Raw genomic sequence first — 222632 nt, 5'->3', positions numbered from 1 at the left:
TGGGACGCCTCCGCGACGGCCTGTTCACGGGTGTGCTCGTACAGATCCTGCTGGCGCTCCTCCAGTGCGAAGAGGGTGCGGATGTAGGCATCGGACAGGGGCTTGAGCTGGCTGTCCACCAGGGGCCCGACGTCCTCGCCCGCGGCCTTGCGCTTGAACAGGTCGGCGCGTGGCGAGCGGTAGGCCTCGCGGGCCTTGTCGATGTCGGCGAGCAGCTCGCGCCCCTTGTCGGACTGCAGCAGCCGCTCCACCGCCTTGCGCGAGACATCGACGTCCTTGGATGTCTGGTCCATTTCCGCCTGCCAGCTGGCCAGGTGGCTGGTGCCCGAGTCGAGCAGCGCGGCGCGCGTGCGGATCCAGTTCTGGTAGATGCCCTGGCGCCACTGCTGGGCGGCCTTGAGTCGTTCGTTGTCGGTACTGGTGAGCTGCTGGGTGGTGGCCGCCAGGGCCTGTAATCGCCATATGCCGATGCCGGCGATGAGCGCAGTGATGAACAGGACGAGTCCGAAGGACAAGGCCAGGCGCGTGCCTACCTTGATGTTGCTGAGTTGCATGCGTAGCTCCATGATGCCGCAAATTGCAAATAAATGTTTCTTTGATGATGACATGTTTTTACGATTGCAATGCGGTCATAAAACACGGGTCTGCGGGCTTTTTCAGCGTTCCGGGGGCTTTGCTACACTTTCGCCCATGTTCGTTCATCGCACGTTCATTGCAGGTCGCAGCGACCGGGGAGCCTGGCCCTGGCGCAAGCCTGCGAAACTGAACCCCTGATCGCACCTGGGCCGCTCCCAGCGTGCGCCCGTGACTCCGCCCGCAGCTGCGGGCCGTCTCCCGAATGAACCCGCGGCCCGCGCCCGAACGGCGGCGCGCCGCACGAGCTGGGAACTCTCCTCGTGATCACTGAACTCGAATTCAAAAGCCTGGCCCTGGAGGGCTACAACCGCATCCCCTTGATCGCGGAAGCCTTCGCGGACCTGGAAACCCCCCTGTCCCTCTACCTCAAGCTGGCCCACGGCAAGGGCGACGGCACGAACAGCTTCCTGCTGGAGTCGGTCGTCGGCGGCGAGCGCTTCGGGCGCTACAGCTTCATCGGCCTGCCCGCGCGCACGCTGCTGCGCGCGAGCGGCTTCGGCGACGCGGCCAGGACCGAGGTGGTGACCGACGGCCAGGTGGTCGAGACCGCCGCCGGCAACCCGCTGGACTTCATCGCCGAATACCAGAAGCGCTTCAAGGTGGCGCTGCGCCCGGGCCTGCCGCGCTTCTGCGGGGGCCTCGCGGGCTACTTCGGCTACGACGCGGTGCGCTACATCGAGAAGAAGCTCGAATCCACCTGCCCGCCCGACACGCTGGGCTGCCCCGACATCCTGCTGCTGCAGTGCGAGGAACTGGCCGTCATCGACAACCTCTCGGGCAAGCTCTACCTCATCGTCTATGCCAACCCGGCCGAGCCCGAGGCCTATGCCAAGGGCAAGAAGCGCCTGCGCGACCTGAAGGACCAGCTCAAGTACTCGGTGAGCGCGCCCGTGGTGAGGCCCAGCGAGAGCCACCCCGCGCAGCGCAGCTTCGCCAAGGCCGACTACCTCGCCGCCGTGGCGCGCGCCAAGGAGCTCATCGCCGCGGGCGACTTCATGCAGGTGCAGGTGGGCCAGCGCATCCACAAGCGCTACACCGAATCACCGCTGTCGCTCTACCGCGCGCTGCGCTCGCTGAACCCGTCGCCCTACATGTACTACTACCACTTCGGCGACTTCCAGGTGGTGGGCGCAAGCCCCGAGATCCTCGTGCGCCAGGAGGCCACGCCCGAGGGCCAGAAGATCACCATCCGCCCCCTGGCCGGCACCCGCCCGCGCGGCGCGACGCTCGAGGCCGACAAGGCCATCGAGCAGGAACTGGTTCAGGATCCCAAGGAGCGCGCCGAGCACGTGATGCTCATCGACCTGGCGCGCAACGACATCGGCCGCATCGCCAAGACCGGCACGGTGAAGGTGACCGAGGCCTTCGCCATCGAGCGCTACAGCCACGTGATGCACATCGTGAGCAACGTGGAGGGCATCCTCAACGACGGCATGACCAGCATGGACGTGCTGCGCGCCACCTTCCCCGCCGGCACGCTCACGGGCGCGCCCAAGGTGCACGCGATGGAGTTGATCGACCAGCTGGAGCCCACCAAGCGCGGCCTCTACGGCGGCGCCTGCGGGTATCTCAGCTACGCGGGCAACATGGACGTGGCCATCGCCATCCGCACGGCAATAGTCAAGGACGGCACGCTCTACGTGCAGGCCGCGGCCGGCGTGGTGGCCGACTCGGTGCCCGAGCTGGAGTGGAGGGAGACCGAGCACAAGGCCCGCGCGCTGCTGCGCGCGGCGGAACTCGTCGAGGAGGGCCTGGAATGAGCCGCGCCATCGACAAGGTCCGCCACTGCACCACGCTGGCCGAGGTGCGCGACGGCGTGAACGCGCTGGACGACCTGCTGGTGCCGCTGCTGGTCGAGCGCGGCGGCTACATGACCCAGGCCGCCCGCGTGAAGAACGACGAAGGGCTGGTGCGCGACGAGGCGCGCATCCAGGCCATCATCGACCGCGTGCGCCCCATGGCCGAGGCCCAGGGCGGCGACCCTGACCTGATGGAGCGCCTCTACCGTGCGATGATGGAGTGCTATATCGCCTACGAACACGACGAGCTGGCCCGGCTGCGCGCCAAGGGGCTCCAACCCAAGGGAGAGCACGCATGAAGCTCCTCATGATCGATAACTGCAAACAGCGTCCACCGAGGGCTTTTCACGTCCACTGAGGATATGTAAGTTGTTGATTCAAAAGGAATTGATTTCTGCGGAGTTCTACTGACTTCCAGAGCAAGCCAGCGCCGATGTGTGTAATGAAGTGAGTAATGGCAAGCCTTGAGGGCGTTATACACATGGGCTTGACTGTCAGAGCCTTCTGAACTTGTTGGAGGCAGGCAGACATCGGATTATGGTGGCTCCGCCGGTTGCACAAAGGCTAGGGTGAGTGCAAAATAAGTGCATATCTATTGCGTGGAGCCAGAGCCATGAGCGCCGTGCTGCAACAGCCTTTTGTCGAGCAATTCCGCGAGCCGGGTACGCCGTATCTGTCTCCGGCCCTGCTCGGGGATTTCCTCGGTTTCCAGATTCAGGAGTTGGCGGAGCGCGCCCACGTGCACCGCAATACCCCGACCGCCAGGCCCCAGGCGCCACAACTGCAAAAGTACCTTCAGGACATGGTGCGGGTACTTGCTGTGGCTACCGAGATGACCGGCGACGAAAAGCGTGCGGCCTTTCTTGTGCGCAATGAACCGCTGCGCGCCTTCGGCTACAAGACCGCCGATGCCTTGGTTCAGGAGGGGCGGGTCGATGCGGTCATTGCCTATCTGGAGTCGCTTGCAGGCGGTGCTGCTGGATGATTCCAGTCGCGATCCTCGGCGAGGGCAAGGCCGAGGCTTTCTACCGCATCATCTCACCCGCTTATGCTGGCATGCCGCTGTCCGGTATGGGGGCTGCGCGCCAGGGCGGTCGCTTCAATCGGCCCGGCCAGGAAGCCCTCTATCTGGCGATGGATGAAGCCACTGCATTGGCGGAATACAAGCAGGACAACCCGTGGCTGCGTCCGGGCACGATCTGTACGTTCTTTGTCAAAGGGCTGCGGGTGGCGGACTTCAGTGCGGGCTTCGATCCACAGAAGTGGCCGCCATTGTGGGCTGATTTCGCGGTGGACTGGCGAGCGGAGTGGTTCGGTAAATCGGTTGAACCGCCGACTTGGTATATGTCCGAGGATGTGATTGCTGAGGGACTTGATGGAATCCTGTTCCCCTCGCAGGCACGGCCTGACGGCATCAATCTGGTGGTCTACCGGAGTTCTGCAAGGCCCGCGGACCAGTTGCGCGTGTACGACCCCGATGGCGTTCTGCCGAAGATCGCTCCCTTCGCTGGTCACCCATGGACACCCTGACCCTTGGTCCTGGCGCGGCCCTCGTTGCCCGCGATTTCTCCCCCCGCGACGCTGACGATGTCCCTGTCGCGCGCAACGTCGCCGAGCACGCGGTGGCTTACCTTTTTGAGCCAGTGGCGCTGCTTCCCGGGCTGAAGCTGGGCGACATCTTCCGGTTGTTCGAGGCTTGCCCCGAGCTCCATGCCGTCTTTCGCAGAAACTGGTCGTTCGCGGTCTGTGAAGAAGCACGCAAAGGCCCCGTGCCCCGACCACGCCATGACCATGAACAGCCCCGGATTTCGAGGAGGCACCAACTCTTGAGAAGATGGAGCCATGAACAAGTCACCGAAGTTCTCCCCGGAAGTCCGCGAGCGCGCCGTTCGCATGGTGCAGGAGCACCGAGCCGACTACCCGTCGCTGTGGGCAGCCATTGAATCGATTGCGCCCAAGATTGGCTGCGTGCCGCAGACCTTGAATGACTGGGTCAAGAAGGCCGAGGTCGACAGCGGCCAGCGCCCCGGCACCACCACGGCAGACGCCCAGCGCATCAAGGAACTGGAGCGTGAGGTCAAAGAGCTGCGCCGGGCCAACGACATCCTGAAGACGGCCAGCGCGTTTTTCGCGCAGGCGGAGCTCGACCGCCGATTGAAGTCTTGAAGAACTACATCGACCGCCACCGTGATGACTACGGGGTCGAGCCCATCTGCCGGGTGCTGCAGATGGCCCCGTCGTGTTACTGGCGCCACGCAGCCCGGCAACGCAACCCGCAACTGCGCAGTCAACGCGTCCAGCGTGACGAGGGTTTGAAAGCCGACATCCAGCGCGTGTGGCACGCCAACTGGCAGGTCTACGGGGCCGATAAGGTCTGGCTGCAGATGAACCGCGAGGGCATCGCAGTGGCGCGCTGCACGGTCGAGCGCCTGATGCGTGCCATGGGCTTGCAAGGAGCACGCCGTGGCAAGACAGTGCGCACCACCACGCCGGACACATCGGCACCGTGCCCGCTGGACCACGTCAACCGGCAATTCAAGGCCAGCCGGCCCAACGAGCTGTGGGTGTCGGACTTCACCTACGTCTCCACCTGGCAGGGCTGGTTGTACGTGGCCTTCGTGGTGGACGTGTACGCCCGGCGCATCGTGGGCTGGCGGGTCAGCCGCAGCATGCAAACGGACTTCGTGCTGGATGCGCTGGAGCAGGCGCTGTATGACCGCCAGCCAGCAGCCCATGCCTTGACGCACCATTCCGACAGGGGCAGTCAATACGTTTCCATACGCTACACCGAACGCTTGGACCAGGCGGGTATCCAGCCATCAGTGGGCAGCCGGGGTGACAGCTACGACAACGCACTGGCCGAGACCATCAACGGGCTGTACAAGGCCGAGCTGATTCACCGCCGGGGACCCTGGAAGACCAGGGAATCCGTGGAGCTGGCCACCCTGCAGTGGGTGCACTGGTTCAATCACGTCCGACTGCTCACGCCGATTGGGGGCATCCCTCCGGCAGAAGCTGAGGCAAACTACTGGAGGCAACTCGCCGTCAGCGACACCTCGACAGAGGTGTCAACTTAAACCAATCGGCCTCCTTGAAAGCCGGGGCGGTTCACTCGCTATCATCGGGCCAGCGGCAGCAAACGCTGCATAGCAGCCAGTCTCGCCGGAACATGGTGGCTGGACCCTCTTTCAGAGGGATGTCCAAGTGGTGCAAGATCTCCTGCTTCGGTTTGGTGCTCGAACCAGTCTGTTGCCCAGGTGCGAACCATTGTCAAAGTGGCATAGGCTGAGTGAAATGGAACAGGGGCGCGGATGCTACACTCTCCATCGCTTGGAGCAGATGCCTACTCCGGAACCAGTATGGCCTTGCATATCTGCCAATCAAGCTCTCACATCTGACATGATCTGTACTGTCTCGATCAACGTTACCCATTGGTGGCGCTTCCTAGTTGGAAGCGGCACGTTGTTGCGGCCATGAGCCGCTCCTTGCCGCCGGTACCGGTAGGCAAGGTTTAGTCAGATGTCATCCGGCGCGGCGGCTCCAGCATCTAGAGGAGATCGCCAATGTCTTCATCGTTGTCCCAAGTTCGCTACATGTCTTTGCATGGCCATGCGCGGCCTACTCTTGGCTTCGTCCCTTGGCGATGCTTGTCGATGGTGCGCGGCGGGATGGTCGCTGTATGGGGGTAAGCATGTTCGATGCAGATTGCTAGCCGGACGCGCTGTCGTGGTTACGACCTGTTAGAGCCATTTCTGCATGACCCTCAAGGCGTTCGGGTATCTTTTGGCCCATCTTCCCCGTTCGGCGTGTACATAACTGTGTATATCGGAATGCGTGGAATCAGGCAAAAAACAATGTAAATCAAGGACTTACGATGATCAAGCTTTTGATGATCGACAACTACGACAGCTTCACCTACAACATCGTCCAGTATCTGGGCGAGCTGGGCGCCGAGGTGGAGGTGTTCCGCAACGACGAGATTACGCTGGAGGGCATCGCCGCGCGCGCGCCCGATCGGCTCGTGATCTCACCCGGGCCATGCTCGCCGGCGGAGGCGGGCGTGTCCGTCGCCGCCATCCAGCACTTCGCGGGCAGGCTGCCGATCCTGGGCGTGTGCCTGGGGCACCAGAGCATCGGCGCGGCGTTCGGCGGCAGGATCGTGCGGGCGCAGGAGCTCATGCATGGCAAGACCAGCGTCATCACCACCACGCAGAAGGGCGTGTTCGCGGGGCTGCCCCGGCAGTTCACCGTGAACCGCTACCACTCGCTTTCCATCGAGCGCGCGAGCTGCCCCGAGGTGCTGGAGATCACGGCCTGGACGGACGACGGCGAGATCATGGGCGTGCGCCACAAGACGCTGCCCATCGAGGGCGTGCAGTTCCACCCCGAGAGCATCCTGACCGAGCACGGCCACGCCATGCTGAAGAACTTCCTGGAGCAAGCATGATGATCACCCCGCAAGAAGCGCTGCAGCGCACCATCGAGCACCGCGAGATCTTTCACGACGAGATGCTGCACCTGATGCGCCTCATCATGAGCGGCGAGCTCTCGCCCGTGATGACGGCGGCCATCGTCACCGGCCTGCGCGTTAAGAAGGAGACCATCGGCGAGATCACCGCCGCCGCGCAGGTGATGCGCGAGTTCTCGCGCAAGGTGCACGTGGCGGACACGCGGCAGCTCGTGGACATCGTGGGCACGGGCGGCGACGGGGCGAACACCTTCAACATCTCCACCTGCGCCACCTTCGTGATCGCCGCCGCGGGCGGCAAGGTAAGCAAGCACGGCGGGCGCGGCGTGTCCAGCAAGTCGGGCAGCGCGGACGCGATGGAGGCGCTGGGCGTGCACATCAACCTCACGCCCGAGCAGATCGCCGAGTGCATCGCCGAGGTCGGCATCGGCTTCATGTTCGCGCCCAACCACCACCCGGCCATGAAGAACGTGGCGCCCGTGCGTAAGGAGCTGGGCGTGCGCACCATCTTCAACATCCTGGGGCCGCTGACCAATCCCGCGGGCGCGCCCAACATCCTCATGGGCGTGTTCCACGAGGACCTCGTGGGCATCCAGGTGCGCGCGCTGCAGCGCCTGGGCGCGGAGCACGCCGTGGTGGTCTACGGCCGCGACGGGCTCGACGAGATCAGCCTGGGCGCGGGCACGCTGGTGGGCGAGCTCAAGGACGGCGTGGTGCGCGAGTACGAGATCCACCCCGAGGACTTCGGCCTGCGCATGGCCGGCACGCGCGCGCTGCGCGTGGAAAGCCCCGAGGAGTCGAAGGCCCTGCTGCTCGAAGTGCTCAAGGGCGCCGAGGGCCCGGCGCGCGACATCGTCTGCCTGAACGCGGGCGCGGCGCTCTACGCGGCGGGCGTGGCGCCCTCGATCGCCGAGGGCCTGGCGCGCGCGCAGGCCGCCATCGACAGCGGCGCGGCGCTCGCCAAGCTCGACGCGCTGGCCGCGTTCACGCGCCGGCTGGCCGCGGCATGAGCCTGCTCGATGCGCCCATCTGGCGCGACGCGGGCACCTGGATCGTGCTCGGCGTATCGTTGCTGTTCGTCGTCGTGGGCATCGCGATGCACTGCGCCGTCCGCAAGGTGCTGCGCGCGCCGCAGCCCGACCAACCTTCCAGGGACTGAAAAGCCATGTCCGACATCCTGAGCAAAATCTGCGGCGTGAAGGCCGAGGAAGTGGCCGCCGCCAAGAAGCGCATGCCGCTGGCCGACATGCGTCGCGACGCCGAGAGCCGCGTGCTCACGCGCGACTTCGTGGGCGCGCTGCGCGCCAAGATCGGCGCGGGCCAGGCCGGCGTGATCGCCGAGATCAAGAAGGCCAGCCCCAGCAAGGGCGTGATCCGCGCCGACTTCATCCCCGCCGACATCGCGCAGAGCTATGCCGAGGGCGACGGTAAGGTGAGCGCCGCGTGCCTGTCGGTGCTCACCGACCGCCAGTTCTTCCAGGGCCAGCCCGACTACCTCAAGCAGGCGCGCGCGAGCTGCACTTTGCCCGTGCTGCGCAAGGACTTCATGGTCGATCCGTACCAGATCTACGAGTCGCGCGCGATGGGCGCGGACTGCGTGCTGCTGATCGCTGCGTGCCTGGACGACGCGCAGATGGCCGACATGGAGGCCATCGCCCATGGCCTGGACATGGCCGTGCTCGTGGAGGTGCACGACGGCGCGGAGCTGGAGCGCGCCTTGAGGCTCAAGACCCCGCTGGTCGGCATCAACAACCGCAACCTGCGCACCTTCGAGGTATCGCTGCAGACCACGCTGGACTTGAAAAAGCACGTGCCGGCCGACCGCCTGCTGGTGGCCGAGTCGGGCATCCTCGCGCCCGACGACGTCAGGACGCTGCGCGATGCGGGTGTGAACGCCTTCCTCGTCGGCGAGGCTTTCATGCGCGCGCCCGATCCCGGGCTGGCGCTGGCCCGGCTGTTTGCATGAATGCTCCTTGTTTGATAGCTTGTTGCGCTTGATGGATAAGCCTTGGAGGCCATTTCGACCATGAACGACGCGCCGCGCTCCCCCACGCAACTCATGAGCGCCGACCCGGCCGATTGGCCCGTGGCGCCCGGCTGGCAGCCGCTGGTCGATGGCTTCTTCGCGGGCGAGCGCGGCCAGGCGCTGCTGGCTTTCCTGCACGCGCGGCTGGAGGCGGGCGCCGCCATCTTTCCCCCGAAGCCCCTGCGCGCGCTGGAGCTCACGCCGCCCGAGCAGGTGCGCGCGGTCATCCTGGGGCAGGACCCGTACCACGGCCGCGGGCAGGCCGAGGGGCTGGCCTTCTCCGTCGCGCCCGGCGTGCGGCTGCCGCCCTCGCTGCAGAACATCTTCAAGGAAATGCAGCGCGACCTGGGCGTGCCCTTCCCGCCGTTCCCCGACCCCGGCGGCAGCCTGGTCAAGTGGGCGAGGAACGGCGTGCTGCTGCTCAACACCTGCCTCACCGTGGAGGAGGGCCAGGCCGCGAGCCATTCCGGCCGGGGCTGGGAGCAACTGACCGACGCGGTGATCCATCACGTGGCCGACGGCGACCGGCCCGTGGTCTTCATGCTCTGGGGCAGCCACGCGCAGTCCAAGCGCGCCTTCATCCCGCGTGATCGCGGGCACCTCGTGCTCACGGCCAACCACCCCTCGCCGCTGTCGGCGCTGCGCCCGCCCGTGCCCTTCATCGGCTGCGGGCATTTCGGCAAGGCGCGCGCCTTCCGCGAGCAGCACGGCTACTGACTGCCCGGCTACCCCGCCAGACTCTCGCACAGCAGTGCGAGGAAGGCCTGCGCCGCCACGGGCAGGCTGCGGCCCGCGAGGGTCTGCACCTGCAGGTCGCGCAGGTCCATGCTCTGGTCGCCGATGGGCCGGGCCACGAGGGCGCCGGCGGCGACCATGTGGCGCGCGGCGACCTCGCTGCCCACCGACAGCCCGCCGCCGCTCGCCACGAAGTGCAGCATGGTCTTGGCATGGTTGCTCACGAGCACGGGCTCCAGGCGCAGGCCCTGGCGGCTGCAGACGATGTCGATCATCTGGCGCACCGTGGTCTCGGGCGGGGGCAGGGCTAGCGGGTAGCGCGCCATGCGCGCGAGCGTGACGCTGCGCGCGCGGGCCAGCGCGTGGCCCGGCGGCAGCAGGGCCAGCACGGGCGCGCTCTGGCGGTAGGCCACGGCGATATCCTTCTCGGGCGCGCGGCTGAAGCACAGGCCGATGTCGGCCGCGCCGCCGCGCACCGCGCCGGGCACCTGGGCCGTGGGCAGCACCTGCACGCTGAACTGGATGCCCTGGTGCGTGCGCTGGAAATCCGCGCACAGGCGCGGCACGAGCTCGTTGGCGAAGGCGTCGGACGTGGCCAGCCGCACCTGCCCCGCGCGCAGGCCGCGCAGCGCGCCGATTTCGCCCAGCGCGTGCTCGGCGTCCAGCTGCGCGCGCCGCGCGTGGCGCGCGAGGATCTCGCCCGCCTCGGTGAGCACCATGCCGCGCGGGTGCCGCTCGAACAGCGGCGCGCCGAGCTGCGCCTCCAGTCCCGCGATCTGCCGGCTCAGCGCCGACGCGGCCACGTGCAGGTGTGCCGAGGCCTCGGTGATCGAGCCGCTCTGCGCCACCGCGAGGAAGTAGCGCAGCGCGGTGTCTTGCAACTGGTGGGCGCGCATGGGCTGCAAGTATGCAGTGCTTTGCCGTTTCGGCAACGCAGGCTTCCAGAATCGGTGTTGGTCAGAACGCGGACGCTTTTCTAAGATGCCCGGTCTCGAAGCATTCAATAACTGAGGAGCACTGCGATGCGTATCTGGGCCCTGGGCGTGGCGTTGTGGATGGCATGGGCGGGGGCGCAGGCGCAGGCCTGGCCCGACAAGCCCGTGCGCGTGGTGGTTCCGTTCCCGGCCAGCGGGGCGACCGACCTCGTGGCCCGTGTGGTCACGCAGCGCGTGGCGCAGGACCTGGGCCAGCAGTTCGTGGTGGACAACAAGCCCGGCGCGGGCGGCACCATTGGCGCGGCCGAGGCCGCCAAGGCCGCGCCCGACGGCTACACGCTGCTGCTCACCACGAGCAGCACGCACGCCATCTCGCCGCACCTCATGCCGCGCCTGGCCTACGACGCACGCAAGGACTTCACGCCCGTGGCGCACCTGGCCGACGCGCCCAGCGTGCTGCTGGTCACGCCCTCGCTGCCCGCCAAGTCGGTGCAGGAGCTCATCGCCTATGCCAAGGCCCATCCGCGCGCGCTCAACTATGCGTCCAGCGGCAACGGCACCATCGTGCACCTGAACGCCGCCGCGTTCAGCGCCCAGGCCGGCATCGAGATGACGCACGTGCCCTACAAGGGCACGGCGCTGGCCATCCCCGACCTGGCCGCGGGCCAGGTGCACCTGCTGTTCGACTCCCTGCCCACGGGCATGCCGCACGTCAAGAGCGGCCGCCTGCGCGCGCTGGCCGTCACCAGCGAGAAGCGCAGCGCGCTCGCGCCCGAGCTGCCCACGCTGGCCGAGTCGGGCCTGCCCGGCTATGCGTCGGTCACCTGGTTCGGCGTGTACCTGCCGGCCGGCGCTTCGCCCGCGCTGGTCGATCGCATCACCAAGGCCTTCACCAAGGCCATGCAGGCTCCCGAGGTGGCGGCCAGCCTCGCCAAGCTGGGCGTGGAGCCCGCCGCGCCCGGCACGCCCGCGCAGTTCGCCGCCATGGTGCAGGCCGACAGCGCGCGCTGGGCGAGCGTGATCCGCCAGCACAAGATCTCCCTGGAATGACCGCCATGCACCACGACGCAAAGACCCTCGACTGGAGCCTGCCCTACGCCTCGCACCGCAGCGCGGTGATGGGGCGCAACATTGTCTCCACCTCGCAGCCGCTGGCCGCCCAGGCGGGCCTGTCCATGCTGCTGGCCGGCGGCAACGCCGTGGACGCGGCCATCGCCGCCGCCATGGCGCTCACCGTGGTCGAGCCCACGGGCTGCGGCATCGGCAGCGACGGCTTCGCCATCGTGTGGGATGGCAAGGAGCTGCATGGCCTGAACGCCTCGGGCCGCTCGCCCGCCGCGTGGACGCCCGAGTATTTCGCCAAGCTCGGCGGCATTCCCGAAAAGGGCTGGAACGCCGTCACCGTGCCGGGCGCCGTCTCGGCCTGGGTGGCGCTGTCGCAGCGCTTCGGCAGGCTGCCGTTCGCCCGGCTGGCACAGCCCGCCATCGGCTACGCACGCCAGGGCTTCCCCGTATCGCCCACCATCGCGCGGCTGTGGGAGCTGGGTAGGGCCAAGCTGGGCGAGCAGCCGGGCTTCGCCGAATGCTTTTTGCCCAATGGCCGCGCGCCGCGCGCGGGCGAGGTCTTTCGCAGCGAGGCGCACGCGCGCACGCTGGAGCTGATCGCCGCCACCCAGGGTGAGGCTTTCTACCGCGGCGAGCTGGCCGAGAAGATGGCCGCGCATTCGCAGGCCAACGGCGGCGCGATGACCGAGGAAGACCTCGCGGCCCACCAGGCCGACTGGGTGGGCACGGTGAGCCAGCGCTTCGGCGACTCGGTGATCCACGAGATTCCGCCCAACGGCCAGGGCATCGCGGCGCTGATGGCGCTGGGCATGCTGGATGCGCTGGGCGTGGGCGATCAGCCGCTGGACGGCGTGGATAGCGTGCACCTGCAGGTCGAGGCCATGAAGCTTGCCTTCGCAGACCTGCACCAGTACAACGCCGACATAGCCCACATGCGCGTCGTGCCCGCCGACCTGCTGCGCCCCGAATACCTGCGCGAGCGCGCCGCGCTGATCGACCCCGCGCGCGCGGGCGCGCCCACCTATGGCGCGCCGCGCGCGGGCGGCACGGTGTACCTGGCGGCGGCGGACGCGCAGGGCATGATGGTCTCGTTCATCCAGTCCAACTACATGGGCTTCGGCTCGGGCGTGGTCGTGCCGGGCACGGGCATCAGCCTGCAGAACCGCGGCCACGGCTTCAGCCTGACGCCTGGCCATGCCAACGAGGTGGGGCCGCGCAAGCGCCCCTCGCACACCATCATCCCGGCCTTCGCGATGAACGCCGACGGCACGCCGCAAATGGCCTTCGGCGTCATGGGCGGCCCCATGCAGAGCCAGGGCCACACGCAGATGGCGCTGCGCGTGCTGCGCTACGGCCAGAACCCGCAGGCGGCGGCCGACGCGCCGCGCTGGCGCGTGACGGGCGGCAAAGGCGTGGCCGTGGAGCCGCACTTCGACGCGGCGGTGGTGGAGCAACTGCGCGCGCGCGGCCACGAGGTCACGGTGGAGGCGGGCAACGGCGTGTTCGCCTTCGGCGGCGCGCAGCTCGTGCTGCGGCAGGGCGACGTGTACGTCGCGGGCTCCGACCCGCGCAAGGATGGGTGCGCGGTGGCGTTCTAAGCCAAATCGGCCTCCAGCGCTTGCCAGGAAAGGGCTGGCAGCTCTCTTTTCGTGAGTATCAGCGCGTCTCGCGCACCGTGAGCCACGCGCTCGCCGCGCCGCTGGCCGCGATCAGCCCCATGCCCACGAGCGACCAGCCGTCAGGCATGTGGCCGTACACGGCCCAGCCCGCGAGCATGGCGAAGCCGATCTGCGTGTAGAGGAAAGGCGCGATGGTGGCGGGCGTGGTGCGCGCGTAGGCGCGCAACAGCATCAGGTGCCCCAGCGCGCTCGACAGGCCCATGACGAAGGTGCCCAGCCACACCCAGGGGCTGGCGATGTGCGTCCACACGAACGGCGCGCCCAGCGACGTGAGCGCCGTGGCGATCCAGCCCGTGTAGAACTGCGTGGTGGCCGGGTCTTCCTGGCCCGCCATCAGGCTGCTGAGGATCTGGTAGCCCGTGGCCAGGGCCAGCATGGCCAGCGGCAGCAGCATGGCCCAGGTGAAGGCGCCGCCGCCGGGGCGCAGGATGAGCATCACGCTGGCCAGGCCCGTGGCCACCAGCACCCAGCGCAGCGGGCTCACGGGCTGGCGCAGCCACAGCGCCGCCACCAGCGTCACGCACAACGGCGTGGCCGCGACGATGGCCGTGAACTCGGGCAGGGGCATGAACCGGATGCTGAGGAATCCGAACAGGCTGGTGCCCGCGAACAGCGCCGCGCGCAGCATCTGGAAGCGCGGGTGCCGCGTGCGCGGCCAGCGCCAGCCCGTGCGCGGCAGCACCCAGGCCGAGGTGAGCAGCGACTGGAACAGGTAGCGCAGCCACAGCGCCATGAAGAGCGGCACCGTGGCGCCCACGAGCTTGGTGGACATGTCCAGCAGCGCGAAGCAGGCGCACGCGCCCACGGTGAGCGCGATGCCGGAGAGGGCCGAGCGCCGGCGGTTTGCGGAAGCCGTCATGTCAGTTGTTCATGGCGCAGTGCGTGAAACCGGCGCGTGGCGGGCGAGGGCCGCCGCGCAAGGGCCGCCCCGCCGCGCTGAGCAAGCGATCCCCCTGCCCGCATTGCGTAGCAATGCGAGAGCGGGGGGGGGGAGGGCCCGAAGGGCCTCAGGGGTGTGTGGGGTCATTCTTGCGCTCCAGCAGCATCGAGTCTCCGTAGCTGAAGAAGCGGTAGCGCTCCTCGATGGCGTGGCGATACAGCTGCATCACGTGCTCGTAGCCCGCGAAGGCGCTCACCAGCATCATCAGCGTGCTCTTGGGCAGGTGGAAGTTGGTGACGAGGAGTTGGACCACCTGGAACTGGAAGCCCGGCGTGATGAAGATGTCCGTCTCGCCTGTGGTCTGGCCGCTTCGGGCCCACGATTCGAGCGTGCGTACCGTGGTCGTGCCCACGGCCACCACGCGCCCCGCCCGCATGCGGCAGCGCTCCAGCGCGGCGAGCGTGGCCAGCGGCACCTCGTACCACTCGCTGTGCATGCGGTGCTCGGCCAGGCTCTCGGTCTTCACGGGCTGGAAGGTGCCCGCGCCCACGTGCAGGGTGACGCTGGCCCGCTGCACGCCGCGCTCGGCCAGCGCGGCCAGCACCGCGTCGTCGAAGTGCAGCGCCGCCGTGGGCGCGGCCACGGCGCCTGGGGCGCGCGCGAAGACGGTCTGGTAGCGCTCGGCGTCCTCGGCCTCATCAGGGTCGTGGCCCGCGTTCTGCTGGCGTTCGATGTAGGGCGGCAGCGGCAGGTGGCCGTGGCGCTCCATGAGCTCCCAGGGCGTCTCGCCCGCAGGGCCGTGCAGCGCGAAGCGAAACAGCGGGCCGTCGGCGTCGGGCCAGCGCGAGAGGAGCGTGGCGTCGAAGCCGCCCGCCGCCTTGCCGCCGGCCATGTGCACCGTGGCGCCGGGCATGGGCTTCTTGCTGACCTTCATGTGGGCCACGACCTCGTTGCCGGCGAGCACGCGCTCGATGAGCAGCTCCAGCCGGCCGCCGCTCGCCTTCTCGCCGAACACGCGCGCCTTGACCACGCGCGTGTCGTTGAACACGAGCAGGTCGCCTTCGCGCAGCAGCGCGGGCAGCTCGTGGAAGATGCGGTCGGAGGGTGGGGCGGCGCGCCCGTCGAGCAGGCGCGAGCTGCTGCGCACGGGGGCGGGGTGCTGGGCGATCAGCGCCTCGGGCAGGGCGAAGTCGAAGTCGGAGAGCGTGAAGGCGCGGGGGCTGGTGGACATGGGGCTTGAGGGCCGGACGGGCCCGTGCCAAGAGGATGCGGGTGGACGAAAAAAGGCCGCGATTTTCCCACGCCCTTTGAATAGACGCTTACCAGGGGCGCTCGGGCAGTCCCGACCAGATCTCGTTGAGGTCGGGGAAGTTCCACTGGGCCGGGTTTTCGCGCCCCACGATCTTCTCCGCGCAGCCCGGCGCGGACAGATCGACGATTTCGGGCGGGATGCGCAGGTCGGACTTCGTCGAGAAGAAGACCTTCACGCGCGGCGCGAGGAGCGAGCCGCCGTTTTGCTCCGTCACCACGCCCAAGCGTCCCGAGGCCAGCCGCACCAGCGAGCCCACGGGGTAGATGCCGATGGTCTTCACGAAGGCCTGCAGCAGCCGGCCGTCGAAGTGGTCATGTGTCCACTCGGCCATGCGGCGCAGCGATTCGGAGGGGTCCCAGCCGTTCTTGTAGGGCCGGTCGGAGGTGATGGCGTCGTACACGTCGCAGATGGCCGCCATGCGCGCGAGCACGCTGATCTCGCTGCCCTTGAGCCGGTGGGGGTAGCCCGTGCCGTCGATCTTCTCGTGGTGGTGCAGGCAGGCGTCGAGCACGGCCGGATGCACGCTGCTGGGCTGCAGCATGGAGTGCCCCGCCTCGGGGTGGCTGCGGATGATGGCGAACTCTTCGTCGGTCAGCTTGCCGGGCTTGTTGAGGATGTGCAGCGGGATGGCCGCCTTGCCCAGGTCGTGCAGCAGGCCGGCCAGGCCCGCCAGGCGCGTGGCCTGCTCGTCCATGCCGATCTGCCGCGCCAGCGCCACCATGAGCGCGCACACGGCCACCGAGTGCATGTAGGTGTAGTCGTCGGCCGTCTTCAGCCGCGCCAGGCTGATGAGCGCGCCGGGGTTGCGCATGACCGAGTCGGAGATCTCGTCGACCATGCCCTGCGCGGTCTGCGTGTCCAGGGCGCGGCCCATGCGCGCCTCGGCGAACATGGAGACCACGGCCTTCTTGGCGCTGGCGCAGATCGACGCGGCGCGGCGCAGCTCGTCGGACATCGCGCTGGGCTTGAGCGCGTCGTCCTTGCCCAGGTCGATCGGCAGCTCGGCCTGGTTGTTGCCCGCATGGTGCAGCTCGGATTCGACCTGCGCGTCGACTTCCTCGCGGGACACGGCGGCGGTGCCGGGCGTCACGTCCAGGCCCTTGGAGACGTCGATCCAGACCTCGCGGATGTTGGTCTTGCGGATCAGCGCGAGGTCTTTCGGATCGGTGAGCAGAAAACGCGAGCGCCAGAAGGGATGCTCCATCCAGGAACCGCAGAATTCGTGCAGATACATGCCCAGGACGAGGTGCCGGACATCGATGCGCTTGAGCATGGGGACAGTGAAAAAGCGGGAACGAAAGTGCCGGTGCCGTGGCAGGGCGGTCCCGCCCGCCCCGGCCCGGCTGTGTATCGGAATGTACAACACTCCCCCCTCCCCCCCGCGGGCCCTGCCCGTGCGGGGTGCAGGTCCTCGGCAAAGGGTGGCGCACGGCGTGGTAGCCTTTTCGCGTGCCCCGCCCCGCCGCATCTCCCTCCGCCCGCACCCCTGCGCCCAGCCCGGCCCGCAAGGCCCTGGAGAAGCTGGGCCTCACGCGCGACATCGACCTGGCCCTGCACCTGCCGCTGCGCTACGAGGACGAGACGCGCATCACGCCGATCCGCAGCGCGCGCGAGGGCGAGACGGTGCAGGTCGAGGGCACGGTGACGGCCAGCGAGATCCAGATGCGCCCGCGCCGCCAGCTCGTGGTGACGCTGGAGGACGGCACGGGCAGCTGCGAGCTGCGCTTCTTCAGCTTCTACCCCTCGCACCAGAAGGCCATGGCCGTGGGCGAGCGCCTGCGCGCGCGCGGCGAGGTCCGGGGCGGCTTCTGGGGCCGGCAGATGCTGCACCCGGCGTTCCGCAAGGCCGAGGGCGCGCTGCCCGCGGCGCTCACGCCCGTCTACCCCACGGTGGCGCAGCTGCCCCAGGCCTACCTGCGCCGGGCCGTGGCCAGCGCGCTCGCGCGCGTGGACCTGCCCGAGACCCTGCCGCCGGGGCTGGAGCCGCCGCTGGCGCGGTTCGACAGTGAAAATGGCCTCCATCGCCCATGGGGACTGCGCGAGTCGCTCCTTTTTTTGCACAACCCCGCCCCCGACGTGGCGCTGGCCACGCTGCAGGACCACAGCCACCCGGCCTGGCAGCGCCTGAAGGCCGAGGAGCTGCTGGCGCAGCAGCTGTCGCAGCTCGTTTCCAAGCGCGAGCGCGCGCGCCTGCGCGCGCCGCGGCTGAGCCCCGCGCCCGGCGCGCAGGCGCTGCACGAGCAGCTGCTGGCCGCGCTGCCCTTCAGCCTCACGGCGGCGCAGCGCCGCGTGGGCGAGGAGATCGCGCGCGACCTCGCGCGCGCCGTGCCCATGCACCGGCTGTTGCAGGGCGACGTGGGCTCGGGCAAGACCGTGGTGGCGGCCCTGGCCGCCGCCCGCTGCATGGACGCGGGCTGGCAGTGCGCGCTGATGGCGCCCACGGAGATATTGGCCGAGCAGCATTTCGCCAAGCTCATCGGCTGGCTGGCGCCGCTGCTGGCCGCGCGCGGGCGGCAGGTGGCGTGGCTTGCGGGCGGGCAGAAGAAGAAGGAGCGCGCCGCTATGCTCGAACGCATCGCCAGCGGCGGGGCCGCGCTCGTCGTGGGCACGCATGCCGTGATCCAGGAGCAGGTGCGCTTCCGGAACCTGGCGCTGGCCGTGATCGACGAGCAGCACCGCTTCGGCGTGGCCCAGCGCCTGGCGCTGCGGCAAAAGCTCCAGCACGATGGCATGGAGCCGCACCTGCTGATGATGAGCGCCACGCCCATCCCGCGCACCCTGGCCATGAGCTACTACGCGGACCTGGACGTCTCCACCATCGACGAACTGCCCCCGGGCCGCACGCCCATCGTCACCAAGCTCATCGCCGACAGCCGCAAGGACCAGGTGGTCGAGCGCATCGGCGCGCAGGTGGCCGCGGGGCGGCAGGTGTACTGGGTGTGCCCGCTGATCGAGGAGAGCGAGGCGCTGGACCTGTCCAACGCCACGGCCACGCACGCGGATCTGAGCGAGGCCCTGCCCGGCGTGACCGTGGGCCTGCTGCACTCGCGCATGCCGTCCGCCGAGAAGAAGGCGGTGATGGAGGAGTTCAAGAGCGGGCGCATGGGCGTGCTGGTGTCCACCACCGTCATCGAGGTGGGCGTGGACGTGCCCAACGCCTCGCTGATGGTCATCGAGCATGCCGAGCGCTTCGGCCTGTCGCAGCTGCACCAGCTGCGCGGGCGCGTGGGGCGCGGCGCGGCGGCCTCGGCCTGCGTGCTGCTGTACTCCACGGGTGACAGCGGCCGCCTGGGCGAGACGGCGCGCGACCGCCTCAAGGCCATGGCCGAGACTACGGACGGCTTCGAGATCGCGCGGCGCGACCTGGAGATCCGCGGCCCCGGCGAGTTCCTGGGCGCGCGCCAGTCGGGCGACGCGCTGCTGCGCTTCGCCGACCTGGCCACGGACACGGCGCTGCTCGAATGGGCGCGCGCCGCGGCGCCGCAGATGCTGGACCGGCACGCGGCGCTGGCGGCCCAGCATGTCCAGCGCTGGCTGGGCGGAAAGGCGGACTACCTGAAGGCGTGAAATCCACCATGCAATGCGGGGCACGGCATTGCACAATTGGCCGCCATGACCCTCACAGAACTCAAATACATCGTCGCCGTCGCGCGTGAAAAGCACTTTGGCCGCGCCGCCGAGGCCTGCTACGTTTCGCAGCCCACGCTGTCGGTGGCGGTGAAGAAGCTCGAGGACGAGCTTGAGGTCAAGCTGTTCGAGCGCAGCGCGGGCGACGTCACGGTCACGCCGCTGGGCGAGGAGATCGTGCGCCAGGCGCAAAGCGTGCTGGAGCAGGCGGCCGAGATCAAGGAGATCGCCAAGCGCGGCAAGGACCCGCTGGCCGGCCCGCTCACCCTGGGCGTGATCTACACCATAGGCCCCTACCTGCTGCCCGAGCTGGTGCGCCACTCCATCGCGAGCACGCCGCAGATGCCGCTGATGCTGCAGGAGAACTTCACCGTCAAGCTGCTGGAGATGCTGCGCACCGGCGAGATCGACTGCGCCATCCTGGCCGAGCCCTTCCCCGACACCGGCCTGGCGATCGCGCCGCTGTACGACGAGCCCTTTCTGGCGGCCGTGCCATCCAGCCACCCGCTGGCCGAGCGCAAGAACGTGTCGGCCCTGGAGCTGAAGAACGAGACCATGTTGCTGCTGGGCGCGGGCCACTGCTTTCGCGACCATGTGCTGGAGGTCTGCCCCGAGTTCGCGCGCTTTGCCAGCAATGCCGAGGGCATACGCCGCACCTTCGAGGGCAGCTCGCTGGAGACCATCAAGCACATGGTCTCGGCCGGCATGGGCGTGACCCTGGTGCCGCGCCTGTCGGTGCCGCGCGACGCGCTGCACACCGGCGTGCGCCGGCGCAAGAGCGACGACGCGCATATCCGCTACCTGCCCATCAAGGAGAGCGACGGCAGCGCCCCGCCCATGCGCCGCGTGGTGCTGGCCTGGCGCCGCAGCTTCACGCGCTACGAGGCCATCGCCGCGCTGCGCAACGCCATCTACGCCTGCGAGCTGCCGGGGGTCAAGCGCCTGAGCTGAAGCGGGCCGCGTTGGCTATGCCCGCAATTGCCACAAGTCATGGCGAGGCAGCCCTGCTGCGCTACAGTCTTTATCAAGTCAACCGAAGGAGAAAGCACCATGGCCAAAGCCGCAAAAACCAGCAAGACCGTGAAGACGCCCGCTTCCGCCCAGGGCATTGCCGCCCCGGGCATCCGCATCGGCATCAGCGACAAGGACAGAGCCGCCATTGCCCAGGGCCTGTCGCGCCTGCTGGCCGACACCTACACGCTGTACCTGACCACGCACAACTTCCACTGGAACGTGACCGGCACCATGTTCAACACGCTGCACACCATGTTCATGGAGCAGTACACCGAGCTGTGGAATGCCGTTGACCCGATCGCCGAGCGCATACGCGCGCTGGGCCATGTGGCGCCGGGCTCGTACGCGGCGTTTGGCAAGCTGTCGTCGCTGGACGACGTACCCGCCGATCCGCCCAAGGCGCTGGAGATGGTGCGCATCCTGGTGCTGGGCCACGAGGCCGTGGCACGCACCGCGCGCGAGCTCTTTCCCCTGGCCGACAAGGCCTGCGACGAGCCCACCGCCGACCTGCTCACCCAGCGCATGACGGTGCATGAGCAGACGGCCTGGATGCTGCGCTCATTGCTCGAAGATTGATAGCGCGTAGCGCTTGATATATAAGGGCTTCGGCCCTTTTTAGTTGATCGCCGATCCGGACCTGTCGCCATGCCGCCGAAGCGTACTACTGGTGCGGACACCAGCACTGACGCGAACCATGGCAACGCATGGACACCTACGGCACCCCTGGCACGACACGCATTTTGGAGGAGTGGATGCGGCCCATGCCTTTACCCGGATTGATGGTGTTCAGAAAGAAAGTGCATTCCTGATCGCGGGCACATCAATCAGTTTTGCGCCTAGCTCCCTTGCTCCATCGACTGTCAAATGTCCACCATCGTAGGACAGCAAGCGGCCATCAGCGGTAAACACGCGGCACTCACCGCTCGTCCCCACGGGCGTTCCACATATTAAATCCGACACATTTACGAAGTGGGTGGCGTCAACTGTTTGTGCCAGTTGACGGTTGATCATGCGGCTGGTTTCGGAAATTTGGTTCTGCAGCTGATGCCGCTTTGGTGCTGGTGTTGCAAGCATTTTCTTGATGTTTATAGCGCCAAAATTCTTAGTGCCGAAAATAACGAATTTATCGCCAAATGTTCTTTCCAAGTTAGCCAGACTTTCCGGTAGTAATGCAGCATCCCATGCTTGCCAATCGGATGCAACCCAAACCTGGTCGCTTTGCCGTATGAGTTCCTGTACTGTTGCTTGATTATACCGGCCGTCTTGGCGGCACAAAACAGGGTAGGAGTTTGTCACTTGGTCTTCGATGCTGCGTGTCAAGAATAAGTTGCCGCAACCTGCCGCGATTTGATGCGTGGAAACCTGTACTCTATTTGCAAGTGGCCCTTCATAGATGGCATTAACTAAATCTTTTGCAAAACTGTCGCCTATGACCATGAGCTTGATGCCATTGCCGCCTGGTGCGAACGGGGCGTGGTGACGAGCGTCAAATCGCGTGCGTACATACGTACCTTGGTTGCTGGGCGAGATGGACGCCAGGTAGCGATCATCGGGGTTTAGCCGGTCAATAAAGCCATTGAGCACATGCCCTGAAACGCCTGCCAGCAACATTGCTAACGATCCGAAGCCGGCGAACAAGAAAATTCGATTTCGAGGGATGGAGCGATTACGTCGGAAAGGTGTTTCGACATATCTCCAACTCAGGTAGCCTAGAACCAGAGACGACACTGCCAACGCCCCCAAAGTCAACGTGGCCGAAGCCGTCAAACCAAGGTGACGAGCAAACGAAAATATCGGTTGATGCCATAGGTAGGCGCTGTAACTGATCAAGCCCACAGAGACCATTGTAGGCTGGCACAAAAATTTGCCCACCCATGTCTCCGGCTTGGCTCCGATGATCATCAGTGCTGTTCCAAGCGTTGGAATAACCGCGTGTAATCCCGGGAAAGTGGTTCTTGCATCAAAGCGAAAAATGGCATATGCCACTGCGATGAGTCCGACTGCCGACAAAACATTGCTCTGTGTTATGGATAGTTGCTTGCGCGAATCATCAGCGAGATGGAATGCCACCAACGAACCCAACAGCAACTCCCAGGCCCTGGTTGGCAAAAGGAAAAATGCCGCAATAGGTTTGTTAAATGCGCCCCACTCTGCCAAAAACAAGCTGACAACGGCTATCGCCAACAATACGGGGACGATCAGCTTTCGTTTCCAACGCCACATCAAAAGCAGCAAGATCGGGAAAAACACATAGAACTGCTCTTCTACCGACAAGCTCCATGTATGAAGCATTGGCTTTAATTCGGCTGCCCCGTGAAAATAGCCACTTTGCGACCAGAAAAACATGTTAGACGAGAATGTCGCAACGGCAATCAAACTCTGGCCGAATTCCTTAAGATCTGATGGAAGTAAGATGAAAAATGCCGCAGGGGCGCAGATCAGCACAACCAAAAAGAGTGCAGGTAGATGCGTCTGATGCGCCGCTCGTAAAAATCAGCAATGGAAAATGTGCCGCGTTTGATATCGCTCATCACAATACCGGTTATCAAATAACCGCTGATGACGAAAAATACATCAACACCTACATATCCGCCAGAAAACAAACCGAACCCCGCATGGAAAAGGATCACGGGGATGACCGCCAGTGCTCGGATTCCGTCAATTTCTCGCCTGTAGTTCATTGTTTGCCTATGCTGAAATAATCAAGAGACTGGACTGCACCAATTTCGGTTCGGTTGCCCATGTAGATGCAACGCTGACAGGCTCCTCGTCGTTTCGTGTGGAAGTTGCAAAGCTGGGGCAGATGGCGTGGGGTGTCTCGCCGCCATGAATTGACCGGGTCAAGGCTGGACGTAGTCCACCCGCAGGGCCCGACCTTGATGCGGTCAAATCATGGCAAACCATGGGCAAAGGCTTGTCGAATCAACATGTTGAGGCGACAAGCCTTGTGAAGCCTTGACTGCTGCTTTGGGCACGATCATGTTTCCAATATTGTCGTCCAATGTCAGCTCTTGTACTCGAAGGCACCCCGCCGCACTTGGCAATTATTGCCAAGTCCCACACGAAACGGCATAGAGCCCGCTGACAGAGGGCAATAGTAAGGCCACCATGGCGTGGCAGCGGCGGCGGCGATACCAAGATGCTGCACCAAGGCCTGGCTGCACCTGATCCCACGCGGGATGCCGCGTAGCGGATGGCGTATAAACACGGCCTCTTGTTTGTTCGTTCCTTGCTGTCAAGTGCCTGCATGTCTGCCGTTATCGCGCGTTCGCGCATTTCCTTGTATTTGGACCTGATCCGCTTCAACCGCCCCGCCGGCTGGCTGGTGCTGGTCTGGCCCACGCTGGTGGCGCTGTGGGTGGCGGCGGGGGGCTTTCCGGGCTGGCATCTGCTGACCGTGTTCGTCGCCGGCACGGTGCTCATGCGCAGCGCCGGCTGCTGCATCAACGACATTGCCGACCGCGGCTTTGACCGCCATGTGAAGCGCACGCAGGCGCGCCCCATCACCAGCGGCCTGGTCAGCGTGACCGAGGCGGCCCTGCTGGGCGCGGCGCTGGCGCTGGTGGCCCTGGCCCTGGTGCTGACCACGCGCTGGCAGGCCGTGGCCTGGTCGGTGCCGGCGGTGGTCTTCACCATCCTGTATCCGTTCACCAAGCGCTTCTTTGCCATGCCGCAGGCGTTTCTGGGCATTGCCTTCAACTTTGGCATCGTGATCGCCTTTGCCGCGGTGACGGGCGGCGTGCCGGGCCAGGTCTGGGTGCTGTGGCTGGCCAACATGTTCCTAGTGCTGGCCTACGACACCGAGTACGCCATGGTGGACCGCGACGACGACCTGTTGATCGGCATGAAGACCTCGGCCATCACGCTGGGGCGCTTTGATGTGGCCGCCATCATGCTGTTCTTCGTGGCCTGCCTGGCGCTGACGGCGGCGGTGCTGGCGCCCTATGGGCTGGGCTGGCCGCTGTGGCTGGGCCTGGGCCTGGCGGCGGCCCAGGTGCTGTGGCATTACCGGCTGATCCGCACGCGCACGCGCGCGGGCTGCTTTGTCGCCTTCAGCAAGAGCCACTGGATTGGCGCGGCCATCTTTGCCGGCGTGGCCCTGGGTTTCGCGCTGCGCTGAAGGCGTTCAGCAGGGCGTGGCGCCGGGCATGTTCAGGCAGATGGCACCGTCCACGGTCTGGCCGTCGAAGCTGGTGCTGTCAAAGGCGTTGCTGCGGTTGCCGTCGGCGTCGCTGGCGGTCACACGCACCAGGTATTGCCCGGCGGGCAGCGCCCCCAGGTTCAGCAGCGTGCGGCCCGAGACCGGCGCGGGTTGCAGCACCAGGGTGCCGTCGGCAAAGGCCGGCTGGCCGGCCACGGGGCGCGCCACCTGCACCTGGTAGCTGATGGGCTTGCCCTGGGGGTGGAAGGGCGCGGGCCAGCCCCAGTCCAGCTCCAGGCCAGCCTTGTCGCTGGCCGCCAGCCAGTAGGGCATGGGGCGCTGCAGGCTTTGCAAAAAGAAGCCGTGGTTCTGGCCGATCACGGTTTGCAGGCGCTGGTACTCGGCCGCCCATTGCTGCATGGGTGTGCCCTGGCCCTTGGCGTCCAGGTTGCCGACATCGGGGGCGCGCGCCAGGATGGGCTCGACGATGGGACGGTAGCCGTCCAGCAGCTGCTTGACGGCGGCATCGGTGAGGTATTTGCCGCGGATCTCCTCGACCGCCGCCTGGAGCAGGGCCAGGTTGCCGGGCGCCGAGAGGAAGCGCCTATGCAGGGCGCTGTCCCACCAGGAGCTCAGCCCCCGGTTCCACGACGGATAGGCCGCGGCGCCGGGCTGCTGGGCATAGCCCAGCGCGCCGTCGTAGTCCCAGGGCAGGAAGTAGAACTTTTCGCCGCCCAGCGGCTGGTACAGGCCGAAGTTCTGGTTGGCCGTGTCCCAGTTGCCCAGCAGGATGGCGGTGGCCAGCCAGGCCAGGTAGTTGTTGCGGTCGAAGTACCGCGCGAACGTGGCCTGGAACGGTGTCTCGTCGCTGTCCAGGGCCTTTACGGCATCGACGATGGCCTGGTGGTTGCCCGCGTCGGACTCGATCTCCAGCAGCTGTTCGAAATCGGGCCCGGCCTTGCCGCCGGCAAGGGTCTGCAGCCGCGCGTCGGCGTTGAAGTTGAACGAGGCCACCTTGTAGACGTTGGAGCCGGCCGCCCAGCCGCGGAACGCCAGGTAGCTTTTGCCGCCGAGCTTCTCGACGTGGGTGTACAGGCCCATGGGCCGAGGCCCGGCGCCGTCGGCCGCGTCGTAGCGGATGCCGACGAACTGGGTGCGCAGGCTTTCGTGGTAGGGCACGGTGCGCATCAGGTCGAAGGCCAACTTGTTGCGCACGCGTGTCAGGTCGTAGGGGTGCTTGTTGAGGTTCAGGGTGTCCTCGCCCCACCAGGCGGCGCCCTTGTCGAACTTCACGCGGTAGGACTTGAGCGTGGCCTCGCGCGTGCTGCTGCCGCGCATGCGCATCTTGGCCGCGGCATTCACTACCTGCCCGTCGCCGCTGGTGGCCAGCACCTTGATCTCGGGCTCGCAGTTGTCGGTCTTGTTCTCGTCCAGGTCCACCGTGTCCAGCGTCACCATGCCGCCAGGGTAGCTCGGCGGCGGGCTGGCCAGCTGCTGGCAGCTGTCCTTGCCCGCCAGGTACCAGCCGGGGCCTGAGACCGGCGTGGGCTGGTAGCCCAGGTCCAGCGTGAGCAGGGCGGGCGTCGCGTAAGGGTAGAGGCCCTGCGCGCGCGGCAGGTCGTCGGGCCCGGGGGCGAACGGGGCCTTGCTTTGCGGCGGCGGCTCGGGCAGGCTCTCGTAGTCCCCGCCGCCACAGGATGCCAGGGCCAGGCAGGCGCCGAGCACGGCGGGATGGATCCGGAGGGAGGGTCGGCAATGCACGGGTAGCGCCTGGGTCGGGTTGGAGGGGTGGCCGCGGCAGTCATGGCGGCCTTGCCGGACGGGGAGCGGTCCCCCCGGGGCGGATGTTCGCTGCGGCCTTCAGCCGGCGCTGCCGAACTCGTCGCCGAGTTCGCGCGCGCGGTTTTCCGCGGCGTCGAGCGCGCGCATGAAGCGCTGCGCCACCTCGTCGGTCTCCATGGACTGGATGGCCGCATGCGTGGTGCCGCCCTTGGAGGTGACGCGCTCGCGCAGCACGGACAGGGGCTCCTCGGAGCGGCGCGCGAGCTCGGCCGCGCCGGCGAAGGTGCCCACGGCCAGCTGGTGCGCCTGCGCCTGCGTCAGGCCCATGTCCACGCCGGCGTTGGTCATGGCTTCGAGGAAATAGAACACATAGGCTGGGCCCGAGCCCGACAGGGCCGTGACGGCGTCCAGCAGCGACTCCTGCTCCACCCACAGGTAGGCGCCCGTGGTGGCCACGACCTGCTCCACCAGCGCGCGCTCGGGCGCGCCGACGCGGCCGGCGCGCGCGTACAGGCCCGTTATGCCCTGGCCGATGAGCGCGGGCGTGTTGGGCATGGCGCGCACGATGCGCTCGCTGCCGAGCCAGCGGGCGATGCTGTCCGTGCGTATGCCCGCCGCCACGCTCAGGTGTAGCGCGCGCGTCGTGTGCGGCGCCACCTGCAGCGCCGCCTCCTTGAAGGTCTGGGGCTTGACGGCCCACACCACCAGGCCGGCGCGCGCCAGCGCCGCCGTGGCCGCCGGCTGCGCCGTGATGCCGAACTGCTGCTGCAGGGCGGTGCGCGTCGCCTCGAAGGGCTCGACCACCTCGATCTGGCTGGCCGGCAGGCCTTGCCGGATCAGGCCGCCGATGATGGCGCTTGCCATGTTGCCGCCGCCGATGAAGGCGATGGGGGGGAGGAAGAGGGTGCTGGCTGTCATGGTGGGCGATGGGAAGAAAAAGCGTCAGGCGAGATTGTGCGCCTGTGCATGCTGTCAAAAAGCATAGCTGCTAGCGCTTGCCATCTGGTGGTTTTACATGATTTTTATCGAAAATCGAATACTGGCAAGCGCTAGTAGCTATGCTTCTTGAGTGCCTCAGGCCCCTGGCGCGGGCAGCACCGCCTGCGCCACGGCATGCTCCCAGCGCGCCATGAGCGCCTCGGCCTGGTCGCGCGGCAGGGTGGGCACGAAGCGGCGTTCGGCGCGCCACAGCCGCGCCAGCTCCTCCTGGCTGGCGTAGACGCCGCTGGACAGGCCCGCCAGGTAGGCGGCGCCGAGCGCCGTGGTCTCCACGCAGGCCGGGCGCACCACGGGAATGCCCAGCAGGTCGGCCTGGAACTGCATGAGCAGGTCGTTCACGCAGGCGCCGCCGTCCACGCGCAGCTCGGAGACGGGCGCGCTGCCGGCGGCCACGGCGTCGCGGCTCATGGCGCCGAGCAGCGCCGCGCTCTGGTAGGCGATGGATTCGAGCGCCGCGCGCGCGATGTGCGCGAGCGTGGTGCCGCGCGTCAGGCCCGTGATGGTGCCGCGCGCGTCGGGCTTCCAGTACGGCGCGCCCAGGCCGGTGAAGGCGGGCACCATCATCACGCCGCCCGAGTCGGGCACGCTCTCGGCGAGCGCCTGCACCTCGCTGCTGGCCGGGATGGCGCGCAGCCCGTCGCGCAGCCACTGCACCACGGCGCCGCCCACGAAGACGCTGCCTTCGAGCGCGAACTGGGCTTGCCGGTCCGGCTGCGCCGCGCTGGTGGTCAGCAGGCCGTTCTCGCTCTTCTGGAAGCTGCCGCCCGTGTGCATGAGTATGAAGCAGCCCGTGCCGTAGGTGTTCTTGGCCATGCCTGCGGAAAAGCACGCCTGGCCGAACAGCGCGGCCTGCTGGTCGCCGGCCACGCCGCCGATGGCGATCGCGCCGCCCAGCAGGCCGGGGTCGGTCGCGCCGAAGTCGCTGGCGGAGGGCAGCACCTCGGGCATGAGCGCGCGCGGGATGCGCAGCAGCGCCAGCAGTTCTTCGTCCCACTGGTTGGTGTGCACGTTCAGCAGCATGGTGCGGCTGGCGTTGCTCACGTCGGTGACGTGGCGGCGCCCGCCGGTCAGCTGCCAGATCAGCCAGCTGTCCACCGTGCCGAAGGCCAGCTCGCCGCGCTCGGCCTGCGCGCGGGCGCCGGGCACGTTGTCCAGCAGCCATTGCAGCTTGGTGGCCGAGAAGTACGCGTCGATCAGCAGGCCGGTGCGTGACTGGATCAGGCCGGCATGGCCCTGCGCGCGCAGCCGCGCGCACGCGGGCTCGGCGCGCCGGTCCTGCCAGACGATGGCGTGGTGTACGGGCTGGCCCGTCGCGCGGTTCCACAGCACCGTGGTCTCGCGCTGGTTGGTGATGCCCAGCGCGTGGATGCCGCCCGCCGACAGGCCCGCCCGCGCCAGGGCCTCGCGCGCGGTGGCGAGCTGGGTGCGCCAGATCTCGCGCGGGTCGTGCTCCACCCAGCCGGGCCGCGGGTAGATCTGCGGCAGCTCCTGCTGCGCCTGCGCCACCACGCGGCCCTGGGCGTCGAAGACGATGCTGCGCGAACTGGAGGTGCCTTGGTCGAGGGCGAGCAGGTAGGTCATGGCGCGGGTCGGAAGAAAGAATCAGGCGATGGTGCACCGCACCTGCGCCTCTTGGAGCAGGGCGGGGAAGGGCTCGGGCGGCGGCGCGTCGGTGAACAGCCGGTCGATCTGGTCGAGCGTGGCCAGCTGCACCATGGCCGGGCGGTTGAACTTGCTCTGGTCGGCGGCCAGCCAGACCTCGCGCGCCTGCGCGACGATGGTCTGCGCCACCTTTACCTCGCGCAGGTCGAAGTCGCGCAGCGTGCCGTCGCTCTCGATGCCCGAGATGCCGATGAGCGCGATGTCCACGCGGAACTGGCGGATGAAATCCACCGCCGCCTCGCCCACGATGCCGCGGTCGCGCGCGCGCACCACGCCGCCGGCCACGATCACCTCGCAATCGGGGTTCTCGCACAGGATGGCGGCGACGTTGAGGTTGTTGGTGATGACGCGCAGGCCCCGGTGCTGCAGAAGTGCGCGCGCGACGGCCTCGGTGGTGGTGCCGATGTTGAGGATCAGCGAGCAGCCCTGCGGCACCTGGGCCGCCACCGCGCGCGCGATGCGGGCCTTGCCCTCGGCGTTGAGGCTCTCGCGCTGGGTGTGGGCCAGGTTCTCTACGGTGGAGCCGGGCAGGCGCACGCCGCCGTGAAAGCGCGCCACCAGGCCCTGCTCGGCCAGGCGCTGCACGTCGCGGCGCACGGTCTGCAGCGTCACGCCCAGGGCCTCGGCGAGATGCTCCACGCTGGCGCTGCGGTGCTCGTGGACATGGGCCAGCAGCTGGAGTTGGCGGGGATTGTGGTTCACGGTCGGCGGCGGCGGGGTGAGGGGTTCACAGTGTCACATAAGAAGAAATATAATCAAAAAGGAAAATAAACGAAAATATTCGAACATCTGCGGCCCGCGAATGGCGCCGCGCGAAGGCCGGTATGAACACTCCAAGCCAAGACCCGCCCCTGACCACCGACCGTGCCGAGCTGCTGGCGCGCCTGGCCCAGCCCCGCACCTACGACCTGGCGGTGGTCGGCGGCGGCGCCACCGGCCTGGGCGTGGCGCTGGACGCTGCAGCCCGGGGCTTTTCCGTGGTGCTGGTGGAGTCGCACGACTTCGCCAAGGGCACCTCCTCGCGCGCCACCAAGCTCGTGCACGGCGGCGTGCGCTACCTGGCCCAGGGCAACATCGCCCTGGTGCGCGAGGCGCTGCACGAGCGCACCACGCTGCTGCACAATGCGCCGCACCTGGCGCAGCCGCTGGCCTTCGTCATGCCCTCGTACAAGCTGTGGGAGACGCCGTTCTACGGCGTGGGCCTGAAGATGTACGACGCCCTGGCCGGCCAGGCCGGCCTGGGCGCGACCGAATTCCTCGGGCGCATGGATACGCTGCGCTGCCTGCCCACGGTGCGCGCCGAGGGGCTCAAGGGCGGCGTCAAGTACTGGGACGGCCAGTTCGACGATGCCCGCCTGGCCCTGGCCCTGGCGCGCACGGCCGCGCAGCGGGGCGCGCTGCTGGTCAACTACTGCCCCGCGCGCGGCCTGCTGCACGAGGGCGGCAAGCTCGTCGGCCTGGTCTGCGAGGACGCGGAGACCGGCCGGCGCTTCGATCTGCGCGCGCGCGCCGTGGTCAACGCCACCGGCGTGTGGGTGGACGAACTGCGCCAGCAGGACGGCCAGGCCCTGGGCCGGCCCGTGCGGCCCATGGTCGCGCCCAGCCAGGGCGTGCACATCGTCGTGGACCGCGAATTCCTGCCCTCCGACCACGCCCTGCTCGTGCCCAAGACGGCGGACGGACGCGTGCTCTTTGCCGTGCCCTGGCTGGGCAAGCTCATCCTGGGCACCACCGACAGCCCGCGCCAGGACCTGGCGCGCGAGCCGCTCGCGTTCAAGGAAGAGGTCGATTTCATCCTGAACGAGTCGGCCAAGTACCTGCGCCGCGCGCCGCTCCCCGAGGACGTTCGCAGCATCTGGGTGGGTCTTCGCCCGCTGGTCAAGCCGCAGGACGACGAGGGCGGCAACACCAAGGCCATCAGCCGCGAGCACACGGTGCTGGCCAGCGCAAGCGGCCTGGTCACCGTCACCGGTGGCAAATGGACCACCTACCGCGCCATGGCCGAGGACGTGCTGAAAAAATGCTTCGACGAGGGCCTGCTGCCCGCGCGGGCGGCCGGCGTCACCCAGCGGCTGCCCCTGGCAGGGGCGCCCCTGGAGCCGCCGCGCCGGCGCATGTGCGATGCGCAGGGGCTGCACTCCTATGGCCTCGACGCGGCTGCCGTGCTGCAGCTGCCTGGCGCGGACCAGTGGCTGGCCGAAGGCCTGAGCGAGGCCATGGTGCGCTTCGCGGCGCGCCATGAATACGCGCGCACGGTGGAAGACATGCTGGCGCGGCGCAGCCGCCTGCTGTTCCTCGACGCGCGCCTGGCCGCCCGGCTGGCCCCGCGCGTGGCGGCCATCCTGCAGGAAGAACTGGGGCGAGATCCGCAGCTGGCGGCCTTCCAAGCCCTGGCGCAGCAGTACCAGCACCTGCCCGCCTGACCGTTTTCCTGGTGGGTGCTTGACTTCGCTTTCCGCTACGGACATAATGCACGGCTTCGCGTGAAATGCGCGAGGTTTCTGCCCAGTGGAAGCGCTGCGAAATGGTTCGCGGCGTGGACGACGGGCCCAAGACTGACTGGCTGCTCGCAGCCCTCGAGAAGACTCTGGGGCTGTCGGGATGTGCTGGTGCAAGTTGGGAATATTGAAATGATCCAAACAGAATCTCGGTTAGACGTTGCCGACAATACCGGCGCGAAGTCCGTCCTGTGCATCAAGGTGCTGGGCGGTTCCAAGCGTCGCTATGCAAGCGTTGGCGACATCATCAAGGTGAGCGTGAAGGAGGCTGCACCGCGTGGTCGCGTCAAGAAGGGCGAGATCTACAGCGCTGTGGTCGTTCGTACGGCGAAGGGTATTCGCCGCGGCGACGGCTCGCTCGTCAAGTTCGATGGCAACGCCGCCGTGTTGCTCAATTCCAAGCTGGAGCCCATCGGCACCCGCATCTTCGGCCCCGTGACGCGTGAACTGCGTACCGAGCGCTTCATGAAGATCGTGTCCCTGGCTCCCGAAGTTCTCTGAAGGACGGGCCATGAACAAGATCCGCAAGGGCGACGAAGTCATCGTGATCGCTGGGCGCGACAAGGGCAAGCGCGGCACGGTTACGCTGCGCAAGGATGACTCCCATCTGGTCATCGAAGGCATCAACCTGGTCAAGAAGCACGTCAAGCCGAACCCCATGAAGGGCACCACCGGCGGCATCGTGGAAAAGGCCATGCCCATCCACCAATCCAACGTGGCCATCTTCAATGCCGCTACCGGCAAGGCCGACCGCGTGGGCATCAAGGTGCAGGCCGACGGAACGCGCGTGCGCGTGTTCAAGTCCAACGGCGCCGAAATCAAGGCGGCCTAAGGAGTCCATATGGCACGACTGCAACAACTCTATCGCGAAAAGATCGCTCCCGAACTGATCAAGCAGTTCGGCTACACCTCGCCCATGCAGGTCCCGCGTCTGACCAAGATCACGCTCAACATGGGCGTGAGCGAGGCCGTGGCCGACAAGAAGATCATGGACAACGCCGTGGCCGACCTGACCAAGATCGCAGGCCAGAAGCCCGTGGTGACCAAGGCCAAGAAGGCCATTGCCGGTTTCAAGATCCGCGAAGGCCAGGCCATCGGCTGCATGGTGACGCTGCGCGGCGCGCAGATGTATGAATTCCTGGACCGCTTCGTGACGGTCGCGCTGCCCCGCGTGCGCGACTTCCGTGGTATCTCCGGCCGCGCTTTCGACGGCCGTGGCAACTACAACATCGGCGTCAAGGAACAGATCATCTTCCCCGAGATCGAGTACGACAAGGTGGACGCCTTGCGCGGCCTCAACATTAGCATCACCACGACGGCCAAGACCGATGAAGAGGCCAAGGCACTTCTCTCGGCTTTCCGTTTCCCGTTCAAGAACTAAAGGCAGCGTATGGCTAAAGTAGCTTTGATCCAGCGCGAACTCAAGCGCGAAAAACTGGCCGCCAAGTACGCCGCCAAGTACGCGGAACTGAAGGCCATCGCCGGCGACGCCAAGCGCAGCGACGAAGAGCGCGAAGCCGCTCGCCTGGGCCTGCAGAAGTTGCCTCGCAACGCCAACCCCACGCGCCAGCGCAACCGCTGCGAAATCACCGGTCGTCCCCGCGGCACCTTCCGTCAATTCGGTCTGGGCCGCGCCAAGATCCGTGAACTGGCATTCGCCGGCGACATCCCCGGTGTCACCAAGGCCAGCTGGTAAGCGCAGCAGGAGAGATACAACATGAGCATGAGTGATCCCATCGCTGACTTGCTGACCCGCATTCGCAATGCGCAAATGGTGTCCAAGGCCACCGTGTCGGTGCCTTCCTCCAAGGTGAAGGTCGCCATCGCGCAGGTGCTGAAGGACGAGGGTTACATCGACGGCTTCGAAGTGAAGGCCGACGGTGGCAAGTCTGAACTCCAAATCACCCTGAAGTACTACGCCGGTCGCCCCGTGATCGAGCGCATCGAGCGCGTGAGCCGTCCCGGCCTGCGCGTGTACAAGGGCCGCGACTCCATTCCGCAAGTCATGAACGGCCTGGGTGTGGCAATCGTCACGACGCCCAAGGGTGTGATGACCGATCGCAAGGCGCGCGCTACCGGTGTCGGTGGCGAGGTGCTTTGCTATGTCGCTTGACGTGGCATTGAGGAGAAGACTGAAATGTCCCGTGTAGGTAAATCCCCGGTAAGCATCCCCGCAGGCGTGGATGTGTCCATCAAGGACGACCAGATCAGCGTCAAGGGTTCGGGCGGCACGCTGTCGCTCGCGCAGAATGCGCTGGTGAAGGTGTCCAGCAACGACGGCAAGCTGAGCTTCGAGCCGGTCAATGATTCGCGTGAAGCCAACGCCATGAGCGGCACCGTGCGCCAGCTGGTGAACAACATGGTGCAGGGCGTCAGCAAGGGCTTCGAGAAGAAGCTCACGCTGATCGGCGTGGGTTTCAAGGCCGCTGCTTCCGGCAGCAAGCTGAACCTGAACGTCGGTTTCTCGCACCCCGTGAACTTCGAGATGCCCGCCGGCATCACCGTGGCCACCCCCACTCCGACCGAAGTCGTGATCAAGGGTGCCGACCGCCAGGTGGTGGGCCAGCTGGCTGCCGAGATCCGCGCCGTTCGTCCTCCCGAGCCCTACAAGGGCAAGGGCATCCGCTATGCGGATGAGAAGGTCGTGATCAAAGAGACCAAGAAGAAGTAAGGAGCTGCAGCATGTTGACCAAGAAAGAGCAGCGTCTTCGTCGTGCCCGCCAGACCCGCATCCGCATTGCCCAGCAAGGCATCGCGCGTCTGACGGTCAACCGTACGAACCTCCATATCTACGCCAGCGTGATCTCTGGCTGCGGCACCAAGGTGCTGGCCAGCGCCTCCACGGCCGAGGCCGATGTGCGCAAGTCGCTCGGCGGCTCCGGCAAGGGTGGCAACACCGCCGCGGCCCAGATCATCGGCAAGCGCATCGCCGAAAAGGCGAAGGCCGCCGGTATCGAGAAGGTCGCGTTTGATCGCGCAGGTTTTGCGTATCACGGCCGCGTGAAGGCCCTGGCTGAGGCGGCCCGTGAAGCCGGCCTGCAGTTCTAAGCGGAGCGGATAAAAATGGCGAAATTTCAACCCAAGGTGCAAGACGAAGGTCGTGACGACGGTCTGCGCGAGAAAATGATCGCGGTCAACCGCGTGACCAAGGTCGTGAAGGGCGGTCGTATCCTCGGCTTCGCTGCACTGACCGTGGTCGGCGATGGCGACGGCCGCGTCGGCATGGGCAAGGGCAAGTCCAAGGAAGTGCCCGCTGCCGTGCAGAAGGCCATGGAAGAAGCGCGTCGCAAGATGATGAAGGTGTCCCTCAAGAGCGGCACGATCCATCACAACGTGACCGGCCACCATGGCGCCGCCGTCGTGATGATGGCTCCGGCCCCCAAGGGTACCGGCATCATCGCCGGCGGCCCGATGCGCGCCGTGTTCGAGGTGATGGGCATCACCGACATCGTGGCCAAGAGCCACGGGTCGTCCAACCCCTACAACATGGTTCGTGCAACGCTGGACGCCCTGGCCAATTCCACTACGCCGGCCGAAGTGGCCGCCAAGCGTGGCAAGACGGTCGAAGACCTGTTTGCCGCTTGATTGGGAGGCTCAATGACAACGCAACAAACCATCAAGATTCAATTGGTGCGCAGCCCCATCGGCACCAAGGAATCGCATCGCGCCACGGTTCGTGGCCTGGGGCTTCGCAAGCTCAACAGCGTGAGCGAACTCAAGGACACGCCTGAGGTGCGCGGCATGATTAACAAGATCAGCTATCTGGTCAAAGTCCTCTGAGAGGTTGATGATGGAACTCAATAGCATCAAGCCCGCAGCAGGAGCCAAGCACGCCAAGCGCCGTGTCGGTCGTGGTATCGGCTCCGGCCTGGGCAAGACGGCCGGCCGCGGCCACAAGGGCCAGAAGTCGCGTTCGGGCGGCTACCACAAGGTCGGCTTCGAAGGCGGTCAAATGCCCATGCAGCGTCGCCTGCCCAAGCGCGGCTTCAAGTCGCAGTCGCTCAAGTTCAATGCCGAGATCACCCTTTCGGCGCTGAATGCGCTCGACCAGGCTGAGATCGACGTTCTTTCCCTGAAGCAGGCCGGGCTCGTGCCCGCCCTGGCCCAGGTGGTGAAGGTCATCAAGAGTGGCGAACTCACCAAGGCCGTGAAGCTCACGGGCATCGGTGCCACGGCGGGTGCCAAGGCCGCGATCGAAGCGGCTGGCGGCAGCCTGGCCTGATTTGGTTCTGAAGAAAGGCATCTGTGGCTACTAACGCAGCTCAACTGGCAAAAACCGGTAAGTTTGGTGATCTGCGCCGGCGACTGGTGTTCTTGTTGCTCGCGTTGGTGGTGTACCGCGTGGGGGCGCACATTCCCGTTCCGGGAATCGACCCCGCACAGCTGCAGCAGCTGTTCAGTGGCCAGCAGGGCGGCATCCTCAACCTGTTCAACATGTTCTCGGGTGGAGCGCTTTCGCGCTTCACGGTCTTCGCGCTGGGGATCATGCCGTACATCTCGGCATCGATCATCATGCAACTGATGACCTACGTGCTTCCCACGTTCGAGCAGATGAAGAAGGAAGGGGAGGCGGGTCGCCGCAAGATCACGCAATACACGCGCTACGGGACCGTGGGCCTCGCGGTGTTCCAGTCGCTGGGCATCGCGGTCGCTCTCGAAAGCTCGGCCGGCCTGGTGCTGAGCCCCGGCTTCGGCTTCCGGATGACGGCAATGGTCAGCCTGACGGCTGGCACCATGTTCCTGATGTGGCTGGGCGAGCAGATTACCGAGCGAGGTTTGGGCAACGGCATCTCCATCCTGATCTTCGCGGGTATCGCGGCCGGTCTGCCCAGTTCCATCGGTGGCTTGCTGGAGCTGGTGCGCACGGGTGCGATGAGCATCCTGGCGGCCATCTTCATCGTGATCGTCGTGGCGCTGGTGACCTACTTCGTCGTGTTCGTCGAGCGTGGTCAGCGCAAGATCCTGGTGAACTATGCGCGCCGCCAGGTCGGCAACAAGGTGTATGGCGGGCAATCGTCCCATCTGCCCCTGAAGCTGAACATGTCCGGCGTGATTCCGCCGATCTTCGCCTCGTCAATCATCCTGTTGCCGGCGACGATCGTGAACTGGTTCAGCGCTGGCGAGTCCATGCGCTGGCTGCGTGACATCTCTGGCGCCCTGACGCCCGGGCAGCCGGTGTACGTGATGTTCTATGCGGCTGCCATCGTGTTCTTCTGCTTTTTCTACACGGCGCTGGTTTTCAACAGCCGTGAAACTGCAGACAACCTGAAGAAGAGCGGGGCCTTCATCCCCGGCATTCGGCCAGGCGAGCACACGGCGCGCTACATCGACAAGATCCTGGTACGCCTGACGCTGGCCGGTGCCGTGTACATCACCTTCGTGTGCCTGCTGCCCGAGTTCCTGATCCTGAAGTACAACGTGCCGTTCTATTTCGGCGGCACCTCGTTGCTCATCATCGTCGTGGTGACGATGGACTTCATGGCCCAGGTGCAGAACTACATGATGTCGCAGCAGTACGAATCGCTGCTGAAGAAGGCCAACTTCAAGACGACACCAGGTACCTGATTCCGACGTGCCTTTGGTAAATGCGCTATAGTGGTGGGTTCGCCAGAGAAACAACGGTTTATTGATGCCCTTCGATCCATCGCGGGCACGTGTTTTGTGTTCCGCGCAGTGGGCCGGGACGATTGGACAAGAGTTTAGGAGAATGCAATGAGAGTTTCGGCTTCGGTCAAGAAAATCTGCCGCAACTGCAAAATCATCCGCCGCAAGGGCGTGGTGCGCGTGATCTGCACGGATCAGCGCCACAAGCAGCGCCAAGGTTGATTGGGAAATATTAGAGGACGCACATGGCTCGTATCGCTGGTATCAACATCCCGCCCCATCAGCACACCGAGATTGGCCTGACGGCCATCTACGGGATTGGGCGCACCCGTGCTCGCAAAATCTGCGAAGCATGTGGAATCGCTTATTCCAAGAAGGTCAAGGAATTGACCGACGCCGATCTGGAGAAGATTCGTGACCAGATCGCCCAGTTCACCATCGAAGGTGACCTGCGCCGTGAAACCACGATGAACATCAAGCGCCTGATGGACATCGGCTGCTATCGCGGCTTCCGCCATCGCCGTGGCCTGCCCATGCGCGGCCAGCGCACACGCACCAACGCCCGCACCCGCAAGGGCCCGCGCAAGGGTGCAGCGGCACTGAAGAAGTAAGATTGAAAGATCCATATGGCCAAGTCTCCCGCCAATAACGCTGCGCAGCGCGTGCGCAAGAAGGTTCGCAAGAACGTGTCGGACGGCATCGCCCACGTGCACGCCTCCTTCAACAACACCATCATCACGATCACCGATCGCCAGGGCAACGCACTGTCCTGGGCTTCCTCGGGTGGTCAGGGTTTCAAGGGCTCGCGCAAGTCCACTCCCTTCGCAGCGCAGGTGGCCTCCGAAGTGGCGGGTCGCGCCGCCATCGAACAGGGCATCAAGAACCTGGACGTCGAAATCAAGGGTCCTGGCCCCGGCCGTGAATCTTCTGTGCGCGCGCTGGGTGCCCTGGGCATCCGCATCACGTCCATCTCCGACGTGACGCCCGTTCCGCACAACGGCTGCCGCCCGCAAAAGCGCCGCCGCATCTGATTTTTTTCACTAAGCCCACCGCCACCGATCGCCTGGTGCGATGGTGGCTCCCGCAGTCCGCTGCGGAAGCAGACAATTCAAGGATATAGAAGTGGCACGTTATCTCGGCCCCAAGGCCAAACTCTCCCGCCGCGAAGGCACCGACCTGTTCCTCAAGAGCGCCCGTCGCTCCATCGCCGACAAGGCCAAGTTCGACTCCAAGCCTGGTCAGCACGGCCGCACCTCCGGTGCCCGTACCTCCGATTACGGCCTGCAGCTGCGCGAAAAGCAGAAGGTCAAGCGTATGTACGGCGTGCTGGAGAAGCAGTTCCGCCGTTACTTCGAGGCCGCAGAGCGCCGCAAGGGCAACACCGGCGCCAACCTGCTGGCCTTGCTCGAGTCCCGCCTGGACAACGTCGTGTACCGCATGGGCTTTGGCTCCACGCGCGCCGAGGCGCGCCAGCTGGTGTCCCACAAGGCGATCACGGTCAACGGCCAGAGCGTCAATATCGCCTCCTACCTGGTGAAGACCGGTGACGTCGTGGCCGTGCGCGAAAAGTCCAAGAAGCAGGCGCGCATCGTCGAGGCACTGCAGCTGGCCCAGCAAGTGGGTATGCCGGCCTGGGTCGAAGTGAATGCCGACAAGGTGGAAGGTACCTTCAAACAAGTGCCCGATCGCGACCAGTTTGGTGCAGACATCAACGAATCCCTGATCGTTGAGTTGTATTCGCGTTGATCCATAGCCGTTACGTTGGCGTAACCCGTTCCTGAACCGCGAGGCATCGCGGTTTAGGTGCTTCATCAGCCTTACCGGTGTAACGAGCTGGGGGCATTGAGAGGAAGTCTGCATGCAAACCAATTTGCTGAAACCCAAGGCAATCAATGTCGAACAACTTGGCCACAACCGCGCCAAGGTCGAACTGGAGCCTTTCGAGCGTGGCTACGGCCACACGCTGGGCAACGCCATCCGGCGTGTCCTGCTCTCGTCCATGGTGGGTTACGCAGCAACCGAGGTGACGATTGCCGGTGTCTTGCACGAGTACTCGTCCATCGACGGTGTCCAGGAGGATGTGGTCAACATCCTGTTGAACCTCAAGGGAGTGGTGTTCAAGCTCCATAACCGCGACGAGGTCACGCTGAGCCTGCGCAAGGATGGCGAGGGCGTTGTGACCGCACGCGACATCCAGACGCCCCACGACGTCGAGATCGTCAACCCCGACCACGTGATTGCCACCCTGTCTGCCGGTGGCAAGCTGGACATGCAGATCAAGGTCGAAAAGGGCCGCGGCTACGTGCCGGGCAATCTGCGCCGTTTCGCGGACGAATCGACCAAGTCGATCGGCCGCATCGTGCTGGACGCGTCCTTCTCGCCCGTCAAGCGTGTGAGCTACACGGTGGAGAGTGCCCGCGTCGAGCAGCGCACCGATCTGGACAAGCTGGTCTTGGAGATCGAGACCAACGGTGCCATCTCGGCCGAAGAAGCCGTGCGTGCGTCCGCCAAGATCCTGGTCGAGCAGCTGGCCGTGTTCGCCCAGCTCGACGGCGGCGAGATCTTCGAAAGCCAGGCCACGGGCGCGCGGGCGGCCAGCGGCGCCACCTTCGACCCGATCCTGCTGCGTCCCGTGGATGAGCTCGAACTCACGGTGCGTTCGGCCAACTGTCTCAAGGCCGAGAACATCTACTACATCGGCGACCTCATCCAGCGCACCGAGAACGAGCTGCTCAAGACCCCGAACCTGGGGCGCAAGTCGCTCAACGAAATCAAGGAAGTTCTGGCTTCGCGCGGTCTCACGCTGGGCATGAAGCTGGAGAACTGGCCGCCGGCTGGTCTCGACAAGCGTTAAGTTATAATTTTCGGTTCCCTGACGGGACCAGTGCCTCGGGCAGTACCTGATACGGCTGCCCGATTTAATTACTCATAAGGAAAGCACCATGCGCCACGGACACGGCCTCCGTAAACTGAACCGCACCAGCTCGCACCGCCTTGCGATGCTGCAGAACATGATGAACTCGCTCATTGAGCACGAGGCCATCAAGACCACGCTGCCGAAGGCCAAGGAACTGCGCCGCGTGATCGAGCCCATGATCACCCTGGCCAAGGAAGACTCCGTCGCCAATCGCCGCCTGGCCTTCAACCGCCTGCGTGACCGTGACAGCGTGACCAAGCTGTTCAACGACCTCGGTCACCGCTTCAAGGCCCGTCCGGGTGGCTACACCCGCATCCTGAAGATGGGTTTCCGCGTGGGCGACAATGCGCCCATGGCTTTCGTCGAGCTTGTCGATCGCGCCGAGGAATCGGGTGATACGAGCGCAGAAGGCTGAAAATTCGGATATAATTTAAGTCTGCCGCGCGATGGAGCAGTCTGGTAGCTCGTTGGGCTCATAACCCAAAGGTCGGAGGTTCAAATCCTTCTCGCGCAACCAATATTCAAGCGGTTTCCGATGAAAGTAAACGCCCACTAACAAGTGGGCGTTTTTGTTTGTAGCCCAACCATAGCCTTGCTGTAGCCATTCGTAGCCTATCAGTTTGGTCGATTGGTTCCATGCGACCATTAGGCATGGTTCTGTTTATGGTTGTGAGATACCTGCCCGGAGACTAGCGCGCAGCGATGTTCGGCGACGACCTGAGGGCAGGTGTCGCACAAGCCTCGGTGGAGGAAACCGCGGAGCACACCCCAGTGGGTGTTCAGGGCGCCCGCGCTATGGGGATAGTGGTGGGCTTGAGGCGGTCATTGTCGGTGTTCGGCTGCGGCATACAGACCCTGAATGGTTCAAGCCGATCCGTCGCAGTGCGGCGCTGCGCATGCCGCCGTGCATGGCAGTGGCTGCACGCGGCCGATGGCTGCAGCGGGCACGCAGCGACCCGGCCGGTGCGCACGGATCGACCATCGGCATCGAGTTCAAGGGGGCGCTAGAGCCGGTCATGGGAGTGGCGGTGCGCGGATTTCTGCACCTCGGGCAAAACTCTGAACGATGACCATGGCATGGCCGCAGTGCCGGCAGATGAAGGTGGGACGTGCGGTAGGAAGGTCGGCACTGACGTCTGCGTTGCCAGCCGTGGCGAGTGGCACTGGCACCCCAGGCAAGAGTTCGCGCGCTGCGGCCAGGCTGGCCTTGCGGCAGCCGTTGGCCAGCAAGCCGTAATGCCGAATGCGGTGGAAGCCCCCGGGCAGCACATGCAGCAGGAAGCGGCGCATGAATTCCTGAGGCGACAGCATCATGATCTTGTGGCGCGTTCTGCCCTTGGAGCGGTAGTCCTTCCAACGGAACGTCACGCCACGCTCGTCCCGTGCAAGCAATCGGCTGTTGGAGATCGCTACCCGGTGGGTGTAGCGCGACAGATAGGCCAATACCGCCCCGGGGCCGGCGAAGGGCCGTTTGGCATAAACCACCCACTCGAGCTTGCGCAAGGGTGCCAGCCAGGTCTTGAACGCCCGCGCGTCGGCCAAGGCGGCATGCTCGCCGAAGAACCGCAGCGTGCCAGCGTCGTGCAACCGCACAAGCTCCTCCAGAAAGCGCCGCCGGAGCAGACGCGAGAGCACCCGCACCGGCAGGAAGAAGCCCGGCCGGCACGCCACCCAGGTCTTGCCATCGGCCGCGATCCCGCCACCGGGCACGATGCCATGCACATGGGGATGGTGGGTCAGCGCCGAGCCCCAGGTGTGCAGTACCAGCGTGGCGCCGATCCTGGCACCCAGGTGCTTCGGATCGGCGGCGATGGTCAGCAAGACCTCCGCGGCCAGATCGAACAGCAGCCCGTACAGCAGGGCCTTGTTCTGGTACGCGAGGTCGGCAATGGGCGCCGGCAGCGTGAACACCACGTGGTAGTAGTCCACCGGCAACAGATCGGCCTGGCGTGCGTCCAGCCAACGCTGTGCAGCGGCGCTCTGACACTTGGGGCAGTGCCGGTTGCGGCAGGAGTTGTAGGAGACCTGGTCTGTGCCGCAGCCCTCGCAGCGCAACACGTGTCCTCCCAGCGCCGCGCTGCGGCACTGTTCGATGGCCGACATGACCTTGAGCTGGCCCAGGCTCAGGTGACCGCGCTGGGCGGCACGCCACGCCGGGCCGTGTTGGCGGAAGATGTCGGCGAGCTCCAGGATGGGCCGCTGCACGAGAGTGACCTCAAGCGGGCGGCATGGGCTCCAGCGGGCCGATCACCTCACGCAGCAAGTCGGTGGCGACGTGGGCGTAGATCGATGTGGTCTCCAGCTTCTTGTGTCCCAGCAGCACCTGGATGACGCGGATGTCGACCTTGCGCTCCAGCAAATGCGTGGCGAAGCTGTGGCGCCTATGCCGAATACCAGGCAATGCCGCATGTAAGCGGCGTGGCACGAGCGGGCCCAGTCGAGCTTGATCGCATGCACGCTGGGCTCCGCGGCATAGTTCTCGGCGTCACAGCGACTGCAGGAAGGCCAACAGTTTGTCGTCAGGCCGAAACCGCCCAGTCCTGGTGCCCAGCGGTTGGACCTTGTCGAGCGCGGCCTGTTTGATCTGCAGGTTGGCGTCCAGATAGATCTGCGTCGTCTCGATGGATTCGTGGCCGAGCCACATGGCGATCACAGTGCGGTCCACGCCCGCTTGCAGCAATTCCATCGCCGCCGAGTGGCGTAGCACATGTGGGGTCACGTGCTTGCAGGCCAGCGACGGGCAGCTCTGTGCAGCCCGGGCGACGTGCTTGGACACCAGGTGTTGCACGGCATCGGCGCTCAGGCGCGTTCCACGCGCGCTGCAGAAGACCAAGTCTTGTTCGGCGTCGATCTCACGCAGCAGCGCCCGCAGGGCTTGGGCAGTCGCCTTGGTCAGCGGCGTGACACGTTCCTTGCGGCCTTTGCCGATCACGCGCACATGCGCGCCGACGCCAAGCTCCGTGTCGTCGCGCCGCAATGCGGTGAGTTCGGACAGGCGCAACCCCGTCTGCACCGCCAGCAGCATCAGCGCGTGATCACGCCTGCCCGCGCGTGTCTGGAGATCAGGTGCGTGCAGCAAAGCGTCGATCTCCTCGCGCGCAAGAAAGCCGATCTGCGCGCGTGTGCACCGCTTGCTGGGGATGGCCAGTACACGCTGGATCTGTGCCGCGTGCGTGGGCAGCTCGAACGCTGCATAGCGGAAGAACGAACGAATCGCCGTCAGGCGCAGGTTGCGGCTCGCAGCGCTGATGCCGCGGGCAGACTGCAAGTCTTCCAGAAACGCGGCGACCAGCGAGGCATCGATCTGCTCGAAGGTCAAGCGCTGCGGCTGCACCCCGATCCGACGCTGCGCGAAACGCAGCAGCAAGCGAAAGCTGTCACGGTACGAACTGATCGTATGCGGGCTGGCCTGGCGCTGGCGCATCATCCGATCCGTGAAGAAGCCCTGCAGCAGAGCCTGGAACCCTGGCGTCGTTGTCATGGCCGATCCTCCCAGCGTCGTTGCACACGGTCCATCGCCAGCGTCAACAACTGCGGGTGGGCGCTCAGGTACCAGTAGGTGTCGGCCACATGGACGTGCCCGAGGTAGGTCGACAACACGGGAAGGCGCCGCTCGATGTCTTGCTCTGATCGGTACCAGTTCATCAGCGTCTCCACTGCGAATCGATGCCGAAAATCGTGTAACCGGGGCCCATGGCTGTCGGTCGGACCCCGCAGACCGACCGCACGCGACAGGTGGTAGAAGGTGCGGTGCACGTCGCCACAATCAAGCGGGTGACCAGTGCGTGTGACAAAGAAGTGCGGTGACTGACAGTCGCCCAGATGTTCGGCACGGCACCGGCGGTAACCGGCCAGCACCTCACACGTCGAGGCGTGGATGGGCACCAGTCGAGACTGGCCGAACTTGGTGCCGCGCACCGTCAGCACGCCGGCGTCCAGGTCGACATCGTCCAGCCGCAAGCGCAGCGCCTCGCCGATCCTCAGGCCGGTCACGCTCAGCAGACCCAACAGCGTGTGGTGGGTTCTGTGCCGCAAGCCCGAGACGGGTGGCAGTTGGAGCGCCTGAGCGAGCAGGCCAGCGATCTCCTCGGATGCATACAGGTAGGGTCGCGCACGCCCGGGGCGAAACGGCAAAAGGCCTGGCGCAGGAACCTCGGTGGCCGGATCGCTGGCGCGGTGATGGCGCGCGAAGCCGCGCACGTAACCCAGTCGCTGCGCCCAGTTCGCCGGCTGGGACTGCTGAGGTTGCTGTGCCCACTCCAGGGCAAGGGTCGTGGTGATGTGTTCGGCTTGCCTCAGGGCCATGAACGAGGCGAACTCGGTCAACCGCGCGCCGGCGTCGCGCAACTTGAACCCCAGGCTGCGGCGCAGCGCCAGATAGTCCTGGATCGAATCGGCCAGCGGCTTCATGACGTGCCTTCCGGCCTGGGCAGGGCCAACCCGCGCAGCGCGCCCAGATCGACCTTGGCGTAGATCGTGGTGGTCTGCACATTGCGGTGGCGCAGGATCTGGCCGATCTCGCCAAGGGACGCGCCGTCACCAAGCATCTGGGTGGCCAGGGAGTGGCGCAGCAGATGCGCCCCATAGAACGGCGCGTCGATGCCGGCGCGCTGCAGGGCGCGGCGCACGATGCAACTGACAGCGCTGGGCCCGCGCAGCGGCTGGCGTGGTGCGCGCGCACAGATGAAGACGTTGCGTGCTGAGCATGGCGGACGCCCCTCGCGCAGGTACTCCGCCAATGCTGCGCCGACGTCCGCCGGAAGCGGCAATGGGTCGCATCGCAATGCCGGTCCACGCACACGAATTGCGCCTTCATCCCAATCGAGGTCCTCCAGCGTCAGCGCAACGACTTCGCCGGCACGCAAGCCGAGACGGGACAACAGCATCAGCACCGCGTAGTCCCGGCGACCGATGGGACTTCGTCGATCGCAAGCAGCGAGCAGGCTTTGCACTTGCACGGCCGAGATGGTTCGCGGTAGCCCTGTTCGCGACCAGTTCGCGACCAGTTCGCCACGGTCGGCACGCTGGCATGCAAGTCCGCACCGATCTGCCCTCGGTAGCGCCCATACTGCAGGAACGAACGCAACGCCGACGTCATCGCTTGCGCCTGCTTGGCGTGGTTCAAGCGAGCAGCCTCTGCTTGCACGAACCGCACGACATCGGCCGGCGTGAGAGCGCCCAGCTGCACCTCCGCTGCGCCAAACACGTGCCTGAGGAACCGTCCGACTGCATCACCGTACAGGCGGATCGAAGCCTGGGTGAGGCCTCGCTCGTCCCGCAGATAGCTCACGAACTCCTGGAGCGCTTGTTCGACTGGGGAGGCCAGAGTCACTACGTCGGTATGGCCTGTCAGTCCGTCGCCCTCGATCAAGCCGATGAACTCGCGCAGCGTATGGACATCGCCGCGCCTTCGGCGCCGCTGTGTCCAACGTTCGTTGAGGTATTCGGCCACACGGTCAGCACAGGTGCCAGGACTGCGTACCGGGCGTTGATCGAGCCACACGGCGAAGTCCTTGACCAGACCAAGGGATGCCTTCATCGAGGCCGGGCGATAACCACAGGCACGGCGTCGTTCGGCGAAAACGGCCACGAACGCCATGGAAGAACTGCTGTGCGCCGATTGGCGAGGGTGCTCGAAGGTCTGCGTCACGATCATCTCCAGTCGCGCCACCAAGCGTGGCTGGAGACAAAGCTATGCCGAACGCCGTCCACCATCATCAGCAGGCCATGCTGCTTGCCGCGGCTGACGCGGCATTGCCTAGTATTCGGCATAGTGCCTCAGCGTGTGCGTGGACACGCGCTTGTCGATGCCGGCCGCCTCGGCCGCGGCGTGCACGGCCCGGTTGAGTTGGCGTGCGGTGAGCGGATCCGTCGGGTTCATGCCCGGGAACAGCCAGCCACCGGGCAGCATGCGGCCCTGGGCGTGGGCGATGCGCCACCATACGCGCAGGCGCTGCAGCAGCACCGGGCTGAGCATGGCGTAGCGGTCTTTGCGGCCCTTGCCCTGTTCGACGCGTAGCGTCATGCGCTCGCCGTCCACGTCGGTTACCCTCAGGCCGATGACCTCGCTGGCACGCAAGCCGGCGCCATAGGCCACTGACAGTGCCGCCTGGTGCTTGACGTTGCGCGCCGCGGCGATCAGGCGCGAGACCTCCTGCGGGCTGAGCACCACCGGCAGCGTGTGCGGCAACTTGACCGGCTGCATCCGGGCCATCAGCTTCACGCGCAGCAGTGTGATGTCGAAGAAAAACCGCAGACCGGTCAGCGTGGCGTTGAGCGTCATGGACGAGGTGCCCGAGTCGACCAGGTGCAGCTGGAAGTTGCGCAGATCCTCCACGGTGGCCGTATCGGGCGGGCGGTGCAGATATGCGGCCAGCTTGCGCACGGCGCAGATGTAGGCGTCCTGGGTGCGAGGTTCCAGTTTGCGCAGGCGCATGTCTTCGAGCATGCGTTGACGCAGCGGGGTTGCCGCTGAAGTGATCGTGTCCATGGTTGCAGCTCCGTCGATGGACGAGGCGGGATTGCCTCGCTCCCAAACGGTGCCGCAACTCGGGGATGGAGCGCCCAGGCGTCACGCGGAGCGCCTACCGCGAATACGAAGGGACTTCCCACCTCCCAGCAGCGGTGTCGAAGCGCCATGATTGCGTCGCGATTCTCAACTGAAACCGCAAAGGGGAATCCCATGAACGAGATCACAGGAGTACGGATTGCGCGCGTCGGCGTTGACCTTGCCAAGCAAGTGATTCAAGTCCACGCGGTGGATGTATCGGGCCAGCGCGTGGCAGCGCGGGCGATTAAGCGTGAGCAGTTCTTCGCCTGGTGCGCACAGTTGCCCGCCGGTTGCGTGGTTGCGATGGAGGCCTGCTCGAGCGCGCACCACTGGGCACGCAGGCTGCGCGCTCAGGGGTTGGAGCCGCGGCTGATCGCGGCCCACTTCGTCACCCCGTATCGCATGGAAGGAAAGGGCGGCAAGAACGACGCCACCGACGCTGCGGCGATCTGCGAGGCGGCGTCGCGACCGAGCATGCGCTTCGTGCCGGTCAAGACATGCGAGCAGCAGGGGGTGATGAGCCTGCACCGGGTACGCGAAGGCTTGAAGGAAGAGCGCACGGCCTGCATCAACCAGATCCGCGGTGTCCTGACCGAGTTCGGCTTGGTGTTTGGCAAGAGTCCCAAGGTCTTGCGCGCCGTCTTGAGCGACATCATCGAAGACGCGGGCAACGAGCTCAGTACGACGGCGCGCCTGGTCCTGCAGCGCGCATTCGAGCACTGGCGCGAGCTCGTCGAGCACATGCGGTGGTGCGACCGCCAGGTCGGACAACACGCGCGGTCTAATCCGGCGGCCAAGCGCGCGGCCAAGGTCATCGGAATTGGCGAACTCGGGGCATCAGCGCTGACAGCCGGCGTGGGTGACTTCACGCAGTTCAAGAGTGGCCACCAATTCGGCGCCTAGCTGGGTTTGGTGCCACGCCAGGCTTCCAGCGGCGGCACGATTCACCTTGGGCGCATCACCAAACGCGGCGATGACTACCTGCGCACGCTCCTGATCCAGGGTGCCAAGGCCGCAGTCATGAGCGCCGACAAACGCGACGATCCGATCTCGCGGTGGTTGGCGCAGCTGACGGCGCGCGTGGGCTGGCAAAAGGCCTGCGTGGCCATGGCCAACAAGAACGCGCGCATCCTTTGGGCGGTGATGACCCGCGAAGAGGGCTTCAACTCCGAGTACGTCAGCATCAAGCCACAGGCCAAGCGGCAGGCCGGTAAAGCGGCCGTAGACCCCGCACCGATCTGCAACGCCGGCGTGGCCTGAACGCTGTAAGTCACACCATCCGATCAACTTCGCAACAAGTTCAACGCGTTTCCTCTTCCAGCCAAGACGTGCAATCGAAGATGCATTTGACAGGTCAGACCGGCAGCTGGTGAGCTCGGTAAACCGTGCGGGGCGGCAATCGCGCCCAACACCGTACCGCGAATGGAGTCCGGCTGAGCGGTTCGTATCTGGGCCCGCGCCGCGATGCGCAACAAGGCCGTTTGTAGATGCAAGCTCCACTGTCGGCAAGGCCCCCCGCGCGGCCTGGTGCGTTTCGGTGTGCCGATGGACGCGTTGCGGTTTTTGTTGCGCAACCTGTGATCGGAGGCCGAGGCAGTTTCAATCGATTGAGACATTGGTCGCCGCAATGCTCCCTTTCCGAGTAGGTGAAAGCAAAGGGTTAACCCGAATGGCACTTACTTTGTCGCCCAATCATGGCCGTAGCGCTTGACCTGGCTGCGAGCGTGGGCCCTGGGTGTCTTCAGCCAAGGATAGGGTTTTGGCCGTCGCTTTCGCATGCGAGGTTCGATGCGCCCTGGCCGACTGCCCACTTTGGTTTGCGCGATCAACGCGAACAGCCGCCCGCCATCGTGCGCGGCCGACAGCCCTCGCGCCACCCACTCGGTCCACAATTGCACCGTGTGCTTGAAGCTCAGCGCGCGCGGGTCTTTGCCGGCCTTGCTGGCCGCCTGCGCCATGAGCAGGCGGATCACGTTGTAGGCCAGCAGGTGTGCCCATAGCTGCTTGGCATTCATCTCGGGCGTCTGGCAGCGCAGCACGTCCATGCCGGTGGTGGTCTTCAGGTTGCGAAGGTCCAGCTCGACGTTCCAGCGCCGCGCGTACAGCTGCGACAGATCGTCCTTGCCGATGCGCCGGTGCTCGCGCAGCGTGGTGACCAGCACCTGATGGTGGACCTTGCATTCGCGCAACTCAAGCTCCTCGGGCGCGTCGGCGTACTGCTCGGGCGTCATCCATTGCGGACGGCCCTTCGGCTTGGGCCAGCGCACGATGTGGTCGCGCGTGCCCAGCGCGTGCCCCCGACGAAAGTCCGTGATGCGCGCGCCGTTTTGCTCGAACAACACGTCCACGCCGGCCGCCATCAGCGTGGCAATCAGGAAGTAGTTGCAGTACAGCGCATCGGCCAGCATCACGTCGCCCGGGCGCAGGTTGCCAAGTACCTGGCGCACCAGACTGAGCTCGCCGCTGCCTTTTCCCTGGTGCGGCCCGATGGCCGCATCCAGCGCCGCGCCCGTGGCCAGGCAGATCACCACCACCAGCCGCGCCAGCGGGAACCCCACGCCCTTGGCCTGCGTGCTGGGCTGGGGGTACACGGCCTGGTTCTCGGGGGTGTCGGGCATGGACAGTCCGGTGCCGTCCACCAGCTTGACCGCTCGGCCACGCCACAACCAATGCGCATGGGCCTTCTCGCTGACCAGGCGCCCGGTGTGGCGTGCCAGAGTGCTGACCATCTGCAGCGGCAAGCGCTGGCGCGCTCTGCAATAGCCACCGGTGCGAACACTGCACGCGCGCAGGCCATCGGCCGCACGCTGCGCAGCCCAGCCGTTGACCGCCTTCTGGCACGATCCATCGGCCTCCAGCGTCTGGCGCATGAACATGGACAGCGCAACCGTCGGCGGATACAACCGCTCGCGGTGTTCGGGCAGCAGCGCCTCGGTGGTGTGCAGCAGTTCCTCACTGGTCAGCACATTGAAGAACTCCACCGCATCGGTCGACTTCGAGCGCCGCGCAATGCGGCCGCGGCGTTGATGCAAATCGCTTCGCGCTTTACGATCCATGCTGGCTGGCCTTCGCAGAGATGGGTTGGGTGTTTCGTAACCAACCATCCTATCGATCCAGGGTCAGCCACCCCCCCTTTGCTTTCAAGCACTTACACGATCGGCCGCAATGGCCGCAGCGCTAAAGTAAGTGCCATTCGGGTTAACCCTTGACTCCTAACCCGATTACACCGAAATTGAGATCACCCCCAGTAAAGTTGGCAGGCGCGATGGCGTGATGCCATCGGACAAGGCGATGCGCAACTGATCGTGAAAGCCGACAGAGGCCGATCTCACACTGTCACAGGCCTGCTCCAAAGCGGTGAAGACACGCGGAACACTTTCCAGAAAACGCTGACCGGCCCTCGTCAATCGTGTGCTACGCGTTGTGCGGATGAAAAGAGGGATCCCAAGCTCTTCTTCTAACTCCTTGATAGTACGAGACAGTGGAGACTGATCGATATGCAGCCGGTCGGCAGCGCGAGCAAAGTGAAGCTCGTCCGCTACAACCAAGAAACAACGCAGGTGCCGGAATTCCATAGTAGTTGGTGCCATCCCTATATTAGTTTCGAGGAATGCTTCCGAAAGAAAATATGAGATATCCCGTGCAATGTGTGACACTTAACATCGTTGCATCACTCCTCGAACGAGAAGCTACTCATGCCACAGTGGTTTGCGCAACTCCTCTCAATTTTCATGGCGCCCGTCCGTTAATGCTTGGCGCCTCACGATCGAGGTTATTTGACTGCCGCCAGCTTCAGTGCGTCGGCCCATTCGGGGCAACGGCGGCTCTCCAGGGGCCCATCAAAGCTCGCGTAGTTCGATTTGTCCACAATCGTCGCCTTGAAGACAACTTCGGCCGGCACGCCCTGCTTGCGTACGGCACGAATGGCGGCCATCGTTCCAACGCAACCCTGCAGGAATCCGTTGTAGTCGCCAGACGCAAGCAGCTTGCCACTCTTGATGGCGTCGATTGCCTCCTGGGTCCCGTTGATACCCACAACAAGTGCCTTTCGATTGGAACCCTCCAAGGCTTCGATGACACCACTGGCCATCGCATCGTTGGCAGCCATGATGCCGTCAACCTTCTGATGTGTCTGCAACAGGTTTTCGGTCACTTGCAGCGCTGTCAGCCGAACAAAATTCCCGGGCTGGCTTGCCAGGAGCTTGACCTTCGGGAACTCCTTGAGCGCATCCTGGAAGCCGCGCACGCGATCAGAACTCGTGAGCGAGCCCTTGACGCCTTCAAGAATGATCACGTTGCCTTCACCGCGCAGAGTTTTTAGGAGGTGCCTGCCGGTCACGACGCCAAGGTCGTAGTCGCTTGAACCCACGAATACGGCCACCTTGCCGGACTCTGTACGATCTGTCACCGTGACCACGGGGATTCCCGCGTGGTTGAGCTTTTCCACGCCTGCGGAGATGGCCTTGTAATTAACCGGAATGAGCACCGCGGCGCTTGGCTTCTTCACGACCATATCGTCGATCTGACTCATTTGCTCGGGAATGCTATCCGGTTTGGTTGGCACGTACTGAACCACCTTCGCGTTCATCTGTTTTGCGGCCGTCTCGGCCGCCGTACGGACAACCTGAAAATACGGATTGGTCTGGTTCTTGGTGAAGACGGCGATGGTTTCGCCACTCTGGGCGGCTGCCTGTATCGGCAGTGCGACACTGATGGTCAGCATTGCTGCGGCGGTAAGGGATGCTCTGAGCATAGTTGTCTCCTTGAAATTGGGAACATCGGCCTGGAGGATTCATCGATGGCGCCGGCCAAGCGCATCGAAGAGAACTGACGCAATCACGATCACACCGGTAACGATGGGCTGCCAGCTGGCGCTGATGGACAACAGGTTCATACCGTTCAGGACAACGGCAAGGACAATGCAACCCAGCAAGGTGCCCGTGAGGGTGCCCAAACCGCCAAAAAGTGAGGTTCCCCCAATGAGGACGGCCGCAACCGCTTGCAGCATGAGTGAATCACCGATATCTGCTTCCGCCGAGTTCAAGCGCGCCAGAAAGACCAATGCCGCCAAGCCAGCCATGGCACCGCTGATGACATAGACAAGCGCCACGCGACGATTGACGGGTATGCCGGACAAGCCTGCGGTGGTTGAGTTGGCGCCGATCGCATAGATTTGCTGGCCCAAGGTAGTACGCCTAGTGAACACCGTGCCCAACAAAAGGAATGCGAGCATGATGTAGACGGGAATCGGGATACCCGCGGCAAAACCGCTGCCGATGTACCGCACTTCGCTTGAGAAACCATGAATGGTGGCGCCGCTCATGTACCAATACGCAATGCCCTGGACGATCCACAGCATCCCGTAGGTCGCAATGAAGGCTGGCACACGCAGTACGCAGATAACAAAGGCATTCACTGCACCAATTGCCAGTCCACTGCAAAGCGCTACTGCTGCCCCCGCCAACAAGGAGCCGGTGGACTGAATCACCGTAGCAGCAAGGCATGCGGACAACGAAACGTTCGCACCAATCGACAGGTCAAGCCCACCAGCGATGATGACGATGGTCAGCCCCGACGCGACGAGGAAAAGCAGGCTCGCCTGGCGAAGAATGTTCAGTAGATTGCCGGAGCTGACAAAGGCGTCGGCGAAGTTGCCGATAACCAGGCCGATAACACCCAGAGCCAATAGGCGCAATGCAATGATCCGGGACTCTGGCGACCCGCTGGAGAGGATGTTGTTCATCGGCGAGACTCCATGGCAAGGGCGGCGATGACGAGGACACCAATGGCAGCCACCTGGATCGATGTTGGCAATGCAACCAGGTTCAGGCCATTGCGCAACACCGTAATGAGGATGACGCCCAGCAATGTTCCGAAGAGCGTTCCGCGGCCTTTCACGAAATGCGTCCCGCCCACCACCACCGCTGCAATCGCGTCGAATTCCATGCCCTGCGCAGCGGTCGGATTTCCGCCATTGATGCGTCCTGCAAGCAAGATGCCCGCGATGGCGGCATAAACAGCAGCAAGCACATACACGAGCACAAGACGAGGAAGCACCCGTTTTCCAGCCAGCCTCAGGGCCTCGGCGTTACCGCCCAGCGCGATGACCGACACGCCGAAGCGTGTATGTTTCAATAAGAAGTGGAATAAGCCGTAGGTGCCGACAGCGATCCACACGGGTATGGGAATCCCCATCCAGGTGCCGCTCCATGCGGCTTGGGCGGTGGTGCCGAGCCCAATCAGATCCCGCTCCTCCGCCATAAGCAGCGCAAGACCCGTGGCAATACCCATTGTTCCCAGTGTCGCGACAAACGGCGGAATTCCCAACAGACCAATCAACGACCCGTTAAGCGCGCCGACCAGCGCGCCGACGGCAACGCATGCAAGGATCCCTGCGCCCACCGAACCCGTGCTCTTGACCACGATGGCGAAGATCACAGTGCACAAGGACAGCAGAGCGCCCAGCGAAAGATCCAGGCCTTCGGTCATGATGACGAAGGTCATGGGCAGCGCCAGCAGCAGGAGCAGCGTTGCCTGACTCGCGACATTGAGCAGGTTGCCCGTGGTGAGGAAATTTGGAGCGGATCCCGAGAGCACCGTCAGAAGAATCACGAGCGCCCAAGCGCAGCCTGGAACGTCGCGAAGCAGAGGGGAAAAGCTGGGTTTGGCTTGTGTAATTTGCACGTCACTTTCCTCCCATTGCCAGACTTACGAGGCTGCTTTCCGATAGCTGCTCGTGGGGTACCTCCCCCACGATACGCATGTCTTTCATGACGTAGGCGCGGTCACAGACGCGAACGATCTCGCCCATTTCGGAGCTGATCATCAGTACCGCGCGCCCCTGCCGTACCAGGCCACCCATAAGGGCGAAGATTTGCTCCTTGGCACCCACGTCAATGCCGCGCGTAGGCTCATCGAAGATGAAGAGCTCGGCATCGTCCAGAAGCCATTTGCCGATGACGATCTTCTGCTGATTGCCGCCCGAGAGCTTGCCGGCCGGCTTGCGTGGGCCGGCCGTGGCAATCGAGAGTTGCTCGATCTTCGAGCGTGCAAGGCGATCTGCCCGCGATGGGACGAACCAGCCAGCGCGGAAGTGGCGCGGCAGCGAAGTGGCGATCAGGTTGTCCCCGACGGTGCGTTCGAGTGCCAGCCCCTGGCGCTTGCGATCCTCCGGAATCAGTGCCAGACCTCTGCGGCGCGCATCGGCGGGCCCTCCCGCGAATGGCATGCCACGAATGGTGACCGTACCGGCCGCCACGGGATCCGCACCGAAGATCGTGCGCACGAGTTCCGTGCGTCCGGAGCCGACCAGGCCGGCGATCCCCACGATTTCGCGGGCCCGCACCTGGAGCGAGGCCTGCGCCAGACCGTTTGTGCCCGCCAGGTTCTCCACCTGAAGCACGACATCCCCTGGCGAGGGTCGTTCCCCTCGCGAGTAACTCATGTTCACCTTGCGGCCGACCATCAGCGACACCAGTTCATCGGGCGTCGCCTGGTTGGCCGTAAGGGTCGCGACCATCTTGCCATCACGCATCACGGAAACACGGTCGCCGAGCGCGAACACCTCGTCCATGCGATGGGAGATATACGCCATGGCCACACCCTGCTCGCGCAGGTCTCCCACCAGCTTGAAGAGCTGCTCCGCTTCGCGAACCGAGAGCGCCGCGGTCGGCTCATCGAGCACCAGCACCTTGGCATCCTGGGACAAGGCCTTGGCAATCTCGACGACCTGATGCTGAGCAACGCTGAGGTTCTCCACCATCGCCCGGGTATCGATGTCGCTGCCCAGGCGCTGCAGCAGTGCGGCCGCTTCGCGGTGCATGCGCGCATGGTCGATGAGACCGGGAATGTGGCGCATCGGCTCGCGCCCCAGGAAGATGTTTTGCGCGACGTTCAAGTAGGGAACGAGTGAATACTCTTGAAAAATCACGGCTACACCGAGCTTTCGAGCATCCGCCGCCCCGCGCACCGCAACTTGCCGCCCCTGGTACTCGAAATGGCCTTCGTCCGCCTTGTAGGCACCGCACATGATCTTCATCAGGGTCGATTTGCCAGCCCCGTTCTCCCCCATGATCATGTGCACCTCGCCTGGCCACAGCGACAGCGAAACATCCTGCAGCGCACGCACCCCGGGAAAGGATTTGCCAATGCCGCACAGCTTGATGAGGGGTGCTTGTGCATTGGCCGAGATAGACCGATCCGCGCGGGTGGCCAAGCTCATGTCATGTCGCCTTCGCTCGTCCACAGCCGCAGACGTTTTTTGTCCAGCTTGCCCACGCTGGTCTTGGGCAGCTCATCCACGAATTCAATGCGCTCGGGGATCGCAAACCGCGGAAGCAGACCCTGCGCCACATGGGACTGGAGCAGTTCGCGCAGCGCTGCCTCCGCTTCTGCAGCGGACAACGGTGCTGCAGCGGCAAGCTTCACGAATGCCCAGGGTCGCTCGCCCCACTTCGCATCAGGAATGCCGATCACTGCAGCCTCATCCACGGCAGGGTGCTCGCGCAGTTTTGCCTCCAGATCCAGACTGGAGACCCATTCACCACCGGATTTAATGACGTCCTTGAGTCGGTCGACGATGCGCACTGCGCCGTCCATGTCGATAGTGGCCACGTCGCCGGTATGCAGATGGCCGCCTTCCCACAGACGCCCGCTGCCCGTCGGGTCATCGAAATAAGCCTGGGTCAACCACGAAGCGCGTGCGACCAGTTCCCCCTCCGTGGCATCGGGCTGACGATCCTCACCCTCGATCTGAAGTTGCACCAGTGGCACCGGATGGCCGACACGGCACAAGCGCTCTGGATAGGCAGACGCCTCCTGAGCGTTCGTCCGCGCAAAACACAGCACCGGACAGGTCTCCGACATGCCGTAGCCTGCGAACGGCTGCAGGCCGCTCTTCATCGCGCGTCGAGCCAGTGCCGGCGCCATCGCCGAGCCGCCAACCATGACCTTCCACCCATGCAGACTCTGGCCCTGACGCTCTGCTTCATCCAGCACCATCTGCAACACTGTCGGAACGCAGTGCGAGAAGGTGACCCTCTCCGTTGCGATCAGGCCAGGAAGCGTCAATGCATCGTATCGGCCGGGGTAGACCTGCTTCAATCCGAGCAGGGTAGCTATATACGGCATGCCCCAGGCGTGAACGTGGAACATGGGGGTCAACGGCATGTACACATCGCCTTGTCGCAGGCTCTGGTAGTCGTCTGCGGCGGCCAGGGCAAATCCAACGGCAAGCGTGTGCTCCACAAGCTGCCGATGGGTGTAGGTCACGCCCTTGGGAAGGCCTGTGGTGCCCGTCGTGTAGAAATGCGTGGCGACGCTCTCCTCATCGACGTCCGGGAATTCGAAGGAGGCATCGGCACTTTCCATCAATGCGTCGTACTGGCCGTCCTCGCCCATCACCAGCAGTTCTGGGATGACCGCCGCGCCCGCGAAGGCTTCTTTCAGCAGGGGAACTAACTCGGCAGCCGCCAGCACCAACCGAGTCCCGCTGTGTTCCAGCGTGTAGCGCAGCTGCTGCGCCGACAAGCGGATGTTCGCGGTCATGAGCACCGCCCCCAGCATGGGCACCGCGAAATAGGCCTCCAGATAGCGGTGCGTGTCACGGTCGAGCATCGCCACGCGCGTCCCCGCCGAGACTCCGAGTGCGCAGAGGACAGCCCCCAGGCGTCGCACCCGCTGGTCTAGTTCGGGATAGCCAAAGCGCATCCCGCCATGCGTGATGATCTGCCGATTGCCACCAGCCGCCACGCCGCTGGCCAGCACGGTGCCGAGGGTCAAGCCGCACCTGCGGCCGTTTGGGGGGGGACGGCTTACATCCATGTCAGCACCTGCCCACCGTCAACGGGCAGCGCCACGCCCGTGATGTAGCTTCCCGCCTCTGAAGCGAGCAGAAGCGCCGCCCCATCGAGCTGTTCGGGTTTGCCAAAACTGCGCATGGGAATCTTCTTGCGGATAGCCTCGGCAAAGCCCTTTTCTTCGAACTGGGCATGCATTTCCGTCTCGAAGTTGCCGGGACACAAGGCATTGACGCGGACGTTGCCGCTGGCCAGCTCCAGCGCCATGATCTTCGTCAGGTGGATCAGTCCGGCCTTGGCCGCCCCGTAGCTGGCCAGCGATCCCCCCGCACGCAGGCCGGATGTCGAGGCGACATTGATGATGCAGCCGCCCCCACCAGCCACCATGCTGCGCGCGGCCTGCTGAGCCATCAGGAACGCCCCTCGAAGATCCGTGTCGAACACGGTGTCGATACGCTCGATTTGCTGTTCTATGAAACGCTCGGTGTACAGCACTCCGGCGTTGTTGAACAAAATATCCACGGCTTGACCGACTTGCCGCTCGGCCGCTGTCCAGGCATCGGCAATCGTTTCCGGTCGGGTCACATCCAAGACGACCGCTTGGGCTGCCAGTCCTTCGGCGCGCAACGCAGCGGCCGCCTCCTCAATGCGGTCGAGCCGGCGCGCGCACAGTACGACCTTGGCGCCGGCTTGTGCGAAGGTTCTTGCGATGTGCAAGCCAATGCCGCTGGAAGCTCCGGAGATCAGGGCCGCACGCCCCTCAAGGCTGAAGAGTTGCTGCGCGTTCATAGAATCACCTCGAAAAGTCCCGCTGCGCCCATGCCGCCGCCCACGCACATAGTGACAACGACATGTTTGGCTCCGCGCCGGCGCCCCTCCAGCAGGGCATGGCCCACTAGGCGCGAACCGCTCATGCCGTAGGGGTGGCCGATCGCAATCGCACCGCCGTTGACATTGAACTTATCCGGGTCGATGCCCAAGCGATCCCGGCAATAAAGCGCCTGGCACGCAAACGCCTCATTGAGCTCCCACAAATCGATGTCGTCCACGGAAAGCCCGTGCTGGCGCAACAGCTTCGGCACCGCGAGCACAGGGCCAATGCCCATTTCCTCAGGCGCCAGTCCTGCCACGGCGATTCCCTTGTAGATGCCCAGTGGCTTCAGGCCACGGCGTGCTGCTGCCGCGCCTTCCATTAGGACGCAAGCGGATGCCCCGTCGGACAACTGGCTGGCATTGCCAGCGGTGATGCTGCCGCCTTCAATCACCGGTTTGAGTTTGGCCAGGCTTTCGAGCGTGGTGTCAGGGCGTGCCCCCTCATCCTTGTCGAGCGTCACATCCTTGAAGCTCGTAGCGCCGGTCTCCTTGTCCTGCAGCCGCATGCGCGCAGTGACGGGAATGATCTCATTGTCGAAGAGGCCGTCGCGCTGTGCCTTCCCTACGCGTTGTTGGGAAAGGAGCGCGAATGCGTCCTGCTCGGCCCGGGTGATTGCGTACTTGGCGGCGACAAACTCTGCCGTTTTCAGCATAGGCATATAGGCATGGTGAACCTGCGCCACCACGGCAGGATCGGCTGCAGCCGACGCCGCGTCGAAGTACGACTTTTGCTCGGCGCTGATGTTCTCCTGGCCGCCGGCGACCACGACCTCCATACCATCGACGATGATCTGCTTGGCCGCTGTCGCAATCGCCATCAGGCCAGAGGCGCACTGCCGATCCATGGTTTGGCCAGGCGCAGCGACGCCAAACCCTGCGGCAAGCGCGCCGTTGCGTGCCAGGTTCATCCCAGCAGTGCCACTGCTGAGCACGGTGCCGATCACGACGTCTTCGATCTCGTCCGCATGGATGCCCGAGCGCTCAAGCGCCGCTCTCAGTGCGTGCGCCATCAGCGTGGGCGATTTGATGTCGTTGAATGCCCCTTTGTAGGCTCGCGCGATGGGCGTGCGGGCCGTGGACACGATCACTGCTTCTCTCATGGGTTGCCTCCCGCGTGTGCTGCCAGCATGGCTGCCGGCGTCCAGTAGTTCCAGATATTTCCCTGCGTGCTGCCGTAATGCGACAGGCGCTTCAGCAGATGTGCTGCCCCGAGGCGTTCTCCGTGGTACATCGGCCCGCCAAGAGCCTGTGGAAAGCCGTAGCCCGTCAGCCAAACCACGTCGATGTCGGATGACCGGGAGGCGATCCCTTCCGCCAGGAGGCGGTAGCCTTCGTTGATCAGCGGCAGCATGCAGCGCTCAACGATCTCTTCGGAGGAAATGTCCTGCCTTTGCTTCACGTCATGCCGGGCAGCCATGGCTTGCACCAGCGAATGTGTATCCACATCATCTGCGGCGACGCGGCCCTCATACCGATAGAAGCCTTCCCCCGTTTTCTGCCCATGCCGTCCTACGGATGCAAGGTGACGCGACACGATGCGGTACAGGGGATCCTCTGGAAGACGGCCTTCCTTTGCTTGCTCTTCCACGACCTTGGCCACGACATCCACACCAGCCAGATCCATCATTCGGCAAGGTCCCATGGCCATGCCGAATCCCTCGATGGCATGGTCGATCTGCGAAGGCGACGCCCCTTCCAGAAGCAGCGACTCGACCTCTCGCAAATAAGGTTCAAGCATCCGATTGCCGACAAAACCCCAGCACACACCGGTGATCACGGGAACCTTGGCAATGCGCTTAACCACCTCCACGACGGTGGCCAGCGTGTTTGCAGAGGTGCCCTTGCCGCGCACCACCTCCACCAGCCTCATGATGTTGGCTGGACTGAAGAAGTGCAGCCCCACAAAGTCGGCAGGCCGGCCACTGGCCTGCGCCAGACGATCAATGTCCAGGGTCGAGGTATTGCTGGCGATGATTGCACCGTCCCGGCAGGCCCGCCCCAGGCGCTGTGCCATTTCAAGCTTGATTTGCATATCCTCGAAGACGGCCTCCACCACGAGATCGCACAAGCCGATCTCGCCTTCGTTGCGGGCTGCCTGGATCAGCGCACTGCGGCCAGCCGCCTCAGCAGCTTTGAGCTTGCCTCGATCCATCTGCCGCTGGTATTCAAGGCGAATGGCTTCCACCGCCGTGTTCGCCTTTTGTTCCGTCAGTTCGAGCAAGCGCACAGGAATGCCTGCGTTAGCGAAGCTCATTGCAATGCCACGCCCCATGGTTCCGCCGCCAACGACGCCAACCGTCGAGATCTTCCCAACTCCTGATGCGCCGGGAGTGTCCAACTTTCCTGCCGCGCGCTCAGCAAAGAAAACATGCCGCAACGCCGCTGACTCAGGAGACTCCAGACATTGGGAAAATGCCTCTCGCTCCAACGCCATTCCTTCGTCAAATGACTGCCCAACCGAGGCCGCAACGCATTCGATGACTTTCAAGGCAGCCTTGCTTTTCGCACCCATTGACGTCGCTCGACTTCTTGCCTTCTCGATCTCCGCCTGGTTGTCCTTGCCGGCGCCTGGAACCTGCATGAAACGAGTGGCGTGCCCTACGCCATCGCCTGCTTGACGGTTCTTTATCAAGCGGATTGCCGAGGACACCGGATCGTCATCGACTACCAGCTCAACCAAACCGATCAATGCGGCCTCCTTGCCATTGATCGGTCGCCCGGAAAGCATCATCTCGAGTGCTTTGCTGACGCCGACCAGGCGGGGCAAGCGCTGCGTGCCACCAGCGCCTGGAATGACGCCAAGAGAGATCTCCGGCAAACCGAGCCGCGCTTGCGCAGAAGCCACCCGCGCGTGGCAACCCATCGCTAGCTCAAGCCCGCCGCCCAGGGCGAAGCCATGGATGGCGGCCACAACCGGCTTGTCGATCTCCTCGATCAGGGCAGTGACTCGCGCCGGATCCTCCCCAGCTCGGAAAGAGCCCGCCGGCCCACCGAATTCCCCGATATCCGCGCCGCCGCTGAACCCTCGGCCAGACCCCGCCAGAACGATGCCGACAATGGCCTCCTCTTTCGACAGCGACTGAAGGGCGTTGTAGAGATCACCGCGGACCTGCGCCGACAAGGCATTGACCGGGGAATTCTGGATCCGAACGATTGCGATGCCGTCGCACCGCTCAACATGAACTAACTTTGTCATAGGAAGAACTCGTCTTTCATTTCAAGCGTGGTGCCTGGCAGTGATGTCAGCAACTCGAACTGCACGTGAACCAGAGGCAATTCGGTTTCGAAGTAGTGGCGTGCTGCCTGCAACTTGCCGCGGTAGTAGTGCAAGGCATCGGAGCCCTTGTCCGCCGTGTGAAGCGCTTGATGCGCCACGCGCGCCTGTTTCAGCCAGATCCATCCCTGCGTCACTCTGCCGAACGCATCGAGATATTCGGTGGCATGAGCAAGGGCGAGGTCTGGCTGCGACGACTGTGCCGCGACGAGCTTTGCCGTGACCGCCTCCAGACCATCTGCGCCTTGCCGCAGCGCCTGCGCCAAAACCTGGAGAGGCGCTTCAGCAGCGTCGGACTCCTGGCGCATGAGGTTCAAAAATGCGCGAAGCCCCACCCCATCTGCTTGGCGCACCTTGCGGCTGAGCAAGTCGAGGCCATGGATTGCCTCGGTGCCTTCATGGATGGGATTGAGGCGCTGGTCACGGTAGAGTTGCTCTACCGGGTACTCCCGCGTGTAACCAGAGCCGCCCAGCACTTGGATCGCCATGTCGTTCGAGCGGCATCCGTAGCGGGACGGCCACGACTTCACGACCGGTGTCAACAGGTCGAGCAGATGCCCCGCAAGCTCGCGGCGCGTCTGATCTGGATGGCTGTGCTGATCCTCGAACCAGGCGCTGGCTTGCAGGCACAGCGCCAGCGCCCCCTCGGCATACGCCTTTTGCGTCAGGAGCAGACGCTTCACATCTGCATGCTCGATGATCCGGACTTGGGGAGACAGCGGGTTCTTGCATGACGGCAGGCGCCCCTGAGGCCGCTCCCGTGCGTACGCGAGCGATTCGGTGAATCCGCGGTAGGCAAGGCACGCCGCGATCAACCCTACCCCGATACGGGCTTCGTTCATCAACTGGAACATATGAGCGAGGCCCCGGTTCGGTTCGCCCAGCAACCATCCTGTGGCTCCACCTTTCTCACCGAACGAAAGAACCGTGGAGGTGGTGTTGCGCCACCCCATCTTGTGCAGCAAGCCGGCCAGGGCTACATCGTTGCGCTCGCCCCTGCTTGCGTCAGCGCGCGGGATGAACTTTGGCACAAGAAACAGCGAGATCCCCTTCACGCCAGCCGGCGCACCCTTGATGCGTGCCAGCACCATGTGCACGATGTTGTCGGAGAAGTCCTGATCGCCGCCCGAGATGAACATCTTGTGCCCGGAGATGCGATAGCTGCCGTCATCCGCCGGCTCGGCCACGGTCTTGATGTCTCCAAGCGCAGAGCCCTGTCCGGGCTCCGTCAAGGCCATCGTTCCTGCGCAAATGCCGCTGGCCATGAGCGGAAGGTAAAGACGCTTGAGTTCCTCGCTGCCGAAGGTACGCAGCAGATTGGCGGCTCCGATGCTCAGGAAGGGGTAGCCCATGGTGGCCACATTGGCCGTGAAGAAGTGGGCCATCGCCGCGCGAAAAACAGGCTCCGGCAATTGGATTCCGCCTTCCTCGGCATCCCAGTGAGCACTGAGGAACCCGGCTTCGGCGAATGCACGCCAAGCCTCGCCCGTTTCGGCGATCGTGTGGGCAGCACCCTCCACGAACTGCGGTTCATTGGCATCGCCTTTTGCATAGTGGGGTGCAAAGTAGTCTCCGGCAAGCCGTTCGGCCGCAGACAGTACGGATGCATAGTCCTCTTTAGACTGGCCGTGATATCGGTCACGGCTCGTCAACGAATCGGCTTTCAGACACTCATAAAGCTGGAAATCCAGCTCGCGCGACAGGACACTCATTGGGCTACCAGATTGAAATCAGCACTTCTCCGGAGCGATCGCTCCGGAGGCCATGGGAAGGCTCGCTCAGCGAGCACCTGCGCAGAGGTGCTCGGCGGCGAACTCGGCAGCAAGGCCGCCCGCGACGGCGAGGTCGTTCTGCTTGGAGTACAGGCTCATGTGCGAGACCTTGGGCAGGACGGCAAGCTTCTTGTGCGGTGAAGGGATACTGTTGAACACACCGATTTCCAGATCCCACAGCGTGATTTCGTCGCCCTCGGCCACGACCATCAAGGTGGGCGTGTTGTACAGCCGCTTGGCAAATGGCCCCACGTCGTAGGACAGCAGCAGCTCCGTCGATTCGATCGTGCTCCAGTGCTCGTGGCGCGGCGCCTCGCGCTCCTTGATGTCGTGGAAGATGGTGTGGATCGAGGGGAACGGCCAGGTGCTCAGCTCGGCGAAGGGCGTGAGCGATGACATCGGCATGCGCCCGCCGGCCGTTCCGCTCTTGGTGCGCTCGCGCCGATCGGTCAGCATCAGCTCAGTGAGCTCGTGGAAGCGCTGCGAGCCATGCACGCGTCGCATGTTCTCGTAGCCATCAACTACCGGGATGTTGGAGATCACGCACTTCACGCGCGGATCGGTCGCGCCGACCACCAGCACGTGACCGCCAGCATAGGAGATGCCCCACACGCCGATACGGTTGCCATCAATCTCCGGCAGCGTCTCGGCAAAGGTGATCGCGCTCTTGTAGTCCTCAATCTGGGCTGCGGGATCGATATGCTGGCGCGGCATGCCTTCGCTCGCGCCCATGCAGCGGTAGTCGAACATCAAAACCGCAACGCCCTTTTGCACTATCGCCTTGGCGTAGTGCGGCATCACGATCTCCTTGACGTAGCACCAGCCGCCGCCCATCACCAGCAGCGGGAACGGACCATCGCCATCGGGCAGAACCAGATCGCCACGCACCTTCACGCCTTCGCTCAAAAACTCAACCTGTCGCTGGGTAGTCATCGTATCTCCATGTTTGACTAGCGGCCCGTCACCCCACGTCACGAGCCATGCGCGCAAGTGTAGCTGTACGTCTGACCAAACATATAGATAGGGAAAACCCTTGCAAATCTTTCACTCAGAACAGTTCCGCCTTGCGTGCACATGCATGCTTGATCATTTGCACCCAGTGATGAAGGAAAGGGCCATATACAGCAGGCCTTCTCTACGACGGTGTAAGCCTTATTGGCGACAACAGAGAACAACGTTATTGACAGATACCTACCACAGGAGAAGTGGCCAAGCATCTTTCACTCAGTCATCCAGGGACAAGCAAACCTAGTGGAAATCCTATTTATTTGCTCATTTGTACAGTTAGAATTTTTTCATCCATCATTGGCATGGAGAAATTGAATGCAACGAAGAACAGTAATCGCAGCCGGCCTAATCAGCACGGTTGGGCTTGCGCACGCACAGTTGACGAGCACGCGCGTGGCGAGGATCGTGGTGCCTCTGGGCACAGGAAATCAATTCGACACGAGCGCACGCGTGCTCGCCGACGCCCTGAGCAAGGTATCGGGGCACACCTTCATCGGCGACAACAAGCCCGGAGGTGGATGCAGCATTACCATGATGGAGGTCGCCCTTAGCACCGGCTTTGTGTTGTGCGTCAGATCCGACGCTCCCTACAGGTCGGCCCAAGACCTCCTGAGCGCGGCTCGCGCCAACCCTGGCAAGCTGAGCTTCGGATCGTTCGGCATCGGCAACACGACACACGTGGTCGGCGCCCATTTCCCAAAAGGAGCTGGCATGGAACTGCTGCACGTCCCATACAAGTCGCCCATCAGTGACTTCCTTGGAGGCCACGTCGATTCCGTCTTTATCGGTGAATCGATCGTCCGCGGTTTGATTAAGGACGGAAGAATTCACCCCCTGGCAATATCCGCTGCAAAACGCTCGCCAACCTTGCCTGATGTCCCGACCTTCGAAGAGCTAGGCATCAAGGATGTGGACGTCCCCGCGTGGTCTGCTATCTTCGGCCCGAGGGGTATGACAGTGGATCAAACCCAGCAGTTGTTCCGGCACGTCCAGCAGGCAACCAAGATGCCCGAATACCAAGCGAACGCGAAACTCACGGGCTCAGAGGTCGTCTTGATGCCTCCGGAAAAGTTCGTCAGCTACCTTGAGTCCGAGTACAGGCGGATGCAGCAGGTGCTGCCGCCGCTGGGCATCAAGAGGAAATACTCGCCCGGGAGCGAACTTTCGTTCGTTCAATCGTCAAAGAACGCAGCGGCAGCAGCCAGACTGAGGTACATCAATACATGAAAGATGCCAACATCCTAGCGGATGACGAGGAGCAAACCTCCACCCGAGCCAGCCGGCCCGGAGTGGAACGGGCCCGTGGCCGGAAAGCCGGCGAAGCGACCCGCGAGAGGATGCTTGATGCGGCGGAGGCCTTGTTCGCCAAGGACGGCTATCACGGCACGTCAATGCGCGAGGTGGCCGATCGCTCCAACGCCCGCATCGCGCTGGTCACCTATCACTTCGGGACCAAAGACACGCTGTTTGACAAAGTCGTCGAAAGGCGCGCCTCCTACATGGCACTTCAACGGATCAGGGCCCTCGACAAGGCACGCAATCGTGCCGGCAGCGACCCGATTCCAGTGAAGGATTTGGTCGAGGGGTACGTCTTGCCATTTGTCGAGCGCAGCACCAACGGCGGCCAAGGCTGGAAAAACTATTCGCTGCTCGTCGCAAGGCTTGCAAATTCGCCGGACGGGGCCAAAGTAATCAGCGATCACTATGACGCTGTTGCTCGGCAGTATCTGGCGGAGTTTCGTCGATCGCTCCCACAGGCGGAAGAAGAAACTGTCTATCAGGCCTTCAGTTTCATGGTAGGTGCGATGGTCGGCCTGGTTGCAGAGCCAGGTCGTGTCGAAAACCTTTCCAGTCGGCGCTTTGTGACGTCGGATCTGCTGCGCGCTTATGCGAACCTGTTGCCGTTTCTTGTTGGTGGCTTTGACTCGTTGCCGCGTCACAGCTAACAAAGCATGTTGGACACATTCCGTTAGTCGTTCCTATCTGGAACGCCGCCCGGCCAACGACTACCAGAACTATGAGACCGGCCACAGCGTGCTGCAGCGCAGCCACTTCGTCGGCGAGGTGCGTTGCTGGGCCGGTGGCCTGGCCGAGGGCTGCCGTGACGCGCTGGTGCTGTGGGGCAATGTGCTGGTAGACGGCCACAACCGCTTCGGCATCTGCCAAACGCACGGCCTGCCCTTTCAGACCGTGCAAAACACCCGCTTTCAGAGCGTCGAAGACGTGCACCTGTGACCGAGCTGGAGGCCGAGAACGAACGCCTGCGCCAGCAGGTCAAGGCGCTGCAGGATCTGCTGGCCGAGGCGGCGTAGGCTGGGTCAACCACACACCAAAACGCTCGCCCAACCGCTGCAAGTCCTCTAACGTATCCACATCGGTGGTGCAGCGCGCATGGCTGAGCTCCAACCGCTGCACCTGCTGCGGATGGGCGCGACGCCAGGCCGAGAGGCCCTCGGCCCCCGTGCCGGCCAGCACCTCGCGGCGCAGCTGCGCATCCAAGGCAATCGGGTGCCCGGGCTCCCCCGCATGCTGCGGCACCAGCAGCTGCACACCGTTTGCACGCCTGTCCCAGGCGGTGAGCAGGGCGGCTATGTCCTCGGCCTCAAGCAGTGGCTGATCGACCAGCAGCACCATCAATGCCGGCGCTGCATCCGGCAGCACCGCCAGCCCCAGGCGCAGCGAGCCACCGGGGCCGGCGTCGGGCACCGGATTGGTCACCCAATCCAGCCGCACGCACTCTGGCGCGGCGATGCGCCGCAGTTCCTCGGTAATGTGCGCCGCATGGTGGCCGAGCACTACGACGATGTGGCGCACGCCAGCCTGCACCAGCAAGCGGATCTGGCGCGCCAGCAGCGTCTCACCGCCGCGGCGCAGCAAAGCCTTGGGCTGATAGCCCATGCGCCGTCCGGCGCCGGCGGCCATGAGCACGGCACCGAAACCCTGCTGCATCACGGCAGCTGGCAGGCGGATCCGGGGCTAGCGAGCTGCTGCTGGTTCTTCACATGGGCCACATCCAGGTCGCGCGGCAGGGACACGCCATTCTTTACGGCCAGCACCTCGGCCATGACGCTCACCGCGATCTCGGGCGGGGTCTTGCTGCCGATGTAGATGCCGATGGGCCCGCGCAGGCGCGCCAGGCCCTGCTCGGTCTGGCCCAGATGCTCGATCATGCGTTCCCGCCTGGCCTGGTTGTTGCGCCGGCTGCCGATGGCACCGATGTAGAAGGCGGGGGTCTCCAGCGCCTGCAGCAGCGCCAGGTCATCGAGCTTGGGGTCATGCGTGAGCGCCACCACGCAGGAGCGGGCATCGGGCGCAAAGCTGGCCACCGTATCGTCAGGCATGGTGGTCAGCAGACGCACGCCGGGCACGCTCCAGCTGCCGCCGTATTCCTCGCGCGGGTCGCAAACGGTGACGGCAAAGCCGCAGAACTGCGCCATGGTGGCCAGGTATTCGCTCATCTGGCCGGCGCCGATGATGAGCATGCGGTATTCGGGGCCAAAGGTGTTGGTGAGCAGCTGTCCATCCAGCGCCAGATCGGCCGGGCTGTCGGAGGGCTCCAGCGTCACCTGGCCATCGGAAAGCCGCAGCTTGCGGTGCATCAGCCGGCCGGCGTCCAGCGCCTGCACCAGCGCGGCCAGGCTGGCGGCGTCGGGGTCGAACTCCAGCAGCAGCTCCAGCGTGCCGCCGCAGGGCAGGCCGAAGCGGAAAGCCTCTTCGGCCGTCACACCGTACTTGGCAAACTGGGGTGGGCCGCTGCGCGGCAGGGCGTCCTTGGCCGCAGGATGGGCGTAGCGGGCGATCAGGTCATCCTCGATGCAGCCGCCCGAGACCGATCCCATCACCGCCCCGTCTGCGCACAGGGCCATGATGGAGCCCACCGGCCGCGGCGACGAGCCCCAGGTGCGCACCACCGTGACCAGCAGCGCCTGCTTGCCCGCAAGTCGCCAGTCGCGCAGCGCGCGCAGCACGGTGACGTCCAGGTTTTCCATGGCTATGCCTCCTCGGCGGATTCGGCAGCCTCGTCGCCACCGCCCTTGAGCTTGGACCACATCTTCTTCAAAGCACCGGGCTTCTTCTCGGGCTCCTCCTCGGCCGGGCCGTGACGGCGGCGCATTTCTTCTTCAAAGCGCTTGAAAAAACTCTCGGCCATGGCCTTGGCCACGCCGTCGATCAGGCGCTGGCCCACCTGGGCGATCTTGCCGCCGACGGTGGCGTGCACCTGGTAGCCCAGCTCGCAACCTTCTTCCTGGGGCGTGAGCGACACCTGCGCACTACCCTTGCCAAAGCCGGCCACGCCGCCGTTGCCCTCGAAATTGAGCCTGTAGCTGTTGGGCGCATCGACATCGGCCAACGCAATGCCCCCCTTGAACTTGGCGGCCACGGGGCAGACCTTGATGGCGTTGACCAGGGCATAGGCGTTGTCGCCCGTGGCCTCGATGCTGTCGCAACCGGGGATGCAGAGCTTGAGCACCTCGGGGTCGTTCAGCGCCTGCCAGGCCTGCTGCTGGGTAATCGCCAAGCGGCGTGAGCCTTGCATTTCCATGGTCTTGTCTCCTGTGTTTATTGCTTCATGAGCCTGGCGATGGCGTCGGCCAGCTGCTGCAGTTGGGTGATGTTGTGCACCGCCAGCATGGCGTCGGCCGCCTGGTGCAGCACGGCGGCGCCGCGGGCGCTGGGTTGGTAGCCGTCAAAGCGCAGCAAGGGGTTGAGCGTACCAGGCGTTCCACCAGCTGGTATTCGCTGGCGCTGAGCGCGGAAAAACGCGTCGAACAATTCGCGGAACACCAGGCGATCCTGGGCGCGGCTCACCAGCACGGCCTCCAGCGCCGTGGCCATGTCATCCTTGCGCGCCACGCCCACCAGCTGCACAGCCTGCTGGGCCAGGGCCATGCGTGCCGCATCCACGGGCACGCCGGCGCGGCGCAGCGCGCGGCCAAAGGCCGCCAGGTTGCCGGCCAGCTTGCCGCTGCGCGCATCGCCCAGTTGCGGGACGCGTTGCTGCCCTGCGTTTGCGGGTGGCACTGGCGGCGCGGCAAGGGTATCGGGCATGGTCGGGCCGGGAATATTCAGATACCGGCAGCTTGCAGGGCCTGCTCGGCCAGCGCACTATCCAGCGCCGCCACGTCGTCGCGCTGCTTGAACAGGATGCCGGCCGTGTCCACGACGATTTCGGGGTCGAGCGTGACGGTGTCGAGCGCCACTAGTGCGCGCGCCCATTCGACCGTCTCGGCAATGCCGGGGGCGCGCTGGAAATGCCTGGCATGGGCGCCGGTGCGCAGCTGCTGCACGAAGGCCGCCACCTGGTCGGCCAGCTGCTGCGGTGCCTGGGGCACGAGGGTGCGCACGATGGCCAGCTCGCGCTCGCGCTCGGGGTAGTCCAGCCAGTGGTAGAGGCAGCGGCGCTTGATGGCGTCGCTCAGGTCGCGCGTGCGGTTGCTGGTGAGTATGGTCACCGGCGGCACGGCCGCGCGTATCGTGCCCAGCTCTGGGATGCTGACCTGGTACTCGCCCAGGTATTCGAGCAGGAAGGCCTCGAAGGGCTCGTCGGCGCGATCCACCTCGTCGATCAGCAGCAGCGCGCCGGGCGCGGGCGCCTCCAGCGCCTGCAGCAGCGGGCGGCGCACGAGGTAGCGCGGCTGGTAGACCTGTTGCTCCAGCGCGTCGGTGCTAGCGGTACCTTCGGCCGCGCGCAGGTGCAATAGCTGCGCAGCGTAATTCCACTCGTACAAGGCCTCGCGCTGCTCCAGGCCGTCAAAACACTGCAGGCGCAGCAGTTCGCGCGCCAGCACCCGGGCCAGGGCCTTGGCCAGTTCGGTCTTGCCCACGCCAGGTTCTCCCTCCAGCAGCAGCGGGCGCTGCAGCTTCAGGGCCAGAAACACCGCCGTCGCCAGGCGCCGGTCGGCAAAGTAGCCCTTGGCCTGTAACGCTGCGGCGAGTTCGTCGATGGAGTTGCAGGCGCAAGGGGGGCTGGTGGGCATCAGATTGACTTCAAAAACAGGAGCTGCTTGCGCTTGCTTGATAAGGGTTAGAAGCCGAAAATTCCTGATTAGACAGAATGGTGCTTACTTTGTCGCCCAATCATGGCCTTAGCGCTTGACCTGGCAGCGCACTTAAGATCGAGCGCAAGGGCCGCAGCGCTAAAGTAAGTGCCAGTCGGCCGCTCCGACGTGAGGGTGTCGGATGCGAAGATGCGGCTCGATCAGCGAGCTGCACCGAGCTGTTCGGCGGCGAATTCGGCGGCTAGGCGACCGGCGATAGCGAGGTCATCCTGCTTCGAGTACAGGCTCATGTGCGACACCTTGGGCAGGACGACGAGTCTCTTGTGAGGCGAAGGAATGCTGTTGAACACGCCGATCTCCAGATCCCACAGCGTGATCTCGTCGCCCTCGGCCACGATCATTAACGTGGGCGTGTTGTACAGGCGCTTGGCAAACGGCCCCACGTCGTAGGACATCATCAGCTCGGTCGACTCGATCGTGCTCCAGTGCTCGTGACGCGGAGCCTCACGCCCCTTGATGTCGTGGAAGATGGTGTGGATCGAGGGGAACGGCCAGGTGCTCAGTTCCTCGAAGGGCTTGAGTGAGGACATCGGCATCCTGCCGCCGGCCGTTGCGCCCTTGGTGCGCTCACGCCTGTCGGCAAGAATCAGTTCGTTGAGTTGATGGAAGCGTTGCGAACCATGCACGCGACGCATGTTCTCGTAGCCATCAACCACCGGGATGTTGGAGATCACGCACTTCACGCGCGGATCGGTGGCCCCTACGATCAGCACATGTCCGCCGGCGTACGAGATGCCCCACACGCCGATGCGTCCCGGATCAATCTCCTTGAGAGTTTCACCGAAGGTGATGGCGCTCTTGTAGTCCTCGACCTGTGCGGCGGGATCGATGTGCTGACGGGGGGTGCCTTCGCTGGCGCCCATGCATCGGTAGTCGAACATCAGCACCGCCACGCCCTTCTCGACGATGGCCTTGGCGTAGTGAGGCATCACGATCTCCTTCACGTAACACCAGCCACCGCCCATCACCAGCAGCGGGAACGGCCCCGCCCCATCGGGAACGACCAGGTCGCCCCGGACTTTCACTCCTTTGCTCAAGAACTCGACTTGTCGTTTCGTGGCCATCTTGGTCAATCTCCAGAAGTTTGCGGTGCCGGCCCTGACTTGGGACGGGTTCTGTATATTGTCTGTACGACTGCCCAACTGTCAAATTGGTAGAAACCCGACCAGGCGCGACTTGAGGCCGCAAAAACCGTCATGGCCAGTGCCGGTTTCCATGGCGTGGTCGCCGATCGCCGCAGCCAGCCGCATGCGTCACCAACGTCGTCGGCGCCGATTCGACCCCGCTCTTCTCCGCTCAGCCCCCGCCCACCGGAGCGCGTTTCACTATGAGTGAGAACGGGGGAAAAGACCGTGGACATCTACCCTCGCATAGGAGCCACTTCAGGTCTGAACGGCTGAGTCGAAAGGCCACAAGCGCTGATCTGTGGAGGTCACGCCAGATAGCTCGGATGCTCGAACGCTGGTACGCCGCGCATCTAGTGAAAACCCCAGTTCTTCATGGTCATTCGTACAGTTACGATTAATTCAAGTCGCCGATGTAAACCTCATTGCACAACGGCGCTCGGCAGTCATGCATTCACACACCAAAGACCACTAGGAAACCATGAAACCTGCACATTTCGACTATGCGCGTCCGCGCACGCTCGACGAAGTCTTGCATCTGCTGGCTTCACGCCCCGGCGATGCCAAACTCATCGCTGGCGGTCAAAGCTTGGTGCCGATGATGAACTTCCGGTTTGCGCGACCGGAGTTGCTGATCGATGTCAACGCGCTGACCGACCTCGATTACCACCGCCGTGAGGGCGATGCCCTTTGCATCGGTGCCTTGACGCGCCACGTGACGCTGCGCGACAGCGCCTTGGTTCGCGAGCTGTGCCCGTTGATGGCCGAGGCCTATCGGCATGTGGCCCACGTGGCGGTGCGCAACCGGGGCACGCTGTGCGGGAACCTCTGTCATGCGGACCCGGCCTCGGAGATGCCCGCAGTGATGCTGGCCACCGAGGCGACCCTTGTGGTGCAAGGGCTGTCGGGTCGGCGGCAGGTGCCGGCCGCCGATTTTTTCCAGGGTGTCTATGCTACAGCACTAGAACCCGACGAGATGCTGGTCGAGGTTCGCATCCCGGTGGGGCAAGCACGCCTCGGCCATGGATTCGAGGAGGTGTCGGTGCGCAAGGGCGACTACGCCCTCACTCTGGTGGCGTCGCTCCTGGGGATTCGCAATGGCCGCATTGAAATGGCAGCCGTCGCACTGGCGGGTGTCGCCGACCGTGCGATGCGTGTGCCCACGCTGGAAGCCGGCCTGCTGGGCAAGATGCCCTCCGACGCGCTCTTTGCCGAGGTGGGTGCGGCCGCGTCGCTGGCACTCATTCCGGCGGACGTAGACCACGCCGATGCGGAGTATCGGCGCGACCTGATCCGTACCTTGGTGCCGCGCGCCCTGACACGTGCCGCCGAGCGAGCAGCCTTTCAACCGACCGCTTAACGACGCGGCGCAACGCAAATAGGAGAAACCTCGATGAGCGAGCAGAAGTACCCCATCAAAGTAACGGTCAACGGCCGGAAGATCGAGCGCGAAGTGTCGGCGCGCATGCTGTTGTCCGATTTCATCCGCCAGGAACTCCAACTCACCGGCACCCATGTCGGCTGCGAGCACGGCGTCTGCGGCGCCTGCACGGTGATCCTCGACGGCCGCACCACGCGCTCCTGCCTCACTTTTGCGATTCAGGTCGACGGCGCCGAGATCTCGACCGTCGAGAGCCTCGGCACGGTGAACAACCTTCACCCGCTTCAGTCGGCCTTCTGGGAGAAGCACGGGCTTCAATGCGGGTTCTGCACGCCCGGCATGCTGCTGACGGCCAAGGAATTACTCGCGCGCAACCCAGACCCGACGCGCGAGGAAGTGGCCGAGGCGATCTCGGGCAACCTGTGCCGTTGCACGGGCTACCAGACCATCATCGACTCGATCATGGCTGCAGCCGAGACGCTGCGTAACGCCGCGGAGGTGCAAGCATGAATGCCAAGTACACCCCCGACGTGACAATCCCGCCTTCGACACAGCGCGAGGGCGTGCGCAGCGAGCCGCGCTGGATCGGCAAGAGCATGAAGCGCGTCGAAGACCCGCGCCTGCTGACCGGCAAGGGCAAGTACATCGATGACATCGTGTTGCCGAACATGGCCCACGCGGCCCTGCTGCGCAGCCCGTACGCGCATGCCCGCATCAAGTCCATCGACACCTCGCGGGCGAAGGCGCTGCCTGGCGTGATCGCCGTCGTCACCGGTCGCGAGATGGCAGAGAAGACCGGTCCCACCGTGACATTCTCGAGTCCGCCGGTGGTGCAGCACGCGATGGCCGTCGACAAGGTACGCCATGTCGGCGAGACCGTAGCGGCGGTGGTGGCCGAAGACCGCTACATCGCCGAGGATGCCCTCGAACTGATCGACGTAGAGTTCGAGGAGCTTCCCATCGTCACCGACCCGCTGCTTCAGGCGCAAGCACGAGGCGATGCAGTGCTCCATCCAGAGCGCGGCGAAAGCAACGTCGCGATGGATCGCACCTTTACCTTCGGCCCGGTGGATGACGACTTCGCCCGCGCCGATGTCGTAGTCAGGCGCAAGCTTCGCTGGAATCGCTCCGAGGCGCAACCGATAGAGACCAGTGGTGCGATTGCAGATTACGACGAGGGAACCGGCAAGCTGACGGTGCATTGCAACACCTCAATGTACAACTACGTCGGCTGGCTATGTGCGGCGTCGCTCGGGATTCCGGCGACGCACCTCAATCTCGTGCCGGTGATCGCCGGCGGCAGTTTCGGCTCGAAGCTTTTCCTTCACAAGATCATCGTTCTGACGGCATCGCTTTCGCGGATAGCAGGGCGGCCAGTCAAGTTCATTGAGGACCGCCTCGACCACATGACCGCTGCGGACGTGCATGGCTGCGATCGCGTCTACGACGCCGAGCTCGCGCTCAAACGCGACGGCACGATGCTGGCGCTGCGTTATACCGTTGTCGACGATTACGGCGCGTACCTGCAATACGGCTATGGCACGCATGGCAATACATTCGCCCAGATAGTCGGGCCCTATCGCATCAACAGTGTTCAGGGACGCGTCATTGCGGTGCTCAGCAACAAGGCTCAGCAGGGTGCCTATCGCGGCTTCGGTTCGGAGGTCTCCAACTTCGTGATTGAGCGGCTGACCGATGCCGCTGCGCGGGAACTCGGCCTCGACGTCGTTGAGATCCGACGCCGCAACTTCATTCGGCCCGAAGAGTTTCCATATCTGATCCCGACCGGAAACCTCTATGACAGCGGCAACTACGAGAAGGTGCTCGCAGAAGCGCTGCGTATGTTCGACATGGAAGGCTGGCGCGCCAAGCAGGCTGCGGCGCGTCGACAAGGGCGCCACATCGGCATCGGGCTCGTCACCTGCCAGGAACGCAGCACGTTCAGCGCGACCGAATTCTGGTCGCTGAATCCACCCGACCAGGCCGGCTTCACCCTGACCAGTTCACCGGAAGCGGTGTCGATGCGAATCGACCCAACGGGCAAAGTCTTCGTCAAGTTGAACTCACCCTTCTGGGGCAACAGCCCCGAGACCATGGCGACGCAGATCGTGGCCGAGGCGCTGACTGTGGAGCCGTCCGACATTTCGATCGGGTATGCCGATACCGATAGCGGCTTCAACGGAACCGGACCCGGTGGAAGCCGCTATACCGTGATGCTCGCGGGCGCGGTGGTGACCGCGGTGAAAACGCTGCGAGGCAAGCTGTTCAAGCTGGCTGGTCACATGATGGAATGCGCCGAAGGCGACCTCGAACTGCGCAACGGCAAGATCGGCGTCAAGGGCGTTCCGGCCATGGAAAAGAGCGTCGCCGAAGTGGCGATCGCTTCCCACTACTTCCGACTGAGCTTCCCCAATACACCGGAATTTGCGAGCGGCCTGGAGACCACCGCGGTATACGACCATCCGCTGACGACCATGCCCGCCGCGGATCGCAGCCACCTCGGCATCTACTACCCGATCATGGGCCACATGGCCCACGCGACGGCGGTCGAGGTGGACTCGGCCACCGGCAAGGTGTCGATCCTCGACTACGTGGCCGTGCACGACTGCGGGACGGTGGTCAACCCGATGACGCTTGACGGCCACGTCCGCGGCGGCACGGCACAGGGAATCGGTACGGCGCTGTACGAGCACTATCGCTACGACGAGAGCGGGCAACTGCTGACTGCTTCGCTGGCTGACTACCACATGCCGACGGCGCACGAAATGCCAGCCGACATTCGAATCGGCCACGTCGAAACGCCGTCGCCGTTTACCGAGTTCGGCATCAAGGGCGGTGGCGAGGGCGGTCGCATGGCAACGCCCGCCGTCCTGGCACAGGCCGTGGAAGACGCGCTGTCGCCGTTCGATGTGCGCATCGACGAAGTCCCTTTAACTCCGATTCGCCTGCGCGAACTCGTTCGCTCGGCGGGCAAAACCTGATCTGAGGATTGGAAATGAACTTGACATCAATTTATAGAGGGTACGCAAATGGATTTGCGCGGGCAGCATAGTATTTCCGCCAGTCAAAACCAAGTGTGGCTGGCACTCAATGACCCGAAGATTCTGAAGGAGTGCATCACGGGGTGCGAGTCCGTAGATCGGACGGGCGATGAGGAGTTCGCTGTGCGACTGGTTGCGGCAGTCGGTCCCGTGCGGGCCAAATTCCAAGGCCGTATCGTCTTGTCCGATCTTGTTCCCCCCGATTCCTACAAACTCACGTTCGAAGGGCAAGGTGGGATGGCAGGGTTTGCCAAGGGCAGCGCGGCCGTCGATCTTCAGCCCGACGGCCAAGGCACCTTGCTGCGCTATGTGGCGACCTCACAAGTCGGCGGGAAGTTGGCGCAAGTCGGATCCCGCCTGATCGAAGGGGCAGCCCGAAAAGTGGCGGACGATTTCTTTTCAACCTTCGAGGGCATCCTCAAGGGTTCCGATTCCGGCACTGGCGAAGGGCGCGAGTCTGCGCTGAGTACGTCTGCTTCCGTGATCAAGTCCTCCTCTGGCACTGCTTGGACACCGTCCAGGGTATCGATCGGCGTTGCCGTTTTGATCGCCCTTGGTGCTGCCCTTTATTGGTACCTGAGATAGGAATGCTCAAGCTTTCTAGATAACCGTCAAACCCGTACCAGCCCCGGCACGATGGCCGCTGCACGGGCAATCCCTTTACCCACACGTTCAACTGAAGGATATAGATGATGACGACTAAACCTAATGCCGAGACCGTTGCCTCGAGGCGTGGATTTCTAAGAGCAACGACGGTCGCCGCAGCGGCCTCTTCGTCGCTTGGCGTACTCACGATGACCGACGCACAGGCCGCCTCAGCATCATTCAGTGCCGAATACGACATCGTGGTTGTCGGTAGTGGCTGCGCCGGGCTGACCTCTGCGTTGTTCTCGCGCTGGCATGGCAACAGCGTGGTCGTGCTCGAGAAAGCCGCGGCATTGGGCGGCACAACGTTCAAATCAGCATTCTGGTACTGGGTGCCGAACAATGTCCCGATGAGAGCAGCCGGCATCGCGGATCCCAAGCCGGATTTCCTGAAGTACGTCGCTCGTGTCACTCGTCCCCAGTTCTATGATCCGGAGCATCCCACATTGGGGCTCACCCAGTGGGAATACGACATGTGCGAAGCCATCTACGACAGCGCGTCGCCTGCCGCGGAGCTTCTTGCGCAGAAAGGCGCTCTTCCCTATCGGCACGTTCCCTTCGCCACAGACTATTTCTCTGAACTGCCCGAAGACAAGGCGAAATCCGGCCGAGTGCTGACTCCGAAGGACGGCTCACCAAGCATGGCCAATGGCGGTCAAGTAGCCATCCGCACCCTTTCCACGGCGGCGAGGCGCGATGGAATCGCCTTCAAGACGGGACATCGCGTTCAGCGTGTCATCTTGAACTCCAAGGGAGAGGCGATCGGAATCGAAGCCCTGAAGGACGACAACAGCGTCGTTCGCATTCGGGCAAGGAAAGCCGTGATCTTCGGGTCAGGTGGCTTTACGCACGACCCTGAACTTCGATCCAACTTCCTCAATGTTCCGGTCTATGGCGGTTGCGCCGCGTTCACCAACGAAGGTGACCTCGTTCGCATCACCAGCTCGCTTGGAGTCCAGCTCAGGAACATGAATCATGCGTGGCTGTGTCCGGTCACTTTCGAAAAGGCGATTGGCCGCGATGGTTCGATGTCGGGCATGTTTTCGGTCGCTGGCGATTCCATGATCTTCGTAGACAAGCGGGGCAAGCGCGTCGTCAATGAAAAACTCAACTACAACGAGCTTTGCCAGAAACTATTCGAGTGGGATGGGGCCAAGGTCGAGTATCCCAATCTCGTGTTGATCTCCATCTGGGATCAGCGTTCCCAGGATCACTCAGCCTCCAATGACTATGGGAGCGCCATCGTTCCCCCAGGAGCGGACGATCGCCACGTCATCAAGTCGGACACGCTTGATGGACTGTCGCAGCAGATATCTCTTCGACTGAAGAAATATGCCGGTCAGATCGGACATATGGAGCTGTCGTCGGATTTCAACGCGAATTTGCGGGAAAGCATCCTGCGATTCAATGGTTTTGCCTCAACCGGCAAGGACGAGGATTTCCATCGCGGGGAGCGCGCGTCGGACGTGCTGTTCAATGGCTCCACCAAAAAGGAACCCGATCAGAAGAATCCAACGATGTGGCCAATCAGCTCGGTGGGCCCGTACTACGCAGCTCTGGTGGGCGGCGGAACCCTCGATACGAAGGGCGGACCCAAGACCAATACCCATGGTCAGATACTGGACATTCACGACAAGCCGATCCGCGGTCTTTATGGCGTCGGCAATTGCGTGGCTTCCGCGTCGTCTGGAGCCTATTGGGCGGGCGGCGCCACGCTCGGCCCAATGATCGCCTTTGCGTACCGCGCAGCAAACGCGGCCCACGGCGAACCCAAGCGTACCTAGTGCAGTGTTTGATGCTTGATGGAACAAATAAAACCGATGGATTTATGGTCTGAGCAAGGCGCAAACCACAGCGATAGCCGTAGCTATCGCGAGGATTTGCAACGCCTCTCAGGCCGAAAAGACGCGGTTTTATGTTCCAGATAGCGTCGAACACTGCACTAGATGATTCCACGCGCACCAACACGTTTGAATTGACTGAGGGCTTCTTCTATGTCCATGTATTTTGGAGGATGGAATGTTCATTATTAGAACATCGTTATTACTATGTTGCCTCCTAGGTGGGGCTTTGATCAATCGTTACGCACTCGCGGCAGACCCCTCCAGCGAGGCCCTCAGATCACTTGCCGTGCAGCAGTGTGCGCAATGCCACACCTTCGATCGAGGCGTGGGTCCGGGTTACGGGCCGAACTTGTTCGGAATTGTTGGCCGCAAAGCGGGAAGCGCTCAGAGTTTCACGTACTCGCCAGGATTCCTGGCCGCGATGTCCGAAAAGACATGGGACGAAAAGCTCCTCGATAGGTTTCTCGGAGACACACAAGTGGTGGCACCTGGCACGGGGATGACCTATTTCCAGGATGATCCGAAGATTCGTAAGAAGTTGATTCAATTTCTGCGCTCGCTGCAGTGATGTCTTGTTCCGATCCGATTTTGGGTACCTTTGATTTCAGTGCAAGAAGTACTTGTTGATTTCCACGCAAAGCTGACCCACCATTTCCATCGAATCTTGACCCACCCTGGTTCGTGAGCTTCACGCTCACGTTGTGGATAAGTTCTTGGTCGCCTTCTCCTTCTTGGTGGTCTGTGGTGGTTGCTGTGCGGAGCTATTCTTGAACCGGTAGCTGTCATTGCCGGTCTCAAGAATATGGCAGTGATGCGTGAGCCGGTCCAGCAGCGCCGTGGTCATCTTGGCATCTCCGAACACATTGGCCCACTCGCTAAAGCTCAGGTTGGTGGTGATCACGACGCTCGTGCGCTCGTACAGCTTGGACAGCAGGTGGAACAGCAAGGCTCCTCCTGACGTGCTGAATGGCAGGTAGCCCAGTTCATCCAGGATCACCAGATCGGCATAGGCTAGGCGGTGCGCGATCTGCCCCGGCTTGCCCTGGGCCTTCTCCTCTTCCAGTGCATTGACCAGCTCCACCGTGGAGAAGAACCGCACCCTGCGGTGATGGTGCTCAATGGCTTGCACCCCGAGGGCTGTGGCGATGTGGGTCTTGCCCGTACCCGGTCCACCCACCAGCACCACGTTGTTGGCGTTCTCCAAGAATTCGCAGCGGTGCAACTGGCGTACCAATGCCTCGTTCACCTCGCTGTGGCTGAAGTCAAACCCAGCCAGGTCCCGGTACGCAGGGAACCTGGCCACCTTGAGTTGGTAGGCCACAGAGCGCACCTCCCGCTCGGCGGTCTCGGCCTTGAGCAGTTGGGACAGGATGGGCTGCGCTGCGTCGAAGGCCGGCGCACCTTGCTCAGCCAGTTCCGCAACCGCCTGGGCCATGCCGTGCATCTTGAGCTCGCGCAGCATGATCACGATGGAAGCGATGGCAGGGTCATGACGCATAGCGCACCTCCCTCAATTGGTCATAGCGCAGCACGTTGGCCTGGGGTTCCACAGACAGCTTGAGGGCCTGGGGCGAGGTGACCGGTGCTGGGGCGGGCTTACCGTCCAGCAGGCGGTGCAGCACGTTCAGGATGTGGGTCTTGCTGGCAGCCCCTGACTCCAGTGCCAACTCCACTGCAGCGAGCACAGCTTGTTCATCGTGGTGCAGCACCAGAGCCAGAACCTCCACCATCTCTCGGTCGCCGCCTGGCTGCTTCAAGAGGGCGGCCTGCAGGCGCTTGAAGGCTGCTGGCAGTTCCAGGAATGGAGCACCATTGCGCAAGGCCCCGGGCTTGCGCTGCAGCACTGCCAGGTAGTGGCGCCAGTCGTACACGGTCTGTCCCGCACCATGGTGGTTACGCTCGATCAGGCGCTGATGCTCGCACACGATCTGGCCTTCGGCGGCGACCACCAGGCGATCGGCGTAGACCCGCAGGCTCACCGGCCGATTGGCATAAGGCGCCGGCACGCTGTAGCGGTTGCGCTCGAAGTGGACGAGGCAGGTGGGTGAGACGCGTTTGGTGTGCTCCACAAAGCCATCGAAGGGCCGGGGCATTGGCATCAAGTCGTTCTTCTCCTCGGTCCAGATGTCCGCGACGGTGCCCGGCAGCTTGCCGTGCTCGATCTCGTGCCACAGCGCCACGCAGCGCTCTTCAAGCCATGCATTGAGATCGGGCAGGCTTGGGAATGGCGGCACTACCTGCCACAGGCGATGGCGGGCATCGCGCACGTTCTTCTCCACCTGGCCCTTCTCCCAGCCCGAAGCAGGATTGCAGAACTCGGCCTCGAACAGGAAGTGGCTGACCATGGCCGCAAAGCGCGCATTGACGTCGCGCTCCTTGCCACGGCGCACCCGGTCTACGGCGGTGCGCATGTTGTCGTAGATGCCACGGCGGGGCACACCGCCCAGGACTGCGAATGCATGGTTGTGGGCATCGAACAGCATCTCGTGCGTTTGCAGCGGATAGGCGCGCAGGTAGAACGCTCGGCTGTGGCTGAGCTTGAAGTGGGCTACCTGCAGCTTGGTGCGCACGCCGGCGAGAACAGCCCAGTCCTCGCTCCAGTCGAACTGGAAGGCCTCACCCGGACCGAAGGCCAGGGGAACGAAGGTGCCGCGGCCAGTGGTCTGCTGGGCCACAAGGCGCTGCTCGTGCCAGAGGCGGGCAAAGGCCGCTACGCGGTTGTAGGAGCCGCCATAACCGAGCGCCTGCAGATCCACGTACATCTGCTTGACGGTGCGGCGCTGCTTGCGGGATCGGCCAGCTTCCGTCTTGAGCCAGCCAGCGAGCTTCAAGGCGAAGGGATCGAGCTTGGATGGACTGACCCGCTTGGCATAGTGCGGCTCGGCCTCGCCTACGCGCAGGTACTTGCGGATGGTGTTGCGCGAGAGGCCCGTGCGGCGGGCTATCTCCCGGATGGACAGCTGCTCTCGCAGGGCCCAGCGCCTGATGACACTCAGTGTTGCCACGTCTATCACTCCTGGTCTCCTGCTGCTCAGCAAAGCAGCAGGTTAGGGTTAGTACGTGGGTCAGGTTTGGATGGAAATCCCGGGGGTTAGTGGGTCACTTCTGCGTGGAAATCAACAATGAACAGCCCCGGATTTCGAGGAGGCACCAACTCTTGAGAAGATGGAGCCATGAACAAGTCACCGAAGTTCTCCCCGGAAGTCCGCGAGCGCGCCGTTCGCATGGTGCAGGAGCACCGAGCCGACTACCCGTCGCTGTGGGCAGCCATTGAATCGATTGCGCCCAAGATTGGCTGCGTGCCGCAGACCTTGAATGACTGGGTCAAGAAGGCCGAGGTCGACAGCGGCCAGCGCCCCGGCACCACCACGGCAGACGCCCAGCGCATCAAGGAACTGGAGCGTGAGGTCAAAGAGCTGCGCCGGGCCAACGACATCCTGAAGACGGCCAGCGCGTTTTTCGCGCAGGCGGAGCTCGACCGCCGATTGAAGTCTTGAAGAACTACATCGACCGCCACCGTGATGACTACGGGGTCGAGCCCATCTGCCGGGTGCTGCAGATGGCCCCGTCGTGTTACTGGCGCCACGCAGCCCGGCAACGCAACCCGCAACTGCGCAGTCAACGCGTCCAGCGTGACGAGGGTTTGAAAGCCGACATCCAGCGCGTGTGGCACGCCAACTGGCAGGTCTACGGGGCCGATAAGGTCTGGCTGCAGATGAACCGCGAGGGCATCGCAGTGGCGCGCTGCACGGTCGAGCGCCTGATGCGTGCCATGGGCTTGCAAGGAGCACGCCGTGGCAAGACAGTGCGCACCACCACGCCGGACACATCGGCACCGTGCCCGCTGGACCACGTCAACCGGCAATTCAAGGCCAGCCGGCCCAACGAGCTGTGGGTGTCGGACTTCACCTACGTCTCCACCTGGCAGGGCTGGTTGTACGTGGCCTTCGTGGTGGACGTGTACGCCCGGCGCATCGTGGGCTGGCGGGTCAGCCGCAGCATGCAAACGGACTTCGTGCTGGATGCGCTGGAGCAGGCGCTGTATGACCGCCAGCCAGCAGCCCATGCCTTGACGCACCATTCCGACAGGGGCAGTCAATACGTTTCCATACGCTACACCGAACGCTTGGACCAGGCGGGTATCCAGCCATCAGTGGGCAGCCGGGGTGACAGCTACGACAACGCACTGGCCGAGACCATCAACGGGCTGTACAAGGCCGAGCTGATTCACCGCCGGGGACCCTGGAAGACCAGGGAATCCGTGGAGCTGGCCACCCTGCAGTGGGTGCACTGGTTCAATCACGTCCGACTGCTCACGCCGATTGGGGGCATCCCTCCGGCAGAAGCTGAGGCAAACTACTGGAGGCAACTCGCCGTCAGCGACACCTCGACAGAGGTGTCAACTTAAACCAATCGGCCTCCTTGAAAGCCGGGGCGGTTCAACAAAGTACTTTTTAAACAACTCAACCAAGGAGATAGCATGAAACGCGTAGAAAACAAGGTGATTCTGGTAACCGGTGGTGCCATGGGCATGGGGCGTTCGCACTGCGAGCTGCTGGCAGCGCAAGGTGCCTGGGTGTTCGTGGCCGACATGAATGCGGCTGAAGGGGAAAACACCGTGGACAGCATCCGCAAAAGCGGCGGCAAGGCCGACTTTTTGCAGCTCGATATCACGCAGGAATCCCAGTGGAACGCCGCGCTGGCACAGATCAGCGAGCGCGCGGGCCGCCTGGATGTACTGGTGAACAACGCAGGCATCCTGATCCTCAAGTCCATGCAAGACACCACCAACGAAGATTGGGATCGCACCTTTAATGTGAACGTGCGCGGCCTGTTCCTCGGAACCCGTGCAGCGGTGCCGCTGATGAAAAAGGCCAGCGGTAGCACCATCGTCAATGTGTCGTCGATTTACGGCCTTGTCGGTGCCCCCGGTGCCAGCGCCTATGAGGCCTCCAAGGGTGCGGTGCGCCTGTTCACCAAGTCCTGTGCGGTGGATTTGGCACCGTTCAATATCCGCGTCAACTCGGTGCATCCGGGCGTGATTGAGACCCAGATGACCAAGGCCATGCTCGATGACCCGGCCATCCGCCCCGCCCTGCTCGGCCCAACGCTGCTCAAGCGCCCCGCGCAGCCAATCGAGGTATCGCAGGCCGTGCTGTTCCTGGCCTCGGACGAATCCTCGTTCGTGCATGGAGCAGAGCTGGTCGTTGACGGCGGCTACACAGCCAACTAATCGTCAACCTCGTCAATCGCAACGCGCCGGACTCCATCCGCGAGCGGGTAGTCCGGCGCGTTGCTGCAAGAAAAAACAATACCCACCTCGGAGACAATCGAATGAAGCAATTTGCCAAACGACTGGCACCCCTGGCCGCCGCCCTGGCGGCTCTCATGCAGGCTGGCACGGCCAGTGCCATCGAACTTGACGCCGGTGACTACACCCCTCTGCCGGCTGGAACCACCGCGCTGGTGCTCTATGGCCAGCACACCACGCGCGACAAGCTTTACAGCCAGGGTAACCGGCTGCCAATCAACCCGCAGCTCGACTCCACCGTGGGCATCTTGCGTGCGGTGCGCTTTATGGAAGTGGGCGGTCTCATCATCGACCCTCAGTTTCTGCTGCCCTTTGGCCGACTCAGCGCCAAGGACGATATTGCGGGTCTGGGCTCCAAGAACAGCGTGGGCGATCTGATCCTTGCCTCCGCCATCTGGTTCACCAAACCCGGCGACAAGAACCACTTTGCCATCACCCCCTACCTGTACCTGCCGACCGGCTCGTACGACCGCAATCAGACTCTAGGGCTGGGCGAAAACCGCTACAAGTTTGCGCTACAGGCCGGCGGTATCGCCGAACTGGCGCCCCTCATCCTCTGGGACTACGCCGCTGACGTGACGCTCTTTGGCAAAAACGACGACTACAACAACGGCACGGGCGGCAGAACTACCATGAAGCAAAAGCCCTTGTACCAATTGCAGACGCAATTGCGCTACCAGCTCAGCCCGGCGCTGGATCTGCGCGCAGCCCTGTTCCACTCCTTCGGTGGCGAGACCAAGGTGGGCGGCGTAGACCAGAACAACCGCTTGTCCACGACGAAGTTCAACGTGGGCACGGCATGGTTCATGAAACCCGACCTGCAGCTGATCGCAACCTATGGCCGCGACATCCATGTGCGCGAAGGCTTCAAGGCCAACAACCAGATCAACCTGCGCCTGCTGAAGCTGTATTGATGTCGCACAAGCGGCCGCTAGTGTCTCGTCATCGATCAAATGTCGGATATAGGCGTTTGAGCTTGATGCGCGCATCGGCGCAGGTGAACTGCCAATCGACCTTGGCGTTGAGCTGATCGCGTTGGTGCTGCCAGGCCGCGACCTCGCGGCTTACCTTGTCGATGCAATCCAGGCGCCGATCCAGGCATTGGCCAATCATCACGTTGAGCTCGATCTCGGCCATGTTCAACCAACTGCCGTGTTTTGGCGTGTAGACAAATTCGAACCGATCCCACAGCGCCTTGGCCTGCCTAGGCTCGAAGGCCTCGTACAAAGACGCCGCCGTGTTGGTGTTCTGGTTGTCCATGACCAAGGTGATGCGCTTGGCCGCTACGTAGTTCAGCTCCACGGCCTTGTCGGCCAGCAGCTTGAGCGTCCAGCGCGCACGCCCAGAAGGCGGCTCGCTGCAGCTCAGTGCCACCAGGTGCGCCTCCAAGTCGCCATCGACCAGGCGCTCGTAGTTCTCGGGGTAGCGGCCACCACCGAGCGCCAGCGCGAACCCCTCTTCGACGAAACGGCGTTTGACGCGATCAATCTTGCGCGCGCTCACGTGCAGGACGTCGGCGATCTGCTGGCTGCTGCGCTGCTGCCCAGCGCCACCGACTGCCTCATCGCAGTTGAGCAAGATCAGCGCGTTGAGCACCTTCTGCGAGGCGTGCGAGCCCTTGCGCAGCATCGCCTGCAGTTGCTCTCGTTCTTTCTGGCTCAGGGTGACCGTGTATTTTTCCATCCTGCGATGGTTGCTCATCTAGCGGCAATACTGTTCAGATAGTATCTCATCATTGATAATTCGAAGCCATCGCAATCCCCCAGCATTGGAACGATGGCAAGGACACGCAAGGCCGTAGCGGCCCACATTGATGTAGCGCACTTGATCAGTGCTGGCGTACTGGCCAGCGTGTGTCCACGTCCATTGATTGAAGAGGTGCTGGCCCAGACGGGACGCGCCAGTCAGCGCCAGCGGCTCTTGCCCGCACCTGCGGTGGTGTACTACGTCATGGCCTTGGCGCTGTGGCGCGAAGCGCCGCTGGAGGAGGTGTTGCGCGTGGTCTGCGAAGGCCTGCACTGGCTCGGCGGCCCCCAGGGGCAGGGTCAGACCATCCAGGCCAGTAAATCGGCCATCTCGCAGGCGCGCACACGGCTGGGCCCTGAAGTGATGCAGCAACTGGCGCAGCGGGTGCTGCGACCCGTGGCATCCCGGGATCTCACAGGTGCCTGGTATCGTGACTGGCGCGTGATGGCCATCGATGGCAGCACCATGGATGTCGCCGATGAGCGCACCAATGCGGAATTCTTTGGCTACCCCTCGTCCTCACGCGGGCAAAGCGCCTTCCCGCAGGCCAGGCTGGTGGGTCTGGTGGAGTGTGGCACCCATGTGGTGACGGCAGCGCAGATGGGGCCATACGCTCAGGGCGAACAAACGATGGCCGAGCCCTTGCTGGCCTCGCACCTGCAGCCGGACATGCTGGTGCTCGCTGATCGGGGGTTTTACAGCTTCAAGCTCTGGCAAATTGCTTGCGCCAGTGGTGCCAAGTTGGCTTGGCGCGTCAAATCCACTATGAGGCTGCCGGTGCAGCAAAGACTTCAAGACGGCTCCTACCTGAGCACCCTCTTCAGCAGCGAAGACCGCCAACGCCGCAACGGACAAGTGGTGCGGGTCATTGACTACACGCTGCAGGACTCGGCCACGCCTGCGCAGGATAGCTACCGTTTGGTGACCAATATCCTGGACCCCGATCAGGCACCGGCACAAGAGCTGGCAGCGCTGTACCACGAGCGCTGGGAGATCGAGAGTGTGCTTGATGAGTTCAAGACCCATCTGCGCGGCAGCAGCACGGTGCTGCGCAGCAAGACGCCTGAGTTGGTGCAGCAGGAGTTGTGGGGGCTGCTGCTGGCGCATTTTGCGATCCGACAGCTCATGGCCCAGGCGGCCTGGAACAACGGGTTGGATCCGGATCGCTTGAGTTTCGTGCACGCTGTGCGCGTGATCAAACGCAAGATGCCGCAAGCTGCGGCCATTCCCCCCTGAGCGCCTCGCAGGCTGGCGCGATGCGCTACTCGTTGAGATCGCCAGCGGCAAGGCCGTGTGCAGCCGAGGTCGTCTCAATCCCCGGGGCGTCAAACGCAAGATGAGCAACTACAACGTGCGTCATCGCGGCGCCGTACTGCATCAGGCACATCAGCCGCACCCAATTATTAATTAAATGAACAGTATTGCATCTAGCGGGAAATTGCACCATCCGTGCCGACATTTCATTCATGTCACGGCACTAGTACAACATCCCTGAAATACATTTATGTATTTCAGGATTCAAGATAGGACGCCAGGAGAGTGGCGACGAGCTCGGCGGTCTGCTTCAGGTCGGCAGCGGGGGCCGGCAAAGGCTCCCAGCGGCCGGTGTGGCTGCGAAACGCTGCCGTGTACTTGTTGCGAGCGACCTCGCTCAAGCGTGCCACGGTATCGACGTCGTCGTCGCGGTGCATCTGGATCAGCAGGTGCTTGCCATAGGGACGCACATGGGCCGCGGTGCGGCCGGTGAATTCGGCGAGATGGCGCTGCAGCTCAGCGGCGCTTGCTTGGGCGAGGGGTGTGGGCATGGCGGGTGAACCTCCTGGGTTCGCCAGTTTGCAGCTCGAAGCCGGCGAACGTCCACTTGAACGGCTTGGGCGAGACGTTGCGCTGTGCGATGAAGGCCTCGGTGCGCTGGCGCAGATGCTGGGTGGAGGTATGGCTGGCGTGGCGCAGGACGCGGCGCGAGTAGATGCCGAACAGCAGTTCGATCTGGTTGACCCAACTGGCATGCAGCGGCGTGAAGTGAAAGACGAAGCGCTCACCGTGCCGGCTGTTGAAATCAGCCCACACCGCCTGCGCGCGGTGCGTGTTCAGGTTGTCCCAGATGACGTGCACGGTGCCCTGGGGATAGGCGCATGCCACCTCCTCCATGAAGGCCACCAGATCGTCCTGGGTGCGTCTGTCGGTGCAGCGGCCCAGCACCCGGCCGGAATGCACGTCCAGCGCGGCCGTCAGCGCCTGCGTGCCATGCCGGATGTACTCGAATTCGCGGCGGCGTGCGCGCCCAGGCTGCGGGGCGCGGTCGGCATGCTTGCGCTCGATCGCCTGGATGCCGGTCTTCTCGTCGATGCTCAGCACCACCGAACCCAAGGGCTGCTGGCGGTACAACTCACAGATGGCGTTGACCTTCTCGCGAAACTGCGGGTCAGGACTGTGCAGCCACTGCCGCACGCGGTGCGGGCGCACATCGCCGGCTTGCAAGATGCGCTGCAGGTGACTGCGGCTGATGTGCGGCACGACCCCGCGCTGCACGGCGCGCTCGCACAACTCATTCAGCGTCGGCGTGGCCCGGCCAAGACCTTCGGCCGGCTCGCACGCCAGGGCCAGCAGTTGCAGCCGCTGCGCGTCAGCGATGCGCCGCGGTCGCCCGGGACGCTGGACCTCACGCAGCCCCGCCATGCCTTGGCTCGCCACGCGGCTGCGCCACTTCGACACGCTGGGCAGCGACAGGCCCAGCGACGCAGCGATCGCCGCCGTCGTCAGACCCTCGTCGGCCATCAGCGCGATCTTGGCTCGCACGACGTCGCGCTGGGCTGCCGTGCTCTGGCGCACCAACGCTTCGAGCGCCTCGCGCTCCTTCTTTGACAGCTTGACAACTTGTGCTCGACGGCCTCGCCTCATGAGGCGTCGAGCTTACATCAAAAACCCCTTATAGAAAACATATTTACGGGATGTTGTACTAGGTGATCGCGTGCACATATCCTGGAGAGACGCACAGCCCCGCCAACTCGTCAAAGATCGCTTGTTCAGATCGCATCGGTTTGGCGACCTTCTTATTGATTCGGCCCAATAAAGTTTGAACTTTTGCCATGAAGCCGTGTCCGAGAAAACATGGACAAAGAAGACGCCAGAAATCAAACCTTGGTACAGCTGCATGAGAGGCGCAAACAAGTGGTGCGCTTGCACAAACGCGGCACAAAGGTGATGCAAATCGTGGCGATGACAGGCTTGAGCTACCCGAGCGTGAGGAGGTGCATCGATCTGTACGAAGCGGGTGGCTGGGCCGCCATCAAGCCTGCGCCTCGCGGGCGCGAGCGCGGAGCTGGACGGGTCTTGAGTGCAGCGCAAGAGCAGGCCATCCAGCGCACCATCATTGATCACCGGCCCGAGCAGTTGAAGATGGATTTCTTCCTGTGGAGCCGCCCTGCCGTGGCCGAACTCATCGAGCAGGAATACGGCATTCGCCTGCAGCCACGCAGCGTGGGCAAATACCTCGCGCGCTGGGGCTTTACGCCACAAAAACCGCTCAAGCGCGCATACGAGCAAAAGCCCGAGGCGGTGCAGGCGTGACTGCAAGGGGAGTATCCCGGCATCGAGCAGCGCGCCCGCGCCGAAGGCGCCGAGATCCACTGGGGCGATGAGACCGCACTGGTCAACACCGATGTGCGCGGGCGCAGCTTTGCGCCCAAGGGTAAAACCCCGGTGGTGCCCACGGTGGGCGGCACGCGGCACAAGCTGTCCATGATCGCCACGGTCACCAACCAGGGCAAGACGCGCTGGATGATCATCGATGAGGCCTTCAATGCCGACAAGCTGATCGAGTTCATGCAAGCCTTGATCCAGGATGCAGGCAGAAAAGTCTTTCTGATTCTGGACAACCTGCGGGTGCACCACAGCCGCGTGGTCAAAGCCTGGGTGAGCGAGCGCAAGCAGCAGATCGAATTGTTCTATCTGCCCAGCTATAGCCCGCAGCTCAACCCAGAGGAGCGCCTGAACGCCGATCTCAAGCAGGAGATGGGCAAGCGTGTGCCAGTGCGTACCAGGGCAAAGCTACGCGAGGCGGCCAATGCCCACATGCACATGCTGCACAACAACCCGCAGCGGGTGATGAGCTATTTCCAGGATCCGCACGTGCGCTATGCCGCTTAAAACTTCATCGGGCCGGATCAATAAGACGATCTATCGGGAACTCAAGGCATTGGGGGCATCGGAGGATGTGGCCAACCAAGTGGCGGGTAACTGCCACCGCTGGTGGCGCGACAGCGGCGGAGCCATCAAGCGGGTGCTGACCATTGCGTACTTCGACCGGTTGGGAGTGCCAAGACTGTCATGACTCGAGGCGGTCAACGTGGTGGGGAATGCCGTGGGGCGGAGGCCGGTGGTGAATCAATCGGATGCGGTAGTCACTGCGTGAGATTTCCCGAACAGGATATTTCTCAGCGCTCCAAAACGAGTAAATGCATAATTTCCCGATCGGTTAATTTATTTGACAGTCCCTTTATCAGTCAGGATAATTTCCCGAACAGGAAATTCACATGCCTACACTGATTGAAACGCCAGAGCACTTGGGCGACGTGGTGCGCCATACCCGAAAAGCACTCAGCCTGACCCAGCCCCAACTAGCGCTTGCAGCCGGCGTGGGGGTGCGGTTTATTGTTGATCTGGAAGCAGGTAAGCCGACCGTCCGACTGGAGAACATCCTGCGGGTTCTTCAGGTGCTGGGTGCAACGCTAAGCGTGTCGAGTTCAGAAGACAGCCAGACACAGGCTGGCCCGAAATGAGCCGCGTCCTGGAAGCCTGGCTGCTGGGGCAGCACGTCGGACAGCTTGCACAAGTCGATGGTCGGCTGAGTTTTTGCTACTCAACGCAATGGCTGCAATCCGCCAACGCACGTCCACTGTCGCATCACCTCCCCTTGCAGGCGGAGGCTTTTGACGACAAGGCCACGCGCCCCTTCTTTGCCGGCCTTCTGCCTGAAGGCGATAAGCGCAGACTGATTGCCCAGACCTTGCACGTCTCGCGCCAGAACGACTTTGCCCTGCTCGATGGCATCGGCGGTGAATGCGCTGGGGCGGTCAGTCTGCTAGAACCTGGCCAGCGGCCCGATCTCATCGCCTCGGCGCAGGCCGTGCGATGGTTGGACGAGGCAGAACTGATCGCGCTCCTGGATGAACTGCCCCTCCGCCCCATGTTGGCTGGGGAGGAAGGCTTGCGCCTGTCACTGGCGGGGGCGCAGGACAAGCTGCCCGTTGTCTTTGCCGAGGGACGCGTCGGCCTGCCTCTGCAGAACACCCCAAGTTCCCACATTCTCAAGCCAACCATTCAGGCTGTAGAAGGCAGCGTGTTCAATGAGGGCTTCTGCATGGCACTGGCCGCGCAGATGAAGCTGACTGCCGCCAGCGCAGCCATCCATCGCGTGGCTGATCGCGTGTATTTGCTGGTGGACCGATATGACCGCGTGCGCCAACCCGGAGGTGCCTTGCTGCGGCTGCACCAGGAGGACTTCTGCCAAGCATTGGGTATTGCACCCGAGTACAAGTACCAAAACGAGGGCGGCCCGGACCTGGCCCAATGCTTCGCGCTGATACGCAAAACCACACGCCCAAGCGCTCCGCACATTTTGCGCTTACTGGACTACGTGATCTTCAACGCCCTGATTGGCAACCACGATGCGCACGCCAAGAACTTCTCCCTGATCTACACCGGACGCGGTACGGTGTTGGCACCGCTCTACGACGCGCTATCGACAGCGGTCTACGACAACCTCACCGACAAGATGGCGATGAAAATCGGCAGCAAGTACAAATTCACCGAGGTTCAAGTGCGGCATTGGGAACAGTTTGCACAGGCTGCTGGGCTGTCACCCGCACAGGTCAAAAAAAGGATCCTGGCTCTGGCGCGCCAGTTGCCCTCAGAAGCGGCCTCCCTGCGTTCTTTGTTTGCCACACGGGAATTGGATCACGACATACTCGGTGAGGTCGTAGGTCTCATCGAACGGCGTTGCCAACTCACCTGCAAGCGGCTTGAAGCCGCAGGGCCTGGTGGTGATGAATGAAGGTATTCATCCGTTGGCAAGCTGTGCTCAAAAGCTTGAGCAGCTCGAACAAGAAAACACTCGCCTGATTGCATTGCTCGAAGCCCACGGAATCGAGTGGCGGCAGCGAAAGCCAATTGCCCTTGCATCCCGACAACAAGAATCCTCCCGGCTGTCCACCGCCGAGAAGGTAGCCCTGTTCCGACGCCTGTTTCGCGGGCGCACGGATGTTTATCCAGTCCGCTGGGGAAGCAACCAGAACCGCATCAGAGGGGCATAGCGCCGAGGGCGTGCAGCGCGTCGCCGCGAAGGGTGTTAAGAAACCTGGATGACAGGTTTACCCGCGATGGCTGTGAGGCCAGCGAGTCATGAAAATGGCACGAGTGACGTGCCAAATAAATAGCCGCAGTGACGCGGTTGCCCTGGCGAAGGCATGCTTTTGGGGGCCGTGCTGCCAGTCTCCTGGGATGGTGCGCCAACCCCATTCAAACCCAATGGTCGAAAAGTGTTCGGAGGAGATGGAAGGTTTTTGGGGGCGCTGCTGTGACAGGCATGATCTCGATCGTGTTCAAGTGATGGAGGGTGTCACGGTATAAGTCATTGATTTATTGGTGTTACCATTGTTTTAAGTCGTATGAGCACATCCAAGACCAATGCAGGTATGCAATGCTTTGTTTCGACTCATAACCCAAAGGTCGGAGGTTCAAATCCTTCTCGCGCAACCAACAAGAAGAAGGGGTTACGACATGGTCGTAACCCCTTTTTTCATGCATTTGCCGGCGGGCCGTTGCCCGACGCCATAACGGTTACCTTGGCATGGATGATTTTTCGCGTTCCTTATCGCTTGCCGGCGCCTCCAATTTCCGCGATCTGGGCGGGTATGCGGGGCGCGATGGCCGCATCGTGCGGTGGCGCCGGATCTTTCGCTCCGACCACCTGGCTGGCCTGACGCCCCAGGATGCGCATGTGCTGGCCGAACTGGGGCTGGCGCGTGCCGTGGACTTCCGTGGGCGGGTGGAGAGCTCCGCGCTGAGCTATGCCTTGCCCGACGTGCGCTATTACGCGCTGCCCATCGAGCCCACGGTGGTGCAGCGCGCCAAGGAGATGGCGCAGACGGGCCAGAGGATGACGGAGCCAAAGGCCGTGGAGCTGATGCAGGACACGTACCGCGCGTTCGTGTCCGACAACGCGGCCCAGTTCGCGGGGCTGTTCGAGCAGCTGCTTGCCGAGGATACGCCGCTGGTGTTCCATTGCACCGCGGGCAAGGACCGCACGGGGTTTGCCGCCGCGCTGATATTGCTCGCGCTGGGCGTCGATCGCGATGTGGTGATGCAGGACTATCTGCTCACCAACGGCCTGTACCGCCGCCCGGAGAGTCTCAAGAGCAGCGCGCCCGAGGAGGTGCTGAACGTGATCTGGCGCGTGCGGGAGGATTTCCTGCAGGCCGCGCTGCAGGCCGTGGACCGTGATCATGGCGGCGTGCAGCGCTACCTGGAGCGGCGCCTGGGCGTGGACGAGGCGGCCCGCAGGCGGCTCGCCGATCTGTATCTGCAGCCGTACAGGGTCTGACGAACCAAAGAAAAAGCAGCCCGAGGGCTGCTTGCTTCTTGGCGGGGCCTGCGCAGGTCAGAGCGTCGCGTCCTTGAGCTTCTTGAGGGCGCGGGTCTTGATCTTGACCGATGCAGGCTTGGCCGGGAACCAGCGCTCCTCGCCCGTGAACGGATCCTTGCCGAAGCGCTTCTTCTTGGCCGGCACTTGCTGCAGGCCGATCTTCAGCAGGCCGGGCAGCGTGAATTCGCCGGAGCCCTTCTTGTGCACGGAGCCCAGGATGGCCGTTTCCAGTGCCGCGAGCACGGCCTTGGCGGCCTTGGGCTCGACGCCAGCCTGCGTGGCCAGGTGGGCGACCAGCGTGGTCTTCGTGAAGGCGTCCTTCACGGGCTTGAGTGCGGCGGCGGGCGCCGCGGCCTTCTTCACGACTGCCGTCTTGGCAGGTGCCGCGGCCTTCTTGGCGGCGGTGGTCTTCTTCGCCGGCGCGGCGGTTTTCTTTGCAGTTGCCATGGTGTTGGAAATTATGGGAAGTGTTGAAGTGCATGCCATGCCGGGCACGGAGGCAGGCCATGGAATTCTAGGCGCTGTATGCCTGCAGAGGTGCCGTATTCACGCGGGTTTGCACGAGAAAACCACGCATGCAGGCGGCCTGCGGCGCTGTCCGCCACGTGCCGGGAGCGGCGCATTGGCGGTAAGCTGTCGCACACCATACCCTGCGTGATTGCATAGGAGTACCCATGAGCGACACAACTCCCTTTGGCTTCGGGCGCTTCGTCCCGGGCTTCGACTTCCTGCAGAACCTGGCCAAGGGCGCCGCTGCGGGCATGCCCGCGTTGTCGGGCTGGGTGGCGCCCACGATGAGTGTCGAGGAGATCGACAGGCGTATCCAGGAGCTCAAGACCGTGCAGTTCTGGCTGGAGCAGAACGCGCGCGCGCTCACCGCCACGGTGCAGGCGCTGGAGGTGCAGAAGATGACGCTGGCCACGCTGCAGGGCATGAACGTGGCCATGGGTGACATGGTCGGCGCGTTTGGCGCCGCGCATGCCGCCGGCGATGGCGGCAGCGCCACGCGGCAAGCCGCGGCGGCGCCTGCACCGGCTCCCGCGCCGGAGCCGGCGCCGCAGCCCGAAGCACCCGCGCAGGAGGAGCCGCGCCGGGCCGAAGCGCCGGCCCAGCCGGAGTCCGCACCGGCAGGGCCTGCGGCGCCGGGCATGGTGGACCCCGTGCAGTGGTGGGGCGCCCTCACCAACCAGTTCCAGCAGCTTGCCGCCAATGCCTTGAAAGATGCCGGCGCCCACCGTGCGGCGTTCGAGAGCACGCGCGACATGGCCAGCGGCGCGTTCAAGGCGGCCACGGACATGGCCGCGCAGATGGCGGCCCAGGGCATGCACGGGGCAGCCGCCGCGGCCAGGCCCAAGGCCGCGGCGGAGCCCGGCGCGCAGGCCAAGCCGGCTGCAAGGCCGCGCCCGGCCGCGCGCAAGACGGCGGCCGCGGCCAAGAAGCCCGCTGCGCCGCGCTAGCGTGCCGTACGCCGGGGGCGAGCCATGAAGCTCTTTCCCAATGCCCATGCCACCCACCCGCAATGGCGCATGGCGGCTGCCCTGGTGCTGGCGCAGCTCAAGGCCCAGATGGCCTTGCCGGGCTATGCCCGGGCGCCCACGCTGGGCCTGCTCTACATCACGGACCACTATGCGGACGATGCCGCCGCGCTCCTGCGCCATCTGGCCGAGGCGCTGCCCTCGGTCACCGACTGGAGCGGGACCGTCGGCGTGGGTGTGGCGGGCAACAACGTGGAGTATTTCGACGAGCCCGCGCTCTCGCTCATGCTGTGCGACGTGCCGAGCGCGCAGTACCAGGTGTTTTCCGGCGTGGCGCCGCTGCAGCGCGGCGCCGCGCACAAGGCGCTGGTGCATGCCGACGGCCAAACGCCCGATCTGGCCGAACTGCTGGCCGAGATGGCGGAGCGCACGGCCAGCGGCTGCCTGTTTGGCGGCGTGGCCGCCAGCCGTGGGCGCAGCGTGCAGTTTGCGCAGCATGCCGGGAGCGACGGGACCAGGGGTGGCGTGCTTTCGGGCGGCCTGTCGGGCGTGGCCTTCGGGCCGCAGGTGGACTTGGTGTCGCGCGTCACGCAGGGCTGCCAGCCCATCGGCCCGCAGGCCGTCATCACCGAGGCGCGGGACAACGTGGTGCTGCGGCTCGACGGCCGGTCCGCGCTCGACGTGCTGCTCGGCGCCTTGGGCGTGACCCTGGCGGGCGACCCGCAGCCCGCATTGCGCGCCGTGCGGGCCACGCTGGCGGGCCTGTCGGATGCGGATGGGCCGCCGCTGCGGCACAGGGGCCACATCGGCGCCGACGCGCGCGTGCGGCACATCGTGGGGCTGGATGGCGCGCGCGGCGGCGTGGCGCTGGCCGACCGGGTGGAGGCGGGCATGCGGCTGGTGTTCTGCCAGCGCCATGCGGCCGCGGCGCGGGCCGACCTGGTGCGCATCTGCGCCGAGATCCGCGAGGAACTCGCGCCTGAGCTGCAGGCCCCGCAGGCGGTTCCCGCAGGGAGCGCCGCGCCAAGGGGCGAGCAGATGCCCGCGCGCCGCCTCTGCGGGGCCCTCTACGTGAGCTGCTCGGGCCGCGGTGGGCCGCACTTCGGCGGCCCCAGCGCGGAGCTGCAGATCGTGCGCCGGGCGCTGGGCGACGTGCCGCTCACGGGCTTCTTCGCCTTTGGCGAGATCGCGTCGCACCGGCTGTATGGATACACCGGCGTGCTGACCGTGTTCGCAGGTCCTGGCTCGGAAAATTGAGCGTTTTTGGCCTTCAGCGCCCGTGTATCAAGCGCTGATAGCTATCAAAACGGGTGCATTCAAGGATGTACTGCCTCGCCCAGGTTGAGCATGAGGCGGTTGGCCCAGGCGAACAGTGCGATGGCGTGCACCGTGTCCAGCAACTCCAGGTCGCCGAGGCCCGCGGCGCGCAGCGGCGTCAAGTGCTGCGGCCCGAACCCGCCGGGCGCGCGCGTGAGGGCGGCGCTGGCCTGCACGATGGCGCGCTCGCGCGCGCTGGTGCCGGCGCTGTCGGGGTCGGTGAAGACCTGCGCGATCACGTCGTTGCGCTTGGCCAGCTGCTCGAAGCGCTGCGCGTGCACCGAGGCGCAGTACACGCAGCCGTTGATGCGCGAGACCACGGTGGTAGCCAGCTCGCGCTCGGCGCGCGGCAGGCCGCCGGGGGCGTACATGATGGCGTTGAATGCCTGCGAGCGTTCGGCCAGCACGCGCGGCTGGTGGGCCAGCACCAGGTAGAAATCGGACGTGCGCGCCTTGGGGTGGCTCGCGTCCAGCACGGCGTTCTGCTCGGCGCTGGCCGAGGCCGGGTCCACCACGGGCAGCCAGGCCTTCCAGTCCAGCGTCTCGCTGGTGTAGCCATTGAGGCGCAGCGGCTCGCCGGGTGGGGGCAGGTTGGCGGGGTGGACGAAGGGTGCGTCGGGCTCGCCTTGCGCGGGCGCCGCGCCCTCCGTTGCCGGGCCCAGTGCGGCCAGGGCCGCCACGCCCGCGACCAGGCGCGCCTGGTAGGCCACGAAGCCGATGAGCTGCGCGAGCAACACCACGTCCGACGTGGGCAGGCCCGCGCCGGGCAGCGCCAGCAGGGCCGCGCGGTCGGCTGCGGCGGGCTCGGTGGCCAGCAGGTGCGCGAAGCGGGTGATGACCTGCCAGCGCGCGTCCTGCACGGGCGCTGGCAGGCGGGCCAGCTGCGCGCCGTAGTGCGCGGCCAGCGCCGCCACGCCGCTGGCGGCGGCCACGGCCTGCGCCACGGCCAGGCGCTCTGGCAGCGGCAGGCCGCCGGGCAGGGCGGGGGCCAGCAGCAGGTCTTCGCAGGCCTGGGTGGCTGCGATGGCCTTGGCGCGCTGCTGGCGCGCGGCCAGCGCGTGGGGGGCATTGTCCAGGTGGGTGAGCTGGTCGATGGTGTCGGTCATGGCGATGGCAGTACGCGTTGGGATGTATCGGCGGGCGTCCATTCGTCGCCCAGCAGTTCGGGTTCTGCATAGGCCTGCAGCACGGCGTGGTGGTGCTCCACGTCCTCGCGGTACAGCAGGCCGGCGATGCCGCTGGCCAGGCGCCGCGCGCCGTCGCTGATGGCGGGGATGTCGCCCGAGACGGTGCCGTGCGACAGCGCCGCCGGGTAGCAGAAGCAGTGGATGCGGTCCAGCCCCGGGCAGGTGCCGGGCGCCTTCTCCTGGAACTCGAACACGGGGCCGAGGTCGGGCGAGTCGAACAGCTCGCGGTCCTCCTCGCCCGGCGGGGGCCGGTAGCGCTCGCCCCAGGTGCGCACGTGCCGCGCGAAGGGCGCGAACTCGGGCTTTTGCGCCCAGTCGATGGCGAAGCCCGTGGCGAGGATCAGGAAGTTGAACGCGAACGTGCCCCGGGCCGTGGCCACGCGCAGCTCCCGCCCCGCCTGCGTGACGGCGTGCACCGCGCAGCCGAAGTGGAAGAACGCATTCGCGTGGCGCGACACGCGCAGCGTGCTGCCGTGCGGCGGCGGCACCTGCTGCGCGTTGATGTAGTGGCGTATGCGCCATTTCCACGCATCGGGCAGGTCGTAGTGCCCCTGCGTGAGGCCGGGCACGCCCGAGCCCTTGGACTTGTTCACCATGGGCATGGCGGCGCGCCGCGCGATCAGGTCCACGCTGGCCGCGCCGCATTCGAGCGCCGTGCTGGCGCTGTCCATGGCGGACGACCCCATGCCGATCACGCCCACGCGCTTGCCCGCCAGCGTGGCGTAGTCCAGCACGTCGGAGGAATGCGCCCACAGGCCGCGCTCCACGTCCTGCATGAAGGGCGGTATCTGCGGCCCGCCCAGGCCGTCGCGGCCCGTGGCCAGCACCACGCGGCGCGCCAGCCAGGTGGCGTGGCCCGCGGGGGCCTGCACGTCCACTTCCACCAGGCCGTCGGCGCGCGGGCGCACGGCCGTGGCGGCATGCCCGTTGCGCACGTCGGCCCCGGTCACGCGGCGGTACCAGCGCAGGTAATCCATCCACTGCAGGCGCGGGATTTTGTCGAGCGCGTCCCAGGCATCGCGGCCCCACTGGGCCTCGAACCAGGCGCGGAAGGTGAGCGACGGCACGCCCAGCGCGGGGCCGGTGAGCTCCTTGGGCGAGCGCAGGGTCTCCATGCGCGCCGTGGTGGCCCAGGGGCCCTCGTAGTCGGCGGGGGCTCGGTCCAGCAGCACGGCGGCCACGCCCTGCTGCGCCAGCGCCATGCTGGCCGCCAGGCCCGCCTGGCCGGCGCCGATGACGAGCACGTCGATGACGGCCTGCCCGCCGTGGCTGCGGGTGGGCAGCCAGGGGCGGGCGCGCCAGTTGAGGGTCAGCAGGTCGTGCGCGAGGCGTTCTTCGAGGGCGGCCAGGCCGGCCATTCCCATGGGGGGCGAAACAGACATGGAAGGTGCGGGTGCGGGGTGGTCAGTTGATGCTGATTTTCGCGTCCTTGACCACCTGCGCCCACTTGGCGCGGTCCTTGCGTACAGTCTGGCGGAACTGCTCGGGCGTCTCTATGCGCACCGCGTTGCCCTGCGACTCGAAGCGTTGGCGCAGCTCGGGCTGCTCCAGCACCTGGCGCAGCGCGGTGCTCAGCTTGTGCACCACGGCGGCGTCCGTGCCCTTGGGCGCGAAGATGCCGAACCAGATCGAGCTGTCGAAGCCCTGGGTGCCGGGCAGGCCGCTGGACGCGATGGTGGGCACCTCCTGCACGGCTGCCACGGGCTTGGCCGTGGTCACGCCCAGCAGGCGCACGCGGCCAGCCTTGTAGTGCGGCAGCACGGTCTGCACCTGGTTCATGATGCAGCAGGTCTCGCCGCGCAGCACCGAGGTGATGGCCTCGGGGCCGCCCTTGTAGGGCACGTGGACCATGTTCAGGCCCAGGCGCGCATTGAACTCGGCGAACGCCATGTGCGTGCCCGTGCCGTTGCCGGTGGAGGCGTAGTTGTACTTGCCGGGGTTGGCCTTGACGATCTCGACGAACTCCTTGAGGTTCTTCGCGTCGATCACGTTCGGGTTGATGGTGAGCACGTTGGAGACGTCGATCAGCGGGCCCACGGGCACGAAGTCGGCCTCCACGTCGAAGGGCAGGTTCTTGTACAGGGCCGCGTTGCTGCCGTGTGTGGCCGCCGTGCCGAAGGCGAGCGTGTAGCCATCGGGCCTGGCATGGGCCACGTACTCGCTGGCGATGTTGCCGGCCGCGCCGGACTTGTAGTCGATGATCACGGGCTGGCCGAGCTTCTGGCTCAGGGGCTCTTGCACCGCGCGCGCCACCACGTCCACGCCCGAGCCGGCCGGAAAGCCCATGATCAGGGTGATGGGCTGCCTGGGCCAGTCGGTGGCCTGGGCGAGTGCCGAGGCGGTGGTCAGCAGCATGGCCGCAGCGGTGGCGGCGCGCCGGAGAAGAGGGTGCATGGCGTCTTTCCTTGTGATGGATCAGTGCGATGTTGCGCCGAATCATGTATGAGTGGCGCAGCCGCCGCCATTGTGGGGAAATTCACATGCGCCCGTGCTATATGCATATGGGCGGCGCGCGGGTTGCGCAGGGTCCGCGGGCTTGATCCGCACGGGGCAAACGCAGAAGATGCAAGCCTGACCGCCACCCGGCGGAGCCAGACAGGGGGTGTGTATGCGTGCCATGGTCCTTGAGCAGCCCGGCCGTCCGCTGCGGCTGACCGAGCTGCCGCAGCCCGTGCCCCGGGACGGCCAGCTGCTGCTGGCCGTCGAGGCCTGCGGGGTGTGCCGCACCGACCTGCACCTGCTCGATGGCGAGCTGCCCGACCTGGTGCTGCCCGTGGTGCCCGGCCATGAAATCGTGGCCCGGGTCGCGGGCCTGGGGCCCGGCGTGCAGGGCTGGCGCCTGGGCCAGCGGGTGGGCGTGCCCTGGCTGGGCTGGACCTGCGGGCAATGCCACTTTTGCACCAGCGGACGCGAGAATCTGTGCGACCGGGCCCGTTTCACGGGATACCAGCTCGACGGCGGCTATGCCGAGTACACGCTGGCCGATGCGCGCTATTGCCTGGCCTTGCCCGAGGAGCCGGCCGCCGAGCACCTGGCGCCGCTGCTGTGCGCCGGCCTCATCGGCTACCGGGCGCTGCGCATGGCGGGCGATCCGCAGCGGCTCGGCGTCTACGGCTTCGGCGCGGCGGCGCATCTCATCACCCAGCTCGCGCGCGCCCAGGGCCGCGAAGTCTTCGCCTTCACCCGCCCAGGCGATGGCGCCAGCCAGGAATTCGCCCGCAGCCTGGGTGCGAACTGGGCCGCGGGCACCGACGAGGCCCCGCCGCAGCCGCTGGACGCGACCCTGATCTTCGCGCCCGCGGGCCCCCTGGTGCCCATTGCCCTGCAGCACCTCGACAAGGGCGGCTGCGTGGTCTGCGCGGGCATACACATGAGCGACATTCCCGGCTTTCCCTATGCCTGGCTGTGGGGAGAGCGCAGCATCCGCTCCGTGGCCAACCTCACGCGCGAAGACGGCCTCGCGTTTTTCGAGGCGGTCCGGCAGGTGCCGCTGCGCAGCGAGGTCAGCGTGTTCGCGCTGGAGCAGGCGAACGAGGCCCTGGAGCGGCTGCGCCAGGGCGCTCTCCAGGGCGCGGCGGTGCTGTGCATGTGAGGCATCCATGGCATCGCCGCACGAACAATTGGTGCGCATTCCGGTGGACCAGGCCCATGTCGAGGGCCTGCTGGCGCTGCCCGCCGCGCCCATCGGGGTGGTGCTGTTCGCGCATGGCAGCGGCAGCAGCCGGCACAGCCCGCGCAACAACTACGTGGCCCGGGTGCTGCACGCGCGCGGCGTGGGCACCCTGCTGCTCGACCTGCTCACGCCCGAAGAAGACCGGGACTACCGCACCCGCTTCGACATCGCCCTGCTGACGCAGCGGCTGCGCGCGGCGGCGCGCTGGCTCGGCCGGCAGCAGCTCACCCGGTCCCTGCCCATGGGCTACTTCGGCGCCAGCACCGGGGCGGCGGCGGCCCTGATGGCCGCGGCCGCGCAGGGCCGCGATATCCGGGCCGTGGTGTCGCGCGGCGGGCGGCCCGACCTGGCCGGCCCCGAGGCGCTGGCGCGCGTGGCCTGCCCGACCCTGCTGGTGGTGGGCACCCGGGACGATGAGGTGCTGGAGCTGAACCGGCAGGCGGCCTCCCTCATGCGCTGTCCGCACCGCCTGAGCGTCGTTCCGGGCGCTACCCATTTGTTTGAGGAGCCGGGCACCCTGGAGGCCGCGGCCCGGCAGGCCGCCGACTGGTTCGAAAAGTATCTGCAGCCTGCCTGAGCTAGGGCTTGAGCAGGGCGACCACCTCGTCGTCCTCGACCTGGGCGAAGTCCCGGTAGAACTGGCCCACGGCCCGGAAGTCCGCCGGCGCCTGCAGGCACAGCACCTCGTCGGCCAGGGGGCGGACCATGTCGAGCGCCTCCGGCGACGACACCGGCACGGCGCAGACCAGCCTAGCGGGGTGGCGCTGGCGCAGGCCGTGCAGTGCGGCCACCATGGTGGCCCCCGTGGCCAGTCCATCGTCCACCACGATGACGATGCGGCCCGCGGGGTCCAGGGGCGGGCGCACCGGCGTGTACTGCGCGCGCCGCTGGCGGATGACGTCCATCTGCCTGCGCTTTTCGGCGGCGATGTACTCCCGGTCGGCGCCGGCGCCGGCGGCGGCGGCGTGGGGCGCGAGGTAGACCCAGCCGCTTTCGTCCACGGAGCCGATTGCCAGCTCGCTCTGGAAGGGCGCGCCCAGCTTGCGCACCAGCACCACGTCGAGGTCTCCCTGCAGCGCCTCCGCGAGGGACCGCGCCATGGGCACGGCGCCGCGCGGTATGGCCAGCACCAGCGGGTTGCGGCCGCGATAGGCCTGCAGCCGCCGCGCCAGCTGGCAGGCGGCGTCGATGCGGTCGCGGAACACAATGGGGCGGTCCGGGGCCTTCATGGCGCGCGTCCCGGCTGCACCAGATCGATCTGGAAGTCGGGCTCGTATGGCGGCACGTGGCAGTCGATGATGCTGCCGGGCGCGACCTCCAGCCGCACACCCACCACGTCGGCATGCACCGGCAGGCGGGCGACGCAGCGGTCAACCAGTGTGGCGACGCGGATCTGCTGCGGCTGCTTGCCGGCCAGGTACTGCAGCACGCGCAGCAGCGAATGGCCGGAATACAGCACGTCGTCCACCACGAGCAGGCTGTGGCCGCCGAGGTCCGGCGCGGCGTGCCCGGCCGGCTCGTCGAGCCGCGTCTCGGGGTACAGCAGCGTGAGGTCGTCGGCATAGCGCTTGACGGAGAGGTCCAGCCGCAGCGGCGGGGCGATGCCGTGGCGCTGCACCAGCAGTTCGGTCAGGCGCTGCGCCAGCGGCGCGCCGCGCCGCAGAATGCCGATCACGGCCAGGCGCTGCTGCGGCTGCAGCCAGGCCGCGACCCGGCCCGCCATGGCGTGCATCACCGCATCCAGCTCGGCGCGGTCGTACAGGCAGCTTCGGGCTCCAGCAGACGGATGCATGGCAACCTCCGGAGTGGCGGCCGCGCCAGGGCGGCGACCGGGCCAGTGTCGGCAACACGGCGGCTGAAGTCAATGATGTGCCAGGGCATCACGCGGCAGACCCGCGCCGCGCGGCTTCGGCCAGCGGCAGCAGATCCGCTTCGGTGAGCGTTTCCTGCGCCAGCAGCTTGTCCGCGCCCTCCTGCAGCAGCGCGCGCCGCTCGGCCAGCACCGCGCTGGCCCGGGCGAAGGCTTCGTCCACCAGCGCGCGCACGGCCATGTCGATGCGCCGGGAGGTGTCGTCCGACAGGCCGCGCTCCAGCGCCATGCCGTCTGGCAGATCGAGGAAACGCGGCTGCTGGCGCTCGTAGACTACCTGTCCGACTTCCGGCGACATGCCGTAGCGCGCCACCATGTCGCGCGCGATGTCCGTGGCCTTGACCAGGTCGTCGGCCGCGCCCGTGGACACCTCGCCCATCACCAGTGCCTCGGCCGCGCGCCCGGCCATCAGCACCGCCAGGCGGTTGCGCAGCTCGCCCTCGCTGGCCAGGTAACGGTCCTCGCTGGGGCGCTGCAGGGTGTAGCCCAGGGCGCCTATGCCGCGCGGGATGATGGAGATCTTGTGCACCGGGTCGGTGCCGGGCAGCGCCATCGCCACCAGCGCATGGCCCATCTCGTGCACGGCCACGGTGCGCCGCTCCTTGTCGCCGAGCACGCGCTGGTGGCGCTCCAGGCCGGCCACGATGCGCTCCACGGCGGCGGTGAAGTCCGCCATGGCAACGGCGTCGGCGCCGCGCCGCGTGGCCAGCAGCGCCGCTTCGTTCACCAGGTTGGCCAGGTCGGCGCCGGCGAAGCCCGGCGTGAGCGCCGCCACCGCGTCGGGATCGACGTCGCCGCCCAGCCGCACCTTCCTGAGGTGCACGCGCAGCACGTCGGCGCGGCCCTTGCGGTCGGGCCGGTCGACCAGCACCTGCCGGTCGAAGCGGCCGGCCCGCAGCAGCGCCGGATCGAGTATCTCGGGGCGGTTGGTGGCGGCCAGGATCACCACGCCGGCGCTGGTGTCGAAGCCGTCCATCTCTGCCAGCAGCTGGTTCAGCGTCTGCTCCTTCTCGTCGTGGCCGCCCGAGAGCGGGCCCACGCCGCGCGCCCGGCCCAGGGCGTCGAGCTCGTCGATGAAGATGATGCAGGGCGCCGAGGCGCGCGCCTGCTCGAACAGGTCGCGCACGCGCGCCGCGCCCACGCCCACGAACATCTCGACGAACTCGGAGCCCGTGATGCTGAAGAAGGGCACGCCGGCCTCGCCGGCCATGGCGCGCGCCAGCAGCGTCTTGCCGGTGCCCGGGGGGCCCACCAGCAGGATGCCCTTGGGCATGTGCGCGCCCAGCCGGCCGTAGTCCTTGGGGTTGCGCAGGAACTCCACCGATTCGCGCAGCTCGGCCTTGGCCTCGTCCACGCCCGCCACGTCGTCGAAGCTGACCTTCACGTCGGTTTCCGAGTGCAGCTTGGCGCGGCTCTTGCCCACGGCCAGCAGGCCGCCCATGCCGCCTTGCGCCGCGATGCGCCGGCCGATGAAGCTCCATGCGGCCAGCAGCATCAGGCCCGGGATCACCCACGACAGCAGCCCGCTCAGCAGCTTGTTCTCCACTACGCCCTCGAAGCGCACGTCGTAGCCGGCCAGCTCCGCCGCCAGGGCGGGATCGACGCGCGTCGTGACGATGCGCGTGCGGCCGTCTGGCAACGCCGTCTTGAGCTGGCCTTCGATGAACTGGCTGCTGATCGATATGGATTGCAGCCGGCCGGCTTTCAGGTGCTGCAGGAACTCGCTGTATGGTATGGGCTGCACCTGGTTGGACGTGACCCAGAGGTCGCGCAGCCAGAACAGCGCGGTCAGCGCCAGGATCACCAGCCACAGCCTGTTGGGATTCCATTGCCAGGGCGGCTGCGGCGATCCGGGCGGCGGCCCGGGGCGGGGTGGCTGAGGGGGCGGCATGGCGGGCTTTCTCCTTCTCCGAACGGGGGGGCGGCCTGCGCGCCGGCCCGGCAGGAGGCGCCAGAATGGCAGAAAACCCCGGGCTTGCCTATCCAGCGCCAGCGATCCACGCGCGGCAGGCCTTGGCCGGGCAGTGCCAGTTTGTGCGCACAATGCGCGGCACCGTCAGTCACCAAAGGCACGCCGCACATGAGCGCGCAGCAACCCATATCTTCATCGAGCCCCCATGCGTCCGCGGCGCAGCACCCCAACCAGTTCGCGCTGCTGCGCCAGCGGCGCTTCGCCCCGTTCTTCTGGACGCAGTTCGCGGGCGCGGCGAACGACAACCTGTTCAAGTTCGCCTTCACCGTGATGGTGACCTACCAGCTCGGCGTGTCGTGGCTGCCGCCCGCCATGGCGGGCCTGGTGATAGGGGCGCTGTTCATCCTGCCGTTCCTGCTGTTTTCGGCCACGGCCGGGCAGCTCACCGACAAGTTCGAGAAGACGCGCATCATCCGTTTCGTGAAGAACCTGGAGATCGCCATCATGCTGGTGGCGGCCGCGGGCTTCATGGCGGGCAGCGCGGCCGTGCTGCTGGGCTGCGTGTTCCTCATGGGGCTGCACTCCACGCTGTTCGGGCCGGTGAAGTTCGCCTACCTGCCGCAGGCGCTCTCCGAGCGCGAGCTCACGGGCGGCAACGGCATGGTGGAGATGGGTACCTTCGTCGCCATCCTGCTGGGCAACGTGGCGGGCGGCCTGCTGGTGGCGCTGCCGGGCGTGGGCCACACCGCGGTGGCCGTGGCCTGCGTGGGCCTGGCGCTGGCCGGGCGGCTGGTGGCGCAGTGGATTCCGCTGGCGCCCGCCACCGACCCGGGCCTGGCCATCAACTGGAACCCGGTGAGCGAGACCTGGCGCAACCTCAGGCTCGCGCACGGCAACCTCGTCGTGTTCCGCTCGCTGCTCGGCATCTCGTGGATGTGGTTCTTCGGCGCGGTGTTCCTGAGCCAGTTCCCCAGCTTCGCCAAGCAGGTGCTGCACGGCGACGAACAGGTGGCCTCGCTGCTGCTCGTGGTGTTCTCGGTGGGCATCGGCATCGGCTCGCTGCTGTGCGAGGTGCTCTCGCGCCGGCACGTGGAGATCGGCCTGGTGCCGCTGGGCGCCATTGGCATGAGCGTGTTCGCCATCGACCTGTACCTCGCCTCGCGCGGGCTGCCGCCGTCCGCGCCGCAAGGCCTCGCGGCCTTCGTGGCGCGGCCCGCGCACTGGCACGTGATGGCCGACCTGCTGCTGCTCAGCCTGTTCGCGGGCCTGTACAGCGTGCCCATGTACGCGCTGATCCAGATGCGCAGCCAGAGCACGCACCGCGCGCGCATCATCGCGGCCAACAACATCCTCAACGCGCTGTTCATGATCGCCAGCGCGGTGCTGGCCGGCGCCCTGCTGTCGGCTGGCTTCACGGTGCCGCAGATCTTCCTGTTCACGGGCATCGCCAACGCGGTGGTGGCGTTCCACATCTTCATGCTGGTGCCCGAATACCTGCTGCGCTTCGTGGCCTGGGTGCTCTCGCGCTGCGTGTACCGCTTCCAGGTGCGCGGCGACGAGCACATCCCCACCGAGGGCGCGGCCATCCTGGCCTGCAACCACGTGAGCTTTGTAGATGCCGTGCTGCTCATGGCGGCCAGCCCCCGGCCCATCTACTTCATCATGGACCACCGCATCTTCCGCATCCCGGTGCTGGGCGCGCTGTTCCGCCTGGCCAAGGCCATCCCCGTCGCGCCGCAGAAGGACGACGCCGCCACTTACGAGGCCGCGTTCGAGCGCGCGGCCCAGGTGCTCAAGGAGGGCGACCTGCTCGCCATCTTCCCCGAGGGCGGCATTACGCGTGACGGTCAGCTGCAGGAGTTCAAGGGCGGCATCATGAAGATCATCGACCGCGCACGCGCCGACGGGGTGGAGGCGCCCGTGGTGCCCATGGCGCTCACCAACCTGTGGGGCTCGTTCTTCAGCCGCATCGAGCAGGGCGGGGCGATGGTGCGGCCGTTCCGGCGCGGCATGTTCAACCGCGTGGGGCTGAACGTGGGCGCGCCGGTGGCGGCGGTGCAGGTCACGCCTGGGGGGCTGCGCGAGCGGGTGGCGGGCCTGCTCGCCGCCTGAAGGACAATCCTCCTCCACCATGGCCAAGCTTTCCGACACCCTGTACGCCGAACTGCGCCGGCGCATCATGTCCGGGCACTATGCGCCCGGCGAGCGGCTGCGCGAGGAGTCGCTTGCGCAGGAGATGCAGGTCAGCCGCACGCCGGTGCGCGCTGCCTTGCAGCGTCTGGTGGAGGACGGCCTGCTCGTCGCCGCCAGTCGCGGCGCCACGGTGGCGGGCTGGACGCAGTGGGACATCGCCGAGGCGTTCGAGCTGCGCATTCTGCTGGAGCCGCATGCGGCCGGCCTCGCGGCCGAGCGCGCCACGCCCCAGCAGATCGACGAGATGGACGCGCTCAACGACGAGATGCACGCCTGCGCGCTCGCCGAGACCGACGACCGCGCGGCGCGCGTTCAGGCGGTGAACAACCGCTTCCACCACCTGCTCGTGGAGGCGGCGCATTCGGGCCGCCTGTCGGGCATGCTGCAGAACTTCCTGGACATGCCGATCATGATCGGCTCGTTCTACTTCTACAGCCAGCAGGACATGCTCGACAGCGTGAGCCAGCACCGGCAGGTGGCGGCGGCCATCCGGCGGCGCGACCGGCGCTTCGCCGAGCAGGCAATGGCCTTCCACCTGCGCGCGTCGTTCCTGCGCTTCGAGATGCAGCGCGTGCGCCCCGGGCAGGGCGAGGGCGCCGCCGTCACTCCGGCATCGGGCAGTTCAGGCGCCTGAGCGTAGCGTCGACCCAGCCGCGGTCGTAGCTGCCGTCCGCGATGCCGGCAACCATGCGCGCTTCCACCTCCTGCTTGGCCTGGGCTGCGGCCAGCAGGCTTTCCGCCTCCGCATAGGGCACGCACAGCAGGCCGTCGTCGTCGCCAATGATGAGGTCGCCCGGCTCTATCACCATGCCGTCGATGGCGATAGGCACGTTGATCTCGCCCGGCCCGTCCTTGTAGGGACCGCGGTGCGTCACGCCTGCGGCGAACACGGGGAAGCTGCCCACGCGCAGCGCCGCAGCGTCGCGGATCGCGCCGTTGATGACGATGCCGCCGAGCCCGCGCTGGATGGCGTCGCCCACCATGATCTCGCCGATGATGGCGTTGGTGAGATCCCCGCCGGCATCGACCACGATCACGTCGCCGGGCGCGGCGAGTTCCAGCGCCTTGTGCACCATGAGGTTGTCGCCGGGGCGCGTCTTCACCGTGAGGGCGGGGCCCGCCATGGCGCCGCTTCCGTGCATGGGCCGCAGGCGCGCGCCGCCGGCGGTCATGCGGGCCATGCAGTCGCTGACGTTGGCGACGGGGATGCCGAGGAAGCTGCGCGCGAGCGCGAGGTCCACGGCGCGGGCGCGGTTGAGGATGCGAAGTCCGATCATGAATATGACTCTCTGTTCTGGTGGAGTTGGATGGGTAAGGAGAATCGGGCGGGCTATTCCGCTTTTGCTCCTGAGATACGCACCTGCTCCGCGGCCAGCGGCATCTGTTTTTGCACGAAGGCCCAGAACTCGTCCACCTTCATGGGCGTGACGGGTAGCGATCCCTGATCGATGAACTGCTGGCGCACGGCCGGCTTGTTCAGCGCCGCGGCCAGCGCTGCGTTGAGCTTTTCCAGGGCGGATCGGGGCGTGCCTGCCGGGGCAACCAAGCCGTACCAGGAGTCGGTATAGAAGCCCTTTACCCCGGCTTCGTCAAAGGTCGGCACGTCGGGCAGCGCGGGCAGGCGTTCGCGCGACGCCACGGCCAGTGGCCGCAGCTTTCCCGAGCGTATGAAGGACATGGCGCCCGTGGTCAGCACGAAATCCACGCGTCCGGCCATCAGATCGGTCATGGCGGGCGCTGTGCCTTTGTATGGGATATGTGCGACATCCACGCCCGCGAGCTTCTTGAAGTTCGCTCCGGCCAAGTGCTGGCTGGAGCCCACGCCGCCCGAGCCGTAGTTCAGCTTGCCGGGCTGGGCGCGTGCCGCCTCGATCAATTCGCGCACCGAGCGATAGGGTGACCCCATCGGCACGAGCATCACGCTGGGCGAGGTGGTGATCATGCCTATGGGCGCGAAGTCCTTGATGGGATCGTGATTGAGCTTGTCGTAGAGCGCGGAGTTCAAGCCGTGCGAGGCCACCGTGGCCAGCATGATGGTGCTGCCGTCGGCGCGCGCGCGGGCAGTCGCGTCGGTGCCGATATTGCCGCCGGCACCCCCCTTGTTGTCGATGACGATGGATTGGCCCAAGGCCTCGGCCATGTGTGTTGCGATGAGCCGCGCCACGTTGTCCGATGGTCCGCCCGCGGGCCAGCCAACGATCATGGTGATGGGCCCTGGCGGCAGTGCGGGCTGTGCCCAGCCGACGCCGGCCAGAGCCAGTAAGGAGAGGGCTGCGATGCGTCTGCGGGAAAAGAAGATGGAGGTGGCCATGCTGTGGGCTCTGCATCAGGTAAGGGAGAAGGAGGGCACGGGCGGTCGCCCTCTCTGTGAGTCAGTGGACGGAGTGGGGGCGCGTCCTCGTGCCAACGGTGCCGGCAATAGCAGCGCTTCAGTCCAGCCGCGTGCCTGAGTCGCGCACCACGGGCGCCAGCTTCTGGCGGTCGGCCGCGTAGAGCTCGCCCATCTCCTGCGGCGATCCGCCCAGCATGACCGCGCCGCTGGCGATGATCTTCTCGCGCGTGTCGGGCTGTTGCAGCACCTTGTTGATCTCGGTGTTCAGGCGCTGGATCACGTTCTGCGGCGTGCCAGCGGGTGCCATCACGCCCCAGACGCTGGCCAGCTCCACGCCAGGGATGCCCGACTCGGTATAGGTCGGCACCAGCGGCAGCACGGGCGAGCGCTTGGCCGTGGTGACGGCCAGCGCGCGCACCTTGCCGCCCTTGATGTGGCCCTGCAGCGTGGGGATGGAGCCCATGTACATGTCCACCTGGCCGCTCAGCACGTCGGGCAGCGCCTGGGAAAGGCCCCGGTAGGGCACGTGCGTGAGCTTCATGCCCGAGCTTTTCTGCCACAGCTCGCTGATCAGGTGCGACACCGTGCCCAGGCCCGGCGAGGCGAAGGTGAGCTTGGCCGGAGCCGCCTTGGCGGCGGCCACCACGTCGGCCAGCGTCTTGTAGGGCGAGTCGGCGCGCACCACGAGCACAGCGGGGCCGCTGGCGACGAGGCCCACGGGCACCAGGTCCTTGACCGGGTCGTAGGTGAGCTTGGAGTAGAGCAGCGGGTTCAGCACCACGTTGTCGGTCTGCGCCATCACCAGGGTGTAGCCGTCGGGCACGGCCTTGGCCGTGGTGTCCAGCGCCACGTTGCCGCCGGCGCCGGGCTTGTTCTCGACCACGAAATTCCACTTCAGGGTCTCGGTCAATTTATTGGCGACCAGCCGCGTCAGGCTGTCGGTGCCGCCGCCGGGCGGAAAGGGCACGATGAAGCGGATCGGCTTGGCTGGATAGTCCTGTGCCAGGGCGGCCGTGCAGGCCGCGAGCAGGCTTGCGCCCAGGATGAGGCGGCGTGAAATACGCATGGGTGGTGTCTCCAGTGTGAAGGATGGGAATGGAAAGAGGGGCGCGGCGTCAGGGCCGTGCAGGGGCGCCCAGCCAGGCCAGCGCATCCGCCGTGGTCTGGCCCGCGTAGGGGCGGGCCTGCTGCTGCGCCAGCGTGTGCTCGAAGCGCTGCTGCACGCCCGCGAGCACGATGGCGGGCACGCCCGCCAGCTCCATCTGCCGCCGGGCTTCCACGACTTCGTTGCGGCGCCGGCCGGCGTGGACGATGTGGGTGCGGACCATCGACTCCATCGTCTCGCGCAGGGAGCCTTGGTCGATGTCGGAAAGCACGCGGAACAGTGTCTCGCGCAGGCCCTTGCGTTCGGCCGTCACCAGGCACTCCACCGCCAGCGCTTCCAGGCCCTTGGTGAAGATGCTGCGCAGCAGCTTCAGCTCGGCCGCGTCGCCGGGCTGGTCGCCCGCCACCTGCACGGGCGCGCCGCATGCCGCGAGCAGGCGTGCGGCCTCGCCGGCATCGGCGCCGGCGCACAGCAGCGGCGTGCGCGCGCCGCTGAGGTTGACCGCGCCGGTGATCGCCACGTCCACGAAGCGCACGCCGCGCTGGCGTGCCAGCGCCTCGGCCTCGCGCATGGCCTGCGGGTCGGCCGTGGTCATGTCCAGGTACAGGGCGCCTGCCTGCAGGTGTGCGAAGGAGGCACGCGCCAGGTCGAGGGCCGTCGTGCCGAAGACGGCGCTCACGGCGAGTTCGGCGTCAGCCAGCCAGGGGCCGGGCGCCGCGTGGATGGGCGCGCCGAGCTGTGCGGCCAGCGCGCGCAGGGCGTCGGAGGGCGCGTGGTCACAGAACGCCGCGATGGTGTGGCCCTGGGCCTGGAGGGCTTGTGCGTAGCACTGTCCCACCATGCCGCCGCCAAGCAGAATAGTTTTCATAAAAGAACAAAAAAAGTACGAAACGGATTGGATTCGTTCCGGGTTTCGGCGTCAATAGTCCTGGATTAGGGTTTATTTGTATTTTTAATGTTTTATTGCGGTCTTTGGGGGCGCCCTGCCGCCCGATGAAGACGCCCGCACCTCCGCTACGCGCGACACCCACCCCTGGCATGGCGGCCGGGCGGGCCTTTGCGTTCATGGGTTGTGTGCTCTGCCCGCCCGCCGCGTTCGTGCGCGGCTGGCCAGGGCGCCGCGTCACCGGATCGCGCCGTGAGCGCGGGTGATGCAATGCTTTTGATAGCTTCTAGCGCTTGCTAGTAATGGGCTGGAGCCTTTTTGCCGATCATGCGAGTCCCTGGCCCCTTGCTTTTTCCATGGGGGGCGAGGGCGATCGGTCGCGCCGGCTTGCGCGTCTTCTCAACCCCCGGCCTTGCGCCGCGCCAGCTCGGCCAGGTAGCGCTCGGTCGCGTCCCGGGCCATGGCGGCCGAGCCCAGCGCCTGGCCGTTGCCGTCCGTGACCACGCTGAAGCTCATGTCCACATACAGCTTGCGTCCATCCTTGTGCGTGCCGCGCGTGGTGCGCACCTCGCGGCCGCAACTGCCATGCGCGATCGCGCGATCGAAGCCGCGCCAATGGGCCTCGCGCAGGTGCGCCGGGATGATCAGGTCCAGGCTCTGGCCCAGGGCCTCGGCCGCTTCGAAGCCGAACAGCGCCGTGGCCGCCGGGTTCCAGGCGCGGATGATGCCTTCGCGGTCGGCGTAGATCAGGGCGTCGGCCACGTCGGCGACGATGCGCTCCCAGGGGGCCGGGGGGGTAGGGGTGGTGCTCATGGCAGGCATTGTGCGCACTGCCGCGGCGCTGGCAAGCGCATTTCAGATAAAAATTCGCTGTAACGCCCGTGTATAGTGCACTTACAGCTATCAAACAAATAGTGAACGAGCGGGAGAGCAGTATGGGTAAGGCATTGCGTTTATCGGAGAAATGGTTTCGCCGCGGCCTGTGGCTGGTGGCGCTGGTGTTTGCCGGCTTCCTGATCGGCCTGGGCGGCACCATCGTGGGCGACCTGCCCCGGGTGGAGCGGCCGCTGGCGCTGGACAATTTCCTCGACCAGGGCGCGGCGCAGCAGCTGCGCGCACAGGTGCGGGATGCGCGCCAGGCCGAGCAGGACGCGCAGGCGGCGCTGGAGCAAGCCCGGCTGCAGCACGCCAAGGCGCGCAGCGAGACCCTGGCCGAGCGCGAGGGCTTTTCCAACTGGCTGGCCGCGCGCAGCGCCACGCAGCGAGCCGAGCACGACCCAGAGGTGATCGCGCGCACCCGCGCTCTCGATGCGCTCAAGGCCGGCGAGCGCAGGGCGCAGCAGGCCGTGCAGGCGCAGCAGCAGGCGTTGCTGGACGCGCGCCAGGGCGCGCAGGCCGCGCAGCAGCGCCTGGACGCCATCGAGCGCGAGGGCGGCCAGAAGATGGCCGCCGAGCAGCGCCGGGTGGAATTGCGCGTGTTCCTCTACCGCCTGGCGCTCACGCTGCCGCTGCTGGCGGCCGCGGGCTGGCTGTTCGCCAGGAAGCGCCAGAGCATGTACTGGCCCTTCGTCTGGGGCTTCATCCTTTTCGCGCTGTTCGCGTTCTTCGTCGAGCTCGTGCCCTATCTGCCGAGCTATGGCGGCTACGTGCGCTACGCGGTGGGCATCGCGGTCACGGCGCTCGTGGGGCGCTACGCCATCGTGGCGCTGAACCGCTACCTGGAGCGGCAGAAGCAGGCCGAGCAGCTGCCCGACCAGGAGCGCCGCAAGGAGCTGAGCTACGACGTGGCCCTGGCGCGCCAGGCCAAGGGCGTGTGCCCGGGCTGCGAGCGCGCGGTGGACTTGAAGAACGAGAAGATCGACTTCTGCCCGCACTGCGGCATAGGGCTGTTCGATCGCTGCGGGCACTGCAGCACGCGCAAGAGCGCGTTCGCGCGGTTCTGCCATGCCTGCGGCGCGGCGGCTGCCGCGCAGGGCTGATCCATCAGACGCCGCGCGCCCGGTCGGCCTTGAAGCGCGCGCGGAATGCGGCGAAGGCGCCGGCATCGAGCGCGTCGCGGATCTCCTGCATGAGCCGGAGGTAGTAGTGCAGGTTGTGGATGGTGGTGAGCATGGGGCCCAGCATCTCGCCGCAGCGGTCCAGGTGGTGCAGGTAGGCGCGCGAGAAGCCGCCGCGCCCGCCGTCGTTCCAGGCCACGCCCTCGGTGCCCGCGCAGGCGTGGCAGGTGCAGGAAGGGTCCAGCGGCTGGTGGTCGGCCTTGTGGCGCGCGTTGCGTATCTTCAGGTCGCCGTAGCGCGTGAACAGCGTGCCGTTCCTCGCATTGCGCGTGGGCATCACGCAGTCGAACATGTCCACGCCCTGGGCCACGCCCTCCACCAGGTCCTCGGGCGTGCCCACGCCCATCAGGTAGCGCGGCTTGTGGGCCGGCAGGCGGTGCGGCGTGTGGGCCATGATGCGAAGCATCTCGTCCTTGGGCTCGCCCACGCTCACGCCGCCGATGGCGTAGCCGGGGAAGTCCATCTCCACCAGGGCGTCGAGCGACTCCTGGCGCAGGTGCTCGTACATGCCGCCCTGCACGATGCCGAACAGCGCGTTGGGGTTGGCCAGGCGCTCGAACTCGGCCTTGGACCTCGCGGCCCAGCGGCGGCTCATCTCCATGCTCTTGCGCGCCTCGGCCTCGGTGGTCTTGTGGCCGTTGGTCTCGTAGGGCGTGCACTCGTCGAGCTGCATGACGATGTCCGAGTTCAGGATCGTCTGGATCTGCATGCTGACCTCGGGCGACATGAACAGCTTGTCGCCGTTGACGGGGGAGGCGAAGTGCACGCCCTCCTCGGTGATCTTGCGCATCGCCCCCAGGCTCCAGACCTGGAAGCCCCCCGAGTCGGTCAGGATGGGCCTGTCCCACTGCTCGAAGCCGTGCAGCCCGCCGAAGTCTTTCACGATGTCCAGGCCCGGGCGCATCCACAGGTGGAAGGTGTTGCCCAGGATGATCTGGGCGCCCATCTCGCGCAGGCTGCGCGGCATCACGCCCTTGACGGTGCCATAGGTGCCCACGGGCATGAAGATGGGGGTCTGCACCACGCCGTGGTTGAGCGTGAGCGTGCCGCGCCGCGCGTGGCTGGAGGGGTCGGTGGCGAGAAGTTGGAATTGCAGCATGGGCGGCGATTGTCCCAGAGTGCCTGGCCTACACTGGATGGATGCAGCAAGGAGGAAACATGTTCAGGATATTGATCGCCATCGATGGCTCCGAACTCGCGCTGGACGCCGTGCGCCATGGCCTCGAACTGATGCGCCGTGGCGGCCTGCAGGCCACGCTGGTGCTGGGCCATGTGCAGGAGGAGGCCAGCTTCATGGAGCTGGCCACGCAGGGCGCCGACGCGGTGGCCGAGGCTGCCGTGGCCGCGGGCCGCCACCTGATGGCCAGCGCCGTGGCGCTGGTGGAGGCTGCGGGAGTGCCCTACGAGACCGAAATCGCCCTGGGCCCCGTGGCTGCCACGCTGGCGGACATGGTGGAGAACTGTGGCTGCGACCTGCTCATCATCGGCGCGCGCGGCCTGGGCGGCTTGCGTGGGGCGCTGCTGGGTTCGGTGTCGCAGGCGCTGGTGCACCAGAGCCCGGTGCCGGTCACGGTGGTCAAGCACGCCGAGCCGCAGGAGCTGCCGGACGATGGAGATGACGAAGACGCAGCCTGATGCGCGTAGGCAGAAACGGGCCGAAAGGCCCGTTTTGCTATTTGAAGAAGAGCTTGCAGGGCAATGTGGGCGGTCCCTCAGGCCGCTTTCTTCCACTGCTGCGCCTGGCGCTGCAGCTTACCGTGCGGCAGGGTGGCCAGGCGCGTGAACAGGCGCCGGCAGTAGCCGCTGATCCATAGGCATTTGTTGAGCTCGTCCACGGGCAGCGGGCCCGAGACGACGACGATGCCGTTGGCCTCGTCGAGCGCCCCCGCGGCGCGCAGGCGCCGGCGCTGGTGCGTGGCCCAGGACTGGATGCGCGCCGGGCTGCCGTGCTGGTGCATCTCGCCCGTGTGCCGGTCGAAGGCGATGGCCACGCTGTCGGTCTTGAGCTTGAAGCGGCGCTCGCCCGTGACGGCGCTGGGCGTCTCGCGCATGTCGTACAGGTAATAGCTACCGGCCTTGAGCTCGTATTGCAGGTCCATGGTCTCCTCCTCCGGTGGGCATTGTTGCGGGGAAGGCCCGCGGGCAAAGGCGGGAAAACCGGGCGAAGCCGGCGCCTTATCGAAGGCTGGCCGGCTGAACACCGATAGTCAAAGCCTTATGACCACCCCATAGTCGATAGCAGGGGAGGCTGCCTGCGATTGTGTGCCCGCCCCGGCACCGCTTCAAGCCGCGGCAGGGGGCAAACGGTAACCGGATGTGATGCCCATCCCGGCGCGCGTGCGCGTCAGGCACGCAGCGCGTTGCTGAGCACGAGCCGTGTCGTGGCCTGCAGATGCTCGGCCAGCAGTGCGCAGGCCTGGTCGGCGTCGCGCGCCAGCGCGGCCTCGGCCATGGCGCGGTGTTCGGCGGTGACGTCGCGCTTGGACTCCGGGGGCTCGCCTCCGGGGGTGATGGACAGGTAGCGGTAGCGCGCCGTCTGGTCGCGCAGCATCCTGGCCAGATCCACCAGCCAGTGCGAGCCGCAGCCGCTGATGAGCGCGATGTGGAACGCGTCGTGCGCGCTCTCCCACGCCGCGTCGATGTTGCCGTCGCCCGTAAGCATCGACAGGCGCAGCAGCCGGTGCTGGGCGCCGACCAGGCGCTCCTCCCAGTCCAGGCTGCCCCGGGTGATGGAGCGGCGTAGGGCCTCGCACTCGATGTGGATGCGCGCGTCCGTGATGTCTTCGAGCTCGGCGCGCGAAACATCCGCCACGCGAAAGCCGCGCTGGTCCTGCGCCACGACCAGGCCGCTGGTCGCCAGCCGGGAGAGCGCCTCGCGCATCGGGATCGCCCCCGCGTCGTAGCGCTGGCACAGCTCCTTGATAGCTAGCTTGGCGCCGGGCGCATGCACGCCTTTGATGATGTCGCCGCGCAGGCTGTCGGCCAGGGCCGAGGCCATGGTGCGCGGGGGATCGGTGTCGATCGTGACGGGGGCGGAAGACATGGATCAGATCATTCGGCAAGAGTCGAGCGGAAAAGCTAGGGATTTCCCTATCATATACAAAACATCAAAATATATATTTCTTCAAATGATAGATATTGACCGGGTGGTGCGAGGGCCCGAGCCGCCGCAGGCGACCCCTTCCGCTCATCGATTCGGTCATTGCCTGGCTTCATCCCCAACGTGCGAACCACTCGACATGAAAAAGAACCTGGTTACTTTAGCCGCCCTCATCCTCGCCGGTGCGGCCTCGGCCCAATCTTCGGTGGCGCTGTTCGGCGTCGTGGACGCGGGCGTTGCCCGTTACAGCCAGGGTGGTCTCGGCAAGACGATGCTGGACACCAGCGGCCTTGGCCCGAGCTCGCTCGGCTTTCGCGGCACGGAGGACCTGGGCGGCGGCCTGTCGGCCCACTTCTGGCTGGAAGCGGCCCTGCTCAACGATGTCGGCGCGGGCAGCTCCAGCGGCAACGGCAATCCATCGACGAACGGCGGCCTGGCCTTCGGACGCCGCGGCACGGTAAGCATCGCGGGCAGGTTCGGCGAAGTCCGCCTGGGGCGCGACACGCCTCCATCGTGGTGGAACCACGTCGTGTTCGATCCGTTCTTCACCGCCGGCCCCGGTAGTGGTGCGAATATCACCTCCGGCGGCGGCGCCAATGGGTTCGCCGGTGCAAACCCCTTGAGCTTCAGCCGCATCAGCAACACCATCCAGTACCAGTGGGGCTTCGCGCCCAATGCCCAGTCCGCCATCGGCCGGGGCGTCTATGTCCAGCTGATGCACGCCTTCGCGGAAAACGCCGGCGGCGCGCCGGCCCGGGGCCAGTACTCCGGCGGGCGCATCGGCTACGCCGGCGGTCCGCTCAATGTCGCGCTGTCCTATGCGCGGTCGAAGGGGCCGGCATATGCCGCCGATGCCGCCCGGGGGTACAGCACCTTCGAGAGCTTCAACCTGGGCGGCTCGTACGACATCGGCGCGGCCAGGCTGATGGCCCACGTGGGGGCGAACGACTCCAGCGCCCCCGGCACCCGGCACGACCACTGGGGCCTTGCCGCCACGATCAACGCCGGCCCCGGCTACATCCCGCTCGCCTACAACGCCGTCAGGCAGAACAACGCGACCCGCGACGGAGCCAGCCAGATCGCGGCGGGCTATGTGTACAACCTGTCCAGGCGTACCGCTCTGTACGCATCGGCTTCGTACATCCGCAACAGGAACAACGGCACCTACACCTTCCTGGGCGGCAACGGCGGTGGGCAGCCAGGCCTGCAGACCGCCTTCGGTGCCGGCACGCCGTTCGGCAGCGGCACCGGCTACGGCATGGGCATCAGGACTAGCTTCTGATGCATGTGCACGCTGGTGAGAAACAGAAAACCCCCATCCCCCGCAACCCCTTCTTCGACGTAGAAAGACTGCTATGAAAATCGCCTCCTTCCTGCTTGACGGCCAGCGCCGCGTCGGCGTGCTGACCGAACGCGGCCTGGCCGTCATCGATACCGGCGGCGCCGACCTGGGCGCGCTGCTGCGCCAGGGGCTGGATATCGCTGGCCTGCGCCAGCGCGCGGCCGCGAGCCAGCGCTTCGCCGATCCGGCGGACGTCACCTTCCTGCCCCCCGCGGCAGAGCCCCCCAAGGTGATCTGCGTCGGCTTGAACTACGCCGACCACACCAAGGAAAGCCCGTACGAGCAGCCGGACTACCCGACGCTGTTCCTGCGCGCTGCGACGAGCCTGGGCGCGCACGGCGCGGCGGTGGAGCGGCCGCGGGCCAGCGAGACCCTGGACTGGGAGGGCGAGATGGTCGTGGTGCTTGGCAAGGGTGGCCGCCACATCCCGAAGGACAAGGCGCTCGATTGCGTGTTCGGCTACGCTCCCGGCAACGAGATATCCGTGCGCGAGTACCAGTTCAAGTCGCCGCAATGGACGGTGGGCAAGAACTTCGACGGCACCGGCACCTGGGGCCCCTACGTGGTCACCTCCGACGAACTGCCGCCGGGGGGCAAGGGCCTGAAGCTCGAGACCCGGCTCAACGGCGAGGTCGTGCAGTCGGCCAACACTGGCGACATGCTGTTCGACGTCGCCACCGTCATCGCCACCGTCAGCGAGGCCATCACCCTGCAGGCCGGCGACATCATTTTCTCGGGCACGCCGGCCGGCGTGGGGTTCGGGCGCACGCCCAAGCGGTTCATGAAGCACGGCGACGTGGTCGAGGTCGAGATCGAGCGCATCGGCCTGCTGCGCAACCCCATCAGGGACGAGCAGCGCTGAGCCTGCATCCATGCCAACGCACATCCACGGAGACACACCATGCGCACCATAGAAATCCCAGTGCTCGTCGTCGGGGCCGGCCCGGCCGGCCTGTCGGCCACCTGCCTGCTGGCCACGCAGGGGGTCAGGACGCTGACCATCACGCGCTACCCCGGCACCGCCAACTCGCCGCGCGCGCACATCACCAACCAGCGCACGATGGAGGTCTTTCGCGATCTGGGCATCGAAGATCGCATGTACGAGGTCGCCACGCCTCAGGCGCTGATGAGCAACAACGTGTGGGCGACCAGCTTCGCCGGCGTCGAGATCGCCCGGCTGCAGGCCTGGGGCAGCGGCCCCGAGCGCCGCGTGGACTACGAGCTGGCCAGCCCCAGCTCCATGTGCAACCTGCCGCAGCACGTGATGGAGCCGGTCCTGCTGGCCGCCGCGCGCGAGCGCGGCGGGCAGTTCCTGTTCAGCACCGAGTTGGTCGCCATGCGGCAGGAAGGCGACAAGGTCGTCTCCAGGCTGGTCGACCGCATCAGCGGCGAGGAAATCGAAGTCGTCTCCGACTGGGCCATCGGCTGCGATGGCGACAACAGCGTCGTGGTGCGGGAGCTGGGCTTCGAGACCGAAGGCCAGATGAACCTGGGCGCGGCGATGAACGTGTGGCTGGAGGCGGACCTGACCCAGTACACCGCGCACCGCCCGGGCACCCTGTACTGGATGACCCAGCCGGGCAACAACTACTGGGTCGGCTCGGGCACCTGGATCTGCGTGCGCCCCTGGACGGAATGGGTGCTGCTGTTCATGTACGACCCCAGCCAGGGCGAGCCCGACACCAGCGAGGCGGCGCTGATCGAGCGCGCGCAGGCCACGATCGGGGACCCGTCGATCCCGGTCAGGATCAAGGCCGCGTCCAAGTGGACCATCAACCAGGTCGTGGCCAAGTCCATGCGCAAGGGCCGCGTCTTCATCGCCGGCAATGCCGCGCACCGCCATCCGCCGGCCAACGGCCTGGGCACCAACACATGCGTCCAGGACGGCTTCAACCTGGCGTGGAAGCTGGCCATGGTCATCAAGGGGCAGGCCGGCGACGGGTTGCTCGACAGCTACAGCGACGAGCGCCAGCCTGTCGGCGAGAACGTCGTGCGCCGGGCCATGCAGTCGGTGCGCGACATGCTGCCCATCTCTGACGCGCTCGGCTTCGAGCCCGGCCAGGACGAGGCCGCGGGCTGGGCCAATGTGGACCAGCTGTTCTCCAACACGGCGCACGGCCGCGAGCGCCGCCGCAAGCTGCGCGACGCGGTCGCGCTGCAGAACTATCAGTTCAACTGCCACGGCGTGGAGCTGGGGCAGGTGTACGCGTCGTCGGCGGTCATCGGCGACGGCAGCGCACCGCCCGAGCCGGCGCGCGACCCCGAGCTCTACTACCACCCCAGCACCCGACCCGGGGCCAGCCTGCCGCACGCGTGGCTGCGGCAAGGCCGCCGGCAGGTATCGACGCTGGACCTTGTCGGCAAGGGCCGGTTCACGCTGCTCACGGGCGTCGGCGGCGGGGCATGGAAGGCGGCGGCGCAGGGCGCGGCCGAGGCCCTGGGCATCGAGCTGCCGGTGGTCTCGATCGGCGGCCCGGACTGCGACGCGCAGGACGTGTACTCGCGCTGGGCGGATCTGGCCGGCATTGGCGAGTCGGGCGCATTGCTGGTGCGCCCCGACCGCCACGTGGCCTGGCGTCAGCAGGACGATGCGCAGGCCGGCGGCGATGCGCTCGTGCAGGCGCTGAGCCAAATCCTCGACCAGCGCGCGCCGGCTCGCTCCTGAACCGCAGCATCCCGTCAAGGAGACCCGTCATGTCCTGGAACCTGCCCGGTGAATCCCGTTACGGCATCCACTCCATCGACCATTTCGCGCTAGAAGTCCCGTCGCTCGCCCAGGCGCGCCACTTCTTCGAGGCGTTTGGGCTCGATGTGAGCGAGGAAGGCGCCGGCCTTGCATTGCGCGCCCATGCCGCCCCCCATGTCTGGGCGCGCCTGCACCAGGGGCCGAAGAAGCGCCTGGCGTACCTGTCGCTGTCGTGCTACGGCGACGAATACGAGGCGCTCTGCGACCAGGCGCTGGCTGCGGGCGCCAGGGCGGCGCCGCAAGGCACGCCGTACCTGAGCGCGGAAGGCCGCTGGCTCCTCGATCCGGACGGCAATCTCGTGCAGCTCAAGGCCGGGCCCAAGATGACGCCGTGCTCGATGGTCCACGGTACCGTGCGCCAGGCTGGCCCGAACGAGCGGGGCATGTGCAACCGCAGCGCCGTGCCCAGGGTGCGGCCGCGCCGCCTGTCGCACGTGCTGCTGTTCACGCCGGACATCGAGCGCGCGCTCGGGTTTTGGAGCGATGCCTTCGGCCTGCGCCTGTCCGACCGCGGCGGCGATGCCGTGGCCTTCATGCACGGGCGCCACGGCAGCGACCACCACCTGGTTGCCTTTGCCGCCAGCAGCGCCCCGGGATGGCACCACAGCGCCTGGGACGTGGACGGCATTGACGAAGTCGGCCGCGGCGGCGAGCAGATGCGCGAAGCCGGCTACGCCGAAGGCTGGGGCACGGGTCACCATGTGCTCGGCTCGAACTTCTTCCACTACGTGCGCGACCCCTGGGGCTCGTTCGCGGAGTATTCGGCGGACATCGACTACATCCCCATGGGCGCGAAGTGGCCTGCCGGCAGCCACCCGGCCGAGGACTCCCTTTACCAGTGGGGGCCGCCGGTGCCCGAGTACTTCATCCGCAACGTGGAAGCCGGCTGAACCGGCGGCGGCAGAACAAAGAAAGCGCGATTGCGGCCGACCCGCATCGCGTGGCCAGCCACGCACTCTTCAATCCATCCGACCCGCAGAAATCACCATGACGATCCATTTCCTTTTCCGACAAGCCGCCCACGCCGCCGCGCTCGCGGCGGTCCTGGCCGCGGTGGCCGGCTGCGCCGGCGACCGCGGCGCATTGCCGACGCAGGCCGCAGCGGCTGGTCCGGGCGTGCCGGCGCGCACCGCCGCCGCCAAGCTGCCCAACATCCTCATCATCCTGGCTGACGACCTCGGATACAACGACATCGAGCCCTTCGGCCAGGACGTGATCGAGACCCCAGCGCTCAAGGCCCTGGCGGCCGAGGGCATGCGCTTCACCAACTTCCACGTGCATGCAACCTGCTCGCCGACGCGCGCGCAACTGCTGTCCGGCGTCGACAACCACGTGGCGGGCATGGGGTCCATGGGCGAGTACCGCACGCCGGAGATGGACAAGTACCCGGACAGCTACATCGGCTCGATGAACGGCTGCGTCAAGACCATCGCCGAGGTGATGAAGGAGCGCGGCTATGCGACCTTCATGGCGGGCAAGTGGCACCTGGGGGGCAAGCCCGGGCAACTGCCGAAGGCGCGCGGCTTCGAGCGTTCGTACGTCCTGGTCGGCCCGGGCGGCAGCCACTGGGACGACAACGGCCTGCTGGGCGTGAACCCCAAGTCGCGCTTCACCGAGGACGACAAGCCGATCGCGCGCGACACGGGCGAGTTCTCGTCCAACCTGTACACGGACCGCTTCCTCAAGTACATGAAGGAGGCGCAGCAGGCCGGCAAGCCGTTCTTCGGCTACCTCGCATACCAGGCCGTGCACGATCCGCTGCACGCGCCGGCCGATGCCATCGCGAAGTACCGTGGCAAGTTCTCGCAGGGCTATGACGCCGCGAGGCAGCAGCTGTACCGCCGCATGCTGCAGATGGGCGTCGTGCCGGCTGGCACCAGGATGTCGCCGACCGCCCCGCTGTTCCAGCCGTGGAGCCAGCTCGACCCCGCGGAGCGGCAGCGCCAGGAGCGGATCATGGAGGTCTATGCAGCCATGGTGGACAACATGGACTGGAACATCGGCCGCGTCATCGACGAGCTCAAGCGCACGGGTGCCTACGACGACACGCTGATCTTTTTCATTTCCGACAACGGCCCCTCGGGCGCCTACATGGACCTGTACCCGGGCAACGCCGACGGCAAGTGGATCAAGGCGACGTTCGACACCTCGCAGGCCAACCTCGGCGCGCCGCTGTCGTTCGCCGGCGTGGGGCCGGGCTGGGCGAGCGCGAGCGCGTCGCCGTTCAAGCTGTTCAAGATGATCGGCACCGAGGGCGGCACCCTCTCGCCGATGATCGTGCGCGGCCCCGGGGTGGCGAAGCCGGGCTCGATCAACGACGGCTTTCTCGGCGTCGAGGACATCTTCCCAACGGTTATGCAGATCGCCGGGGCCGATCGCGGCACCGAGCGCAACGGCGTGTCGCTGGCGCCGCTCAAGGGGGTGTCCTTCGCGCCGGTACTGCAAGGCCGGGCCGCCGCTGCGCGCGGCGCGGACTTCGAGCGCGGCTCCGAACTCTTCGGCAACAAGGAGTACCGCCAGGGCCGCTGGAAGATCACCTGGCTGCCCAAGCCCTACGGCGAGGCGCGTTGGCAGCTGTTCGACACCGATGCCGACCGCGGCGAAACCCTGGATCTAGCGGCGAAGTACCCGCAGCGCGTGGCTGACATGGCGGCCCGCTACGACGCCTGGGCGCGGGCCAACAGCGTGATGGCGTGGGACTACGACTACCTGGCGAAGAACCTGTTCGACTACTTCGACTGGCGCAAGGGCGTGCCGCGGCAGATCATCAACCCGGGCCAGGAATGACGCGGCGCCGCGCCGACGAAAGGAGCCAGCGATGACACAGCTCGCCGCCGCGATGCACTGGCGCGCTCATGGGCCGCGCCGCGCCATCGCCCTGTCCCTGGCCGCCGCAGCGCTCGCGCTGGCGGGCGCCGCCGTGGCCTGGATCGCAGCGGCGCGCACAGCGCCCGCGGGCGGGACCGTCGGCGACGGCCGCAGCGGCCCCGCCGGCATGGTCTGGGTGCCTGCCGGGCGATTCGTGATGGGCAACACCAGCAGCAAGGCCTTGCCCAACGAGAAGCCCGGCCACGGCGTGCGCGTGGCGGGTTTCTGGATGGACCGCACGCACGTGACGAATCGCCAGTTCGAGCAGTTCGTCCGGGCCACGGGCTACGTGACGACCGCCGAGCGCGTGCCCGACTGGCCCAGCCTGCAGGCCCAGCTTCCGCCGGGTACGCCCCGGCCGCCGGCCGGGGCGATGGTGCCCGGCGCGCTGGTGTTCGCGGGCACGTCGCAGCCGGTTTCGCTGGCCGACTACATGCGCTGGTGGCGCTACATGCCCGGCGCCAGCTGGCGCCACCCGCAGGGCCCGCAGTCGGACTTGCGGGGCAAGGAGGACCACCCCGTGGTGCAGGTGTCCTACGAGGACGCCCAGGCCTATGCGCGCTGGGCCGGCAAGCGGCTTCCGACGGAGGCCGAATGGGAGTACGCGGCGCGCGGCGGGCTCGACCAGCAGCGCTTCGCGTGGGGCCACCTGCTGGAGCCCGAAGGCCGGCCGATGGCCAGGACCTGGAGCGCGCAGCCGCAGGTGTTTCCGGTCGCCTCGGCCAAGGTAATGCCGGGCACCGCCCCCGTGGCAAGCTACGCGCCCAACGGCTATGGCCTGTACGACATGGCGGGCAATGCGTGGCAGTGGGTCGCAGACTGGTACCGCTACGACGCCTTTGCGCGCCAGGCGCGCAAAGGCGACGTGGCCAATCCGCGCGGGCCCGGCGAATCCTTCGATCCCGAGGGCCTGCGCGCCGATGCGCCCAAGCGCGTCATTCGCGGCGGCTCATTCCTGTGCAGCGAGGAGTACTGCGAAGGCTACCGGGTCAGCGCACGCCAGGGGCAGGACCCGTACAGTGCCAGTGCCAACGTGGGCTTTCGGCTGGTGCTCGACGCGCAGGACTGGAGGTATTGATCCCCCTCCCGGTCAGAAATCCACCAGGCTCACGCCCACGCTGAACACGGTGCGCCTGCGGTTGTAGTCGATCAGGCTGTCGCCGTAGCCGGAGAACAGCTGCGTGTGCAGGCGCAGGTTGGTGCGCCGGCCCACGAAGCTGGTGCCCAGGCTTTGCAGCCATTCCAGGCGCACCGAGCCGCGCGCCGTGGCGCCCAGCGAGTGGCGCGCGGTCAGCGACAGCGTGTTGTCCGGGTCGGGGGTCCAGGCCAGGCCCAGTTCGGCGCGGCCCACGTAGTTGCTGATGCCGGGGTTGTCGTCGTTCGCGGCGTTCTCGTGCAGGCGCTTCCAGATGCGGCCGGTGATGCGCCAGCGGTCGGCGAGCTCCATGCCGCTCATCAGGTACACGCGGTTCCAGCTGCGCGACAGCGGCAGGCTCTGGCCGTTGGACTGGTGCACCAGGCCGATGCCGCTGTAGCGCCAGCGCCAGCCGAAGGGCAGCTTGGCGTCGGTGGGGTACACGTACATGATCTCGGGCTCGTGGTCCGTGTTGCGGAACGGCCGCGAGATGTCGGGGCTGAAAAGCTGCCAGTACGACTGCTGCGTATAGCCGAACCACAGCGAGTCGCGCAGCGTGGGTTCGCCGCGCGTGAGCAGGCCCTGGGCGAGCTTGGTGCGCACCGACAGCTGCACGCGCATCTCGGTGCGGCGGTAGTCGATGGGGCTGGCGGCGTTGTTCTCGGGGTTGCCGGAGGTGGGCTGCCGGTTCACGTTGCTCGCGCCCACCACCGAGACGGTCATGGGCCGGTAGCCGCGGAAGCGGAAGGCGCCGCAGTCGCTGCCGGCCTCCAGCTCCCAGAAGCGCGAGAGCGTGCCGTACTGCGCGTCGCGGCAGCCGTCTGCCTGGACGGCCTCGGCGGTGTGCGTGGTGGGCGGCGCGGCGTCCACGGGCGGGGGCGCCGCGTCGCCGGGGGCGGCCGGCTGCGCGCTGGCCGGGGCCGCGGGCGCCTGCCAAGCCTGCTCGCCTGCCCACCGGTCGAAGCAGGCCAGGCGCGCCTGGCTGTCGTCCGCCAGGGCCGCGCACTGGCGCCAGCCGGCGTCGCCGCCGGCGGGGGCTGCGGGCTGCGCGGGGCTGGCCAGGGGCAGCGCCGCGCCGAGCAGGGCGGCGCACCAGCGCAGCGGGAAGGGCAGGGGGCGCGTCATGGCTGGGGGCCCCCGATCTTGCGCAGCGTGAAGGCGTAGGGGCGGTCGGCCTCGTCGGTCCATTCGCCGCGGATCTCGCGCGCGCAGCTGCCCTCGACCACCTGGCCGAACCAGTTGCCCGTCACCTTCCTGCCGTCGCGCGATTCCTCCAGCGTCAGCTCGCCGCGGTTCACGTCGCCCACCACGACGGCGCTGGAGCCGGGCCGCAGGATGTGTCCCTTGACCGTGCCGTCCCATTCGGGGTGCGGGCCCAGCTCCAGCACGATGGGGCCGTTCTGGCCCGGCATGTCGGCCTGCCAGCGGCCGACGAGCTCGGGCTGCTCCATCTGCGTGGCCGTGGGGCAGGCGGGTTTTGAATGGTTTTGGGCACAAGCGCTTATCAGGCAAGCGCTGAAAGCTATCAAAAACAGAGTTGTACGCATGACGTTCAATCCGGTGTGGCCGCGGCGGCCTGCGCCTTGCGCGCGAATTCCTCGCGCAGCTGGCGCAGCTTGTCGCGCGGGTTCTCGCGGGCGGTGGCGGCGTCGAGCTTCATCTCGGCGATGAAGCGGCTGGGCTGGCAGGCGACCATCTCGCGGCCCTTCTTGCGCTTCTTGGTCCAGCTCACGGCCAGCGTGCGCTGGGCGCGGGTGATGCCCACGTACATCAGGCGGCGCTCCTCCTGCAGGCGCGCGGCCACGTCGTCGGCCACCTTCTGCTGGCGGCCCTCGTCGTCGTCGAGCTTGAAGGGCAGCATGCCCTCGGTCACGCCGGCCAGGATGACGTGCGGCCACTCGAGGCCCTTGCTGGCGTGCAGGGTGGAGAGCACCACCATGTCCTGCTCCTGCTCGCGCTCGGAGATGGTGGACAGCAGCGCGATGGTCTGCGCCACTTCGAGCAGGCTCTTGGTCTCGCTTTGCAGGCCGGTACCTTCCTCGACCTGCCCGCCCGCGCGCTGGGCCATCCAGTCGCAGAACTCCAGCACGTTGCTCCAGCGCGCGGCGGCCACCTTCTCGCTGTCCTCGCCGTCGTACAGGTGCTGCTCGTAGCCGATCTCCTTGAGCCAGTCGGCCAGGAACGCGCGCGCATTTTCGGCCCCGTGCGTGTGGCGCGCGCGGTGCTCCAGGTCGTTGATGGTGCGGCCGAACTCCAGCAGCCCCTCCAGGCCGCGCTTGGGTATCACGGCGGGCAGCATGGCGTTGAACAGCGCGCCGAACATGCTTTGCTTGTGCTGCGTGGCGAACTCGCCCAGCGCCCCCAGCGTGGTGTGGCCCACGCCGCGCCGCGGGCTGGTGACGGCACGCAGGAAGGCCGGGTCGTCGTCGTTGTTGATCCACAGGCGGAACCACGCGCACAGGTCCTTGATCTCGGCGCGGTCGAAGAAGCTCGTACCGCCCGAGACCTTGTAGGGGATGTTTGCCTTTCGCAGCGCCTTCTCGAACGGCTTGGCCTGGTGGTTGGCGCGGTAGAGGATGGCGAAGTCCTTCCACGCGGGCGGCGGGTTGCTGGCCGCGCGCAGGCCCTGGATGCGGGCCACGGCGCGCTCGGCCTCGTGCTCCTCGTTGTCGCAGTCCACCACGCGCACGGGTTCGCCCTCGCCGAGTTCGGAAAACAGCGTCTTGGGGAACAGCTTGGGGTTGAGCCCGATGACGTTGTTGGCCGCGCGCAGGATCGCGCTGGTGGAGCGGTAGTTCTGCTCCAGCTTGATGACCTTGAGCTGCGGAAAGTCCTGCGGCAGCTTCTTCAGGTTGTCCAGCGTCGCGCCGCGCCAGCCGTAGATGCTCTGGTCGTCGTCGCCCACGGCGGTGAAGCGCGCGCGCTCGCCCACCAGGTATTTCAGCAGCTCGTACTGCGTGGCGTTCGTGTCCTGGTACTCGTCCACCAGCACGTGGCCCAAGAGGCGCTGCCACTTCTCGCGCACCTCGGGATGGTGGCGCAAGAGGCGCATGGGCATGCCGATCAGGTCGTCGAAATCCACGCTCTGGTAGGCCGACAGGCGCTCCTCGTAGCGCTGCATGATGAGAGCGATACTGCGCTCGTGGTCGTCCTTGGCTATCGCGAGCGCCTTGCGCGCGTCCCAGCCCTGGTTCTTCCAGTTGCTGATGGTCCACTGCCACTGGCGCGCGGTGGCCAGGTCGGTGGTGCCGCCCGCGCAGTCCTTGAGGATGCCGGTCACGTCGTCCTGGTCGAGGATGCTGAACGAGGGCTTGAGGCCGAGCACGTGCCCGTCCTCGCGCACCATGCGCACGCCCAGGGCGTGGAAGGTGCACACCAGCACGTCCTTGGCCTGGCGGCCGATGAGGCCGGCCGCGCGCTCGCGCATCTCGGCCGCGGCCTTGTTCGTGAAGGTGATGGCGGCGATGCGCCGCGGCGCCAGGCCCGTCTCGATGAGCCGCGCGATCTTGTGCGTGATCACGCGCGTCTTGCCCGAGCCCGCGCCGGCCAGCACGAGGCACGGGCCTTCGGTGTAATGCACTGCCTGCAGCTGGGCGAGATTGAGACCGGACATGGGAGAAGGGGGCGAGGGCGCACCATCGGCCGGCGGCGGCGACGGGCGGGAGACACACAAGGCCGCCGATGATAGCGGCCCCTATGGCGCCGCGATGCCCGTATGGGGTGGTTGCAGTGGTGTGGGGATGTGTCGGCCGCTGCGACAATCGCGCCCGTGCTCTCCGTACTGCTGGTTACCTTCCCCTTCTTCGCCCTCGTGCTCTGCGGCTACCTCGCCACGCGCGGCGGGGCGCTGCCCGCGTCGGCCATAGGCGGCCTCAACAGCTTCGTGCTGTACTTCGCGCTGCCCTGCATGCTGTACCGTTTCGGTGCGCAGACGCCGATCGCGCAACTGCTCGACCCGGCCGTGGCGGGTGTCTACCTATTGTGCGCGCTGCTCATGGTGGGTGGCACCGTCGCGCTCACCAGGCGCTCCGTGGGGTGGAACGACGCGGCCTTCGGCGCGCTGGTCGCCACCTTTCCCAACACCGGCTTCATGGGCGTGCCACTGCTGGTGGCGCTGCTGGGCGAGCACAGCGCCGGCCCCGTGATCCTGAGCATGGCGCTGGACATGGTCGTCACCACCTCGCTGTGCATCGCCCTCTCGCGCCTGGACGGCGCGGGCGCGCACGGCGTGGCGGTGGCGTTGCGCAACGCGGCGCGCGGCATGGCCGTCAACCCCATGCCCTGGTCCATCGTGCTCGGCGGCGTGGCCTCGGCGCTGCAGTGGCAGCTGCCCGGGCCGGTGGACAAGACCCTGGCCATGCTCGCGGGCGCGGCCTCGCCCGTGGCGCTGTTCACCATAGGCGCGGTGCTGGCGCGCTCGCAGATGAACCAGCACGAATACGTGCCGCCGGGCCGCTACGTGCCCATTGCGCTGGCCAAGCTCGTCGTGCACCCGCTGCTCGTCTGGTGCGTGGGCCGCGCGGCGATCGCGCTGAGCGCGCCGCTGTCGTCCTTCACGTTCACCGTGCTCGTGCTGCTGGCCGCGCTGCCCAGCGCGAGCAACGTGGCGCTGCTGGTGGAGCGCTTCGGCGCGCACGGGGGGCGCGTGGCGCGCATCATCCTGGTGTCCACCGCGCTGGCGTTCCTGAGCTTCTCGGGCGCGGTGGCTCTGCTTCTATGAGGCCTTCTTCCTGGCCCTGGGCGGCGCGGCCCGGGCGGCCTGCCTGAGCACGCCGTTCATCAGCGTGGCGATGCATTGCTCGGCCACCTGCGCGGCGCTGTAGCTGCCGTCGGGCTGGTACCAGCGCCCGATCCAGCTCAGGGCGCCGGCGATGACGAAGGCCGTCATTTTCGGGTCGCAGGCGCTGAGCGAGCCCTCCTGCACGCCCTGCGCCACCAGGCGCCGGAAGGCCTGGTCGATCTCGGACTTCATGCGGCGCAGCTCGGTGCGGCTGGGCTCGGGCACTTCCTCGTCGCCCACGCGGATCAGGCACATGCCGAAGGGCTGGGTGACGATGTCGGCATACACCTGCATGCAGGCGCGCAGCTGGTCCACGGCGTTGCCGCCTGCCGCGCGCGAGGCCTCTATGCCGTCGAGCGTCATGTGCAGGCCCTTCCTCACGCACTCCAGCAGGATCTCGTCCTTGTTCTTCACGTAGTAGTACAGCGTGGGCTTGGTCACGTGCAGCCGCGCTGCGATGTCGTCCAGCGAGGTGGCGTGGAAACCCCGCTCGTTGAACATCTGGGCCGCTGTGGACAGCACGGCGTTGCGCTTGGCCTCGCGCTGCTGTGCGCGCTCTTTCTCGCGCGCCCAGGGCGAATCGTCGGCCGGCTTGCGTGCGCGCCGGGCGGCCGGGGTGGCGGCGGTGGAGGATGAACCCATGCTGATGGCCTCTTGTGTTCCGGGAAAGTCCCGATGCCCGGAAAGGCGGGACACTCCAAAAATCTACTCACGAGTAACGAGTCTACGTAAAAGTAGATTTACCTGATTGCGCAAAAACCCGTAGAGGAAACCGATGGAGACAACGCTTGCGCGCGGCGCGCACACCACCGCCCCGCCCCTGCTGCAGGTGGACAGCGTGACGCTGGCGTTCGGCGGCGTGCGGGCGCTGTCGGGCGTGGGCTTCGCCGTGCAGCCGGGCTCCATCACCGCCGTGATCGGGCCCAACGGCGCGGGCAAGACCTCGTTGTTCAACACCATCTCGGGCTTCTACCGGCCCTCGAAAGGCAGCATCCGGTTCAAGGGCCAGGACATCACGCGCATCCCCGCGCCGCAGCGTGCCCGCATGGGCCTGGGGCGCAGCTTCCAGAACATCGCGCTGTTCCGCGGCATGACGGTGCTCGACAACATCAAGCTCGGGCGCCACGCGCACCTGCAGACCAACGTGTTCGACGCGCTGCTGTACTGGGGCCGCGCGCGCCGCGAGGAGGCCGAACTGCGCCGCGACATCGAGGAACGCATCATCGACTTCCTGGAGATCGACCACATCCGCCACGCCCCCGTATCGGCCCTGTCGTACGGCCTGCAAAAGCGCGTGGAGATGGCCCGGGCCCTCGCCATGCAGCCCGAGATCCTCATGCTCGACGAGCCCGTGGCCGGCATGAACCGCGAGGAGACGGAGGACATGGCGCGCTTCATCCTTGACGTGCGCGCCGAGTGGGGCGTGACGGTGCTCATGGTGGAGCACGACATGGGCATGGTCATGGACCTGTCGGACCACGTGGTGGTGCTCAACTTCGGCCAGGTCATCGCGCAGGGCGTGCCGGCCGTGGTGCAGGCCGACCCGGAAGTGGGCCGCGCCTACCTGGGATCGGGCAACGTCGATGAGCTGCGCGCCAAGCTGCGCGCGGCCGCAGGAGCTGCCGCATGATGGACTGGGCCTACCTGTTCGAAATCAGCCTGACCGGCATCGCCAGCGGCGGCCTGTACGCGCTCGCCGCGCTGGCCTTCGTCATGGTCTACAAGGCCACGCGCGTGGTGAACATCGCCATCGGCGAGATGCTCATGGCCGGCGGCTACCTGTTCTTCACCTTCGCCGCCATGTGGGCGCTGCCGCTGTGGCTGGCGATTCCGGCCGCCGTGCTGGCCTGCGGCTTGCTGGGCGCGGTGATTGAGCGCACCATGATCCGCCCGCTGCTGGGCGAGCCGCCGATCTCCGTCTTCATGGTCACCGTGGGCCTGTCCTCGGTGCTCATCGGCCTGGTGGAGATGGTCTGGACGGCCGACCAGCGCCGCCTGCCCGAGTTCATGCCCGGCGACCCGATCATGATCGGCGACGCCTTCCTCGCGCCCAAGGTGTTCTGGGGCGCGGTGATCGCGGCCGTGTTCATCGCGGCTGTGCTGCTGGTGTTCCGCTACTGGCGCGGCGGCGTGGCGCTGCGCGCCACGGCGAGCGACCAGGCCGCGGCCTATTCGGTGGGCATCAACGTGCCGCGCGTGTTCTCGCTGGCGTGGGTGGCGTCTGCCATGCTCGCGGCGGTCTCGGGGATCATCGTCGGCTCGATCGGCGGCATCTCGTCCTCCATGGGCGTGTTCGGCCTGTCGGTGCTTGTGGTCGTCATCGTGGGCGGGCTCGACAGCGTGCTCGGCGCGCTCGTGGGCGGCATCCTTATCGGCCTGGTGGAGGCGCTGGCCGGCGCCTACCTGGGCGGCGAATACAAGCTGCTGGCCACCTTCGTGGTGCTGGTCGTCATCCTGATGGCGCGGCCCTACGGCCTGTTCGGCACCCACGAGATAGAGAGACTCTGATGCGTATCGGCACCCTCAAGGAAAGCTACGTCGCCGATGCGGCGCTGTTCGACTCGCGTACGCAGCATGCGTGGCTCATCATCGCCGCCGCGCTGCTGCTGCTGTTCCCCTTCGCGGCCAGCGACTACTGGCTCTACATGGCCTGCCTCGTCGCCATCAACGTGGCGAGCAGCACGGGCCTCAACATCCTCACGGGCTACACGGGCCTGGTGAGCCTGGGGCAGGCCGCCTTCATGGGCCTGGGCGCATACACCGTGGCGATCCTGCAGACGCGCCTGGGCACGCCGTTCCTCCTGAACCTGCTCGCGGGCGGCGTGGTGGCCATGCTGGGCGGCATCGTGGTGGGCATCCCGTCGCTGCGCGTCAAGGGCCTGTACCTGGCGATCGCCACGATCGCGGCCTCGTTCATCGCGCATTTCCTGTTCGCCAACTTCCAGATCACGGGCGGCACGGCGGGCATCTCCATGCCGCCCGCGCGCCTGCTTGGCATGGACCTGGACACGTCGTTCCGCCTGTACTGGCTCATCGTGCCCGTGACGCTGCTCATGCTGCTGGGCGCGGCCAACCTGTTTCGCACGCGCATCGGGCGCGCCTTCATCGCCATACGCGACCGCGACATCTCGGCCGAGGTGCTGGGCATCCCGCTGCTGCGCTACAAGCTGCTGTCGTTCGGCCTGTCGTCGTTCTACGCCGGCATCGCCGGGGGGCTGTGGGCCTACTTCTTCCGCGTGGTCACGCCCGAGAGCTTTCCGCTGTCGATGTCGATCTTCTTCCTCGCGGCCATCATCGTCGGCGGCATGGGATCGATCCTGGGCGGAATCCTCGGCGCGGTGTTCATGACCATGGTGCCCGAGCTGCTCAAGCTCATCGTGGACCTGCTGCCCGGTGGCGCCGCGCTGGCCGTGTTCCTCTCGCCCGTGCGCCTGATCGTGTTTGGCGCACTCATCATCGGTTTTCTGGTGTTCGAGCCGCTCGGGCTCGCAGAAATATGGCGCCGCGTGCGCCGCTTCTTCCACCTGTGGCCCTTCCGTAATTAAAGGAGACAGACATGCAACGCATTTCCCAGAAACGCCGCCGCCTCATGCTCGGCGCGGCCGCCACCGGAGCCGCCGCGCTCGCGCACCCGCTGTCGGTGCTGGCCCAGGGGGCGGAGGAGATCGTTATCGGCGGCTCCATCCCCATGACCGGCGTGTTCGCCTTCGCGGGCGTGGGCATCAACGCCGGCATTCAGGACTACGTGAAGATCGTCAACGACGCCGGCGGCATCAAGGGCCGCAAGGTGCGCTACGTGCCCGAGGACACGGGCTACAAGGTGGACGTGTCGGTGGCCGCGTTCAAGAAGATCACCAGCCAGAACAAGGTCAACGTCTACTACGGCGACTCCACCGGCTTCGCCAAGACCATCAACCCCGAGCTGGAGAGGAACGGCAACATCCTCATGGCCGGCGCCTCGTTCGCCAGCGAGCTCAACGACCCGAAGAAGTACCCGAACCAGTTCCTCGTCGGCCCCGACTACACCGAGATGTTCGGCATCCTGCTCAAGCACATCGCCAAGGAAAAGCCCGGCGCCAAGGTGGCCTTCGTGTATTCCGACTCCGAGTTCGGCCGCGACCCGATCGAGAAAAGCGAAGCCGAGGCGAAGAAGCTGGGCCTGTCGGTGCCCATCAAGATCATGACGCCCGCGGGCAGCGTGGACGTTTCCACCGAGGTCATCAAGCTGCGCCGCGCCGCGCCCGACTACACCATCTTCCACGGCTACATCCTCGCGCCCATCCCCGAGTTCATCACCCAGGGCAAGCAGCAGGGCATGAAGTCGAAGTGGATGGGCACCTTCTGGACCATGGACAGCTCCACCGTCATGAAGATGGGCGAGGCCGGCGACGGCTTCATGGGCGTGATGCCCTACCGCTACTACTACGACACCGAGAAGGCGCCCATGCTGGAGAAGATCCGCGCCATGCGCCCCGAGTACCAGAGCACGGCCTACATGCAGGGCTTCCTGGCGGCGATGCTGTTCCTCGAATCGGCCAAGCGCTGCCTGGATGCGAACAAGCCGCTCACGGGCGCCAATCTCAAGGCCGCGCACAACAGCATCAAGGACTTCGACACAGGCGGCCTGATCGGCGTGCCGCTGACCATTACCGGCAATTCCATCCCCGTGGGCCGCGTCTACAAGGCCGACATGAAGGCGCAGAAGATGGTCGCCGCCTCCGACTGGATCAAGCTCTGACCCCGGCCATGACCCCGCGCGCCACGGACAACGTCCTCGAAGTGAACAACATCGAGGTCATCTACAACAAGGTGGTGCAGGCCCTGCGCGGCCTGTCGCTGGCCGTGCCGCGCGGGCAGATCGTGGCGCTGCTGGGCAGCAACGGCGCGGGCAAGAGCACCACGCTCAAGGCCGTCTCGGGCCTGCTGCCGCTGGAGAACGGCGCGCTCGCGTCGGGCAGCATCAGCTTCAACGGGCAGGCCACCGCCGGCATCGCACCGCAGCTGCTCGTGCGCCGGGGCCTGTCGCACGTGATGGAGGGGCGGCGCATCTTCGAGGACCTGACGATCGAGGAGAACCTCGTCGCCTCGACCTACGCGCTCGCCGGGCGCGACGGTGCCGCCAAGCCCGACTTCGACCTGGTGTACGAATATTTCCCGCGCCTGCACGAGCGGCGCAAGGGCCTGGCCGGGTACCTGTCGGGCGGCGAGCAGCAGATGCTGGCGATCGGCCGCGCGCTCATCGCCCAGCCCGAGCTGATCCTGCTCGACGAGCCCTCGCTGGGCCTGTCGCCGAAGCTCACCGAGGACATCTTCGGCATCATCGCGCGCATCAACGCCGAGCGCGGCACCTCCATGCTGCTCGTGGAGCAGAACGCCACCGTGGCGCTGGCCGTGGCGCACAGCGGCTACATCATGGAAAACGGCAAGATCGTCATCGACGGCACGGCCGAGCGCCTGGCGAACGACCCCGACGTGCGCGAGTTCTACCTCGGCATGGGCGGCGGCGGCGAGGCCAAGAGCTTCAAGGACGTCAAGCATTACAAGCGCCGCAAGCGCTGGCTCTCATGAATCTTCCCGAACTCACCCTGCCCCAGATGCTGCGCCAGCGCGCGCAGCGCGATGCCCAGCGCGTGGCCATCCGGCAAAAGGACTTCGGCATCTGGAAGCCCGTGACCTGGGCGCAGTACTACGAGCGCGCCGCGCATTTCGGCCAGGGCCTGCTGCAGCTGGGGCTGCCCGCGGGCGGCCACGTGGGCGTGATCGCCGAGAACCGCATCGAATGGGTGCTCGCGCAGATGGGCGCGGGCTTGGCGGGCGGCATCACCGTGGGCGTGTACCCCACCAGCCCCACGGCCGAGGTGGCCTACGTGGTCGGCCATGCCGACATCGACATCATGGTCTGCGAGGACCAGGAGCAGACCGACAAGGTGCTGGAGGCGCTAGACCAGCTCCCGCGCCTGAAGAAGATCATCGTCATGGAGACCAAGGGCCTGCGCAGCTTCGCGCCCGAGCACCGCGCGCTCATCACCACCTTCGACGAGGTGGAGCGCCTGGGCGCGGGCGTGCACAGCCAGGCGCTGATCGACGAGCTGCTGGCGCGCCAGAAGCTCGACGACGTGGGGCTGATGATCTACACCTCGGGCTCCACGGGCAAGCCCAAGGGCGCGATGATTTCGTGGCGCAACATGCGCGGCGTCAGCCCCGGCATCATCGAGCGCCTGCGCCTGGACGCGCACACCACGCACCTGTCCTACCTGCCGCTGTGCCACGTGGCCGAGCAGATGCTCACCACCTTCTGCCCCGTCTACTTGGGTTCAACGGTGAACTTCGGCGAATCCATCCGCACCGTGCAGGAAGACCTGCGGGAAGTCGCGCCCACCATGTTCCTGGGCGTGCCGCGCATCTGGGAGAAGCTGCACTCGGCCATCACCATCAAGATGCAGGAGACCGGCCCGCTGCGCCGGCATCTCTTCCAGCGCGCCATGGCCGCCTGCGCCCCGCTGGCCGAGAAGCCGCACGGCCAGTGGACGCTGGGCGAGCGCCTGCGCCATGCCCTGCACTACTGGCTGGTGCTGCGCGCGCTGCAGAACTTCATAGGCCTGCGCGACGCGCGCGTGGCGCTGACCGGCGCCGCGCCCATTGCGCCCGACGTGGTGCGATTCTTCCGCACCCTGGGCGTGCCGCTCATCGAGGTCTACGGCCTGACCGAATCGACCGGCATGGTCACGGGCCACGACCTCGACCACGTGAGCGTGGGCACCGTCGGCCCCGTCACGGAGGGCGTTGAGTACCGCGTCGCGGACAACGGCGAGCTGCAGATCCGCGGCGAGATGGTGTTCGCGGGCTACTACAAGAACCCCGAGGCCACGGCCACGTCCATCGTGGACGGCTGGCTGCACACGGGCGACGTGGTGCGCGAGGAAGGCGGCCAGATCAGGATCGTGGACCGCCTCAAGGACATCATGATCACCGCGGGCGGCAAGAACCTCACGCCGTCCGAGATCGAGAACACCATGAAGGCCAGCCCCTACATCAAGGAGTGCGTCATCGTGGCTGAGGGGCGCAAGTTCGTCGGCGCGCTGGTGATGATCGACTACGAGACCGTGGGCAAGTGGGCCGAGGCGCGGCGCATCGCGTTCACGCATTTCCGCTCGCTGGTCGAGACGCCCGAGGTGCGCGAGCTCATCAACGCGGAGATCGCCTGCGGCAACGCCAGGCTGGCCCAGGTGGCGCAGATCCGCAAGTTCCACCTGCTCACCAAAGAGCTGGACCACGACGACGGCGAGGTCACCGCCACCATGAAGGTGCGCCGCTCCAGCATCTACAAGGCCTACGCCGCCGAGATCGAGGCGCTTTATTCATAGTCAAAATGGCCTCCAGCGCTTGTCCATCAAGCGCTGGAAGCTATCGTTCAAGTAGCACCGCATGACCACCACTCCCTTAATCCACACGCGCCAGGGCGCCATCGCCACGCTGCGCTTCGACCGCCCCGAGGCCATGAACGCGCTCGACGTGCCCACCGCGATCGCGCTGCTGGGCGCCGTGCGTGCCATCGCGCAAGACTCTGGCGTGCGCGCCGTGCTGCTGCAGGGCAGCGGCCGCGCCTTCGTCGCCGGGGGCGATCTGGCCACCCTGCGCGCCGACCCGGTGCAGGGCGCCAAGGACCTGCTGGAGCCGCTCAACGAGGCCCTGGTGCTGCTGGAAGCGCTGGACGCCCCCGTCATCGCCCAGGTGCATGGCGCGGCGGCGGGCGCGGGCCTGTCGCTGATGCTGATGTGCGACTTCGTGCTCGCGGCCGAGGGCACGAAGTTCAACCTGGCCTACATCAACCTCGGCACGAGCTGCGACGTGGGCGCTTCCTGGGCGCTGCCGCGCCTGGTGGGCCTGCGCCACGCGCTGGAGATCGCGCTGCTGGGCGAGACCTTCACCGCCGCCGACGCGCTGCGCCTGGGCCTGGTCAACCGCGTGCTGCCCGCCGCCGAGCTGGACGCCGCCGCGCAGGCCTTCGCCGCGCGCATCGCCGCCGGCCCCACCGTGGCCTACGGCCGCATGCGCCGCCTGATGCGCGGCAGCGCAGGCCGCAGCCTGCCCGAGCAGCTCGCGGCCGAGGCGCAGGCCTTCGGCGCGTGCGCCCGCACCGCGGACATGCGCGAAGGCATAGAGGCCTTCTTCGCCAAACGCCCGCCGCAGTTTCGCGGCCAATGAAAGGAAGCACCATGACCCAGCGCGACGTCTTCATCGTCAGCACCGCCCGCACCGCCATCGGCACCTTCGGCGGCAGCCTCAAGGACGTGCCCAACACCCAGCTCGCCACCACCGCCGTGAAGGCCGCCATCGCCCGCGCGGGCATCGCGCCCGACGCCGTGGGCCACGTGGTCATGGGCAACGTGATCCCCACCGACACCAAGGACGCGTACCTGAGCCGCGTGGCCGCCATCGACGCCGGCTGCCCCATCGAAACGCCCGCGTTCAACGTCAACCGCCTGTGCGGCTCGGGCCTGCAGGCCATTGTGTCCGCCGCGCAGGCCATCGGTTACGGCGACTGCGACGTGGCCGTGGGCGGCGGCAGCGAGAGCATGAGCCGCGGCCCCTACTTCGACCAGGCCGCGCGCTGGGGCGCGCGCATGGGCGACGCCAAGAGCATCGACTACATGCTCGGCATCCTGCACGACCCGTGGCAGAAGATGCACATGGGCATCACGGCCGAGAACGTGGCCGAGCGGTACAGGATCAGCCGCGAGATGCAGGACCAGCTCGCGCTGGAGAGCCAGCGCCGCGCCGCCGCCGCCATCGCTGCCGGCCATTTCAAGGAGCAGATCGTCCCCGTCGAGATCGCCACGCGCAAGGGCACGGTGCTGTTCGACACCGACGAGCACGTGCGCGCCGATACCACGCTCGACGTGCTCGCCGGCATGAAGCCCGCGTTCAGGAAGGAAGGCGGCACGGTGACCGCGGGCAACGCCTCGGGCATCAACGACGGCGCCGCCGCCGTGGTGCTGGCCGCCGGCGACCGCGTGGCCGCGCTGGGCCTCAAGCCCCTGGCGCGCCTCGTGGGCTACGCGCACGCGGGCGTGGAGCCCGCCTACATGGGCATAGGCCCCGTGCCCGCCACGCAGAAGGTGCTGGCGCGCACGGGCCTGAAGGTCAGCGACATGGATGTGATCGAGGCCAACGAAGCCTTCGCCGCCCAGGCCTGCGCCGTGGCGCAGGAGCTGGGCTTCGATCCCGCCAAGGTCAATCCCAACGGCTCGGGCATCTCGCTCGGCCACCCCGTGGGCGCCACGGGCGCCATCATCACCACCAAGGCGATTGCCGAGCTGCACCGCACGGGCGGGCGCTACGCGTTGGTGACCATGTGCATCGGCGGCGGCCAGGGAATCGCGGCCATCTTCGAGAGGGTTTGAGCCTTTTCGCCATCAAGCGCCTACTGAGTAAGCGCTTGCAGCGCTCATTCGGGTAGCGCTACTCAAATGGCCTGCGGATCCACGTCCACGAGCCAGCGCACCAGGGCGCGGTGGCGCGCGCGCTCGGCATGCAGCAGCGGCTGCCACGCGGCCAGGAAGCGCTGCAGCGCGCCGCGGCCGGGGCTCTCCAGCAGCATCTGCGCGCGCTCCACGTTGGCTACGCGCTGCACGGTCAGCGGCACGGGCGGGAAGATGAACACCTGCTCCAGCCCCGGCAGCTGCGCCGCGCGCGCGGCGTCGGCGGCGGCCTGCAGGAAGGCCTGGGCCGCTTCCTGGGTGCGCGCGTCGGCGCGCACCAGGGCCTGGTAGGCGAAGGGCGGCATGCCGGCCTCGCGGCGCTCGGCCAGCTGCTGCTGTGCGAAGGCCGGGTAGTCGTGGCGGCGCAGCGCGGCGTAGACGGCGTGGTCGGGGTGCCAGGTCTGCAGCCACATCTCGGGCGGGCTGGCCTGGGCGGCGACGTATTGCGCGTCGCGCCCGGCGCGGCCCGCGGCCTGCATGAGCAGGGCGAACAGGCGCTCGGGCGCGCGGAAGTCGCTGGAGAACAGCGCTCCGTCGGGCTGTACGGCCGCCACCAGCGTGATGCGGCGGAAGTCGTGCCCCTTGGCCACCATCTGCGTGCCCACGAGCACGTCCACCTCGCCCGCATGCACCTGGGCCAGCTGCTCCTCCAGCGCGCCCTTGGCGCGGGTGGTGTCTGCGTCCATGCGCGCCACGCGCGCGGCGCGGCGTCCGGGCGTGATCACGTTGCGCAGCAGCGCGGCCAGCTGCTCCTCCAGCTGCTCCGTGCCCCGGCCCACGGGGGCGATGTCCGGGTTGCCGCACGCGGGGCAGGCGCGCGGCACGCGCTGCGCGTAGCCGCAGTGGTGGCAGCGCAGCGTGCGGTCGATCTTGTGGAACACCTGGTGCGCGCTGCAGTGCGGGCAGTCGCTCTTCCAGCCGCAGTCGTGGCAGTGCAGCACGGGCGCGAAACCCCGGCGGTTGAGCAGCACCAGGCATTGCTCGCCGCGCTCCACGCGCTCGGTGATGGCCGCCAGCAGCGGCGGCGAGAACACTGCCCCGCGCGGCTGCTGGCCCATGTCCACCAGGCGCAGGCGCGGCAACTCGCCCGCGCCTATGCGGGCGGGCATGGCCAGGCGCTGGTAGCGGCCCACCTCGGGGCTGCTCGCGTGCCAGCTCTCCAGCGACGGCGTAGCGCTGCCCAGGATCACCTTGGCACCCTGCTCGCGCGCGCGCCAGACGGCCAGGTCGCGCGCGGAGTAGCGCGCGCCCTCCTGCTGCTTGTAGCTGGCGTCGTGCTCCTCGTCCGCCACGACCAGCGCCAGGCCCGGCAGGCTGGCGAACACCGCCATGCGCGTGCCCAGTACGATGCGCGCCACGCCCTGGTGCGCGGCCAGCCAGCTCTTGAGGCGCTGCGGGTTGGTCATGCCGCTGTGCAGGCTGACCACGGCGACCTCGCCGTACAGGGGGGCGAAGCGCGCGCGAAAGCGCGCCTCCAGCTGCGGTGTGAGGTTGATCTCGGGCACCATCACCAGGGCTTGCGCGGCGGGGCTGGCTGCCAGCGCCCGGGCCACGCAGTGCATGTAGACCTCGGTCTTGCCGCTGCCGGTGCTGCCGAACAGCAGGAAGGGGCCGGGGTTGGATTCAATTTCGGCTGCGGCGATTGCCTGCTCTGCGCTGAGTGCTACCGATTCAGTAGCGGATTCACGTGCTTGCGCGGCTGCCCCGACCGCGGGGCGGCGCATGCGCCGCGCGAGCTGCTCGGGTGTGAGCTCGCGCAGCTGCGGCGGCAGGGCGGCCAGCGCCACCTCGCCCAGGGCGCGCTGGTAGTAGCGCGCCGTGAAGGCCACCAGGCGCCGCCAGGCGGCGTCGAGCGGGGCGATGCCTTCGAGCACGCCCGCCACCGGGCGCGGCGCCATGCCCGCAGGCAGGGGCAAGGGCTCGGCGGGCGCGTCCCAGACCACGCCCAGCACCTCGCGCGCGCCCAGCGGCACGCGCACCAGCGTGCCCGGCGCCAGCGGGGCGGCACAGGCATAGCTCAGCAGGTCGCCCACGGCGCTGTGGGCCGGGGTGCTGACGGCGACCTGCACCAGGCACGGCAAAGCGTCGCTCATGGGTGGCCCGGCATGGCTCCACAGCCTTGTTCACAAAAAACGGGCGTTCTGTGGATAACTTTGTTGAAAAACCGCACGAACCAGGCTGCAGGCCGCATGGCTGCTAGCCTTGGTGCTAGTGCATTTACCCATGCCATCGAAGAAAACCCCTTATGAATCAATGATCTTTGTCATGTCGCCCGGTGCGGCGCGGACATTGTCGCGGCAGAACGGCCCGCCGCTGCCGCTGCGCCAAACATGTGCACAACTGCGCTGTCAATAGGCAAAAACATCCCAAAAATGTGGTATGCCGGGCAGCAGTCATGGGGTTTCTCATGCACTTTCGGTGGCAAGTGCTTGATTTTTCGAGGGATTCGGCAGAAGTCCAAATTTTCTGTGGATAACTTTGTTGATATCCTTCGGTCATCCCCTGCAATCCCTTGTCGCTGCGTGGTTTGTTTAGCTTGCTTACAAAAGCGGCATGGCCACGATGCCTATATGAATCAACGACTTGCGCGGTTGTCCCTTTTTTTTGGGGATCGCATGCGGTATATGAGCCGGGGATCGTCGCCCCGCGACACCCGGCCCCGTCTGTGCACAACCGGCCCGCGCGGGGCGCCGCATGTGAGTAGGCGTTTACCGCCGGCGCAGGCTGCGCGAATGGCCGTGCACCGCCTCCACCAGCGCCGCCACATGCTCGGGCGGCGTGTGCTGGCTGATGCCGTGGCCCAGGTTGAAGATGTGCGTGGGGCCCGTGGTGTCCTTGTCGGTATGGGGCGTGCCGAAGCTGTCGAGCACGGCGCGCGCCTGGGCCGCGATCGCCTCGGGCGGGGCGAACAGCACGTTGGGGTCGATGTTGCCCTGCAGCGCCTTGCCCGGGCCGCCCGCGCTGCCGCCGACGATGGCGCGGGCCTGCCCCAGGTTGGCCGTCCAGTCCAGGCCCAGCACCTCGCAGTCCAGCGCCTTCATGTCCTGCAGCCAGATGCCGCCGCCCTTGGTGAAGACGATGCGCGGCACGGGCTGGCCGTCGGCCCCGGTGCGCTGGAGCTGCGCGAGCACGCGCGCCGTGTAGGCCAGGCTGAACTGCTGGAACATGCCGTCGGCCAGCACGCCGCCCCAGCTGTCGAAGATCATCACCGCCTGGGCGCCGGCGTCTATCTGGGCGTTCAGGTACCGGGCCACGGCGTCGGCGTTCACAGCCAGGATGCGGTGCATCAGGTCGGGGCGGGCGTACATCAGGCTCTTGACCATGCGGTAGTCGTCCGAGCCCTTGCCCTCGACCATGTAGCAGGCCAGCGTCCAGGGGCTGCCCGAGAAGCCGATCAGCGGCACGCGGCCGTCGAGCGCGCGGCGGATGCTGGTCACGGCGTCGAACACGTAGCGCAGCCTGTCCATGTCGGGCACGGCCAGCTGCGCGACGTCGGCCTCGCTGCGCACCGCCTTGGCGAAGCGCGGGCCCTCGCCCTCGGCGAACGACAGGCCCAGGCCCATGGCGTCGGGGACGGTGAGGATGTCGGAGAACAGGATCGCCGCGTCCAGCGGGAAGCGCTCCAGCGGCTGCAGCGTGACCTCGGTGGCGTAATCCACGTTGGTCGCCAGCCCCATGAAACTGCCGGCCCTGGCGCGCGTGGCCTTGTACTCGGGCAGGTAGCGCCCGGCCTGGCGCATCAGCCACAGGGGGGTGTAGTCGGTGGCCTGGCGCAGGCAGGCGCGCAGGAAGGTGTCGTTGCGCAGGGGGGCGAAGGTGTTGCTCATGGGCGTGATTGTCGCAGCGTGCCCATGCGCCAGCCACCGGGGTCAGTACACCACGACCCTGTCGCCCACCCTGACCTGCTCGTACAGCCACTTGGAGACCTGGTAGTCCCTGAGCTGGCTGCAGCCGTGCGAACCGCCCTCATAGCCCACCTGGTCGAAATCGTCGGAATAGTGGATGGCCACGTTGCCGTCGTAGAAGATGGCGTAGGGCATGGGTGTGCGCTCGCCGAAGATGGTCGAGACCGTGTCGCTGTTCATGTACCAGATGCGGAACTCGCCCTTGTCGCTCTCCCAGCCCGGGCGCGCGAAGCGCGCCTCGCGCGTGAACAACGTACGGCCATCGACCACGAGCGACATCCTTTTCTGCTCCCGCGAGATGCACACCACCCGGCCCGTGGCGCAGCGCGGGTCCAGCGCCTGCGCGAGCGTGCTCGCCGGTGGCGCGTCGAACAGCTGCGCGTAGCGCGGGTTGCGCGTCTTGGCGATCAGGCGGGCCCAGGTGCGCTCGTCCATCACATGGCTGGCCGGCAGGCCCACCCGGGCGCGGAAGCCGCTGATCGCCTGCTGTGTGGCGCCGTGGAACTCGCCGTCGATCGCGCCCTGGTAATGCCCCGCCTGCCTGAGCCGGTGCTGCAGCTCCCGGATGTAGCCTGCCTGCCCGGGGCCTGTGAACCAGGGGCCCACGTCGGTGTTGCCCAGCTCCGCGGCCGTGGGCTTGTGCGACCTGGGCAGCAGCCGGTCCCAGGTGGCCTGGTCCACCACGCCCGTCTCGCGCAGGCCGTGGTCCTTCTGGAACTTGCGCACCGTCTCGCGCGTCTTCAGGCCGTAGCGGTCGTCCACGTCGTACAGCGCCAGGTACTTGGCGTGGCGCAGGCGCACCTGCAGCTCGCGTACCAGGGGGGACTCCATGCGATGGCGCAGTTCCTGCGCCAGCGGCTCGGGCTGGCTGAAGGGGCGCGGCGCGGCCGCCTCGTGCGGGGAGCCGGCCAGGGCCTGCGAAACGAGGCAGCCCAGCCCCATGAAGGCCAGGGCCGTGGCGCGCACGGCGCGGGAAAGACGCGGCGGATGCATGGCCGCCGATTATCCGGCGGCGACCGCCGGCACACCGTCCATTGCGGGCGGCGCAGCGATGCGCCCGCGCCACACCGGCAAGGGCCTGCCGCTGCGCTGGAATTTCATGTGAAAACGGGCTTCTGTGCTTTCCTGTAAAGCGTTATAAGCTATATAATTAATAGTGAAAAACGCCGCCCCGGCGCCCGCCCGCCCATCCGGGCATCTAGCCCCCCCGCCATGCCCACCGGCCATCCCGTCCACTCCACGCCCCGCGCGCCGGCATGAACCTGCTGGCCCACGCCTGGATTCTCCTGCCCGCCGTGCTGCTGGCCGGCGCGCTGATCGGCGCCACGGGCATCGGCGGTGTGCTGCTCGTGCCCGTGCTCACGCGCTTTGGCGGAGTGGAGCCCGCGCAGGCCATCGCGGCGGCCTCGCTCGCGTTCGCGCTGCCCGCGCTGGTGGCGCTGCGCCCGCTGCGGCGCGACCCGGCCCTGGCCCGGCGCACCGCGCCGCTGCTGCTGGGGGCGCTGACTGGCGCGGTGGGCGGCGCGCTGCTGGTGCATGCGCTGCCGGCGCGCGCGCTGCTCGCGGGCGTGACCGCGCTCGTGCTGTTCGCGGGCTGGCGCGGCCTTGCGGCGCGCGGGCCCGGCGCCGAGGCCGCGCCGCAGCTACCCAGGCCCGCGCTGGCCGGCTTGGGGCTGCTGGTGGGCGTGGGCTCGGCACTCACAGGCACGGGCGGGCCGGTGCTGCTGCTGCCGCTGCTGATGCTGCGGCGCCAGCCGGTGCAGTTCGCCGTGGCCGCAGCGCAGGCCATACAGCTGCCCGTGGCCCTGACCAGCAGCGCCGTGCACGCCGCCGCGCACCGGCTGGACTGGGGGCTGGCGCTGGCCTGCGGCGTGGTGATGCTGGCCGGCTCGCTCGCGGGCCAGCGGCTCGTGCAGGGGCTGGACCGGCACCGCCTGCAGCGCTTCGTGAGCATGCTGCTGCTGGCCGCCGGCGCGTGGTTCGGTTGGCTGCTGCTTGCGTGATTCCCCGGGGCGCGGGCCTTCTGCCCGCCGCCCGGGTCACTTGTACTTGATGCTGCAGCCGTAGGGCTGCGTGGCCGCCGCCGCGATGGGCCGTTGCGCGGCGATGTCGGCGAGCGCGACCTTCACGTAGTTGGTGGCGCGCTCGATGTCGGCCACGCGCGCCGAGGGGATGCTGTCGATGCCGCCCGCGTAGACCAGCGTGCCCCCGGGGTCGATGACGTACATGTGCGGCGTGGTGCGCGCGCCGTAGGCGTGGCCCATCGTGCCTTCCTCGTCCATCAGGATGGCCGTGGGCTGGGCCTTGCGCTCGGCGAGCCGTGCGGGTTCCAGGTAGTCGCCGCTCGCCTTCGCGGTGGAGTTGATCGAGAGCCACGCCAGCCCCTGCTCGCGCGCGGCCTTCTGCGTGGCGGGCATGTTGCCGCTGTCGTAGTGCTTGCGCACGAAGGGGCAGCCGGGGTTGGTCCACTCCAGCACCACGTACTTGCCGCGCAGCTCCGACAGGCGCACGGGTTTGCCCTCGGTGCTCTGCAGCGTGAAGTCCGGCGCGATCTGGCCCACCGCGGCGGCGGCGTGCGCGCCGAGGGCGGCGAGCAGCAGGGGCAGGGCGATGAGCGTGCGGCGAAGCGCCTGCATGGCGATGTCCTCCAGTCCGTTAGAGCGAATCGATGGCGGCGCGCAGTGCGTCGGAGCTCAATATCTCGCTGAACACCACGGGCGCCCGGCCCGGCGCGTGCAGCACGTACACCGGCACGCCGCTGCGGCCCAGCTGCGCCAGCGCGGCGGTGATGGCCGGGTCGCGCCGCGTCCAGTCGGCGCGCAGCAGCGCCACGTTCTTGGCGGCGAAGCCGCGCAGCACCTCGGCGTCCGACAGCGTGGTCTTCTTGTTGTACTGGCAGGTCACGCACCAGGCGGCCGTGTAGTCCACGAACACCGGCTGGCCCCGGGCCAGCAACTGCTCGGGCAGGCCGGCCTGCCAGGGGCGCCAGGGCGTGGCGGCGTCGGCCATGGGCGCGGCGCCGGCCGCGGGCAGGGGTTCTACGACTTTCGGGCCCCAGGCCCATGCCAGCCAAGCGCAGGCAACTATCGAAAGCGGAGCGAGCACGGCCCGCCCGCGCCCGCGCAGCGTGAGCGCCCACACGGCCATCGCGAGCGCCACCAGCAGCGCCAGCAGCGCCGCCGCGCCGTCGATGCCGCTTTGCTGGCCCAGCACCCACACCAGCCACACCACGGTGGCGAACATGGGGAAGGCCATCAGGCGGCGCAGCGTCTGCATCCACGTGCCGGGGCGGGGCAGGGCGCGCGCGAAGCCGGGCAGCCAGCTTGCCAGCAGGTACGGCAGCGCCAGTCCCAGGCCCAGCGCCGCGAAGATGGAGAGCGCCTGCGCGCCCGGCAGCGTGGCCGTGAGGCCGAGCGACGCGCCCATGAACGGCGCCGTGCAGGGCGATGCCACGGCCACGGCCAGCACACCGGTCAGGAAGGCATCGGCCACGGGGTGGCGCGCCTGCAGGCCGGCCAGGCGCGAGGGCAGCATGGCGCCGAACTCGAACACGCCCGCCAGGTTGAGCCCGATCACCGTGAACAGCGCCGCCAGCAGCGCCACCACGGCGGGCGACTGCAGCTGGAAGCCCCAGCCCACGGCGTCGCCCGCCGCGCGCAGCGCGAGCATGGCCGCGCCCAGCAGCAGGAACGACAGCACCACGCCCGCCGTGTACGCCAGCCCGCCGATGCGGTGCGCGCGGCGGTCCTGCGCATGGCGCGCGAAGCCCACCACCTTGATCGCGAGCACCGGGAACACGCAGGGCATGAGGTTGAGGATCAGCCCGCCCAGCAGCGCGCCGCCCAGCGCGGCGAGCCACAGGCCCATGGGCGCGGGCGTGGGCGCGAGGGCGGCGGTGCCAGCGCCGGCGGCGTTCGCACGCAGCGCGGCCTCCAGCGCGGGCGACACCTGCGCCATGGCCGCCGCCTGGGGCCAGCCGCCTTGCACGGGCAGCTCCACGCGCCAGCCTTGGCCGCCGTGGGCCAGCACCAGCGGCACCGGGTCGGGGCCGGCGCTGCGCTGGGGCGAGAGCGGCAGGCGCGCCACCCAGGTGTCGCCCCGCCATTGCTGTGACGGGTCGGCGGCGGTCTCGATCATGTCGGCCGTCTCGGCGAACACCTCCAGCGCCTGCCCGCGCAGGGCGGCGGGCAGACCCGTCAGCCTGAGCGCCAGCGCGCCGTCCTCCACCTGCGCGCCGCTGCCCGCGCCCGGGGCCAGCGGGCTGGGCTGGGCCTGGGCGGCGGCCTCGAACTGCGCGGCGTGCAGCGCCGTCGTGCCCTGGATGGGGATCTGCAGCGCGAATTCGCCCTCTTCGGGAATGCACTCCTGGCGGCACACCAGCCACGAGGCCTGCAGCCGCACCGTCACCTCCTTGGCCAGCGGGCCGGGCGCGAAGGCGCCCGAGACGGCGACCGGCACGGGCAGCAGCACCTGCCCCTCGTAGCCGTAGTTGGCCAGCGTGCCGATACGGATCCTGCGCGGCACGGGCCAGGCGATCTCGCCCGCGTCCATGCCGGGCGGCAGCTTCCACTCCAGCTGCGTGGGCAGGCCCGAGTCGCCCGCGTTCTTCCAGTAGGTGTGCCAGCCGGGCGCGTGCGTGATCGACAGGCCCAGCCACAGCGGCCTGCCCGGCCCCACGCCGTCGGGCGCCTGGGCCACGAGCTCGGCCTGCACATGCTCGGTCCGCACGCTTGCCGATTGGGCGCCGCCCTGTTTCATGAGGATTTGCGCCGCAGCGCCCGCTGGCAGAGCGCCGGTTGCTATCAAAAAAAGTGCGACCAGCCAGAGCCGCAGGCGCTGCGCGGCGGCATGGCATGAAATGGGAGAAGGCGGCATGGCGGACGGTGGGAGCCGGGGCAGGGGGATTGGTTCCCGGCGCGGGAACGCGCATCCATTTGCAAGAGATATCGACGAATAGGTTTCCGATATTTGACAGGAAATATGTCGACTGGCCATTATGGGCCGAACCCGAACCATCACGAGACAGGAGACGAGCACCATGGTGGAGACTTCACGCCGCCGATTCATGACCACGGCCGCCGCCGCTTCGGCGGCCGCTGCCTTGGGGCTGCCGCTGCAGGCGCGCGCCGAGGCCTATCCGGACAAGCCGGTGCGGGTCATCGTGCCCTTTCCCGCCGGCGGCACCACCGACGTGGTGGCGCGGCTCACCCTGCAGAAGCTCGGCGAGCTCATGGGCCAGTCCTTCATCGTGGACAACAAGGGCGGCGCCAACGGCGTCATCGGCACCGACCTGGCGGCGCGCGCCGCGCCCGACGGCTACACGCTGCTGCTCAACACCGCGGGCGCGCAGACGCTCAGCCCCGTGATCTACAAGACCCAGTACGAGGCGCTGGCGAGCTTCGAGCCCATCGCCCACCTGTGCGACGTGGGCTTCGTGGTCATCGCGCGCAAGGACCTGCCCGCCAACAACATGCAGGAGCTCATCGGCCTGGCCAAGCAGGGCAAGTCGCTGAGCGCCTCCTCGGGCAGCAGCATGATTTCCCTGATCACCGAGCAGTTCAAGAAGGTGGTGGGCGCGCCCGGCATCATCAACGCGCAGTACAAGGGCACGAGCCCGCAGATGCAGGCCGTGGTGGCGGGCGAGGTGGACTTCTCGTTCGACTCCTTCGCCTCGGTGGAGATGATCCGCGCGGGCAAGGTCAAGGCCCTGGCCGTGCTGCTGCCCCAGCGCGCCGAGTCCTTCCCCCAGGTGCCGACGATGGCCGAGGCGGGTGTCGAGGGCATGAACTTCAGCTCCTGGTCGGGGCTGCTCGCGCCCAAGGGAACGCCCAAGGAAATCGTGAGCCTGCTGGCGCAGCAGATGGACAAGGTCATGCAGATGCCCGACGTGCTGGCCAAGCTGAAGACCTACAACTACGTGCCGCGGCGCGGCACGCCCCAGGAGTTCGGGCGCCTGATCGCCTCCGACAACGAGCGCTGGAAGCGCATCGTCAAGGAGACGAACTTCAAGATCGAGTAGCACGTAAGATGGCTGCATGCCATCTTCCCCGCCGCCCCCCGAACGCTTCGCCTCGCACTGGTGGTCCGAGCTCGGCGCCCGCGACTTCGCGCAGGCGCGCGCCTCGGGTCTGGCGCAGCGGGCCGTGGCCGTGTTGCCCGTGGCCGCCGTCGAGCAGCATGGGCCGCACCTGCCGCTGTCGGTCGATGCCACGCTCCTGCAGGGCGTGATCGCCGCCGCGCTGCCGCTACTGCCCGACGGCCTGCCGGCGCTGTTCCTGCCGCCGCAGAACGTGGGCCTGTCCACCGAGCACCTGTCCTACCCGGGCACGCTCACGCTCTCGCCCGCCACGCTGATCGCGCTGTGGACCGAGCTGGGCGAGTGCGTGGCGCGCGCGGGTGTGAGGAAGCTGCTGCTGCTCAACGGCCATGGCGGCAACGTGGCGCCCATGGACATCGTGGCGCGCGAGCTGCGCCAGCGCTGCGGCCTGCTGGTCTACAGCAGCAGCTGGTTCAGCCTGCCGCTGCCCGATGAGGTGAACGGCCTGTTCGGCGCCGAGGAGCACCGCTTCGGCATCCACGGCGGCGCGATCGAGACCTCGATGATGCTGCACCTGGCGCCCGCCACGGTGCGCATGGAGCATGCGCGGCACTGGCCTTCGAGCTCGCAGGAGCGCGCCGCGCGCTACCCCATCCTGGGCAACGGCAGGAGCGCCAAGCTCGGCTGGGCCATCGAGGACTACCACCCGGCGGGCGCCGTGGGCGATGCCGCCGGCGCCATGGCGGACAAGGGCCGCGCCGTTGTGCAGGCGGCGGCGCAGGCGCTGGCGCAGCTGATCGCGGAGATCCATGCGCTGCCGCTGGACACGGTGGGCGGGGCGCCCCGGCCGCTTTGAGGCCAGGGCGGCGCGGGGCCGCTATCATGGCCGGTCTTCACGCCTTCGTCCTTCCCGGGTTGCAGCACGGCATGCCGCTTCTTCACCGCTTTCGCATGATGGCACCCGGGCTCCTGGGCCGCGCGGTGCTGGCTTGGTTCGCGCTGTCGCTGGGCGTGGCCATCGCCTCGCCCCTGGTGAATCCGCAGGCGCTGGAGCTCGTCTGCTCCAGCGCGGGCGTGATGAAGGTGATCGCCAAGACCGACGGCGGCGCGCAGGAGATGGGCTCGACCCACCTCGACTGCCCCATGTGCATGCCGTTCGTCGCGCCGCCGCCCGCGGCACCGGCGACGGCTGTGCCGCCGCCATCGCCGTTGGCGTATGCGCTGCGGCCCGTCGTCGCCGCGCGCATCGCCGCCGCGACGGCCGCGCCGCTGCCCGCGCGCGGGCCGCCATCCCTCTGAACTTGCCTGCGGGCAACGCCTTGCCCGTCCCTCGCGCGTGCCGCGGGGGCGGATGGGGCGCCGCCCCCGATTCCGGTACGGCGCATGCCCCGCGCGGGCGCGCGCCGCCAATGTCCCATGCAAGTGGCGGCGCACGCGGGGTGCCGCAGAGGTTTTTCCATGAACAAGTCCATGTGGCCGCTCGTGCTCGGCGGCGCCGCATTCCCCTGGCTCGCCGGCGCGGTCTTCGCGCAGGCGGGCCCCGCCGGCGAGGCGCCGGAGCGCGCCAAGTCGCTCGGCGTCGTCACCGTGAGCGGGGGGCAGCCGAGCTCGTTGCCCACGCAGATCCCCACCACCATCGAGGGCGTGACGCGCGAGGAGATCGACGCGCGCATCAACGCCACCGACAGCGAGGACGCGCTCAAGTACCTGCCGAGCCTGCTGGTGCGCAAGCGCTACATCGGCGACTACAACCACGCCATCCTGTCCACGCGCGCATCTGGCACGGGCAACAGCGCGCGCTCGGCCGTGTACGCCGACGGCATCCTGCTGTCGAACTACCTGGGCAACGGCATCGCCAACGGCACCAACTACGCGCCGCGCTGGGGCCTGGTGACGCCCGAAGAGATCGAGCGCGTGGACGTGATGTACGGCCCGTTCTCCGCAGCCTACCCGGGCAACTCGGCCGGCGCGGTGGTGGACTACGTGACGCGCATGCCCACCAAGCTGGAGGCGCATGCCAGCGCGGGCTATTCGTCGCAGCCCAACGACTTGTACAGCACCCTCCGCAGCTTCGACAGCTGGCAGACCAGCGCATCGCTCGGCAGCAGGAGCGGCGACTGGTCGTGGTGGGTCAACGTGCACCGCACCAACAGCCAGGGCCAGCCGCAGACCTTCACCACGGTGCCCGTGGCCTCGGGCACACCGGGGGCGGCGGGCACGACCGTGTCGGGCGCCGTGCCGGGGCTGAACACCACGAACACGCCCTGGTACATCCTCGGCACCGGCACGCAGTACCACACGGTGCAGGACCACGCCAAGCTCAAGCTGGCCTACGACATCACGCCCACGCTGCGCGCGAGCTACACCCTGGGCTGGTGGGACAACCGCTCCGAGGGGCGCCCCGCGAGCTTTCTGACGGGGCCGGACGGCCAGCCGGTCTACAGCGGCGCGGTCAACATCCAGGGTCGCGGCTACACCCTCGCGCCCACGGCGTTCCCGCTCACCAACGACGCGCAGACGCACACCATGCACGGCGCATCGCTCAAGAGCCACATCGGCGGCCTGTTCGACTGGGAGCTCGCGGTCAGCCTCTACGATTACGGCAGGGACCGCCAGCGTGCGCCCACCGTGGCCCTCCCGCAGGCCGCCGCGGGTGGGCCCGGCACGCTGCAGCGCCAGGACGGCACGGGCTGGAACACCCTGGCCGCCAAGGGCACCTGGCGCCCGCAGGGCGCGCAGGGGGCGCACATCGTGGACTTCGGCGCGGGGCGCGACGCGTACAAGCTCGGTATCGACAAGCTGAACGTGGCGGGCAGCTGGATGGACGGCGCCGCCAACCCCGCATCGCCCGTGAGCAGCGTGGGTGGCCGCGCCGAGACGGCCTACCTGTGGGCGCAGGACGCTTGGCGCTTCGCGCCGCGCTGGACGGCCGTGCTGGGCCTGCGCTGGGAAGACTGGACGGCGCACGACGGCTTCACGGCCACGGCCAGCAGCCGCCAGGCCTACGACCGCCGCAGCGAGTCGCACTTCTCGCCCAAGGCGGCGCTGGCCTGGCAGTGGAGCAGCGACACCGTGCTCAAGGCCTCGGTGGGGCGCGCGGTGCGCTTTCCCACGGTGGGCGAGCTCTACGGCGCCACCTCGGGCGGGGCGCTGTCGTTCATTAACGACCCGGGCCTGAAGCCCGAGAAGTCGTGGACGGGCGAGCTCTCGGCCGAGAAGGACCTGGGCAACGGCCTGGCGCGCGCCACGCTGTTCCACGAGACCACGCGCGACGCGCTCTACAGCCAGCCGATACCGGGCACCACCGTCTCGCGCGTGCAGAACGTGGACAAGATCCGCACGCTGGGCCTGGAGCTGGCCTACAGCGGCCAGCCGGCATGGATGCGCGGGCTGGACCTGGGCGCGAGCCTCACTTATGCCGACTCCCGGATCGTGGCCAACGCCGCCAACCCCGCGAGCGTGGACAAGTGGCAGCCGCGCGTGCCGCGCTGGCGCTCCACCGCCTACGCCACCTGGCAGCCCGACGACCGCTGGGCCCTCACCGTGGCCGCGCGCTACAGCGGGCGCCAGTACTCCAGCCTGGACAACAGCGACGTGAACGCCTTCGCCTACTTCGGCGCGAGCCGGTACTTCACCGTGGACCTGCGTGCGCGCTACAGGCTCACGCGGCAGCTCTCGGCGGCGCTGGGCATCGACAACGCCAACAACTACCAGTACTGGAACTTCCACCCCTATCCGCAGCGCACCTACACGGCCTCGCTGCGCTGGGATCTGTGACACCCGTTTGTGAGGACACCACCATGCAATTCCCTCTCCGATGCCTGGCCGCTGCGGCCACGCTCTGCGCCGCCGCGGCGGCCAGCGGCCATGTCGTGCTGTCCCCGGACGGCGCCACGGCGGGCAGCGCCCATGACGCGGTCTTCTCGGTCGGCCACGCCTGCAAGGGGGCGCGGGTCACGACGGCGCTGTCGGTGCAACTGCCCGAGGGCTTTCGCCTGATCGAGGCGCTGCCGCGCCCCGGCTGGACGCTCACGGCGCCGCAGGCGGGCGAGGTGCGCTGGACGGCCGGCTCGCCCGCCGCGGCGCTCGGCGGTGGCGAGAAGGGCGAGTTCGTCGTGCGCGGCGTTCTGCCCGCCACGCCGGGCACGCTGTACTTCCCCGTGCGGCAGGTCTGCGACGTGGGCCAGGCCGACTGGGTGCAGGTGTCCGGGCCGGGCGACGCCGCCAGGCCGGACATGCCCGCGGCCAGGCTGGAGGTGCTGCCGCCCGGCGGCGGCGATCGCCCGCAGGCGCACCGGCACTGACTGCCCCGTGGCGATATGGGGCACACTCCCTGATCGCGGGCGCCCGTGCGGGCGCATTCCAACCACGAGCCTCCCATGCAGCCACCTTTGCCGGCATCCTCCACGCAGTACGCACAGCAGTTGCGCCAGGGTTTCCGCTGGCTGCGCTTCGGTGGGGCGCTGGAGGCCGAGTACCGTGCCTACTGCGGCCGCAACGAACACCGGCGCGTGCTGTGGTTCAGCGCCATCTGCCTGGTGGTGTGGGGTGGCTACTCGCTGTTCGACCTGTGGCGCATCGACGTCGCGTTGCTCGACGTCCGGCAGCAGGCGCTGCTCATGTCCCTGCGCGCGGTGCGCGTGGCCGTCACGGCGGTGATCGTGCTGACGCTGGCCTGCGCTCTCTGGCGCTGCCCCATGCGGGTGCTGCAGGCTGTCCTGATCGTCCTGGGCGTCACGCTGAGCTGCGGCGCGGCCTTTGCCGTCTACGTCTACAAGGTGCTCGGCGCGCCGCATGAAACGGCCGTCCTGGTGATGGTCATGCTGGGTGTGTTCTCGCCGTTTGCCGTCAGCCTGTGGGTGCAACTGCTGGTGGCGCTGCTCTACCTCGCCTGCGTGGGCGCGCTGGCCTGGGCCGCGCCGCTGCCCGAGGTGCGCGCCCAGATGCTGCGCCTGGAAGTGGTACTGGCGCTGTCGGCGCTGGTGTTCGGCTTTGCCGCCTACTGGCGCGAGCACCAGCGGCGCGAGCAGTTCCTATACCGCGGCGACGCGCACTGGCTGGCCATGCGCGACGCGCTGACGGGGCTCTACAACCGCCGCATGTTCAACCACCACATCGGGCAGCTCGTGGCCCAGGCGCAGCGCGAGGGCCAGCCGCTGGCACTGCTGCTCATGGACGTGGACTATTTCAAGAGCTACAACGACAGCCATGGCCACCAGCAGGGCGACGTGGTGCTGCAGCAGGTGGCGCAGGTGGTGCTGGCCTGCATAGGCCGGCCGCTGGACCTGGTGGCGCGCGTGGGCGGCGAGGAGTTCGCCGTGCTGCTGTACGGCAGCAGCGCCGAGCATGCCCAGGCGCTGGGGCAGAGCCTGGTGGCGGGCGTGCGCCAGCGCGCGCTGCCGCACGCGGCCTCGCCCGTGGCGCAGGTGGTCACGGTGAGCGTGGGCGGCGCCATGCTGTCGCCGCAGGACCAGCCGCGGACGCTGTACGCGCGCGCCGACCGCATGCTCTACGAGGCCAAGAATGGCGGCCGCGACCGGTGCTGCTGGGCGCAGACGCTTCAGGCGTGAGTGACCCAGCCCGCGTGCGCGGGCCCGTCCAGGTGGGGCAGGGTGTTGAAGGTCTGCAGCATGAGGCGCTTGGGCGAGATGCCGAACTCCGTCACCGCGCTGTTGCGGATGCGCATGTTCAGCGCGATCGTCACCTCGGGCGGGGTGGACAGCACCTGGCCCACGGCCGTGGCGATCGGCCCGCCGCTGGAGACCAGCAGCACGTTGTGCCCCGTGTGCCGGCTGCGCACGTGAGCGAGGGCGGCGTGCACGCCGTCCGCGAAGTCGTTCCAGCCGGGCATGCCCGCCGGGCTGATGGTGCCGGCCATCCACTGCGCCAGCGCGTCGCACAGCAGGCGGAAATGCTGCCTGCGCAGCTCGGGCGTGTCGGGCCGCGGCAGCGGCGCGGGGTGCATGGCCTGGATCAGCGCCTGGCTGTCGTACTCGTTCAGGCCGGGCGTCAGCAGCGGCTCGGGCGTGCCGGGCAGGCCCTGCCGGATGCCCTGCAGCGTCTGCGCATGGCGGTGCAGCGTGCCGCACAGCACGGCGTCGAAGCGCAGTCCGCGCTCGCGCCAGTAGCTGCCCAGGCGTTCGGCCTGCGCCTGCCCGAGCGGGCTCAGCCGGTCGTAGTCATCCGCGCCGAACGAGGCCTGGCCGTGGCGCACGAGGTAGAGCGTTCCCATGGGCACGATTGTGGTCAAGCCACGTCCCTGCGCTTGTCGCATGAGCGACTTAAGCTATCAAATTGGAAGCATTATTCTTCCATGTCCTCGTTTGCACGTGCCTGGGCGGACGGGGGCAGCAGGCGGCGCTCCTGGAGCCGGCCGAACCACTTGCGGAACATGTCCTCGGTGTCGATGCAGGCGTGGAAGCCCGCCTGGCGGATCTTCACCGAGCTCATGATGACCGGCGCCAGCGGCCCCTCGCGGCCGTGGTTCATCTGGAAATCAGCATAGGCCGCGCCCTGGCCGATGAAGGCCGTCAGATCGCGTGGCGCGGCGAGCTGGTACTTGTCCACGATGCGTTCCCACGCTTGCTGCTGGGTGGGCAGCAGCGCGGCCAGCGACTGTGGCTCGGGCGCGCCCGCGGGCATGCCCAGCGCGTCGGCGATGGCGGGCCAGACGTTCTGCCAGACGAACACGTCGCCGTTGTCCAGGTTGAAGGTCTCATTACGCGCATTGGGCGACTCGGCGGCCCAGGCGCAGGCCTGGGCGATCAGGTCGGCGTCGATGGCCTGGTTCACGCGCGCCGGGCCGCCGGGGTAGGCCAGCGGCAGGCCCTGTTCGTGGCGCAGCCAGGCGTAGACGCCGATGGCGGGGATGGGGTTCATGTGGCTGCCCAGGGCGTCGCCGAAGACGATGCGCGGGCGCATGATGGTGAAGTGCCATGCGCCGCTCTGCGCCTGCCGCTCGCGCAGGAAGTCTTCCTGCAGCCAGTAGAAGTTCTCGTGCGCGTCGCGCGGCCAGCGCTCGCGCGCAGGCACGGCGATCTGCGGGTGGATGTGCACGCCGTAGGCCTTGCCGCCCTGCATGATGGTCACGTGGCGCAGCGCGTCGCCGGGGCGGGACAGGGGCTCGACCACGTTGCGCAGCATCGTGAGGTTGATGCGCATCTGCTCCTGATCGCGCCAGCCGCCCACCAGGCCGCCGGGCTGCTCGTAGACGGCGGCGTAGACGACGTGGGTGATGTCATCGCGCGCACCCAGCGCGGCGGCGCAGGCGGCGCCGTCCTGCAGGTCGAGCTGCAGGGCCTGCGCGCCGGGCGGCGGCGTGATGGCGCGGCGCGCCACGCCGATGGCGTTCCAGCCGGGCAGGCTGGCGAAGTGGCGCAGGCAGGCCTGGCCGACGACGCCCGTGGCGCCGACGATGAGGGCCGTGCTCATTTCTTCACCAGCGGGCACTTGGACTGGGGCAGCGGCAGGAAGGCCTTGTCGCCCGGCACGGTGGCGACGAGCTTGTAGTAGTCCCACGGGTACTTGGACTCGGCCTGCGTCTTCACCTCGAACAGGTACATGTCGTGCACCATGCGCCCGTCTTCGCGGATGCGGCCGTTCTTGGCGAAGAAGTCGTTGATGGGCGTGGCCCTCATCTGGGCCATGACCTTGGCGGTGTCGTCGGTCTTGGCGGCCTGCACGGCCTTGAGGTAGTGCATGGTGGACGAGTAGGCGCCCGCCTGGCTCATGTTGGGCATCTTCTTCATTTTCTCGAAGTAGCGCTTGGACCAGGCGCGCGTGGCGTCGTTCATGTCCCAGTAGAACGCCTCGGTGAGCATCAGGCCCGCGGCGGTGCGCAGGCCGATGGCGTGCACGTCGTTGATGTACATGAGCAGGCCGGCCAGGGTTTGCTTGTTCTTGCCCTGGGTCAGCCCGAACTCGCGCGCGGCTTTGATGGTGTTGACCGTGTCGCCGCCCGCGTTGGCGAGGCCCACCACCTGGGCCCTGCTGTTTTGCGCGCTGAGCAGGAAGGATGCGAAGTCGGTCGCCCCGATCGGGTGCTTGGCCGCGCCCAGCACCTTGCCGCCGTGCGCCGCCACCACGGCGCCGGCCTGCTCCTGCAGGCTGTGGCCGAAGGCGTAGTCGGCGGCGACGAAGAACCAGTCCTTGCCGCCGCGCTCGGTGATGGCGCTGGCCGTCACGTTGGCCAGGGCGTAGGTGTCGTAGACGTAGTGCACGGTGCTGGGCATGCACAGGTCGCCCGTCAGGCGGTCCAGGCCGGGGCCGTTGAAGATGATGACCTTCTGCTTCTGCTTGGCGATCTCCAGCACCGCCAGCGCGGGGGCGGAGACGGCCACGTCCATGATGGCGTCCACCTTGCCGGTGTCGAACCATTCGCGCGCCTTGCTCGATGCGATGTCGGCCTTGTTCTGGTGGTCGGAAACGATCAGCTCGATCTTCCTGCCGAGCACCTGGCCGCCGAAGTCGTCGATGGCCATCTGGATCGCGGCGGCGCTGCCGGGGCCGGTGATGTCGGCGAACGGGCCGTTCAGGTCGGTGAGGATGCCCAGGCGCACGACGTCGTCGGAAATCCGCGTGTCCTGCGCGCCGGCCGCCGTGGCAAGCAGGGCGAGGCCGGCGCACAGCGCGCGGCAGGCGCGGCGGATGGGGGTGGAAGATGGGTGCATGGTTGTCTCCTGATAGTAGTGATGGTCAGAGCGTGGCGATGGGGGTGACGGGCGAGCCCACGGCGCCGGGCAGGCGCAGCGGCGGGGCGGTGAGCAGGAAGCGCGTGCGGCCGCTGGCGTGCAGCCGGTCGGCCAGCTCTTCGAGGTACCAGAGCTCCCCGAGCGGTAGCCCCAGCTTGAACAGGCAGTGCTCGTGCAGCGGCAGCACGGGGTAGGGCGCGCCGTCCTCGGGCACGCGCCGGGGCGGGTGGCGCTCCACGGCGTAGTTGTCGGCGATGAGGGCGGCGATGCCGCTGTCGGTGATCCATTGCAGCAGCTTCTCGTCGCCGCCGTCCAGCGCCGCGCAGCTGTGGTGCAGGCGGTGCGCGTCGGGCTGGCGCTGCATGGACAGCACCAGCCCGGCGAAGCCCGTGCGCAGCAGCAGCATGTCGCCGGGCTCCACAGTGGCGCCGCCGCGCTCCATGGCGCGCATGAGCTCGTCGTAGCCGATGTCGCGGAAGTCCATGCCGTAGGCGCGCGCCAGGTCCACGAGCACGCCGCGCCCCTGCATGCCCTTGACGGCGAGGTGCTCCACGCCCAGCGCGAGGGCCACGCTCTCGTCGCTCGCGCGGCCCTCGCAGCACACGGGCTGGTAGCGCGCGGGCGCGCCGTCATCGCCGCGTGCGGGCAGGCCGTGGTCCTGCGGGCCCAGGATGTGCTCGTGGCCGCGGTAGCCGTTGTAGTACACGGTGCGCAGGCGGCCGTCGCCCTCGGGATCGAACAGCGCGCCCACGTGGGCCAGAGAATCCCACTGCGTGGAGTACTGCAGCGACAGCAGCGCCTGGTCGTCGCTGATCACGTCGGTGGCGCCGGTGTACACGTGGCCCAGCGGGAAGTTCACGTAGGGCACGTCGCCGCGCCGCGTGGGCCGCAGCACGGGCGGGTGGCGGCGCGGGTTCAGGCCGTTGCCGCCGGGGTAGTCCAGCGGCAGCGAGAGGCACAGGCTCACGCCCTCGCGCACCTCCAGCGCGCCCTTGCGCACCTGCTCGGGGCCGATCAGGTTGGCGCGTCCCAGCTGGTCGTCGGGCCCGAAGTCGCCCCAGTTCGAGCCTTCGGGGCGTTGTCTCCATCGCATGTGTATGTCTCCCGGGCCGCTCGTGCATGCGGCCTCGGGGGCAATGGTGTTGGGCGCGCGCGTGGCGCGTCAAACGCGGTGGCGAAAGTTTCGAGGACTGAAATCGCGCGTCGGGAAAACCCTGGCGCGGCGGGCGCCCGGCGCGCCCCGCCCTGCGTGGGCCGTGCGGCGCGGTGTTTCGCTGGCCGAAACCGGCTCAGCGCCCGGCGAGCACGCGCGCGAAGACCTCCGCGTCCACGTTGCCGCCCGTGAGCGCCAGGCCCACGCACTGGCCGCGCAGCCGTTCGCGCTCCTGCATCGCGGCGGCGAGGGCCGCGGCGCCGGCGCCCTCGGCCACGTTGTGGGTGTCGGTGAACAGGGCGCGCATGGCGGCGGCCACCTCGTCGTCGCCGACCTGTACCAAGTGGTCGAGCGCGGGCAGCAGCACCGCCAGCGCATCGGGGTCGGCCACGCGCACCGCCATGCCGTCGGCCAGCTGCGTGCTGACGGGCGCGGCCACCACGTGGCCGGCGGCGAACGAGTCGGCATAGGTGGTGGCGTGGCGGCTGACCACGCCCACGATGCGCACGCGGTGGCCCAGGGCCTGCCTGGCCGCCACGGCGGCGCAGGCGCCCGAGCTCAGGCCTATGGGCACGTAGGCCACGTCCATGTGCGGCACGGCGCGCAGGAATTCCCACCAGTAGGTGGCCACGCCGCGCACCAGATGGGGGTGGTAGCTGGGCACCATGTGGGCGCCGCGCTCTTCGGCCAGCTGCAGGGCGTGCTCGCGCGCGGCCTGGAAGTCCTCGCCGTGTTCCACCAGGTTCACGCCCAGGGCGCGCATGGCGGCGTTCTTTTCCACCGAGTTGCCGCGCGGCACGACGATGGTGCAGGCCACGCCGTGGCGGCGCGCGGCCCAGCCCATGCTCTGGCCGTGGTTGCCGCGCGTGGCGCTGATGACCTCGCGCGGCAGCCGGCCCTGGCTTGCCAGCTGGTCGAAGTAGGTCAGGCCGCCGCGGATCTTGAACGCGCCCACGGGGTTGTGGTTCTCGTGCTTGACCCAGCATTCGGTGCCCAGGCGGTCGGCGAGCAAGCCCCAGCGGTACTGGGGCGTGGGCTGGAACTCCCGGTAGACCCGTTGCGCGGCGGCCTCGATGTCGGCCAGCGAGGGCAGGGTGGTGTCGTGCGTCACAGCTGCACCTCCCCGTGCACGCAGGTGACCGAGTGGCCGCCGATCCAGATGTGCTCGCCCTCCTGCTCCACGTGCACGCGCCCCGCGCGGCCCAGCGCCGTGCCCTGGCTGGCCACGTAGCGCGCGGGCGCCAGGCCCGCGCCCATGAGCCACTGCGCCAGCGCGGCGTTCAGGCTGCCGGTGACGGGGTCTTCGGCCAGGCCGTTGTTGCCGGGGAAGAAGGCGCGCACCTCGAAGGCGATGCCCTCGGCATCGCTCGCGCCCACCACGCCGACCTTGCCGCGCGGGCCCACCACGCCCACGTCCAGCCCGGCCAGCACCGCGGCGTCGGGTTTGAGCCGCAGCACCTGCTCGGCCGAGCGCAGCATCACGCCGCGCCAGTTCGGGCCGTTGTCGCACCAGGCGTGCGCGATGATGTCCTCGCGCGCAATGCCCAGGCCGCGCGCGATGAGGCGCACGTCGTCCTCGGCCAGCGGGCCGCTGCGGATGAGCGGCGGCGCGGCGAAGGCCAGGCGCTCGTCGTCGCGCCTGAGCGTGACCAGGCCCACGCCGCATTCCTGCACGATGCGGCCGGCCGCGCGCGGCCGGCCGCCGGCCTGCAGCCAGGCGTGGCAACTGCCCAGCGTGGGGTGGCCGGCGAACGGCAGCTCGCGCCCGGGGCAGAAGATGCGCAGCCGATAGTCGGCGCCGGCGGCGCGGCCCTCGGGCGTGGGCGGCAGCACGAAGGTGGCTTCGGACAGGTTGGTCCAGTGGGTGAACCGCTGCATGTCCTCGGTGGTCAGGCCCTCGCCATCGAGCACCACGGCCAGCGGGTTGCCGAGGTAGGGCGTGGCGGTGAAGACGTCGACCTGCTGGAACGGGCGCTGGCGCATGGTCAGGGCCTTCCTCAGGCGGCCGTTTCGCGGATGGCGGCGGCCAGCGCGGCGACGGCGGTCTGGATCTGCTCCTCGGAGGCGGTGACGAACGACAGGCGCAGCGTGCGCTCGTCGGCCTGCTGGGCGTAGAAGGCGGCGCCGGGCACGAAGGCCACGTTGCGCTCTACGGCGCGGGGCAGCAGTTCAAGCGCGCTCATGCCCTCGGGCAGGCGCAGCCACAGGAACATGCCGCCGTCGGGGCGGTTCCAGGTCACGCCCAGGCCCTGCATTTCCTTCTCCAGCGCGGCCACCATGGCCTGGCACTGCCGCTTGTAGAGCTGGCGGATGGTGGGCACGTGGCGGTCCAGGAAGCCGTTCTTCAGCACCTCGGCCACCAGGCGCTGGTTGAAGCTGGGCGTGTGCAGGTCGGCCGCCTGCTTGGCCTGCAGCAGCTTGGGATACATCTGGCGCGGCGCGACGAGGTAGCCCAGGCGCAGGCCGGGCGCCAGCACCTTGGAAAATGATCCCATGTAGAGGCAGCCCTCGGGGTTGCGCGCGGCCAGGGGCTTCGGGGGGGCCTTGTCGAACCACAGGTCGCCGTAGGGGTTGTCCTCGATCAGCGGCAGGCCCAGCTCGGCGGCGCGGGCGGACAGGGCCTCGCGGCGCGCCTCGCTCATGGTGCGGCCCGTGGGGTTCTGGAAGTTGGGCAGCACGTACAGGAAACGCGCCTTGTCCGCCCCGCTGCCGGCCTTGGCGGCCAGGTCGTCGATCAGCACGCCCTCGTCGTCGCTGGCCACCGACACCACCTGGGGCTCCATGGGCGCGAAGGCCTGCAGCGCGCCCAGGTAGGTGGGCGTCTCCACCAGCACGCGGCTGCCCGCGTCGATGAGCACCTTGGCCGCCAGGTCCAGCGCCTGCTGCGAGCCGGTGGTGATGAGCACCTGGTCCGGATGCACGTCCCAGGGCAGGAACCCGGCGATGGCCTCGCGCAGCGGCGCGTGGCCCTCGCTGGCGGCGTATTGCAGCGCCGACGCGCCTTCGTTGGCCAGCACCGAGGCGGCCGCGGCGGCGAAGGATTCGATAGGGAAGGTCTTGGGCGAGGGCAGGCCGCCGGCCAGGCTGATGATGCCGGGCTTCTCGGTGACCTTGAGGATCTCGCGGATCACCGAGGGGTTCATCTTGGCGGCGCGTGCGGCCAGGGTCCAGTTCGTCATTCGTTCATCTCCAAAGGCGTGCGGGTGTTACGCCATCCATCACTCAAAAAAATGCCGTTGTGCGGCGGTGCGCGGCCCTGCGGGTAAGGGCAGCGCGCGCAGCATAACGTAACGTCAATTCCCTGCCGGCATGCGCCTGCCGACGGCCACGGTGGCCACCACCGCCGCGGCGAAGCCGAGCGTCACCATGTCCAGCGGCTCGCCCAGCAGCGGGATCGCCGCCAGGATCGAGAAAAACGGCTGCAGCAGCTGCGTCTGGCTCACGCGCAACGCGCCACCCAGGGCCAGCCCGCGGTACCAGGCGAAGAAGCCGGCCCACATCGAGAACACGCCCACGTACAGGAACCCGCCCCAGGCCGAGGGCGCCACGGGCTGCGTGGGCCACAGCCACAGCGTGGCCGGCAGGGTGGCGGGCAGCGCCAGCAGGCAGACCCAGCAGATCACGCGCTCGGCACCCAGGGCGGGGGTGATGCGCGCGCCGTGGATGTAGCCCACCGAGGCCGCCACCACCGCGCCCACGAGCAGCGCGTCGGCCGCCTCAAGGCTGAAACCATGGCCTTGCTGCCAGCCGCGCAGCAGCGAAAACGCCACCACCAGCGCGCTGCCCAGCACCGCGCAGACCCAGAAACCCAGGCGTGCGCGCTGGTGCAGCACCAGCGCGGCCACGCCCGCCGTGACCAGCGGCAGCAGCGCCGTGACCACGGCGGCGTGGCTGGCCGTGACGCTGCGCAGCGCATACGCCAGCAGCAGCGGGTAGCCCAGAACGTTGCCCAGCACGGCCCAGCCCAGGTGCCTGAACTGGTGCGGCAGCGGGCGCGGCGAGCGCGTGGCCAGCAGGAAGGCTGCCGACAGCAAGCCGGCCAGCGCGGCGCGGCCCAGCGTGACGAACCAGGGCGAGAGCTGGGGCTGCTCGGCCGTGCCGGTGGCCAGCCGCGTGGCGGGCAGGGTGATGGCAAAGATCGCCACGCCCAGCACACCGAGCCACAGGCCCAGGGTTTCGGCCTGGCGCACGGGGTGCGCACCCCGAGTGGCGGCGGGGGCGGTCATGCGGCCACCATCCACAGGGCGGTGGCCACCAGTACGCAGGCCATGGCGCGGTTGAACCACAGCAGGCGCCGCCCCTGGGCCAGCCAGCGGCGCAGCAGCGCGCCCATGGCAGCGTAGGCGAGGTTGCTGGTGAAGGCGAAGGCCAGCATCACGGGCAGCACCACGGCCATGCGCGCATGGCCGTCCTCGTGGCCGACGATCCAGCCGGCCACGATGGTCAGCGCCAGCAGCCAGGCCTTGATGTTCACGAACTGCAGGGCCACGCCCTGCCAGAAGCCCACCGACAGGCGCGCCGCGTCGGCCTCGGACAGGCGGCCCGACTGCGCTAGCTTGAGCGCCAGCCACAGCAGGTAGCCGATGCCCACGGCCTTGATGGCCCAGCGCAGCGCCGGCACCGCCACGACGATGGCGCCCAGGCCGGCCGCGCACAGCAGCAGCAGCGCGCTCCAGCCCACGGGCACCGCGACGACGAAGCGCATGGCCGCGGGCAGGCCGCGGTTGGCGGCCAGCGCGGTGGACAGCGTGGTGTTGGGGCCGGGCGTGAAGCTCATGGCGGTGGCCAGCACCAGCAGGGCGGTGAATTCAACCAGGGGCATGAAAGACGGGGGCGACGGTAGGGAAGGCCGCACTGTAGGGGTGAATGCCATTACAGTGCCGGTACAGTCTGCCCCACACATGCATAAACTGTGCAGGTCTTTCCACTGACACAGTCGCCATGCTCACCCTGACCGAACAGCTCGCCGAGCGCTTCGCCCAGCGCATCCGCACGCGGCTTCTGCCCGCCGGGGCGCGCCTGCCCTCGGTGCGCGAGTGCGCGCGCCAGCAGGGCGTGAGCCCCTACACCGTGGTGGCGGCCTACGACAAGCTGCTGGCCCAGGGGCTGGTGGAGGCGCGGCGCCAGCGCGGCTTCTATGTGCGCGACATTGCGCAAAAAACGCCCCCAGCACAGGAGGGGCAAGCGTCTGCAGCTATTCCTTTGGGAGCAAAAACGGCCTCGCCGCTGGGCACCATAGGCGTGCGCATGTCGGGCTCGCAGATCAACGCCACGGCGCTGATGCGCGGCATGTTCTACCAGGCGTCGGCGAAGCCCCAGCCCGGCGCGGGCGTGCTGCCCGTCGGCTGGCTGGAGGAGGCGCGCTTCCTGCCCGCCGCCGTGCGCAAGATCACCGCCAGCCCGGCGCTGCAGGGCGGCTCGCTGAGCTACGGCGAGCCCATGGGCGACGCCGGCCTGCGCGCGGCGTTGGCGCGGCGCATGGCCGGCATCAGCATCGCCGCGCAGCCCGACCAGATCATGACCACCGTGGGCGCCACGCACGCGCTGGACATCGTGAGCCGCACGCTGCTCAAGGCGGGCGACCCGGTGATGGTGGAGGAGCCGGGCTGGAGCGTGGAGTTCGCGCGGCTGGACGCGCTGGGCATGCGCGTGCTGCCCGTGCCGCGCGGCCCCGAGGGGCCCGACCTGGCCGTGATGGCGCGCTACTGCGAGCTGCACGCGCCCAAGCTGTTCGTGAGCGTGAGCGTGCTGCACAACCCTACGGGCTACAGCCTGCCGCCGGCCAGCGCGCACCAGGTGCTGCAGCTGGCCGAGCGGCACGGCTTCTACGTCGTGGAGGACGACACCTACGGCCACATCGCGCCCGAGTATGCCGTGCGCCTGGCGGCGCTGGACGGGCTGCGCCGCACCATCTACGTGAACGGCTTCGCCAAGATCCTCGCGCCCAACTGGCGCGTCGGCTACCTGGCCGCGCCGCCCGGGCTGGTCGAGCGCATGCTGGACACCAAGCTGCTGTCCACGCTGACCACGCCTTCCATTCTGGAGAAGGCGCTGGCGCTGTGCATAGACCAGGGCCAGCTGCGCCGCCACGCCGAGCGCATCCGCCAGCGCCTGGCCCAGGCGCGCGCGCGCAGCGTGCAGCTCGCGCTGGAGGCGGGCTGCAGCTTCGCGGCCGAGCCCGCGGGCATGTTCGGCTGGGTGGAGACCGGCGTGGACACCGACATGCTGGCCCAGCGCATGCTCGACGAGGGCTACCTGATCGCCCCCGGCGCACTGTTCCACGCCACGCGCCAGCCCTGCACGCTCATGCGCATCAACTTTGCCAACACGCAGGAGCCGGCGTTCTGGCGCACCTGGAAAAATGTGGTCAAAACGGGATAAAACGCCCGTTCATCAAGCGCTTGCAGCTATTTTTTTGCATAGCTTTCACCGCGCGAGCTGCGCCGCCGCCTCGGCGGCGATGCGGCGCACGCAGTCGGCGGCGGGCTCCACGCCGGCGATGCGGTCCACGCCGCGGCCGGCGTAGAGGGCCATGGCCTCGAAGTCGCCGGTCATGGAGCGCAGCGGCGAGTCGGTGCTGAACAGGTGGATGGGGCGGCCCTCCTCCTCGCCGATCACCGCGGGGCCGGTGGCGGGCGCGGGGCCGAACGGGTCGCCGCGCTCGCCGCGGGTGACGCTGTTCCTGAGCACGCGCACGGCGGCATGGGGCGGCCAGTTGACGTGGAAGTCCTCGGTCAGCAGCGTGTCGCTGGCGCGCGCGGCCACCAGGCGGCGCTTGTGGTAGTCGTGGGCGAAGGATTCGTGCGTGGCGATCAGGGCCGTGCCCAGCACGGCGGCCTGCGCACCGGCCGCCAGCACGCGCGCCACGTCGCGCCCGTCGGCCAGCCCCCCGGCGGCGGCCACGGGGACGCGGGCCGCGGCCAGCACGCCGGCCAGCAGCCCGGCCAGCGGCTGGCGCCCGCGCACGTGGCCGCCGGCCTCCACGCCCTGGGCGATGAGCGCCTGGGCGCCGGCCTCCTGCGCGTCCAGCGCGTCCTGCACCGATCCCACCTGGTGCACCACGGTGATGCCCGCGCCGCGCAACCGTTCGACCACGGCGCGGTCCACGTCCCAGAACAGGCAGACCACGGGCACGCGCAGCGTGATGCACAGGCCCACCTGCTCGCGCAGCAGCGGCGCGGGCGTGGCCGCGGGGATCAGGTTCACGCCGAAGGGCAGGTCGGTGCGCGCGCGCACCTGGGCCACCTCGCGCTCGATCAGCGCCAGCGGCTCGCGCACCATGCCCAGGAAGCCGAAGGCGCCGGCCCCGGTGACGGCCGCCACCAGCTCGGAGCGCGCCACGCCGCCCATGCCCGCCAGCAGCAGCGGCAGGCGGCAGCCCAGCAGGCGGCACAGGTCGGTGGGGGGCAGGGTGTCGTGCATGGGGGGCTCCAGTCTGGCGATGCGGTGGCCATGATGCGGCGCCGCCCCTGCACGCGCAAGCAGCCGCGGCACGGACGGCAAGGTCTTTGCTGGCAAAAAAGATAGCTGCCGGCGCTTGCATGGTGCGCCCTGGTGCCAGAAGCAGCTAATGCGCGGCGGCGGGCCGGTCCACGGCCACTTCGGAGAGCACGCGCAGCAGGCTGCGGTTGACGTACTCGATCTCCAGCTCGTGCGTCTCGCACAGCTGGCGGATGGCGCCCGCGTCGTCGCCTTCGAGGGCGCAGGCCAGCTCCAGGCTGGGGGCGTAGGGGCCGGTGCGCAGCACGGCGGCGTTGTACACGCGCTCGGACAGCGGCAGGCGGCGCAGTATGGTGCCCAAGGGTTCGCGCAGCAGCTCGTCGAGCTGCGAGAACAGGCCGCTCAGGTAGACCTCGCGGCGCAGATCCTTGCCCGCGCCGGATTCGAGCAGCTGCTCGGTCAGGCGCGCGCGCAGCACCATGGCGGTGCGTATGGGGCGCAGGTCGGGCTCGGTGCTCGCGTGCGGCAGCTGCTCGGCCAGCCAGCGCCCGAGCGAGCCGTAGCCCATCATCACCAGGCCGCGGCGCAGCGAGTCCACGCCCGTGCGCAGGCCCAGCGCCGCGGAGTTGGTGTAGGTCATGAAGCGGTAGGCCAGCAGCGGGTCCTCGCCCAGGATCTGCTCGAAGCGGTCGATGGACTGGTCCTCGTCGATGGCCTTGAGCAGCCTCTGCACCACCTCGTGCGCGGGCTGCTGCGGCTGGTGGCGCAGGGCGTGGAGCACGTCCTCCATGGGCCAGCCGGCCACGGCCAGGGCGCCGCCCTGGTCCAGGCAGTGCGCCAGCAGCGCGCGGCTGGCCACGTTGTCGTACATCTGGCCGGTGATCAGCGGGCTGCGCTGCGCGGCCGCGCCCGCCTGCAGCGCGCGCACGGCGTCGCCGCTGGACAGGTGCAGCAGGCTGTTGTCGAACAACCGCGCGGTCTCGGTGTCGGGCAGGTGATCCAGGGCGCCGCTCCACACCAGGCGCAGGCCCCGGGCGTGGGCCTGGCCGGCGCGCTCGCGCACCGCGGGCAGGGCCATCCAGTCGCCCGGCACCTCGATCCAGGGCGCGCCGCGCGGCGCATGCGCCAGCAGGTCCATGAGCAGCGGCTGCGAGCGCGGCGACAGCAGTAGCGGCGGCGAGCCGGCGCTCCACAGCTCCTGGATGGTGCGCAGCAGGTGCGGCGCGTCCACCATGGCAGCGCCCTGGCCGTGCACGTACAGCTGCACGCCGGCCAGCTTGCGCGCGGCATTCCACAAGGGGCGGTAGCCCAGGACGAGGCTGCCAAGAACGGATTGGACCATGAAGGGTGGACGAGAATGAAAGGCAATCGCCATTGTCGGGCCGTGCGCCGCCCCGCAGGCGGCGAGAAAACCCGCGTCAGCTCATGAAGTTGAACAGCGACAGCTTCTGTACCATGGCGTAGGACTGGAGGGCGGCCTGGTAGCCCACCTGGGCATTCTGGAAGCCCGAGATGCCCTGGACCATGTCCAGATCCTCGGCGCGCGAGCGGTCGGCCTCCAGTTGGATGGAGCGCTGGCTCTGGTCGCCCGTGATGCGGTCGGCGCGGTTGAGCAGCTCGCCCGCGTAGCCGCGCATGTTGTTCAGGCGCTCCATGCCGGCGTCGATGTTGGCCAGCGCCTGGCCCACGGCCTGCGTGGCGGCATTGTTGTTGGCCGCGCCGCGGATGCCCTCGATGGCGCTGTCAATGGTGCTCATCAGGCTGGGGCTGGGCTGCAGGGTCACGGCGTCGCCCGCCGCGGGCGTGCCGCTGATGCTGAACGTCATGCCAGGCACTCCGGTGACGGCGATGGTGGCGGGCTTGTCGGACGCGAAGTCGGGCACCGTGACCGGGGCGGACGTGACGCCCGTGGTGGTGTTGGTGATGGTGTAGGTGGCCGTCGTGGTGCCCGGCGTGGCGCCCGGGCCCACGGCCGTGAAGTCGATGCGGTAGCCGTCGCCCGTGATCTGGTTGCGGTCCACCGCGGTGATGGCCGAGGTCGTCAGGCTGCGGTCGGCCGGGATGGTGCTCACGCCGGCCTGGTACACGCCGTCGCGCCGTGGGTCGAACATGAGGGCGGAATGCCCGTCCAGCGTGGTGGCGATGGCCGTGCCGCTGCTGCTGGCCTGGCCTGGCAGGCCGGCGAACAGGTAGTCGGGGCTGCCGCTCAGCGGGCCCGCGAAGGGCTGCAGCGCGCTGCCCAGTGCGCCCAGCAGCGGTATGCCGTTGGTGTCCTTGCGGTTGATCACGTCGGTGAGCTGCTCGCGCAGGCTCTGGATCTGGTCGGCGTAGGTCTTGCGGTCCTCGGGCTTGAGCGCCCCGCCGCCGGCGGCCACGACGAGCTGGCGTATCTCCTGCACCAGGCCGATGGCGTCGCCCAGCGTGGACTCGGCCTGCGCGATGGCGTTGCGCTGCACCTCCAGCGCGCGCTGCTCGGTCTGGATGCGGCTGATGCGCGTGAGCGCGCGCTCGGCCTGCGCGGCGGCCACGGGGTCGTCGCTGGCGCGCACCACGCGCTTGCCCGAGGTCAGGTTCTCCTGCAGGTCCACCAGGCTCTTCTGCCGTGCGTTCAGGTTGCGCAGCGTGGCGTCGTGCATGTTGGCGGTGCTGACGCGGTAGAAGTTCGTCATGTCATCTGCCCATGGATTGGATGAGGTTGTCGAAAATGTTCTGCGCGATCTGCAGCATCTTGGCCGAGGCCTGGTAGGCCTGCTGGTACTGGATGAGGCGGGCGGCCTCCTCGTCCAGGTTCACGCCCGAGACGGCCGTGCGGCTGGCCTCCAGGTTGGAGGCGATGGAGTCCGACAGCTTGGCCGCGTACTGCGCGCTCTGCGTGCGCGTGCCCACCTGGGCCATGAGGCCGGCGTAGCCGTCGGACAGGGTGGACTCGTCGAACATCTTCACGTCGCGCAGCCGCATGAGGGCGCTGGCGTTGCCGGCGTTGCGTGTGTAGCCGTCGCCGTATTGCGGATCGAGCGCGTTGCCCACGGTGACCGTGTCGCCGTCCTGGGGCGTGCCCTGCAGGGTGATGGACCAGCCGTCGATCTGGATCGGCTGGCCTGGCGTGTAGCTCTGGCCTGTGGCGACGGTGGTGGGCGGGGCGGCGCCCTGGTTGACCACGTCGAAGGTCGCTGGCGGGCCGGCATGGAACTGCAGCTGGATGCCGCCGGGGAAGGCCGGCGGGGTGTTCGCCGTGTCGCCGTCGGGCGGCAGCGTGAGCGTGGGGCCCTCCGCCTTGAGCTCGGCGAGCTGCAGCGTGCCCGTGTTGGACGTGCCCATGGCCGCGTTGACGGGGTTGGCGGCGGCCAGGTCGCGCGGCGAGTACACCAGGGACTGGATGTTGGCCGCGGCGCTGGCGAAGGGCTTGAACAGCACGCGCTCGCCCGCGGCGCCCGCGGTGGCGAAGTCGAAGGTCAGGCCGTCGATCTGCTGGCCGCGCAGGTCGTTCAGGTCGGTGAAGGCAGTGGTCTTGCCATCCGACAGCCGCACCACCTGGCCGGCCGGCGGCGTGGTGAAGCGCACCTCGTAGTCCGAGGCGGCGAACTTCGTGGGCGAGAACTTGCTGCTGTCCGTCAGGTCGATGCTGCCCTGGGCCGTGCCCTGCGTGTAGCCCTGGACGGAGGAGGGCGTGGAGAACAGCGGCTTGCCGGGCTGGCCATCCAGCGTCAGGCCCTGCGTCTGCTGGTAGTTCATCGTGGTGCCGATGGCCAGCGCCATGCGCCCCAGCAGGTTGCGGCCCTCGGCCAGGTCGTTGTTGACGAAGCGCAGCAGGCCCGCCACCTCTCCGCCGCCGAGCATGCCTTCCTCCAGCTCCACGGGCGTCGCGCCCGGGCGGTTGAAGAGCAGGCGCATCTGGCCGCTGCCCGGGAACAGCTGCGATTCGTCGACGGAGACGGAGGTGGCCGTGCTGCCCAGCACCAGCGCCTGGCTGCCGCCCACGAACACGCCCACCGAACCGTCGTCGGCTGGTATCTGCGTGGTCTGTATGTACTGGTTGAGCTCGCGGATCAGCTGGTCGCGCTTGTCCAGCAGATCGTTGGGCGACTGGCCGTTGCCCCTGACGCGCGCGATCTGCTCGTTCGCCTCGGCAATGCCGCTGGCCAGCTGGTTGATGCGCGTGGCGTCGTTTTTCAGCTGCTCGGTGACCGAGTACTGGATCTCCTGCAGCTGCTCGGCGCTGCTGCGCATGCGCGCGGCCATCTCGTTCATGCGCGTGAGCGTGACGGTGCGCGCCGTGATGTCGTTGGGCGAGGCCACCACGTCGGCCAGCGAGTTGAGCATGTCGGTGATGGCCGCGCCCAGGCCGCTGGTGCTGCCCTGGAACACGTCCTGCAGCTGCGATAGGCGCTCGGCGCGCACCGAGTCGCCGGACTGCACCGCCTGGGCGGCGGCCGCCTGGCGCGTGAGCAGCTCGTTGTGGTTGCGCAGGATGGTGGCCACGTTCACGCCGTTGCCGATGTAGCCCGATCCCGTGAACTGGCCCTGCACCGTCTGCATGGCCACGCTCTGGCGCGAATAGCCGGCCGTGCTGACGTTGGCAATGTTGTGTCCCGTGGTCTGCAGGGCCACCTGGTTGGCGAGGAGGGCGCGGGCGCCGACGTTGAGGAGGCTCATGGTTCAGTGCTTCAGGCTTGGGTGCCGGGCGCCTGGGCCACGACAGGGTTGCGCGCCACGGACTGCGTGCTCTGGATCGCGCGCGCGAGCTTGGTGGCGTACTGCGGGTCGGTGGCGTAGCCGGCCTTCTGCAGCTCGGCCGCATAGGCGGCGGCGGAATGGGTTTTGGCGCGCGCCTTCTCGTAGCGTGGGTTGTCGTTGATCAGGCGGGCGTAGTCGCGGAACGACTCCTCGTAGGAGCCATAGGCGCGAAAGCGCGCGGTGACCTTGCGCGGCTGGCCGTTCACGTATTCGGTGGTCGTCACCTCGGCCACCTTGCCGGTCCAGCCCTTGCCGGCCTTGATGCCGAACAGGTTGAAGGCGTTGCTGCCGTCCTTGTTGCGGATCTCGCTCCTGCCCCAGCCGGTCTCGTGCCCGGCCTGGCCCAGCATGAAGCTGGCCGGAATGCCGCTGTCCTGCGCCACGCGCTCGGCCGCGGCGCGGTGGTGCTGCACGAAGTTCTCGCGTCCCTTGGGGGCGCTCGCGCGCGGGTTGTCGGCGGGCGCGGCCTTGCGCAGCGTGGCGTCCAGGCTCAGCGTGGAGCCGGCGTCGATGGTGGTCTGGCCGTCGCCGCCGAGCTGGCGCGAGAGCTGGCGCTGTATGGCATCGGCCAGCCCGCCGGGCCGGCCCGACATCTGCACCGACAGCTGCTGGTCGAACAGGTCGTTCGCCAGGTTGCCCTCGGCGCCGTCGAGCAGGCCGGATTTGGCGGTCGCCTCGCGCATGCTCTTGATGAGCTCGCGCATGAACAGCGATTCGAGCTGCCTGGCGGCCTCCCGCGTGGCGTCCCTGGTGGCCTGCGCATCGCCCTGGCCGGCCTGCAGCTTCAGGGCGTTGAGCGAGCGGCCGTCCACGGCCAATGCCTGGCGGGCGGCCGCGGTGCCCGCGCCGGAGAGGCTGGAGAAGGCCATCAGATCACCTCCAGCTCCGCGTTGAGCGCGCCCGATGCCTTGATGGCCTGCAGTATCGCCAGCAGGTCCTGCGGCGTGGCGCCCAGGGTGTTGAGCGCGCGCACCACGTCGGCCAGCTGCGGCGATGCCGGCACCTGGATCACCTTGCCGCCGTCCTGCTTGAGCTGGATGTCGCTCTTTTGCGCCACCACGGTCTGGCCCTGCGACAGCGGCGCGGGCTGGCTGATGACGGGCGTGCTGCTGATGGTGATCGACAGGTTGCCGTGGGCGATGGCGCAGGGCCCCAGCGTCACGGCCTGGTTGAGCACGATGGAGCCGGTGCGCGCGTTGATCACCACCTTGGCGGCGGGGGTGGAGTCGGGCAGCGGCAGTTCCTCCAGCTCGGCGATGAAGTTCACGCGGGAGCCCGGGTCCATGGGCGCGCGCACCTGCACCGTGCGCCCGTCCAGCGCCGTGGCCAGGCCACTGCCGATCCGGGTGTTGATGGTGCTGGCCACCTTGCGCGCGGTCTGGAAGTCCGAGGCGTTCAGCCCCAGGGTGATGGTCTCGCCGTCGTGCAGCGGCGTGGGCACCGAGCGCTCGACCTGCGCGCCGCCCGGAATGCGGCCCGCGCTCAGGTGGTTGATCTGCACCTTGCTGCCGCCGGCCGAGGCGCCCGCGCCGCCGACCACCATGTTGCCCTGGGCCAGCGCGTAGATCTCGCCGTCGGCGCCGCGCAGCGGCGTGGCGATCAGCGTGCCGCCCTTGAGCGACTTCGCGTTGCCCATCGAGGCCACGCTCACGTCGATCGCCTGGCCCGGCTGGGCGAACGGGGGCAGCTCGGCGGTCACGATCACCGTGGCCACGTTCTTGAGCTGCGGCGCCGTGGTACCCGCCGGCAGGCTGATGCCCGCCTGCTGCAGATAGTTCTGCATGGCCTGCGTGGTGATCGGCATCTGCGTGGTCTGGTCGCCCGTGCCGTCCAGCCCCACCACCAGGCCGTAGCCCGTGAGCTGGTTGCTGCGCACGCCCTGCACGGCGGCCACTTCCTTGATGCGCAGCGCATACGCCGGCAGCGCCGCGGCGAGCGCCAGCACCCCGAACGCGGCCAGCCGCCGCAGCGCGCGGGCGCCAGCCGAAGATGGGAGCAGGGGGACGGTGATCATGGCGATGATTGTGGGTCGCCGTGCGCGTCCCGAATCGCCGAAAAGACGGCCCAAATCCCCTCAATTGCGGGACATGGGGTTTGAAGGGGAAAAGTGCCTCCAGCGCTTGTCCATCAAGCGTTGGCAGCTATCAATATTGAATAATCGCGCGTGCGCAGGGGCGAACCCCTCGCCCCGGCCTTTCCCCGGAGGCCTTAGAACGGCGCGACCGAGTTGAACGCCCGCGACAGCCAGCCCATGGCCTGGGCCTCGCTCTGCGCGCCGCGCCCGCGCGACTGCAGGCGCGCGTTGGCCACCTGGGTGGATGCGACCACGCTGCCCGGCTGCAGCGAGCGCGGGTCCACCGTGCCCGAGAAGCGCAGCACGTCCACGTTCTCGTTCACGCCGATCTGCTTCTCGCCCGCCACCACCAGGTGGCCGTTGGGCAGCACCTCGATGACGGTGGCGGTGATGGTGCCGGTGAAGGTGTTGCTGCTCTCCGTGCCGCCCTTGCCCGAGAACTGGTTGGCGCTCTTGGCGCCCAGGTCCAGCTTGCCCAGCTTGCCCGCCCCGATGAACGGGAAGGCCGAGATGCCGGCCGAGGTGTTGGCGCTGCGGTCGATGCTGGAAGTGGAGTTCTGCTTGGCCGTCACCTGCTCCACGATCTGGATGGTGACGATGTCGCCCACCATGCGCGCGCGCCGGTCCTCGAACGCGGGGCGGTAGCTCGCGGCATGGAACAGGCTTCCCGTGGCCGGCCCCGTGGGGCGCGGCGTGGCGGCCACGGGCGGCGGCGCGGTGGGCAGCAGGTCCACGGGCGGCGGCGGGTTCAGGGTGGCGCAGCCGGTGGCCAGCAGGGCCAGGGCGGCGGGCGCGACCAGGCGCAGGGAGGCGGTCATGGCGCGGCCTCCCATCACAGCTGCGACAGCTTGGCCAGCATCTGGTCGCTGGTCTGTATGGCCTTGGAGTTCATCTCGTAGGCGCGCTGGGTCTGGATCATGGTGACGAGCTCCTCCACCACGTTGACGTTGGAGGTCTCCAGGAAGCCCTGCTTGATGACGCCCAGGCCGTTCGTGCCCGGCTGGCCCTGCTGCGGCGGGCCCGATGCGGCCGACTCCTTGTACATGTTCTGCCCCACGGGCTGCAGCCCCGCGGCGTTGATGAAGCTGGACATGGCCAGCTGGCCCAGCTGCTGGGGCTGGGCGTTGCCGGCGATGGTGGCGCTGACCACGCCGGTCTCGCTGATGCTGATGCTGGTGGCGCCCTGCGGCACGGTGATGCCGTTGGCCACGGGCAGGCCGCCGGAAGTGACCATGCGCCCCTGCGCGTCGAGCTGGAACGAGCCGTCGCGCGTGTAGCCTATGGTGCCGTCGGGCAGTTGGACCTCGAAGAAGCCGTTGCCGTTGATGGCCACGTCCAGGCTGTTGCTCGACTGCTGCAGGCTGCCCTGCGTGAAGTTGCGGCTGGTGGCCACGGTGCGCACGCCCAGGCCCAGATGCAGGCCCGTGGGCAGCTGGTTCTCCTCGGTGGTCTGCGCGCCCACCTGGCGCAGGTTCTGGTAGATCAGGTCCTCGAACACCGCGCTGTTGCGCTTGAAGCCCGTGGTGGAGACGTTGGCCAGGTTGTGCGAGATCACATCCAGCTGGGTCTGCTGGGCGCTCATGCCGGTCTTGGCGATCCACAGGGAATTGATCATGGTGAGTCCTTTCTGGAAGGCGCATCAGCCGTTCAGGCTGAGCAGCTGGCTGGCCGTCTTGTCGTCGTTCTCGGCGGTCTGCAGCAGGCGCATCTGCTGCTCGAACTGGCGCGCGGCGGCGATCATGCCGACCATGCTCTCCACGGGGTTCACGTTCGAGCCCTCCAGCGCGCCGGCCAGCAGCCGCGCCGCGGGGTCGCTGGCCATGGGCTCGCCCGAGGCGGTGCGGAACAGCCCGTCGTCCCCGCGCTTGAGCGGATCGTCCTGCGCGGGCGTGGCGAGCTTCAGGCGCCCGACGGTTTGGGGCTGCTGCCCGGGCACGCGCGCGGTGACGGTGCCGTCCGCGCCCAGGGTCAGCTCGGCGCCCTGCGGCGCCGTGATGGGCGCGCCGCCGTCCGAGAGCACGGGCAGGCCGGTGGGCGTGACCAGCTGGCCCGCTTCCGTGACCTCGAAGCTGCCGGCGCGCGTATAGGCCTCGGTGCCGTCCAGGCCCTGCACGGCGAACCAGGCGTTGCCCGCGGCCATGGCGTCCAGGTTGCGGCCCGTGCGCTGCACCGGGCCGGGGGTTTCCACGTGGCCCGACGTCGCCTCCAGCGCGAACACGCGCGTGGTCGATCCGCTGCCCTGCAGCGGCACCGAGCGGAAGCTGGACATCTCGGCGCGAAAGCCGTAGGTGGAGACGTTGGCCAGGTTGTTGGCCAGCACCGCTTGCCGGTGCGCGGCGGCGCTGGCGCCGGTCATGGAGGTGTAGATGATGCGGTCCATGGCGTGGTCTCCGGCTCAGACGGCGTCAGCGCAGGTTCACCAGGGTGGACATGACCTGGTCCTGCGTCTTGATCGTCTGCGCATTGGCCTGGTAGGCGCGCTGGGCGGTCATCATGTTCACGAGTTCGGCCGTCAGGTCCACGTTGGAGTCCTCCAGCGCGCCCGAGCGCAGGGCGCCGAACGCGCCCTCGGTGGCCACGCCCATGACGGGCTGGCCCGATTCGAAGGTCTCGACCCAGAGGTTGTTGCCTATGTCGGCCAGGCCCTGCGCGTTGCGGAAGCTCGCGAGCGCGATCTGCCCCTCGGCGCGCGTCACGCCGTTGGAGTAGCTCGTCATGATCGTGCCGTCGTCGCCGATGTTGATGCCCGTGAGCTGGCCGGCCGTGTAGCCGTCCTGCGTGAGGTCGGACACCGCGAACTTGGCGCCAAACTGCGTCACGCCGTCGAGGTTGACCTGTACGGTGTAGGCCGGCAGGTTGTTCGGGTTCGGCGTGGGCGGAGCGATGGTGATCGGCAGCTGGAAGCCCGTGGCCGGCGGCGTTGCGGCCGGGCCGGTGATCTGGCCGTTGTTGTCGAAGGTGATCTGCCCGATGGGCGTGGCCACGACGGGCGGCGTGGCGTTGGGGTCGTCGAGCCTGTCGTAGACGTCCCAGGTATTGGCCGTGCCCGTTTTCTGGAAGTACAGGCTCACCGGGGTGGCGACGCCCTGGCTGTCGTACACATTGAGCGACGTACCGTAGGTGGAGCGCGGCGTGGCCGCGATGGGCGGCGTGGCCGATGGGTTGCCCGCGGCATCGGGAGCGCGCGCGTCCAGGTTGAACGTGGCCTTGATGCTCGTGGTCTGCTTGGCCGGAATGGGGGCGCCCGTGGGGAACACGAGCGGCTGGGGGGTGCTCGCGGTGCGGGTCTGGGTGATGGGGTCCATCGGGTAGCCCATGACCTTGCCTCCATTGTTCGTGATCACGTTGCCCTTGTCGTCGAGCTTGAAGTTGCCCGCGCGCGTGTAGGCGAAGCTGCCATCGGGCTGCTGGATCTTGAAGAAGCCGTTGCCGTTGATGGCCACGTCGAGATTGTTGCCCGTGACGGTGATGTTGCCCTGCGTGAACTGCTGCGCCACGGCCCCGACCTGCACGCCGATACCGGCATTGCCGGTGCTTGCCGTGCCGATGGCGGTCGCCACCATCGAGGCGAACTCGGTGCGCGACGCCTTGAAGCCGACGGTGTTGGAGTTGGCGATGTTGTGGCCGATCACGTCCAGGTTCTTGCTGGATGCGTTCAGGCCCGAGAGACCTTGCTGGAAACCCATGGTTTTCTCCTTGTCGGTGGGTGTTGCGCGTGCCGCTCAGAGCACGCCCAGGACGTTGGCGTAGTTGACGGTGCTGCCGTTGTCCAGCGTCAGGGTCAGGGCGCCTGACTTGGAGCCCGTGGCCAGGACCTGCGACTGCGTCAGTGCCGTGGCCTTGACGGCGGTCTCGCCGTTCGTGGCGGTGACGCGAAAGCGCAGGTCGGAGGTGCTGCCCTGGTATTTGCTGGCATCCCATTCGACGCTGTGGCGGCCGCCTTCCTGCGCGCCCATGTCGATCGAATCCACCACCACGCCGCCCGCGGTCACGATGTCCACCTTCACATTGGTGGCCGCGCCCGCCAGGTCGAACATGCCCTTGCCGGTTCCGTCGGCGAAGCTCATGCGGTCGCCCTCGGAGAGCACCGATCGCCCGATCAGCGAGATGCCCTGGATCTGCTGCATGGTGCTGAACTGCTCGGCCATGGTCTGCATGGTCAGGTTCAGCGTCTGCAGGCCCGTCACCGTGTTGATCTGGGCCATCTGCGTCGTCATCTGGGCGTTGTCCAGCGGATTCATCGGGTCCTGGTTGTTCAGCTGGGCCACGAGCAGCTTGAGGAAGCGGTCCTGCATCGCGCTCGGGTCGGTGGACGAATCCCGTGTCGTGGAAGTGGTGGTGGCGCCGGCATTGAGCGCGCTCGTGTCTATGGGGGAAATGAACATGCAATGCTCCGGCGGTTATTGGCCCATCTGCAGGGTCTTGAGCAGCAGCGACTTGGCCGTGTTCATGACCTCCACGTTGTTCTGGTACGAGCGCGAGGCCGAGATCATGTTGACCATCTCCTCCACCGCGTTCACGTTGGAGTGGGTCACATAGCCCTCGGCATCGGCCATGGGGTTGGACGGATCGTGCACGCGCCGTCCCGGCACGCCGCTTTCCTGGATGGTGGACACGCGCACGCCGGCCGAGCTGTCGGGGCCCATGGGCGCGGTCTGGAACACCACCTGGCGCGCCTTGTAGGCCTGGCCGTCGGGGCCGGCCACGGCGTCCACGTTGGCCAGGTTGCTGGCCACGACGTTCAGCCGCTGCGACTGCGCGCTGATGGCGCTGCCCGAGACGTTGAAGATGGAGAACATGGACATGGCGGGGCTCCTTATTGACCCTGGATGGCGCTCAGCATGGTCTTGGCATTGCCGTTGATGAAGCGCAGCGTGGCCTCGTAGCGCACGGCGTTGTCCACGAAGGCGGCGCGCTCGCGGTCCATGTCCACGCTGTTGTTGTCCAGGCTGGGCTGGGTCTGCAGCGCATAGCCCAGCGCGCCGCCCGACTGGCCGGTGCTGGCGGCCGGCAGCGGTATGTGGCGCGGGTCGCTCACGCTCTGCTGGCGCATGCCGCCGGGCGCGCGGGCGCCTTCCGCGGCGCGCAGGGCGTCGGCGAACTGGAAGTCGCGCGCCACGTAGCCGGGCGTGTCGGCATTGGCGATGTTGCTCGCGATGGCGCGCTGGCGCTCGGAGCGCAGCAGCAGCGCGTTGCCGTGAAAGTCCAGCCGCTGGGTCAGCTTGTCGAGCATGGTTCCTCGGGTCGTGGAATGGTCGGGTGCCGCGGCGCGGAGGCTTTGCGGCGTGCGTCGATTATGGAAACCGCCTGTTTTTGCGAAAGCGCGAAGAGCGCGGGCATTGGCCCGCTGTTCGGCGCTTCCAGCGGGAGGGCCGCGGCCTACAGTGCCGTCTCATGCAAGTCGGAACCGAAGCCATGCCGCATTCCCCGTCCCGCCCATCCCGTGCCGCCCGCGCGCGCCGCCTGCTCTGGGCGGCGCTGGCGCTCGCCGCCGCCCTGGCGCCTGCGGCGCGCGCGCAGAGCGAGGCCGGGCAAGAGCTCTCCGCCATCGGTCAGCGCTGGCTGGACAAGACGCTGGCGCAGACCCAGGGCGGCGCGCTGCCGCTGCGCATGGAGGTGAGCGTGGGCGCGCTGGACCCGCGCCTGCGGCTCGCCCCCTGCGCCCGCGTCGAGCCTTACCTGCCCGCAGGCGCGCGCCTGTGGGGCCGCACGCGCCTGGGCTTGCGTTGCATGGACGGACCCACGCGCTGGAACGTGTTCCTGCCCATCACCGTCAAGGCTTTCGGGCCTGCCTGGGTGCTGGCGGGCAACGTGGCCAGCGGCGAAGTGCTGAGCGAGGCCGACGCGGTCGAGGCCGAGGTGGACTGGGCGGCGGAGCCCGCCGCCATCGTGGCCAACCCCCAGGCCTGGGTGGGGCTGATCGCCACGCGGCCGCTGGCCGCTGGGCAGGCGCTGCGCCAGAACATGGTGCGCGCGCCCGATCTGTTCAAGGCGGGTTCCCCCGTGCGCGTGGTCGTGCAGGGGCCGGGTTACGCGGTCACATCGTCAGGCCAGGCCATGAGCGCCGGCGCGCAGGGGCAGAATGTGCGCGTCCGCATGGCCAATGGCCGTATCGTTGCCGGTATTGTGCTTGAGGATGGGACAGTGGAGGCCGCTTTGTGAGCGCTTTGTCTGCACAAAGCGCTAAAGTCTGCTCCCTGCCGGCCGAAAGCATGGCTACTGGCCCCACATCTCACAGGGGTGGTGGAGAGTGCGATGAAGATTGGAAACAACCCGGATATTGCGAGCACCTTGTCGCAGGCCGCTGCCGCCCGGCAGCAGGCCAAGGCAGCCGCGCCCGCGCCCGCCGCCGAGGCAGCAAGCCAGAGCGCATCGCGCGCCGCTGTCGGCGTGCCCGTCACGCTGTCCGCCACGGCGCGCGGCGTGGAGGCTGGCCGCAGCACGGCCGACTTCGACGCGGGCAAGGTCAAGGCCGTCAAGACGGCCATCGACAACGGCAGCTTCAAGGTCGATGCCGAGGCCGTGGCCGACAAGCTGCTGGCCAACGCCTACGAAACCCTGTCCCGTTCCCGCGGCTGACCGCCGTCTGGGGCGGACGGCCATAGATTCGCCCCATGCCGCTCGACGACACGCTCTCCTCCATCGAGGCGCAGCTGCAGGACATGCAGGCTGCGCTGCTGTCCTCAGACCCCCAGACCCTCGAACGAACCGCCGCGCAGCTGCGCCAGGCGGCAACCACCCTCGTCCAGGCCCTGGGCCCGGGCGTGCCGCAGGGCGCGGCCGAGCGCGTGCAGGCCATCGCCCGGCGGCTGAGCCTGGTGCGCGACCAGCTGGCGCGCGTGCTGGCGCTGACCGAGCGGCAGGCGGCGTCCCTGCTGCCGCCGGCGCAGGGGGTGACCTATGGGCCCTCCATTGCGTCGCCGGGGGCTCGGATCTACCGGGCGCCGGGGTGAGGTTCAGGTGGTTTTTTGAGCGTGGCTGGCCGCTCGCACATCCCGGCTAGCGACACCTAACGCCAAAGCAATTACCCGAAAAAGATAGCTGCCAGCGCAATACCACAGCGCGCCAGGGGCCAAAAAGCCTTAATGTCCCCGCATCTTGGTCCGCAACCGCGCAATCGCCTGGCTGTGCAGCTGGCACACGCGCGACTCGGTCACGCCCAGCACGGCGGCGATTTCCTTGAGGTTCATGTCGTGCTCGTAGTACATACCCATGATGTGCTGCTCGCGCTCGGGTAGCTGCTTGATGGCCGCCACCAGCGAGGTGCGCAGGCGCTGGTCGCGCAGCACGGCCATGGGGTCGGCGCCCTCGTCGGCCACGTGACGGTCCAGGAAGCCTTCCTCGCCCTCCTCGCCGCCGCCCATGTCCTCCAGGTACACGAGCTGCGTGCCGCGCACCTTGCCCAGCAGGGCCTGGTAGTCCGCCAGGTCCATGCCCAGCTCGGCCGCTATCTCGGACTCCATGGGGCTGCGGCCCAGGCGCTGCTCCACGCGGTGCAGGGCCTGCTCGATCTCCTTCTGGCTCTTGCGCGCGCCGCGGCTCATCCAGTCGCCGTCGCGCAGCTCGTCGAGCATGGCGCCGCGGATGCGCTGGCTGGCGAAGGTCTCGAACTGCACGCCCTGGGCCGCCTCGTAGCGCGAGAGCGCGTCGGTCAGGCCGATCATGCCGACCTGGACCAGGTCATCGAGCTCCACGTTGGGCGGGAGCTTGGCGATCATGTGGTGCGCGATGCGCCGCACCAGGGGCAGGTGCTGGTGAAACAGCGCGTCCCGGTCGAGCTGGCCTTTCGCTGTGTACATAGGGGTCAGTGGCTCCGGTCCAGGGGAGAGAGGGCGGTGCAGCCCTGCGCGTGCAGCAGGGGCAGGGCGGCGTCCAGGGTACCGGCATTTTCCAGCAGTTGCAGGGCCAGGCGCTGGATGTCCTGCGCGCGTGCGGCGGTCACCGTGGTGGTGTGGATGGGCAGGCCCAGGTGCTTGTGGGCGCTGCGCTGCAAGGTCGCCAGGGTCTGGGCGGTCTGCTGCGGCTGCGGGGCGACGCCCGGCGGCACGATGGCGGCCACGGTGCAGCGCACGCCCGCATGTAGCGCCATGTGCTTGAGCTGGCGGTAGCAGCGCACCATGCCCTGCGTGCCGGGGCCGGTCATGATCAGCGGCATGCTGGCGCTGCCGTGCAGCAACGGCGCGAGCCGCTCGGGCGGCGCGTGCAGCACCACGAGCGCATAGGCGCGGAACAGCGGGTGCAGGCGCCGCAGCGCGGCCGTGCCTTCTTCTTCCGCCTGGGCCTGCTCCGCCAGCCAGGCCAGGCCGCGGGCGGCAGGCAGCACGGCCAGCGAGGCGCCGGCGGCCGCCGTGTCCAGCGCCCCGGCGCCGGGCCAGGGCGCGGGGCCCAGCAGCTGCGCGAGCCCGGGGGCGTGCGGCTCTTCGCGCGCGGTGCCGTCCAGCACCACCACGGGGTAGCCCAGGCGCTGCAGGTGCGCGCACAGCTGCCACAGCATCTCCAGCCAGGGGCCGCCGTCGGGCTGGCTCAGCACGGCCAGCAGGCGCAGGTCACTCTGCGGGGTGAGGCTGTGCAGGCCCATGGCCTGGTGCATGGCGGTGTCAAGCAACATCGGCCAGTCCTTGTTCGTGGACCGCCTCGGCGGCCGGCGAGAAGAAGAAGTTGAGCTCGCTGACCTTGGGGTCGAAGGCCGACTTCACGTTCGTGCGCATGGAGGCGCGCACGAGCTTGTGCGCGTCGGCGGCCTCCCAGTCCTCGGGCACGCGCTGGCCGTTGGTTACGCCGCGCAGCACCATCTGGTGGCGGATCAGCGCGTCCAGGGCCGGGCCGAGCTTCACGGCCTCGTCCACCTTGGACAGGATGGCCTGTTGCGAGCCGTCGGTTTTGAAGCCGGTGAGCACGTCGTCCAGCGTGTCGCCGTGGCTGCTGGCGTTGAGCACCAGCAGGCGATGCACGCCGGGGAGTTGCAGCACGTCGAGCAGCTCGCGCTTGCGCGGGTCGCGCGGGGCCACGCCCGTGGTGTCGATGAGCACCATCTTCTTGCCGGCCAGCAGGCCCAGCAGGTCCTGCAGCGCGGCGCGGTCGTGCGCCAGGTGCGCCACCACGCCCAGCATGCGGCCGTAGGAGCGCAGCTGCTCGTGCGCGCCTACGCGGTAGGTGTCCAGCGTGATCAGGCCCACGCTGGCCGGGCCGTGGATGCGTGCGCACAGCGCGGCCAGCTTGGCGGTGGTGGTGGTCTTGCCCACGCCGGTGGCGCCCACCATGGCGTAGATGCCGCCTTCCTCGTACAGCGGCAGCGCCTGCGCGTCGGTGTGCAGGTTGCGTTCGAGCACGTCCATGAGCCAGCGCACAGCGTCCTGCGCGCCCAGCTGCTCGGGCAGGTGTTCCAGCACGGCGCGCGAGAGCGCCGGCGAATAGCCCGCGCGGATGAGCTTGAGCATCAGGTTGGACTGGATCGGGTTCTGGCGCGCCTGGCCCAGCCAGGCCAGGGTGTTGAAGCGGTCCTCGATCAGGTCCTTCATGGACTGCAGTTCCTTCATCAGGTTCTGCTGTCCCAGCCCCGCGGCCAGCGTGGGGGCGGCGTTGGCCGCCGGGGCGGGCGCTTCGCCGCGGCGCGGCGTGAGCTGCTCGGCCCCCAGGGCCGCGTGCATCGTGCGCAGCGGGTTGTGGCGTGCCACGGGGGGGCTCGCGGGGGGCTGCGCGGGCAGCTCCGGCGCCGCGTGGCGTTCCAGGGCCGCGCGCTCGCCCAGGGGCGCTGCGGCGCCCGTGCCGTGCAGGGCCTCGTGGCGGCGGCGCAGCATGCGCTCGCGCACGTAGTCCTGGAACGACAGCGTGCTCATGGCCAGCTGCTCCGTGTCCTTGGCGACGGTGCCGCGTGCCTCGGTGCCGGGCTGTGCCGCACCGGGCGCGGGGCGGGGCAGTTCCTTCTGCGCGCGCATGGGCTGGCTTGCGGCCATGTCGTCGGCGCGCTCCTGCAGGCGGCTGGGCGCGGGCTCGGCGCCGCCGTGCAGGCTGCTCGACAGGCTCTCCTCGGCCGTGGCCATCACCTCCACGCCATCGGCCGTGGGGCGGTTGGACAGGATCAGCGTGCCCTCGCCGAAGGCCATGCGCGCCTTGGCCAGGGCCTCGCGGGCGGTGGGGGCGGTAAAGCGTTTGATGTTCATGACGATGCACCTTGGAGGATGGGGCCGATGCGGATGGTGTGGGTTTCAGGGATCTCGCTGTGCGCCAGCACCTGCAGGCGCGGCGCCACGCGGCGCACCAGGCGCGCGATGGCGCTGCGGATCGCGTCGGGCACCAGCAGGCAGGCGGGCATGCCCATCTCCTCCTGCTTGAGCGCCACCTCGGCGGCCTTGCGCGTGAGCAGGTCGGCCACGCCGGGGTCCAGTGCCGGGCCGTTGGCGTTGGAGAGGGCCTGCACCAGCAGGCGCTCCAGGCCGGGCTCGATGGCGATGACGCTGAGCTCGCGCGTGGGGCCGTAGATCTGCTGCACGATGGCCGGCGAAAGGGCGATGCGCACGCGCCGCGCCAGCTCGGCCGGGTCCTGCGTGCCGCCGGCATGCTCGGCCAGCGTCTCGATGATGGTTCGGATGTCGCGGATGTGCACGGACTCCTCCAGCAGCAGCTGCAGCACCTTCTGGAACGTGGTGATGGAGACCATCTTGGGTACGACTTCCTCGATCAGTTTGGGTGCCAGCCGGGCCACATGCTCGACGAGCTGCTGCGTCTCGGTGCGGCTCAGGAGCTTGGCGGCGTGCACTTGCATCAAGTGTGACAAATGGGTCGCCATCACGGTTTCCGAATCAACCACGGTAAAGCCCGCCATTTGTGCCGCTTCCTTCTGGGCCGCGTCGATCCAGTGCGCGGGCAGGCCGAAGGCCGGGTCGGTCGTCGGCGTGCCGATCAGCGGCGTGGAGATGCCGCCGGGGTTGATGGCCAGGAACATGCCCGGATGCGCCTCGCCCTCGCCCACCACCACGCCGCGCAGCAGCACGCGGTAGCTGCTCGGCTTGAGCTCCAGGTTGTCGCGCACGTGCACGGCCGGCGGAAGGAAGCCCACCTCCTGCGCGAACTTGCGGCGCACGCCCTTGATGCGCGTGAGCAGGTCGCCCTGGCGGTTCTTGTCCACGAGGGCGATCAGCCGGTAGCCCAGCTCCAGGCCCAGCAGGTCCACGGGCTGCAGGTCGTCCCAGCTGGCCTCGCCGTCGCCCACGGGGGCGGGCGGCGCCTCGGGCTCCACGGCCGCCTGCTTCTGGCGCTGCAGCAGCAGCCAGGCGGCCCAGCCCAGGCTGCTGCCCATGAGCAGGAACACCGCGTGCGGCATGCCCGGGATCAGGCCCAGCAGCACCAGGATGGCGCCCGCCATGCCCAGCACGCGCGGCGACATGAACAGCTGCTGCACGATCTGGCGGCCCATGTCCTCTTCCTTGCCCACGCGCGAGATCACCATGGCCGCGGCCACCGAGATCAAGAGCCCCGGGATCTGCGCCACGAGCGCGTCGCCCACGGCCAGCAGGATGTAGCTGTTGGCCGCGTCGCCTGCCGACAGGCCATGCGACAGCATGCCGATGGCGAAGCCCCCCACGATGTTGATGATCAGGATCAGGATGCCGGCGATGGCGTCGCCGCGCACGAACTTGCTCGCGCCGTCCATGGAGCCGAAGAAGTTGGCCTCCTCCTGCACCTCGGCGCGGCGGCGCTTGGCCTCCTTCTCGTCGATCAGGCCGGCGTTCAGATCGGCGTCCACGGCCATCTGCTTGCCGGGCATGGCGTCCAGCGTGAAGCGCGCTGAGACCTCGGCGATGCGCTCCGCGCCCTTGGTCACCACCACGAAGTTGATGACCACCAGGATGGCGAACACGATCAGGCCCACGGCGAAGTTGCCGCCGATCAGGAAGTGGCCGAAGGCCTCGATCACCGCGCCTGCCGCGCCCGGGCCCGTGTGGCCCTCCAGCAGCACCACGCGCGTGGAGGCCACGTTGAGCGACAGGCGCATCAAGGTCGTGAGCAGCAGCACCGAGGGGAAGGCTGCGAAGTCCAGCGGCCGCACCATGTAGGCCGCCACCATCATCACCATCAGCGCCACGGCGATGTTGAGCGTGAAGAAGGTGTCGAGCAGCCACGCGGGGATGGGCAGCACCATCAGCGCCAGGATGGCCACCACGAGCAGCGGGGCCGACAGCCCCTGCAGGGCCGAGCCGTGGACGCCGGCCCATTGGCGCATGGAGTGGAGGGGGGAGGGCGTGCTCATGCGTTACCTGGGGCCGTGGCCGGCTTGTGGTGCGGGTCGAGTTCGGGCGGAATGTGTGCGTCGGGCACGGGCTGGGCCTCGGGCATGGGGCCCGCGCCGCGCAGCGCGGCCTTCAGGCGGTACACATAGGCCAGCACCTGGGCCACGGCGGTGTAGAGCTGCGCGGGGATGGGCTGCTCCAGCTCGGCGTGGGCATACAGCGCGCGCGCCAGCATGGGCGACTGCAGCACCGGTACGCCGTGCTGCTGGGCCAGTTCGCGGATCCTGAAGGCCAGCAGGTCCGTGCCCTTGGAGACCACCTGGGGCGCGCCCATGCTGGCCTCGTCGTACTTCAGGGCCACGGCGTAGTGCGTGGGGTTCATGACCACGAAGTCGGCCTTCGGTACCGCGGCGATGCTGGCGCGGTCGGCGATCTCGCGCGCGCGCTGGCGCTGGCGGCCCTTGAGCTGCGGGTTGCCGTCCGACTCCTTGTGCTCCTGCTTGACTTCCTCGTGGCTCATCTTCAGGCGCGATTTGAAGAAGAATGCCTGCAGCGGCACGTCGATCACGGCGAACAGGAAGACCACGAGCAGCAGCAGGCTCATGCCCGAGACGATCCACTGCCCCGCGTGGCGCAGCGACAGCGGTGAGGGCTGCAGTACCAGCGCGGCCATCTGCTCGATGCTGCGGCCCATGAAGTTCCAGGCCACCGCCGCGAGGATGCCCGTCATCAGCACCATCTTGGCCACGTTGGCCATCTGCTGCTTGGAGAACAGGTTGGCGAAGCCCGACAGCGGGTTGAGCCGGTTGAACTGCGGCGTGATGGGCTTGAGGCTGAAGATCCAGCCGCCCGCGCCGATGGCGCTCAGCAGCGCTGCCCCGCTCGTCAGCAGCGCGAACGCGGCGCTGGCCAGCAGGCCCACGCCGGCCATGGTGCGCAGGCGCGAGAGCATCTCGCCCGGCATCTGCACGGTGGCGGCGTTGAACACCAACTGCTGGCGCAGGGCGCGCTGCAGGTATTCCACGAACCAGGGCGCCAGCACCAGCAGCGCCAGCGCACCCGTGCCCAGGATGGCCAGGTGCGACAGGTCCCGCGAGCGCGCGGCCTGGCCGTCGCTGCGGGCCTTCTGCAGCTTGCGCTCGGTGGCGGGTAGGTTTTTGTCTTGGCTCGAACTCATGGCGGCATGACGTCAGGGTCAGGCCATTGTCGGGAGCCGAAGGGAAAGAGAAAGCCCGAATAAAGGGGCTGGGGCGGCGCTATTCAGGGCGGGGCTTCAGAACCCCAGGCTGGCGAGCAGGTCGTCCACCTGCGACTGGCTGGTTACCACGTCGGGCGTCGATTCGGGGTTGACCACGGGGCCTTGCAGGTGTTCGCGGCGCGGCTCGGCGGGCGGCTGCGGGGCCGCCTGCGGCGGCGCGGTCTGTATCAGCAGCTGCACGAGCTGCTGCTCGATGGTGGCCGCCAGGTTCACCACGCGCGCGATCACCTGGCCGGTGAGGTCGTGGAAGTCCTGCGCCATCATGATCTCGGTGAGGTGGGTGTCCGCTTCCTTGGTCACGCGTTCCACGTCGGTGAGGAAGTTGAAGATCTCCCCCTTGGCCACGGCCGCCACCGGGTCGGCCACCAGGGAGGCGACCACGCGGCGCGTCTCGCTGGCGATGTAGTCGTGCTGGGCCTTTGCCTGTTCCACGCGCGAGAGCACCTTCTCTGCCGCCTCGCCCGTGAGACGCGCGATGTAGGACAGGCGGCTTTGCGCGTCGGGCAGCTCGCCCATGCTGCCGCGCAGCTGGTCGGCGTAGCCCAGCTCGTTGAGCGCGTTGTGCAGCTGGCGCGTGAGCAGGCCGATCTGGTTGTGAATGGGGCCCGCCGCGCTGGGCGCAACCGCATCCTGGTCCTCTGCCTGCATGCTCACAGCCCCATTTTTTTCAGGATCAGCGCAACCTTCTCCTCAAGCGTGGCCTTGGTGAAGGGCTTGACGATGTAACCGGCCGCGCCGCCCTGGGCCGCGGCCACGATGTCTTCCTTGCGCGCCTCGGCCGTCACCATGAGCACCGGCAGGTGCTTGAGCGTGTCGTCCTTCTTGATCTCGGTGAGCAGTTGGAAACCGTTCATGTTGGGCATGTTGATGTCCGAGACCACGAAGTCGAACTTGCCGTTGCGCAGCTTGTTCAGCGCCACCACGCCGTCCTCGGCCTCGTCGGCCTCGGTGTAGCCGCTTTCCTTGAGCAGGTTGCGGACGATGCGCCGCATGGTGGAGAAATCGTCAACGATCAGAAAGCGAAGGGCGGAGGACACGAAGGACCCTTTCGGTGCAAGTGGGGGGACTATGGTTGGACGGTTGTCGGCAATGCGACATATTGTTACTTATTTTTGGGGGGGAGGCGTCGGATTGTCCTGCTTTTCGGCATCGGCCGGTGGCAGGGGGAATGCAACGTTCTTCTTGCCCATGAGCCGCTCCTCGGCCTCGTGCGTGAGTACGGTGATCGTGATACGGCGGTTCACCGGCGCGCGCGGGTTGTCCGGCTCCAGCAGGTCGCTGGCCGCCAGGCCCACCACGCGGCCTAGCCTGGCGTCGGGCATGCCGGCGGCCACCAGCTCGCGGCGCGAGGCGTTCGCGCGATCGGCCGACAGCTCCCAGTTGCTGTAGCCGCGGTCGCCATTGCCGTATGGCGCGGCGTCGGTGTGGCCCGCCAGGCTGATGCGGTTCTCCACGCTCCCCAGGGCCGCGCCGATCTCGCGCAGGATGTCGCGCATGTAGGGCTTGACCAGCGCGCTGCCGCTGTCGAACATGGGGCGGTTCTGGTCGTCCACTATCTGTATCTGCAGCCCGTCGGGCGTCACGTCGATGCGGATCTGCGAGCGGTACTCGTTCAGTCGCGGGTTCTCGGTGATCATGGCGTCGATCTTGGACTGCAGCGCCTTGATGCGCTGCGCGTCCAGGCGGGCGCGCTCGGCGCGCACCGTGTCGATGCTGCGCGTGCTGGTGTTGCTCTCGGAGTCGGAGCGGCGCACTTGGCCATGCACCTTGGACAGGTCGTTGCCGCCGCCCGGAATCACGCTGGAGCTGTTGCCCGCGCCGTCGCCGCCCTGCATCGCCACCTTCAGCGGCGACGCGAAATACGCCGCGATGCCCTGCAGCTCGCCCTTGGCCGTGGAGCCCAGCAGCCACATCAGCAGGAAGAAGGCCATCATGGCCGTCACGAAGTCGGCGTAGGCGATCTTCCAGGCGCCGCCATGGGCAGCGTGGCCGCCCTTCTTGATGCGCTTGATGATGATCGGCTGGAGCTTCTTTTCGGCCATGGTCGCCTGCCCGGGCTGTTACTTCTTGCCCTTGACGTGGCTTTCGAGCTCTGAAAAGCTCGGCCGGTCGCCCGAGAACAGGACCTTGCGGCCGAACTCGATGGCCGTGGACGGGTTGTAGCCCTGCATGCTCGCCAGCAGCGTGGACTTGATGCAGGCGAACTCCTTGCCCGCATCCTCGGCCTTCTGCTCCAGCAGGCCGGCCAGCGGCTCCACCAGGCCATAGGCCAGCAAGATGCCCAGGAAGGTGCCCACCAGGGCCGAGGCGATCATGCCCCCCAGCACCGCCGGCGGCTGCCCCACCGAGCCCATGGTGTTCACCACCCCCAGCACCGCCGCCACGATACCGAAGGCCGGCAGCGCGCCGGCCAGCCGCGTGAGGGCAGCCACGGGGGCATGCGCCTCCTGGTGGTGGGTGTCGATCTCGCTGTCCATCAGCGCCTCGATCTCGTGCGCGTTCAGGTTGCCCGAGACCATCATGCGCAGGTAGTCGGTGGTGAACTCCAGCACATGGTGGTCCGTGCCCACGGTGGGGAATTTCTTGAAGATCTCCGAGTCCTGCGGCGACTCCACGTCCGCCTCGATGGCCATCAGGCCCTCCTTGCGCGCCTTCTGCAGGATCTCATAGAGCATGGCCAGCAGCTCCATGTAGCGCGCCTTGGTGTATTTGTTGCCCTTGAGCACCTGCGGCAGCATGGCCATGGTGGCCTTGAGCACCTTGGGCTGGTTGTTCACCACGAAGGCGCCCGCAGCGGCGCCGCCGATGGTGATCATTTCAAAGGGCAGAGCCTCCAGCACCACCTTGATGTTGCCGCCATGGGCGATGAACACGCCGAAGACGCAGCCGAAAGTGACGAGGTAGCCGAGGATGACGAACATGGGTCTTCAGGGGCCTATTGGCGGGAAGATGTCGCGCTCCGAACGCAGGCGGAGCAACGGCGGGAAGCGAATCGTATCAATGGTATCGGATGGCGTTCGGCGCATTTGAGCAGGAATCATGGCTCAGTTGGAGGCTTTGTTCCGGGCCTGCCTCCGGCTCTGCTTTTTGGCTACCGTGGGGAGGCTCCTGAAGTCGGTAATTGGCGGGTATTTCATCCGCCTTGCAGGCTTTCACGCCTGCGAATTGAACTTATCCTGCTGCGGTAGGCGAGTCGTTCTTAATCCAGAGAAAAGTGCGATTCCGATGGTGAGTCAAAAACGGTGCGCAAGGTGGCTTGTCGGTTTTGCCAAAGGCTGGTGGGCAGATGTGCTTCAGCAGCTTGGTGCACTGTGGGGCCGAATGCGAGGTTCGTCGATGGAATTGGGAGTGGTTGACTTAAATAAAGGTGTCGGCGGAAGGCTCTTGGTTAGGCGAAGCCCGGAAACTGGAGAGATCTCGTGCTGTTAATTTTGTGTTCTTGTGGCTGAATCCATTGTGTATTCAATGCTAGGTACTTGTGCATTAATCTCAATGTGTGTGAAAAGGAATTTAATATGAAGATAGTTGCTTTTGTTCCTGCCAAGGGTTACAGCGAACGGATCAAGAATAAAAATTTGTCTATTCTTGATGGTGAGTATCTCTTCAAGAGAAAGTTGCGCCAACTGCTGGAGTGCACGAAGATTGATGAGGTTTACTTGGATACTGATTCGAGTGAGTTGATTTCTCTTGTGGATGATCTTCCTGTAAAAATATTAAAACGCCCTGTCGAGCTGGCGAGCAACCAAACGGATGGGCATGAGCTTTTTGCTTATGAATGTTCTCAAGTGACTGCTGATGTATATATTCAGGTTCTTTGTACTGCGCCGTTTGTTGGTGCGGCAACTATAGATCGAGCTTTGTCATGTTTTCTTGAGTCTGGTGCAGAGTCGCTGGTGGCGATTCGCCGCGAAAAACAATACATGTGGAAAGATGGTGTGCCAGATTATGGATGGGGGCGAATTCCTAATAGTGTGGATCTTCCTTCTATTGATATAGAGGCTATGAGCCTATATATGGTCAAGCGGGGAGGGGTGCCTGTCACTCGGCGCTTCACGGCTTCTCCATATTTCTTTGAGTTGAGCCCAGAGGAGAGCGTGGATGTCAATTGGCCAGCCGATCTGCTGCTTGCTGAGAGCATATCTGCAGGGAGGCGTGCTCAAGAAAACCTGGCTATGCAGGCATTGAAGCCGTATCTATCGTCGGCAATGTTGTCGGATATTACCCGTGAAATGGGTATGCAATGCTCTCTGCCCGAATATCTGCAACCTAATATTCGTCGGAAGATTTTTGGCAGGGCCAAGACCATGCTTCTCGATAAGTGCCGCCCTGGTGAGTGCTGGGAAAATATTTATGACGCACTTGATAGCTATGATTTTGTCCGTCCTGGTGATATTGTCGTTGTAGATAACATGGTGCCGGGTTGTGCATATTTCGGCGGACTTAATGCCGGGCTTGCGGCACGTGCGGGGGCGGATGGGGCAATCATTAATGGATTGACACGCGATGCCGAGGCGGTGGGGGCGCTGGATTTTCCAGTATTTGCGCGTGGGTTTTATTGTTCTGATATTAAATATCGTGGAGTAGTTCGCTCAATGAACAAGCCACTTCACATGGCAGGGGTTGATGTCGTTAATGGCGATTATGTATTTGGCGATGTGGATGGCGTAGTCGTCATTCCGCAGCGTCACTGGAGTGCTGTGCAGGCAGCGGTGATGTCGGGAATCGATAAGGAGTGGCGTGTTGGACGAGCGGTGGCAATGGGTATGCCTGCAAAGGATATCCTTCGGTCGATAGGGGAATTTTGATGCGCTGTCTCTTATATCTGGAGCCATTTATTGAACGACAAAGCCCTTCTTGGAAAACTGGATGGCTGGACTTTGCGGCGATATTTAAAAATTCTTTGAGTGGTGTTGGTGCCGACTTCCGTGTGTTGCTCGGGGAGGCTCTGCAAGAGGCTGCGCAAGATCGGGGGATTTCTGGCGATGCAACTTTCATTGCCAATTACCAACCATTGATAGAGAAGGCTGGAAGAGATTATTTGGATATAACATCGCGCTGGTATTTTGGTGAATTGGGTGCGGTTCAGGACGTATTTTCGGAGCACTTGAAGAGGCTGTTGGGGGCATGGAAGCCTGATGTGATTCTCTCCTTTTCTCCGGTGCCATTTTTGCAGCGTTTGTTTCCGGAGGCGCGTGTTCTTCATGTTGAGGTGGGAATTTTTTCCCGCAAACCTTTTCCTCTCACATTGTATTTCGATCCTTGCGGCATGTTCAAGGATAGCCTTTTATGCCGTCAATCGGACCGCATCCTTGCCTTTCGTGCTAGCCAGGAAGAATTGGCCTTCGTAGATAAGTTGCGTCACATCTACATTGAGCAAGGAGTAAGCAGGCTACTACCTCGGGCGCGGGAGATCTATGGAGCGCGGCTCAGTGGGTTTAGAAAAAAAGTGCTTTTGCCCTTGCAATTTTCTGGATATTATGCATTTGATGCGAACTGCCGATTCGGCTCGCAATTTGACTATTTGCAAGAAGTGCTGGAGAAGGTGCCTCAGGACATAGCTGTTGTGGTGACGGAGCATCCGGATAATCCTTCGGTGACAGATGATGTTGCACGTTACCTGGCGAGGAAGTATCCGCATTTTGTCTGGAGCGCGCAAGGTCGGGATATATATGCCAGCTCTCAGGTGTTGATGCTCATGTGTGACGCTGTGATCACGGTGAGTTCGGCTGTTGGGATACAGGCTTTACTTTATGAGCGTCCAGTGATATCCATTGGAAATTCATACGTGACACCATTTGCCGATGGGCATTGCTTATCTAATGTTGTCGATGTATTGAATGATGGCTATAAGTCGGAGCGTTCGCATGTGCTGTATTGGCTGCTTAGCCGATACTATGTTGGCATAGATTCTGTTTGCAATTCTGCGTGGTTCGAGCGTTTCTGCAGGGAATCGTCTTCTGGCGCTGACGATGCTATTTTGTATTCGTTGGACGATTTGTGCCAAATGTATTTGGCCACTGGATCGCCTGACTTGAATGGAGTTCTGCGAGGCTGCACCAAAGATGCAGTAATTGATGCATCTGCTGATCCGGCAAGGACTGATGCCAAATGCGGCGTGAGGGCTATCGCATTCCATCTGCCTCAGTTCCACGCCATCCCAGAGAACGATGCCTGGTGGGGCAAGGGCTTCACCGAGTGGGACAACGTGCGCCAGGGGCAACCGTTGTTCGACGGCCACTACCAACCCCGTGTCCCGGCGGAAATGGGCTACTACGACCTTTCCGACGTCCGCGTGCTGGAGCGTCAGGCCCGGCTTGCGCGCGAGCATGGAGTCGAGGGGTTCTGCTTCTATTACTACTGGTTCGATGGCCAGCGCTTGCTTGAGAAGCCTGTCGATCAGCTTCTGCGCCATCCCGAGATCGACCTGCCGTTCTGCCTGTGCTGGGCCAACGAGAATTGGACGCGCCGCTGGGACGGTGGCGAGCAGCAGGTGCTGATGCGCCAGAGCTACTCGCCCGAGCTCGATGAGCGCTTTGCGCTCGATTTGCTGCCTTACCTGCGTGACGCGCGCTACATCCGCATCGATGGCAGGCCGCTGCTGGTGGTTTACCGGCTCGACATCATTCCTGAGGTGGCCCGCGCGGCCGCCGTGTGGCGCGAAGTCTGGCGGCGCGAGGGCATAGGCGAGGTGTACCTGATCGCGGTGGAGAGCTTCCGCTCGGTGCCGCCCGATGCGGCCGAGTTCGATGCTGCCTGCGAATTTTTGCCGCACCAGGTGAATTTCGCGGCGCTGGGGCCAGATATGCCCCTGCATCATCTGCGCGACAGCTCCATGAATCTGGCGGACTATGCGCAATTGGCAGAGTTCTGGCTGGACAGGCCGAGCCCGGCCTACAAGCGCTTTCGCGGCATCGTGCCTGCTTGGGACAACGCAGCCCGCAGGCGCAAGGGCGGCGCGACCGTGATCCATGGCTCCACGCCGCAGCTCTACGAGAAATGGCTGCGCGGCACCGTGGCGCGCACCCTGGAAGAGCGCGAGGGGGACGAGCGCATCGTCTTCATCAATGCCTGGAACGAATGGGGCGAGGGTTGCTACCTGGAGCCCGATGAAAAATTCGGCCATGCCTATCTGGAGGCCACGCAGCGTGTATTGCGCGATCCGCCGCAGGCGCTTCTCGAAGATTTGCGGCGCGAGCGTGCTGCTGTTGCTGCGCCAGCCGACACCTTTGCGCAGTGGCTCCAGCGGCGCGATCCCGAGGGCGCCCGTGCCCGCATGGCCGGGGAGGAGGGCCAGGGGGCTGCCTCCATCCACGTCGTGATCGAAGGCGACGATGACGAGGCCATCGAAGCCACGCGGCGCAGCCTGCTTGGCCCCGATGGGCGCAATCCGCGTGGCCTGGCCGTTTCGGTGCTGCCTGCCGGAAATGGCTGCGGCCCCCTCCAGGCGCTCATGGCGCGGCATGCCCAGCCGTGGTGGCTGCGTGTTCCGGCAGGCGTGGAATTCTTGCCTGCGGGGTTGGAGATGGTGCTGCAGTCGCTGCAGCGGGCACCGGCGTACCGGGCGGTGTATGCGGATGAAATGGTGCGCGACCCCGCAGGGGCGCTACTGCCCATACTGCGGCCAGACTTCAATCTCGACCTGCTGCTGAGCTTTCCGGGGGCGATGGCGCGCCATTGGCTCTTCCACCGCGATGCCCTGGCGGCCGTGGGCGGCTTCGTCCCTGAAGATGGCGGCGCGTTCGAGTTGGGCGCTTTGCTGCGCATGGCCGAGGACGGCGATTTCTCCAGCCTGTGCCACGTGCCGGAGCCTTTCCTGGTTGCGCCCTTGGCGGTTTCCGCCAGCGAGGATGCGCGGCGGGTGGCGCTCGACCACTTGCGCCGGCGCGGCTATGCGGACGCGGATGTGGCCAACGGCGCGCAGGGCACGTTCCGGGTGCTCTACGGGCATGGCCGGGCGCCGCTGGTGTCCGTGATCATTCCGACCAAGGATCAGCTACCCCTGCTCCAGCAATGCGTCGAAACCCTGCTGGAAAAGACCGCGTACCGCAATTTCGAGGTGCTCATCGTGGACAACGGCAGCAGCTCGCCTGAGGCATTGGTATGGCTCGATGGCATCGAGCGCATGGGGCTGGACCAACTGCGTGTGCTGCGCTATCCCCTGCCGTTCAACTATTCGGCCATGAACAACCTGGCCGCCCGGCAGGCCCGGGGCGAGTACCTGCTGCTGCTGAACAACGACACGGCGGTGCTGCAGGGCGACTGGCTCGACGGCATGCTCAACCATGCCCAGCGTCCCGAAGTGGGCATTGTCGGTGCCAAGCTGCTCTATCCCGACGGGCGCATCCAGCATGCGGGCGTGGTGCTGGGCCTGAACGGCCCGGCCGACCATCCCCACATCGGCGATCCGCTGAATACGCCGGGCCACATGCACCGGCTGCTGGTGGACCAGGACCTGAGCGCTGTCACCGGCGCCTGCCTTATGGTGCGCAAGTCGCTGTACGAGGAAGTGGGCGGGCTTGATGAAGAAGCCTTCAAGGTTTCGTACAACGACGTCGATTTGTGCCTAAAGGTGCGACAGGCCGGCTATCTGGTGGTCTGGACGCCGCATGTGCTGGTGATGCACGTGGGCAGCGTGAGCCAGAAAAGCGTGGACAAGGCGACGGACGAGGCCAAGCATGCGCGCTTCGCGGCCGAACAGGATGCGATGTATGCGAAATGGTTGCCGGTGCTGGCGCATGACCCCGCCTATCACCGCCACTTCGCCCTTGACGGCCAGGGCTACCAGGTCGAGCCGCATTTGCGCCTGCCTGCAGGGGCTCCTGCGCGGGGTCCCAAGGTGCTGGCGCATCCGGCGGATGGCTTCGGGTGCGGGCATTACCGGGTGATACAGCCCTGGCGCGCGCTGCATGCCGAGGGGCGGATCGAAGGGGCATACGCCGGGCACCTCCTGCGGCCGCCGGAACTGGAGCGCTACGCGCCGGACGTGATCGTGCTGCAGCGCCAGCTGACCGAGGTGCAACTGGCGTCCATGCGCCGCATGCATGCCTTCTCGCAGGCTTTCAAGGTGTACGAGCTGGACGATTATTTGCCGAGCCTGCCCGTGCAAAGCGCGCACCGGCAGGAGATGCAGCGCGACGTTTTCAAGGCGCTGCGGCAGGGGCTGAAGTACGTGGACAGGTTCGTCGTCTCCACCGAACCTCTGGCAGAGGCATTTGCGGGCATGCATCCCGATATCCGGGTCGTGGAAAACCGTCTGCCTTTGCCGTGGTGGGGTTCGTTGAATCCATCCAGGCGCCGTTCGGCCAAGCCACGCGTGGGCTGGGCCGGCGGCGTGGGCCATGCGGGCGACCTGGCGCTGGTTGCCGATGTGGTGCGCGCCTTGGCGCAGGAGGTCGAGTGGGTGTTCTTTGGCATGTGCCCGCAGGAGCTGCTGGAGCATGTCCATGAATGCCACCTGGGCGTCCCCATCGACCGTTACCCAGGGCGGCTGGCGTCATTGGGGTTGGACCTGGCCATCGCGCCGCTGGAAGACAACATGTTCAATGCCTGCAAGAGCCAGCTCAAGCTCCTGGAGTACGGGGCGTGTGGCTACCCGGTGGTCTGCAGCGACGTGGGTCCGTACCGGCGCAGTGCACTTCCAGTCACGAAGGTGCGCAACCGGTTCAAGGATTGGGTGAACGCTATCCGCGGGCATATCCACGATCTGGATGCCTCTGCGCGTGCGGGCGCGGCCTTGCAAGAGGCGGTGCGGCGGGATTGGATGCTGCAGGGGGTAGCACTCGACGCATGGCAGGCGGCCTGGACGGGGCGGTAGATGCGGGTGTCCTGGCCCTGTGGGCTGTCGTGCGCAGCGAAAATAATAGCTGCAAGCGCAGTACAAGCAAGCCTGCAACCCTGATTTGCAAACAAAAACCGCCCGAGGCCGGGCGGTTTTTTTTTATTGTGCGCCCCAGCAGGCGCGCGCGGTGCCTGGTGTCACTTGAGTAACGACAGCACCCCCTGCGGGATCTGGTTGGCCTGGGCCACCATGGCGGTGCCGGCTTGCTGCAGGATCTGGGTGCGCGACAGATTGGCGGTTTCGGCCGCGAAATCGGCATCCTGGATACGGCTGCGCGAAGCCGACATGTTTTCCGACGAAACGTTCAAATTGGCGATGGTCGTCTCGAAACGAGACTGCAGGGCGCCGAAATTGGCGCGCTGGCCGTTTACCGCCGCGAGGGCCGAGTCGATGATCTTCAGCGCCTTGGTCGAGCCCTCGACCGTGCTGACGTCGATGGTGTTCACCGAGTTCAAGGTGGAAGGGCCGCCCGCGCCGATGAAAGTGGAGCTGCCCCCCAGCGAGAAACCCTTGTCCGATGCGAACTCGACCGTGCCGCGCGATACGCCGGTTCCTCCATTGGCGGCAACGGCCAGCGGGGTTGCCACAAATTTCAACGACCCGTCGGTCGCTGCCGCGGTGGCCACTGCGTCAAGCGATGCCATCGTCAGTGCCCCTTGGCCTGTTGCGCTATTGTTCGTGATGTCGATATTGGCGCCCGAATCATTGATCAAGAGGAGGCCGTCGCCGCTGGCGTTGACCTTGGCGGTGATGCCGGTCTTGGACGACACATCGTTGAACGCCTTCACCGCCCCGGCAAGGTCCTTGGCGTCGGTCGCGTTGAAGGTGATGGTCGATGCCGTGGTCGTGTCGTCGCCCTTGACTGCCAACGCGAACGAGCCAAACGTGGTGAGCTTGAGTTCCGTCACGTTGCGTGCCGAAGCGGTCACGCCCGTGGTGTCTGCCACGGCATTGACCGCCGCGGCAATCTTCGCCGCGGTATCGGCGGCATCGACGTTCACGGTCTTGGACTGCAGGCCGTTCACGATCACCGTGGCAGCGCCCGAGGCAGGCGCTGTTGCCGTGGCCTGTACGCTGGCGGATGCCGAAAGCTGCGCGCCGTAGATCGTCGTGCGGAAATTGGCCGTGGTGGCGGTGATGGTCTGGTTGGCATTGGCGCCCACCTGGAAGGTGGCCGAGCCGAAGGAGCCGTCCAGCAGCTTCTGGCCATTGAACTCGGTGGTCACGGAGATGCGGTCCAGTTCGGACAGCAGCTGGCCCACCTCGGCCTGGATGGCCTTGCGGTCGCTGGCCGAGTTCGTGGCGTTGGCCGACTGCACGGCCAGCTCGCGCACGCGCTGCAGGATGTTGCCCGAGCCTGCCAGCGCGCCCTCGGCCACTTGGGCCAGGGAAATACCGTCGTTGGCATTGCGTGCCGCCTGGTTCAGGCCGCGGATCTGGCTGGTGAAGCGTTCGGAGATGGCCAGGCCCGCGGCGTCGTCCTTGGCGCTGTTGATGCGCAGGCCCGAAGACAGGCGCTGGATGGAGGTGTTGAGCGAATTCTGGCTGACGCCCAGGTTGCGCTGGGCGGTGAGCGAGGCGACGTTGGTATTGATGGTCGATGCCATGGCGGAACTCCTGCGTGGCTGAATGGAAAAACTTCTGCCGGCTCAAGCGTTGCCCCTGCGGCCGACGGTAAGGGAACGATGAGCGGATTGTGGGCAGCCGCCATCAGGGCGTTGGCTGGATAAACGGCGCGAAAACCATCCAATCCACGGATTCGCCCCTAAAGTTTTTCAAGCACGTCCCGAAAACACATTCAACGGGCCGTTTGAAACAAGAAGTGACGACCCGCCGTTCAACAGAGGGCCCGCCAGGGCACTGTGAACCCTGAGGCCAGACGGTTCTGGGCCCAGTAGGCGGCAACGCCATATCCAGTCGGTTCTTTTCAGGAGATTTGCCATGGCATCGACCATCAATACCAACGTCGCCTCGCTCACCGCCCAGCGCAACCTGGGCGTCAGCCAGAATTCGCTCAACACCTCCATCCAGCGCCTGTCTTCGGGCCTGCGCATCAACAGCGCCAAGGACGACGCCGCGGGCCTGGCCATCTCCGAACGCTTCACCAGCCAGATCCGCGGCCTGAACCAGGCGGTGCGCAATGCCAACGACGGCATTTCGATGGCGCAGACGGCCGAGGGCGCGCTCAAGGCCTCGGGCGACATCCTGCAGCGCGTGCGCGAACTCTCGGTGCAGTCGGCCAACGCCACGAACTCGGCCAGCGACCGCAAGGCCATCCAGGCCGAGGTGGGCCAGCTGCTGTCCGAACTGGACCGCATCTCCGTGACCACCGAGTTCAATGGCCAGAAGCTGCTGGACGGCTCCTTCGGCTCGGCCACCTTCCAGGTGGGCGCCAATGCCAACCAGACCATCACCGCCACCACGGGCAACTTCCGTACCACTACCTATGGCACCAACCTGGCCCAGTCCGCCAACCAGGCGGCGGCTGCCACGGCGCCTGCCTCGGGCGCTGCCACGGTGATCGTGAACGGCCTGCAGGCCAAGACCGTGAACGTCGATGCCGCCGATACCGCGGCGAAGATTGCCGCGGCGGTCAATGCCGTGGCAGACACCACGGGCGTGACCGCTTCGGCACGCAACGTGACGGAACTCAAGCTCACCGCATTCTCGGGTTCGTTCCAGCTGGAGGTGAAGGGCGACGACACGACCACGGCATCGACCATCACCTTCAACGCGACCGACGCCAAGGACCTTGCCGGGGCGGTGAAGGCGTTCAACGATGTGTCGTCCAAGACCGGCATCACCGCCAAGGTCAACGCCAGCGGCGACGGCCTCCTCTTGATCAATGATTCGGGCGCCAATATCGACATCGCCAACAAGAGTGCAACTGCTGCGTTCACGATGGCTGCGCTGGATGCGCCGACCACGGCGAGCCAGACGGATGGTTCGTTGAAGTTCGGTGCCGCGCTCACCGTGGCGGCTTCTACGGGGACGGGCGTGACGCGCGGCACGGTGGAGTTCTCGTCCGACAAGGGCTTCTCGATGGGTGGTACTTCGGCGTATGTGTCGGCTGGCGCCTCGAAGCTGAACTCGGTCAACACCATCGACGTCAGCACGGTCGAGGGCTCGACCAAGGCGCTGAAGATCATCGACTCGGCCCTCGCGGCGGTGAACGGCCAGCGCGCCAGCTTCGGTGCCCTGCAGTCGCGCTTCGAGACCGCGGTGAACAACCTGCAGACCTCGTCCGAGAACATGTCCGCCTCGCGCAGCCGCATCCAGGACGCCGACTTCGCGTCCGAGACCGCCAACCTGTCGCGCACCCAGATCCTGCAGCAGGCCGGCACCGCCATGGTGGCCCAGGCCAACCAGCTGCCCCAGGGTGTGCTGTCGCTGCTGCGCTGATGCAGCGCCAGGGGCCGCGCCGCAAGGCATGGCCCCCGTGATGGCCCCGGGCGCGCGGCGGCGAGTTGTCTCGCCGCCGCGTCGTGCCTTTCAGCAAACGCAGCGCCGGCATCGGCGATGACGCGGGAGATTGAAGGCTTTCTCCCCTATTTATCGGCGCGATGCCATGGCCCTGCGAAGTCGATAATTTCTGGCGTCACGGAATTGGCCGGCGCGCATACGGAGGTAAGGCATGGCAAGTTTTTCATCGATCGGCATCGGCCTGGGCGGCAACGTCGATGTCAATGCGCTCATCAAGGCCTCGGTCGATGCGGTGAAGCTCCCTATCACCAAGACCGGCGGCCTGCAGCAGCAGGCGGCCGTGACCAATGCCAAGGTGTCGGCCTTCGGGCAGTTCAAGTCGCTGGTGTCGGCGCTGGCCGATGCGGCGGGCAAGCTCAACAGCGTCACGGGCTGGAATGGGGTGAAGGCGTCGTCCTCCAACACCGACGCCGTTTCCGTCAGCGCCGTGGGCGGTGCGGCCGCAACCTCCTTCAGCGTGCAGGTGCAGAACCTGGCCACCGCGCAATCCTCCATTTCGGCGGCGCTTCAGCCGACCAAGCAGCCCGTGGGCGAGGGAACGCTGACCGTGGAGATCGGCTCCTGGGCGGGCGATCCCAAGGCGTTCACCGCAGGCAGTGCCACCGCCGTGAGCATCGACGTGAGTGCCACCGACACCCTGGCCGACGTGGCCAGCAAGATCAACGGCGCCAAGGCCGGCGTGACGGCGACCGTGCTCAACGACGGCACGGGCGAGCGCCTGCTGCTGCGCAGCAATGCCACGGGCGAGGCCGCGGGCTACCGCCTGAGCGTGGCCGACGCCGACGGCGGCAATGACGATGGCGCCGGCCTGTCTCGCCTGGTGGCGGGGGCCACGACGGAGTACGCCAGGAACGCCAACGCCACGGTCAACGGCATTGCCGTGAGCTCGCCGACCAATGCCTTTGCCGATACGGTGGCGGGTGTGACCTTCACGGCCGCCAAGGTGACGACCGAGCCGGTGACGGTCACCGTGGAGAAGGACAGCTCGGCCGTCAAGAAGAACATCGAGGCCTTCGTCGCGGCTTACAACGCCGTCAACAGCGCCTTGAACGAGTCGACGAAGTACGACAAGGAGACCCAGACGTCCGCGCTGCTGCAGGGCGATTCCACCGTCATGACCCTGCAGAACACCTTGCGCATGGCGCTGCAGTCGGTCAACGGCTCGGGGGTGCTCAGGAACCTGTCGGCCGTGGGCGTGGTGTCGGCGGGTGGCCTGGGCTCGGGGAACCTGTCCCCGGACGGTTCCCTGGAGCTCGACGCCACCAAGTTCAACAAGGCCATGGAGGACCCCGATGCGGTCAAGGCGTTCTTCCGCGGGCCCGATGACGGCGACGGGACGGAAGGTTTCGCCGGTAAATTCAAGGCCGTGACAGACAAGCTGCTGGCCAGCGACGGCTTCTTCGCCACCAAGACCAAGACCTACGACAGCGCGCTCAAGCTCAACGCCAAGGAGGTCGAGCGCATCAACGACCGGGCCGACCGGCTGGAGAAGAGCCTCACGCAACAATACACGGCGCTGGACACGAAGATGGCTTCCCTGAACGCGCTCAGCACCTATATAGCCCAGCAGGTGACCACCTGGAACAAGTCCTCGTAAAAGGCTTCAGTTCGGCGGCGCAGTGCCGATAAATTGAATAGCAAGCCAAGCTCAAGGACCAATGCCATGTTCACCGCCATGAACCCCCGCGCTGCTTCCGCATACCAGCGCATCAACGTCGAGACCAGCATGCACACCATCGACCAGCACCAGTTGGTCAGCCTGCTGTACGAGGGCGTGCTGAACGCCATCGCCACCGCCCGCGGCGCGCTGGCGCGCGGTGACGTGCCGACCAAGTGCAACAGCATCGCCAAGGCGGTGCGCATTCTGGAAGAGGGACTGATGACGGCGTTGGACCGCAAGGGCGGCGGCGCCTTGGCCGAGAATCTGGGCGCCGTGTACGACTACAGTCTGGGCCGCCTGATTCAGGCCAATGTACGCAACGACGATGCCCTGCTGCAGGAGGTGGCGCGCCTGATAGCGCCCATTGCCCAGGGCTGGAACGAGATGAAGAAAAGCAACGCCGCGGCCAATGACATGGCGCAACCCGCGCTGATGGAGGCCTGAGACATGCCAGAAATGCTGATTGACTACTACAAGGCCATCGAGAACAGCAGCGCCAAGATGCTGGAGGCCGCCCGCCTCAAGGACTGGGACGAGGTGGTGCGCTGCGAGGGCGCCTGCGCCGTGCTCATCGAGCAGCTGCGCTACCAGTCGCAGCAGCAAGAACTGGAGCCTGCGCAGCGCAAGGAGAAGGCGCGCATCATGCAGCGCATCCTGCGCAATGATGCGCAGATCCGCGTCCTGGCCGAACCCTGGCTGACGCAGTTCGAGCATTTGTTTGAGGGCCAGCTGCAGGTGATGCACTGATGCATGCCGCGGCGTGGTGGCGCCGCGTTGGACGAGTCCAAGGCTGGAGAGCCGGCACCGCGAGGTGGCCGGCTCTTTTTATTCCTGGCGCGATGCCATGCGGACCCCTTTTCCTCCGAGGGATGATGGGGGTGGGGGAATTTGGATAAAAGTGGCTGTAGCGCTCATGGATGGAGCGCCTGCAGCTATCGAATCAGGAGTCCCCTGGATGGGCCTCACACCTGCATGTTCATGATGTCGGTATAGGCCTGCACCATGCGGTTGCGCACGTGCAGCGTGGCCTGGAAGCCGATCTGCGCCTTTTGCATGGCGACCATGGTTTCCTCGATGCTGACCTTGGGGTTTTCCAGCTGCACCTCGCGCTGCAGGTCGCTGGCGCGGTCCTGGGCGGCGCTCACCGACTGCAGGGCGTTCTTGAAGGCGGAGGAGAAACCCACTTCCTGCGTGCCCTCCTGCGGCGCGGCGGCGCGGCGCGCCACCTGGGTGCCGGTGAGGGGGAACTGGTTGCTGGCGATGCGCAGATCCATGGCGGGTGGGGACGGGGGTGGGAGATGGTGCGATCGTAGGCGCCCGGGGCCGCGCCGGAGTGGGGAAATGATGGCCAAAGGCGCGCCTTATCCGGCGAACGCAGGGGCGGGGGCTTTTGATAATCGCTGCACCGCCAAAGTCCCATCTGGCGCCCGCCCTCTTGTGGAAAGCACGATGTCTGCAGTTGCCGAAGTCCCCGTTACCCCGCCCCCCGCCGCCAGCGCCGGCTGGCAGCAGCGGCTGACGTCGCTCGACCGCGGCGCGCGCCTGCGCCTGGGGGCCGCGGCCGCGCTGCTGCTGGCGGTCCTGGTGGCCGTTTTCTTCTACGGCCGCCAGCCCGAGTACCGGGTGCTGTTCTCGGGCCTGAACGACAAGGACGGTGGCGCCATCGTGGCCCAGCTGGCGCAGATGAACGTGCCCTACAAATACACAGAGGGCGGCGGCGCCATCATGGTGCCGGCCGAGCGCGTGCACGACGTGCGCCTGCGCCTGGCCACGCAGGGCTTGCCCAAGGGCTCGGTGACGGGCTTCGAGCTCATGGAGACGAACCGCTTCGGCGTGACCCAGTTCCAGGAGCGGCTCAATTTCCAGCGCGGGCTCGAGGGCGAGCTCACACGCTCCATCCAGGCGCTGGCCTCGGTGCAGAGCGCGCGCGTGCACCTGGCGTTGCCCAACCAGAACGGGTTCTTCCGCGAGCAGCAGAAGCCCTCGGCCTCGGTGCTGCTCACCCTGTACCCGGGGCGCATCCTGGATAGGACGCAGATCGCGGGCATCGTGCACCTGGTGGCCTCCAGCGTGCCCGAGCTCGCGCCCTCGGCCGTGAGCGTGCTCGACGACACGGGCAAGCTGCTGTCGCAGTCGCCCGACGGGGGCGCCGGCAGCGGCGTGGACGCGCAGCAGCTCGCCTACGTGCAGCAGATCGAGCAGCAGTACACGCGCCGCATCCTGGACCTGCTCGAACCCGTGGTGGGCAAGAACAACGTCAAGGCCCAGGTGACGGCCGAGGTGGATTTCAGCCAGACCGAGTCCACCTCCGAGCAGCACCGCCCCAATTTGTCGCCCGACGCGAGCGCCGTGCGCAGCCAGCAGATCGTGGAGAGCGGCGCGGCGCCGGCGGCGCAGCCGCCCACGGGCGTGCCCGGCGCGGTGAGCAACCAGCCGCCGCAGGGCTCCACCGCGCCCATCAACGGCGCGAACCCGCCGCCCACGGCCGCCAACGCGCAGCAGGCGGGCCAGCAGGCCGGCGGCAAACGCGAATCCATCACCAACTACGAGGTGGACAAGACCACGCGCGTGACGCGCGCGGGGGCCGGCGCCATCAAGCGCGTGAACGCGGCCGTGGTGGTCAACTACCAGAGCGTGAGCGAGGCCCCGGGCAAGCCGGCGGTGAACAAGGCGCTCTCGCCCGAGCAGATCGAGCAGATGACGGCACTGGTGCGCGAGACCATCGGCTTCAACAAGGAGCGCGGCGACTCGGTGAACCTGATGAATGCCCCCTTCCTGGTCGAGGACACGCCCAGCGTCGATCTGCCGCTGTGGAAGCAGCCCGAGGTGGTGGAGCTGGCCAGGAACCTGGGCTGGCCCGTGGGCATCTCGCTGGCCGTGGCCCTGCTGCTGCTGGGCCTGGTGCGGCCGCTGCTCAAGGCGCGCCCGCGGGGCGTGCCGGCCATGGGGCCGCAGGAGGGCGGCGGGCAGCTGAGCGCCATCGCCGCCGAAGAGCTGGAGCGTCCCGCGCTGCCGGCGCCGGTGCAGCCGCAGGACCTGCAGCCCACGGCCGAGCAACTGCGCCTGGAGGATGCGCGCAAGCTCGCGCGCGACAACCCCGTGGCCGTGGCCAACATCCTCAAGACCTGGGTCAATGGCGAATGATCCCGACGAATCAGACAAGGGTGAACCGGTATGGATGAGCAGGGCCTGAATGACGCGGCGATCATGCTGATGTCCCTTGGCGAGGAGGAAGCCGCCGAGGTCTTCAAGCACCTGTCGCCCAAGGAGGTGCAGCGGCTTGGCGAGACCATCGCCCGCATGCGCACCGTGTCCAAGGAGAAGGTAGACGAGGTTCTCAATCGCTTCACCAACGACGCGGCGGCGCAGAGCCTGCTGGTGTCCGACACAGGCAACTACGTGCGCGCCGTGCTCAAGCGCGCGCTGGGCGACGACAAGGCCGCGCTGCTGATCGACCGCATCCTGCAGGGCGGCGACGTCTCGGGCATCGAGAGCCTGAAGTGGATGGACCCGCTATCCGTGGCCGAGCTGCTGCGCAACGAGCATCCGCAGATCGTGGCAGCCATCCTGGTGCACCTGGACCCGGAGCAGTCCTCCGAGATCCTGGCGCAGCTCACCGAGCGCCAGCGCGGCGAGATCATGCTGCGCATCGCCACGCTGGAGGGCATACAGCCCACGGCGCTCAAGGACCTCAACGAAGTGCTGTACAAGGTGCTGGCCGGCGGCGACAAGGTGCGCAAGAGCTCGCTGGGCGGCATCAAGACCGCGGCCGAGATCATCAACCTGCTGGGCTCGGGCATGGACGCCTCCGTGCTCGACGCCATCCGCAACCACGACATCGACCTGGCGCAGAAGATCATGGACAAGATGTTCGTCTTCGACGACCTCGCCAAGCTTGACGGCCGAGCCATACAGACGGTGCTGCGCGAGGTGGCCTCGGAGACGCTGGTGGTGGCACTCAAGGGCGCGCAGCCCGAGGTGCGCGAGAAGATCCTGGCCAACATGTCCTCGCGCGCCGCCGATGCCATGCGCGAGGATCTGGAGTCGCGCGGGCCCATGCGTCTGTCCGAGGTCGAGGCGCAGCAGAAGGAAATCCTCAAGACCGTGCGCCGCCTGGCCGACGAGGGCCAGATCGCGCTCAGCGGCGGCGGCGACGATGCCTTTGTCTGATGACTGCGGCAAGGTAGACCCATGACACGAGCCAACCGCCACTACGCCCGCTTCATTCCGCGTGAGGAGGTGGGCGACGTCAGGCAATGGGATTTTGGCGACGTGCATGGCGCCGATGCGCTGCGGCCCCTGGTGGAGCAGGCGGACGTACCCGAGCCCGAGCCGCTGCCCGCCATGGACCATGCGGAGCATCAGGCCCTGGTGCAGCAGGCGCATGACGAGGGCCATGCGCGCGGCCTGGCCGAAGGGCGCGAGCAGGCGCGGCTGGAATGGCAGCAGCGCATGGACGAATATGTGGCCGGCCAGGGGCGCGAGGCCGCCGGGCGCCTGGCGCGACTCGCGCAGGCCATGGAGGACAGCCTTGCCGGCATGCAGCAGGCCATGGCCCGCGAGGTGCTGCAGCTTGCGTGCGACATCGCCCGCCAGGTGGTGCGCCAGGAGATCGGCGTCAACCCCCAGGCCATGCTGCCCGTGGTGCGCGAGGCGCTGGCCATGCTGGTCGGCGAGGGGCGTGCGGCCACGGTGCGCCTGAACCCCGCCGACTGGGCGGCGCTGCAGCAGCCGCTGCGCGAGGAGTTCGGCGCGGGCGGCATCCAGTGGCTGGCGGACGCCGCCGTGGAGCCCGGCGATTGCCTGGTGGAATCCGCCGGCATGGTGGTCGACGGCACGCTGGACAAGCGCTGGCGCCGCGCCATCGCGGCCCTGGGCCTGACGGGTGGCTGGCGGGAGGAAACCGATGCCGATTGAGCCGGCCGGCGCCTGGGGCGACCTCATGGACCAGGCGCGTGCGCGCATGGCGCAGGAACTGCCACTGGAGACGCGCGGCACCCTCACGCGCCTGACCGGCCTGGTGCTGGAGGCCGCGGGCCTGCGCGTGCCCGTAGGCGCGCAGTGCCAGGTGCGCATGGCCGGGCAGGAGCCCGTGCTGGCCGAGGTGGTGGGCTTTGCCGGCGACAAGGCCTTTCTGATGCCCGCGGGCGACATCCACGGCCTGTCCAGTGGCGCCAGCGTCACGCCGGCCGCGGCCTACGTGCCCGTGCCGCGGCTGGGCGGGGCCGGGCATGACCCCGAGGCCGCCGGCGCGGGCGTGCTGCGTCTGCCCATGGGCGACGGCCTGCTCGGGCGCGTGGTGGATTCGCAGGGCCAGCCGCTGGACCATGGCGGGCCGCTGGAGCGCGTGACCGCGCTGCCCATGGACCGCAGCCCCATCAATGCCATGGAGCGCGACCCGGTGCGCGAGCCGCTCGATACCGGCGTGCGTGCCATCAACGCGCTGCTCACCGTGGGCCGGGGCCAGCGCCTGGGCCTGTTCGCGGGCTCGGGCGTGGGCAAGAGCGTGCTGCTGGGCATGATGGCGCGCTACACGCAGGCCGACGTGATCGTCGTGGGCCTGATCGGCGAGCGCGGGCGCGAGGTCAAGGAGTTCGTCGAGGACATCCTGGGCGAGACCGACCGCGGCCGCGCCGTGGTGGTGGCCGCGCCGGCCGACGCGCCGCCGCTCTTGCGCATGCAGGGCGCGGCCTACGCCACGGCGATTGCCGAGCATTTCCGCGACCAGGGCAGGCACGTGCTGCTGCTCATGGACTCGCTCACGCGCTACGCCATGGCGCAGCGCGAGATCGCCCTGGCCATCGGCGAGCCGCCCGCGACCAAGGGCTACCCGCCGAGCTGCTTCGCGAAGCTGCCGGCGCTGGTCGAGCGCAGCGGCAACGGCCTGAACGGCGTGGGCTCGATCACGGCCTTCTACACCGTGCTGTCCGAGGGCGACGACCAGCAGGACCCGATCGCCGACGCGGCGCGCGCCATCCTGGACGGCCACATCGTGCTCTCGCGCGCCCTGGCCGAGAGCGGGCATTACCCGGCCATCGACATCGAGCAGTCGGCCTCGCGCGTGATGCACAACGTGGTCTCGCGCAGCCATTTCGACATGGCGCGGGGCTTCCGCGCCATCTACTCGCGCTACCAGAAGAGCCGCGACCTGATCCAGGTCGGCGCCTACATGAGCGGCTCCGATCCCCTGCTCGACGAAGCCATACGCCTGCAGCCGGGCATGACGGCCTTCCTGCAGCAGGACATGTTCGAGGCCGCCTCCATGGACGATTGCCTCGCGGCCATGGGGCAGGTGCTCGAAGGTGCATGAGATGACGCCCCCTCTTTCACGCACAGCGTCTGAAGCGGAAAGGAACGCCGCATGTCGTCGCTGAAGGCCTTCCAGGTGGCGGCGGAGCTGGCCGAGCGCCAGCGCGACGCTGCGCGCCAGACGCTCAAGGACGTGCAGGCCGCGCTCCAGGCAGCGCAGGCGCAGCTGGAGCAGCTCGCGGGCTATGCGGGCGAGACCCAGGGCCGCTGGGGCATGAGGGAGGGCGCCGAGGTGCAGCCCGAGGTGATGTACCACCACTATCAGTTCATGGGCCGGCTGGACCACGCGATCTCGCTGCAGACGGGCGCCGTGTCTGCCCAGGACGCCCGCGTGGAGCAGGCCCGCCAGGCGCTGCTGGCCGCCGAGCTGCGCCTGGCCAGCCTGCGCAAGGTGCTGGAGCGGCGCCGCGCCGAGCTGGCGCTGCTGCAGCAGCGCCGGGAACAGAAACAGACCGACGAGCGCGCCGCGCTGCGCGCCGCCCGCGCACAGGGCGCCATGCCGGATCAGGAGCATTGACCATGGAAAAGGCACGCATTTCTTCCCCCGCCCCGCAGGCCACGCACGAGGCGCGCGGCGCCCGCGCCGCCGCAGGCAAGGCAGGCGCCGCGCAGGCGCATGACCAGACCGACGCTCAGACCGCGGGCTTTGCGCTGCTGCTGGCGGCCCTGGATGGCGGCGAGGGTGCTGGCGTGCTCACGACGGCCCTGGACGGTGGCGGTGACGGCGCCGAGGGTCTGCAGGGGGATCCGGCGGACGCTGCGGCGCAGCCCCTGGCCGGACAGCCGGACGCCGCCGCGCTGGCGGCATGGGTGGCCGGGCTGCAACCCGGCGTTGCGTTGGCCAAGGCCGTGGAGGGTGTGGCGGATGGCATGAAGGGCAGAACGGTGGGCGGTGTGGCGGGCAGTGTGGTGGGCAACGCGATGGGCGGTGTGATGGGCGGCGAGGCCGATACCCTCATGGGCCGCGTCGGTCTGGGCCTGCTGCGCCACGGCCAGGACAGCCTGGTGGGCCAGACGGCACTGCTCGATGGGGCTGCCGAGACGGCCGCCCTCAACGGCGTGCCGCAGGGGCCGGCCGGCCGCGCGGGCGCGGCGCGTGCACTGCCCGCGCAGGACGCCGCCGGTGCGGGTGGCGGCCACCGGGCGTTGCGTGCCGGGGCGGCGCCCGTGCAGCCGGCCATGGAGCAGATGGCGGCGCAGGCCGTGCCTGCGGCCCAGGCCGCAAGCGCCGCGCCGGCCGAGCGGCGGGACGCCTCGCAGGCCCTGGCGCCTGCCCTGGCACGGCCCGAGTTCGACCCGGTGGTGCCCGCCATGTCGGCCGGCGCCATGGCCGGGGCGATGGCGGGCGCGGCACCGGCTGCGCCGCGCGAGGGCGAGTCCCGGATTGCGGGAGCGGGCGAAACGCAGGGGGCACAGCCGCATGCGCCCGAGGCGGCGGCGGACGCAGCGCAGGCCCCGGCCGATGCCGCGCAGTCCGGCATGGGCAGCGCCGAGGACCAGCTGGCCGAGCAGGTGGCCTACTGGGTGCACCACAAGACCCAGAACGCCGCGCTGACGCTCGACGGCGATGGCCGGCCCGTGGAGGTGCGGGTGGCGCTGACGGGCGACGAGGCCCATGTCACCTTCCGCAGCGACCAGGCCGAGGCGCGCCAGCTGCTGGACGCCGGCTCTGCCGAGCTGCGCGGGATGCTGCAGCGCGAGGGGCTGCACCTGGCCGGCGTGACGGTGGGCACGGCCGGGGGTGACGGCGCGCCGGCGCGCCAGGGTGCGCGCGAAGGCGGGCGCCAGGACGCGCGCCAGGCCACGGTGCAGGCCGCGGCCCCGGCGGACGGCGCCGCAGCCCGGGGACGCGGCGTGGGAACGCGTTCGGTGGACATCTTCGTGTGAGCCTCCCGGCGCACGCGCCGCCAAGCGTCCGATAGCCGGGGGTTTGGGCTTTTATTTCGCCGATCATCGGGTGGCCCGCATTGAATAATCGGCCACACAAGCAGGTGATGGCCCCAGGGTCTTTCGCCTGCGGCCCTCCCACCTGCCGCGCAAGAAAGCACCGACGTGTCCGATACCACTGCTGCCCCGGCCAAGAGCAAGAAACTGATCATCATCGTGGCGGTGCTGGCCCTGCTGCTGGTGGCCGGCGGCGCCGCCGCATGGCTGCTGCTGGCCAAGCGCCACGCGGGCGACGAGGAAGAGGCGCCCGCGCGCACGGCCCAGGTCGCCTCGCCCAAGACCCCGCCCACCTTCCTGCCCATGGAGAACATGGTGGTCAACCTGGCCGACCCCGGCGGCGACCGCTTCGCCCAGGTGGGCATCACGCTGGAGCTGGCGGACGCCAAGACGGCCGAGCTCGTCAAGACCTACATGCCCAGCATCCGCAGCAGCGTGCTGCTGCTGGTGTCGCAGCGCACTACCGACGAGCTGCTGACGCGCGAGGGCAAGGAGAAGCTGGCCCTCGACGTCCGCCGCGAGGTCTCGCGCCCGCTGGGCTTCACGGTCCCGAAGCCGCGCAAGCGCCCCGCCAGCCGCGACCCCGAGGACGAGTACGAGGACGACGAGGATGCGCCGCCCCGCCCCCGGGCGGACAACAACCCCGTGCGCCAGGTGCTGTTTTCCAGCTTCATCATTCAGTGAGCCATCATGAGTGAGTCCTTTCTGTCCCAGGAGGAGGTCGATGCCCTGCTGGAGGGCGTGACCGGCGAGAGCCAGAAGACCGTCAAGGAGGAGATCGAGGGCGGTGTCGTGCGCGACTACGACATCTCCAGCCAGGAGCGCATCGTGCGCGGCCGCATGCCGACGATGGAGATCGTCAACGAGCGGTTCGCGCGCAACTTCCGCATCGGCCTGTTCAACATGATCCGCCGCAGCCCCGAGATCTCCGTGGGCACGGTGGGGGTGCAGCGCTACAACGCCTTCCTGCGCGAGCTGGTGGTGCCGACCAACTTCAACATCGTCGCCATACGGCCGCTGCGCGGCAGCGGCCTGATCGTGTGCGAGCCGTCGCTGCTGTTCGGCATCATCGACACGCTCTACGGCGGCGTGGGCAAGCTCCAGACGCGCATCGAGGGGCGCGACTTCTCGGCCACCGAGCTGCGCGTGATCCAGCGCCTGGTGAACCTGATCTGCGAGGAATACAAGAAGGCCTGGCAGGGCATCTACCCGCTGGAGCTGTCCTACCAGCGCTCGGAGATGCAGCCGCAGTTCGCCAACATCGCCACGCCCAGCGAGATCGTCGTGTCCACGGCCTTCCAGCTGGAGATCGGCGACCTGTCCGGCGCCATCCACATCTGCATGCCCTATGCGACGCTGGAGCCGATCCGCGACGTGCTGTACTCGTCCGTGCAGGGCGACGCCATCGAGGTGGACCGCCGCTGGGTCAAGGTGCTCACGCGCGAGATCCAGGCCGCCGAGGTGACGCTGGTGGCCGAGCTGGCCCGCGCCGACGCCACCGTGGAGCAGCTGCTGGCCATGAAGCCGGGCGACTTCATCGAGCTCGACCGCGAGCCGCGCATACGCGCCTCCATCGAGGGCGTGCCGGTCTTCGAGTGCCAGTACGGCACGCACAACGCCAAATACGCGATACGCATCGAGCAGTGCCTGCGCGGCGCCGATGCACATTGGATGGGAGAAAAGAATGTCAACTGAATCCGACCACGACGCCGGCCAGCCTGGCGACGGCGCGGCGGCGGACGATCCGTTCGCCGGCTGGGCCGAGGCGCTGGAGGAGCAAAAGAGCGCCGACGCGCGCACCATCGACGCCGAGCAGGGCGGCCCGCTCTCGGGCGAGCCCGCGCGCGCCTTCGCGGGCGGCGGCGACGCGCCGGTGCAGGACATCAACATGGTGCTGGACATCCCGGTGCAGCTGTCGGTGGAGCTGGGCCGCACCAAGGTGCCGATCAAGTACATCCTGCAGCTGGCCCAGGGTTCGGTGGTGGAGCTCGACGCGCTCGCGGGCGAGCCCATGGACGTGCTGGTCAACGGCTACCTCATCGCCCAGGGCGAGGTGGTGGTGGTCAACGACAAGTTCGGCATCCGCCTGACCGACGTGGTCACGCCGTCGGAGCGGCTGCGCCGTGTCAGCCGTGGGTAACGCGGGCATCATGACCCAGACGCTGCTGCTGGTCGTGCTGTTCGTGGCCGCCCTGGCGGCCCTGCCGTGGCTGATCCGCCGCCTGCAGCAGCAGCGCGCGGGCTTGCAGGCGGGCGCGGGCGCCGGTTCGCGCGTGCTCTCGGCCGTGGCCGTGGGGCCGCAGCAGCGCGTGGTCACGGTGGAGGTGGGGCCGCCGCAGCAGCGCACGCTGCTGGTGCTGGGCGTGACGGCGCAGGCGGTGAGCTGCCTGCACGTGCTGCCGGCCGCTGCGGGCGACGCGGCCTCGTTCGCATCCGAGATGTCGGCCGCGCGCGCGCAGGCGGTCCGGGGCGCAGAGGGCGGCCATGCGTAAGTGCATACGCCTGACGGCGGGCCTGGCCTGCCTGCTGCTCGCGGGCGCGGCCCTTGGGCAGCAGCAGGGCGGCGCCGGCACGCTGCCGCTCGTGGTCGGCTCGGGCGCGGGCGGGACCAGCTATTCGGTGCCGATACAGACGCTGCTGTTCTTCACCGCGCTGTCGTTCCTGCCGGCGGTGCTGCTCATGATGACGGGCTTCACGCGCATCGTCATCGTGCTGTCGCTGCTGCGCCAGGCCATAGGCACGCAGCAGGCGCCGCCCAACCAGGTGGTGGTGGGCCTGTCGCTGTTTCTCACGCTGTTCGTCATGGGGCCGACGCTGGACAAGGTGTACCAGGAGGCCTACGTGCCCTACACCACCAACGCGCTGTCGTTCGAGCAGGCGCTCGCCAAGGCCGAGGCCCCCATGCGCGGCTTCATGCTCAAGCAGACGCGCCAGTCCGACTTCGCGCTGTTCGCGCGCCTGGCCAAGCTGGACGAGGGCGTGACGGCCGAGACCGCGCCGCTGCGCGTGCTGGTGCCGGCCTTCGTGACCAGCGAGCTCAAGACGGCGTTCCAGATCGGCTTCATGGTCTTCATCCCGTTCCTGATCATCGACATGGTGGTGTCCAGCGTGCTCATGTCGCTCGGGATGATGATGCTCTCGCCGGTGCTGGTGGCGCTGCCGTTCAAGCTCATGCTGTTCGTGCTGGCCGATGGCTGGAACCTGCTCATCGGCTCGCTGGCCGCGAGCTTTGCCACGTGAAGGATTTTTCATGACCGCCCAGTTCGTCCTCACCATGGGCCGCGACGCGCTCACCCTGTTGCTCATGATCGCCCTGCCGGTGCTCGGCGTGGTGATGGCCGTGGGCCTGCTGGTGAGCATTTTCCAGGCCGTGACGCAGATCCACGAGGCCACGCTGGCCTTCGTGCCCAAGCTCATCGCGGCCATGGTAGTGTTCGCCATCGCCGGGCCGTGGATGATCTCCACGCTGGTGGACTTCCTGCGGCGCACGATCGAGTCCATCCCCTCCGTGGTCGGATGATCACCTTCTCCGAGGCGCAGATCATGGCCTGGCTCTCGCCGGTGCTGTGGCCGTTCCTGCGCGTGCTGGCCCTTTTCACCTCCGCGCCGGTGTTCTCCATGCGCGCCATTCCCGTGCGCGTGCGCATCGGCCTGGCCTTCCTCGTGGCCCTGTGCGCGCAGGCGGCGCTGCCCGGGCAGCCGGTGATAGACCTGGGCGGCCGCGAGGCGGCCGGCGCGGTGCTGCAGCAGGTGGGCGTGGGCCTGGCCATAGGCTTTGCCGTGCGCCTGGTGTTCGTGGCCGTGGAGCTGGCGGGCGAGGTCATCGGCCTGCAGATGGGCCTGAACTTCGCCTCGTTCTTCGATCCCGCGAGCAACGCCCAGGTGAGCGCCGTGGCGCGCTTCTTCGGCAACATCGCCATGCTGTTGTTCGTGGTCGTCAACGGCCACCTGATGGTGCTCATGGCCGTGGTCAAGAGCTTCGAGAGCTTCCCCGTGGACGGCCACTTCCTGCAGGCCGTGGCGCAGATGCGCCTGCACGAGCTGGGCGCGGCGGTGTTCGCCAGCGGCCTGTGGATCGCGCTGCCCATGATTGCGCTGCTGCTGTTCGTCAACCTCACGCTGGGCGTCATCTCGCGCGTGGCGCCGCAGATGAACATCTACGCCGTGGGCTTCCCGGTCACGCTCACCGTGGGCATGCTGGGCATCACGGCCACGCTGCCCATGCTGGAGCAGCCCATGCTCACGCTGCTGCAGCAGGCGATCGATATCTTTCAAAAGTGATAGCTGCTACCGCTTGCTGTTACTGGTTTTCGACGTGAAAGAATATTGAAAATAGCTTCCATCAAGCGGTAGCAGCTATGGTTTTCATACCAACCGGTTGCGTATCGCGTACACCGTCAGCTCCGCGTTGTTGGCGAGGCGCAGCTTCTCCAGCACGCGCGCGCGGTACACGCTCACGGTCTTGGGGCTGAGCATCAGCTCCTCGGCGATGTCCGACAGGCGCTTGCCCGAGGCGATCTTCACCAGCGTCTGCAGCTCGCGCTCCGACAGCGACTCGTGCGGCAGCTCGGGCGTGGGCTGGGCCAGGCTGTCGGCCAGCAGCTGCGCGACCTCGGGCGTGAGGTACTTGCGGCCCTGCATCACGGTGTGCACGGCGGCGATGAGCTGCACCGGGTCGCCCGCCTTGTTGGCGTAGCCGTGCGCGCCGGCCTTCAGGCAGCGCAGCGCGTACTGGTCCTCGGGGTACATGGAGACGATCAGCACCTTGATCGCGGGGTGCGACTCCTTGAGGCTGGCCAGCACCTCCAGGCCGCTGCGCCCGGGCAGGTTCAGGTCCAGCAGCAGCACGTCGCACGCGGCCGTGCGCAGCACCTCGCGCAGCTCGGGGTAGCTGCCCGCCTCGCCGGTCACGCAGATGTCGGGCGACTCGGTCAGCGTGTCGCGTATGCCGCGCCGCAGTACGGCGTGGTCGTCGCAAAGCACCACTTGGATCACGGCTCTCCTCCTGCATCACAGCCATCCGATGTTAGCGGCACGCTCATGATCACCGAGGTGCCCTGGCCGGGCCGGCTGCTGATGTCCAGCCAGCCGCCGGCGCGGCGCGCGCGCTCCTGCAGGCCCCTGAGGCCGAAGGACCGGGGCTTTTGCAGCATCTCGGGCGCGATGCCGCGGCCGTCGTCGCTCACCTCCAGCGTCAGCACGCCCTCGTGGTCGGACAGGTCGATGTGCACGCGCCGGGCCTGGGCGTGCTTGTGCACGTTGGTCAGCGCCTCCTGCGCCGTGCGGTAGGCCACGAGCTGCAGCGCGGGCGGCATGTCCATGGCCTCGCGGCTGGCGCTCACGCGCACGGGCACGCGCGTGCGGCGCTCGAACGACTCGGCCAGCCAGCGCACGGCGGCCACCAGGCCCTGGTCCAGCACGGGCGGGCGCAGGTTCATCATGAGGCGCTGGCTCGCGTCTATGGCGTGCTGCAGCATCTCGGTGGCGCTGGCGGCATGCGTGCGCTGGCCGTCGTCCTGGCTGTGGCGCGCGAGCCACGCCAGGTCGAACCGGACCGCGGCCAGCGCGCCGCCGATGTCGTCGTGTATCTCGCGCGCGATGGCGGCGCGCTCCTCCTCGATCGAGGTCTGCAGGTGCTCGGCAAGGTCCGCCAGGCGCTGCTGCGAATCGGCCAGCTCGGCCACGGCCTGCTCGCGCGCGCGGCGCGCCTCGGCCACCTCGATGGCGCGCAGCAGCACGTGCGGCAGGCGCGCCATGTCGTCCTTGAGCAGATAGTCGGCAAAGCCCAGGCGCATGGCATCGACCGCCGCCGCCTCGCCGATCGCGCCCGACAGCAGCACGAAGGGCGGGTGGTCCGGGCGCTGCTCCGCGATGCGCCAGGCATCGAGGGCGGTGAACCCGGGCAGGCGGTAGTCCGCCAGGATCAGGTCGAAGCTCTCCTGCTGCAGCCACCGTGCGAACTCGTCGAGCGTGTCCACGTGGCGCATCTCGTGCGGCAGGCCGGCGCGGCGCAGGGTCAGCCGCGCCAGCGCATGGTCCGCGGCCGAATCCTCAAGATGAAGTACGCGCACGGGTCTTTTCGGAGTGTCAGGTTCGGTAGGAATAGGTATCATAGGATACACATTGGAACAAGTTGGGCTTGGTGCACCCCGCAAAGGGGCCGAGGCCGGCGGTGATGGAGAAACGATGCAATCTACGCTCAATATGCCGGAAGGGCCTGCGGTGCAGGTCCCCGTCATGGTGGCCGCCGAGTTGCAGGATTGCCTGCTGATGGTCATGCACGACCTGCATCGCCTCGAAGGCTTGCTCGACCACGCCACGGAGAACCTGCTCGCGCGTTTCGGCGAGGCCAATGCGTCGCTCACGGACGCGGTGATCGGCGGCTCCCCCGAACTGGCCACGCTGCGCGGCGCGCTGCGCAGCGCGGTGACCGAGCTGCAGTTCCATGACATGGCGACGCAGCTGCTCAGCCACAGCGGCAGGGTGCTGCAGTCCTGCGCCTTCCGCCTCGCGGCCGAGGTCATGGGCTCCGAGGAGGGCGAGGAATCCGCGCCGCTCGAAGGCATGGCTCCCGAACGCCCCAATCCCGTGACGCAAAGCGAAATGGCCGCAGGCTCGGTGGAGCTGTTCTGAAGGCCCCGCCGCCGTTTCATCCATTCATTCATTCAAGTCAGAAGTCGTTGGAGCTTTCCATGCAGTCCATTCTCGCGGTCGATGATTCCCCGTCCATGCGGAAAATGGTGTCCTTCACCCTGACGGGTGCGGGCTATCACGTGGTGGAGGCGGTGGATGGCCAGGACGCCCTGGAGAAGGCCGAGACCCACGACATCGACCTGGTGCTGGCCGACCAGAACATGCCGCGCCTGGACGGCATCGGCCTGACGCGCAAGCTGCGCGCGCATCCGCGCTTCAAGAGCACCCCCATCCTGATCCTCACGACGGAGTCCAGCGACCAGATGAAGCAGGCGGGCCGCGCCGCGGGGGCCACGGGCTGGCTGGTCAAGCCGTTCGACCCCACGCGCCTCGTCGAGGTCATCCAGAAGGTCATCCGCTGACGAGCGGCGGCCACACATCACCCATTCACGCAGCAAGAACACAGGAATCCGGAACCATGGCGGACACCCATCAAGAAGGCGCGGGCACGGGCGCGGACTTCGATCTCAGCCAGTTCTATCAAATCTTCTTCGAGGAGGCCGGCGAGAACCTTGACCAGATGGAGCAGATGCTGCTGGACCTGGACCTGGATGCCGCCAACGACGAGGAGCTCAACGGTATCTTCCGCTGCGCCCACTCCATCAAGGGCGGCGCGGCCACCTTCGGTTTTGCCGACGTGGCCGAGCTGACGCACCAGATGGAATCGCTGCTCGACCGGCTGCGCCGCCACGAGCTACAGGTCATTGCACCGATGGTGGACGTGCTGCTGGAGTCGGCCGACGCCTCGCGCAGCCTGCTGGCGCGCCACCAGGCCGGCGGCCAGGGCGAGGCCATGTCCACCCAGGATCTTGTGCGCCGCATCAGCACGCTGGCCGCGGGCGGCGTGCCGGCCCCGGTCGCAGCGCCCGCGCCGGCCGCGCCCACCCCGCTGCCCGCCCCGCAGGAGGCACAGGCTCAACAGGGCCAGGCCGACGCCGACGGCACGCGCGCGCTGGAAATCCACATCGGCCCGCTCGCCCAGCCGGCCCTGGCCGAGGCCATCAAGGACCTGTTCCGCGACATCCCCGGCCTGGGCAGCATCGACGACCTGCCCGACGGGCGCCCGGGCATGCGCCGCTTCGCCGTGCGGACCGCGTCCACCGACGAGGACCTGCTGGACCTGTTCGCCTTCCACGTCGCCAAGGAGCAGGTGGCCATCCACGCCGCCGGCGCCCCTGCCGCCGCCGCGCCGCAGGCGGCGCCCCAGGCTCCGCCGGAGCCCTACGGCTTTTTTGCCGGCGCCCCGGGCGTGCCCGTCGACGAGGTGGCCGCCGCCGCGCTGGCCGCGCCGGCCCCGCGGCCGGCGGCCCCCCGCGCGGGCGCCGAGCCCAAAGCGGCGAGCCAGGCGTCCATGGAATCGTCCACCATTCGCGTGGCCGTGAACAAGGTCGACCAGCTCATCAACCTGGTGGGCGAGCTGGTCATCACCCAGGCCATGCTGGCGCAGAACAGCCGCGGCCTGGACGCGGGCCTGCACCAGCAGCTGCTGGCCGGCCTGGCCGACCTGGACCGCAACACGCGCGACCTGCAGGAATCCGTGATGTCGATCCGCATGATCCCCATGTCGATCGTCTTCAACCGCTTCCCGCGCATGCTGCGCGACCTGGCGGGCAAGCTGGGCAAGAAGGTGGACTTCGTCACCCACGGCGAGGCGACCGAGCTCGACAAGAGCCTGGTGGAGAAGATCACCGACCCCCTGACCCACCTGGTGCGCAACAGCCTGGACCACGGCATAGAGCTGCCCGACGACCGCATCGCCGCCGGCAAGGCCGAGCACGGCACCCTGAGCCTGTCGGCATCGCACCAGGGCGGCTCCATCGTCATCGAGGTGCGCGACGATGGCAAGGGCCTGTCGCGCGAGAAGATCCTCAAGAAAGCGCGCGAGCGCGGGCTGGACGTTTCCGACGCCATGCCCGACGGCGAGGTCTGGAACCTAATCTTCGCGCCGGGCTTCTCCACGGCCGACGTGGTGACCGACGTGTCGGGCCGCGGCGTGGGCATGGACGTGGTCAAGCGCAACATCACCTCGCTGGGCGGCTCGGTGGAGATCGACTCGGCCGAGGGCTACGGCATGCGCGTGTCCGTGCGGCTGCCTCTCACGCTGGCCATCATGGACGGCATGTCGGTGGGCGTGGCTGACGAGGTCTACATCCTGCCGCTGTCGTCGGTGGTGGAGTCGTTCCAGGTGAACGCGGACGACGTGAACACCGTCGCACAGGGCTCGCAGCTCGTCAAGGTGCGCGACGAATACATGCCGGTGGTGTCGCTGGAGCGGATCTTCGACGTGCCGCGGCCGAACGCCGGCGAGGGCAGCAGCATCATGGTCGTGGTGGAGGCCGACGGCAGCCGCGTGGCGGTGCTGGTCGACGAGCTGCTGGGCCAGCACCAGGTGGTGGTGAAGAACCTGGAGACCAATTACCGCAAGGTGCCCAACGTGTCGGGCGCCACCATCCTGGGCGACGGCACCGTGGCGCTGATCCTGGACACGGCCGCCCTGGTGCGCCGTGCACGCCATTGACAGTAACAAACGCCAAGCAACGAGGAGCGAGCGCATGAACGTGGTGGACAAGGGCATAGAGGCCGTGGCGGCCGGCGCGAGGGAGTACCTGACCTTCCGCCTGGGACAGGAGGAGTACGGCATAGACATCCTCAAGGTCCAGGAAATCCGGGGCTACGAGGCTCCCACGCGCATCGCCAACGCGCCGCCCTTCATCAAGGGCGTGATCAACCTGCGCGGCACCATCGTCCCCATCGTGGACATGCGCCTGCGCTTTGCCTGCACGCAGGCCGAGTACAGCAGCCTGACGGTGGTCATCATCCTGAACCTGCGCGAGCGCGTGGTCGGCATCGTCGTGGACTCGGTCAGCGACGTCATGGAACTGGCGCCCGAGCAGGTGCGCGTGGCGCCGGATATCGACAGCGCCATCGACGCCCAGTGCATACGCGGCCTGGGCTCGGTGGGCGAGCGCATGCTCATCCTGCTGGACATCGAGCGCCTGATGTCGGGCACGGACATGGGGCTGGCGGCGGCCTGATGCCGATGCGCGGGAACACTCTTGCAGCGGCCCAGGCCGAGCGCCACGCGCATGCGCCCCTGGGCCTGGTCCGGCCAGTGGAGGACCGCGCCGCGGGCCAGGAAGGCGAGGGGCGCGAGTTCGCCTGGACCACCGCCGATTTCTCGCGCGTGAAGTCCCTGATCTACCAGCGCGCCGGCATCAGCCTGCACGACGGCAAGCACGCCATGGTCTACAGCCGGCTGTCGCGCCGTCTGCGCGACACCGGCCATTCGAGCTTCCACGATTACCTGGGCTGGCTCGAAAGCAGCGACGGGCCCGAATGGCAGGAATTCGTCAACGCGCTCACCACCAACCTCACGGCCTTCTTTCGCGAGCAGCACCATTTCGAGATCCTGGCCACGCTGCTGCGCAGCCGTCCGGCAGGGCCCTGGAATGTCTGGTGCAGTGCGGCCTCGACGGGGGAGGAGCCCTATTCCATCGTCATGACCGCGCTTGAATCGCTCGGAGCGCAGGCCTCGTTCAAGCTGGTGGCGAGCGACATCGATTCGCGCGTGCTGGCCACGGCGGCGCGCGGCGTGTACCGGCTCGACAGCCTCAAGGGCCTGAGCCAGGAGCGGCTGCAGCGCTTTTTCCTGCGCGGCAAGGGCGCCAATGCCGGGCTTGCGCGCGTGCGCCCGGAGCTGCGCCGCGCCATTGAGTTCCTGAGCGTCAACCTGATCCGCGACGACTGGCCGTTCCGCGAGCCCTTCGACGCCGTGTTCTGCCGCAACGTGATGATCTACTTCGACGCGCCCACGCAGCGGCGCGTGCTCGAGCGCATCCACCGCGTGCTCAAGCCGGGCGGCATGCTGTTCGTGGGCCACGCGGAAAACTTCGGCGATTCGCGCGATCTCTTCACTCTGCGCGGCAAGACGGTCTACGAGCGCCTGTGAGCGGATGGCCCCATTCATGAGCGTTCCAACAAGACCTGATGCGCGGCCCGCGGGGGCGCCAGGCGGCCTGCCCGAGCGCAGGCACGTGCCGCGCATCGCGCCCCTGGGCGTGGACGTGCGCGCCCCGGACGCGGCGCCCGAGGTGTCGCTGCAGGAGCTCAAGGCGCGCGCGCGCAAGCCCGGCGAGGCCTCGTTCTTCTTCTTCGACCACCACTTCCAGCACAACGCCGTCAAGGTGCTGCCGGGCGAGTTCTTCGTCGCCCGCGAGCGCATCGCCATCATGACGGTGCTGGGCTCGTGCATCGCCGCCTGCCTCTGGGACAGCCGCGCGGGCGTGGGCGGCATGAACCATTTCATGCTGCCCGAAGGCGGCAGCGCCGACACCTCGGGGCGCTACGGTTCCTATGCCATGGAACTGCTGATCAACGAGATGATGAAGCTGGGCGCGCGACGCGAGACCCTGCAGGCCAAGATCTTCGGCGGCGGGCAGGTCATGCACAACTTCACCACCATGAACGTGGGGGAGCGCAACACGCGGTTCGTGCAGAACTACCTGGCCACTGAGCGCATTCCCGTGGTGTCGGAGGACGTGCTCGACATCTATCCGCGCAAGGTGGTGTTCTTTCCCGCGACGGGCAAGGCGATGGTCAAGCGCCTTGCCCACGCACACCCCGAGTCGCTGGCCCAGGAAGTGCGGGGCAATGCGGCCACGGTGGCGCGGACCACGAGCGGCGGTTCGGTCGATCTTTTCTGACGCCGGATGCCTGGATGCAATCAGAACGACACAAGGATGCGAGGGTATGAGCGGCAAGATCAGGGTGATCGTGGTGGACGATTCGGCGCTGGTGCGCAGCCTGCTGTCGGAGATCATCAACCGCCAGGGTGACATGGAGTGCATAGGCACGGCCAATGATCCGCTGATCGCGCGCGAGATGATCCGCGAGAGGAACCCCGACGTGATCACCCTCGACGTGGAAATGCCGCGCATGGATGGCATCGACTTCCTCGGGCGACTCATGCGCCTGCGGCCCATGCCGGTGGTCATGATCTCCACGCTGACCGAGCGCGGGGCCGAGGTGACGATGAGGGCGCTGGAGCTCGGCGCCGTCGATTTCGTGGCCAAGCCGCGCGTGGGGTTGGCCGGCGGGCTCAACGACCTGGCCGCGCAGATCGTGGACAAGATCCGCGTCGCGGCATCGGCCCATGTGCGGCGCATGCCGGTGCGCAGCGCCAGCGCCATAGCGCACCCTGGCGGCGATGCGCCGGCAGCGCCGCCGCCATCCGCCGCGTCGGCGCCGCTCGGGCGCCTGTCCACCGAGAAGCTCATCTGCATCGGAGCCTCCACCGGCGGCACCGAGGCCATCCGCGAGGTGCTGGTGCACATGCCGGCCGACTCGCCGGCCATCGTCATCACCCAGCACATGCCGCCGGGCTTCACCACCAGCTTCGCGGCGCGGCTCAACAGCCTGTGCCAGATCACGGTAAAGGAGGCGGTGAACGGCGAGCGCATCCTGCCGGGCCACGCCTACATCGCGCCGGGGGGCCGGCAGTTCCACCTCGCGCGCAGCGGCGCCAACTACGTGGCCGTGGTGGACGACGGCCCGCCCGTGAACCGGCACAAGCCCTCGGTGGAGGTGCTGTTCAAGTCGGCCGCCGCCGTGGTGGGGCGCAATGCCTACGGCATCATGCTCACCGGCATGGGCGCCGATGGCGCCGCCGCCATGCGCGAGATGCGGGATGCGGGCAGCTACAACTACGTGCAGGACGAGGCCAGCTGCATCGTCTTCGGCATGCCGCGCGAGGCCATCGCCCACGGCGCGGCCGACGAGGTGCTGCCGCTCACGCAGATCGCGCCGGCACTGATCGCGCGCCTGCGCGGCTCCACCGACCGGCTGCACCACCGCATCTGAGCTTCAGGCCGACAGCTCGGACCAGCGCTCCAGCGCCTGCATCAGCAGGTCCTCGATTTCGCCATCGCGCTGGTGCAGCGCCGCGGCGCGCGCGCCGTCGCGCGCGTACAGGCTGCCGTCGGCCAGTTCGTCGCGGATGGCCTTCTGCTCGGCCTCCAGTGCGTCGATCTGGCCGGGCAGCTGTTCCAGCTCGCGCTGCTCTTTGTAGCTGAGCTTTCTTTTTTGTAGCTGCTCGCGCTTGACTGGTGTGCCCTTGGGCTCATTTTTGCTTGAATTCTTGGCGGCTGCCGGCGCGGCACTCGCCAGCTCGCGGCTGCGGCGCGACTGCGTCAGCCAGTCCTGCACGCCGCCCTCGTACTCGCGCCACAGGCCATCGCCCTCATGGGCGATGGTGCTGGTGACCACGTTGTCCAGGAAGGTCCGGTCGTGGCTCACCAGGAACACCGTGCCGTCATACCCCTGCAGCAGCTCCTCCAGCAGGTCCAGCGTGTCGATGTCCAGGTCGTTGGTCGGCTCGTCCAGCACCAGCACGTTCGCCGGGCGCGCGAACAGCCGGGCCAGCAGCAGCCGGTTGCGCTCGCCGCCCGAGAGCGAGCGCACGGGGGAATGCGCGCGCGCCGGGGAAAACAGGAAGTCGCCCAGGTAGCTCTTGACATGCTTGCGCTGCGCGCCGATCTCTATCCACTCGCTGCCCGGGCTGATGAAATCCTCCAGCGTCGCATCCAGGTCGATGGCGTGACGCATCTGGTCGAAGTAGGCCACCTGCAGATTGCTGCCGCGGCGCACGCTGCCGCTGTCGGGCTCCAGCTCGCCCAGGATCAGCTTCAGCAGCGTGGTCTTGCCCGCGCCGTTGGGGCCGATCAGGCCCACCTTGTCGCCGCGCAGGATGGTGGCGCTGAAGTCGCGCACTATCGTCCTGTCGCCGAACGCCTTGTTCACGCGCGTGAGCTCGGCCACGATCTTGCCCTGGTAGCTGCCCTGGCTGCCCGAGGCAATGTCCATCTTCACGCTGCCCAGCGCCTCGCGCCGCGCCGCGCGGTCGGCGCGCAGGGCCTGCAGCCGGCCGATGCGGCTCTGGCTGCGCGTGCGCCGGGCCTCCACGCCCTTGCGGATCCAGACCTCCTCCTGCGCGAGCAGCTTGTCGGCGCGGGCGTTGACGACGGCCTCCTGCGCCAGCTGCTCCTCCTTCTGCACGAGATAGCGCGCGAAGTTGCCCGGGTAGGAGCGCAATTGCCCCCGGTCCAGCTCCACGATGCGGGTGGCGATCCGGTCCAGGAAGGCGCGGTCGTGGGTGATGGTGACGATGCCGCCCTTGAACGCCTGCAGCAGTTCCTCCAGCCATTCGATGGAATCGAGGTCCAGATGGTTCGTAGGCTCGTCGAGCAGCAGCACGTCTGGCCGCGCCACCAGGGCCTGGGCCAGTGCCACGCGCTTCTTGGTGCCTCCCGAGAGCGTGCCGATCACCGCCTGCGGAGCGAGATGCAGGCGTTGAAGGGTTTCCTCCACGCGCTGTTCCCAGTTCCAGGCGCCCTGGGCTTCTATGCGGGACTGCAGCGCATCCAAGTCCAGCCCGGGCGCGCCGGACAGATACTGCTCGCGCAGCGCGATGGCCTCCGACAGTCCCTGCGACACAGCCTGGAAGATCGTGTCTTCGGGGGCGAGGTCCGGCTCCTGCGCCACATAGGTGATGCGCAAACTCTGCTGGACGCTGAGCGTGCCATCGTCGGGCCTGGCCAGGCCGCCCAGAATCTTCAGCAGGGAAGATTTGCCGGCACCGTTGCGCCCGATCAGCCCCACACGCTCGGCCGGCTCCAGTGCGAAATCGGCATGGTCGAGCAGGGCCACATGCCCGAACGCCAGCTGGGCGTCCATCAAAGTAATCAGTGCCATGGCTGGAATTATCGGCCGGGGCGGCAAGAGCCCCTTGGACCTTCGGGAGAGGCATCCCACGAAAAAGTGATCCGGAAGACTTTTTAGGGGTAAACCCGCGCTATACTCCATGCTTCGCTGCAATGCACG

At 67.1% G+C, this 222632-nt stretch carries 209 protein-coding genes, 1 tRNA gene, 7 pseudogenes and 2 other annotated features (1 of these 219 running past the window's edge); of the genes and pseudogenes, 115 read left to right on the top strand and 102 right to left on the bottom strand.

Translation table 11 applies throughout. From position 1 onward, the window contains the following. On the bottom strand, positions 1 to 554 hold the 5' portion of the coding sequence (locus tag ALIDE2_RS21785; RefSeq protein ID WP_013723155.1) for a methyl-accepting chemotaxis protein. The gene continues 1207 nt to the left of window position 1, outside the view; 554 of the gene's 1761 nt are visible here — the first part of the coding sequence; the start codon lies at positions 552 to 554; the stop codon falls past the left edge of the window. 342 nt (positions 555 to 896) lie between these two features. On the opposite strand from ALIDE2_RS21785, the gene trpE reads away from it, so the two are divergent. The 4 genes from trpE to ALIDE2_RS21765 all read left to right on the top strand — a co-directional run bounded on the left by trpE (position 897) and on the right by ALIDE2_RS21765 (position 3965). Further along, on the top strand, positions 897 to 2396 hold the full coding sequence (gene trpE / locus ALIDE2_RS21780) for an anthranilate synthase component I (RefSeq protein ID WP_013723154.1): 1500 nt from the start codon (positions 897 to 899) through the stop codon (positions 2394 to 2396). Further along, positions 2393 to 2734 (top strand): chorismate mutase, encoded by a 342-nt coding sequence (locus ALIDE2_RS21775; protein WP_013723153.1) that lies wholly within the window; start codon positions 2393 to 2395, stop codon positions 2732 to 2734. Before trpE ends, ALIDE2_RS21775 begins: the two co-directional genes overlap by 4 nt. A 314-nt stretch (positions 2735 to 3048) precedes the next feature. After that, complete coding sequence (locus tag ALIDE2_RS21770; protein WP_013723152.1) at positions 3049 to 3420, top strand: antitoxin Xre/MbcA/ParS toxin-binding domain-containing protein; 372 nt, start codon at positions 3049 to 3051, stop codon at positions 3418 to 3420. Beyond that, positions 3417 to 3965 carry an RES family NAD+ phosphorylase gene (locus ALIDE2_RS21765; RefSeq protein WP_013520794.1) on the top strand — a complete coding sequence of 183 codons (549 nt, stop codon included), beginning with the start codon at positions 3417 to 3419 and terminating at the stop codon, positions 3963 to 3965. Before ALIDE2_RS21770 ends, ALIDE2_RS21765 begins: the two co-directional genes overlap by 4 nt. Here the strand turns inward: ALIDE2_RS21765 and ALIDE2_RS21760 are convergent. Beyond that, entirely contained in the window at positions 3947 to 4279 is a 333-nt protein-coding gene (locus ALIDE2_RS21760; protein ID WP_148262987.1) for a hypothetical protein, read from the bottom strand. The two genes, ALIDE2_RS21765 and ALIDE2_RS21760, sit on opposite strands and share 19 nt — an antisense overlap. Between ALIDE2_RS21760 and ALIDE2_RS21750 the strand changes: the two genes are divergently transcribed. The 6 genes from ALIDE2_RS21750 (at position 4278) to ALIDE2_RS21730 (ending at position 9646) form a co-directional block, all read left to right on the top strand. Further along, positions 4278 to 5512 (top strand): IS3 family transposase gene (locus ALIDE2_RS21750; protein WP_085945337.1). Its coding sequence is split into 2 segments (ribosomal slippage): positions 4278 to 4566 and positions 4566 to 5512, totalling 1236 coding nucleotides; the frame shifts between segments, so codons are not numbered across the junction. The genes ALIDE2_RS21760 and ALIDE2_RS21750 overlap by 2 nt on opposite strands. Next, positions 4556 to 4672: a sequence feature (AL1L pseudoknot), on the top strand. It overlaps the preceding gene by 117 nt. Positions 5513 to 6309: 797 nt before the next feature. Then, positions 6310 to 6882, top strand: a complete 573-nt coding sequence (locus ALIDE2_RS21745) for an aminodeoxychorismate/anthranilate synthase component II (RefSeq protein WP_013723150.1) — start codon at positions 6310 to 6312, stop codon at positions 6880 to 6882. After that, the gene (gene trpD / locus ALIDE2_RS21740) at positions 6882 to 7913 is read left to right on the top strand and encodes an anthranilate phosphoribosyltransferase (RefSeq protein ID WP_013520764.1); all 1032 of its coding nucleotides are present in this window, start codon (positions 6882 to 6884) and stop codon (positions 7911 to 7913) included. The genes ALIDE2_RS21745 and trpD overlap by 1 nt, the downstream gene beginning before the upstream one ends. Next, positions 7910 to 8062 carry a hypothetical protein gene (locus tag ALIDE2_RS25320; protein ID WP_013520763.1) on the top strand — a complete coding sequence of 51 codons (153 nt, stop codon included), beginning with the start codon at positions 7910 to 7912 and terminating at the stop codon, positions 8060 to 8062. Before trpD ends, ALIDE2_RS25320 begins: the two co-directional genes overlap by 4 nt. Before the next feature lie 6 nt (positions 8063 to 8068). Then, complete coding sequence (trpC, locus tag ALIDE2_RS21735; RefSeq protein ID WP_013520762.1) at positions 8069 to 8869, top strand: indole-3-glycerol phosphate synthase TrpC; 801 nt, start codon at positions 8069 to 8071, stop codon at positions 8867 to 8869. A 60-nt stretch (positions 8870 to 8929) separates the two neighbouring features. Then, positions 8930 to 9646, top strand: a complete 717-nt coding sequence (locus ALIDE2_RS21730) for a uracil-DNA glycosylase (RefSeq protein ID WP_013723148.1) — start codon at positions 8930 to 8932, stop codon at positions 9644 to 9646. 8 nt (positions 9647 to 9654) lie between these two features. Here the strand turns inward: ALIDE2_RS21730 and ALIDE2_RS21725 are convergent, their stop codons facing one another. Further along, the gene (locus ALIDE2_RS21725) at positions 9655 to 10560 is read right to left on the bottom strand and encodes a LysR family transcriptional regulator (protein ID WP_013520760.1); all 906 of its coding nucleotides are present in this window, start codon (positions 10558 to 10560) and stop codon (positions 9655 to 9657) included. 126 nt (positions 10561 to 10686) lie between these two features. Between ALIDE2_RS21725 and ALIDE2_RS21720 the strand changes: the two genes are divergently transcribed. Next, complete coding sequence (locus ALIDE2_RS21720; RefSeq protein ID WP_013520759.1) at positions 10687 to 11649, top strand: tripartite tricarboxylate transporter substrate binding protein; 963 nt, start codon at positions 10687 to 10689, stop codon at positions 11647 to 11649. 5 nt (positions 11650 to 11654) lie between these two features. Further along, positions 11655 to 13262, top strand: coding sequence for a gamma-glutamyltransferase family protein (locus ALIDE2_RS21715; protein ID WP_013723147.1), 1608 nt, complete (start codon positions 11655 to 11657; stop codon positions 13260 to 13262). A gap of 58 nt (positions 13263 to 13320) precedes the next feature. On the opposite strand, the gene ALIDE2_RS21710 is transcribed toward ALIDE2_RS21715, so the two are convergent. From ALIDE2_RS21710 to ALIDE2_RS21700, 3 genes are all read right to left on the bottom strand, one after another. Further along, positions 13321 to 14202, bottom strand: a complete 882-nt coding sequence (locus ALIDE2_RS21710; protein ID WP_013520757.1) for a DMT family transporter — start codon at positions 14200 to 14202, stop codon at positions 13321 to 13323. Between the two features lie 148 nt (positions 14203 to 14350). Continuing rightward, a complete protein-coding gene (gene queA / locus ALIDE2_RS21705; protein WP_013520756.1) occupies positions 14351 to 15454 on the bottom strand; it encodes a tRNA preQ1(34) S-adenosylmethionine ribosyltransferase-isomerase QueA in 1104 nt (367 codons plus the stop codon). Positions 15455 to 15542: 88 nt separating this feature from the next. Continuing rightward, positions 15543 to 16808, bottom strand: a complete 1266-nt coding sequence (locus ALIDE2_RS21700) for a cyclic di-GMP phosphodiesterase (RefSeq protein ID WP_013723146.1) — start codon at positions 16806 to 16808, stop codon at positions 15543 to 15545. A 176-nt stretch (positions 16809 to 16984) separates the two neighbouring features. On the opposite strand from ALIDE2_RS21700, the gene recG reads away from it, so the two are divergent. The 3 genes from recG to ALIDE2_RS21685 all read left to right on the top strand — a co-directional run bounded on the left by recG (position 16985) and on the right by ALIDE2_RS21685 (position 20752). Next, the gene (gene recG / locus ALIDE2_RS21695; protein ID WP_013723145.1) at positions 16985 to 19102 is read left to right on the top strand and encodes an ATP-dependent DNA helicase RecG; all 2118 of its coding nucleotides are present in this window, start codon (positions 16985 to 16987) and stop codon (positions 19100 to 19102) included. Between the two features lie 45 nt (positions 19103 to 19147). Beyond that, a complete protein-coding gene (locus ALIDE2_RS21690; RefSeq protein WP_013723144.1) occupies positions 19148 to 20113 on the top strand; it encodes a LysR substrate-binding domain-containing protein in 966 nt (321 codons plus the stop codon). A gap of 99 nt (positions 20114 to 20212) precedes the next feature. Further along, entirely contained in the window at positions 20213 to 20752 is a 540-nt protein-coding gene (locus tag ALIDE2_RS21685; RefSeq protein ID WP_013723143.1) for a Dps family protein, read from the top strand. A 210-nt stretch (positions 20753 to 20962) separates the two neighbouring features. Here ALIDE2_RS21685 and ALIDE2_RS25730 read toward each other — a convergent pair whose 3' ends face one another. Both ALIDE2_RS25730 and ALIDE2_RS25725 read right to left on the bottom strand, forming a co-directional pair. Beyond that, entirely contained in the window at positions 20963 to 21787 is an 825-nt protein-coding gene (locus ALIDE2_RS25730; RefSeq protein WP_337999175.1) for an SGNH hydrolase domain-containing protein, read from the bottom strand. Positions 21788 to 21931: 144 nt separating this feature from the next. Next, positions 21932 to 22857 (bottom strand): annotated as a pseudogene (locus ALIDE2_RS25725) (acyltransferase family protein); the annotation flags it as partial. 566 nt (positions 22858 to 23423) lie between these two features. Here ALIDE2_RS25725 and ubiA point away from each other — a divergent pair. Continuing rightward, positions 23424 to 24296, top strand: a complete 873-nt coding sequence (gene ubiA, locus ALIDE2_RS21680) for a 4-hydroxybenzoate octaprenyltransferase (RefSeq protein ID WP_013723142.1) — start codon at positions 23424 to 23426, stop codon at positions 24294 to 24296. A gap of 6 nt (positions 24297 to 24302) precedes the next feature. Here the strand turns inward: ubiA and ALIDE2_RS21675 are convergent, their stop codons facing one another. From ALIDE2_RS21675 to ALIDE2_RS21660, 4 genes are all read right to left on the bottom strand, one after another. Next, positions 24303 to 26078: a CotH kinase family protein gene (locus ALIDE2_RS21675; RefSeq protein ID WP_013723141.1), complete on the bottom strand. Its 1776-nt coding sequence runs from the start codon at positions 26076 to 26078 to the stop codon at positions 24303 to 24305. A 99-nt stretch (positions 26079 to 26177) separates the two neighbouring features. Then, the gene (gene proC / locus ALIDE2_RS21670) at positions 26178 to 27017 is read right to left on the bottom strand and encodes a pyrroline-5-carboxylate reductase (RefSeq protein WP_013520749.1); all 840 of its coding nucleotides are present in this window, start codon (positions 27015 to 27017) and stop codon (positions 26178 to 26180) included. A gap of 156 nt (positions 27018 to 27173) precedes the next feature. Further along, positions 27174 to 28679, bottom strand: a complete 1506-nt coding sequence (gene glpK, locus ALIDE2_RS21665) for a glycerol kinase GlpK (protein WP_013723140.1) — start codon at positions 28677 to 28679, stop codon at positions 27174 to 27176. A 21-nt stretch (positions 28680 to 28700) separates the two neighbouring features. Beyond that, positions 28701 to 29462, bottom strand: a complete 762-nt coding sequence (locus ALIDE2_RS21660; RefSeq protein WP_013723139.1) for a DeoR/GlpR family DNA-binding transcription regulator — start codon at positions 29460 to 29462, stop codon at positions 28701 to 28703. Between the two features lie 122 nt (positions 29463 to 29584). Between ALIDE2_RS21660 and ALIDE2_RS21655 the strand changes: the two genes are divergently transcribed. From ALIDE2_RS21655 to ALIDE2_RS21565, 19 genes are all read left to right on the top strand, one after another. Then, complete coding sequence (locus ALIDE2_RS21655; RefSeq protein WP_013723138.1) at positions 29585 to 31183, top strand: glycerol-3-phosphate dehydrogenase/oxidase; 1599 nt, start codon at positions 29585 to 29587, stop codon at positions 31181 to 31183. Positions 31184 to 31390: 207 nt separating this feature from the next. Continuing rightward, on the top strand, positions 31391 to 31759 hold the full coding sequence (gene rplN, locus ALIDE2_RS21650; protein ID WP_013520745.1) for a 50S ribosomal protein L14: 369 nt from the start codon (positions 31391 to 31393) through the stop codon (positions 31757 to 31759). Positions 31760 to 31769: 10 nt separating this feature from the next. Next, positions 31770 to 32090 carry a 50S ribosomal protein L24 gene (gene rplX, locus ALIDE2_RS21645; RefSeq protein ID WP_013520744.1) on the top strand — a complete coding sequence of 107 codons (321 nt, stop codon included), beginning with the start codon at positions 31770 to 31772 and terminating at the stop codon, positions 32088 to 32090. Positions 32091 to 32099: 9 nt separating this feature from the next. Then, complete coding sequence (gene rplE, locus ALIDE2_RS21640; RefSeq protein WP_013723137.1) at positions 32100 to 32639, top strand: 50S ribosomal protein L5; 540 nt, start codon at positions 32100 to 32102, stop codon at positions 32637 to 32639. A gap of 9 nt (positions 32640 to 32648) precedes the next feature. Further along, on the top strand, positions 32649 to 32954 hold the full coding sequence (rpsN, locus tag ALIDE2_RS21635) for a 30S ribosomal protein S14 (protein ID WP_011803856.1): 306 nt from the start codon (positions 32649 to 32651) through the stop codon (positions 32952 to 32954). Positions 32955 to 32975: 21 nt separating this feature from the next. Beyond that, positions 32976 to 33371 carry a 30S ribosomal protein S8 gene (gene rpsH / locus ALIDE2_RS21630; protein ID WP_013520742.1) on the top strand — a complete coding sequence of 132 codons (396 nt, stop codon included), beginning with the start codon at positions 32976 to 32978 and terminating at the stop codon, positions 33369 to 33371. A 24-nt stretch (positions 33372 to 33395) separates the two neighbouring features. Continuing rightward, entirely contained in the window at positions 33396 to 33929 is a 534-nt protein-coding gene (rplF, locus tag ALIDE2_RS21625; protein ID WP_013520741.1) for a 50S ribosomal protein L6, read from the top strand. 11 nt (positions 33930 to 33940) lie between these two features. Further along, on the top strand, positions 33941 to 34306 hold the full coding sequence (gene rplR / locus ALIDE2_RS21620) for a 50S ribosomal protein L18 (RefSeq protein WP_013520740.1): 366 nt from the start codon (positions 33941 to 33943) through the stop codon (positions 34304 to 34306). Positions 34307 to 34321: 15 nt separating this feature from the next. Next, entirely contained in the window at positions 34322 to 34843 is a 522-nt protein-coding gene (gene rpsE, locus ALIDE2_RS21615) for a 30S ribosomal protein S5 (protein ID WP_013520739.1), read from the top strand. 12 nt (positions 34844 to 34855) lie between these two features. Further along, positions 34856 to 35038, top strand: a complete 183-nt coding sequence (gene rpmD / locus ALIDE2_RS21610; protein WP_013520738.1) for a 50S ribosomal protein L30 — start codon at positions 34856 to 34858, stop codon at positions 35036 to 35038. A 10-nt stretch (positions 35039 to 35048) separates the two neighbouring features. Beyond that, positions 35049 to 35480: a 50S ribosomal protein L15 gene (gene rplO, locus ALIDE2_RS21605; protein ID WP_013520737.1), complete on the top strand. Its 432-nt coding sequence runs from the start codon at positions 35049 to 35051 to the stop codon at positions 35478 to 35480. Between the two features lie 23 nt (positions 35481 to 35503). Beyond that, positions 35504 to 36823 (top strand): preprotein translocase subunit SecY, encoded by a 1320-nt coding sequence (gene secY / locus ALIDE2_RS21600; RefSeq protein WP_013520736.1) that lies wholly within the window; start codon positions 35504 to 35506, stop codon positions 36821 to 36823. A 147-nt stretch (positions 36824 to 36970) separates the two neighbouring features. Then, positions 36971 to 37084, top strand: a complete 114-nt coding sequence (gene rpmJ, locus ALIDE2_RS21595; protein WP_003050535.1) for a 50S ribosomal protein L36 — start codon at positions 36971 to 36973, stop codon at positions 37082 to 37084. Between the two features lie 23 nt (positions 37085 to 37107). Then, positions 37108 to 37473 (top strand): 30S ribosomal protein S13, encoded by a 366-nt coding sequence (rpsM, locus tag ALIDE2_RS21590; RefSeq protein ID WP_011803864.1) that lies wholly within the window; start codon positions 37108 to 37110, stop codon positions 37471 to 37473. A 15-nt stretch (positions 37474 to 37488) separates the two neighbouring features. Beyond that, the gene (gene rpsK / locus ALIDE2_RS21585) at positions 37489 to 37893 is read left to right on the top strand and encodes a 30S ribosomal protein S11 (protein WP_011793799.1); all 405 of its coding nucleotides are present in this window, start codon (positions 37489 to 37491) and stop codon (positions 37891 to 37893) included. Positions 37894 to 37984: 91 nt separating this feature from the next. Further along, on the top strand, positions 37985 to 38608 hold the full coding sequence (rpsD, locus tag ALIDE2_RS21580) for a 30S ribosomal protein S4 (protein ID WP_041701160.1): 624 nt from the start codon (positions 37985 to 37987) through the stop codon (positions 38606 to 38608). 112 nt (positions 38609 to 38720) lie between these two features. Continuing rightward, on the top strand, positions 38721 to 39716 hold the full coding sequence (locus tag ALIDE2_RS21575) for a DNA-directed RNA polymerase subunit alpha (RefSeq protein WP_013520734.1): 996 nt from the start codon (positions 38721 to 38723) through the stop codon (positions 39714 to 39716). A gap of 88 nt (positions 39717 to 39804) precedes the next feature. Then, positions 39805 to 40194 (top strand): 50S ribosomal protein L17, encoded by a 390-nt coding sequence (rplQ, locus tag ALIDE2_RS21570; protein ID WP_013723136.1) that lies wholly within the window; start codon positions 39805 to 39807, stop codon positions 40192 to 40194. Between the two features lie 25 nt (positions 40195 to 40219). Further along, a tRNA-Met gene (locus ALIDE2_RS21565) sits at positions 40220 to 40296 on the top strand. Between the two features lie 497 nt (positions 40297 to 40793). On the opposite strand, the gene ALIDE2_RS21560 is transcribed toward ALIDE2_RS21565, so the two are convergent. The 7 genes and pseudogenes from ALIDE2_RS21560 to ALIDE2_RS21540 form a co-directional block, all read right to left on the bottom strand. Beyond that, positions 40794 to 41984 (bottom strand): IS91 family transposase, encoded by a 1191-nt coding sequence (locus tag ALIDE2_RS21560; RefSeq protein WP_013723135.1) that lies wholly within the window; start codon positions 41982 to 41984, stop codon positions 40794 to 40796. A gap of 10 nt (positions 41985 to 41994) precedes the next feature. Beyond that, a pseudogene (locus ALIDE2_RS24755) lies at positions 41995 to 42159 on the bottom strand (tyrosine-type recombinase/integrase); the annotation flags it as partial. A 105-nt stretch (positions 42160 to 42264) separates the two neighbouring features. Continuing rightward, positions 42265 to 43260, bottom strand: a complete 996-nt coding sequence (locus ALIDE2_RS21555; protein ID WP_013723134.1) for a site-specific integrase — start codon at positions 43258 to 43260, stop codon at positions 42265 to 42267. Then, entirely contained in the window at positions 43257 to 44189 is a 933-nt protein-coding gene (locus tag ALIDE2_RS21550) for a tyrosine-type recombinase/integrase (protein ID WP_013723133.1), read from the bottom strand. The genes ALIDE2_RS21555 and ALIDE2_RS21550 overlap by 4 nt, the downstream gene beginning before the upstream one ends. Further along, positions 44186 to 44731, bottom strand: coding sequence for a site-specific integrase (locus ALIDE2_RS24750; RefSeq protein WP_158307699.1), 546 nt, complete (start codon positions 44729 to 44731; stop codon positions 44186 to 44188). Before ALIDE2_RS24750 ends, ALIDE2_RS21550 begins: the two co-directional genes overlap by 4 nt. After that, entirely contained in the window at positions 44665 to 45429 is a 765-nt protein-coding gene (locus tag ALIDE2_RS24105) for a site-specific integrase (RefSeq protein WP_158307698.1), read from the bottom strand. The genes ALIDE2_RS24750 and ALIDE2_RS24105 overlap by 67 nt, the downstream gene beginning before the upstream one ends. 108 nt (positions 45430 to 45537) lie before the next feature. Further along, positions 45538 to 46269, bottom strand: a complete 732-nt coding sequence (locus tag ALIDE2_RS21540) for a tyrosine-type recombinase/integrase (RefSeq protein ID WP_049791364.1) — start codon at positions 46267 to 46269, stop codon at positions 45538 to 45540. A gap of 192 nt (positions 46270 to 46461) precedes the next feature. Here ALIDE2_RS21540 and ALIDE2_RS21535 point away from each other — a divergent pair. Beyond that, a pseudogene (locus ALIDE2_RS21535) lies at positions 46462 to 47589 on the top strand (IS110 family RNA-guided transposase). Positions 47590 to 48005: 416 nt separating this feature from the next. Here ALIDE2_RS21535 and ALIDE2_RS21530 read toward each other — a convergent pair. From ALIDE2_RS21530 to ALIDE2_RS21480, 12 genes and pseudogenes are all read right to left on the bottom strand, one after another. Further along, positions 48006 to 49385, bottom strand: coding sequence for an IS4 family transposase (locus tag ALIDE2_RS21530; protein ID WP_013723132.1), 1380 nt, complete (start codon positions 49383 to 49385; stop codon positions 48006 to 48008). Positions 49386 to 49568: 183 nt separating this feature from the next. Beyond that, a pseudogene (locus ALIDE2_RS25660) lies at positions 49569 to 49904 on the bottom strand (LysR family transcriptional regulator); the annotation flags it as partial. Between the two features lie 197 nt (positions 49905 to 50101). Beyond that, positions 50102 to 51082, bottom strand: coding sequence for a sugar ABC transporter substrate-binding protein (locus ALIDE2_RS21525; protein WP_013723131.1), 981 nt, complete (start codon positions 51080 to 51082; stop codon positions 50102 to 50104). 39 nt (positions 51083 to 51121) lie between these two features. Continuing rightward, the gene (locus tag ALIDE2_RS21520; protein ID WP_013723130.1) at positions 51122 to 52072 is read right to left on the bottom strand and encodes an ABC transporter permease; all 951 of its coding nucleotides are present in this window, start codon (positions 52070 to 52072) and stop codon (positions 51122 to 51124) included. Continuing rightward, a complete protein-coding gene (locus ALIDE2_RS21515) occupies positions 52069 to 53013 on the bottom strand; it encodes an ABC transporter permease (protein WP_013723129.1) in 945 nt (314 codons plus the stop codon). Before ALIDE2_RS21515 ends, ALIDE2_RS21520 begins: the two co-directional genes overlap by 4 nt. Before the next feature lies 1 nt (position 53014). Continuing rightward, complete coding sequence (locus ALIDE2_RS21510) at positions 53015 to 54550, bottom strand: sugar ABC transporter ATP-binding protein (protein WP_013723128.1); 1536 nt, start codon at positions 54548 to 54550, stop codon at positions 53015 to 53017. Continuing rightward, complete coding sequence (locus tag ALIDE2_RS21505) at positions 54547 to 56109, bottom strand: long-chain-fatty-acid--CoA ligase (RefSeq protein ID WP_238530065.1); 1563 nt, start codon at positions 56107 to 56109, stop codon at positions 54547 to 54549. Before ALIDE2_RS21505 ends, ALIDE2_RS21510 begins: the two co-directional genes overlap by 4 nt. A gap of 32 nt (positions 56110 to 56141) precedes the next feature. Further along, complete coding sequence (locus ALIDE2_RS21500) at positions 56142 to 56915, bottom strand: SDR family NAD(P)-dependent oxidoreductase (protein ID WP_013723126.1); 774 nt, start codon at positions 56913 to 56915, stop codon at positions 56142 to 56144. Next, entirely contained in the window at positions 56912 to 58099 is a 1188-nt protein-coding gene (locus ALIDE2_RS21495; protein ID WP_013723125.1) for an acetyl-CoA C-acyltransferase, read from the bottom strand. The genes ALIDE2_RS21500 and ALIDE2_RS21495 overlap by 4 nt, the downstream gene beginning before the upstream one ends. Then, positions 58096 to 60195, bottom strand: coding sequence for a 3-hydroxyacyl-CoA dehydrogenase NAD-binding domain-containing protein (locus tag ALIDE2_RS21490; RefSeq protein WP_013723124.1), 2100 nt, complete (start codon positions 60193 to 60195; stop codon positions 58096 to 58098). The genes ALIDE2_RS21495 and ALIDE2_RS21490 overlap by 4 nt, the downstream gene beginning before the upstream one ends. Then, positions 60192 to 61985, bottom strand: a complete 1794-nt coding sequence (locus ALIDE2_RS21485) for an acyl-CoA dehydrogenase family protein (RefSeq protein ID WP_013723123.1) — start codon at positions 61983 to 61985, stop codon at positions 60192 to 60194. The genes ALIDE2_RS21490 and ALIDE2_RS21485 overlap by 4 nt, the downstream gene beginning before the upstream one ends. A 66-nt stretch (positions 61986 to 62051) precedes the next feature. Further along, on the bottom strand, positions 62052 to 62978 hold the full coding sequence (locus ALIDE2_RS21480; RefSeq protein ID WP_013723122.1) for an alpha/beta hydrolase: 927 nt from the start codon (positions 62976 to 62978) through the stop codon (positions 62052 to 62054). Between the two features lie 390 nt (positions 62979 to 63368). Between ALIDE2_RS21480 and ALIDE2_RS24100 the strand changes: the two genes are divergently transcribed. From ALIDE2_RS24100 to ALIDE2_RS21465, 3 genes and pseudogenes are all read left to right on the top strand, one after another. Continuing rightward, positions 63369 to 64280 (top strand): Bug family tripartite tricarboxylate transporter substrate binding protein, encoded by a 912-nt coding sequence (locus ALIDE2_RS24100; RefSeq protein ID WP_013723121.1) that lies wholly within the window; start codon positions 63369 to 63371, stop codon positions 64278 to 64280. Continuing rightward, positions 64277 to 64999 carry a TetR/AcrR family transcriptional regulator gene (locus ALIDE2_RS21470; RefSeq protein WP_013723120.1) on the top strand — a complete coding sequence of 241 codons (723 nt, stop codon included), beginning with the start codon at positions 64277 to 64279 and terminating at the stop codon, positions 64997 to 64999. Before ALIDE2_RS24100 ends, ALIDE2_RS21470 begins: the two co-directional genes overlap by 4 nt. An 88-nt stretch (positions 65000 to 65087) precedes the next feature. Further along, a pseudogene (locus tag ALIDE2_RS21465) lies at positions 65088 to 65285 on the top strand (hypothetical protein); the annotation flags it as partial. Positions 65286 to 65327: 42 nt separating this feature from the next. Here ALIDE2_RS21465 and ALIDE2_RS21460 read toward each other — a convergent pair. The 6 genes and pseudogenes from ALIDE2_RS21460 to ALIDE2_RS21435 form a co-directional block, all read right to left on the bottom strand. Then, positions 65328 to 66002, bottom strand: coding sequence for a nucleotidyltransferase family protein (locus ALIDE2_RS21460; RefSeq protein WP_013723119.1), 675 nt, complete (start codon positions 66000 to 66002; stop codon positions 65328 to 65330). Beyond that, on the bottom strand, positions 66002 to 67042 hold the full coding sequence (locus ALIDE2_RS21455) for an XdhC family protein (protein WP_013723118.1): 1041 nt from the start codon (positions 67040 to 67042) through the stop codon (positions 66002 to 66004). The genes ALIDE2_RS21460 and ALIDE2_RS21455 overlap by 1 nt, the downstream gene beginning before the upstream one ends. A 2-nt stretch (positions 67043 to 67044) precedes the next feature. Beyond that, positions 67045 to 67596 carry an SRPBCC family protein gene (locus ALIDE2_RS21450; RefSeq protein WP_013723117.1) on the bottom strand — a complete coding sequence of 184 codons (552 nt, stop codon included), beginning with the start codon at positions 67594 to 67596 and terminating at the stop codon, positions 67045 to 67047. A 209-nt stretch (positions 67597 to 67805) separates the two neighbouring features. Then, positions 67806 to 68102, bottom strand: a pseudogene (locus tag ALIDE2_RS24740) (vWA domain-containing protein); the annotation flags it as partial. Between the two features lie 17 nt (positions 68103 to 68119). Further along, entirely contained in the window at positions 68120 to 69031 is a 912-nt protein-coding gene (locus tag ALIDE2_RS21440) for an AAA family ATPase (protein WP_013723115.1), read from the bottom strand. Between the two features lie 221 nt (positions 69032 to 69252). Beyond that, entirely contained in the window at positions 69253 to 70176 is a 924-nt protein-coding gene (locus tag ALIDE2_RS21435; RefSeq protein WP_013723114.1) for an alpha/beta hydrolase, read from the bottom strand. 541 nt (positions 70177 to 70717) lie between these two features. Here ALIDE2_RS21435 and ALIDE2_RS21430 point away from each other — a divergent pair. From ALIDE2_RS21430 to ALIDE2_RS21405, 6 genes are all read left to right on the top strand, one after another. Continuing rightward, on the top strand, positions 70718 to 71596 hold the full coding sequence (locus ALIDE2_RS21430; RefSeq protein ID WP_013723113.1) for an FAD binding domain-containing protein: 879 nt from the start codon (positions 70718 to 70720) through the stop codon (positions 71594 to 71596). Between the two features lie 33 nt (positions 71597 to 71629). After that, on the top strand, positions 71630 to 72127 hold the full coding sequence (locus tag ALIDE2_RS21425) for a (2Fe-2S)-binding protein (protein ID WP_013723112.1): 498 nt from the start codon (positions 71630 to 71632) through the stop codon (positions 72125 to 72127). Then, entirely contained in the window at positions 72124 to 74598 is a 2475-nt protein-coding gene (locus ALIDE2_RS21420) for a xanthine dehydrogenase family protein molybdopterin-binding subunit (RefSeq protein WP_013723111.1), read from the top strand. The genes ALIDE2_RS21425 and ALIDE2_RS21420 overlap by 4 nt, the downstream gene beginning before the upstream one ends. A gap of 48 nt (positions 74599 to 74646) precedes the next feature. Further along, on the top strand, positions 74647 to 75243 hold the full coding sequence (locus tag ALIDE2_RS21415; RefSeq protein WP_013723110.1) for an SRPBCC family protein: 597 nt from the start codon (positions 74647 to 74649) through the stop codon (positions 75241 to 75243). 107 nt (positions 75244 to 75350) lie between these two features. Beyond that, positions 75351 to 77087: an FAD-dependent oxidoreductase gene (locus ALIDE2_RS21410; RefSeq protein ID WP_148262996.1), complete on the top strand. Its 1737-nt coding sequence runs from the start codon at positions 75351 to 75353 to the stop codon at positions 77085 to 77087. A 286-nt stretch (positions 77088 to 77373) separates the two neighbouring features. Next, positions 77374 to 77715 carry a c-type cytochrome gene (locus ALIDE2_RS21405; protein ID WP_148262985.1) on the top strand — a complete coding sequence of 114 codons (342 nt, stop codon included), beginning with the start codon at positions 77374 to 77376 and terminating at the stop codon, positions 77713 to 77715. Positions 77716 to 77841: 126 nt separating this feature from the next. Here ALIDE2_RS21405 and istB read toward each other — a convergent pair whose 3' ends face one another. Together istB and istA are read right to left on the bottom strand one after the other, a co-directional pair. Further along, positions 77842 to 78645, bottom strand: a complete 804-nt coding sequence (gene istB / locus ALIDE2_RS21400) for an IS21-like element ISThsp10 family helper ATPase IstB (RefSeq protein WP_005800888.1) — start codon at positions 78643 to 78645, stop codon at positions 77842 to 77844. Next, positions 78635 to 80161 (bottom strand): IS21 family transposase, encoded by a 1527-nt coding sequence (gene istA / locus ALIDE2_RS21395; RefSeq protein ID WP_013721393.1) that lies wholly within the window; start codon positions 80159 to 80161, stop codon positions 78635 to 78637. The genes istB and istA overlap by 11 nt, the downstream gene beginning before the upstream one ends. A gap of 159 nt (positions 80162 to 80320) precedes the next feature. On the opposite strand from istA, the gene ALIDE2_RS21385 reads away from it, so the two are divergent. From ALIDE2_RS21385 to ALIDE2_RS21375, 3 genes are all read left to right on the top strand, one after another. Then, positions 80321 to 81555 (top strand): IS3 family transposase gene (locus tag ALIDE2_RS21385; protein ID WP_085945337.1). Its coding sequence is split into 2 segments (ribosomal slippage): positions 80321 to 80609 and positions 80609 to 81555, totalling 1236 coding nucleotides; the frame shifts between segments, so codons are not numbered across the junction. Then, positions 80599 to 80715: a sequence feature (AL1L pseudoknot), on the top strand. Its footprint overlaps the gene before it by 117 nt. A gap of 72 nt (positions 81556 to 81627) precedes the next feature. Beyond that, positions 81628 to 82380, top strand: a complete 753-nt coding sequence (locus tag ALIDE2_RS21380) for a glucose 1-dehydrogenase (RefSeq protein WP_013723107.1) — start codon at positions 81628 to 81630, stop codon at positions 82378 to 82380. A 101-nt stretch (positions 82381 to 82481) separates the two neighbouring features. Next, a complete protein-coding gene (locus ALIDE2_RS21375; protein WP_013723106.1) occupies positions 82482 to 83372 on the top strand; it encodes a transporter in 891 nt (296 codons plus the stop codon). Between the two features lie 28 nt (positions 83373 to 83400). Here ALIDE2_RS21375 and ALIDE2_RS24095 read toward each other — a convergent pair whose 3' ends face one another. Further along, on the bottom strand, positions 83401 to 84141 hold the full coding sequence (locus ALIDE2_RS24095; protein WP_049791396.1) for an IS630 family transposase: 741 nt from the start codon (positions 84139 to 84141) through the stop codon (positions 83401 to 83403). Positions 84142 to 84225: 84 nt separating this feature from the next. Here ALIDE2_RS24095 and ALIDE2_RS21365 point away from each other — a divergent pair, with 84 nt between their 5' ends. Beyond that, on the top strand, positions 84226 to 85440 hold the full coding sequence (locus ALIDE2_RS21365) for an IS4 family transposase (protein ID WP_085945338.1): 1215 nt from the start codon (positions 84226 to 84228) through the stop codon (positions 85438 to 85440). A gap of 275 nt (positions 85441 to 85715) precedes the next feature. On the opposite strand, the gene ALIDE2_RS21360 is transcribed toward ALIDE2_RS21365, so the two are convergent. Together ALIDE2_RS21360 and ALIDE2_RS21355 are read right to left on the bottom strand one after the other, a co-directional pair. Further along, complete coding sequence (locus ALIDE2_RS21360; RefSeq protein ID WP_013721274.1) at positions 85716 to 86009, bottom strand: hypothetical protein; 294 nt, start codon at positions 86007 to 86009, stop codon at positions 85716 to 85718. Continuing rightward, positions 85975 to 87105 carry an IS630 family transposase gene (locus ALIDE2_RS21355; protein ID WP_013721273.1) on the bottom strand — a complete coding sequence of 377 codons (1131 nt, stop codon included), beginning with the start codon at positions 87103 to 87105 and terminating at the stop codon, positions 85975 to 85977. Before ALIDE2_RS21355 ends, ALIDE2_RS21360 begins: the two co-directional genes overlap by 35 nt. A gap of 210 nt (positions 87106 to 87315) precedes the next feature. Between ALIDE2_RS21355 and ALIDE2_RS21350 the strand changes: the two are divergent. From ALIDE2_RS21350 to ALIDE2_RS21340, 6 genes and pseudogenes are all read left to right on the top strand, one after another. Next, positions 87316 to 88353 (top strand): annotated as a pseudogene (locus ALIDE2_RS21350) (IS630 family transposase). Next, on the top strand, positions 88343 to 88537 hold the full coding sequence (locus tag ALIDE2_RS24735) for a hypothetical protein (RefSeq protein ID WP_193353132.1): 195 nt from the start codon (positions 88343 to 88345) through the stop codon (positions 88535 to 88537). The pseudogene ALIDE2_RS21350 and the gene ALIDE2_RS24735 overlap by 11 nt, the downstream one beginning before the upstream one ends. Before the next feature lie 202 nt (positions 88538 to 88739). Next, on the top strand, positions 88740 to 88985 hold the full coding sequence (locus ALIDE2_RS24730; protein ID WP_013723104.1) for a helix-turn-helix transcriptional regulator: 246 nt from the start codon (positions 88740 to 88742) through the stop codon (positions 88983 to 88985). Beyond that, a complete protein-coding gene (locus tag ALIDE2_RS21345; protein ID WP_013723103.1) occupies positions 88982 to 90259 on the top strand; it encodes a type II toxin-antitoxin system HipA family toxin in 1278 nt (425 codons plus the stop codon). Before ALIDE2_RS24730 ends, ALIDE2_RS21345 begins: the two co-directional genes overlap by 4 nt. Continuing rightward, positions 90228 to 90518, top strand: coding sequence for a hypothetical protein (locus ALIDE2_RS24725; protein WP_202945487.1), 291 nt, complete (start codon positions 90228 to 90230; stop codon positions 90516 to 90518). Before ALIDE2_RS21345 ends, ALIDE2_RS24725 begins: the two co-directional genes overlap by 32 nt. Positions 90519 to 91054: 536 nt before the next feature. Further along, a complete protein-coding gene (locus ALIDE2_RS21340) occupies positions 91055 to 91807 on the top strand; it encodes a tyrosine-protein phosphatase (RefSeq protein ID WP_013520732.1) in 753 nt (250 codons plus the stop codon). Between the two features lie 57 nt (positions 91808 to 91864). Here the strand turns inward: ALIDE2_RS21340 and ALIDE2_RS21335 are convergent, their stop codons facing one another. Then, positions 91865 to 92296 carry an HU family DNA-binding protein gene (locus ALIDE2_RS21335; protein ID WP_013520731.1) on the bottom strand — a complete coding sequence of 144 codons (432 nt, stop codon included), beginning with the start codon at positions 92294 to 92296 and terminating at the stop codon, positions 91865 to 91867. Between the two features lie 227 nt (positions 92297 to 92523). Here ALIDE2_RS21335 and ALIDE2_RS21330 point away from each other — a divergent pair, with 227 nt between their 5' ends. Continuing rightward, entirely contained in the window at positions 92524 to 93306 is a 783-nt protein-coding gene (locus tag ALIDE2_RS21330) for a PhaM family polyhydroxyalkanoate granule multifunctional regulatory protein (RefSeq protein WP_013520730.1), read from the top strand. Positions 93307 to 93330: 24 nt separating this feature from the next. Beyond that, positions 93331 to 94581: an FIST signal transduction protein gene (locus ALIDE2_RS21325; protein ID WP_013520729.1), complete on the top strand. Its 1251-nt coding sequence runs from the start codon at positions 93331 to 93333 to the stop codon at positions 94579 to 94581. A 59-nt stretch (positions 94582 to 94640) separates the two neighbouring features. Here the strand turns inward: ALIDE2_RS21325 and ALIDE2_RS24720 are convergent, their stop codons facing one another. The 3 genes from ALIDE2_RS24720 to ALIDE2_RS21310 are packed head-to-tail and all read right to left on the bottom strand — an operon-like array spanning position 94641 to position 98222. Next, positions 94641 to 95747, bottom strand: a complete 1107-nt coding sequence (locus tag ALIDE2_RS24720) for a peroxidase-related enzyme (protein WP_013520728.1) — start codon at positions 95745 to 95747, stop codon at positions 94641 to 94643. Continuing rightward, entirely contained in the window at positions 95744 to 97210 is a 1467-nt protein-coding gene (locus tag ALIDE2_RS21315) for a SidA/IucD/PvdA family monooxygenase (protein WP_013723102.1), read from the bottom strand. Before ALIDE2_RS21315 ends, ALIDE2_RS24720 begins: the two co-directional genes overlap by 4 nt. Positions 97211 to 97232: 22 nt before the next feature. After that, the gene (locus ALIDE2_RS21310) at positions 97233 to 98222 is read right to left on the bottom strand and encodes a Bug family tripartite tricarboxylate transporter substrate binding protein (protein ID WP_013520726.1); all 990 of its coding nucleotides are present in this window, start codon (positions 98220 to 98222) and stop codon (positions 97233 to 97235) included. A 214-nt stretch (positions 98223 to 98436) separates the two neighbouring features. Here ALIDE2_RS21310 and ALIDE2_RS21305 point away from each other — a divergent pair, with 214 nt between their 5' ends. Next, positions 98437 to 99420: a zinc-dependent alcohol dehydrogenase family protein gene (locus ALIDE2_RS21305; RefSeq protein WP_013723101.1), complete on the top strand. Its 984-nt coding sequence runs from the start codon at positions 98437 to 98439 to the stop codon at positions 99418 to 99420. A 7-nt stretch (positions 99421 to 99427) separates the two neighbouring features. After that, on the top strand, positions 99428 to 100078 hold the full coding sequence (locus ALIDE2_RS21300; RefSeq protein ID WP_013723100.1) for a dienelactone hydrolase family protein: 651 nt from the start codon (positions 99428 to 99430) through the stop codon (positions 100076 to 100078). Between the two features lies 1 nt (position 100079). Here the strand turns inward: ALIDE2_RS21300 and ALIDE2_RS21295 are convergent, their stop codons facing one another. The 3 genes from ALIDE2_RS21295 to ftsH all read right to left on the bottom strand — a co-directional run bounded on the left by ALIDE2_RS21295 (position 100080) and on the right by ftsH (position 103262). Continuing rightward, positions 100080 to 100730, bottom strand: coding sequence for a phosphoribosyltransferase (locus ALIDE2_RS21295; RefSeq protein ID WP_013723099.1), 651 nt, complete (start codon positions 100728 to 100730; stop codon positions 100080 to 100082). After that, positions 100727 to 101293: a phosphoribosyltransferase family protein gene (locus ALIDE2_RS21290; RefSeq protein WP_013520722.1), complete on the bottom strand. Its 567-nt coding sequence runs from the start codon at positions 101291 to 101293 to the stop codon at positions 100727 to 100729. The genes ALIDE2_RS21295 and ALIDE2_RS21290 overlap by 4 nt, the downstream gene beginning before the upstream one ends. Positions 101294 to 101381: 88 nt before the next feature. Then, positions 101382 to 103262, bottom strand: coding sequence for an ATP-dependent zinc metalloprotease FtsH (gene ftsH, locus ALIDE2_RS21285; protein WP_013723098.1), 1881 nt, complete (start codon positions 103260 to 103262; stop codon positions 101382 to 101384). 189 nt (positions 103263 to 103451) lie between these two features. Between ftsH and ALIDE2_RS21280 the strand changes: the two genes are divergently transcribed. Next, a complete protein-coding gene (locus tag ALIDE2_RS21280) occupies positions 103452 to 105395 on the top strand; it encodes an MFS transporter (RefSeq protein WP_013723097.1) in 1944 nt (647 codons plus the stop codon). A 19-nt stretch (positions 105396 to 105414) separates the two neighbouring features. Continuing rightward, complete coding sequence (locus tag ALIDE2_RS21275) at positions 105415 to 106110, top strand: GntR family transcriptional regulator (RefSeq protein WP_013520719.1); 696 nt, start codon at positions 105415 to 105417, stop codon at positions 106108 to 106110. Here ALIDE2_RS21275 and ALIDE2_RS21270 read toward each other — a convergent pair. The 5 genes from ALIDE2_RS21270 to ALIDE2_RS21250 form a co-directional block, all read right to left on the bottom strand. Further along, a complete protein-coding gene (locus tag ALIDE2_RS21270; RefSeq protein WP_013520718.1) occupies positions 106079 to 106753 on the bottom strand; it encodes an RraA family protein in 675 nt (224 codons plus the stop codon). The genes ALIDE2_RS21275 and ALIDE2_RS21270 overlap by 32 nt on opposite strands. 53 nt (positions 106754 to 106806) lie before the next feature. Continuing rightward, positions 106807 to 107787: a Bug family tripartite tricarboxylate transporter substrate binding protein gene (locus ALIDE2_RS21265; RefSeq protein WP_013520717.1), complete on the bottom strand. Its 981-nt coding sequence runs from the start codon at positions 107785 to 107787 to the stop codon at positions 106807 to 106809. A gap of 118 nt (positions 107788 to 107905) precedes the next feature. Continuing rightward, positions 107906 to 108874 carry a Bug family tripartite tricarboxylate transporter substrate binding protein gene (locus ALIDE2_RS21260; RefSeq protein ID WP_013520716.1) on the bottom strand — a complete coding sequence of 323 codons (969 nt, stop codon included), beginning with the start codon at positions 108872 to 108874 and terminating at the stop codon, positions 107906 to 107908. A gap of 49 nt (positions 108875 to 108923) precedes the next feature. Continuing rightward, positions 108924 to 109781, bottom strand: coding sequence for an NAD(P)-binding domain-containing protein (locus ALIDE2_RS21255; protein ID WP_258007480.1), 858 nt, complete (start codon positions 109779 to 109781; stop codon positions 108924 to 108926). 417 nt (positions 109782 to 110198) lie between these two features. Then, positions 110199 to 110612, bottom strand: a complete 414-nt coding sequence (locus tag ALIDE2_RS21250) for a PAS domain-containing protein (protein WP_013520714.1) — start codon at positions 110610 to 110612, stop codon at positions 110199 to 110201. Between the two features lie 122 nt (positions 110613 to 110734). Here ALIDE2_RS21250 and ALIDE2_RS21245 point away from each other — a divergent pair, with 122 nt between their 5' ends. Beyond that, positions 110735 to 111778, top strand: coding sequence for a zinc ribbon domain-containing protein (locus ALIDE2_RS21245; protein WP_013723096.1), 1044 nt, complete (start codon positions 110735 to 110737; stop codon positions 111776 to 111778). Between the two features lie 4 nt (positions 111779 to 111782). Here the strand turns inward: ALIDE2_RS21245 and tgt are convergent, their stop codons facing one another. After that, complete coding sequence (gene tgt, locus ALIDE2_RS21240) at positions 111783 to 112955, bottom strand: tRNA guanosine(34) transglycosylase Tgt (RefSeq protein ID WP_013723095.1); 1173 nt, start codon at positions 112953 to 112955, stop codon at positions 111783 to 111785. Positions 112956 to 113014: 59 nt separating this feature from the next. Between tgt and ALIDE2_RS21235 the strand changes: the two genes are divergently transcribed. Next, positions 113015 to 113491 carry a universal stress protein gene (locus ALIDE2_RS21235; protein WP_013520711.1) on the top strand — a complete coding sequence of 159 codons (477 nt, stop codon included), beginning with the start codon at positions 113015 to 113017 and terminating at the stop codon, positions 113489 to 113491. Positions 113492 to 113568: 77 nt separating this feature from the next. Here ALIDE2_RS21235 and ALIDE2_RS21230 read toward each other — a convergent pair whose 3' ends face one another. Both ALIDE2_RS21230 and ALIDE2_RS21225 read right to left on the bottom strand, forming a co-directional pair. Then, on the bottom strand, positions 113569 to 113955 hold the full coding sequence (locus ALIDE2_RS21230) for a hypothetical protein (RefSeq protein WP_013520710.1): 387 nt from the start codon (positions 113953 to 113955) through the stop codon (positions 113569 to 113571). A gap of 245 nt (positions 113956 to 114200) precedes the next feature. Next, entirely contained in the window at positions 114201 to 114899 is a 699-nt protein-coding gene (locus ALIDE2_RS21225; RefSeq protein WP_013520709.1) for an FCD domain-containing protein, read from the bottom strand. A 196-nt stretch (positions 114900 to 115095) separates the two neighbouring features. Between ALIDE2_RS21225 and ALIDE2_RS21220 the strand changes: the two genes are divergently transcribed. The 6 genes from ALIDE2_RS21220 (at position 115096) to ALIDE2_RS21195 (ending at position 122990) form a co-directional block, all read left to right on the top strand. Next, a complete protein-coding gene (locus ALIDE2_RS21220; protein ID WP_013520708.1) occupies positions 115096 to 116238 on the top strand; it encodes a porin in 1143 nt (380 codons plus the stop codon). Between the two features lie 73 nt (positions 116239 to 116311). Then, positions 116312 to 117160, top strand: a complete 849-nt coding sequence (locus tag ALIDE2_RS21215) for a fumarylacetoacetate hydrolase family protein (RefSeq protein WP_013723094.1) — start codon at positions 116312 to 116314, stop codon at positions 117158 to 117160. 39 nt (positions 117161 to 117199) lie between these two features. Continuing rightward, complete coding sequence (locus ALIDE2_RS21210) at positions 117200 to 118963, top strand: FAD-dependent monooxygenase (protein ID WP_013723093.1); 1764 nt, start codon at positions 117200 to 117202, stop codon at positions 118961 to 118963. Positions 118964 to 118992: 29 nt separating this feature from the next. Beyond that, positions 118993 to 119934 (top strand): VOC family protein, encoded by a 942-nt coding sequence (locus tag ALIDE2_RS21205; RefSeq protein WP_013520705.1) that lies wholly within the window; start codon positions 118993 to 118995, stop codon positions 119932 to 119934. A 97-nt stretch (positions 119935 to 120031) separates the two neighbouring features. Then, complete coding sequence (locus ALIDE2_RS21200) at positions 120032 to 121831, top strand: arylsulfatase (RefSeq protein WP_013723092.1); 1800 nt, start codon at positions 120032 to 120034, stop codon at positions 121829 to 121831. A gap of 31 nt (positions 121832 to 121862) precedes the next feature. Further along, positions 121863 to 122990, top strand: a complete 1128-nt coding sequence (locus ALIDE2_RS21195) for a formylglycine-generating enzyme family protein (RefSeq protein WP_013723091.1) — start codon at positions 121863 to 121865, stop codon at positions 122988 to 122990. Positions 122991 to 123002: 12 nt separating this feature from the next. Here the strand turns inward: ALIDE2_RS21195 and ALIDE2_RS21190 are convergent, their stop codons facing one another. From ALIDE2_RS21190 to ALIDE2_RS21180, 3 genes are all read right to left on the bottom strand, one after another. Then, positions 123003 to 124172: a phospholipase A gene (locus ALIDE2_RS21190; RefSeq protein WP_013520702.1), complete on the bottom strand. Its 1170-nt coding sequence runs from the start codon at positions 124170 to 124172 to the stop codon at positions 123003 to 123005. Continuing rightward, positions 124169 to 124498, bottom strand: coding sequence for a hypothetical protein (locus tag ALIDE2_RS21185; RefSeq protein WP_238530063.1), 330 nt, complete (start codon positions 124496 to 124498; stop codon positions 124169 to 124171). Before ALIDE2_RS21185 ends, ALIDE2_RS21190 begins: the two co-directional genes overlap by 4 nt. Positions 124499 to 124599: 101 nt before the next feature. Then, positions 124600 to 126660, bottom strand: a complete 2061-nt coding sequence (locus ALIDE2_RS21180; protein ID WP_013723089.1) for an ATP-dependent helicase — start codon at positions 126658 to 126660, stop codon at positions 124600 to 124602. Positions 126661 to 126816: 156 nt separating this feature from the next. On the opposite strand from ALIDE2_RS21180, the gene ALIDE2_RS21175 reads away from it, so the two are divergent. Continuing rightward, positions 126817 to 127767 carry an AEC family transporter gene (locus ALIDE2_RS21175; RefSeq protein ID WP_041701706.1) on the top strand — a complete coding sequence of 317 codons (951 nt, stop codon included), beginning with the start codon at positions 126817 to 126819 and terminating at the stop codon, positions 127765 to 127767. On the opposite strand, the gene ALIDE2_RS21170 is transcribed toward ALIDE2_RS21175, so the two are convergent. Further along, the gene (locus tag ALIDE2_RS21170) at positions 127762 to 128469 is read right to left on the bottom strand and encodes a TetR/AcrR family transcriptional regulator (RefSeq protein ID WP_013520698.1); all 708 of its coding nucleotides are present in this window, start codon (positions 128467 to 128469) and stop codon (positions 127762 to 127764) included. The genes ALIDE2_RS21175 and ALIDE2_RS21170 overlap by 6 nt on opposite strands. A 133-nt stretch (positions 128470 to 128602) precedes the next feature. Here ALIDE2_RS21170 and ALIDE2_RS21165 point away from each other — a divergent pair, with 133 nt between their 5' ends. From ALIDE2_RS21165 to ALIDE2_RS21130, 8 genes are all read left to right on the top strand, one after another. Further along, positions 128603 to 129457, top strand: a complete 855-nt coding sequence (locus ALIDE2_RS21165; RefSeq protein ID WP_013520697.1) for an ABC transporter ATP-binding protein — start codon at positions 128603 to 128605, stop codon at positions 129455 to 129457. Next, positions 129454 to 130335, top strand: coding sequence for a branched-chain amino acid ABC transporter permease (locus ALIDE2_RS21160; RefSeq protein WP_013520696.1), 882 nt, complete (start codon positions 129454 to 129456; stop codon positions 130333 to 130335). Before ALIDE2_RS21165 ends, ALIDE2_RS21160 begins: the two co-directional genes overlap by 4 nt. Then, positions 130335 to 131372 carry a branched-chain amino acid ABC transporter permease gene (locus ALIDE2_RS21155; protein WP_013723087.1) on the top strand — a complete coding sequence of 346 codons (1038 nt, stop codon included), beginning with the start codon at positions 130335 to 130337 and terminating at the stop codon, positions 131370 to 131372. The genes ALIDE2_RS21160 and ALIDE2_RS21155 overlap by 1 nt, the downstream gene beginning before the upstream one ends. 11 nt (positions 131373 to 131383) lie before the next feature. Beyond that, complete coding sequence (locus ALIDE2_RS21150; protein WP_013723086.1) at positions 131384 to 132565, top strand: ABC transporter substrate-binding protein; 1182 nt, start codon at positions 131384 to 131386, stop codon at positions 132563 to 132565. A gap of 8 nt (positions 132566 to 132573) precedes the next feature. After that, entirely contained in the window at positions 132574 to 133395 is an 822-nt protein-coding gene (locus ALIDE2_RS21145) for an ABC transporter ATP-binding protein (protein ID WP_013520693.1), read from the top strand. Next, a complete protein-coding gene (locus tag ALIDE2_RS21140; RefSeq protein WP_013723085.1) occupies positions 133392 to 135191 on the top strand; it encodes an AMP-dependent synthetase/ligase in 1800 nt (599 codons plus the stop codon). The genes ALIDE2_RS21145 and ALIDE2_RS21140 overlap by 4 nt, the downstream gene beginning before the upstream one ends. 61 nt (positions 135192 to 135252) lie before the next feature. After that, a complete protein-coding gene (locus ALIDE2_RS21135) occupies positions 135253 to 136032 on the top strand; it encodes an enoyl-CoA hydratase/isomerase family protein (RefSeq protein WP_013520692.1) in 780 nt (259 codons plus the stop codon). 11 nt (positions 136033 to 136043) lie between these two features. Further along, complete coding sequence (locus ALIDE2_RS21130; protein WP_013520691.1) at positions 136044 to 137231, top strand: acetyl-CoA C-acyltransferase family protein; 1188 nt, start codon at positions 136044 to 136046, stop codon at positions 137229 to 137231. A gap of 62 nt (positions 137232 to 137293) precedes the next feature. Here ALIDE2_RS21130 and priA read toward each other — a convergent pair whose 3' ends face one another. The 3 genes from priA to ALIDE2_RS21115 all read right to left on the bottom strand — a co-directional run bounded on the left by priA (position 137294) and on the right by ALIDE2_RS21115 (position 142207). Beyond that, positions 137294 to 139402, bottom strand: a complete 2109-nt coding sequence (gene priA / locus ALIDE2_RS21125; RefSeq protein ID WP_013520690.1) for a replication restart helicase PriA — start codon at positions 139400 to 139402, stop codon at positions 137294 to 137296. Positions 139403 to 140017: 615 nt separating this feature from the next. Next, positions 140018 to 141136: a uroporphyrinogen decarboxylase gene (gene hemE, locus ALIDE2_RS21120; RefSeq protein ID WP_013520689.1), complete on the bottom strand. Its 1119-nt coding sequence runs from the start codon at positions 141134 to 141136 to the stop codon at positions 140018 to 140020. Positions 141137 to 141178: 42 nt separating this feature from the next. After that, on the bottom strand, positions 141179 to 142207 hold the full coding sequence (locus ALIDE2_RS21115; protein ID WP_013723084.1) for a L,D-transpeptidase family protein: 1029 nt from the start codon (positions 142205 to 142207) through the stop codon (positions 141179 to 141181). A gap of 263 nt (positions 142208 to 142470) precedes the next feature. Between ALIDE2_RS21115 and ALIDE2_RS21110 the strand changes: the two genes are divergently transcribed. Then, positions 142471 to 143217 (top strand): sulfite exporter TauE/SafE family protein, encoded by a 747-nt coding sequence (locus ALIDE2_RS21110; protein WP_013723083.1) that lies wholly within the window; start codon positions 142471 to 142473, stop codon positions 143215 to 143217. A gap of 36 nt (positions 143218 to 143253) precedes the next feature. Here the strand turns inward: ALIDE2_RS21110 and ALIDE2_RS21105 are convergent, their stop codons facing one another. Together ALIDE2_RS21105 and ALIDE2_RS21100 are read right to left on the bottom strand one after the other, a co-directional pair. Continuing rightward, on the bottom strand, positions 143254 to 143850 hold the full coding sequence (locus ALIDE2_RS21105; protein WP_013723082.1) for a redoxin domain-containing protein: 597 nt from the start codon (positions 143848 to 143850) through the stop codon (positions 143254 to 143256). Between the two features lie 19 nt (positions 143851 to 143869). Continuing rightward, complete coding sequence (locus ALIDE2_RS21100; protein ID WP_013723081.1) at positions 143870 to 145972, bottom strand: protein-disulfide reductase DsbD family protein; 2103 nt, start codon at positions 145970 to 145972, stop codon at positions 143870 to 143872. 280 nt (positions 145973 to 146252) lie between these two features. Between ALIDE2_RS21100 and ALIDE2_RS21095 the strand changes: the two genes are divergently transcribed. The 6 genes from ALIDE2_RS21095 to ALIDE2_RS21070 all read left to right on the top strand — a co-directional run bounded on the left by ALIDE2_RS21095 (position 146253) and on the right by ALIDE2_RS21070 (position 152821). After that, on the top strand, positions 146253 to 147233 hold the full coding sequence (locus ALIDE2_RS21095) for a Bug family tripartite tricarboxylate transporter substrate binding protein (protein WP_013520684.1): 981 nt from the start codon (positions 146253 to 146255) through the stop codon (positions 147231 to 147233). 16 nt (positions 147234 to 147249) lie between these two features. Next, positions 147250 to 148107: a creatininase family protein gene (locus ALIDE2_RS21090; RefSeq protein WP_013520683.1), complete on the top strand. Its 858-nt coding sequence runs from the start codon at positions 147250 to 147252 to the stop codon at positions 148105 to 148107. Between the two features lie 71 nt (positions 148108 to 148178). Further along, entirely contained in the window at positions 148179 to 148550 is a 372-nt protein-coding gene (locus ALIDE2_RS21085; protein ID WP_373279454.1) for a DUF2946 family protein, read from the top strand. Between the two features lie 159 nt (positions 148551 to 148709). Beyond that, positions 148710 to 151028, top strand: a complete 2319-nt coding sequence (locus ALIDE2_RS21080; RefSeq protein ID WP_013723080.1) for a TonB-dependent receptor — start codon at positions 148710 to 148712, stop codon at positions 151026 to 151028. 23 nt (positions 151029 to 151051) lie between these two features. Next, positions 151052 to 151555 (top strand): DUF1775 domain-containing protein, encoded by a 504-nt coding sequence (locus ALIDE2_RS21075; protein WP_013723079.1) that lies wholly within the window; start codon positions 151052 to 151054, stop codon positions 151553 to 151555. A gap of 75 nt (positions 151556 to 151630) precedes the next feature. Beyond that, positions 151631 to 152821 (top strand): GGDEF domain-containing protein, encoded by a 1191-nt coding sequence (locus tag ALIDE2_RS21070; RefSeq protein WP_013520679.1) that lies wholly within the window; start codon positions 151631 to 151633, stop codon positions 152819 to 152821. Here the strand turns inward: ALIDE2_RS21070 and ALIDE2_RS21065 are convergent. The 9 genes from ALIDE2_RS21065 to ALIDE2_RS21025 all read right to left on the bottom strand — a co-directional run bounded on the left by ALIDE2_RS21065 (position 152812) and on the right by ALIDE2_RS21025 (position 161916). After that, positions 152812 to 153483, bottom strand: a complete 672-nt coding sequence (locus ALIDE2_RS21065; protein ID WP_041701151.1) for a histidine phosphatase family protein — start codon at positions 153481 to 153483, stop codon at positions 152812 to 152814. The two genes, ALIDE2_RS21070 and ALIDE2_RS21065, sit on opposite strands and share 10 nt — an antisense overlap. Before the next feature lie 71 nt (positions 153484 to 153554). Continuing rightward, positions 153555 to 154682, bottom strand: a complete 1128-nt coding sequence (locus ALIDE2_RS21060) for an SDR family oxidoreductase (protein WP_013520677.1) — start codon at positions 154680 to 154682, stop codon at positions 153555 to 153557. Beyond that, on the bottom strand, positions 154679 to 155920 hold the full coding sequence (locus tag ALIDE2_RS21055; RefSeq protein WP_013520676.1) for an ABC transporter substrate-binding protein: 1242 nt from the start codon (positions 155918 to 155920) through the stop codon (positions 154679 to 154681). Before ALIDE2_RS21055 ends, ALIDE2_RS21060 begins: the two co-directional genes overlap by 4 nt. A 25-nt stretch (positions 155921 to 155945) precedes the next feature. Then, on the bottom strand, positions 155946 to 157034 hold the full coding sequence (locus ALIDE2_RS21050) for a cyclase family protein (protein WP_013723078.1): 1089 nt from the start codon (positions 157032 to 157034) through the stop codon (positions 155946 to 155948). Positions 157035 to 157230: 196 nt separating this feature from the next. Further along, positions 157231 to 158205, bottom strand: coding sequence for a threonine dehydratase (locus ALIDE2_RS21045; protein ID WP_013723077.1), 975 nt, complete (start codon positions 158203 to 158205; stop codon positions 157231 to 157233). Next, positions 158202 to 159077 carry a PhzF family phenazine biosynthesis protein gene (locus tag ALIDE2_RS21040; protein WP_013520673.1) on the bottom strand — a complete coding sequence of 292 codons (876 nt, stop codon included), beginning with the start codon at positions 159075 to 159077 and terminating at the stop codon, positions 158202 to 158204. Before ALIDE2_RS21040 ends, ALIDE2_RS21045 begins: the two co-directional genes overlap by 4 nt. Positions 159078 to 159091: 14 nt before the next feature. Beyond that, on the bottom strand, positions 159092 to 160273 hold the full coding sequence (locus ALIDE2_RS21035) for an aminotransferase-like domain-containing protein (protein ID WP_013520672.1): 1182 nt from the start codon (positions 160271 to 160273) through the stop codon (positions 159092 to 159094). A 114-nt stretch (positions 160274 to 160387) separates the two neighbouring features. Continuing rightward, positions 160388 to 161320 (bottom strand): DMT family transporter, encoded by a 933-nt coding sequence (locus ALIDE2_RS21030; protein ID WP_013520671.1) that lies wholly within the window; start codon positions 161318 to 161320, stop codon positions 160388 to 160390. Continuing rightward, the gene (locus ALIDE2_RS21025) at positions 161317 to 161916 is read right to left on the bottom strand and encodes a LysE family translocator (protein WP_013520670.1); all 600 of its coding nucleotides are present in this window, start codon (positions 161914 to 161916) and stop codon (positions 161317 to 161319) included. The genes ALIDE2_RS21030 and ALIDE2_RS21025 overlap by 4 nt, the downstream gene beginning before the upstream one ends. Before the next feature lie 119 nt (positions 161917 to 162035). Between ALIDE2_RS21025 and ALIDE2_RS21020 the strand changes: the two genes are divergently transcribed. Further along, positions 162036 to 163475 carry an aminotransferase-like domain-containing protein gene (locus tag ALIDE2_RS21020; RefSeq protein ID WP_013723076.1) on the top strand — a complete coding sequence of 480 codons (1440 nt, stop codon included), beginning with the start codon at positions 162036 to 162038 and terminating at the stop codon, positions 163473 to 163475. Positions 163476 to 163520: 45 nt separating this feature from the next. Here ALIDE2_RS21020 and ALIDE2_RS21015 read toward each other — a convergent pair whose 3' ends face one another. From ALIDE2_RS21015 to flgB, 13 genes are all read right to left on the bottom strand, one after another. Beyond that, entirely contained in the window at positions 163521 to 164516 is a 996-nt protein-coding gene (locus ALIDE2_RS21015; protein WP_013723075.1) for an NAD(P)H-dependent flavin oxidoreductase, read from the bottom strand. Positions 164517 to 164661: 145 nt separating this feature from the next. Further along, positions 164662 to 165876, bottom strand: a complete 1215-nt coding sequence (locus tag ALIDE2_RS21010) for an HDOD domain-containing protein (RefSeq protein ID WP_013520667.1) — start codon at positions 165874 to 165876, stop codon at positions 164662 to 164664. A gap of 76 nt (positions 165877 to 165952) precedes the next feature. Beyond that, positions 165953 to 167203 (bottom strand): flagellar hook-associated protein FlgL, encoded by a 1251-nt coding sequence (flgL, locus tag ALIDE2_RS21005; RefSeq protein WP_013723074.1) that lies wholly within the window; start codon positions 167201 to 167203, stop codon positions 165953 to 165955. A gap of 1 nt (position 167204) precedes the next feature. Beyond that, the gene (gene flgK, locus ALIDE2_RS21000; RefSeq protein ID WP_013723073.1) at positions 167205 to 169187 is read right to left on the bottom strand and encodes a flagellar hook-associated protein FlgK; all 1983 of its coding nucleotides are present in this window, start codon (positions 169185 to 169187) and stop codon (positions 167205 to 167207) included. Positions 169188 to 169198: 11 nt separating this feature from the next. Beyond that, positions 169199 to 170137, bottom strand: coding sequence for a flagellar assembly peptidoglycan hydrolase FlgJ (gene flgJ / locus ALIDE2_RS20995; protein ID WP_013520664.1), 939 nt, complete (start codon positions 170135 to 170137; stop codon positions 169199 to 169201). Further along, a complete protein-coding gene (locus ALIDE2_RS20990) occupies positions 170137 to 171282 on the bottom strand; it encodes a flagellar basal body P-ring protein FlgI (protein ID WP_013520663.1) in 1146 nt (381 codons plus the stop codon). The genes flgJ and ALIDE2_RS20990 overlap by 1 nt, the downstream gene beginning before the upstream one ends. Before the next feature lie 194 nt (positions 171283 to 171476). Continuing rightward, a complete protein-coding gene (locus ALIDE2_RS20985) occupies positions 171477 to 172160 on the bottom strand; it encodes a flagellar basal body L-ring protein FlgH (protein WP_013520662.1) in 684 nt (227 codons plus the stop codon). Positions 172161 to 172174: 14 nt separating this feature from the next. Continuing rightward, positions 172175 to 172957 carry a flagellar basal-body rod protein FlgG gene (gene flgG / locus ALIDE2_RS20980; RefSeq protein ID WP_013723072.1) on the bottom strand — a complete coding sequence of 261 codons (783 nt, stop codon included), beginning with the start codon at positions 172955 to 172957 and terminating at the stop codon, positions 172175 to 172177. A 24-nt stretch (positions 172958 to 172981) separates the two neighbouring features. Continuing rightward, positions 172982 to 173722: a flagellar basal-body rod protein FlgF gene (flgF, locus tag ALIDE2_RS20975; RefSeq protein WP_013723071.1), complete on the bottom strand. Its 741-nt coding sequence runs from the start codon at positions 173720 to 173722 to the stop codon at positions 172982 to 172984. Positions 173723 to 173747: 25 nt separating this feature from the next. Continuing rightward, positions 173748 to 175028 (bottom strand): flagellar hook protein FlgE, encoded by a 1281-nt coding sequence (gene flgE, locus ALIDE2_RS20970; protein WP_013520659.1) that lies wholly within the window; start codon positions 175026 to 175028, stop codon positions 173748 to 173750. A 36-nt stretch (positions 175029 to 175064) separates the two neighbouring features. Beyond that, entirely contained in the window at positions 175065 to 175727 is a 663-nt protein-coding gene (locus ALIDE2_RS20965) for a flagellar hook assembly protein FlgD (RefSeq protein WP_013520658.1), read from the bottom strand. Between the two features lie 15 nt (positions 175728 to 175742). Then, positions 175743 to 176147, bottom strand: a complete 405-nt coding sequence (gene flgC / locus ALIDE2_RS20960; RefSeq protein WP_013520657.1) for a flagellar basal body rod protein FlgC — start codon at positions 176145 to 176147, stop codon at positions 175743 to 175745. An 11-nt stretch (positions 176148 to 176158) separates the two neighbouring features. Further along, entirely contained in the window at positions 176159 to 176575 is a 417-nt protein-coding gene (flgB, locus tag ALIDE2_RS20955) for a flagellar basal body rod protein FlgB (RefSeq protein ID WP_013520656.1), read from the bottom strand. Between the two features lie 182 nt (positions 176576 to 176757). Between flgB and flgA the strand changes: the two genes are divergently transcribed. From flgA to ALIDE2_RS20940, 3 genes are all read left to right on the top strand, one after another. Next, positions 176758 to 177504: a flagellar basal body P-ring formation chaperone FlgA gene (gene flgA / locus ALIDE2_RS20950; protein WP_013723070.1), complete on the top strand. Its 747-nt coding sequence runs from the start codon at positions 176758 to 176760 to the stop codon at positions 177502 to 177504. A 93-nt stretch (positions 177505 to 177597) separates the two neighbouring features. Next, a complete protein-coding gene (gene flgM / locus ALIDE2_RS20945) occupies positions 177598 to 177921 on the top strand; it encodes a flagellar biosynthesis anti-sigma factor FlgM (RefSeq protein ID WP_013520654.1) in 324 nt (107 codons plus the stop codon). A gap of 35 nt (positions 177922 to 177956) precedes the next feature. Beyond that, complete coding sequence (locus tag ALIDE2_RS20940; RefSeq protein ID WP_013520653.1) at positions 177957 to 178295, top strand: hypothetical protein; 339 nt, start codon at positions 177957 to 177959, stop codon at positions 178293 to 178295. Between the two features lie 129 nt (positions 178296 to 178424). Here the strand turns inward: ALIDE2_RS20940 and ALIDE2_RS20935 are convergent, their stop codons facing one another. The 9 genes from ALIDE2_RS20935 to motA form a co-directional block, all read right to left on the bottom strand. After that, positions 178425 to 179141 carry an RNA polymerase sigma factor FliA gene (locus ALIDE2_RS20935; RefSeq protein ID WP_013520652.1) on the bottom strand — a complete coding sequence of 239 codons (717 nt, stop codon included), beginning with the start codon at positions 179139 to 179141 and terminating at the stop codon, positions 178425 to 178427. 5 nt (positions 179142 to 179146) lie between these two features. Next, a complete protein-coding gene (locus tag ALIDE2_RS20930) occupies positions 179147 to 179950 on the bottom strand; it encodes a hypothetical protein (RefSeq protein WP_013723069.1) in 804 nt (267 codons plus the stop codon). Further along, positions 179940 to 181502: a flagellar biosynthesis GTPase FlhF gene (flhF, locus tag ALIDE2_RS20925; RefSeq protein WP_013520650.1), complete on the bottom strand. Its 1563-nt coding sequence runs from the start codon at positions 181500 to 181502 to the stop codon at positions 179940 to 179942. The genes ALIDE2_RS20930 and flhF overlap by 11 nt, the downstream gene beginning before the upstream one ends. Further along, positions 181499 to 183589: a flagellar biosynthesis protein FlhA gene (flhA, locus tag ALIDE2_RS20920; RefSeq protein WP_013520649.1), complete on the bottom strand. Its 2091-nt coding sequence runs from the start codon at positions 183587 to 183589 to the stop codon at positions 181499 to 181501. Before flhA ends, flhF begins: the two co-directional genes overlap by 4 nt. Beyond that, positions 183586 to 184746 carry an EscU/YscU/HrcU family type III secretion system export apparatus switch protein gene (locus ALIDE2_RS20915; RefSeq protein WP_013520648.1) on the bottom strand — a complete coding sequence of 387 codons (1161 nt, stop codon included), beginning with the start codon at positions 184744 to 184746 and terminating at the stop codon, positions 183586 to 183588. Before ALIDE2_RS20915 ends, flhA begins: the two co-directional genes overlap by 4 nt. A gap of 96 nt (positions 184747 to 184842) precedes the next feature. Next, positions 184843 to 185475: a protein phosphatase CheZ gene (locus tag ALIDE2_RS20910; protein WP_013520647.1), complete on the bottom strand. Its 633-nt coding sequence runs from the start codon at positions 185473 to 185475 to the stop codon at positions 184843 to 184845. A 2-nt stretch (positions 185476 to 185477) separates the two neighbouring features. Further along, on the bottom strand, positions 185478 to 185864 hold the full coding sequence (cheY, locus tag ALIDE2_RS20905; protein WP_013520646.1) for a chemotaxis response regulator CheY: 387 nt from the start codon (positions 185862 to 185864) through the stop codon (positions 185478 to 185480). Between the two features lie 69 nt (positions 185865 to 185933). Continuing rightward, positions 185934 to 186869 carry a flagellar motor protein MotB gene (gene motB, locus ALIDE2_RS20900; protein ID WP_013723068.1) on the bottom strand — a complete coding sequence of 312 codons (936 nt, stop codon included), beginning with the start codon at positions 186867 to 186869 and terminating at the stop codon, positions 185934 to 185936. 18 nt (positions 186870 to 186887) lie between these two features. Further along, positions 186888 to 187748 (bottom strand): flagellar motor stator protein MotA, encoded by an 861-nt coding sequence (gene motA / locus ALIDE2_RS20895; protein ID WP_013520644.1) that lies wholly within the window; start codon positions 187746 to 187748, stop codon positions 186888 to 186890. 594 nt (positions 187749 to 188342) lie between these two features. Here motA and ALIDE2_RS24710 point away from each other — a divergent pair. Next, positions 188343 to 189632, top strand: coding sequence for an RraA family protein (locus ALIDE2_RS24710; protein ID WP_013723067.1), 1290 nt, complete (start codon positions 188343 to 188345; stop codon positions 189630 to 189632). After that, positions 189632 to 194641, top strand: coding sequence for a glycoside hydrolase family 99-like domain-containing protein (locus tag ALIDE2_RS20890; RefSeq protein ID WP_013723066.1), 5010 nt, complete (start codon positions 189632 to 189634; stop codon positions 194639 to 194641). The genes ALIDE2_RS24710 and ALIDE2_RS20890 overlap by 1 nt, the downstream gene beginning before the upstream one ends. A 161-nt stretch (positions 194642 to 194802) precedes the next feature. Here the strand turns inward: ALIDE2_RS20890 and ALIDE2_RS20885 are convergent, their stop codons facing one another. Beyond that, on the bottom strand, positions 194803 to 196272 hold the full coding sequence (locus tag ALIDE2_RS20885) for a flagellin N-terminal helical domain-containing protein (RefSeq protein ID WP_013520641.1): 1470 nt from the start codon (positions 196270 to 196272) through the stop codon (positions 194803 to 194805). Between the two features lie 334 nt (positions 196273 to 196606). On the opposite strand from ALIDE2_RS20885, the gene ALIDE2_RS20880 reads away from it, so the two are divergent. The 4 genes from ALIDE2_RS20880 (at position 196607) to ALIDE2_RS20865 (ending at position 200555) form a co-directional block, all read left to right on the top strand. Next, positions 196607 to 198067, top strand: coding sequence for a flagellin (locus tag ALIDE2_RS20880; protein ID WP_013723065.1), 1461 nt, complete (start codon positions 196607 to 196609; stop codon positions 198065 to 198067). Between the two features lie 232 nt (positions 198068 to 198299). Beyond that, entirely contained in the window at positions 198300 to 199745 is a 1446-nt protein-coding gene (fliD, locus tag ALIDE2_RS20875; RefSeq protein ID WP_013723064.1) for a flagellar filament capping protein FliD, read from the top strand. Between the two features lie 66 nt (positions 199746 to 199811). Next, the gene (gene fliS, locus ALIDE2_RS20870; RefSeq protein WP_013723063.1) at positions 199812 to 200252 is read left to right on the top strand and encodes a flagellar export chaperone FliS; all 441 of its coding nucleotides are present in this window, start codon (positions 199812 to 199814) and stop codon (positions 200250 to 200252) included. 3 nt (positions 200253 to 200255) lie between these two features. Continuing rightward, the gene (locus ALIDE2_RS20865; RefSeq protein ID WP_013520637.1) at positions 200256 to 200555 is read left to right on the top strand and encodes a flagellar protein FliT; all 300 of its coding nucleotides are present in this window, start codon (positions 200256 to 200258) and stop codon (positions 200553 to 200555) included. Positions 200556 to 200770: 215 nt separating this feature from the next. Here ALIDE2_RS20865 and fliE read toward each other — a convergent pair whose 3' ends face one another. Further along, the gene (gene fliE / locus ALIDE2_RS20860; RefSeq protein ID WP_013520636.1) at positions 200771 to 201082 is read right to left on the bottom strand and encodes a flagellar hook-basal body complex protein FliE; all 312 of its coding nucleotides are present in this window, start codon (positions 201080 to 201082) and stop codon (positions 200771 to 200773) included. Between the two features lie 175 nt (positions 201083 to 201257). Here fliE and fliF point away from each other — a divergent pair, with 175 nt between their 5' ends. From fliF to fliR, 13 genes are all read left to right on the top strand, one after another. Beyond that, a complete protein-coding gene (gene fliF, locus ALIDE2_RS20855; RefSeq protein WP_013520635.1) occupies positions 201258 to 202952 on the top strand; it encodes a flagellar basal-body MS-ring/collar protein FliF in 1695 nt (564 codons plus the stop codon). 30 nt (positions 202953 to 202982) lie between these two features. After that, on the top strand, positions 202983 to 203978 hold the full coding sequence (gene fliG / locus ALIDE2_RS20850; RefSeq protein ID WP_013520634.1) for a flagellar motor switch protein FliG: 996 nt from the start codon (positions 202983 to 202985) through the stop codon (positions 203976 to 203978). A 21-nt stretch (positions 203979 to 203999) separates the two neighbouring features. Next, complete coding sequence (locus tag ALIDE2_RS20845; protein ID WP_013520633.1) at positions 204000 to 204725, top strand: FliH/SctL family protein; 726 nt, start codon at positions 204000 to 204002, stop codon at positions 204723 to 204725. Continuing rightward, on the top strand, positions 204715 to 206118 hold the full coding sequence (gene fliI / locus ALIDE2_RS20840) for a flagellar protein export ATPase FliI (RefSeq protein WP_013520632.1): 1404 nt from the start codon (positions 204715 to 204717) through the stop codon (positions 206116 to 206118). Before ALIDE2_RS20845 ends, fliI begins: the two co-directional genes overlap by 11 nt. Positions 206119 to 206169: 51 nt before the next feature. Further along, positions 206170 to 206634, top strand: a complete 465-nt coding sequence (gene fliJ, locus ALIDE2_RS20835; RefSeq protein ID WP_013520631.1) for a flagellar export protein FliJ — start codon at positions 206170 to 206172, stop codon at positions 206632 to 206634. 2 nt (positions 206635 to 206636) lie between these two features. After that, entirely contained in the window at positions 206637 to 208004 is a 1368-nt protein-coding gene (gene fliK, locus ALIDE2_RS20830; protein WP_013723062.1) for a flagellar hook-length control protein FliK, read from the top strand. 165 nt (positions 208005 to 208169) lie between these two features. Continuing rightward, complete coding sequence (locus ALIDE2_RS20825; protein WP_013723061.1) at positions 208170 to 208745, top strand: flagellar basal body-associated FliL family protein; 576 nt, start codon at positions 208170 to 208172, stop codon at positions 208743 to 208745. 6 nt (positions 208746 to 208751) lie between these two features. Beyond that, positions 208752 to 209756, top strand: a complete 1005-nt coding sequence (gene fliM, locus ALIDE2_RS20820; RefSeq protein ID WP_013723060.1) for a flagellar motor switch protein FliM — start codon at positions 208752 to 208754, stop codon at positions 209754 to 209756. Beyond that, the gene (gene fliN / locus ALIDE2_RS20815; RefSeq protein ID WP_013723059.1) at positions 209746 to 210201 is read left to right on the top strand and encodes a flagellar motor switch protein FliN; all 456 of its coding nucleotides are present in this window, start codon (positions 209746 to 209748) and stop codon (positions 210199 to 210201) included. Before fliM ends, fliN begins: the two co-directional genes overlap by 11 nt. 10 nt (positions 210202 to 210211) lie before the next feature. Then, entirely contained in the window at positions 210212 to 210553 is a 342-nt protein-coding gene (locus tag ALIDE2_RS20810; protein ID WP_041701138.1) for a FliO/MopB family protein, read from the top strand. Next, positions 210546 to 211301, top strand: coding sequence for a flagellar type III secretion system pore protein FliP (gene fliP / locus ALIDE2_RS20805; RefSeq protein WP_013723057.1), 756 nt, complete (start codon positions 210546 to 210548; stop codon positions 211299 to 211301). Before ALIDE2_RS20810 ends, fliP begins: the two co-directional genes overlap by 8 nt. A gap of 10 nt (positions 211302 to 211311) precedes the next feature. Further along, on the top strand, positions 211312 to 211581 hold the full coding sequence (gene fliQ, locus ALIDE2_RS20800; protein WP_013723056.1) for a flagellar biosynthesis protein FliQ: 270 nt from the start codon (positions 211312 to 211314) through the stop codon (positions 211579 to 211581). Further along, entirely contained in the window at positions 211578 to 212342 is a 765-nt protein-coding gene (gene fliR, locus ALIDE2_RS20795) for a flagellar biosynthetic protein FliR (protein WP_013723055.1), read from the top strand. Before fliQ ends, fliR begins: the two co-directional genes overlap by 4 nt. 84 nt (positions 212343 to 212426) lie before the next feature. Here the strand turns inward: fliR and ALIDE2_RS20790 are convergent, their stop codons facing one another. Continuing rightward, the gene (locus ALIDE2_RS20790; RefSeq protein WP_013723054.1) at positions 212427 to 213056 is read right to left on the bottom strand and encodes a response regulator; all 630 of its coding nucleotides are present in this window, start codon (positions 213054 to 213056) and stop codon (positions 212427 to 212429) included. Further along, complete coding sequence (locus ALIDE2_RS20785) at positions 213053 to 214174, bottom strand: hybrid sensor histidine kinase/response regulator (RefSeq protein WP_013520621.1); 1122 nt, start codon at positions 214172 to 214174, stop codon at positions 213053 to 213055. Before ALIDE2_RS20785 ends, ALIDE2_RS20790 begins: the two co-directional genes overlap by 4 nt. Positions 214175 to 214247: 73 nt before the next feature. On the opposite strand from ALIDE2_RS20785, the gene ALIDE2_RS20780 reads away from it, so the two are divergent. Genes ALIDE2_RS20780 through ALIDE2_RS20750 form a run of 7 tightly spaced genes read left to right on the top strand, consistent with a single transcriptional unit; the run spans position 214248 to position 220613 of the window. After that, positions 214248 to 214694, top strand: coding sequence for a hypothetical protein (locus ALIDE2_RS20780; protein WP_013520620.1), 447 nt, complete (start codon positions 214248 to 214250; stop codon positions 214692 to 214694). Positions 214695 to 214753: 59 nt separating this feature from the next. Further along, the gene (locus ALIDE2_RS20775; protein WP_013520619.1) at positions 214754 to 215116 is read left to right on the top strand and encodes a response regulator; all 363 of its coding nucleotides are present in this window, start codon (positions 214754 to 214756) and stop codon (positions 215114 to 215116) included. A gap of 56 nt (positions 215117 to 215172) precedes the next feature. Further along, a complete protein-coding gene (locus ALIDE2_RS20770) occupies positions 215173 to 217272 on the top strand; it encodes a chemotaxis protein CheW (RefSeq protein ID WP_013723053.1) in 2100 nt (699 codons plus the stop codon). A gap of 34 nt (positions 217273 to 217306) precedes the next feature. Continuing rightward, positions 217307 to 217789, top strand: coding sequence for a chemotaxis protein CheW (locus ALIDE2_RS20765; protein WP_013520617.1), 483 nt, complete (start codon positions 217307 to 217309; stop codon positions 217787 to 217789). Beyond that, positions 217789 to 218703, top strand: a complete 915-nt coding sequence (locus tag ALIDE2_RS20760; RefSeq protein ID WP_013723052.1) for a CheR family methyltransferase — start codon at positions 217789 to 217791, stop codon at positions 218701 to 218703. Before ALIDE2_RS20765 ends, ALIDE2_RS20760 begins: the two co-directional genes overlap by 1 nt. Positions 218704 to 218719: 16 nt before the next feature. Further along, positions 218720 to 219457 (top strand): chemoreceptor glutamine deamidase CheD, encoded by a 738-nt coding sequence (gene cheD / locus ALIDE2_RS20755; RefSeq protein WP_013520615.1) that lies wholly within the window; start codon positions 218720 to 218722, stop codon positions 219455 to 219457. 46 nt (positions 219458 to 219503) lie between these two features. Continuing rightward, positions 219504 to 220613: a protein-glutamate methylesterase/protein-glutamine glutaminase gene (locus ALIDE2_RS20750; RefSeq protein ID WP_013520614.1), complete on the top strand. Its 1110-nt coding sequence runs from the start codon at positions 219504 to 219506 to the stop codon at positions 220611 to 220613. Between the two features lie 3 nt (positions 220614 to 220616). Here the strand turns inward: ALIDE2_RS20750 and ALIDE2_RS20745 are convergent, their stop codons facing one another. Then, on the bottom strand, positions 220617 to 222503 hold the full coding sequence (locus tag ALIDE2_RS20745; protein ID WP_013723051.1) for an ATP-binding cassette domain-containing protein: 1887 nt from the start codon (positions 222501 to 222503) through the stop codon (positions 220617 to 220619). Between the last annotated feature and the right edge of the window lie 129 nt (positions 222504 to 222632).

Source organism: Alicycliphilus denitrificans K601 (genome assembly GCF_000204645.1).
Lineage (GTDB): Bacteria > Pseudomonadota > Gammaproteobacteria > Burkholderiales > Burkholderiaceae_C > Alicycliphilus > Alicycliphilus denitrificans.
This window is presented reverse-complemented; position numbering and strand designations above follow the sequence as displayed.

What these genes read in the sequence shown, in the direction of transcription:
- rplQ (WP_013723136.1), top strand. Translation starts at nt 39,805, where the DNA reads ATGCGCCACGGACACGGCCTCCGTAAACTGAACCGCACCAGCTCGCAC.
- ALIDE2_RS21710 (WP_013520757.1), bottom strand. Translation starts at nt 14,202, where the DNA reads ATGACGGCTTCCGCAAACCGCCGGCGCTCGGCCCTCTCCGGCATCGCG.
- fliD (WP_013723064.1), top strand. Translation starts at nt 198,300, where the DNA reads ATGGCAAGTTTTTCATCGATCGGCATCGGCCTGGGCGGCAACGTCGAT.
- ALIDE2_RS21315 (WP_013723102.1), bottom strand. Translation starts at nt 97,210, where the DNA reads ATGTCTGTTTCGCCCCCCATGGGAATGGCCGGCCTGGCCGCCCTCGAA.
- ALIDE2_RS21300 (WP_013723100.1), top strand. Translation starts at nt 99,428, where the DNA reads ATGGCATCGCCGCACGAACAATTGGTGCGCATTCCGGTGGACCAGGCC.
- ALIDE2_RS21510 (WP_013723128.1), bottom strand. Translation starts at nt 54,550, where the DNA reads ATGAGCTTGGCCACCCGCGCGGATCGGTCTATCTCGGCCAATGCACAA.
- ftsH (WP_013723098.1), bottom strand. Translation starts at nt 103,262, where the DNA reads ATGCCGCCCCCTCAGCCACCCCGCCCCGGGCCGCCGCCCGGATCGCCG.
- ALIDE2_RS21030 (WP_013520671.1), bottom strand. Translation starts at nt 161,320, where the DNA reads ATGACCGCCCCCGCCGCCACTCGGGGTGCGCACCCCGTGCGCCAGGCC.
- rpsH (WP_013520742.1), top strand. Translation starts at nt 32,976, where the DNA reads ATGAGCATGAGTGATCCCATCGCTGACTTGCTGACCCGCATTCGCAAT.
- ALIDE2_RS21215 (WP_013723094.1), top strand. Translation starts at nt 116,312, where the DNA reads ATGAAAATCGCCTCCTTCCTGCTTGACGGCCAGCGCCGCGTCGGCGTG.
- ALIDE2_RS20745 (WP_013723051.1), bottom strand. Translation starts at nt 222,503, where the DNA reads ATGGCACTGATTACTTTGATGGACGCCCAGCTGGCGTTCGGGCATGTG.
- fliE (WP_013520636.1), bottom strand. Translation starts at nt 201,082, where the DNA reads ATGGATCTGCGCATCGCCAGCAACCAGTTCCCCCTCACCGGCACCCAG.
- ALIDE2_RS21525 (WP_013723131.1), bottom strand. Translation starts at nt 51,082, where the DNA reads ATGCTCAGAGCATCCCTTACCGCCGCAGCAATGCTGACCATCAGTGTC.
- ALIDE2_RS20915 (WP_013520648.1), bottom strand. Translation starts at nt 184,746, where the DNA reads ATGAGTTCGAGCCAAGACAAAAACCTACCCGCCACCGAGCGCAAGCTG.
- rplX (WP_013520744.1), top strand. Translation starts at nt 31,770, where the DNA reads ATGAACAAGATCCGCAAGGGCGACGAAGTCATCGTGATCGCTGGGCGC.
- ALIDE2_RS20990 (WP_013520663.1), bottom strand. Translation starts at nt 171,282, where the DNA reads ATGATCACCGTCCCCCTGCTCCCATCTTCGGCTGGCGCCCGCGCGCTG.
- ALIDE2_RS24720 (WP_013520728.1), bottom strand. Translation starts at nt 95,747, where the DNA reads ATGACCGACACCATCGACCAGCTCACCCACCTGGACAATGCCCCCCAC.
- ALIDE2_RS20770 (WP_013723053.1), top strand. Translation starts at nt 215,173, where the DNA reads ATGGCGGACACCCATCAAGAAGGCGCGGGCACGGGCGCGGACTTCGAT.
- ALIDE2_RS21270 (WP_013520718.1), bottom strand. Translation starts at nt 106,753, where the DNA reads ATGATCGGACTTCGCATCCTCAACCGCGCCCGCGCCGTGGACCTCGCG.
- rplO (WP_013520737.1), top strand. Translation starts at nt 35,049, where the DNA reads ATGGAACTCAATAGCATCAAGCCCGCAGCAGGAGCCAAGCACGCCAAG.
- ALIDE2_RS21260 (WP_013520716.1), bottom strand. Translation starts at nt 108,874, where the DNA reads ATGCGTATTTCACGCCGCCTCATCCTGGGCGCAAGCCTGCTCGCGGCC.
- ALIDE2_RS21185 (WP_238530063.1), bottom strand. Translation starts at nt 124,498, where the DNA reads ATGGAGCAGCCCGAGCTCGTCGGCCGCTGGCAGGCCGACATGCCGGGC.
- ALIDE2_RS20810 (WP_041701138.1), top strand. Translation starts at nt 210,212, where the DNA reads ATGACCCAGACGCTGCTGCTGGTCGTGCTGTTCGTGGCCGCCCTGGCG.
- ALIDE2_RS24710 (WP_013723067.1), top strand. Translation starts at nt 188,343, where the DNA reads ATGAAGATAGTTGCTTTTGTTCCTGCCAAGGGTTACAGCGAACGGATC.
- ubiA (WP_013723142.1), top strand. Translation starts at nt 23,424, where the DNA reads ATGTCTGCCGTTATCGCGCGTTCGCGCATTTCCTTGTATTTGGACCTG.
- ALIDE2_RS20935 (WP_013520652.1), bottom strand. Translation starts at nt 179,141, where the DNA reads ATGTACACAGCGAAAGGCCAGCTCGACCGGGACGCGCTGTTTCACCAG.
- motA (WP_013520644.1), bottom strand. Translation starts at nt 187,748, where the DNA reads ATGTTCGTCATCCTCGGCTACCTCGTCACTTTCGGCTGCGTCTTCGGC.
- ALIDE2_RS21050 (WP_013723078.1), bottom strand. Translation starts at nt 157,034, where the DNA reads ATGCGATGGAGACAACGCCCCGAAGGCTCGAACTGGGGCGACTTCGGG.
- ALIDE2_RS21425 (WP_013723112.1), top strand. Translation starts at nt 71,630, where the DNA reads ATGAGCGAGCAGAAGTACCCCATCAAAGTAACGGTCAACGGCCGGAAG.
- flgA (WP_013723070.1), top strand. Translation starts at nt 176,758, where the DNA reads ATGCCGCATTCCCCGTCCCGCCCATCCCGTGCCGCCCGCGCGCGCCGC.
- fliN (WP_013723059.1), top strand. Translation starts at nt 209,746, where the DNA reads ATGTCAACTGAATCCGACCACGACGCCGGCCAGCCTGGCGACGGCGCG.
- fliF (WP_013520635.1), top strand. Translation starts at nt 201,258, where the DNA reads ATGTCTGCAGTTGCCGAAGTCCCCGTTACCCCGCCCCCCGCCGCCAGC.
- ALIDE2_RS21070 (WP_013520679.1), top strand. Translation starts at nt 151,631, where the DNA reads ATGCAGCCACCTTTGCCGGCATCCTCCACGCAGTACGCACAGCAGTTG.
- fliQ (WP_013723056.1), top strand. Translation starts at nt 211,312, where the DNA reads ATGACCGCCCAGTTCGTCCTCACCATGGGCCGCGACGCGCTCACCCTG.
- fliI (WP_013520632.1), top strand. Translation starts at nt 204,715, where the DNA reads ATGCCGATTGAGCCGGCCGGCGCCTGGGGCGACCTCATGGACCAGGCG.
- fliR (WP_013723055.1), top strand. Translation starts at nt 211,578, where the DNA reads ATGATCACCTTCTCCGAGGCGCAGATCATGGCCTGGCTCTCGCCGGTG.
- ALIDE2_RS21115 (WP_013723084.1), bottom strand. Translation starts at nt 142,207, where the DNA reads ATGCATCCGCCGCGTCTTTCCCGCGCCGTGCGCGCCACGGCCCTGGCC.
- ALIDE2_RS21210 (WP_013723093.1), top strand. Translation starts at nt 117,200, where the DNA reads ATGCGCACCATAGAAATCCCAGTGCTCGTCGTCGGGGCCGGCCCGGCC.
- ALIDE2_RS21335 (WP_013520731.1), bottom strand. Translation starts at nt 92,296, where the DNA reads ATGGCAACTGCAAAGAAAACCGCCGCGCCGGCGAAGAAGACCACCGCC.
- ALIDE2_RS21765 (WP_013520794.1), top strand. Translation starts at nt 3,417, where the DNA reads ATGATTCCAGTCGCGATCCTCGGCGAGGGCAAGGCCGAGGCTTTCTAC.
- ALIDE2_RS21310 (WP_013520726.1), bottom strand. Translation starts at nt 98,222, where the DNA reads ATGCACCCTCTTCTCCGGCGCGCCGCCACCGCTGCGGCCATGCTGCTG.
- flgC (WP_013520657.1), bottom strand. Translation starts at nt 176,147, where the DNA reads ATGTCCATGTTCTCCATCTTCAACGTCTCGGGCAGCGCCATCAGCGCG.
- ALIDE2_RS21770 (WP_013723152.1), top strand. Translation starts at nt 3,049, where the DNA reads ATGAGCGCCGTGCTGCAACAGCCTTTTGTCGAGCAATTCCGCGAGCCG.
- ALIDE2_RS20775 (WP_013520619.1), top strand. Translation starts at nt 214,754, where the DNA reads ATGCAGTCCATTCTCGCGGTCGATGATTCCCCGTCCATGCGGAAAATG.
- ALIDE2_RS21095 (WP_013520684.1), top strand. Translation starts at nt 146,253, where the DNA reads ATGGTGGAGACTTCACGCCGCCGATTCATGACCACGGCCGCCGCCGCT.
- ALIDE2_RS21225 (WP_013520709.1), bottom strand. Translation starts at nt 114,899, where the DNA reads ATGTCTTCCGCCCCCGTCACGATCGACACCGATCCCCCGCGCACCATG.
- ALIDE2_RS21180 (WP_013723089.1), bottom strand. Translation starts at nt 126,660, where the DNA reads ATGTCCGGTCTCAATCTCGCCCAGCTGCAGGCAGTGCATTACACCGAA.
- ALIDE2_RS21460 (WP_013723119.1), bottom strand. Translation starts at nt 66,002, where the DNA reads ATGCAGCAGGGTTTCGGTGCCGTGCTCATGGCCGCCGGCGCCGGACGG.
- ALIDE2_RS20845 (WP_013520633.1), top strand. Translation starts at nt 204,000, where the DNA reads ATGACACGAGCCAACCGCCACTACGCCCGCTTCATTCCGCGTGAGGAG.
- cheD (WP_013520615.1), top strand. Translation starts at nt 218,720, where the DNA reads ATGAGCGTTCCAACAAGACCTGATGCGCGGCCCGCGGGGGCGCCAGGC.
- ALIDE2_RS21760 (WP_148262987.1), bottom strand. Translation starts at nt 4,279, where the DNA reads ATGGCTCCATCTTCTCAAGAGTTGGTGCCTCCTCGAAATCCGGGGCTG.
- motB (WP_013723068.1), bottom strand. Translation starts at nt 186,869, where the DNA reads ATGGCCGAAAAGAAGCTCCAGCCGATCATCATCAAGCGCATCAAGAAG.
- ALIDE2_RS21480 (WP_013723122.1), bottom strand. Translation starts at nt 62,978, where the DNA reads ATGACTACCCAGCGACAGGTTGAGTTTTTGAGCGAAGGCGTGAAGGTG.
- rpsE (WP_013520739.1), top strand. Translation starts at nt 34,322, where the DNA reads ATGGCGAAATTTCAACCCAAGGTGCAAGACGAAGGTCGTGACGACGGT.
- ALIDE2_RS21060 (WP_013520677.1), bottom strand. Translation starts at nt 154,682, where the DNA reads ATGAGCACGGCCCTCATCGTCGGCGCCACGGGCGTCGTCGGCCAGGCC.
- ALIDE2_RS21100 (WP_013723081.1), bottom strand. Translation starts at nt 145,972, where the DNA reads ATGAAACAGGGCGGCGCCCAATCGGCAAGCGTGCGGACCGAGCATGTG.
- flgJ (WP_013520664.1), bottom strand. Translation starts at nt 170,137, where the DNA reads ATGGCCTTCTCCAGCCTCTCCGGCGCGGGCACCGCGGCCGCCCGCCAG.
- flhA (WP_013520649.1), bottom strand. Translation starts at nt 183,589, where the DNA reads ATGAGCACGCCCTCCCCCCTCCACTCCATGCGCCAATGGGCCGGCGTC.
- ALIDE2_RS21040 (WP_013520673.1), bottom strand. Translation starts at nt 159,077, where the DNA reads ATGCGCCAGCGCCCGTTCCAGCAGGTCGACGTCTTCACCGCCACGCCC.
- rpmJ (WP_003050535.1), top strand. Translation starts at nt 36,971, where the DNA reads ATGAGAGTTTCGGCTTCGGTCAAGAAAATCTGCCGCAACTGCAAAATC.
- ALIDE2_RS21380 (WP_013723107.1), top strand. Translation starts at nt 81,628, where the DNA reads ATGAAACGCGTAGAAAACAAGGTGATTCTGGTAACCGGTGGTGCCATG.
- flhF (WP_013520650.1), bottom strand. Translation starts at nt 181,502, where the DNA reads ATGAACATCAAACGCTTTACCGCCCCCACCGCCCGCGAGGCCCTGGCC.
- ALIDE2_RS21075 (WP_013723079.1), top strand. Translation starts at nt 151,052, where the DNA reads ATGCAATTCCCTCTCCGATGCCTGGCCGCTGCGGCCACGCTCTGCGCC.
- ALIDE2_RS21015 (WP_013723075.1), bottom strand. Translation starts at nt 164,516, where the DNA reads ATGCACGACACCCTGCCCCCCACCGACCTGTGCCGCCTGCTGGGCTGC.
- ALIDE2_RS21145 (WP_013520693.1), top strand. Translation starts at nt 132,574, where the DNA reads ATGACCCCGCGCGCCACGGACAACGTCCTCGAAGTGAACAACATCGAG.
- ALIDE2_RS21700 (WP_013723146.1), bottom strand. Translation starts at nt 16,808, where the DNA reads ATGCTCAAGCGCATCGATGTCCGGCACCTCGTCCTGGGCATGTATCTG.
- ALIDE2_RS21500 (WP_013723126.1), bottom strand. Translation starts at nt 56,915, where the DNA reads ATGAACGCGCAGCAACTCTTCAGCCTTGAGGGGCGTGCGGCCCTGATC.
- ALIDE2_RS20965 (WP_013520658.1), bottom strand. Translation starts at nt 175,727, where the DNA reads ATGTTCATTTCCCCCATAGACACGAGCGCGCTCAATGCCGGCGCCACC.
- ALIDE2_RS21440 (WP_013723115.1), bottom strand. Translation starts at nt 69,031, where the DNA reads ATGCCCACCAGCCCCCCTTGCGCCTGCAACTCCATCGACGAACTCGCC.
- rplF (WP_013520741.1), top strand. Translation starts at nt 33,396, where the DNA reads ATGTCCCGTGTAGGTAAATCCCCGGTAAGCATCCCCGCAGGCGTGGAT.
- ALIDE2_RS20765 (WP_013520617.1), top strand. Translation starts at nt 217,307, where the DNA reads ATGAACGTGGTGGACAAGGGCATAGAGGCCGTGGCGGCCGGCGCGAGG.
- priA (WP_013520690.1), bottom strand. Translation starts at nt 139,402, where the DNA reads ATGAGCGACGCTTTGCCGTGCCTGGTGCAGGTCGCCGTCAGCACCCCG.
- ALIDE2_RS21205 (WP_013520705.1), top strand. Translation starts at nt 118,993, where the DNA reads ATGTCCTGGAACCTGCCCGGTGAATCCCGTTACGGCATCCACTCCATC.
- ALIDE2_RS20760 (WP_013723052.1), top strand. Translation starts at nt 217,789, where the DNA reads ATGCCGATGCGCGGGAACACTCTTGCAGCGGCCCAGGCCGAGCGCCAC.
- ALIDE2_RS21495 (WP_013723125.1), bottom strand. Translation starts at nt 58,099, where the DNA reads ATGAGAGAAGCAGTGATCGTGTCCACGGCCCGCACGCCCATCGCGCGA.
- flgG (WP_013723072.1), bottom strand. Translation starts at nt 172,957, where the DNA reads ATGATCAATTCCCTGTGGATCGCCAAGACCGGCATGAGCGCCCAGCAG.
- fliM (WP_013723060.1), top strand. Translation starts at nt 208,752, where the DNA reads ATGAGTGAGTCCTTTCTGTCCCAGGAGGAGGTCGATGCCCTGCTGGAG.
- ALIDE2_RS21305 (WP_013723101.1), top strand. Translation starts at nt 98,437, where the DNA reads ATGCGTGCCATGGTCCTTGAGCAGCCCGGCCGTCCGCTGCGGCTGACC.
- ALIDE2_RS21355 (WP_013721273.1), bottom strand. Translation starts at nt 87,105, where the DNA reads ATGAGGCGAGGCCGTCGAGCACAAGTTGTCAAGCTGTCAAAGAAGGAG.
- glpK (WP_013723140.1), bottom strand. Translation starts at nt 28,679, where the DNA reads ATGACCTACCTGCTCGCCCTCGACCAAGGCACCTCCAGTTCGCGCAGC.
- trpD (WP_013520764.1), top strand. Translation starts at nt 6,882, where the DNA reads ATGATCACCCCGCAAGAAGCGCTGCAGCGCACCATCGAGCACCGCGAG.
- ALIDE2_RS21325 (WP_013520729.1), top strand. Translation starts at nt 93,331, where the DNA reads ATGAAGCTCTTTCCCAATGCCCATGCCACCCACCCGCAATGGCGCATG.
- ALIDE2_RS21065 (WP_041701151.1), bottom strand. Translation starts at nt 153,483, where the DNA reads ATGGGAACGCTCTACCTCGTGCGCCACGGCCAGGCCTCGTTCGGCGCG.
- ALIDE2_RS21150 (WP_013723086.1), top strand. Translation starts at nt 131,384, where the DNA reads ATGCAACGCATTTCCCAGAAACGCCGCCGCCTCATGCTCGGCGCGGCC.
- fliG (WP_013520634.1), top strand. Translation starts at nt 202,983, where the DNA reads ATGGATGAGCAGGGCCTGAATGACGCGGCGATCATGCTGATGTCCCTT.
- ALIDE2_RS21745 (WP_013723150.1), top strand. Translation starts at nt 6,310, where the DNA reads ATGATCAAGCTTTTGATGATCGACAACTACGACAGCTTCACCTACAAC.
- ALIDE2_RS21730 (WP_013723148.1), top strand. Translation starts at nt 8,930, where the DNA reads ATGAACGACGCGCCGCGCTCCCCCACGCAACTCATGAGCGCCGACCCG.
- ALIDE2_RS21155 (WP_013723087.1), top strand. Translation starts at nt 130,335, where the DNA reads ATGCGTATCGGCACCCTCAAGGAAAGCTACGTCGCCGATGCGGCGCTG.
- ALIDE2_RS21080 (WP_013723080.1), top strand. Translation starts at nt 148,710, where the DNA reads ATGAACAAGTCCATGTGGCCGCTCGTGCTCGGCGGCGCCGCATTCCCC.
- ALIDE2_RS21190 (WP_013520702.1), bottom strand. Translation starts at nt 124,172, where the DNA reads ATGACGCGCCCCCTGCCCTTCCCGCTGCGCTGGTGCGCCGCCCTGCTC.
- fliK (WP_013723062.1), top strand. Translation starts at nt 206,637, where the DNA reads ATGGAAAAGGCACGCATTTCTTCCCCCGCCCCGCAGGCCACGCACGAG.
- ALIDE2_RS21160 (WP_013520696.1), top strand. Translation starts at nt 129,454, where the DNA reads ATGATGGACTGGGCCTACCTGTTCGAAATCAGCCTGACCGGCATCGCC.
- ALIDE2_RS21470 (WP_013723120.1), top strand. Translation starts at nt 64,277, where the DNA reads ATGAAAGATGCCAACATCCTAGCGGATGACGAGGAGCAAACCTCCACC.
- ALIDE2_RS21435 (WP_013723114.1), bottom strand. Translation starts at nt 70,176, where the DNA reads ATGGCCACGAAACGACAAGTCGAGTTCTTGAGCAAAGGAGTGAAAGTC.
- ALIDE2_RS21775 (WP_013723153.1), top strand. Translation starts at nt 2,393, where the DNA reads ATGAGCCGCGCCATCGACAAGGTCCGCCACTGCACCACGCTGGCCGAG.
- ALIDE2_RS21165 (WP_013520697.1), top strand. Translation starts at nt 128,603, where the DNA reads ATGGAGACAACGCTTGCGCGCGGCGCGCACACCACCGCCCCGCCCCTG.
- trpC (WP_013520762.1), top strand. Translation starts at nt 8,069, where the DNA reads ATGTCCGACATCCTGAGCAAAATCTGCGGCGTGAAGGCCGAGGAAGTG.
- flgF (WP_013723071.1), bottom strand. Translation starts at nt 173,722, where the DNA reads ATGGACCGCATCATCTACACCTCCATGACCGGCGCCAGCGCCGCCGCG.
- ALIDE2_RS21330 (WP_013520730.1), top strand. Translation starts at nt 92,524, where the DNA reads ATGAGCGACACAACTCCCTTTGGCTTCGGGCGCTTCGTCCCGGGCTTC.
- ALIDE2_RS21550 (WP_013723133.1), bottom strand. Translation starts at nt 44,189, where the DNA reads ATGAAGCCGCTGGCCGATTCGATCCAGGACTATCTGGCGCTGCGCCGC.
- ALIDE2_RS21035 (WP_013520672.1), bottom strand. Translation starts at nt 160,273, where the DNA reads ATGACGAACTGGACCCTGGCCGCACGCGCCGCCAAGATGAACCCCTCG.
- ALIDE2_RS21555 (WP_013723134.1), bottom strand. Translation starts at nt 43,260, where the DNA reads ATGACAACGACGCCAGGGTTCCAGGCTCTGCTGCAGGGCTTCTTCACG.
- ALIDE2_RS24730 (WP_013723104.1), top strand. Translation starts at nt 88,740, where the DNA reads ATGCCTACACTGATTGAAACGCCAGAGCACTTGGGCGACGTGGTGCGC.
- ALIDE2_RS21085 (WP_373279454.1), top strand. Translation starts at nt 148,179, where the DNA reads ATGCCGCTTCTTCACCGCTTTCGCATGATGGCACCCGGGCTCCTGGGC.
- ALIDE2_RS21140 (WP_013723085.1), top strand. Translation starts at nt 133,392, where the DNA reads ATGAATCTTCCCGAACTCACCCTGCCCCAGATGCTGCGCCAGCGCGCG.
- ALIDE2_RS20890 (WP_013723066.1), top strand. Translation starts at nt 189,632, where the DNA reads ATGCGCTGTCTCTTATATCTGGAGCCATTTATTGAACGACAAAGCCCT.
- rplN (WP_013520745.1), top strand. Translation starts at nt 31,391, where the DNA reads ATGATCCAAACAGAATCTCGGTTAGACGTTGCCGACAATACCGGCGCG.
- flgE (WP_013520659.1), bottom strand. Translation starts at nt 175,028, where the DNA reads ATGGGTTTCCAGCAAGGTCTCTCGGGCCTGAACGCATCCAGCAAGAAC.
- ALIDE2_RS20785 (WP_013520621.1), bottom strand. Translation starts at nt 214,174, where the DNA reads ATGATACCTATTCCTACCGAACCTGACACTCCGAAAAGACCCGTGCGC.
- ALIDE2_RS24735 (WP_193353132.1), top strand. Translation starts at nt 88,343, where the DNA reads ATGCCGCTTAAAACTTCATCGGGCCGGATCAATAAGACGATCTATCGG.
- ALIDE2_RS21195 (WP_013723091.1), top strand. Translation starts at nt 121,863, where the DNA reads ATGACACAGCTCGCCGCCGCGATGCACTGGCGCGCTCATGGGCCGCGC.
- ALIDE2_RS21250 (WP_013520714.1), bottom strand. Translation starts at nt 110,612, where the DNA reads ATGAGCACCACCCCTACCCCCCCGGCCCCCTGGGAGCGCATCGTCGCC.
- ALIDE2_RS21255 (WP_258007480.1), bottom strand. Translation starts at nt 109,781, where the DNA reads ATGAAAACTATTCTGCTTGGCGGCGGCATGGTGGGACAGTGCTACGCA.
- ALIDE2_RS21575 (WP_013520734.1), top strand. Translation starts at nt 38,721, where the DNA reads ATGCAAACCAATTTGCTGAAACCCAAGGCAATCAATGTCGAACAACTT.
- ALIDE2_RS21685 (WP_013723143.1), top strand. Translation starts at nt 20,213, where the DNA reads ATGGCCAAAGCCGCAAAAACCAGCAAGACCGTGAAGACGCCCGCTTCC.
- ALIDE2_RS20780 (WP_013520620.1), top strand. Translation starts at nt 214,248, where the DNA reads ATGCAATCTACGCTCAATATGCCGGAAGGGCCTGCGGTGCAGGTCCCC.
- ALIDE2_RS21345 (WP_013723103.1), top strand. Translation starts at nt 88,982, where the DNA reads ATGAGCCGCGTCCTGGAAGCCTGGCTGCTGGGGCAGCACGTCGGACAG.
- ALIDE2_RS21110 (WP_013723083.1), top strand. Translation starts at nt 142,471, where the DNA reads ATGAACCTGCTGGCCCACGCCTGGATTCTCCTGCCCGCCGTGCTGCTG.
- ALIDE2_RS21430 (WP_013723113.1), top strand. Translation starts at nt 70,718, where the DNA reads ATGAAACCTGCACATTTCGACTATGCGCGTCCGCGCACGCTCGACGAA.
- ALIDE2_RS21420 (WP_013723111.1), top strand. Translation starts at nt 72,124, where the DNA reads ATGAATGCCAAGTACACCCCCGACGTGACAATCCCGCCTTCGACACAG.
- ALIDE2_RS20750 (WP_013520614.1), top strand. Translation starts at nt 219,504, where the DNA reads ATGAGCGGCAAGATCAGGGTGATCGTGGTGGACGATTCGGCGCTGGTG.
- rplR (WP_013520740.1), top strand. Translation starts at nt 33,941, where the DNA reads ATGTTGACCAAGAAAGAGCAGCGTCTTCGTCGTGCCCGCCAGACCCGC.
- ALIDE2_RS21455 (WP_013723118.1), bottom strand. Translation starts at nt 67,042, where the DNA reads ATGGAAAACCTGGACGTCACCGTGCTGCGCGCGCTGCGCGACTGGCGA.
- ALIDE2_RS21530 (WP_013723132.1), bottom strand. Translation starts at nt 49,385, where the DNA reads ATGGATCGTAAAGCGCGAAGCGATTTGCATCAACGCCGCGGCCGCATT.
- istB (WP_005800888.1), bottom strand. Translation starts at nt 78,645, where the DNA reads ATGCGTCATGACCCTGCCATCGCTTCCATCGTGATCATGCTGCGCGAG.
- rplE (WP_013723137.1), top strand. Translation starts at nt 32,100, where the DNA reads ATGGCACGACTGCAACAACTCTATCGCGAAAAGATCGCTCCCGAACTG.
- ALIDE2_RS21245 (WP_013723096.1), top strand. Translation starts at nt 110,735, where the DNA reads ATGGGTAAGGCATTGCGTTTATCGGAGAAATGGTTTCGCCGCGGCCTG.
- ALIDE2_RS20930 (WP_013723069.1), bottom strand. Translation starts at nt 179,950, where the DNA reads ATGTTGCTTGACACCGCCATGCACCAGGCCATGGGCCTGCACAGCCTC.
- ALIDE2_RS25320 (WP_013520763.1), top strand. Translation starts at nt 7,910, where the DNA reads ATGAGCCTGCTCGATGCGCCCATCTGGCGCGACGCGGGCACCTGGATC.
- ALIDE2_RS24100 (WP_013723121.1), top strand. Translation starts at nt 63,369, where the DNA reads ATGCAACGAAGAACAGTAATCGCAGCCGGCCTAATCAGCACGGTTGGG.
- queA (WP_013520756.1), bottom strand. Translation starts at nt 15,454, where the DNA reads ATGTCCACCAGCCCCCGCGCCTTCACGCTCTCCGACTTCGACTTCGCC.
- rpmD (WP_013520738.1), top strand. Translation starts at nt 34,856, where the DNA reads ATGACAACGCAACAAACCATCAAGATTCAATTGGTGCGCAGCCCCATC.
- ALIDE2_RS20940 (WP_013520653.1), top strand. Translation starts at nt 177,957, where the DNA reads ATGCCGCTCGACGACACGCTCTCCTCCATCGAGGCGCAGCTGCAGGAC.
- flgL (WP_013723074.1), bottom strand. Translation starts at nt 167,203, where the DNA reads ATGACGAACTTCTACCGCGTCAGCACCGCCAACATGCACGACGCCACG.
- ALIDE2_RS21280 (WP_013723097.1), top strand. Translation starts at nt 103,452, where the DNA reads ATGAGCGCGCAGCAACCCATATCTTCATCGAGCCCCCATGCGTCCGCG.
- flgB (WP_013520656.1), bottom strand. Translation starts at nt 176,575, where the DNA reads ATGCTCGACAAGCTGACCCAGCGGCTGGACTTTCACGGCAACGCGCTG.
- ALIDE2_RS21295 (WP_013723099.1), bottom strand. Translation starts at nt 100,730, where the DNA reads ATGAAGGCCCCGGACCGCCCCATTGTGTTCCGCGACCGCATCGACGCC.
- ALIDE2_RS21130 (WP_013520691.1), top strand. Translation starts at nt 136,044, where the DNA reads ATGACCCAGCGCGACGTCTTCATCGTCAGCACCGCCCGCACCGCCATC.
- ALIDE2_RS21275 (WP_013520719.1), top strand. Translation starts at nt 105,415, where the DNA reads ATGGCCAAGCTTTCCGACACCCTGTACGCCGAACTGCGCCGGCGCATC.
- ALIDE2_RS21410 (WP_148262996.1), top strand. Translation starts at nt 75,351, where the DNA reads ATGACGACTAAACCTAATGCCGAGACCGTTGCCTCGAGGCGTGGATTT.
- ALIDE2_RS21135 (WP_013520692.1), top strand. Translation starts at nt 135,253, where the DNA reads ATGACCACCACTCCCTTAATCCACACGCGCCAGGGCGCCATCGCCACG.
- ALIDE2_RS24095 (WP_049791396.1), bottom strand. Translation starts at nt 84,141, where the DNA reads ATGGAAAAATACACGGTCACCCTGAGCCAGAAAGAACGAGAGCAACTG.
- flgM (WP_013520654.1), top strand. Translation starts at nt 177,598, where the DNA reads ATGAAGATTGGAAACAACCCGGATATTGCGAGCACCTTGTCGCAGGCC.
- ALIDE2_RS21020 (WP_013723076.1), top strand. Translation starts at nt 162,036, where the DNA reads ATGCTCACCCTGACCGAACAGCTCGCCGAGCGCTTCGCCCAGCGCATC.
- ALIDE2_RS21105 (WP_013723082.1), bottom strand. Translation starts at nt 143,850, where the DNA reads ATGCAGGCGCTTCGCCGCACGCTCATCGCCCTGCCCCTGCTGCTCGCC.
- ALIDE2_RS21715 (WP_013723147.1), top strand. Translation starts at nt 11,655, where the DNA reads ATGCACCACGACGCAAAGACCCTCGACTGGAGCCTGCCCTACGCCTCG.
- ALIDE2_RS21340 (WP_013520732.1), top strand. Translation starts at nt 91,055, where the DNA reads ATGGATGATTTTTCGCGTTCCTTATCGCTTGCCGGCGCCTCCAATTTC.
- rpsK (WP_011793799.1), top strand. Translation starts at nt 37,489, where the DNA reads ATGGCCAAGTCTCCCGCCAATAACGCTGCGCAGCGCGTGCGCAAGAAG.
- ALIDE2_RS21540 (WP_049791364.1), bottom strand. Translation starts at nt 46,269, where the DNA reads ATGGACACGATCACTTCAGCGGCAACCCCGCTGCGTCAACGCATGCTC.
- flgK (WP_013723073.1), bottom strand. Translation starts at nt 169,187, where the DNA reads ATGAGCCTCCTCAACGTCGGCGCCCGCGCCCTCCTCGCCAACCAGGTG.
- hemE (WP_013520689.1), bottom strand. Translation starts at nt 141,136, where the DNA reads ATGAGCAACACCTTCGCCCCCCTGCGCAACGACACCTTCCTGCGCGCC.
- rpsM (WP_011803864.1), top strand. Translation starts at nt 37,108, where the DNA reads ATGGCTCGTATCGCTGGTATCAACATCCCGCCCCATCAGCACACCGAG.
- ALIDE2_RS21520 (WP_013723130.1), bottom strand. Translation starts at nt 52,072, where the DNA reads ATGAACAACATCCTCTCCAGCGGGTCGCCAGAGTCCCGGATCATTGCA.
- ALIDE2_RS20865 (WP_013520637.1), top strand. Translation starts at nt 200,256, where the DNA reads ATGCCAGAAATGCTGATTGACTACTACAAGGCCATCGAGAACAGCAGC.
- fliP (WP_013723057.1), top strand. Translation starts at nt 210,546, where the DNA reads ATGCGTAAGTGCATACGCCTGACGGCGGGCCTGGCCTGCCTGCTGCTC.
- ALIDE2_RS20885 (WP_013520641.1), bottom strand. Translation starts at nt 196,272, where the DNA reads ATGGCATCGACCATCAATACCAACGTCGCCTCGCTCACCGCCCAGCGC.
- ALIDE2_RS21055 (WP_013520676.1), bottom strand. Translation starts at nt 155,920, where the DNA reads ATGCACCCATCTTCCACCCCCATCCGCCGCGCCTGCCGCGCGCTGTGC.
- ALIDE2_RS21490 (WP_013723124.1), bottom strand. Translation starts at nt 60,195, where the DNA reads ATGACAAAGTTAGTTCATGTTGAGCGGTGCGACGGCATCGCAATCGTT.
- ALIDE2_RS21290 (WP_013520722.1), bottom strand. Translation starts at nt 101,293, where the DNA reads ATGCATCCGTCTGCTGGAGCCCGAAGCTGCCTGTACGACCGCGCCGAG.
- fliJ (WP_013520631.1), top strand. Translation starts at nt 206,170, where the DNA reads ATGTCGTCGCTGAAGGCCTTCCAGGTGGCGGCGGAGCTGGCCGAGCGC.
- ALIDE2_RS21450 (WP_013723117.1), bottom strand. Translation starts at nt 67,596, where the DNA reads ATGGAAATGCAAGGCTCACGCCGCTTGGCGATTACCCAGCAGCAGGCC.
- ALIDE2_RS21485 (WP_013723123.1), bottom strand. Translation starts at nt 61,985, where the DNA reads ATGAGTGTCCTGTCGCGCGAGCTGGATTTCCAGCTTTATGAGTGTCTG.
- ALIDE2_RS20910 (WP_013520647.1), bottom strand. Translation starts at nt 185,475, where the DNA reads ATGCAGGCAGAGGACCAGGATGCGGTTGCGCCCAGCGCGGCGGGCCCC.
- ALIDE2_RS21720 (WP_013520759.1), top strand. Translation starts at nt 10,687, where the DNA reads ATGCGTATCTGGGCCCTGGGCGTGGCGTTGTGGATGGCATGGGCGGGG.
- ALIDE2_RS21265 (WP_013520717.1), bottom strand. Translation starts at nt 107,787, where the DNA reads ATGGCCACCTCCATCTTCTTTTCCCGCAGACGCATCGCAGCCCTCTCC.
- ALIDE2_RS21655 (WP_013723138.1), top strand. Translation starts at nt 29,585, where the DNA reads ATGAACACTCCAAGCCAAGACCCGCCCCTGACCACCGACCGTGCCGAG.
- ALIDE2_RS21235 (WP_013520711.1), top strand. Translation starts at nt 113,015, where the DNA reads ATGTTCAGGATATTGATCGCCATCGATGGCTCCGAACTCGCGCTGGAC.
- ALIDE2_RS20985 (WP_013520662.1), bottom strand. Translation starts at nt 172,160, where the DNA reads ATGACCGCCTCCCTGCGCCTGGTCGCGCCCGCCGCCCTGGCCCTGCTG.
- ALIDE2_RS21010 (WP_013520667.1), bottom strand. Translation starts at nt 165,876, where the DNA reads ATGGTCCAATCCGTTCTTGGCAGCCTCGTCCTGGGCTACCGCCCCTTG.
- ALIDE2_RS20880 (WP_013723065.1), top strand. Translation starts at nt 196,607, where the DNA reads ATGGCATCGACCATCAATACCAACGTCGCCTCGCTCACCGCCCAGCGC.
- ALIDE2_RS21375 (WP_013723106.1), top strand. Translation starts at nt 82,482, where the DNA reads ATGAAGCAATTTGCCAAACGACTGGCACCCCTGGCCGCCGCCCTGGCG.
- ALIDE2_RS21170 (WP_013520698.1), bottom strand. Translation starts at nt 128,469, where the DNA reads ATGGGTTCATCCTCCACCGCCGCCACCCCGGCCGCCCGGCGCGCACGC.
- ALIDE2_RS21230 (WP_013520710.1), bottom strand. Translation starts at nt 113,955, where the DNA reads ATGGACCTGCAATACGAGCTCAAGGCCGGTAGCTATTACCTGTACGAC.
- ALIDE2_RS21200 (WP_013723092.1), top strand. Translation starts at nt 120,032, where the DNA reads ATGACGATCCATTTCCTTTTCCGACAAGCCGCCCACGCCGCCGCGCTC.
- ALIDE2_RS21220 (WP_013520708.1), top strand. Translation starts at nt 115,096, where the DNA reads ATGAAAAAGAACCTGGTTACTTTAGCCGCCCTCATCCTCGCCGGTGCG.
- ALIDE2_RS21725 (WP_013520760.1), bottom strand. Translation starts at nt 10,560, where the DNA reads ATGCGCGCCCACCAGTTGCAAGACACCGCGCTGCGCTACTTCCTCGCG.
- tgt (WP_013723095.1), bottom strand. Translation starts at nt 112,955, where the DNA reads ATGCTGCAATTCCAACTTCTCGCCACCGACCCCTCCAGCCACGCGCGG.
- ALIDE2_RS21360 (WP_013721274.1), bottom strand. Translation starts at nt 86,009, where the DNA reads ATGCCCACACCCCTCGCCCAAGCAAGCGCCGCTGAGCTGCAGCGCCAT.
- ALIDE2_RS25730 (WP_337999175.1), bottom strand. Translation starts at nt 21,787, where the DNA reads ATGTTGCTGGCAGGCGTTTCAGGGCATGTGCTCAATGGCTTTATTGAC.
- fliS (WP_013723063.1), top strand. Translation starts at nt 199,812, where the DNA reads ATGTTCACCGCCATGAACCCCCGCGCTGCTTCCGCATACCAGCGCATC.
- rpsN (WP_011803856.1), top strand. Translation starts at nt 32,649, where the DNA reads ATGGCTAAAGTAGCTTTGATCCAGCGCGAACTCAAGCGCGAAAAACTG.
- ALIDE2_RS21415 (WP_013723110.1), top strand. Translation starts at nt 74,647, where the DNA reads ATGGATTTGCGCGGGCAGCATAGTATTTCCGCCAGTCAAAACCAAGTG.
- proC (WP_013520749.1), bottom strand. Translation starts at nt 27,017, where the DNA reads ATGACAGCCAGCACCCTCTTCCTCCCCCCCATCGCCTTCATCGGCGGC.
- ALIDE2_RS21025 (WP_013520670.1), bottom strand. Translation starts at nt 161,916, where the DNA reads ATGCCCCTGGTTGAATTCACCGCCCTGCTGGTGCTGGCCACCGCCATG.
- ALIDE2_RS21090 (WP_013520683.1), top strand. Translation starts at nt 147,250, where the DNA reads ATGCCATCTTCCCCGCCGCCCCCCGAACGCTTCGCCTCGCACTGGTGG.
- ALIDE2_RS21690 (WP_013723144.1), top strand. Translation starts at nt 19,148, where the DNA reads ATGACCCTCACAGAACTCAAATACATCGTCGCCGTCGCGCGTGAAAAG.